The organism is Glutamicibacter sp. TV12E (assembly GCF_052441935.1).
Lineage (GTDB): Bacteria > Actinomycetota > Actinomycetes > Actinomycetales > Micrococcaceae > Glutamicibacter.
Window position 1 is genome coordinate 3486582 of sequence record NZ_JBQVVF010000001.1, and the last position, 230686, is coordinate 3717267.

Sequence of the window (230686 nt, forward strand, 5' to 3'; positions counted from 1 at the left end):
TCCGTTGGCGCGAACGACGACATAGTCCGGCACGCTGCCTGCCTTGAACGTGATCTCGCCACGGACCAGGTCATTGAACGTGACGTCGTGATCCGGCATGCGAACACGCAGCACAGGCTCGCGGCCTTCTGCCTTGAACGCTGCCTTCTGCTCGTCGGTGAGCTCGCGGTCAAAGTTGTCATAGCCAAGTTTTGGATCCCGGCCGGCAGCCTTGTGGCGCGCTTCGATTTCCTCGGGGGTGGAATATGACTCGTACAGGTGCCCGGCCGCGCGGAGCTTGGCAATGACGTCTTGGTAGATCTCGCCTCGCTGAGACTGGCGGTAAGGCTCGTGCGGCCCACCGACATTAACGCCTTCATCCCAGTCGATGCCCAACCAGTTCAAGGCGTCCAGCACCTGGTTGTAGCTTTCCTCCGAGTCGCGCTTCGCATCCGTATCTTCGATGCGGAAAATCATCTTGCCGCCCGTGTGACGAGCGTAAGCCCAGTTGAACAGGGCCGTACGGATCAATCCAACGTGTGGAGTTCCAGTGGGTGATGGGCAAAAGCGAACGCGTACCGGGGTATCTTCGGTTACTTCGGGAATCAGCGATAGATCAGTCATGATGACTTCATTCTATGCCTTTCGCGCCGAAAGTCGCATTTAAACCGCAAGGCTCCCGATCACATAAATGATCGAGAGCCTGTGCGGTTCCACCAAAATGATGATGGCAAGTTGGTGTTAATAACTATTGTACCCAGATAAAGATTAGTTAAACTAACTCAGCGCCGGAATACGCTTCGCAATGAACCGATTCCTTCAACGTCGATTTCAACGACATCCCCCGCATTGACCAGTCCCACACCTGCAGGTGTTCCAGTCATAATCACATCACCTGGCAAGAGCGTAAAGGCTTCCGAAGCTCGCGCCACCAGTTCATTGACCGGCCAAATCATTTCGTTGGTGGAGCCATCTTGCTTAACTTCACCGTTGACTCGGGTAACAATGCCGACGTCGTCTGGATCCGGCAATTCAGTTTCAATCCAGGGGCCCAGCGGGCAAGAACCGTCGAACCCCTTGGCGCGGGCCCACTGCAGATCGCTGCGTTGCGCATCGCGCGCGGTGAGGTCATTGGCTACGGTGTAGCCGAAGATGACGTCTTGGGCCTTGTCAGCAGGCACATCCTTGCAAATACGCCCAATGACAACAGCTAGTTCACCCTCGAAGGAAACCTCATCAGAGAACGCTGGAAGGGTGACAGGATCCCCATGGCCAACCACCGAGGTATTGGGCTTCAAGAACATGATGGGTTCCTGCGGAACTTCATTGCCCAGTTCCTTGGCGTGTTCACGGTAGGTGCGCCCGAACCCGACAACCTTCGAACGAGGAATGATTGGCGCCACCAGGCGAACATCATCCAGGCTGTGGGTTGCCCCTGTGGTTTTGATTCCTTGGAAGAACGGGTCTCCTGCCAGGACGTGGATGTCGTTGCCATCAACGACTCCGTACAGCGGATCACCGTCTACTACAAATCTTGCAATTTTCATTCGGTTTTCTCTTGTCTAGTCTTGTTTAGCGATCGTGGCACGGCCACCACGGATAAACTCGTTGATTTCTTCTTCAGAAATTCCGTCAAGATCATAATCCGGATATCCAGCGGGGTTCTTCGACTGCCATTCCCACATATCGCGAGCCATTTCCTCGACTCCCCGTTCAGCCTTCCAGCCGAGCTCCAAGCGGGCTGTTGTCGGATCACCGTAGTACTCGGCGATATCGCCCGGGCGACGCTCTACCAACTTGTATGGAAGCTGCCGGCCACAGGCCCGCGAGAACGCGCCAATGACATCCAGGACGCTCGTTCCGCTTCCGGTTCCGAGATTCCAGACGTACTGGCCGGTATGGGTGTTCAAGAAGTCCAATGCATCCAGGTGGCCCTGGGCAAGGTCCATGACGTGAATGTAGTCCCGCACGCCAGTTCCATCGTAAGTTGGGTAATCATTGCCGAAGACCTGGACTTCGCTGCGGCGGCCGACCGCTACCTGTGCAATAAACGGCATGAGGTTGTTCGGGATACCCTGCGGATCCTCACCGATGTTTCCCGATGGATGAGCGCCAACAGGATTGAAATAGCGCAAGGTGGCGATGGACCATGAGGAGTCGGAAACCGCAAGATCCTCGAGGATTTGCTCGATATGCAGCTTGGTCCGACCGTAGGGGTTTGATGCGGCACGCTGCGCATCTTCAACCAGTGGCAACTGGGTGGACTCGGCGTAGACCGTTGCGGATGAGCTGAAAACCAGACGCTTTACGCCAGCTTTTTCCATCGCTGATACCAGGTTCAAGGTGCCAACAACATTGTTCTGGTAGTAGGAAATCGGCTTTTCCACGGACTCCCCAACAGCCTTCAACCCGCCAAAGTGGATGACTGCGTCCGGCTTGGTCTGGCTCAAGACGGAATCCAGCCGGTCGCTATCCAGCAAGTCGCCAATGAAAAGCTCGGGAGCCGAATTGGACATGTCGCGTACGCGCCTCAGGGATTCAGGCGATGAATTGCTCAGATTGTCGAAGACAGAAACCTTGTGGCCAGCTTCGAGCAGCAAGAGCACGGCGTGTGATCCTATGTAGCCTGCACCGCCAGTTACCAGTACGTGCATTTCATTCCTTTTCGCATACAACAATGGCCCCGGGGCTTAAGCCCCGAGACCATCGTAGTCGTTTGGATTGCCCTCTAGGCCAAACGCTCCAGCCAGCCGTGTCGATCTTCGACGGTGCCCAGCTGGATGCCCAGCAGTTCCTCGCGAATGGACATCGTCACTTCACCGGCAGGAGCGTTCTCGTCTCCGATGAGTTCATCGCCATTCTTGAGCAGGCCAATTGGAGTGATTACCGCAGCGGTACCGCAGGCAAATACTTCCGTGATATCACCAGAAGCAACGCCATCACGCCATTCGTCGAGGGTGATCTTCCGTTCTTCAACCGTGATGCCACGGTCCTTGGCCAGCTGGATCACCGATGAACGGGTAACACCTTCAAGGATGGTTCCGGTCAGTGCAGGAGTAACCAGCTTGTTGTCCTTGGTGACAAAGAAAACATTCATGCCACCCAGTTCTTCAACAGCGTTGTCATTGAAGGCATCGAGGAAGAGCACCTGCTTGCAGCCGTTCTCCTCGGCTTCCAGTTGCGCTACCAGCGATGCCGCGTAGTTGCCGCCGCACTTGGCAGAACCGGTGCCGCCGCGGCCGGCGCGGGCATAATTCTTCGATACCCAAATGGCTACCGGCTTGAGTTCTCCACCGAAGTAGTTGCCCGCTGGAGAGGCGATGACGCGATAGGAAACTTCGCGCGCGGCACGCACTCCGAGGAAAGCTTCGGTGGCAATCATGAATGGCCGCAGGTACAGCGCTTCGCCTTCGCCGCTGGGAACCCAATCGATGTCGGTGGCTACCAGCTTCTTCAGTGACTCGACGAAAACATCTTCGTCCAGCTGGGGCAGGGCCAGACGCTGGGCGGACTTGTTCAAGCGAGCTGCGTTTGCGCGTGGACGGAAGGTCCACACCGAGCCGTCCTCATGGCGGTAGGCCTTGAGGCCCTCAAAGATTTCCTGGCCATAGTGGAGCACCGAGGCAGCTGGATCCATCGCGATGGGACCATAAGGCTCGATGCGGGCATCATGCCATTCCCCGCCATGGCCGCCCTCGTTGGCGGTCCAGTCAACGACGGTGGTGTGGTCAGTGAAGAAGTCCCCGAAACCAGGGTTGGCCAGAACGCTGGCGCGCTCTTGATCGCTCTTGCGACTCGTTGAAAGATTTACGGTGAATTCCATCTACCTTGGACTTCCTAGCTCAATAAACAAAGAACGGGTGCTCCACGCCAAAGCGGAACACCCGTTCGTGGAATTGCTGCCGATTAGAAGCTAATCGGAAACGACACTTTCAGCTTATGCCAGCAAAGCGACAATTGCATCGCCGATTTCACTGGTGGTACGATTATCGGTCAATTCTTGCCGTGAAGTGATCTCTTTTTCGACAGCTTGCTCAACAGCGCGTGCTTCATCTGACATTCCGAGATGATCCAGCATCAACGCTACCGAAAGGATGGCCGCCGTTGGGTCGGCCTTCTGCTGCCCGGCAATATCGGGGGCAGATCCATGTACCGGCTCAAACATCGATGGGTAGGTGCGGTCCATGTTGATGTTGCCGCTCGCTGCCAAGCCGATGCCACCGGTGATGGCTCCAGCCTGGTCGGTCAGGATGTCGCCGAAGAGGTTGTCGGTAACGATGACATCGAAGCGGGATGGATCGGTAGTCAGGAAGATGGTGGCCGCGTCTACGTGCAGGTAATCGTGGGTCACTTCTGGGAACTCGACTGCGACAGCTTCCACAGTGCGCTTCCACAGGTGTCCCGCATGCACCAGGACGTTGTGCTTGTGAACCAATGTCACGTGCTTGCGTTCTCGCTCTGAGGCTCGGCGGAAAGCATCTCGCACCACGCGTTCTACTCCGTAGGCCGTGTTGACCGATACCTCGGTCGCGATTTCATGCGCGGTTCCGGTTCGGACCGAACCGCCGTTGCCGACATATGGGCCTTCGGTACCTTCGCGCACCACAATGAAATCGATGGCCCCGGGGTTGGACAGGGGGCTTTCAATGCCGGGGTAGAGCTTGGACGGACGCAGATTCACGAAATGGTCCAGGGAGAAACGCAACTTCAAAAGCATTTCGCGCTCAATGATCCCTGACGGGATTCGTGTATCCCCTGGCGCCGCTCCCACGGCGCCAAAAAGAATTGCGTCGTGCTGCTTGATAGCCGAGAGAGTCTCCTCCGGCAAGGTTTCGCCAGTTTCCAACCAGTGTTCAGCACCAAGCTTGTAGTAAGTGAGCTTGAGTTCTTGCTTGCCACCATTGGTGACGAACTTCAGTACCTTGACCGCTTCAGTTACAACTTCAGGGCCAATCCCGTCGCCTGGAATGACCGCAATATCAATTTCATTTGCCATGCTTCAACTTTAGCGATCTTAGTCCAACATGTGAGAGTTCATCTCATATGTTGGACTGTTATTTATCGGCCGCTCAAATCTCAATCCCAGGCATGAGGCAAACTTGCTGCTGAAGTCGATATTCTAGAATTACGGGCCGAAGCAAACTCTGCTTCACTAGCCTGCAGCACACACCACTGAATTGAAGGACGCATTGATTTTTGCCAATCCCCACCGTCGAATTGACGGTTGGATCAGAGCGAATCCGCGACGAATAGACTTCATCACCGGTCTGATTTACACCTTGTTTTGTGTCCCCGGAACCATCGGGTTAGCTGGCGCCATGTCCGCCTCGGCCATGCTGTCGATCATGGCTATCGCCACACTGCAGTCAGCTCCTCTGATGGTTCGCAGGCGATATCCATGGGCCGTCACCCTGGTTGTCGCATTTGGGCATCTCCTGCAGCTCGGATTCGACGGCCTCTTGCTGCCTTCGCAGTTTTCTGTTCCCATAATGGTTTACACCATGGCGGTTTATGGGAAACGGTGGCAATCGTTCGGCACGCTCTCACTCGGATTGGCAGGAGCAGTGCTGGCTACGTTCAGCATGTTCAACCCGTTCCGCTATGCGTCGGACCCGACACCATCCATGACGTTCAATATGTTGGTAGCGTTTGTTGGGCTGGCACTCGTGGTCACGGTCTCATGGACCTTCGGCGATTTGGCACGCACACGTCGGCTGGCCATGAAGTCGTTGAAGGAACATGCAGAACGCCTCGAGCAAGAACGCATTATGGAAAGGGCGCTGGCTGCCTCCGATGAGCGCAACCATATTGCCCGCGAGATGCATGACATTGTTGCCCACTCATTGTCCGTGATCATTACTCAGGCAAACGGTGCCCGCTATGCAGCAGCAAATGACCCGCAAATTGCCATTGATACCCTCAAGACTGTTTCTGACACTGGGCGTGCTTCGCTCAAGGAAATGCGCCGTCTTCTCGGAGTCCTCAGGAAGGACGAAGAACTCCAAAACAGGCCGTTACCGGCCATCGGAGATATCCCCAATTTGGTAGAAATCGCCACGAACTCGGGATTGGCTGTACAACTTCAGACCCATGGAACGCCACGCAAGGAGCTGCCCGCTGGCGCAGAGCTGACGGCTTACCGGTGCGTTCAAGAATCGCTGACTAATGTGCTCAAGCACGCTGGTTCCAACGCCGTGGCAGAAGTTCTCCTCAATTGGACCTACCGGGGGCTGGAGCTGCGGGTCAAAGATGACGGGCGCGGAGCAGGCGCAATCAAGCTTGAAGGAGCCGGCCAAGGGCTACTTGGCATGAAAGAACGCGTAGCGTTGTACGAGGGAACATGCACCGCCGGCCCACAACCTTCTGGCGGATTCACCGTCGCAGTTTTCATTCCATACTCCGAGGACTAAATTCACATGGAAAATAACAACGTCATCAAGGTCGCCCTGGTGGATGATCAGCTGCTGGTACGAAGTGGCTTCCGAATGCTGATTAATTCACAAGAGGACATGGATGTGATTGCTGAGGCCGGCAATGGCCGTGAAGCCGTTGCCACTCCCCTGATGAGCCAAGCCGATGTCATCCTCATGGACGTGCGCATGCCGGAAATGGATGGCATCGAAGCAACAGAGCGTTTGCTGGATCCCTCCAAGACTGCAGCCGAAGGGCCTAAAGTCATAGTTCTGACAACTTTTGACATGGACGAATACGCCTTGAGCGCGATTCAAGCTGGCGCCAGTGGTTTCTTGTTGAAAGATGCACCACCCGAGGAACTGCTGGAATCCATTCGCACTGTAAATAAGGGCGATGCGGTCATTGCCCCCTCGACTACTCGCCGCCTCCTGGATCATATGGCTCCCCTGCTGAAGAAAGAGAGCACCCAGGGCAACAAGCAGCTTTCAGAGCTCGTGGAGTCCCTGACGCGACGCGAAAGGGAAGTTTTCGGATTGATAGCGCTGGGAAGATCCAATCCAGAAATTGCAGAGGATTTGTTCCTCTCAGAGGCAACGGTGAAAACCCATGTTGGCCACATCCTGGCGAAGCTGGAAGCAAGGGACCGAGTTCAGGCAGTGGTCATTGCCTACCAAACCGGTGTTGTCAGCCCGTAGGCGCTTAAGCGGACCAACAGCTGGGTACAAATTTGCCTGCCACACTGAGAACTGTGGTTCTCTGCGCGGCAGGCAAATCTGGATTAAGCAGCCTCTGCTACTTTTCTTCCTCGTACCGAGGGAATACTGGCGACGGTGCCGGCAACTCAGTGCCAGGCACTAATGCCGTATCAAAGTATTCGAAGGTCCGTGCTGATCCTTCGCCAATTGCCAGCGAGTTGAGCATGGCGGTCATGGCCTGAGGCAGAACTGGTTGCAGAAGCAGAGCGACCTTGCGGACGATTTCAATGGTCACGTACAACACCGTAGCCATGCGTTCCGGATCAGTCTTCTTCAGCTTCCAAGGTTCTTGTTCCGCAAAGTAAGCGTTTGTATCGCCCAATACATGCCACACAGCTTCGAGCGCCTTGCTAAATTCCTGACGCGAGTAGGCGTCCCGATTAAGCTCAAGAAGTTGTCCAGCGGCATTGAGAATCTGCTGGTCTGCTTCTAGCATTTCACCCGGAGTTGGGACAACCCCGCCGCAATTCTTTGCGACCATCGACAACGATCGCTGAGCAAGGTTGCCGAAGTTATTGGCGAGATCGCCATTAATGCGAGCAACGATGGTCTCATGGTTGTAGCTTCCGTCAGCTCCGAAAGGCACCTCACGCAGGAAGAAGTATCGGACCTGGTCCAAGCCGTAGCGATTCACAAAGTCATCAGGCGAAACAGTATTCCCCAAGGACTTGGACATCTTTACGCCGTTGTTGTGCAGGAATCCATGGATCATGACGCGCTTTGGCAGCGGGAGCTTGGCAGACATCAGGAATGCCGGCCAGTAGATGGCGTGGAAGCGCGAAATGTCTTTGCCGATCACGTGGACGTCTGCTGGCCAATACTTCTGGAAAGACGCGGACTCTACGTCTGGGAAGCCGACGCCAGTGAGGTAGTTAGTCAAGGCATCCACCCAAACGTACATAACGTGCTTTTCGTTGCCCGGCACTGGGATGCCCCAGTCAAAGGTTGTGCGGGAAATCGACAAGTCGGTGAGGCCGCCTTCGACGAATCGCACAACCTCATTGAAACGGGAACGCGGCGCGCCAAATTCAGGATTGTCCTGATAGTACGCAAGCAGCTTGTCCTGGTACTTGGACAGGCGGAAGAAATACGATTCTTCTTCTGTCCAGGTCACTTCGGTATCGGATTCGGTTGCGTAGCGGATACCGTCTTCGCGAACTTCAGTCTGTTCCTCGGTGTAGAACGCTTCATCGCGCACTGAATACCAGCCGGCGTACTTATCAAGGTAAATATCGTCATTGGCTTCCATGCGGCGCCACAACTCTTGGGCGGCTGCATGGTGATCCGCGTCAGTGGTGCGGATGAAACGGTCGTAACTCGTGCCCAGCTCATCATTCATCGCTTGGAATGCATCCGAGTTGCGCTGAGCCAGTTGAGCTGGCGTGATTTCCAGCTTTTCAGCCGTCTGCATCATCTTCTGACCATGCTCGTCGGTGCCCGTCATGAAGAACACGTCATGTCCGTCAAGCCGCTTGAACCGCGCCATGACGTCCGTGGCCACGACTTCATATGCGTGGCCGATGTGCGGAGTGCCGTTCGGGTAGGAAATGGCAGTAGTGATGTAAAAAGGTTTCTGCTGAGAAGTCACGTTACAAATTTACCTTAGCTCGCGCCGATTGGAGTTCTTCAAGTCGTTGCTAGCTCGTCACATGATCTTTGCCAGATACTCCCAGAAGGCACTGCGCAAGGTTCTGCGGATAGTCTGCTGATCAGTTTTCCACTCCCCCAGGACTTGAGCACAGTCCTTGAGCAGCGTCCTATCGATTTCTGGTGGAAGCTGGGGCTTGTCGGCCATGAGCTCGACAACTTCTGATTGCGTGGTGAACGCGAGCCATGACTCTGCAACCTTGGCACCGATTTCTTCAGCCACTTTGAGTTCTTGCTGTTCATAGGCAGCATTGCCTTTGAACCCAGGCCGCTCGCCACCACTGGAATAAACCACTTCAGCGTTTGGCTCGGTCACGGCCATCGCCTTGGCGGATGCCTTTTGGGCCATCACCGCCGGTGTTGGGGCAGACGGCTTAACTGTTATTGGCGCCGGTGCTTCCGCAGGCGCATTGGCAATAATCGATGTTTTCTCCGAGTGGTGCTGGTCCCACTCCAACACCTTGGTAAAGGCGCTATCGAGCAATTGATTAGGAATAGTTTCAATGTAGTCGGCTGTCAGAGCCAAATGCTCTGCAACCGAGGCAACACCAAGCCTGCTGTTAGATTTAGCGACACCCAAAAGAACAACTTTCATGCCAAGGTCTTGGGCCTCTTCTACTGCCTCCGCAAGATCGTCATCACCTGAGACAAGATAAGCAATTGACGCGGAACGGTTCCTGGCAACCCCGACAAGATCTAATGCAAGACGAAGATCAACACCCTTCTGCTCACCGTTGTAAGAAATACGGCCTAAACGCACCTTCACGCCGGGTATCAGACCAATACGCTTGTGCTGCTCCGTAAACAAGCCGTCTTTAGATGCGTCGTACCAGTAAACGCGTAAGTTATTAAGCCCGGTATTCTTCTTGACAGCTTGAACTATGCCCCGAACCAGGGACTCATAGTGAGTCGTGAAAGCCGACCGCAAAGTTGTACCAGCAGCACGATGACCACCTAGTGAAAGTAAGAATCCGGCGTCAATAAATATTGCAGTTTGGTTCATCATAATTCGATCCTACCTACTCCTGAAGGAGCCAAGGCGCTGGAGAATTCCACAAATTGTCCATACAGTCTCGCGGACGACAGATTTGATGTCAGAGAGTCCTTTTATCGAGGGCCTAACCAACCAGCAGTTAACTTCGCGCGACCTTACTTCACAACGGAACGACCGTTCTTCAGGCCAACCCCAGCAAGCATAGTCGTGGCTATGGTGGTCGTGACGTGGAGTGCATTAGGCGCCACATCCGGATGATCCTTAATTTCCGGACTATCCACGTCAATGAAGATCCCGTTGTCAGTCAACGATAAGAACTGATCATGAATATATTTATGTTGAGGAGAACGACGCGAATAAATTACGCATTGAGTACCCTCGTCGGCACCATTAATGTCATTTTGCGCAAGGAGTTGCGTGAATATTTCGTCCTTACGCAGAGGGAACAAATAATTGTTTGTGAAATGAATATCGTTGTGTTTATCCCAGTAGTGAGCATCCGAAAGAATTGGATCGACAGCAACAAATTTCATTCCAAGTGAGACGCCATGATAAAGGGCACCCGTACCGCCCTTTGAAGATCCGAGAAGTACAACGTCTTCTGATTGAACTCCGTTTTGAGTCATCACACTTCTAATCAGAGTTCCGATATTTTTTGTATTTTTTGGGAAAGTCAGAGTATCAAGATAGAAATTTCCGATTACGCCACCAAGATCAGCAATCCTTAGAATATACGTTTCTTTATTGCTAAATTTCGCAATCGAGTTGAAGTTAGTCGTAAAGTATCGGCTGAGGCTCGATGTGAAAAGGTCTGGCGGCATGGATGAGAACAAAACTAGCAGTCGTGGGCGCTCAGGTTTTTGTAACGGTTCTTCTAGCTTGTAAACAGTACCGTCGTCCGTCCTGCGGTAAATACCATCCTTCAATGGATTCCAGAGCACATCGAGTCGGCTTTCGTGCACAAAACTTGTAATAGTTCCGCGTTGCGCGTACGAATAATACCCGTTTTTTGCCAGTGCGACCACGGCCTCACGGAAGACGGCGTTATGCAAAGCTATACGCGAAAAAGTCTGATCCACGTTCATCGCCCGCAGATCCACATGGATAAAGCGCAACGTGGAATCCGCTTGCAGCAGCTGCATCAGGTCACCAAGTTCGGCCGATTCGAGCTTGAGGACATTACCAGATCGTTCCATACACGGTCCTTTCATGAATGATGCGCCTCAGGAATTCTTAGGCGCATCATATGGGGTCAAGTAACAGTAATAGCTACGCGTCGAGACCAACAAATTCTGATAATGCAGAAGTCAATGACTCATCACAATAATTGATTACGTCAAACGTAACGAAATCCTTCGTGGAGTCCAGTACTACTTGGAACCCGTGCGATAGGCCTTGTACAGAATTTTCCACAAGTAGTCCGTAACCTGGCTCGAGTATGCCGCGATTTCCCACTATGTCAGTTGCCAGAACTGGTAGCCCCAGAGTTAGGGCCTCCAGTAGAACCATAGGCTGACCCTCGTGGTCAGATGCCAAGACAAACGCATCTACAGAACGCATAACAGCAAATGGGTTAGAGCGCTGGCCAGCAAGAAGGATCGATGAACCAAGGTTATTCGCAGACACATACGCTTCAAGTTCAACGCGAAGGGGTCCGTCCCCCAACAAGACCAATTTCGCCTCAGGAACAACCTCAAGGTGCTGACGGAAAGCCTTGAAGAGCTTCAAATGCGCTTTTTCCGGTGACATTCTGCCAATGCTCAACCACGCCTCACTCGCTCCATTCAAGAAGGCTTGAATGTCGCTGTCCAGGGGCTTGTCCGCCTCTTCATGGAGATGTTCAAAATTAATCAAATTATTAATTGGCCGGAATTTGGAGGCAGGGATGTCAAAGATATGCCCTAGTTCTTCTCTATTGATGTCGTTAGTCGCCGCAGAGACAGACAGCAATTTGTCATACCACTTATTAATCTTCATGGTGCCCGCGAGCTCGGGGTATTTCGTGGTCCATTCTGCATAGATACGATTGTGCATGAATGCGATCTTTTTCTTGGTTCGCGTGGCAGAACCTAGCAATGCCGACCAGAATGGCGCATAACCATCGAATTCGATTACAGCATCAAACTTCGCTTGGCCGAAAATCCGCTCAAATTCTCTTGCGAAAGCACCTTGGTAAATCTGTTCTTGCTCCTGCGATCCCCAGCCGTTCCATGCATTGAACTTGTCGATTACCCATCGTTCTTCAAGCGACACCAAATGCGCTCCAACTCGGGCAATCTTTTGGACATGCTCAGGCAACATCGCAAATTTTTCCATGCGAAGTGGTTCCTTGCTGAAAGGTGCCGGGTCGAAAAGGAACACTACACGATACTTAGACGGATCAATTGCGTTAAGCATATTGATAAAAGCCGACGTGATCCCGTTCGGGAGGAGGCTCTGATGGAACAGCAAAACCTTCTTTTCATCTTCTCGGAGAGTTTCGATGTAAGCCGTATCGTCTCCAAAAAATGCGTTGACTGCACGCTTGGCCGACGAACCATTTTCCTGAGCCGAAAAAATCGCTATGGCATTCGAATATGAAGCGTCATTGGCAACGTCTTGCGACAATGAGGAAATGATGCACTCTACAAGCTCCGTGGGTGACTGAGTGACAGTTCCAGGCAGCTCGTCAAAGTCAAAATACAACCCACGTTCAGCTTTGTACTCATCGAGATCTGGAACGTGGTAGATGATGGGCTTTTTCATAGGCAAGAAGTCAAAGAAGATACTGGAGTAGTCAGTAATCAAGACATCAGAGATCGCCAATACCGCCTCCGAGGCAATGTTTTCAGGAACTGTGATCGCGGGCAGGTCCGTCTTACCGATTATTGCCTCGGTCATGTGGTGAGCTCTGAATAGTAGGATCGTTCCGTCGATGTCACCCATAACGCCCAAATCACGAATGAGTGATTCAGTGTCAAAATGCTTGGTATTGAGCGATCCACGCCACGTGGGCGCATAGAAAATGACCTTCTTGCCTTCTGGAATACCCAGTTCAGTCCTCAAAGCGCCTTTTTCGGAAGGCGTCGGAGACAACATCTGATCAATGCGCGGCGTACCAGTGCGGAGGATACGTCCAGAATACAATCCAGAAATATCGTACCGATCAATCAATACGTTTCGGGTGTGATCGTTAGGTGCTATCAGGTCGGTTGCCTGAAGAAAATTGCGGCTTACGTTCGCATGTTCCATGAACCCCGTGCCAATGTCCTTGCCCAGGGTCTTTAGCGGGGTGCCATGCCACGTATTGAGATAGCGCTGACCTTCTCGCCTAACAAAGTAGTAAGGGAAAGTGACGTTGTTGATCAAATAACCAGCCGAAGCGAGCAATTTTAGATAAAGGCGGCTACCTCGCGGCACAAGAATAACATTCGGGTTCTGTCGCACGTCCTCCGGTACTTTAGTTTCCGAAGTAACTACCCAATAATGCCTCGTCGATGAATATTCTTGCCTTTGAGCCATTTCACGATATAGCGCCAATGGGTTACAAGAGATTTTCCCACCGAAGTAGCTTTCGTACAGAACGGCTTGACTATCCAGTTTAGTAGATTCTTGTAACGAGACGTACTCCATGATGTCGCGCTGCCATTTGGCTTTAAGATACTGTTCGGCCGCGATTCCGTCAGCACGAACAAAAACGCGTGTCTGCAAGAATGAAGAGAGAGCTAGGTCAGTCAAATCCAAACGGTATGCAGCTAGGGCTTTGTGGAAGAACCAGGTCCCATTTTGTTCAGGATCCCTACGGCAAGCTTCAGTCAAATACCGAAGTGCGAATTCGTAGTGGCCAGCTTTTAGCATTGTGATGCCACGGTCGTGAAGAACTTTGAAATCGTTTCGCTCGATCAACCGCAAAAGGTGCGCTTCAAATAGCTCTGCGTCATAGGCACCGAGCTCTTTGTTTTCCAAGGTCATGACATGCTCAACTAGGTTCGTCTGCCCTGGCAGACTCTTCAAGAACGCTTGTAACGCTCCTTCAATATCATTCTCGGACCATAGGACAAATGCCAACCGGAAGCTCCAGTACGGCTGGTCCTTGCCCAGGAATCGAATTGCAGCGTCGTATGCCAGAGCAGCATCGGCGTAGCGTTTCTGACGCTCTAGAGTGAGTCCCATTCGGTAATGTCGTGCTGGCTTGTCGGGATCTTCTTCCAGCGCTTCGCGCAACCACCTAGAAGCTTCCGCCCATGCATTGTTACGGTCAGCAGCTAGACCGGTGTTATACAAAAGCGAAGCCTGATCAGTGGAATCACGCGCAGCATCTTTATAGAACCTATAAGCATCCGGCCAATGACCCTTGCTTTGATAATATTGCGCTACAACCGACATAGGGTCTTCCCCAGGTTTCAGGCCACGGATTATTTCCAATCCATCGGCTTCGAGGTCAGCCCGCCCGCTTTCCCTACCCGACCGAACCAATCCACAGGCATTAGCCAAACTCTTTGAACCGGCTGCAATAGCCTTTGTGTGGGCTTCAGCGCTTTCAGCATATCTGCTGAGGGAGGCGAGTTCCGTCCCGAGGCGTTCGAGCCAGCTCGCATTCGCGGGTTCGAGCTCGAGGCCATACTGGAGAGCTTCAATTTTCTGCCACGACGGACCATTTTTTAGAGAATTAGACACGTAAGCAGTGGAGATCGATTTGTTTGCAGAACCCATGTGAATTGCATTGGCAAGCACTTCTCTAGCGTCGGCATGTCGTTTCGAACTTGAATACGCTCGAGCGAGTCGCGTGAGCGCGTCAATATTTCCTGGCTGAAGTGCAACGGCATACTCATAAGCATCGGCCGCGTCAGAGTGGCGTTTGGTTTGTTCGTAAAGAGCCCCCAGACGAATATTCCACGAATAGTTATCGGGAACGAGCGATAGCGCTTTTTTCGTCCACAACAAGGACTCAGGAAGCATCTTCAGCTGAAAATAAGCGTTACCGACGAGATAATTGACTCGGCCATCGACACTACCGACAATCTTTGCAGCCTTTTTGAACTCATCAAGTGCCTCAGCCCATCGGCCAGCCTTGCCAAGTAACTGTCCACGTTTGATTGTCGCCTCTGCGAACAGATCTTTGATAACCATCATTCTCCTAACAACGTCAAAACTTAAAATGCCCAAACTTCGGCCAATCTGATCAAATTCCACGCCGTAAGTTTCAAACTTGCTGTATGACAATTACCGTCATGGTGTGGAATTTCCACGCTCTGTAATTATCCGATTTACCGCAGCAGAATCTGCTCAAATTCAGCAACGGCTCGCTTGTTGTAACTAACGACGTCAAAGTCGACAACTTCCCCATCGGATTCAATTTGAGTCATCATCCCGGCTGCCAGATCATCAACGGTAGGCGCAACAATTCTGCCTACGTCCTTTGGCAAAGCACCCTTGACCGAACCGAAGGAAGTGGTTATCACAGGAACCCCCAAAACGAGAGCCTCTAATAACACCATCGGTTGACCTTCATAGTCACTAGACAGTACGAAAGCATCAGACAGGGACATGAGCTGGTAGGGGTTTTTTATGTGCCCAACTAATTTGACCGACTCTGTAAGCCCGAGACTAACAATCTCTTGCCTGATTAGTTTCTTCAACGGTCCATCGCCCGCAATAACAAGTCTGGTGGCTGGAAACCGCTTATGCACCCGGGCAAAAGCGCGAACGAGCCTGATGTGATTCTTTTCTGGTGACAACCGGCCAGCAGAAAAGAATGTGAAGAAGGGTACACCTAAATCAACCGGTGTAGCAATTTCCTTTAGCGCGGGGCGTCCAGGATCTATTAGTCTCTGAACTAAATCGCCCATCATCATGCTCCGATGATGTCGATCCAGTTCATGACTTGTTGACGCCGAGCTGTCATTCAAGACCGCCATTTGGCGGATCTTCTCTTCGTTCACTGTGTTTGATGCCCACGAAAAATTTGAACGCGGCGCCCATTTGGCTAGGGATAACCTATTTATCTCATTTAGCCCTTGCGAAACAGAGACTAAATTATCAAATTTACGATAAATTGAAAATGTTGAATAGAGTCCATCCTTGAGGGGGGTATCCCCCTCCACCGAACGCAAGGCATCTGCAGCCAAATCATTATGTAGCCAAATAGACTTTTTTGATTCCGGCCCATGCAAGAAAAGCATTCCCCAAAAGGCCGTGTAGCCACTGAAATCTATCATGTGATCAAACTTTGCGTTCCCGAAACAGCGCCGCCATTCGGTTTCCCAGAGTTTCTTTTGACTTGGAAGTTTGGCAATAAGTGAATCATTACCGTATTTTAAAACCCGTAGACGCAATACATTATCCAAGTATCCGCTTGTAAACGTTCCGAACCTGAACAGAACTCGAGCGTTAGGGTTGATTTGAGCATAGATATGCTGCTTGGCACTCTGTGCATTGAATGGACACAATACAGTAACGTCGAACCGCGAATAGTCGATGTTATCTAACAAATTCAAAGCCGACGTGGTTATGCCATTTGGTATCAAACCACCAGCGTATAAAAGAATCTTCTGCTTATCGTTGCCCGATAGTCGTATCGTCCGCGCTTCACCGCGCCCAAAGACGGCGTTCGTCACGCGTTCTGTGCTGCGACCATCATCGTAGGGTACGTATTTTTGCCGACTTTGTTCATAAGCATCAGTAATTCGCGAATCATTCTTCTCTGCTGCTAGGTCTAGATTAATTGCCTCCACCAGGCCGGCCGCAGAATTCGTCACACGCCCAGGCAAGTCCCCTGGATCAACGTACAGATCCCTATACCGTCGGTAATCATCAATATCAGGAATGTAGAAAACTACTGGACGACCAGTACTCAAAAAGTCGTAGAATATACTCGAATAGTCGGTGACTAAGAGGGAAGTAGCACCTAATGCGACATTTGTAGGAATACTATTCGGGATTAAGTAGTCCTTGAGATCCGCGTCTTCGCTGACTGCGGCGGATACCACCTGGTGGGCCTTGAGAAGGACCTGGTATTTCGTGCTATCAATACCTTCCTCGATGTTAGCGATCAGGCCCTTTAGACTTGCGGCATCGTTGTGAGGACTAAAATACGATTCGCCCTTCCACGTAGGTGCATAGAGAATGATTTTCCGGTCGTCAACCCGAACACCATTCTTGTCCATCAACGTTCGAAATTCCAGCTCTGGCTGAGCATTCGCCTGCTGACGGTCTGTTCGTGGATTTCCTTCTTCTAGTATTTGCCCTTCATAAATGCCTTGGAGCTTGAACGCCTTCGAATACATCGTATCTGTCATCGCGGGAGAAGACGATAAAAGATAGTCGGCAGCGAGGAAATTACGGACTATATTTTTTGCATCTTCAGGTCTTCCCGCAATGTCAAATCCCATTTTTTTCAAAGGAACACCGTGCCAAGTATTGAGATATACCTGCCCATCTCGTTTGACAAAAGGTGCTGGGAAGCTAACGTTGTTAACTAGATACTTTGATATTGAAAGTTTACGATGATACTCAATGGAACCATACTTGACAAACGAAACATTTGAGTAGGATTCGAAGTCCCTCGTAATAGACTCATAGCGATGAATGTCGTTTAGAACCCATGTAAATTTGAAGTCGCTGTATTCTGGTCGTTCTAGCATGTAACGAAAAATTGCCTCAGGATGGCAAAGCATGCCGTTGCCAGAATAAGACTCAAACAGTACCGATTTTTCCATAATCGGAAGATTTCGCCAATAGGACTGAGCTTCACGTTTGGCTAAGTTCTTAATTCGACGCGAAATTCGCTTCACTTTTGTCATATCCGGCAATTGTTTGTTCCCCTGCTCATGTCTTACAGGTCCATTACTGTGCGACTAGCCCGAGACACGCAACCCCGTAAGTACCATTGGCGATCTCAAACCCACCACCGAAGACGGTGGTTCACCCTACAAGTATAAACAAGGTTAGTCACATTGTTGTACATCCTGCGTTTACCTCCATTTAAGGAACTTGGTCAACACCCCGTGTCAAATCTCCTGCGTTCTTGTTGCCTGGCGTATCTTTTTGTCGCGCAGACGGCACCCGCACGTGTGCAATATTCAAAGTCAAACCTGACGACGCAGCTGCTGGCTCTTCGTCTCCTTTTAGGCTGATACCCGTCCGAACAGTGTGAATATGATCTGGGCGCTGTCGTCATTTGAACCGTCGAGGCCCCGCCTATCAGAGTTGAGCGAGACCAGTCCCTCATAACATCCCAAGTTTTCATGGTTGAAGTGGACCGCCCCCCCGGTAACAATAATTTTTCAACAAGTGTTGAAAGTTACAATGGTCGAATGACTCAAATCTCAGACGATGCGGCACTACCAATCAATGTGGCAGTTATTGGCAGCTGCGTAACTAGGGACGTATTCAATCGGCGGTTCTGTCCGAACTATAAGATGTTCTTTAAATGCGGTTCGAGCCTGATCCAGGGGTCGCTGATCTCTTTCGTTTCTGACCCATTTACTGTTCCTGAAGCTGATCTAGTCCAGCTCAAGGACAGTATCGTAACGGACATCAGGTCGGAGATGACCCGTGAAGTAAATACTTACATCGCCACCAAAAAGCCGGAATACGTTATTTTCGATTTCTTCGGAGATATACGATTCGGTGCAGCTCAACTAAAGGATGCAACTTTCGTCACCCGCAATCAGTGGAAACTCACTAAAACTGATTTCTACAAAGAAAACCTTCTTCGTGAATTCCTCCCACAGTCGGAACAATACTTTGATATGTGGGCTGAAGCAGTAGCTGAAGCGGTGAATTATATTCGCAGAGTATCGCCATACACCAAGTTGGTTCTTCACGACGTTGAGTTCGTTACGAAGTACCGCGAGAAAAACGGACAAGTTAAAGAAATGGGTAATGCCTCTGCGCTACGAGCTATGAATGTGTGGTGGCGGAAGCTCAACACCTACTTTTCAGAAAACTATGCTGATGAAGTCATTTGCGTTCGGAATGACGACACAATGAGTTTCGTGGGGCACCCCTGGGGTGTTTACGGGGTGCACTACGAACTCGACTACCATGCGGATTTCTTGAATAATCTTACGCGCATGGCACTTACGCATGCTCGTTCAAGTCAGCGTGCCATGGTTTAGATGCCAGGCCGCTACGTATCCGCTGCCTTTGAGACAATGCACTATGAGGTTCTCGGCGATCGTCGTCGCCGCTTCATCCGTGTAGTAGGTAGCATCCGCTTTGACCGATGGCAGCGGGCAGTCGTTGGCCGGGTTAAAGTCGCCCGCGGAAGACGAATTCCCAACTCGTAGATCACCTGGTTTGCCACGTAGGTCAATAAACTGGCCGGAAAAATGATTCTCAAGCAGCCGGTAAGCTTCTTCAACGACTAGGCAATGATGCTTTCGGATGTGCTCCACTGCCTCGATGAAACGACGCCACATGTAAGATGGCGCCTAGTGTTAATAACCTGGACTGGAGAATATTTTGGAAATTGAGCAACTCGTAACTAGCTTGCTGACCCTCGTGAAGAATCAAAACAAGATCTTAGAGAACCAAGGTAAGCAACTCGCCGAACAGGGGCGGATGCTTGAAGTTCTAGGCAAAGCAAGCCTTCGAGAGGTCCTGTCCGATGTCGATGAGACTATTCAGAATAGACAGTTTTCCATGATGGAGACCATGGAGGAACTTCATAAGGGGAAATCAGTAGCTCGTTGGGGTGACGGCGAGATTCGCCTAATGCTGCAGCCGGAATTTGAGCTTTCGTTCCAGAAACCAAATCCGGAACTAGCGTTCGAACTCAAACGGATACTTCTTTCCTACGATGCCGTTTACGATCACACCCTGCTAGCCTTCCCGACCATTTTCGTAAGCCGATTGTGGATGGGCATTTGGGCTGAAGTGTGGCACGCTTTGCAACCAATTTTGACACAGTCAAAGTCCACGTGGGCCAACACGCATATAACCAGACCTCTATTTTTTCAGAAGCATGGACAAGATGCGGTAGACGCTTGGCGTTCGCTTTGGGACGGTAAGAACGTTTGCGTCGTCGCCGGCAAGAACTCGCGTTTTGCTTTGCTTCCTGAACTGTTCGATAATGTGGCAGACATCAAGTTGGTCGAGTCGCTACCCCGAAACGCCTTCTCAGAATTTTCGGAACTGAAGCAACGTGTACTGGATACTCCGAAGGCCGATATATATCTGACAGCACTTGGCCCGACAGGCACGACATTGTCTGCCTTTTTGAGTTCCCCAGATGGCGGAAACAAACACACCATTGATGTTGGTCATCTTGCTTCAAGCTACGCGGCCGCGTTTACCGGTGGAGAGTTTCCAGAGAATGTGCCGTTGATAAAACCCGATTCAAAGAAATAGTCGTTACGGTGACGTTTGATGTACACTTCGAGTTCGTCTGGCTCGGGAGTCGAATTAGTATTCAGTCTCATCGTTAAACACTTTCGGGCCTGAGTCCAACCTATTGGGCGGACTCAGGCCCGATTTCTATTCGTTGCCCCAAATGCTGTGCCTCTGCCAAGCGGAATATGGATTGATGAACCGGATTGGTCAGACTGAACTGATCCGAAACTTGAACAATCTAACGTAATCATGCGTGGACTTACTAGAGCAACGATCCTTACAAAATTGATCGCGTATTTCCATCCACGTTTCATATCTCACGCTCACTTCACCGATATCCGATTCGGCGCGCTTCCGTTTTACCGGCATGCAAGAGATCTTATTTAGCCTCGGTCAGTCCGGCGGCAAGAAGAGCCGCCTCTAATGGATCCAAGTCAACTATGAGATCCGGTAACGTGGCAGACTCCGCCAATTTGTGCCAAGAGACATCGTTCAGATCCTTTTGAACCACAGACTTTTTGCAAACCTGTCGCCGTTCCAAAGTGGTAAAGAAATCGTCAAACTTGAAGTTGCTGGAGTGCAATTTGTGGTCGGAGACTTGAAGCCAGATCCAAGGGATTCCATAAGCCTGAGCCACGATTATTCCATGCAATGAAGAAGAGATACACACGGAAGACGAAGCGATCTGCTCCACCACGAGACGCGCATCATCGCCTACATTGATGAAATTGATGTTTTCCTCCGCCGTGTCTAAGTATTTGGCGTGCTCCCAATGAAGAACTACCGAAATCGACTTCGAATCCGATGGATCTCTCCGTGGGACCGGGAAATACTTCGGCAAGAGGAGCGCAGGATCGCCGAATACAGAAGGGACAGTCCATCCAAGTTTCGCCTCCAACTCCAATTGTGTGTATCGACCACGCACTGCTAAAACGTCTATATCTTTGCGACGCCTAAGATTCATAATTTGCCTGTCGGACAACGGGGCAAGCAATCCGCTCCCCCATACCGTTACGTTATCCCGATCTATGGAGGTCGTAATTGATCCAACCGAGAATAGCGTATTTCCAGCGCGGAGTCGTTGACGAGCATTCAATGGCTTCACGCCAAGAATCTCAGAAACCAGCAGTGGGCCTACTGAGTCTCCAAAGTTGGCCAGTCCGTCCCACCAGTAAATCGGTAAAGCAGGTGCGCCGCCCCGAACATCTTCTCGTCTAAATGAGAGATACTCTGTGGTCTCTTTTTGAATTTCTTCAATAATATCTATAACGTTTTCAATTAGAGTTTCAATTTTTCCGTCGCTAAGCGAGCCTGGTATGAGCAACCTTTCACCGTCTTCTTGACGAAGCTGATACTTTGTCAAGAACGCATTACGGATGAGTCTACGCGTCGCGATGGTTCGACCGACTAGACTAGCAACGAATGAGTTTTCAACCAATTCAATATCAAGTGCAACTTGACCCATTAAAACTGGGAACTCAATTACGCATTTATCGTTTCTGTAAACGAAAATCTTATCGCAACTTTGCGAGAGATAGATGTTTGCGTTTAACAGATCAGCTAACTTAGAAATATTTAATTCCATTATGAATCAACTCTAATCGTAGAACTTATATCGGCCTATTGTATGATACAGCATGCGTTGAAACCTCCGCGTGCCATATAGTTTGACTTAGCGACCGGTTATCGTCTCACTTTCGATTTAACGCATGTGCTGTCTCAAGATGCTCCATGATTCAATCGCGCTCTAAAGATCTAGCTCAGATACCCATTGAGCACAAAACGCATGTATCATCTGGCCAGCTCCCCGACATGTAGTTCGCGCCCTGAACATCGAGGTCCATCCGTTCAACTTCACAACTCATCGATTCCAAAGAGGCCATCTCCTCCGAAACGGAACTTTGACTTGTTTGGATTCCAACTAGAAGGACTACACGGCCCGTCATGCTGTAAGCTCGAGCGGCTCCGTTTATTGCAATGTCCCGCTCGTTTAGATTGAACAGGTATCGAATAAAATTCCTAATCGCCGGTAACTCTCATACCGAATATTTTGGAATCCACCAATCAGCTGCGAACTATTAACAAATCGCTACGCGGAATAACTTGCTATAACAAGGTGATCCATGAGCGACCGTATCAGGCGTTGGCAAACTTACGTCTACGCTAAACGTCAGTTCTGACATTCCGAAATGGCTAGATTGCGCCATGCCCGAATTCCTAGTTCAAAATTTAGGGCAAGTTTATATCGAACTTGGACTCCCGTTTCATCAATATTTACAAGGCAGTACACAGTCTTTGTTCGAGTTGGTTGACCAACTTGTTAGAGCGTATTTCAGCTAAGTCGAAACTCTCGACATGCCAAACTCGCGGATCATAATTAAGGGCATAAATCTGCCTACTCTTTGCTATGACCGATACAAGGCCATTAAATACATCACGGGAATCGTAAAAGAACGATTCACCGATAGTACCGACGACTTGTCAAAACGGCAGTCTGTCGTCCAAGACCCCAAGAATTCGTATGCGTCAGGCACTCTTCGCACCGAACTTGCGCTTAAGTTCAATTCAAAACTTCTAAATACTTGTGATGAACTTAGTTATGCATACTTCGATATCAATTCTTATCTGATGAACTCTGAATCTGGGATGATATCTCCAAAATTCGTTCCAACTGCATTCGATCATCACATTATTGATGGGTTAGAAGTGCGCGATCTATGGCGAAAATTACTGCAGGTCGCCGTTGGACAGTACTGGTGCTAACACTTTATATCGGATGAAATTAGACGATTCATTCCGTTGAAGACAAGTGGTCGACAAGTGCTCAACGACGTTCCCCTGGAAAACGTACTCTGGATAACCATCTCCAATTAGTTCGGTCGCAAGCCAAGCAGAGTCTACGCGCTGTGCTTCACAACGGTGATTAGCGCTAGGTATTCTAGTACACGAGTACTTGTATTTCAGCCGATCCAGAAAATTTTTGACTCAATCTGCATGAATTGATGAATGATGCGGATAGAATCTCTAGATCCTCCGGATCGGCTGATTGGCAGCCCTACTATTTGGACAGCTTGGATGCCTCGTCGAGATTAAGCTTGTCGGTCCAGTACGAGTCCGAAGTCAGCTGATCGTAGCCGTCGCGCCATAGCCGGATGTTCTCCTCGTAAGCCGAACGCAAGCGCATGGTGTTTCGTACCAACCGCAGCGATTCGCGCCAGAACTTCTTCTGGTTGCGACGGACAACGTAGGCCGAGGACTGGTCACCGTTGAGGTAGGTGATTTCCTTAGCTCCATACACTTTGCGGTAGTCATCACGGAATGGCGAGGAGAGCGTCAAGTTTGAATTGGCTTCCTTGCCCAGGGGAAGCAAGTGCCCGTTCAAGGTTGCCAGCATGAGCGCACGTGAATAGCGGGGCTTCTCCCCATGCAATTCGTCCGGACGTTCCTGGACCGGCTTCCATGCTTCATCTTTAGTCAGCGCCTTCAGATCGGCACGCCGCCTCGACATGTCTGCGTGCTTGTCGAAGAACTTCGGTCCTCGAAGCACGTCTTCGAATGCCAGGTTGATGGCAGCAAGCGTGTCGTAGTGGAAACGCATGACATTGCGAATGTAGAAGCTGGCCACCATTTGCTGCAGTTCAACCCAGGAGCGCCGCTTCTCGGGAAGCGACAGGTGATGCACCAGGTGGCTGCGGAAGTCCAAGTACCACGTCATCGGCGAAGCCTTGTCGGTGAAGTTTTCCTGAACCGAAGCAACGCCTGGCAGTGAAACGATGTCGAAGTCATTGACCAGCGAGAAACTCACGTCATCGCCTCGCACGAAGAACGGGAACGGCAGGTGCTGAACCTGGTCAACAGGGAATGCGAAGAACCACCAGCCGGCGTAGAGATCTTCTGGTGCGGGAGCAGTTGTCTCGTATTCCATGTTGAACACTGCATCGCGGTTGCGGAGGTCCAGGCCGTGGTACCGAGGCTTGCAACCAAGCTCGAATTCTGCGCCATTCTCCCAAATCTGCCACCGATGCGAAGCGTTGATCATCGATCCTGCAACCGCGGTGCGCGGATCCTTCGCAAAGGCCAGCAGCCACCAAGTGCGTGACAGCGCTTCCATCTGGATAGACGCATCATCATCCATGAACAGGCAGTGGGTTGCCCCGATTTCCCGGGCTCGCAGCAAACCACGGGTGAAGCCGCCGGCTCCGCCGAGGTTTTCGTTGGCGATGATCTCAACGCCGTCACCGTCTTCTACCTTCAGGGAATTCCCGTTATCAACCACGGTCATGCTGATGTGCTCTTTGAGCTCCGAACCGGCACGGAATTCACGGAATCGTGAGACTGTGCTCTCAACTTCGGCTTCGCGGCGGAAAGTGGTGACCGAGAGCATCAACTCTGGAGTCCGCACTGGCTTTGCCGTGGTAGCCCACGCGAAATCTTCCAGTTCGCCGTCCTGCAAGGCCATCAGGTCGAAGAACAGCAAGGATTCATCGGAAGTCGATTCATCAACGACTACTGGATGGCTGTATAGGCCATCCATGGTGATAACTTCGCTGACAATCTTGTGCCATGATTTGTGACGGTCTGCCTGGAAGACATTCAGCTGGTAGCGCCCGGTGCCCTTGAGCTGGAGCTCCAATGGGAGATCGCCGCAGATTCTTTTCCACTTACCGTAGTTGAATACGTTGTAGTAGGTGCTCGTGGAGAGCAGTCCGCCCGGTGCGAACTCTGCCACGCCTCTGCTCAATGAAATGCCGACGGGACCATAGACATGAAAGTGCGCTTCTTGTTCCGTGGAAATCCCTGCTTGCAACCAGATACCTGGCTGCACGGGATAAGCGGTGCTTGACTCGGTCATGTCTGGTCCTTCAATCTGTTCCTGCGCAATTGCTGTTGGCGTCGTCATACTCTTGTTGCGTTCCTTACCGGTTTATCTAAGTTCTATGCGTGTCGCTTGAGAATGCTGTCTGATTCGACTCGCTTTGAGCGAGGAACCAGGACGTTCTTGTCGAAATTGCCGACGGCTACGAACGCGATGAAGACTTCATTCTCTGGAATATCGACGATGTTGCGGATCTTCTGTTCCTTTTCGACACCCATAGCGGTGTTCAGCAGGCACGATCCAAGCTCCATCTGGGTCAGGCCCAGAAGCAGGGACATCATGAACAGTCCGCCGTCAACGAATGGCTGATTCCGTTCTGGAGCAAAAAGGAATGCGTCCAGATCTGCCGTCACCAACAGCAAGCGCGGTGGAGCATTGAATCCGTAGAATCCACCCTGGACGTCCAGGAGCTGCTTGATGGTCTCCGGATCGTCGAACTGGTGCACGCGGGCACCCTGGCGGCTGCACACCGATGGGGATTGCATGGCAATCTGCACTGCCGCCGAAATGGCTGTATCGTCCACTGGAGTGTCTGTGAATTCGCGAACGCTTCGGCGCCCGTACATGACGTCCATGAATGCGCGGTCGTCGTTAGGGGTTTCCACGGGGTCTTCGCGGTGGTTCGCCGCAGGGAACGCGCCGCCCTCCCCTACACGGCCATTGGCAATGACTTCCAGCGCCTCGTCCGAGAACAGCTTGCGGAAGTGCGAGACATCCGTATTGGTCTCTTCGTTGCGGGCGAAGTACGCCTTCATGACCGAGGCAGAGCTCTGCACAATGGTGTCGTCGGTCCCGAGACCGCGAGTCAGCCAAGCATTCATTTCCTTGGCAAGGCCTGGAATTGCGATGCGGCCGAACCCTGGGCGGAAGTTGCTGTGGGTCAGGCCCTTTTCAATGGCGTGCGCATGGAAGAACATCCGGGCGCGGATTCCGGTCACCGAATCTGCCGAGCGGCCGCGGCTAAAGGAACGGACTTGCGATTCAAAGTCGTGCAGCGCCAGTCGGCGTGCCTGCTTCGAGAAGCCCTCTACGATTTCGTCATCAGACTTCACAACCGGAGCAGGGGCTGCAGGTGCCTTCGGCTTCACTTCAGTAATGGAGATCTCGTGGACCTGGGCGCCGGCCTTCGGGCCGGTGAAGTGCAGCGCACCAAGCATGACTTGGCTGAGGCCGGCTTCTGCGACGGAGAATTCGAATTCATCGGTGCGAAGGTTGCCCGAGCTCTCAGCGACACTTGCCTTGCCGATGACCTTGAAGGCCCCGGACTCAGGATTCCTCAGGTGGACGTTGATGGTCTTGGTCTTGGTAGTCGGTGCCCACTGGATCTTGAGTCGTTTTCTCGTGCCCGGAGTCAGTGGTTCCGGCAGGTCCGTCCACACGTGCTTCCCGCGCAAGTCCTTGTCCTTGCCGACGCTCAGCGACACGCCCCCGTTTCCCTTGGCAATCGACCAGATGTCGCTATTGGCCGAGAAGTCCAGATCCAGCGTGTGGCTTTGCGAGGGGATACTCTCCGCGGCGGCGACTGCCTTGCCGTTGTCAATAGCTGCAGATGACTTCACTGAGGGGTCAAGCGCCGATTCAAGCCATTTCAGCGAGTACTTTCGTCCGTTCTTGATGTACTTGCGCGCTTTGGCGAAGTTGATTGAACGGGTGACGTTCTTGTTCTCGTTGATGGTCTCAACCGTGTCGCTCTCGTAGACCCGACGGGTGTCGCCGAACCCCAGAGATGAAAGCAAGTTCTTGAAACGGTCTGCGCCACGCTTGTTGTTGTAGATAGACGAGAACGGCTTCTCGAAGATCACGGAGAATGCAGTTCCGTGGAAGCTATCGGTCACGACGTAGCTGGCGTCCTGGTAGCCGCGCAGGAAATTCTCCGGTGCATCGCTGGCAATGAGTTCTGCGCGGGGTTCGTCGGCCCAGATTTCCTGCGCTGCCTTGCGGCCTTCATCCGGATTGCAGATCACCAGGATCTTATCCAGTCCGACCTTGTCGGCGATGGCCATCGCCGTGGACTTCTTGTCCGGTGTCGGGTCGAGGAAGAAGACTGCCAAATATTCGCCCTCGGGAGAGATTGATGCCTTAGCTGCCAGTTCCTTGTAGTGGTCCTGGTCCAGCAGGAATACTGGATCAACTACAAGGTCCGCCTTGGTGCCAAAGATGTCGCGAGCCGTGTCTACCGCGTAGTTTTCGCGGACGGAGATGGCTTTGAACTTCTGGAGGTTCTGCGAGTGCTTGGCGATGAAGCTCGGCTTGAATTTCTCGGTTCCGCGGTTTCCAAAAGAGGTGCCGTACGCAACGCGATTGCGATCAGGCGCAACGAAGTCAAGGAAAAGATCATCGTTCACTCGTCCGATGAGCGGGTTCCACAACTGATCGCTTCCAACAACAAACGTGTCAGCCAGTTCGTTGAGCGTGTTGAGCTCCGAGTAATGCAACTGCTTGGTGTACTCGTATCCGGTTCGGCGCGCAAAATCCATGGAGAGGATAGCGTCAGGCCATTGAACTCGGTACCCGTTGTAGCCCACAGGCTCATGAACCATGAGTACCGAGCGGCCTAGGTTTTCGATGGCACGGTTCAAACCGTAATAAGTCAGAATCGATCCGTAATTTTTGCCGTACCACCATCCGAGGACAGCCACATCATACTTTTTCTTCGGATCCACCAAGGGGAATTTCCTCATTCCTTGTCTTACGCATCATGCATGAACTAGTGCGTAACCGCCTTGCGGCTCCGCGGGCTCGCCTGCCGACCGGCCCATTTTGACGAGCCGATTGCAGGTGAAATTTTGGTCTCGGGGAACCACGTTATCAACAAAACTATTTTCAATCCTTTAGACAATATCTGTATGACAATTTGTTTACGTTAAGTACACCTCTCGTTAACCTGGCTTTTATGGCCCGTTGCAGAGGTGTGGTTAGACTGCTTTACATGGATACAGATCTATTAGTTGTCGGGTCCGGTTTCTTCGGGCTAACCATCGCAGAGCGTGCAGCAGACGCAGGCCTCAAGGTCACTGTCATCGACCGGCGCTCACATATTGGCGGAAACGCCTACAGCGAACCAGAGCCAAAAACCGGCATTGAGGTGCACCGATATGGAGCCCACCTCTTCCACACGTCCAATGAACGAGTATGGGAGTATGTGAATCGCTTCACTAGCTTCACCAACTACGTTCACCGTGTTTACTCGACGCATAACAAACAAACCTTCGCGCTTCCTGTTAATCTGCACACGATCAATCAGTTCTTCAACGCCGCATACACCCCTGACGAAGCACGGGCTTTAGTAAAGGAGCAAGCTGGAGAATTTAGTGTAGAAAATGCTAAAAACTTTTACGAAAAGGGAATCGCCCTCGTAGGCCGACCATTGTTCGAGGCCTTCTTTGCACACTACACGGCCAAGCAATGGCAAACATCCCCTGAGAAGCTTTCAGGGGATATTGTCAGCCGACTTCCAGTTCGCTACAACTATGACAACCGCTACTTCAACGACAAGTACGAAGGCCTGCCAGTCGACGGCTACACAGCCTGGATTGAAAGAATGGCGGATCACCCGAACATTACTGTTCAGCTGAATACCGATTTCTTTGATTCGAGCCAGCCATTCAACAAGAACGACATGGTGGGACAGGTTCCGATTGTTTACACCGGTCCAATTGATCGCTATTTCGATTACAGCGAAGGCTCATTGTCCTGGAGGACGTTGGACTTTGAAGAAGAAGTATTAGATATCGGTGACTATCAGGGAACTCCGGTGATGAATTACCCGGACGCCGATGTCGAATTCACCCGTATTCACGAGTTCAAGCACTTCCACCCGGAACGCAAGGACAGCTACCCGGATGACAAGACCGTCATCATGCGGGAGTTCTCTCGTTTTGCAAGCCACGACGACGAGCCTTACTACCCGGTGAACACGCCAGAAGATAGGACTGGGCTTCTCGCGTACCGCGAACTGGCAAAGAAGGAAGAGAACGTCTTCTTCGGCGGTCGGCTGGGCACCTATCAGTACCTGGACATGCATATGGCCATCGGCTCTGCCCTTTCGATGTGGGACAACCAGATTTCGAAGATTGCAGAGACCTTGAAGGTTTCGCAGTAAAGCACCACTGAATGTGGGTGTGCCCGCAGCTAGCAATTTATTGCATGCCAGCTGCGGCCACACCCACATTTGCTGTTTAAAGACGTTCTCCGGCACTCGCGCTCGGAACTTAAAAGACGCCTCCCGGCGCCTTGACCTCGGGATCCAACGGGTTGAGTCCTGGATTCCCGCGACAAGGGATACGCACAGATCAAGCATTGCAGGCCGTAGGCCGCGCTATTGGAAATGCTTCTTAAGCGGACTAAAATCGCGTGGCCTCTGAAGCCATAAATACATTTTCGTCCACAAGAAAACGAAAGACTGTCCGTGCAAATCAGCGTCGGCATTCCAACGCTTAAGAATGCATCGAATCACTGTATATCAGGTCAGGCAATTGAGACCGATACAAGGCGAGTAATTGCCCTTGAGCTAGTGCCTAGGTGGCTTCGTCTTGAGCGGAGCCATCGGTTTCCACGAATTATCGTTAGCAATTCGCTGACCGTCGAGAAGGCCTCTAAATAGGTTCGACGTCCCACGGATAGTTTTTTCAACCAAGATCAGGCGCAGTATTTCTTTGGCGAACGTGAGCGCCGTGCCGAGCGCAAAGGCACCCGGATACCACATCCCGTGGAAACGATAGTATTTCTTGAGTATTGCTCGATTTCGCATGATGTAATAGCGATACGGATCGCTTGAAGCATTGAAATGGCGAATGCCCAGATCAAGCTGCCTGATGTCGCGCGTTCTCCGCAGCACGAATTCATTGACGATAACGGCGGTGGTGATCCGCGATGCCAACCAGCCATAAAGCTGGTCATCCCAGTAGATGAAAAACCGCGGGTCAGGTAGTCCAATACGACGGACCACATCACGGTGGATGAACATCCCCTCGAAGCACCCGGAATTCATCTCTCGATACCCGGTGGCGTCAAAGTCGCTTGGTGCAAAAGGAATCGGGATGGCCAGCCGATCAGAGATTCGGTACTGCCAATAGAACTCGCTGCCGTCATAGTCGTAGCGTCGACCTTGGATGACCTGGAAACGTTCTGCCCATTTTCCCATTTTTCCAAGTCCATCTGAAATGACTTCGACATCGTCATCCATCATCCAGATCCATGAGGCGCCTAGTTCATAGGCTTTCTTCACACCGGCGTGGAATCCGCCAGCGCCGCCGGTATTCGTCGGAAGCTTCTCGTAGACGACTTCGGCATCAAGATTATCTGCATGCTTCTGCACGATCTCGTGCGTATCGTCGGCAGATGCATTGTCGATAATGACGAGGTGGCCGGGAGAAGGATCCATTGTCTGAATGCTTGTCAGAAGGCGGTCGAGTAGATGCGATCGGTTGTACGTAACGATCACGATAGCAGTGTCAGACGGGGCGAAACTCGTCTTTTCGGTCATCGCCTGGTCTCTCGATTCATCCCTCATAGCAAACCAAGATTATCCCAATTAGTAGATCCCAGCGACTTCATGAACGACCTGCGATTAGTAATAACGTAGAATCAACCAAATATTAACCTTGCGTTCACTTGAACGTTTCATAAAATTTGCCTGTGAATTCTCAGATGGATGCGGACCCTACCATCGCAAGCTTGGGATTAGCCGAATGCGCACCTCCAGTAATTCCAGCGGATAGCACGTAAATGACCGGCGCAGTTTCGAGCGGGCTCAAGCGAGAATGAAAGCTCACTTGCAATCATCTCCCCCATCCACAGACAGGCGCGCATGCGCAGCAGCCGACCGGGGCACCGCTTTTAATGTGCAGTGCCGCTACTCAATCCAGATCCTCACCAGCACCCTTCGCACTAGCGGCCATCTACGGCTCTGCATGCCAGCAGGGTTCGAGCTAGGCGTCGAAGGGGTGGATATTTCCTGCTCAATACACGTAGTCGCTGGCTGCAACGCCACAGTTACTGCCCATGACAGCCTGTACTGTGGCAATAATGGCACACCAACCCCGCAGTGATATACGGGAAACCGTGCTGGGCGAGCCCAATGGCACGGAAATAACTGCGGAGATTCCAGCGGACATTCCCGCCCCGGCGTCACCGCAAAAACCGGGTTCCCCGCTTCTGTCATTGATCCACCGGAAGACACAGCATCCCCGGACTACTTATTCTCCGGCGTACCTTCCGCCCCGTCCTCTTCTGGTGCTGGCAAGTACAACCACGCCTTAAGCAAGCCGGCGACCAACATCGTCCCCGTGCCCGGTGGCACCTACTTCAAAAGCTACGGCGCCCACACAGTCTTTAATGACGGCACAACATCTAGCAGCAATTCTGCAACCGCGGAACGTCCGCCTCATGGATCCGCAGGATCCACCGCATGACTCCCCACCGATCACGGTCCTCGACGGGAACGATACTCCGGAAACCGCGATCACCGGGGCCTGGCATCAGGCGAGGATCCAGCTCTGCTTCCTCCAGATGCGACAAGCGATGATCAAGCACCTCGCCTTGCGCCCATGTGCCTTCCCAGACCATAAGGTACTCTCCTTGGCAAAGGTATTGATGAAAGTTGCCACGACGGATCAAGCAGGGCACCGGAGCGAACATCGGCAACTCGCCCGGCGCTTGACGCCTCAGCGCCCCATAACGCTCGCGCGCTGGCATTCCTATCAATAGGCCAATAGCCGGCAGGACCCATGGCCGAACGTGCAACGGAGTGCAGATAGTGCGGGAGTAAGACTTCGAACCCTCTTTGGTTCGTCATCTGTGTACCTTTTTGGCCCAATACTTGGGGACTCTGATTCAAGTGTTAAACGAGACAACCCGCCCGCTTGACCTGGCGGGTCAGCAGACGGGTTGAGAGGGGCCAGATAATCAATCGCTCATGTTGGACACCGCATCACCAGATGGATGAGGAAGCCGATGAACGACTTGGCCTATAGATCAGCTCTAGTCTTCGAGGTTGATCTCGCGAGCTACGCTCGCGCCAATGGCAGCGCCGACAACATCGAGAACGCCGGCTGGCAAAGCCGAGTCGATGCTGATGACAGCCAGTGCTTCGGACTTCTTCTCGTCGCGGGAAACCTGCATACCGGCAATGTTCACGCCCTGCTCGCCCAGTACGTTGCCCAGCGAGCCGACAACACCTGGACGATCAGCATAGCGGACAACGATCATGTGGTCCGAGATTGGGATTTCGATCTCGTGACCATTGATTCCCACAAGCTTCTCTATCTGCTTCGGACCGGTGAGGGTGCCGGCCACGGCCAGCTGGGTTCCTTCGTTGGTGGAGCCCTTGATGGTCAACTGGTTGCGGTACTCAGGCGAATCCGGGGTGGTGATTAGGCGGGTAGCGACTCCACGCTGTTCTGCGAGCACCGGAGCGTTCACGTAGGAGACCTGCTCCGAAACGACATCCATGAAGACACCCTTGAGTGCCGAGAGCTCCAGGGCCTTGACATCAAGTTCGGCGATTTCGCCAGCAACCTCGACGTCAATGCTGGTCAGGGATCCAACGGCCAATGCGTTGAAGATGCGACCCAGCTTTTCAATCAGCGGGATGCCCGGGCGTACATTTTCATCGATGATGCCACCGGCAACGTTGACTGCGTCTGGCACCAATTCGCCGGACAGCGCCAGGCGAACCGACTTGGCGACGGATACTCCGGCCTTTTCCTGGGCTTCATCGGTCGATGCACCCAAGTGAGGAGTGACGGTGACGTTGTCGAACTCGAAGAATGGAAGATCGGTGCTTGGTTCCTTGACGAATACGTCAATTCCAGCGCCAGCAATTTCCTTGTTCTTCAATGCTTCGTAAAGTGCCGCTTCATCAACCAGTCCACCGCGGGCAACGTTGACCACGTAAGCGGTGTCCTTCATCTTGGAGAAAGCATCCTTGCCCAGCATGCCCACGGTTTCCGGGGTCCTTGGCATATGGATGGTGATGAAATCCGCTTCAGCCAAGAGCTCGTCAAGCGGCAGCAGGGTGACACCAAGCTGTGCAGCGCGTGCTGGGGTGACGTATGGGTCATAAGCGACGATTTCCATGCCGAAGCCCTGCAGGCGAGCTGCGACGAGGGCGCCAATGCGGCCCAGGCCGATAATGCCGGCCTTCTTCTCGAAGAGTTCAACACCGGTGAAGGAGCTGCGCTTCCATTCGCCGTTCTTCAGCGAGGCATTGGCTGCTGGAATTCGGCGGGCCAGTGAAACAATATGCCCGACCGTCAGCTCGGCAGCCGAGATGATGTTCGAGGTTGGAGCGTTCACCACCATGACACCTGCCTGGGTGGCAGCCTTGATGTCGACGTTGTCCAATCCAACACCTGCGCGGGCGATGACCTTCAGGTTCTTCGCTGCATTAATGGCTTCTGCATCCACCTGAGTTGCAGAGCGAACCAGGATTGCATCTACATCGGCAATGGCTTCGAGAAGCTGAGAGCGGTCCGCACCGTCAGTCTGACGAATTTCAAAGTCGGGACCGAGGGCAGCAACGGTTGCAGGGGAAAGTTGCTCGGCCAAAAGTACGATGGGCTTAATGTCAGACACGGGTGTGGCACCTTTGCGATTTCATTGGGCTGATGCTTGCAAGACAGCAGCTTCAAAAAGCCTGCCGTCGATTCAAGCGTAACCCTATGCATCCTTCGTTTTGGTGCGAAATCACGCATGTTACGCAGTGAAAACCCTACTTTGTGAAAACTTTCACTTATTACATAGAATGTGACAAGCCGAGCTTCAGCTAATCAGTTTTCTCATCACTCCAGCCCTGCTTCTGAATGCCCTAAGCCCAGGAAAGTCCTCAAACCCAGCAGGCTCTCAATTGGCCCTGAGAACGAAAAATATGAAGCTCAGGAACGCCTCCCGTTCGCGCAGCGCATCCGGCACAATCTCCTGCGGTGCGTCCTTCGAATAGGGCGGTTCCCAGATGCGCTCAATGGAGTACCCCGCATCGATCATCGACGAAACCATGGCGTGCAGTGGATGATGCCAATACGTCAGCTCAGCCGCATGCCCATTCAAAGTCACTTCGTCGCTGTATTCGGTGACCTTGAAATAGTCCGATCCCTTATGGTTCCAGGGGTAGAGAATTGGATGATTGACCGACAAGATCAATCGGCCCTTGGGTTTCAGGACGCGTCGGACCTCTTGAAGGGCGAATGACCAGTCTGGCAGATAGTGAAACACCAAGGAAGAGACGGCATCGTCAAAAGAATCGTCTTCATAGGGAAGCCGCTCCCCCAGCCGGGCCACCCGCAGATCGATTGATACGCCGAGCCTTTCCCGTGCCAATTCCAGCATTTCTGGACTGGCATCAAATCCTGTCACCGATGCCCCGCGGGATATCAATTCCCCGGCCAATGGGCCAGCGCCACACCCGATGTCCAGGATCTCGCGACCTGCGACATCAGCGGCCAATTCCAGCATGGCCGGTCGTTCATAGTAGGCATTAAGCAAACTGGATTCATTTTCCATAGCGTAATCCTTGGCGAACGAATCGTAATTGCTGGCAGCCATCTTTATACCCCTTGTTTGGATTGCTTTCGGACGAGTGTAACAACAACCGAAGCACAAAAGACGTCATGGAATGCCGAGCCGCGGTAACGTGGCCAACCAGGTGCCACACTTGACCTCTACCCCACGCCATAACTGATAACTCGCCACTTTGGACTTCGACTGGATACTCCTTGTTCCCTGCTGGCGCCCTCAGGGTGACAGACTTGAAGCACTATCAGAATTGTCAGGTCTTAGTGCCCAGCTTCTAAATTCATCCATTGCAGATCCCTCGGATAGCTATTTGCACTTAATTCTTATTTGCCGAAATAGGAAAATATTCCTGCGACACCGGCCGGCCATGAGACCGTCCAAGACCCCCCAAAGCTCCCAAAGCTCCCAGGCTGAGAACATTCGATTATCCGCCCCAAATTTTCATATACTCCGATTTTCATTTTGAACACTTGGCGAATAATATTCTGCATAATAACTCTCTGTATACCTCGAACAAATTCCCGAATCGATGATTCATGATGAGAATATTTACCGGGAATTATCGCATTGAATTGAGGGACATGGCAATCACTCAGGCAGGGCGCCGTTGACCCGATGCGGCATTTCGTCCAACGGGCACCAAGGTCGAAATAATGCTCTATCTTCAGCCTGCTGGCCTTGCACTATGCCTTGGGCAGGCCGATGCTCTCGGCGTTATATCTGCTGTAGTTCGCACTAATTGCCTGCATCTCGGCCACTTTCAAGTTGGATTCGGAAAATTCAGCGCTTCCAAGCTAAAAGTATTCTCTGGTTACTCAAAAGTAAGAACGAGTAAGCGGCTCGACTATTGAATGCAGCCTAGTTCATAACTGCCGAAAGCCATGATGTTACGCAATTCAGTGCCGAATATATAGGATTTAAAACTTTGTTGACGAAACCTATTCGGATGTATACGCTGACGGTTATAACACTCGCATAGAAGCTGGGTAGAACAGCAAAAACTTGGGGCACGTCGTTCTCTCGTGGGGATTGAACGATAAGTATTACCGGACTTTTCATTTTTGATGAACAGTTCGGCGACAGGTCACTCTTAAACGCGCTCTCAAGAACTAATCTTCCCAGCTTCACACTAAAATTTGGGGAAATCTAGTGTTTGGCAATCCTGTTGGGGACAGAATTGCGCGCCGACGGAGACGTCGCCGTGACCAATTTATGAGGACAGTTCTGCGTTCAAGAACGTACAGGACATCGTCCGTTGCGATTCTCGCATTCACTCTTATCGCTGCATCGGGCGCGGCTGCATCACCGGTACCTGCAGAGCAATCAACTGCGACCGAGGTTTCGAGCGAACCGAGTGCCTCGACGGAAGCCACGCCTTCCGATCCTGCCCCGGTTCAAAGCACATTGAGAACCGACGAGCCAGAAGCGCCGGCACCAACCGCGGAGGAAACCGTACGGCTGGCTGGACCAACGGCTAGTGCATCGAGCACGCCTGATACTGCTACCGTCCCGTCTGAAAATCCTGACCCGACGTTGGCCACGACCGTACTGGTCGAGCCGTCGGTGACGCCATCTGCAACCACTAAAAGCGAAAAGACAGTGACCCGCGTCGAGATCACGAAAGAATCCTCGACCCAAGCCCCCAGCGCGACCGCTGCAGCTTCACCGAGCGCCTCAGCAACGGCTGAACCCAGCGAATCTGCGACGGTCCAAGAGAAGCAATTGAGCGCCGGTGCGGCAGCGGCAACATGCAGCGACCCGCAATTCGGCAATTCAGTCATCGGAAATTTTGAAATCGATGGAAATCTTTGCTCGAACCTTGTAGATGACTGGACCACAACGCTTTCGGGGCCAACTGCCAATGATGGGGTTTCTGACAATACGCAATTCACCAATGGTGTCAGCGAAGGAGACTGGCCATGGAGCGCAAGCCAAACCAGTGGCGTCAACACCGCAGGTGACAAGTCCGATGTGCACAATGTCTACGCTTTGCAGCGTACCGTGGGCAATCAGGTCTATGCATACCTCGGCTTCGAACGCGCCACAGGCAATGGCACTGCGCAGCTGGTCGTGGAGCTCAATGCCCTGGGCAATTCGCCTAGCACGTCTCCCTCCCCGCAGCGAAGCACCGGCGACCTGCGGCTACTGGTCAACCAGAATGGGCAAAATGATCTGGTGCTGACTCGCGCCGATGTCTGGACATCCACTGGAACAACCAGCGGAACCTGGAATGCACTGCCGAATCTGGCCGGATTCACCGGCAAGGCGAACAACGGCATCATCAAGAATTTCAATGGAACAGCCAATCTTGAAAAAGGCCTCTTTGCGGAATTTGCGCTGAATTTGACCACGCTGTTCGGCGAAGCGGATTGCAGTGGAAATTACGGGACACTGAACATCCGCTCCAGTGCTTCTGGCGACACCTCCGCCCTTAAGGATTGGGTCATGCCGATCTCTCTGGCCATCCCGAGCACCTGTTCAAGCGTTGTTGTTGACAAGGCGTGGGTCATCGACGGGCACAGCTACGAAAACGGCAAGCAACCGGAGGGATTCGACGCAACGCTGGAACTCACCGGGCAGAACGCGGCACAATTTGGCACTGAGTATTCCAAGAAGAGCGACAACACGCGCTATCAGGCGGGGCAGACTATTACAGTTGCCGAGGCTGATGTTCAAGTCCCCCAAGGATGCGATTACGAGGCATCCGGGGATCTCGGGCAACATGCTCTTGCCGTTGGCAAGAACAGCTACTTGGTGACAAATACCGTGACCTGCACGCAACTGACATTGGTCAAGAAAGTCATTGGCAACGCCGCGGCTGATAGCTGGACGCTGAAGGCCACAGGTCCCACTGCACTGGCAGGCAGTTCCGGAAGCGACACGGTAACAGAAGCCCCGGTTTCGCCCGGCGACTACACCTTGTCGGAGTCCGATGGTGCACCCGGCTACCAGCTCACCAATATCGACTGCGGAAGTTCTCATCCTGTTTCGGAGGCCCACGGTGTGAGCATCGCTACGGGAGACAAGGTCACGTGCACCTTCACCAATACCGCCGAAGTCGCACTGACCGTGACCAAGACATGGATAGTCAACGGCGAGGAATACGCAAACGGGGACCAGCCCGTTGGCACAGCGCAGCTCAGCGTTGATGGGGCCGAGAAGGAATTCGGCACGGAGATCAACGGCTACCTCGTCGGCGACGACGTGGTTATCGAGGAAACCGTCTCAGATCTTCCGGACTTGTGTTCCGTCCTGACCTCCATCGACGGGGTCGAGACCGACCAAGCAACGCACACTATGACGGTTACGCCAGATCCAAACGTCGTTGACGTCGTCAATACGGTGGACTGCGTGCAGCAGCTGACACTGGTCAAGGAGCTGGATAATGACGACTTCTCCGGCACCTCGCAGGTCTCTGATTGGACGCTAACTGCAACCAATACCGCAGACCCTGCCGTCACAGCTACCGGCATGACAGGCCAACCGGCCATCACCGAAGCGCAGCTTCCTGCCGGAAGCTATGCACTGGCCGAGTCCGGGCCCGCCGGGTATGAGGCAGGCGCGTGGAACTGCACCGGAACTGGTGAGCAAACCGGAGAAACCATTTCATTGGAACTGGGCCAACAAGCCACCTGCACCATCGTCAACACGGCCAAGCCAGGTTCCGTGACGTGGACCAAAACCGACACACAGGATCGCCTTCTGGCCGGTGCCACGTGGACACTCACCGGCCCGGCTGGCGAGCACTCCCAATCAGTGGAAATCACTGACTGCACCGAGGACCCCTGCGCGGGAGCAGACCGGGACGCAGCTGCCGGCAAGTTCACCATCGAGAACTTGGCCTGGGGCGATTACACCCTGGCCGAATTGCTGGCACCTCCTGGTTACCAGCGAGATGACACCATCCATGAGTTCACTGTTCAAGGCACGGCATTGCAGGTTGAGCTTGCTGCCGTAGTCAATGAGCAGCAGGTTGGTCCGGTTCTACCGCTCACCGGCGGTTTCGGACGTGACCACGTTTATCTTCTAGGCGCAGCGATCCTGATCTTGGGGTTGAGCGTACTAGGAGGCAGGTTCTGGAAGACTCGGCGCGATCGCATGATCCGCTAGTTGAACGAACCGCCGCATAAGCCGCGGTACCGGTATTAATTGGGGGCCGGTACCGCAATCATTCGCAATTCGTTATGAGGAGTAATTGTGTTCAGCGAACAACGACTCGGCAAGTTGATTGCCGGAGCAAGCGCGCTAGCGCTGGCTGGGGCGGGGTTATTGGGGGCCACCGCCGCTGCTGCCGACGATGCACCGGGCATTGATTCGGGCATGACCGGTTCCATAAGCATCCACAAGTCCTCGGCTACGCCGGGCGAGGCGGGCGATGGCAATGAAATCACTCCAGATCCAGGCCTGGACAAGGAACTGGCCGGGGTTGAGTTCACCTTGCAGCAGGTGCTGCATGATGGATCACCCATTGATTTGAGTACCGCTGAAGGCTGGGAACTCTCGGAGGCAGTGACGTCTACCGGAAGCGCGCCATCGCTTCCCTCCGCTGAATACACGCTGGGAGCAAGCACAGCGACGACAACGGACGCCTCGGGGGTGGCCACATTCTCCGGCTTGAATTTGGGACTGTACCTGGTCACCGAAACCAAGTCCGGCGACAACTTGATCAGCCAGAAACATGATCCGTTCTGGGTAACTGTTCCATATCCTAATGAGGATGGGTCGTGGAACTACAACGTTCACGTGTATCCAAAGAACCTGCTTAATGAAATCAACCTGAGCAAGACGGTGGACGACACCGCTCAGCTGCTGGGCGACAACGTCACGTGGACGCTGGAAACGACTGTTCCCGCTTCTGATCTTCCTTACGAGTCATTCACCCTCACCGACGTGCTGCCTGCGCAATTGACCTTCGTCTCCTGGGGCGCGCTTTCGCTCAACGGCGCACCACTGGATGCGGCCGATTATGAAATCTCGGCTGACAATACGGAGATCTCGTTGACCGGTTCCGGACTGGCAAAGCTTGATAGTGCAGGGGAAGCCACCTTCACCATCAGCATGGTTACCACGGTCAATGCCATCCCCGAGGACGGGAAGGTCGTCAACGAGGCGAGCCTGACCATCAACGGGACTACGGTCAAGGATCCTGCCAACACCAACTTGGGCACCATCAAGCTCATCAAGACGGATGAAGGCGACCAGATTCTGGCCGGCGCAAAGTTCGAGCTCTACGCCGAGGCACCCGTAGATGGTGAACCGACTGGTGATCCGATCGCCACTGCCACGACCAACGACAGCGGCGAAATCATCTGGCAGGTCCACGTGGGTATCGATGATGATCTCACCGAAACCTATTGGGTGCGGGAGACTGTTGCTCCGGCAGGATTTGTTCTTCCCGCTAATCCGTGGTCCGAAGTCCCAGCGGTGGATGCAGGTGCCACCGCCGAGCTGACAATATCCAACCACAAGGCCGATGGACCGGATCTTCCACTGACCGGTGCACAAGGTACCTTGCTATTCACCTTGGCAGGTATCGGCCTCATGGCTGTAGCCGGTGGTGCGGTATTGGTACAGCGGCGAGCACGCCAGCGCCGCGCTGAGTAAGCCAAGACCAGCATATTCATGCTGGCAGGCCGCTGAAGTGGGAGGACGGGGATTAATCGTTCTCCCGCTTCTGCGGTTTAACTCCCGGCACAAGTTTGCCAAGTTCGCCACGATCACCGTCCGCACCTGAGTAGAGGAGCATTCCATGTCCGCAGTGGACCAGAAGGACACGAACACCACGAAGGCCCCCCGGGGCTGGAAGGTGCCCGTCGCGACCTTGGCTATTGCGAGCGTATTTCTTCTTGGCGCGCTGACACTGCTTTATCCATCCACTGCCAGTTGGTTTGCCCAGTACAACCAGTCCAAGACCATTGGCATGATCTCCTCCGAAGTATCACAAGATGAACCGGATTGGTTGCAGGCAGAGCTGGACAAGGCACGCGAGTACAACCAGCAACTTGTCGGAGGCGCGCTTCTCTCCCCCGCTAGCAATGTACCGACTAGCGACGGGCGCCAAGGCAATAGCCAGTCCTACGATGAGCTGCTCAAAGTATCTGATGATGGCCTGATGGGACGCTTGAGAATTCCAGCGATCAACGTGGACCTGCCCATCTACCACGGCACCGATGCCGCAACCTTGGAGCACGGAGTCGGGCATCTCCAAGGAACAGCTTTGCCCGTGGGCGGCATCTCCCAGCATTCGGTGCTCACAGCACACCGGGGCCTTCCAGATGCAACGCTGTTCAATGATCTTCCAAAGCTGAAAATCGGGGATACCTTCACCATTGAAGTGCTCGGAGAAGTGCTCTCCTATCAAGTAACCGAAACCCAAACTGTGCTCCCGGATGAAACCAAATCCTTGGTTCCCCAGTACGGGAAAGACCTAGCTACGCTGGTAACTTGCACCCCTCTGGGCATCAATTCACATCGAATGCTCGTCACAGCCGAACGCATTCTGCCCACGCCGCTTGAAGATCTCAATTCTCTTGGCAAGGCACCTGACATTCCAGGTTTCCCCTGGTGGTCTGTGTTTGCCGGGGCCGTCGTGCTGGCAGCCGCAGCCTGGGTTTATTTCGCCGGACGCGATCCTAGTTTGAAGCGGCCATGAGCTTTCATGATGCGAATAGATCTTGGCAAGGTCGCTTTTTCCATTAACCCGGTGGCGTGGATATTCACGAGTGAAGAATTGATCCTTCCGTATTAGAATCAATACTGGAACATTCAAGTTCTTCACTCGTACCCTGAATGATGAGGAAAAATGACAAACATTGTTAGGCGGTCGCTTGCTGTCATCGCAGCCTGCGCTCTCGCTTTCTCAGGTGTCGCAGTAGCTTCAGCAACACCGCTACCGGCGTCAGCGCCGAGCATCGGTATCGTGGCAGCAAAAAAGTCTGCACCGGTCACCATCAAGAAAATCGGTAACAAGACCGTCAAGGGCAATGCCAAGGCAACTATCAAGCCAAGCTACGCCAAAGCCAAGAACGTCAAGATCAAATCAGCTGTCCTGACAGTCACCAAGGGCAAGAAGACCGTTGCCAAGAATAAGAAGTCGGTCAAGGTAGCCGCGGGGACTTACAAGGTCAAGACCACCGTAAAGTACCAGCTCAAGGGCAAAACTTCAACGGTATCTAAAACTCAGACCTTGACTGTGAAAAAGGCAGCTGCCAAGCGCTCGGTCAAGATGAGCGGAAAGTCCTACAGCTGCCCCTCCGGATTCCCGGTCAAGGGAAACCGCACCGGCAGCCAGAAGGAATGGAAGTACCACGTACGCGGCGGAGCGTACTACGAACGGACAAAGCCTGAAGAGTGCTTCAAGACTACTGCCGATGCCCGCAAGGCCGGCTACCGGGCTTCGAAGCGCTAGCCACATACACGGAGTCCGCCAATACCAGCAACCCGCAAGAAAGCAGCCCGGTTTGCCCCCAAGCTTCGGAGGCAAACCGGAATGCTTTTCGCATTGCACGGTCGCAACGAAAAGGTCCGGTTCTCTATCCCCAAATGGGATAGAGAACCGGACCTTTTGTCAGCTATCGCAAGTAGAGCGAGCGCCGGGGATTAGCGGGCGACGGAGCCGTCCACGTAGTCATCTGCGGACGAGTCCGAGATCCAGGAGAACAGCGAGCGCAGTTCGCGGCCGGTGGTCTCGATCGGGTGGGACTCGCCCTTGGCACGCAGTGCCTTGAACTCCGGAGCGCCAGCTTTCTGGTCTTCCATGAAGCGGTTGGCGAAAGCGCCGGACTGGATGTCAGCCAGGACAGCCTTCATGTTTTCCTTCACCTCAGGGGTGATCACGCGTGGGCCGGAAACGTAGTCGCCGTACTCAGCGGTGTCCGAGATGGACCAGCGCTGCTTTGCGATGCCGCCTTCCCACATCAGGTCAACGATCAGCTTCAGCTCGTGCAGCACCTCGAAGTAGGCGATTTCCGGCTTGTAGCCAGCTTCGGTCAGAACTTCGAAGCCGTACTGGACCAGCTGCGAGGTACCGCCGCAGAGCACAGCCTGCTCGCCGAACAGGTCGGTTTCGGTCTCTTCGGTGAAGGTGGTCTCGATAACGCCGGCGCGGGTGCCGCCGATGCCTGCTGCGTAGGACAGGGCCAGTTCCTTGGCGCCGCCGGTGAAGTTCTGCTCCACGGCGATCAGGTCAGGGATGCCACGGCCTGCTTCGAATTCGCGGCGCACGGTGTGGCCTGGAGCCTTAGGGGCAACCAGGGCAACGTCGACGTTGGCTGGTGGCTGGATGAAGCCGAAGCGGATGTTGAAGCCGTGGCCGAAGAACAGGGCGTTGCCCTCTTCCAGGTGCTCGGCGATCGACTCGGTGTATACCTGGGCCTGGACCTGGTCCGGGGTCAGGATCATGATGACGTCGGCCCAGGCAGCAGCCTCGGCGACGGTGGCGACCTTCAGGCCCTCGGCCTCGGCCTTGGCGCGGGACTTGGAGCCCTCGGCCAGGCCGACAACAACCTCGACACCCGAGTCGCGCAGGCTCAGTGCGTGCGCGTGGCCCTGGGAACCGTAGCCGATGATGGCTACCTTCTTGCCCTGGATGATCGAGAGGTCTGCGTCGTCTTCGTAATACAGATCAGCCACTGTAGTTCTCCTTATTTGTGCTCTGGCTTTTTAGCTCATTTTCTAAGCTAGGTGCCAAGTATCTAAAATTTGTAGTTCGTGTCCGTAGAAGTCTTCTGTGCGCCCTAGGCGCTCAGGGTCTTCAATGCGCGGTCGCTCATGGACTTGGCGCCGCGGCCTACCGCAAGGGTGCCCGACTGGACGATTTCGCGAATGCCGAAGGGCTCCAGCACTGCCAAGAACGCATCGATCTTCGCTGCATTGCCGGTGGCCTCGACCACCAGCGAGTCCGTGGACACATCGATGACAGAGGCACGGAAGAGTTCCGCAGCCTGGGTCACCTGCAGGCGGGTCGCCGCGTCGGCGCGCACCTTGATCATGATGTGGTCGCGCTGCACCGAGGTTTCCGGAAGCAGCTCGACAATCTTGATGACGTTGATCAGCTTGTTCAGCTGCTTGGTCACCTGCTCCAGGGAATCCCCCTCGGCGTCGACCACCACGGTCATGCGGCTGATGCCGTCAATTTCCGTGGGGCCCACAGCCAGCGAGTGGATGTTGAAGGCACGGCGGGCGAAGAGGCTGGCTACTCGGGTGAGTACACCGGGAACGTCTTCAACCAGTACCGACAGAGTGTGCTTTGCCATGTTCTAGTCCTCCTCTTCCCAGTCCGGGGTCATGCCCCTGGCGATCTGGATCTGGTCGTTGCTCACGCCCGATGGAACCATCGGCCACACCATCGAGTCGGCCGAGACGACAAAGTCGATCACCACGGGACGGTCATTGATTTCCAATGCCTTGGCAATGGTGGCGTCGATGTCCTCGTCGCGTTCGCAGCGCAGGCCCACGCAACCGTAGGCGTCGGCAAGCTTCACGAAGTCGGGAACGCGCGCGGTCCCGTGCCCGGTATTCAAATCGGTGTTCGAGTACCGGGAATCGTAGAACAGGGTCTGCCACTGGCGAACCATGCCCAGCGACGAGTTGTTGATCACCGCGACCTTGATGGGAATATTGTTGATCACGCAGGTGGCCAGTTCCTGGTTGGTCATCTGGAAGCAGCCGTCTCCGTCGATGGCCCAAACCACGCGATCCGGCTGTGCAACCTTGGCACCCATTGCCGCAGGGACCGAGTAGCCCATGGTGCCCAGCCCGGCCGAGTTCAGCCACGAGCGCGGGCGCTCGTACTTGACGAATTGGGCGGCCCACATCTGGTGCTGTCCCACTCCGGCAACATACACGCCTTCTGGCCCGGTGAGCTCGCCAATGCGCTGGATGACGTGCTGTGGCGCCGAGAGCCCGTCCTGGGTCTCGGTGTAGCCGATCGGGTAGGTCTCGCGCAGGCGCTTGAGCAAGCCCCACCAACTGGAAAGATCCTGCTGCGGTTCATTCTCGAAGCGCGTTGCGCAGGCTTCTTGCAGCTGCGGGATGATTTCATCCAGCGAGCCTACAATGGGCACATCCGCTACGCGGTTCTTGGAGATTTCCGCAGGGTCGATATCGGCGTGGATCACCTTAGCGTTCGGGGCGAAGGAGGAGAGCACACCGGTGACTCGGTCATCGAAGCGGGCTCCGAGGGTGATCAGCAGGTCCGACTGCTGCAGAGCGGTCACCGCGGACACTGCACCGTGCATGCCGGGCATGCCCACATGCTGATCGTGCGAATCCGGGAAGGCACCGCGGGCGGTCAGGGTGGTAACCACTGGCGCGTTGATGTATTCCGCGAATTCTTTGAGCTGCTCGTGGGCATTGGCCTTGATCACGCCGCCGCCGACATACAGCACCGGGCGGGTTGCCGCGGCGATCAGCTTGGCTGCTTCTCGAAGCTGCTTGTTGTGGCCGCGAGTCACTACGCGGTAGCCGGGCAGATCCACCTTGGGCGGCCAGGAGAAGGTCATCTCCGCCTGCTGCGCGTCCTTGGTGATATCCACCAGCACCGGACCGGGGCGTCCGGTCTGTGCCAGGTAGAAGGCGCTGGCCAGAATCTTGGGAATATCTTCCGCGTTGGTGACGAGGAAAGCGTGCTTGGTGATCGGCATCGTGATGCCGACAATGTCTGCTTCCTGGAATGCGTCAGAGCCGATAAAGGCGCTATTGACCTGACCGGTGATTGCCACCATTGGCACCGAGTCCATATTGGCATCGGCCAGTGCGGTGACGAGGTTGGTTGCGCCTGGTCCGGAAGTAGCGATGCATACGCCAACTTCCCCGCTCACCATGGCGAAACCCTGTGCGGCATGGCCTGCACCCTGTTCGTGGCGGACCAAGACGTGGTTGATCTTGGTCGAATCCATCAGTGGATCATAGGTGGGAAGGATGGCCCCACCTGGTAATCCGAAGACGTCTTTGACGCCCAGTTCTTCCAGCGAGCGGACGATGGCTTGTGAGCCCGTCATCTGTGTGGGAGCAACGATATTATTCGGACCCTGTACCGGGTTCGAAGCTTCCACGACGGAAGAGACAGCGGCGGCGGCATCCTTAGATCGATTGATTGACTTCGCAACCGACGCCGGATTGGCTGGTGTTGAGCTGCTCATCGGGATCCTTTCCATTTCTATCTCTTCGTTTGCGCATAAAAAACGCCCCGCGGCCGTCACTACTGACGAAAGGGGGCTTGCGCGTTACCGATATTCTGTCCGCTTAGTGCGACAGCGTCTCAGGCTCCGCGCCTGATAACTAGTAGAACATCGAAGTTTGTTTGCATGTCTCTAGTTTTCTCTACCCAAGGATAAAGTTCAACTAGACACCCCGTTCATCTCATTATATGAGATGGATGTCCAATGAGTGGACGCTTTTGGCGCCCAGCCACCTGGACCACGGCTTCATTAGCCGCAATATGCGCCTGTCGAAGCCGAATTTACCAATTTTGCATACTTGGCTAAGACGCCCGAGGAGAACTTGGCGGGAAGCGGCTTCCAGCCAACCTTTCGGGCTTCCAGCTCTGCAGGATCAACCAGCAAGTCGAAGCTGCGGGCGGAAATGTCCACGCGAATCCGGTCCCCGTCGTGCACAAAGGCAATGGGCCCGCCGTCAACGGCCTCAGGGGCCACGTGCCCAATGCACAGCCCGGTAGTACCGCCAGAGAAGCGGCCATCGGTGAGCAGCAGGACGTCCTTGCCAAGGCCTGCACCCTTGATGGCACCGGTAATGGCAAGCATTTCACGCATGCCAGGTCCGCCCTTGGGACCCTCGTAGCGAATGACCACAACATCACCGGCCTGGATCCGCCCGGCATCCAGCGCTTCGAGGGCGCCTTGCTCCCTCTCGAAAACCCGCGCGGTTCCCTCAAAGACATCCGCATCGAAGCCAGCGGATTTCACCACGGCCCCTTCCGGGGCCAGGGAACCATGCAGCACCGTGACACCACCGGTTTTGTGGATGGGGTTATCCATGGCTCGAAGAATCTTGCCATCAGGATCCGGTGGCGCAATGCTGGCCAGATTTTCGGCGACAGTTTTTCCAGTCACCGTCAAGCAGTCGCCGTGAAGCAACCCTGCATCGAGCAATGCCTTCATCACTACCGGCACGCCGCCGATGCGATCCAGGTCGTTCATGACGTAGCGGCCGAATGGCTTAAGGTCTGCCAGGTGCGGCACCTTGTCGCCAATGCGATTGAAGTCGCTCAGCGACAGGTCGACCTCGGCTTCCCGGGCAATGGCCAAAAGGTGCAGCACGGCGTTGGTTGAGCCGCCAAAGGCCATGGTCACGGCGATGGCGTTTTCAAAAGCCTCTTTGGTCATGATGTCGCGGGCGCGAATGCCCTTGCGCAGCATTTCCACCACGGCTTCGCCCGAGCGGTGGGCAAACATGTCGCGGCGCCGATCAGCCGAAGGCGGCGCGGCCGAACCTGGCAGGCTCATGCCCAGCGCCTCGCCGATGGATGCCATGGTGTTTGCGGTGTACATGCCGCCACAGGCGCCTTCGCCCGGGCAGATGGCTCGCTCAATGGCATCCAGGTCTTTTTCGCTCATGCGTCCTGCGGCACAAGCGCCGACCGCTTCGAAGGCGTCGATCAGCGTGACGTCTTTTTCCGTGCCGTCTTCGAGCTTCACCCATCCTGGCATGATGGATCCTGCATAGAGGAAGACCGACGAAAGGTTGAGCCGCGCTGCGGCCATGAGCATGCCCGGCAGCGACTTGTCGCAGCCTGCCAAGAGCACGGAACCGTCCAGGCGCTCAGCCATCATGACTGTTTCAACCGAATCGGCGATGACTTCCCGGGAAACAAGCGAGAAGTGCATGCCCTCATGTCCCATGGAAATGCCATCGGATACCGAGATGGTTCCGAATTGCATCGGGAAACCTCCGCCAGCGTGGACGCCTTCTTTGGCTCCCTGTGCAAGGCGGTTCAACGAAAGATTACAAGGGGTGATTTCGTTCCACGAGCTGGCAATGCCAATTTGCGGTTTTGCGAAGTCATCATCGCCCATGCCGACAGCGCGCAACATGCCTCGCGCTGGAGCGGCGTGGATACCATCGGTGACCACACGGGAACGTGGTTTGATATCTGGCGTAGCATCCTGGCTCATAAATCTCATTCTAGTTGTCAATATGACCAATCGGATAACCTATGACGCAACCGTGACACATTTCGATAAATGTTATGACTGATCAAATTGTCCAAACTTATCGGTAGAGTAGGAGTCATGGACAACCGCCCAGACGAAAATCCAGCCGAGCAGGTCAAGGCCCGTCTCCACGAGGCCTTCGACTCGCAGATCCCTAATTTCGCCAGCTACAACCTCGTAGCTGGAACCGGAACTGCCGGATCTGGAGGGCTAAAGGTCATTGGATATCGGCGCCAACCAGCAGAACTCATCATTGCCCCGGTCAACGCGAACGATTTGCGCGCGTCGGAAAACGCCATCAACGTCAACAACACCAACGTCAACCAGCTCGCCGAACTCAGCGATGGCGGCTACGAAGTTGCTACCTCAACTGGCAGGGTTTTCCGATTCAGCATTCCAGAAAAGCTGAGCATCGATTACCACATCGATGATGCCGTCACTGTTGGCGCACAAGTTGACCAGGAATCCGATGCCCACGACTTTGCCGACTTCATGGACCACTTCATGAACACCATCGAAGGCACCGAGAACTTCGTATAACCGCAGAGCCGGAGATTTACTCCGGCTCTTCAGGAAAAACGGTGGATGCCCGCTTGGGCATCCACCGTTTTTTATTCCTCCGCGCTATGCGCGCAGCCGGTCTGGCAGGGGACCGCTACCGGGTCCGATACTGGGTCATTTCGCCGGCTTGCATGACCAGCCATGGGCTGAAGGCCCAAGGAGCTGACTGGACTGCCACAGCAAATTCCGCGGGATCAACCCAGCGGTAATCCATGACTTCGGCCGGATTAGCCGCAATGCCTCCATCGATCACAGCGGTGAAGACCGGACAGATCTCGTTCTCAACGATGCCGGAGGCATCGACTGCGCGATAACGGAAGTCCGGCAGCGCCACCTGGATATCCCGGATCGCCATGCCAAGTTCTCCGGCAGCATGCCGGCGGATCGCGGTTTCCATCTGCTCTCCCGGCTGAGGGTGGCCGCAGAAGGAATTAGTCCATACCCCGGGCCATGTCGCTTTCGACAGCGCCCTGCGCGTCATCAGCACCTGCCCCAAGGAATTCCTGACGTGGCAGGAGAACGCCTGGTGCAAAGGCGTATCCCTGTTATGCACTGTTTCCTTGGGCATGGCGCCAATTGGCTGGCCATCATCGGAAAGCAGGATGACATCCATCAAATCCTCAACTTCTCTATGGTGGTTAGCGGGTGAATACAGCTGCGTAAATCAACAACATCGTCAGCAGGAAACCGCACAGGTAGTTGATCCACAGAAATCTCTTCCACGCACGGTTAACCGTACCGGACGTCGAATCCCGCACCCCAAGATGCGGAAGCACATTAAGAATGTAGGGAATGGCGAGCAACCCGGCCAATGAGCCGATTCCGCGAACTCCGAACAAGATCAACAGCCCAGCGAGCAAATACGCGCCTGCCACCAAGAAGATCGTTCTCCGTGCGCCGAACGCTACCGCGATCGAGCCAAGCATCGCTTCGCGATCGGGAAGGATGTCCTGGATGGCACCCAGTGCATGGCTGGCCATGCCCCAGAGAAGGAATGCAGTGAACACCAGCCATTGGGTGGCGTGCACCGGCGCACCCGCCAGCACCCAGCCGAAAAGCGCAGGCGACACAAAATGGACCGCGCTGGTGACGGAGTCCAGTCCAGCGCGTTCCTTGAAACGCAGGACCGGAACGCTGTAGGCAAGCAACGCAGCAACCGACCCAGCCAGCACCGCAGTGGAGATGCCGCTTCCGGCGAAGGCCAGGACTACCAGGAACGGCACGGCCGCTACCGCGCTCGCCAGCAAGATCATCCGATGGCTGCGGCGGGCCAGCAGCGCGCCTTCAATCCCGCCCTTTCTCGGGTTGCGCAAATCCGATTCATAGTCGAAGACGTCGTTGACCCCGTACATCACCAGGTTGTAGGGAAATAAGAAGAAGATGGTGCCAACGACAAATTTCCAATCCACCGATCCGCCTGCCAAGAGGTAGGCCGCGGCAAAGGGGTAGGCGGTGTTCACCCACGACACCGGCCGCGAGGTTGTGATGATTCCATGGAGCATAGTCAGGCCCTGTCGTTGGGAGGAATGGAATGGCCGCTGTCCTTGCGCCGTGAAGCCAGGGCCTCGAAAAGCCACCAGAGTCCGGGCCCCAGGAGCACAGCGCAGGCGGCGTAGGCGAAGTCCTCAATGGGCGCCAACCCGATGCGCAGACCGGAAAGCGTGTGCGTCCCATAGTCGAAGAGCCCCGCGAAGATCATCAGGTTGTCGAAGATCGCCGTGAGCAGCAGCATCAGCGCCATCGCCGCCAGGACCGGCAGCGCAATGTCGGCAGGCTTTTTCCGGCTGGCCTGGACGCCCAAGAGGAACACGCTGCCTGCGGCGGCGAGAAACCAGAAGCTCATCTCAAGAAACATGGCCGTCGCCCTCCCCCGGCTCTGAGCTTCCACGGTTTCGCCGAGCCAGGAACTGGTTCAGCGCCTGGGCCCCGGTCACCGCGATCATCGCGCAATAGCAAAGGAAGACCAGGAAAAAGAGTTCTTCCAAGGGGAATTGCTCGCCGACCATGATCCCGGTCATCAGCTTCGATGGCTTATGCAGGAAGATCCCCTGCCCGATGGCCAGGACATCCCAGAGCACAAAAAATCCCGTCCCCAACACCAGGACCATCAGCCCGCGCAGCGGGTGGCGGAAGACAAAGAGCTTCCATTTGGCATCCAATAGCGCCATGCACCCGAGCAGTCCGAGAAGAATACCCAGATAGATCATGCTCCCGCTTCCCTGCTGCTGTCGCTTCGGCGCTCGTGGGGCAAGGGTCCAGGGCCAGTGATGCCCAGTACTGCCTTGGCCGCCAGTTCGCCACTGATCAAGCACATCGGAACGCCAATCCCGGGGCGCACCGTGCTTCCGGCATAATGCAGCCCCTGCACCTTCTTGCTGTGGTTGCCTGGCCGGAGCATGGCGCTTTGGCCCAGCGTGTGTGCCAGGCCCAGCGCCCCTCCCCGATAGGCGCCGTATTGCTGTTCGAAATCTGCCGGCCCGATGCTCTGGCGCACCACGATCCGCTGGCGCAGATCCGAGATTCCCGCCCAGTCCGACAGCTGGTCTATGGCAGCGTCCGCGATCTGCTCGACCATGGCATCCCCGAGTCCATCCGGACCGCCTTGTCCCCATTCCGGCAAGGCCGGAGCAGGCACGAGAATGAACAGATTCTCGCAATCAGCAGGAGCGACGAAGGGGTCAGTGGCGCTGGGCTTGCAGACATAGATGCTGGTTTCCGGCTGCAGTTCGCGGCCCTGGCGGATGCGCGCGAAATTATCTTTCCAGTCTTTGCTGAAAAGCAGATTGTGATGCTCCAGTTCCGGCAATGTCCCCGTGACACCCAGGCAAACCAGAATGGCGCTCGGGCCCGGATCCTTGCGCGCAAAGCTCCTGGCCGTATGCGTCTGGAGGTGCCCTGGCAGCAGGCTGCCGTCGATATGGCGCGCATCGGCTGCCCCGATCACCGCCTGCGCCTCGGTGCGTTGCCGCTGCCCTGTGGCATCGGTCCAGTGAACCGCCGCCACCCGCGGCCTCTTTCCCGTGGTGGTTTCGATCGCAGTGGCGGTTGCTCCGACCCTGATGCTGGCTCCATGCTGGGTTGCAACCGCCGCCATGGCATCGGCGACCGCCGCGAAGCCGCCCATCGGGTACTTGACGCCATCTGCCAGGTCCAGGTGGCTCATCAGCTGATAGAGCGCAGGGGTGCGTTCCGGGCTGGAGCCCAGGAATACAGCAGGATAGCCGAGCAGCTGGCGGATTTCGTTGCTCTGGAAGCGCCGGGCGAGATAGCTCTCCAGGCTGGATCCGAGCAATGCGGCCAGCTGCGGGAGCAGGCGCAGCAGCTGTGGATCCATCAGCGTCCGGGGAGAGCTGAAATCATCATAGAGGAAGTGCTCCAGGGCCAGTTCATAGCCATTTCGAGCGGTGCGCAAATACTCCTCAAGCGCCGGGGTGCTTCCCGGTTCCAGGGATTCGAAGAGCGCGCGGACGTCCGGCCCGGTGCCCACGTCCACCGGAGCCTGGCGTCCCTGGAAGAACGTGCGGTATCCGGTTTCCAGTTCGCGCACCTCCAGCTGCGCGCTGACGCTGGTTCCCATGAGCTCGAACCAGTGCTCGAAGACCTCCGGCATCAGATACCAGGAGGGCCCGGTATCGAAGCGGAAGCCGGCGCGCTCTATGCGTCCGGACCGGCCTCCCACGCTTGGGTGCTGTTCGAGCAAGGTGACATTGCACCCTCGCGCGGCCAGCAGGCCGGCGCTGGCCAAGCCCGAGAATCCCCCTCCGATGACTACAACGTCCCGAACTTCGCTGGCCATCTAGTGCCGTCCTTCCATGATGTGGCTGGTTTGCGTCTTTCCCTGCCTGGCCAGCAGCACCCGCACGGCGATCATGGCCTTGCGCCCGGGGGAAACCGAGATCCTGGTGCGGAGCAGCGCCTCGGCCGGAGCGTTGGCCAGCTGCCGGTTCAATTCCTGGAACAGCTCGTGGGCCAGACGCACCGCGCGCGCTGCGGCCGGCGCCAGCAGCGCAAGCCCGGCACGCGCCTTCGCAAGGTCCTGCTCGATCTGCTCCACCAGGCGCTGCTTGTCCTGCTCATCAAAGGCTTCGGGGTCGATGCCGGGGAAATAGGCGCGTCCCAGTTCCTGACTGTCCTGCATCAAGTCGCGCAGGAAATTGACCTTCTGGAAGGCCGCGCCCAGGCTGCGAGCCGCCAGTTTCGCCTGGTCTTCTTGTTCCGCGCCCAGCGGCATAGCGCCGGGCATGGCCATGAACACCTGGAGGCACATCAGCCCGATGACCTCGGCGGAGCCGTAGATATAGTCTTCGAGGCTGCGCGCATCGTGTTCCCCGGTGGTCAGATCCGCTCGCATCGAGGCGAAGAACGGGGAGGTCAGCTCCTGCCCGATGCCGGTGGAGCGAGCGGTGAGCGCAAAGGCGTGCACCACCAGATTGGTGCTGTAGCCGCGTTCCATGGCGCGCTCGGTTTCCGCTTCCAGGTCATCGAGGCACGCGGCGATGGCACGCGGCTCGAGTCCGGCCTGGAGGGCCACCCCGTCGACGATTTCATCGGCGAGGCGCACCAGGGCGTAGATATTGGCGATGTGGGTCGCGCTGGATGCATCGAGCAACCGGCAGGCCAGCGAGAAAGAGGTGGAGTACTGGCGGAGCAGCACCTTCGAGCTGCGTTGCGCGGTGCGCGAATACAGGTGCAGTGCCGGGGTGCGGGGGTCGAGCTCGCGCGGTTCCATGGCGTTCATCGGCTTCGCTCCAGGATGAGGTGGCTGCAGGTGCGCAGCAGCTGCTGGGCACCCTCGGGCAAGTCGCGGAAGGCCGCCGATCCGGTGGCGCGGCTGCACAGCGCTTCGGCCAGCTGCCGGGCGAATTGCTCCGTCCGCTGGTTGGCCAGCTCCTCGCGGATTTGTCTGGCGGGCACGTGGCCGGAGCGGAAGCTTTTGAGCATCCGGGCGAATTCGGGCTGTTCGGCTGCCAGGGCCAGCAGGATTGTGCTCTTGAATTCGCGCAGGTCGGACTCGACGGATTTGCCGGTGCGCGACGGGTCCCCGAAGGTCCCGAGCACATCGTCGATGACCTGGTACGCCACCCCGAGCTGGCAGCCGACGGTGCCGATGTTTTCGGCCTGGCCCATGGATGCACCGGCCAAGAGCGCCCCGGCTTGCAGCGGCAACTGGAAGGAGTAGGAGGCGGTTTTCAGCTGCTCCATGCGCAGCACCTGGCTGGTGGTCGCCGGGGCCGAGCCCAGGGAGTAGAGCAGGTCTTCCAGCTCTCCTGCCCCGGCCTGCTCGATTGCCTGGAAGAACGCCTGCTCCACGACGGACTCGCTGTCGGTGCCGGCGGCGGCGCGGGCGGCGAGCTTGATCGCCTCGCTGATCAGCAGGTCTCCGGCGATAATCCCCACCGAATTCCCGGCATGCTCTGCATCGGCCTGGCTGCGCCCGCCGGCCAGGGCCTGATCGCGGTAGAGCGCCGAGATGGTGGCTTCTCCGCGGCGCACGAAGTCCTTGTCCACCACGTCATCGTGGATCAGCAGCGCGCTGTGCAGCAGCTCGAAGGCGCAGGCCAAGTCGATGGCGCGGGGCTCATTGCGGCCCGAGAAGGCGCGGTAGCCGAGCATCACCAGGGCCGGGCGCATCAGCTTGCCGGTAGACAGGCGGCCGGTGATCTGCGACCACAGCACAGCGCCCTGGCTGGAATAGGCTGCAGTGCGCTGCTGCGCTTGCGAGCCGATCTGCGAAAGCCGCTGGCTGATGGCTGCTTGGGTGGCGTCGTCGATGAATCCGTTCTCGCCGGCTATCGTGCGCGGGCCGGCCGGCGGGGATTGATCGGTGCTGGCGTGCGTTGTCATAGTTCACTGCTCCGGGAATCTGGTGGGGTGGAATGATCGGCTGGCCCAGTGCCGGCGGCCTGCAGCGTCAGGAGAATTTCGTCCAGCAGTGCGCGCAGCGCCTGGAGGGCGGGTTCATCGAGCTGGGCGCAGAACCAGTGCAGGCTGCGCAGCATCGCCAGCGCGGCGCCGGTGGCCTCGGGAAAGTCGCTGCCGGGATGGACCACGGTGCGCCGCCGATCCGTCGCGTGTTGCTGGCGCTGGATCACATGGCGCGCTTCGAGCCGATCCAGCACGGCGGTGATGCCGGCCGAGGAAACACCCAGCTCCTTGGCCAGCTCGCCGGGGCTGGGCGTGCTCGAGCAGCGGATGAGGTTCAGGGTCCTCAGATCCGTGTCGTTCAGATTGAGGCTGGCGCGCAATTGGACCTCGCAGAGCGCATGGGCCCGCTGAAGTCCCAGCAGAGAGCGCAAAAGTTCCGAGCTGCGGAATGGAGGTGCACTTGCCATGATCATTTATCTCGCTAGGTTGATATTTAGCTTTTCTAGATACATCATGGTTTAACTATATAGTTTTGTCGAGCCGGATTCGCAAAAAAGATTCCACGACCCCAGGAGCAGCCCCATGAGCCGATCACACGAACCCGCACTGCGGCGGGGCGCAAGCCCCGCTGCTCATACGAAATGGACCTGTCCGCTGGTCACGGCAATTTCGCTGGCCACGGCCATCGCCGTATCCTTCGTCGGCAGCGGCGCGCTGGGCGGCACCCCTGTACAGCAAGTGGCCGGGGGCTATCTCAGCGCTGACGCAACCCTGCTGGCGCCTGCGGGACCCGCCTTTTCGATTTGGAGCGTGATCTACACCGGATTGGCGGTCTACGGCGTTTTCCAGCTCACGCCCTCGGGCCGGCACTCAGCCTGGGCAGCGTCCCTGCGCGGGCCGGCGATGCTCTCGGCATTGCTCAATGCGGCCTGGATCAGCGTGGTGCAGCTTGGCTGGCTGGGATTCAGCGTTGCCATTATTTTCACCCTCGTCGCCGTGCTGGCGTGGATGATGGCAATCATGCTTGCCGGTACGCCATCCTCGCGCCGTGAGTACTGGATCATGTGGCTGACCTTCGGCCTCTATCTGGGATGGGTGGCCGTGGCCAGCATCGCCAATACCGCGGCATGGCTCTTGTCGCTGGGCTTCGGCAGCCATGCCGCATGGGCCCCCGGGCTGGCCGTCGCGCTCCTGGCTGTTGCCGCCCTCATCGCACTGGCCATCAGCTTCTACGCGCGCAACCTCTTTGCCCCAGTGGCCATCGGCTGGGGCCTAACGTGGATCGGCGTCGGCCGCCTGAACGGCGCCAACGAGTCGACTTTGGTTGGCTTCGCGGCGCTTGGCTGCGCGGCAGCCGCTTTGGCGGGAGCCTGCGCGATCGCCTGGCATGGCAAATCGGGTGGCAGCGGGGGCCCGCGATGAGCATGATCGCCGTCACGGGTGCCACCGGCTACATCGGGGGCCGGCTGGTCCCGCGGCTGCTGAGCCAGGGGCACCAGGTCAAGGTCTTTACCCGCGATGCCCAGCGTCTGCGCGACGTTCCCTGGCATGCCGAAGTGGAAATCATCGAGGGAGACCTGGCGGATCTCGAGGCCGTGTCCCGGCTCTGCTACGGAGCCGAGGTGGTCTACTATCTGGTGCACTCCATGTCCGGAAGCCGCAATTTCGCCGACCTGGAGAAGAACTGCGCGTCCGTCATGGCACGAGCCGCACTGCAGCAGGGTGTTGGCCAGGTGGTCTACCTCTCCGGGCTGCACCCCTCGGGCAAGCTCAGCGAGCATCTGGAATCGCGCGTTGCGGTGGGCGAGATCCTGTCCGCTTCGGTGAACACGCTGATCTTGCAGGCGGGACTGGTGATCGGGTCGGGATCCGCCAGCTTCGAGATGATCCGGCACCTGAGCGATGTGCTGCCGGTGATGCCGGCACCGCGCTGGGTGCGCAACCAGGTCCAGCCCATAGCCATTCGCGATGCCCTGCACTACCTCGTGGCCGCGGCGCAGCTTCAGGAGCCAGTCAATGGCACCTATGACATCGGCGGCCCGCAAGCCCACAGCTATGCCCAGCTGATGCAGATCTACGCCCGCGTGGCAGGGCTGCGCGAACCTGCGGTCTGGGCGCTTCCGCTGCTGACCCCGCGGCTGGCCTCGCATTGGGTCAATCTGGTCACGCCACTGCCCCGCACCCTGGCCTCGGCGCTGGTCGCGTCCTTGCAGCACGACTGCGTGATGCAATCGCGAAAAATTGATGATCTGATCCCGCCACCTGCGCAAGGCCTCTGCGACTACCCCAGATCGGTGCACCTGGCCTTGGAGAAGATCCATGCGGACGCGGTGGAAACCACCTGGGCGACAGCCCATCCGATCTCGGCTCCGGCCGAGCCCTTGCCCTCGGATCCGCAATGGGCCGGGCGCAAAAGCTATACCGATACGCGCAGGATCAGCACGGCAGCCACCCCGCAGGCGCTATTCGAGGTGGTGCAGCGGCTCGGCGGCGATTCGCCATACTTCGCATTCCCGACGCTCTGGAGGTTGCGCGGCCTGATGGACAAGCTGGCCGGTGGCGTGGGCTCACGCCGCGGCCGCCGCTCGAACAGCACCCTGGCTCTGGGCGATGTGGTGGACTGGTGGCGCGTCGAGGCGCTGGAGAAGGACCGGTTGCTGCGCTTGCGAGCGGAAATGCGCGTGCCAGGACAGGCCTGGCTTGAATACTCCATTGGCCAGCAAGCCAACGGGAATTCGGAGCTCATCCAGCGGGCGTTCTTTTTTCCCCGCGGCCTCTGGGGACGCTGCTACTGGTGGGCGGTCTACCCGTTTCACGGGATCATCTTCCCGGCGACCATCGCCAACATCGCGAAGGACGCAGAACAAGCACGGCGCGATCCCCGGCCCTAGCGGTGGCTAGGATTCGGGGGGGCTTGACTTCTCCAGGCTCAATTCCAGGGCATCGGAAGTCTGCGCCAAGAAACGGATCACTACCTCGCGCTCTTCGGGAGTCAGGGAATTGGCCACCTCGAAGCGCTTGGCATGGTGCCGCCCCATTTGCTCGCGGGCGGCCAAATGCGTCTGTTCGGTGACCTCAATGCACTGGGAACGCCGGTCCGTCGGATGCTGGCTGCGCCGAACATGCCCGTTGGATTCAAGTCGGTCGATCATTTTCGTCACGGATGCGCTGGAGATCCCGAGATATGCGCGCAAATCGCTGGGGGTGGTCACCCGGCCCGCGTTCTTTGCGGCGATCAATTGCCGAAGCGCGCGCATGTCGGTCTCGTTCAACCGCATATAGCGCTGCGAGCTGCGCATGATCTTGCGCTCAACCTGGCGCATGCGGCCCATCTCGGCCATGATCCGCTCGATCTGCGCCAGATCCTCAGGGGCAATGCCCCGCCGGTCAATCAGCACCTGCTCTGGATCCGATTCAACAAGCCCATAGGTTGTGGGCAACCGCTCCACTGCCATATCGTCCTCCCCTATGCCATTGCCCGGTCCTCAGGCAGCATCATTCGCTGTCCATGTTCCTTGATACTACGCTTGACTGGCACGCCATGAGGCATGCAAAAACCCTGCGGTCCAATTGCTTGGACCGCAGGGTTATCAGGTGCGAGTAGAGAGACTTGAACTCTCACGTCCGAAGACACTGGAACCTAAATCCAGCGCGTCTACCAATTCCGCCATACTCGCTGGCGCTACGCCAAGAACCACGATCCTTGAAGGCGACCTCATTTAGTGTAACGGAAGTTTTGCCCGATATGAAATCGGGCACCACCACTACCTACTTTGGATCAATCCCCAAGTCACGGCGCAGCTTTGCGACGTGTCCGGTGGCGCGAACGTTGTACTGGGCCAGGGTTACCGCACCCTGTTCATCCAGGACGATCGTCGAACGAATGAGCCCTTCGTAAACGCGGCCATAGTTCTTCTTTTCGCCCCAGGCGCCATAGGCTTCAGCCACTGCGTGTTCCTCATCTGAGAGCAGCGGGAAGTTCAGCTCTTCCTTGGCGACGAACTTTTCGAGCTTGGAGACCTTGTCTGGCGAGATTCCCAGAACTTGATACCCCAACGCCTTCAGCGACTCCAGCGAGTCCCGGAAATCGCAGGCCTGCTTGGTGCAGCCAGGCGTTGATGCGGCAGGGTAGAAGTAGATGATGGTCTTCTGGCCACGGTAATCGGCCAGTGCCACGGCGTTGCCAGCAGCATCACTCAAAGTGAAGTCAGGGGCCAAGTCGCCTACAGCCAGGCGTGCGGTTGCTTCGGAAGTACTCATAGCTGAACCTCTTCTCATCGCGGTATACAAAAAATCCGATCTGAAGAATCAGATCGGATCAACTGTGCGCCCCCCGGGACTTGAACCCGGAACCTAATGATTAAGAGTCATTTGCTCTGCCAATTGAGCTAGAGGCGCATATCGCTCTGACTAGTTCATTTTCACAACCCGTCTTTGCAACGTAGATAATCATAGACAGAAACAGCTTAAAATCAAAAATCGGCACCCGGCTGGTCGGTTATCGTGAAACCTCAGGTCAAAGACACTTTTTGGAACACAGGCGTGGATATTAGTAATCCAAGACACAAATAATTTTTCCGTGGGCCAACAGGCTGCGGAGAATGCCCTGAAGCCGGAGCGCCAACCAGGATTATTCGCAAGCCTTGCGCCCGTTGAACGATTAGCGGATAGCGCGCCACGTCGACGCAGCCACTGCATTGAATTGGATGCCACGGATTCCCTAATTCTCCCTAGCGCCAACCCAAGGGCAGCGGGCATGGGAGAAGTTCACTTCAAAAAAGCAAACAAGGTCCGAACCGCTGCCATGCGTGGCAACTATTCGAACCTTGATTTTGGTGCGCCCCCCGGGACTTGAACCCGGAACCTAATGATTAAGAGTCATTTGCTCTGCCAATTGAGCTAGAGGCGCTTATTTATTTTTTGAACACATTCATCGGCTTAACCAAGAAATATGTTGGTGCGCCCCCCGGGACTTGAACCCGGAACCTAATGATTAAGAGTCATTTGCTCTGCCAATTGAGCTAGAGGCGCCCGCTGCGATGTTCTAGAAGCTTTTTGGGCCCCGCGCTTTCGCAACGAGATAAAACTTTACCAGCTTTATTCCCCAGCGCAAATTCAATGGGCTCTGCTGAACGGTGACCTTCATTACAGGATATGACTAGGGGTTACTTCTCAAGTCTTGGCGGCATTTGTAGAGTGAATCCATGAGCGCGCAGAGAACCATTTCTTTCCCGAGCCAAGAACTCATCGATGCCGTCGGTTCGTTGCCCGAAAACCTCAAACCCGTGCTTTGGGACCTCCAGACCGACCCGCAGGTGCCATTCGAAGACATTGAGATCGCGGTGATGCCTTATATGGCGCCCCCCGCGGCCTTGAGCAATGTCCGCAAAGCGCCGAATCTGAAAATCGTGCAGACGCAGACCACTGGATTTGACGGCATGGTGGAACTCATCGGCGATCGAGCAGATATCAACACCGCGGCAGGTGTCCACGCGGCATCAACAGCAGAGATGGCTATTGGCTTGGCGATCGCCTCGCTGCGCGGATTCCCGCAGGCCGCCCGCGATCAGCGCGACGCGCGCTGGAATCCGCAGCAGTGGCCAGGACTGGCCGATCGGACCGTGGGCCTTGTTGGCGTCGGGGGTATCGGCGAGGAGATCCGCAGGCGGCTGGAACCTTTTGAGGTCAATCTGCTGCGCTTTGGCTACAGGGCTCGCACAGATGAACATGGCGAGATACTCGCCGCCAGCGACCTTGCTGCCCATGCGCCAAAGATCGAGGTGCTGATCCTGATCGTTCCGTTGAACGATTCCACCCGTCATTTGGTGGATGCACAGCTTCTGGCACAGCTCCCCGATGGCGCCACCATTGTCAACGTCGCGCGTGGCCCGGTGGTCGACACCCAGGCACTTGTGGCTGAAGTCGCGTCCGGACGCCTCTATGTCGCCTCCGATGTTTTCGACCCAGAGCCATTGCCCGAGGAGCATCCGCTGTGGAAATGCCCCAACGCGATGATTATTCCGCACAATGGCGGTAATACGGCGGCTTTCTTCCCCCGCATGGTCAAGCTGCTGCAACGCCAGTTGGCCGCATGGTCGGCCGGTGAGCCCGGCGAGAATCAAGTGCACCGCAGCTAACGATTCGGCGACAGTTCCAGGCCCCGGGAGTTTCAGCCCCCGGGGCCAAAGCTTTGGTGCGCTATCTTTGATAAATACCAATACATCACCACCAGTTCTGGTGGTGCGTGGAATTGCCAACTGCTTGCTAAAAGGAAGATGAGCCATCCCAGTGCCCGATTTGCCACTAAGTTTCGTATCTCGACGCGCGGTGCTGACCGGTACATTAGCGACAACCGCGCTGGCATTAACTGCTTGCACTGGAAACCCAGAGAGCACGGCCTCAAGCACCGCTACGTCTAGCGCGTCCGCCAAGCCGGCTCCTCGCACCCTGCGATTGGCAGCAGCTGCTCCCCCCATCAAGCTCGATCCGGCCATTGTGGCGGACAACGAATCCTTCCGCATCACCCGCCAGGTCTATGAAACGCTGATCGATATTGATCCGGATACCGGCGGAGCTGTCGCTGGATTGGCCGAATCCTGGACCGAAAGCAATGACGGCCTGAGCTACACCTTCACCTTGCGTCAAGGCGTGCGTTTTCATGACGGCACCGAACTCAATGCCGATGCGGTGGTTGCGAACTTCAAGCGGTGGGAATCGCTCCCAGCATCACTGAGCAAGCAGTCAACACAGGGTTTCTTCGGCGTATTCCACTACGACAACAACATTCCCACGCTGCCCAAGGCCAAGGATCTTGAAATCCCGGCCAAGGAGAAAGAGAACGCCACACCTGAAGAACTCGCCGTGGAGCAGCAGCGCCTCCAGGAACTGGCTGACCTGCAGAAGCAATTCACCACGGATCTTTTCAAAGGCAAATCCGATGGTGGTTCTGCAAGCCACTTCAGATCTATCAAGGCAACAGATACGTATGTCGTCACCCTAAACTTGCGGCGCCGGCTGCCGGGCCTGATTGAAGCCCTGACGCTTCCGGGCTTGGCGATTGCCGCTCCGAGCGCTCTTACCGGAGGACCCAAGGACAACCCTGCAGAATCGTTGTCTGCCAAGCCCATGGGCACCGGTCCCTATAAATTCGTTTCCCTCGAAAAAGACGTTGTCCGGCTGGAGATTTTTGCCGATTATTGGAATCAGGCACGCTTGACCGACAACAAGCAGCATCCTGAAGTCGTTCTCCTCTCTTCGATTCCCTCTCCCTACAATCGAGAAGGCGCCCTGCTGGCCGATGAGATCGACGGTTTTGACATGGTTTCGGTGGACACCATGCGCACCCTGGTGAGAAGCGCCAAGGTCGTCGTGCAGCGCGATCCTTTTTCCGTGCTGTATCTCGGGATGGACCAGCGCAACCATTGGCTGGCCAAGCCAGAATTCCGCCATGCAATAGCCCACGCAGTGAACCGAAGCTCACTGGCCGACAAGTTGTTCATCCAGGGCTCCAAATATGCGGCGACCATCCTGCCTCCAGCACTGAGCATTCCGAACCCGGAGGACACCGCAACTCATGATGTGGCCTTGGCCAAGGGGCTGCTGGCCGGGATCGGCTACAAGGGCGAGGAAATCGAGTTCGCCTATCCGCTGCGGGTCTCGCGCAACTACTTGCCGCTGCCTGAACGCACCTTCGCGCAGATCGCTGAAGATCTTGCCCAGGTGGGCATCCGGATCAAGCCCCGTCCTATCGCCTGGACCGACGGCTATGCCAAAACGGTTCTGTCAAGCGAGTTCAACGGGCTGCACCTGCTCGGATTTTCTGGCGGCTACCGGTCAGCCGACGACTTCCTTTCGGGCATCTTGGCCAATAAGGGCAATGAGTTCGGATACAAGTCCACGTTACTTGACTCACAAATCATGCTCGCTCGATCAATCCCGTCGGGCGAAGAACGCACCGCAGCCTACGCGAGCATCTTGAAAACGCTGGACGAGGACCTCCCCCTGCTGCCGCTGGTATTTCCAATCTCTGCGCTGGCATTTAACGGAAATGTCACCTTCTATCCGCCATCTCCGATGCTCAACGAATGCTTCGCCGACGTCCAGATGACGAATTCTCCGTCCGTCTCAAGTTAATGACCGTTAACCCAGTTATGGATTTCTGACCCTAGGGGGGTTAGGTCTACTCTGGGATAGAGCAAAGTATCACTGTCGATGGAGATCCTCGTGCCTTCTGAAACGTCAACCGAATCTTTTGACGTAGTACTAATCGGTGCCGGCATCATGAGTGCCACCCTTGGCACTCTGATCAACCAGCTGGAACCAACTTGGTCTATTGGTCTCTTTGAGAACCTGGACCAGGCAGGGCAGGAATCCTCCTCCCCTTGGAACAACGCTGGAACCGGCCACTCGGCCCTGTGCGAGTTGAACTACGCACCGGCCGCGGCGGACGGTTCAGTTGATCCAGCCAAGGCCATTGGCATCAACGAGCAGTTCCAGATCTCCCGCCAGTTCTTCTCCTGGGCCGTGGAGAACAAGCGCGCAGCTGACAACAGCTTCATCAACGCACTGCCGCACATGTCCTTCGTCATCGGCGAAGACCACTCCAAGTACCTGAAGACCCGCTACGAGGCCTTGAAGCCCAACGCGCTCTTCGCGGACATGGAATTCACCACCGAGCTGGACACCATCAACCAGTGGGCTCCACTGGTTGCCCAGGGACGCGATGCTTCGCAGACCGTAGCAGCCTCGCGCGTTGCGGCAGGAACCGACGTTGACTTCGGCCGGCTGACCAGCGACCTGACCAACTCGCTGAGCGCCGCTGGCGCTTCGGTGAACTACGGGCACAAGGTTCAGAACCTCAAGCGCTCCGGTGCCGGTTGGGAACTGACCGTGAAGGACAAGGCCTCTGGCGCAGTCAAGAACGTCAAAGCCAAGTTCGTCTTCGTTGGCGCCGGTGGCGGCGCCTTGCCACTGCTGCAGAAGTCCGGCATTGACGAGATCAAGGGCTTCGGCGGCTTCCCAGTCTCCGGCCAGTTCCTGCGTTGCACCGACGAGTCGGTCATCGACCAGCACAACGCCAAGGTCTACGGCCAGGCGTCAGTGGGCGCTCCCCCAATGTCGGTGCCCCACTTGGACACCCGATTTGTTGATGGCAAGCGTTCTTTGATGTTCGGCCCATACGCCGGCTTCTCCATGAACTTCCTGAAGTCCACCGGCCAGTTGGACCTGCCGCTGTCGCTGCGTCCGCACAACATCATCCCGATGCTGGCTGTTGGCAAGGACAACTTGGACCTGACCACTTACCTGATCAAGGAAGTTCTCAAGTCCCGCGCCAAGAAGGACGAGGCACTCACCGAGTACTTCCCGGCCGCCGATGGTTCCCAGTGGGAACTGATCACTGCCGGCCAGCGCGTACAGGTCATCAAGAAGGATGCCAAGAAGGGCGGCGTGCTGCAGTTCGGCACCGAGGTCATCACCTCTTCGGACGGCACCATCTCCGGTCTGCTCGGCGCTTCTCCGGGAGCCTCCACTGCTACCCCGATCATGATCGGCCTGCTCTCGCGCTGCTTCCCGAAGCAGTTCGCGGGCTGGGAGTCGAAGCTGAAGGACGTCATTCCTTCCTACGGCCAGAAGCTGAACGAAAACCCGGCACTCTACGCCGAGGTGAAGGCCGCTACGGATAAGTCCCTGGGATTGAACTAGTCTCAGATTCGTTCAGGGTCCCGTCCACCGTCAGGTGGGCGGGACCCTGAACATTAGAATCTAGAGTCGTGGCCCTAGACAATGTTGTTCAACGCATTCAACAGATGAAGTTCATCCCTTGATCGGGAAATGTTCGTTGCCTACTACAGACCGGTTGTTCCGACTCCGTATGTCGCTTGCTTTTTTGTAAAGCCCTCAAACATCAGTTGGTCAATCAGGCCTGACTTTGAGAACGATGAATAGTCCAAATAATCTGCGGCCTTAATGGCAGCTTGTTCATTCCAATCAACGTCTAGTCGCTCCACGGCCCACGTCGCATCGCTCTTAGAAAACCCCTCAAATTCAAGCTGATCAACAAGCCCCGACTTTGAGAATGCGGTGTAATCCAGGTAATCAGTTGCTTTTCCCAAGGCATTCTGCTGGCTAACGGTGCCAGCTTCCTCTTCCGCTTTGGCTGCCGCTTCGGCTTCGGCCTTTTCTCTAGCCTTTGCTTCTTTCTCTGCTTTTTCCTTTGCTTCAGCTTCCGCTTTCTTTTCAGCTTCAGCTTGAGCTTTTTCTTCAGCTGCAGCCTCGGAACTCGCGGCGTATTTTTCTTCCTCTGCTCTTGCTTCTGCCGCAGCTATACTGCTTTGATCGGCTTGTGAATTTGAAGAAGAAGCTGCAACAGGGTCGTCGGCGCTTTCCGCGCTCACAACAGCTTCCGATGGGCTGGCACTGGAGCCGGAGACAGGTTCGATTCCTCCGTCATCTCCACCTCCACTGAGCGCGGCGATGATTATTACGAGGAAAATTCCGCTCGCAACGCCTAGTCCAATTTTCTTTCCACGGCTGAGTCGTTTTCTGCCCGTCCCAGCTTCTTGCCCGGATTGTTTCGCCGCTGTTGATGCGCCTTCTTCAGCTTCCCAATCAGGCATGACGGAGATAAACAGGTAGGGATTCTGCGAATACTCAATTGGGGGCTCGGCGACTTCACCAGTAGCGCTATCTATCCATAATGGCCATCCCACGGGCGGAGCGCCCCACGATCGCTCAGGAATCCACGCGACATCGGGATTAAAGTCACTTGGAAGGTATGGCCGCCATGCTGGCGGTGGATTGAAGTGAATAGACAACGCGTCCTCCTTGGAACAAATCGCGAATGATCTTGATGGGTAAACTTGCTCCCATTCAAGTAGCACTAAGCGTACGTCTCACCGCCGACATTTTGGAGGAATAATGAATAAATAAATTCTGTTTCAAAGTAAGAACACTTCGATCATGGCACAAGAGGATCAGCCAACTGATTCTCAATTATTTTCCGATCCATTATTTCCTTCCAGCACATTCTGCTTCGCGAAATTTTTTTCTTTTACCTGATTGTTGCTCATATGCATTCCAATAACACCTCGACCTGTTTCTATTTATCGGAGCATGGAAAGAAATTACTCAGCGCTTGAACTGTCGTGTCATGGCAGGAGCGCAACAGTGCTGAACTGAATATTGGCCTTGCAGCACTCCTAGCTCAGTCGAGTCTGGGCTTTGCCGATACATCCTGATGGAACCGCCAGCAATGTCACGGGGTTTACCAATACACGTCCCAGGGTTTCACTCGACACGACTCGTTCAGAAAGACTGAGTCGCAGGTTACTTATTACCGGTATTCTCGGAAATGTTGTTTGGCACAAAACACGCCAAACGCATTGCTGAAAGGTATCCATGTCTTACTCCGCAGCGGAAAACCGCTATGAATCCATGCCGTACCGCCGCGTTGGACGAAGCGGTATGAAACTTCCCGTGATTTCTTTGGGCCTGTGGCACAACTTCGGTGACGACAAGCGCTTCGACGAGCAAAACGCAATCCTGCGCCGAGCCTTTGATCTCGGTGTCACGCACTTCGATCTTGCAAATAACTACGGTCCCCCGGATGGCACTGCCGAAACAAATTTCGGGCGGCATCTTGCCCAGGATTTCAAGCCCTACCGCGATGAGCTGGTCATCTCCAGCAAGGCCGGGCACCGCATGTGGCCGGGCCCCTACGGGGATGGCGGTTCGCGCAAATACTTGCTCTCCAGTCTTGACCAGTCGTTGGAGCGCATGGGACTGGAATATGTGGACATCTTCTACAGCCACCGGCCCGACCCGGAAACCCCAATGGAAGAAACCATGGGGGCGCTTGACCAGGCGGTACGTTCCGGGAAGGCCCTCTACGCCGGCATTTCTTCGTACTCCCCCGAGCAGACCCTTGAAGCTGCGCGAATCCTCAAGGAGCTGGGAACCCCGCTACTGATCCACCAGCCTAGCTACTCCATGTTCAACCGTTGGACCGAAGCCGGTGAACCCAATTTGTTCCAGGCCCTGGAACAGGCCGGCTCCGGGTCAATCGCGTTCTCACCGCTGGCCCAGGGCTTGCTCACCAACCGGTACTTGAACGGCATTCCGGAAAACTCCCGCGCCACCAAGGGGCGATTCCTATCCGAATCCGCCATTACCGAGCCAATCCTGAACCGCATCCGCGGGCTCAACGGCATCGCGGCACAGCGTGGACAGACCTTGGCGCAAATGGCGATTTCATGGCTTCTGCGCGACCAGCCGGTCGGCACTCCGGTCACCTCGGCACTGGTGGGCGCTTCTAGTGTGAAGCAGTTGGAAGATTCGCTGGCCGCAGTCGATAATCTCGAGTTCTCGGCCGAAGAATTGGCCGCCATCGACCAGTTCGCCGCTGAACCAGGAGGGAACGTCCGGGCATAATTTGCTTGGCTGCGCACTTCTGACATAGCTGAAACCCCTTGAGCGCGGTCGCGTTCAAGGGGTTTTGCAGTGGTACTACTCCTCTCGGATGATCTTTGCCCATTTGGGCTCAGAACGGACAGTTGCACTTCAGCAACCACATAGACTTAATGCCAAGCCCTCTTCCGTACTGCGACCTAGCTAGGACTACACCCGCATGCAACGCTTGGCCATCTTGTCATTGAAAAACCGGGCGCTCATTGCGCTGGTTACGATCTTCGCCGCTGTGTTCGGGGTGATCTCCATGGGATCACTGAAACAGGAACTCATCCCGTCCTTGGAGTTCCCCCAGATCTCGGTCATGGCCACCCAGATGGGTGCCAGTCCCGAGGTCATCGATGAACAGGTCGCCGCGCCGCTGGAAACAGCACTGCAGGCGGTTGAAGGGCTTGAATCATCCAGCGCTACCTCGCAGGCCGGCTTCACCCGCATCGCGTTGACCTTCGAATACGGGACCGACATGGACCGCGCCCGCTCACAGGTGGAGCGCGCCATCTCCAACGCAAAACAGCAATTGCCAGACGACGTCGAGCCCACCGCCTTGGCTGGCTCCATTGCCGATCTGCCGGTCCTGATGCTCGCGGTGTCATCCGATGAGTCCCTCGACGCGCTCAATGACGATGTCGAGCGCATTGCCCTTCCCAAGCTCCAGAAAATTGACGGTGTACGCGAAGCCTCCGTTTCCGGCGGCGCCTCCCAGCACATCGCTGTGATCCCCAAGAACAGCGAGATGACTCGTGCAGGGCTGAACGTCGGCGATCTCAAGGACGGTGTTGAAAATGCCGGCTCGCCCATCCCGGTGGGCACTATGGACGTGGACGGGTTGGAACTTCCGGTGATTGCCGGATCCACCCCGGATAACTTGGACGCCATCAAGGAGATTCCCCTGGTGACCGACAACGGCCCGGTGCTGCTCAAGGACGTTGCCGACATCTCGGTGAAGGCCGATGAGGCTACCAGCGTCACTCGCACCAATGGCGAGGAAACGCTATCCATCTCGGTAACCAAGACCCCGGATGGCGATACTGTCGCGATCTCCCATGCGGTAGCGGCCATGGTCGCCGACCTTGAGTCGGAATTGGGCCATAAGGCCACCATGACCACGATTTTCGATCAGGCGCCCTTCATCGAGGACTCGATCAGCCACCTGGCGATCGAAGGCGCCCTCGGCTTGGGCTTTGCGGTCATCATCATCCTGGTCTTCCTCTTCTCGGTACGTTCCACGCTGGTCACCGCCATCTCGATTCCGCTCTCGCTGATGGCCACCTTCATCGGCATGAACGTCTTCGGCTACACGCTGAACATGCTGACCCTCGGTGCTCTGACCATCTCCATCGGCCGAGTAGTTGACGACTCAATTGTGGTCATCGAGAACATCAAGCGGCACTTGTCCTTCGGCGAGTCCAAGGCGCAGTCCATCTTGCTGGCCGTCAGGGAAGTTGCCGGGGCTATTACCGCTGCCACGCTGACCACCGTTGCGGTCTTCCTCCCCATTGCCCTGGTCGGCGGCATGGCCGGCGAGCTGTTCAGCCCGTTTGCCTTGACCATGACCATTGCTCTGCTCGCCTCACTGCTGGTGTCGCTCACGATCGTCCCGGTCCTTGCCTACTGGTTCCTTCCGCATCGCCCGGGAACCGATAAGTCGCGCACAGTCCACGTCGCCGAGGACAAGTCCTGGATGCAGCGCGCGTACCTGCCGGTGCTGAAGTCTACGCAGAAGCATCCGGTGATCACCCTGCTGGCCTCGGTGCTCATTCTTGCCGGCACCGTCGCCATGACGCCCTTGCTCAATACCAACCTGCTGGGCTCCACCGGTGAAAACTCGATCACCGTGACCGCGAAGATGCCTTCCGGCACGGCCCTGGACACCACGGTGGCAGAAGCGGGAAAGATCGAATCGAAGCTGCGCGAGATCGATGGCGTTGAAGATGTGCAAATGACGGTGGGCACCGCCAGCGGCATGGCTGCCATGTTCGCTTCGGGCTCGGATACCGCTAGCTTCACGGCCATCACCGACCCCGATGCCGACCAGGAAGCGCTGGCCACTACAGTGCGCCAGCAGGTGGACGGGCTCAATCTCTCGGAAGACATGAACGTCACCTTTGGCTCCAATTCCTCAGCCATGGCTTCCAGCGATGTCACCGTGCAAATCAAGGCTCCGGACGAGGCACTGCTGCGCGAGGCTACGCAAAAGATGCGTGAGGCATTGAAGGATACCGCCCACGTCACGGGCATCACCGATAACCTCTCGGCAGAACGCGAACAGGTATCTATCGACATTAATGCCGATCAGGCCGCTGCCGCCGGGCTGACCGAGTCGCAGTTGGCTTCCATGGTGGCGGGCCAGGTCTCCCCTGTCCCTGCTGGCACGCTGCGCCTGGATTACACGGATCTCACGGTGCAGATCGGCGAGGGCCTGAAGCTGGACAGCTTGCAGAAGCTGCGCGAGCTGAAGATCCCGACGGCAACCGGCGTGCATGAGCTGCAGGATCTTGCCAAGGTGGATCGCGCCAACGTGGTCCAGCAGGTCACGACCTCCAATGGCGAACGCATTGCCACGGTGACGCTGACTCCCGAAGAAAACATGCTGGGCAGGGTTTCCGCGGAGGTCGCCAAGACCCTCGACACCGTTGAGCTTCCCCAGGGTGCCAGCGCAGAGGTCGGCGGCGCGGCCACCGAGCAGGCGGAATCCTTCAACCAGCTGTATCTGGCGCTTCTTGCAGCGATTGCCATCGTCTACGTGATCATGGTGGCGACGTTCAAGTCGCTGATCCAGCCGCTGGTTCTGCTGGTTTCCATTCCATTTGCTGCCACCGGCGCCATCGGGTTGCTGCTGATCTCAGGCATCCCGCTGGGCCTGCCGTCGCTGATTGGCATGCTGATGCTGGTGGGCATTGTCGTCACCAACGCCATCGTGCTCATCGATTTGATCAACCAGTACCGCGTGGCAACACCCGAGCGTCCGGCGATGAGCTTGAACGACGCGATCATGCACGGTGCCCGCCAGCGTTTGCGCCCGATTTTGATGACTGCGCTGGCCACCATTTTCGCGCTGATTCCAATGGGCCTGGGACTGACCGGCCAATCCGGATTCATCTCGCAGCCGCTGGCTGTCGTGGTGATCGGCGGCTTGGTTTCCTCTACGCTGCTGACCCTGGTCCTGGTTCCAGTGCTCTACCGCCTGGTCGAGTCGGGCAAGGAAAAGCGCGCCCTGCGCCGTGCCAACCGCAAGCACTCGGCACAACAGGGCACCGACGCTGCAGATCTTGCCGTGGCCATGGATACCGCCAGCGCCAAGATCGCTGCGCCCGCTGCGGCTGCCCCGGAGGCAAGCGCGGCTTCCAAGGCACCGGAAACCACGGTCCGCAACCCCCAGCCAGATGCGGGGCCCGGCGCTTCAGTGGTCCACCCCTTCACCGGCCAGATTCCCACGACGCGCAAGGAACGGCGGGCGATCGAAGAGATGATCAATAAATCGGCCAAGGATTCTGCAGAAGATTCCTGACCAGAACCGGCGAGGGGAAACCTTTTTGGAGGTTTCCGCCTCGCCTGTTCTTCGACCTGGGCTATTTTCGACAGGCAATTTCCCTCATTCCCCCGCAGGAATTCAAGGCAAAAATGGCAGCAGCACACTTTTTTGAATTTTTAAGTTGTGCACAATTCAATTGTGTGCAATCATTATCTCATGGCGATAGTTGATGAGATGGTGTGCTTCTCCCTGTACTCGGCAAGCCGGGCAACCAACAGGGCGTATGCGGAGCTCTTGGCCCCCTGGCAGCTGACCTACACCCAGTACCTGGTGCTGGTCGTGCTGTGGAATGAAGGACCAAAGCCGGTGCGGGAAATCGGCGATATGCTCCAACTTGATTCCGGAACGCTCTCTCCGCTGCTGCGGCGATTGGAAAGCAAAGACTACATCGAGCGGCAGCGCAGCGAAGCCGACAGCCGGGTCGTCAACGTGGCGCTGACCCCATCGGGGACTAAGCTGCGCCATGAACTGGCACATATCCCAGAACAAATCGCCTGCGGCACGGGGCTTCCCGACGTCGAAAGCGCCAAAGCGCTCGTGAATTCGCTGCATCGAATCACCCAAACGATGCAAACCCTCCCCCTGTCGGACCGCTGAATCCCCGCGGTTCCCGAAGAACGTCCACCCCAATGAAAGGCAGAACAATGGAAACCTTGTACACCGCAGAAGCACTATCCACCGGCCAGGGACGCGAGGGCCGCGCCCAGACCCCGGATGGACGTCTTGATCTGGTCCTCACTGCCCCGAAGGAATTGGGCGGCAGCGGCGTCGGCACCAATCCAGAGCAGCTCTTTGCCGCAGGCTTTTCGGCTTGCTTCCACTCGGCGCTGAACACCGTGGCCCGCGCCCGCAAAATCAAGGTCGAGGATTCCAGTGTCGGCGGACGAGTCAGCCTGCACCGCGAAGGCGAAGGCTACAAGCTCTCGGTTGAGCTTGAGGTTGTCATCCCGGGCATGGACCACGAGGCAGCACAGGAGCTTGCCGATGCAGCCCACGCCGTCTGCCCCTACTCCAACGCCACCCGCGGAAACATCGACGTGACCGTCACTGTCTCCGATGACTAGACAGCTCAGCAACCCGAGGCACGCAGCCCGGCTGGCACTGGGCGCGTTCTTGGCCTACGCCGGCATTAGCCATCTGAGCTTTGCCCGCGAAGAGTTCCAGGCGCAGGTTCCACCGAGCCTTCCGCTGAATCCGGATCTGGTGGTCATCGTCTCGGGGGTGGCCGAGGTGGGGCTTGGCGTCTCCTTGCTGGCGTTGCTCAAGAAGCGTGTGCACGTCGGCTGGGTCGTTGCCTTGTTCTTCGTTGCCGTGTTCCCTGGCAACATTGCCCAGCTGCTTGAGCACCGGGATGCCTTTGGACTCGACACCGACGGCAAGCGACTAGCCCGGCTCTTCTTCCAGCCGGTGCTCATCGCCCTGGCCCTGTGGGGCACCGGCGCATGGCGCGACCGGGATCAGCTCCGGGCCAAGAGCTAGGGACGACAGCGAGATTTCAGGGGTGTGGGGCGGGTTCGAGATGGAACCCGCCCCACACCCTTAATCGTTCTCCGATGATCCAGCGCTCTTGCTAGAGCGTGCTCAACAGGTCCTTCATCTCCTGGATTTCCTGGGACTGGGATTCAACAATACTCTTGGACAATTCGATGGCCTCGGGGTATGAGCCATCGGCAATCTCGGTCTCGGCCATCTCGACCGCGCCCTCATGATGCGCGATCATCTGCTCAAGGAACAGTTTTGCCGCCTTGGGACCGGTGGACTCCTTCAACGACGTGATGTCCTCTTGCGAAATCATTCCCTCGCCGTGATCCATCTGCCCGTGATCCATGCCTTCTGGCATACCCCATCCGGAAAGCCATCGCTCCATGAGCTCGATTTCCGGGGTTTGCGCGGATTTGATCTGTTCCGCCAGCTTCCTGACCTCGCCCGGGATTTGTTCTTTGCCCAGCAGGTCCGTGGACATCTCCAAGGCCTGTTCATGGTGCGCTTTCATCCCGCTGGCGAAGCTCATGTCCGCCGCGTTGGCTTCACCCGCAGCCGACGCCGACGGTGATGGCATTTGATGTTCCGATCCGTGGGATTCGGAAGTGGCCTGGGCATTCTGTCCTTGATCTGCTGCGCATGAGGTCAGCGCGATGAGGGTGCTCAGCGCCAGGGCGCCAACGCATAAGGTCTTGTGCTTCATGGAATTCTCCTGTGTTGCGTGAAAGATTAAAGTGCCGCTCCAAGGGGGCACATAAAATGTGCAGGCAAGCGACAAGGCGCTTGCCAGCTCATCACGTTCGACAGATCCCCAAGGCCGTCAGATCCGGCCTGGACGGCAGGAACCGCGGGCGGCAAAGCGTCAAAGCCTCCGGCCTCACCTCCAGCTTCTTGGCAAGTGACAGAATTCCCGGCGGACGCAAGAACAGCAGCAAAGCCAGCAATGCGAGGACGCATCCGGCAGCCGACATTTCATGATCCCTCGGGCAGTCCGCACACCCGTGGCCTTCGTCGCCGCCAGCTGGCACCATATCGGAATCATGGGCCGAAGAATGAGCGATCATGCCCTGCCCGGATGAGCCCATCGGTGCGGCCGATGGCGTGGTTGGAGCCATCAAGACATGCATCGAGAGCAATCCAATAAATACGGCGCCAACGAGCAACGCCAGATGCAACAAGGCCAAAGGATGAACCCGCCTCTGGCCTTGTTGCATCGCATTGCTCTTGCTACCCATACCCACAACCATATCGAAATTCGAACCCCGTAGTGGGCCAGAATTCCTGTGCAAGCGGTGTGAGCCTAGGCGTCGCGCTTTTTCAAGGCCGCAGTGCCAGCACCCAGCAGCGCAGCACTCCACGCTACAAGAATCACGAACGCCATCGCTGGCCCATAAGGTTCGGTGGCACCTGTGGCCATGAATGTTGCAGCATTGGTCGGCAGGTACTGGATCAGCGTCTGCATCCAGTCCATGGGTATCAGCTGAAGGATTTGCGGCAGGCCAAGCACGAGCGCGATGAGCGAGACAAGGGCTCCGGCCGAATTCCGGCACAGCAGTCCCAGCCCGAGCACCATCAGATTCAGCAGGGCCAAATAGGTTCCTGCCCCCAGGGAAGCCGAAAACAGATCCGCGAAGGCAAATTGCCCGTACTGCCCGGCGCTCAAAGCAGCGGGAATCGTGGCGACCGGTATCAGCACCAGGCCGGTGGCCATGCCGAGTACGCCCAGGACCAGAGACTTGGAGGCCACCATGATTCCGCGGCGAGGCACCGCCTGCAAGGTGCTGGTGATGGTGCCACTGGAGTATTCGCCGGTCATGTGCAATGCCGCTGCCGCAGCAAAAAATAGCTGCACGAACTGCAGCGTGGCAAAGACCAGCAATGGCGCGGGCATCGCGGTGTCAAAGCCGTTATCGCCGCTGGCCTTGGCGCTGGCACCCAGCAGCCAGCCCAGTGCAATCGTGGCGAGGATGCCGGCTGCGTACAATCCGGTGAGAGAACGCGAGCCGCGGAACTTCGTGATTTCGGCTCGCGTCGCAGCAAGCAACGGGCCCACGCTGGGGACCTGGCGCTGCGGATGAAGATCTAGTGTTTTCATGGGTTCAGCTCCTTGCTGGGGATGGTGCGGCGAATTCCATCGAGTCGTGAGTCAGCTGGTTATAGGCCGATTCCAGCGAACCGTGGGCAGCGCTCAATTCGTGCAATTCGATGTGGTGGGCAAAGGCCAGCGCTCCGATTACTTCCACCGCCAGGCCCGTGACCCGCACTGCTTGATCTCCCGCGGTCTGAATCTGGACACCCCGCTGCCCGAGCAGGTCGGCGAGCGCCTGGACTTGCGGCGAACGCACGGTGACAACCTGTTGCGTGAACTCGGTGATGAGCTGCTCGGTGGCGGCATTAGCGATGAGCTGGCCGCGGCCGATGAGGATCAGCTGGTCTGCTACTTGCTGCACTTCGCTCATCAGGTGGCTGGAGACAAAGACTGTTCCCCCGTTTTCGGCCCGGGTGCGCATCATTTGCCTGATCCATGCGATGCCTTGTGCATCCAGCCCGTTCATCGGCTCATCAAGGATGAGGATTTGCGGGTCTCCGAGCAATGCGGCGCTGATCCCAAGGCGCTGGCGCATGCCCAGGGAGAAACCTCCGATGCGCTTGGAGGCCACGGTTGCCAGTCCGGATTCTTCGAGCACCTGGTCGACTCGCTGCCGGCAGATGCGGTTGCTTTGGGCCAGCGCCTGCAGGAATGTCCGGGGCGTATGCCCCGGATGCCCGGCCGTGCCGCTGATGTGGGCTCCCACCGTATGCATGGGGTAAGCCAATTGGCCGTAGCGTTGCCCGTTGACCAGGGCTTGGCCGCTGGTAGGAGCGTCCAGGCCGAGAATCATGCGCATGGTGGTGGATTTACCGGCTCCATTGGGTCCGAGGAAACCGGTGACCCTTCCCGGTTGAATGCCAACGCTCAGTTCGTTCACGGCGCGGGTGTTGCCGTAGTCCTTGGTGAGTGCTTCGAGCTTGATCATGGTGAACTCCTTTTCCCGGGCTCAACTCTGTCATCGCACGAAGCCGGGCACACCGGCAGATGGTCGGCAGTTCCGGGTCGGGCTCCCCCGACCTTGGTCGGTGTCAGCTTCCACTGGTCCTGCGTAGCATGATCATCATGGCTATCCAGTGGAAGCAGGTCTTGCTGCTCATCGTTCTCGCGCTGAGCGCGTACCTGCTCCCGCTGTCTACCAGCGGAGCGTGGCTGTTCCTGGCTCCGCTGGCCGCCGTCGGCAGCTTTCTTGCGGGGCGCCGCGTGGACTCGGTGGTCCATGGCATCACTGCCTTGGCGGCCGGTGCGCTCACTGCGGGGATTACGCTGATTTTTTCCACTCATGTCAGCGTGCTGACCTTTGCCTTGAATCTCTCGACCGGGGTGGTCTTGTTCGTCCTATTGCCGTGGTGGGCAGGTCGGGCCAGGCGCAATGCGTTGTCCTTCCGGGCCCAGGAACGCCACCATGCAGCGGTCCAGGCCGGGCTTCGCGAAAGAGCGCGCATTGCCGAGGCGATGCATGACCAATTGGGGCATGACATGGCGCTGTTGGCGCTGTCTACCGGTGGGTTGCAGATGGCCCTGGACAGGGAGTCGGAGGCTTACCAGTTCGCTGTGCGCATCCGCGCCCAGGCTGATCAGGCCGTTGAGCACCTGCACGAGATCATTGAAGTGCTTCATGATCCGACTCAGAATGCATCGTTGAGCCCCCAGGAGCAATCCTTGGAAAGGCTGATAGCCCAGGCACGCAGCCGGGGCATGCAGATCAGCTACCAGGTGACAGGTCCGGACCCCGCAGGCCAACCCGGCTCGGCGTCCGGTGCTGTCCTGCATCAGGTGCTGCAGGAGGCGCTGACCAATGCGGCCAAATACGCGCCGCAGCACCTGGTGGACGTGGAGCTTGATAGCAGTGCGGATCCCATCACCTTGCGGATCAGCAATCCGCTGGACGGTTCCCCGTCTCCGGCGCGGGCCGGGGCCACGGGTCTGCGCACCCTGCGCGCGGCATTAGCCTTGCATGGCGGATCCTTGCGCGTGAACCGTTCCGATGATTCCTTTGAAGTGGTGGCCACGATCGGCCGGATCAAACCGGATTCCGGATTGCCGCCGGAGCCGGGTTCCGGCAAGGCCTCTTCACGATGGCTGCTGGTTCTTGTGCCCGTCCTTACGGTAGCGGCCATGGTGCTGGGATTGTACTTTTTGCAGTTGGCGACCTTCCGGGCCACAGCGTTGAGCCCGGCTGATTTCCAGCAGCTCTCGATGGGGATGACCCGGGAGGAAGTTGCTGAGCATGTCCAGGCCAAGGGTCTGGACCAGCCGCTTCCGGTTATCGATGAATCCCGGCTACCGGCCAGCGGCCAGTGCCGATACTACGCTGCGCGCACCGGGGTGCTGGACCTGGGCAGCGAGATGTTCCGGCTCTGCTTCTCGGATGATGTCCTGATATCCGCCGACCACCTCTACCCCGCGTCATAGGATCAATACATGAGCAAAGAACATCCGGTAGGGCTACTGCTTGTTGATGATGATCCGCTGATCCGCGCAGGGCTTGGGACCATCCTCGCCAGCGACCCGGGCATCAAGATCCTGGGCGAAGCAGAGAATGGGATCCGCGCTATCGAATTGGCTGCTCGGCTTCGCCCCCAGGTGACCATGATGGATATTCGCATGCCCCAGCTTGATGGGCTCGGTGCGATGGAGCGCATCCTGGCCGAGGACCCGGAGGCCAAGGTATTGATCCTGACAACTTTTGGCGAAGAAGAGTATATCGATCGCGCCATGGCCGGCGGTGCCGCCGGATTCATGCTCAAAAGCTCCAGCCCCGAGGAGTTGATTGGGGCCGTCCATTCGGTAGCCGATGGCGCCGCGGCCCTCTCCCCGCGCATTGCCAAGCGCCTGGTCGACAAGGTTCGCAGCCTGGATCATGGGCGGCACACCGTGGCAACGACACTGATTGCACAGCTCACGCCGCGTGAACGTGATGTTTTGTCGCTTGTCGGGGCCGGAGATTCAAATGCGGAAATCGCCGAAGAGCTGGTGCTAACTCCTGCCACCGTCAAAGGGCATATGACCTCGATTATGCTCAAGCTCGGTGTGCGCAACCGCGTTGAAGCGGCATTGATCGCGTTCCAGAGCGGCATGGTCAACTGACATCCGAGGACTGATTTCGGGAATTTGCGTCGAGCTTCCGGATCCACCGCGATCCTTCGCCTTCGGCGGCGGCTTCGTCTCCTGGATTCATCAATGAGCAGTTGCTATACGAGAGGCAGCCGCAGCCGATGCAGCTATCCAGCGAATCGCGCAAGGATTCGAGTTGACTGACCCGCCGGTCAACGATGAGCTTCCAATGCGTGCTCAGCTGTTCCCAGTGGGCTTTGTTCGGGGCCCGGTCGGCAGGCAGCTCACTGAGCGCTTCGGCAATTTCGCCCAGAGTCATTCCGACACGTTGGCCGGCAGCGATGATGGCCAAGCGGCGCAGCGTATGCCGCGCAAAAACTCGGACGTTTCCGCTAGTTCGCGTTGAGGAGATCAGGTTCCGGGTTTCGTAGTACCTGACGGCAGGCACCGTGATTCCGGCACGCCTCGCCAACTCGCCGATGCCTAATTGGCTTTTGCGCTGAGGCACGGCGGAATTTGCGTTGGATGTAGTCATATTTGCATTATTCATGGCTGAGGGTTTGACCTCAAGCTAACTAGAGCCTGTTGGCTTTCGTACGAACCACTACGAAAGGCCACGAAATGACCACCTCAACCATCAACCTCTGCGAAGCCGCCGACGCGGGCAGCACTGCCCCGCAATTTCCACAGACCACCGCGCAAACACTCAGCGCTCGTGCACTGCGCCGGGAATTGCGACTTTTGCGCCAGCAACAACGCCGCGAAGGATCCACGGCTAAGGATCCAGAACTCGCCCGCGCTCATGAACAAAGCACCTTGTTCTGGTCCGGGGGCTTTGCTCCGATGCACCGATAGCCCCAAGCCGCTGAAACCACGAAAGCTCCGACCTGCCGCTGATACGTGCCATACCGCATGGACCGCCTCCGGGAATATTTGACGCATCAACTTGTTATTACATGCATACGCATATAAATTGAACTTAGGCGTACACCGCAACATTCAACAACAAACAGGAGTGGACATGCAGTTCGGAGTATTTTCAGTCAGCGATATCACCCGCGACCCCACCACCGGCCGCATCCCCACCGAAAAAGAACGCATCGACGCATCGGTGGCCATCGCCAAGAAGGTCGAAGAAATCGGCATGGATGTCTATGCCATCGGCGAGCACCACAACCGCCCGTTCTTCTCCTCCTCCCCAACCACCACTCTGGCCTACATCGCCGCGCAGACCGAGCGCATCATCCTCTCCACGGCCACCACACTGATCACCACCAATGATCCAGTCAAAATTGCCGAAGACTTCGCCATGTTGCAGCACCTGTCTGGCGGGCGCGTGGATCTGGTGCTCGGACGCGGCAACACCGGACCGGTCTACCCGTGGTTCGGCAAGAACATGCAGGACTCGGTGAACCTGACCGTTGAGAACTACAACCTGCTGCGCCGCCTGTGGGATGAAGATGTCGTGAACTGGGAGGGCAAGTTCCGCACTCCCCTGCAGAACTTCACCTCGACGCCTCGCCCCCTGGATGAGGTGGCTCCCTTTGTGTGGCACGGTTCCATCCGCACCCCGCAAGTAGCCGAGATCGCGGCCTACTACGGCGACGGGTTCTTTGCCAACAACATCTTCTGGCCAAAGGAGCACTACCAGCAGCTGATCAACCTCTACCGTGAACGCTACGAGCACTACGGCCACGGCAAGGCCCATCAGGCCGTCGTCGGACTGGGCGGACAGTTCTACATGGCCAAGGACTCTCAGCAGGCGGTCAAGGAATTCCGCCCGTACTTCGATAATGCCCCGGTCTACGGACACGGTCCTTCGCTGGAGGACTTCACAGCCCAGACGCCACTGACCGTTGGGTCGCCACAGCAGGTACTGGAAAAGACTCTGACCTTCCAGGAATACTTCGGCAGCTATCAGCGCCAGCTCTTCCTCGTTGACCACGCCGGCCTGCCGTTGAAGACGGTGCTGAACCAGCTCGACATGTTTGGCGAATACGTGCTGCCCGAACTGCGCAAGGAAATGGAGTCGCGGGAACCAACCGACCTGACCCCGGCTCCGACGCATGAAGGACTGGTCGCCGCGCACCGGGCTAAACTGGAAGCTGACGTAGCAGATACCGAGGAGCCAGTAGCAAGTGACCGGGACCAATAAAGCTGTAGCCTCCTTGAAGGTCACCACCGATGCCTGGGAGTCCCTCTTCCGGGCACAGGTGGCGGTGATGCGCCAGATCACCGCCATGCCGGAGTTCGGCAAGCTGTCCATGCGCGAATACGACGTGCTGTTCAATTTACGCACCTGCCCGGGTGGCAAGAGCCGAATGGTTGAGCTGAACAAGCAGCTGCTCATTTCCCAGCCCAGCTTGAGCCGCATGGTCGTGCGGCTGGAAGACCAAGGCCTGGTCGTGCGCGAACCAGACCCGGTGGACCATCGGGCCACCCAGCTCTCGCTGACAGACAAGGGGCTGAAACTGCAGCAAGAGATCGGCCGCGAGCATGTGAAGCATCTGCATGAGCTGCTGGGCACGGCACTATCCGAAGAAGAATTCCTCGAATTGAACCGCTTGAGCAGCAAATTGCATCGCGCAGTTCAATAATCCCCGGGAGATCGCCCGGCAGGATTGGGTGCAGCACCCTCCCTGCCGGGTATTCTTGCACCATGGGAGCAGGCACACGCGTTGCTTGAAAGTTCAGTTCAAAACAGAAGGAAGATCATTGTTGAAGGACGAGCAGCTGCTGAGCCTCGACGTAGCAGCCAGCCAACTCGGCGTCGAAACCAAGGATCTCCGAAGCTACCTGAGAAAGCATCGCCCCAAAGGCGCGGTGCAAATCCCCAATAAACCCGGCGGCAATTGGCATCTGCACCCAACCCTGTTGCAGCAACTGCAATTTGCCGGAGCGCCCGGCATAGACGCACCGCTGCTCCCCATCGATGCTTCCACCCTCGATGCGCTGGAATGGTCCGAGTGGATCCCCTTTGAACAGTCCGCCGAACAAGCGCCAGTACTGCCCGGAGTCTACGTCGTCCGGGAACGCGGCCATGAGCAGAATCCACCGCTGTACATCGGGCAAGCCGGCGAGCGAAATGGCAAGGGCCTGCGTGGACGCTTGAAGATCTATTCCAGCGGCAAGGGCGCCACCTCGGGCCTTGGAAAATATGCCATGAATTTGGCGCTGGCCGATTCAGCATGGCTGGCCCAATTCGTCCTCGAGGCCGAAGCCGGTCGCCCCGAAAGCGTAGAGCGCATGGCGCGTCGAGCCATCGACCGGTTGAATCTGGAAGTGCGGTGGGTGCCGTGCGTTCACCGCAAAGCGGCCATGCTTTTAGAGGCTGCACTCATCAAGAAGCACTCCTCAACATTGTGGAATGGCTCCAGCGACAATGAACAGGACAGCTCCGAAAAATAATCATCGCCCAATACTGCTTGCATCTGCGCTGGGACCGGTTCACTGTAGGAATATCTACAGAACCAGTACTGCGGTTGATGATTTGAGGAGTAGGCGATGGGGCCAGTTACTTGCGATGTGACAGTATCTTCTGATGGATTTTGCGCAGGACCCCATCAGAGCATGCAGTTCCCTCTCGGCGAGGGCGCAGAAGAACTGCATCGCTGGCAATTCGAGCGCACCGAAGAAAATGCCGAGGAAATCGCGGCAATCACCGAAGCCGCCGCGTTCATCATGGGCAGCCACATGTTCGGCCCGCCTCCTGGCAATCATTCAACGGACTGGACCGGCTGGTGGGGAGATAACCCGCCATACCATGCGCCGGTTTTTGTGCTCAGCACCCACCCCCGGCCGCTGATTCGCCTCGACGGCGGGACCAGCTTCCAGTTCGTCACCGAGGGAATCCACGAAGCGCTCTCCGAAGCACAAGAAGCCGCCGGCGAACAGCCAGTGGCCATCGCCGGTGGCGCCAACACCATCGTGCAGTTCCTGAACGCGGGCCTCATCGATGAGCTGCGGCTTCATATTGCGCCCATCAAGTTGGGGCGAGGCGAAGCCATCACCGTAGAAAATATCGAAACCCACATGGACCGGTACTCGCGCCGCGAAACAACGCTGGCCACTCACGTGTACTACCGGCGTCGGCGCTAGGGCTTAGGGATTTACTTGTAGAAGCCCTCACGGAGGTTGATCCCGTGCTCCAGCCAGGCTTTCATCGCGGCCAGCATGCCGGTCCAGCCCATGCAATTGCCAAAGGCCGCCTTGGCGCCGGCGGGGTTGGCCTGCCACGAGCTTTCGGTGATCTCCACTTTGGTTCTGGTGCTGTCATCCACCGAGGTGAATTCGAACGTCACCGTGGTCATCTGGTCTTCAGCAGTGGCATGCTCTGCGCCCCACTGCACGACGATCCTGCGGGGAAATTCGGTGTCGACCACCTTCACCGGGAACGCGCCGGGGAAATCGTGGAAGTCCCATGAGACTGTTGTTCCGGCTTCCAGCCGACCTTCCGCTCCACCGGTCGTGAAGTAGCTCGACAGTTGCGCGGGATCTGCGACGGCCTCATAAACCTGGGTCACCGCCCTGGAAATGAATCCCGAAACGGTAAATGACAGTTGTTCTAGCTCTTCATCTGATGACATATTCCATATCTACGCCTGATGCCATATCCAGACAATAGCTGCAGAGCTTTTCCCACCGATTACTTAGTCAAACACCGAATGGCTTGGCGTATTGGAAGCCGCCTTGAGGCAGTTTTGATTCATTGAATACGCGCACCATGAAGTGCTCGCCCCAGCTGCTATCGCTCGGGGCAATCCCGCGGGCTTCAGCCGGTTCGTACCCGAATCGACGATAATACCCAGGGGCGCCCAACAGGACGATACCGCTCAAGGATTCCGCCTCGGCCCGGTCATGAATGCTTTGCATCAAGATCGAGCCCACACCACGATGTTGATACTCCGGGGCAACAGCCAGCGGGCCAAGCCCCAGCAGGGGTTCACCGTTGATGATGCCCCAAGTGGCAATGACGTGGCCAATGACCACTGAATCGTCAAGGGCAACCAGGGAGAAGCGCGAGTCATATTCTTCGCAGTCGAACAGATTCTGAAGCAATCCGACTTCCTCGGGCTCAACCATTGGGTCGATTCCAGCAAAGGCAGCATGCGTTACTGCATACACCGCTGCACGGTCATCAAAGACTTCAGGACGGATATGCATGATCGCAAACCTACCAAACCTCGCCGACCGAGGAAAATTCAGCCGGCGTTTTGATCGATTCTTAACACGCACGACGCGAGAAGGTTTTAAGACCAATGCCAACAGGTTACTAGCGCTGACAAATTGTTCACCCGGGGTTCACTTTTGGGCTTGAAATTCAACGTGGACCCAGCGAGAAGGGACATGGCTTCTATTCGTTGATCACTTGCGCACGATTCAATGCCATCTCTAAGGCGATCGCGTTACCTCAGGTGAGGAATGATTCTGAGGACAGTCACCACTCGACAGCAGGGCAATCATCAACCGCCAACCCATGGCACCGTGCTCAATGCCAACAATCGCAGGTGTTGGGCATTTTGGTTAGTCAGTTCATCATCAACCAATTGCAGAAACCTTGTAACGGCCGGCAAATGGTGGTGGAATAAAGTTCGCATCGCTCATCACCAGCAGTGGAGAACCAATGAAACCGTCGCGTGCCGCTAAGTTCACATTGTCCGCAACCGTATCTGCAGCGCTCATGGCCGCTTTATTGCCGCTATCCCCCGCAACAGCTGCTCCGGTGGTGTCTGCCGCCCCGGCGGAAGTTGCTGCGCAGTCAGTCACGGTGGATTCCGCCGTGCAGATTGCTTCGAAGAAGATCCAGCGCGATCCAGGCAAAACGGATGTCTTCGTTAATAGGAACTATCCGTTGAGCCCGAAAAAATATGCTCCGAAAACCGTGGCCGTCAAGGGCACCAATGTTCGGCTGAAATCCTCGGCGGCCTCTGCATACTCCAAGATGGTCAAAGCTGCGGCTAAGGACGGCGTGCGCATTCGAGCCGTCAGCGGCTATCGTTCCTACGCCCGCCAGGCTGAGTTGTACAACTACTACACCCGCATCTACGGCCAGAGCTACGCATCCAAAATCTCGGCAATTCCCGGAACCAGCGAGCACCAAACCGGGCTGGCCATTGACGTTGGCAACCACAACCGCGAATGCGGCCTGCAGGCTTGCTTCGCCAATACTCCTGTGGGCAAGTGGGTCGCCAAAAATGGCCACAAGTACGGCTTCATCCTCCGCTATCCCAAGGGACAAGAATCAGTCACCGGCTACTCCTACGAGCCATGGCATTTCCGCTACCTTGGCACCACGCTAGCCAAGAGCTACAAGAACTCGGGCGCAAAAACTCTCGAGGCCTACTACGGCGTCGCTGGCAAGGGGTCCAAGAACAATTCGGACAAGAAGTCCAAGGGCACCGCAAAAACCACCGCGAACCTGAATATGCGCTCCGGTGCAGGAACGAACAATCGGATTCTGCTCACCATCCCTCGCGGCAAAAGCATTCAGCTGACCGGCTCCAGGAAATCGGGTTGGTATCAGGTGCGGTACAGCTCCAAGACCGGATGGGTATCCGGCACATACCTGCGCGATGTCTCGATGCCTTCCACTACGAAGAAAAAGGAAAGTTCCAAGGACAAAAAGCCCAAGAGCACGCAATCCAAGTCCGCCAAGACCACCGCGAATCTGAACATGCGCACCGGAGTTGGCACGGGGAACCGGGTCATCTTGACGATTCCTCGCGGCAAGCAGGTGACCATCACCGGCTCCAATAAATCCGATTGGTACCCAGTAGCGTACGCAGGCAAGTCAGGATGGGTTTCGGGCCAATACCTGAGCGGCTTCTCCGACTCGGCTCCCAAGCCGAAGAGCCAGAAGCAGAAGTCCAGCTCAAAGACTGCCTCCAAGAAGACCATCGCCAATTTGAATATGCGCACCGGTGCAGGAACAAATCATCGCGTGGTGCTCACCATCCCCAAGGGCAAAAAGGTGGCTTTGACCGGTACCCAGAAATCGGGCTGGTACAAGGTGAAGTACTCGTCCAAGACGGGCTGGGTCTCGGGCAAGTACCTGCGTTAAACCAGCTATAGGACCATGACTGTGCCCCCTCGGCATTATTGCCGAGGGGCACAGTCGCGGTTGGCTCGCGAACGGTTTTCTGGTCACGGCCTGTTGGCCAGAACCAGTATTAGTAGTTCAGCGCCCTGTAATTCAATGCTCCGCCGGTGGCCGATTCACCATGAGTTTCCACGTGGATGTGGTCCATGTGCTTGGTGGTGTCAGTCCAGTTATTGGTGAATTGAGTGCCGTACTTGCCAGAGGTGGAGTAAGGTTCCCAGCCCTTTTTGGCAGACAACCAGATCTTGTCCTGCCAAATCAGGTAGCTGATCCCCAACTGCTGGCGATTATCCAAGAGGAACCGGGCAATGCGGTCCCCAGCTTGAATGCCGGACGCACTCTTGTAATTTGCCATGACCACGTCCACGGCTCTTCCGGAACTGTGTCCGGCCGATCCGGGACGAATCGTGCCCAGCGTGGTGAAGTCGCCGGCGAAAAGCCGGCGAACAGTATTCATGACCAGCTGGGTATCGCTGCGCACGGATTGCAGCTCCGAGGAAGTGAGATATCTTGAGCTGACGTAGCCACTGCCGATCCGGCTGGAAACCTTGGACCAGCCATTCGAGGAAGAGCGAACCGTGACCTTCTCGCCCGCCTGGACGACGCCAAGTACCCGGTACCCGGTACCCGCACCGGATCGCAGGTTTACGCCCACGGACGCGTATGCCACCGTGGAGGAAGTGCCTTCTGGCTGTGGCTTCTGGCTCGCTGGGGCCTTGCCAAGATAGGCCTTGCTGACCCATCCGGTTCCCTTGGATGAGGATATCCGGGCCCAGTTGCCCGAGTAGCGATAAATCTTGATCTTTTCGCCCGCGGGAATCACTCCCACGGAGCGGTAGGTGGTTCCCGCCCCGGTTCGAAGGTGCAGGCTGGCCGTCGTGTATCCCGTGGTAATTGACGATTCAGGGCTAGGCTTCGGTGGGTTAGAGGAGCTGGCCGCGGGCTTGAGGTAGCCGAGGTTGGACCAACCGGTCCCCTTGGAGGATCGAACCTTGGCCCACCGTCCTGAAGTTTGCAGGACGGTAACGCGTTCGCCCTTGGGGATGATCCCCACTGTGCGATACCCGGTTCCCGCTCCGGTACGCAGGTTCAGGTTCGCAGTGGTGTAGCGAAGGGTGCCGCTGCTTAAATTTGACGATGAAGCGACGGCTTCCAAGTATGAATTGGATGACCAGCCGGTCTTGCCAGCGTATTTGACCTTGCTCCACTTGCCGCTGGTCGCCAAGACTGTGAGTTTGGTGCCCTTGGGAATAACAGCCAGGGTGGCCGAAGCAGTCGTCGCCTTGGCACGCATGCGAAGGTCCGCGGTAGTGCGCTTGGTACCAGTGGACTTCGCCGCGGCAACGTTCAGTTTGCTTGTAGGCAATGACTTGGGAACGTCGGCATTCGCAGCGGTAGCCACGGTAGCTTGAACGCCTGTTCCGATGCTCATGGTTAGGGCCAGCGCCACTGCGGCGGTGCGTCCAGGAATCCTCATTAGGTCCTTCTTTTCGTGAATCGGGGTGGACTCTTTGCGCATTGCGCGCGTGTTGCAGCGTTCCCCGGGCCAGAGTGATGCGAGTTGACTTGGTTTTGGCCTCAGTCATGAGACTGCGCCGGGATCGTGCCCCAAATGGGTCTACGTTCTTGTTGTAACTTTGCCATATCACGCCCGTCCGCGCACCTGCAATGAGCCAAATCAGCGCCCGATTCTGAGGTTGATGAACAGGATTGCATTCCGCTTGCTACTTTTCAGTAGTCTAAATCCAGCTGAATCAACTGGGCAGAGGCCGCGATCCGGATGGCCTTCGCGGACAAGGATTCTGCGTGTGAACTTCCGAGCTCCTGGGCTGGGCCACCGGGACGTCGAGTCAACGCAAAAACTCCGGGCAACCGAGTTGCCCGGAGTTCCAACGTTATTTTTGGCGCTTTTCGGTACCGTGGACTAGTGCTCGTCAGCGGTAATCGAGTCCCGGTCCACAGTGAAAGAAGTTCGCGCGGATACGGCAGAAGCTCCTGTTCCCTGGCTCCCTTTGAGCCACACGTCATCGCCGGCCTCGACCGATGAAATCTTGACGGCGTCATCGGTACGGGTCAGATCCCTGCGCAGGGTTTCAGGAACGAGGAAGGTAGAAGCCACCGTAATCGAAGCCAATACCGTCATGTATAGTCCCAGCACCAGCCAGTTGCCATCAGTGATGGCAATCAGGTAGGCACCAAGCACGCCGGCCAGGCCGCCAGCCAGGACGGCCGAAAGTTCGCGAGCCATGGCCACGCCAAGGTAGCGGTGGCGGCTGCCGAACAGTTCTGGAAGCATGGCGCACTGTGGGCCAAGCATCGTAGCAACGGCGAAGCCAATACCAATCGCGATCACTGCGATAGCCAGGACGTGGCTGCCCAAGGTCAGTGCCCACCATGCCGGCAAGGAGTACACCAGCATGAAGACTGCGCCCGCACGGTAGATGATGCGGCGGCCGAAACGATCGGAAAGTGCGCCAGCCAATGGAACGGTGAACACACCGATCAGCGAACCAATGGTGACACCCCAGGTTAGCAATCCCTTGTCGGCTTCTGGACCGACAACGGTGACGAAGAAGCTCAAGGCCAGCCCCTGGAACATGTAGGAACCGCCGTTTTCGGCCATGCGCAGACCGATTCCCACCAGCACGCCCGGGAAGCCGGTGCGGAAGAGCTCGCGCAGCGGGTGCTCTGAAACCTGTTCCCGCTTTTCCATCTCAACAAAGGTTGGGGTTTCTTCCAGCTTTGAACGGATGAGCACGGCCAGGATGATCAGCGCAAAGGATGCCAAGAACGGAACTCGCCAGCCCCAGCTCATCAGCGCTTCCTCGGGAAGCATGGTCAGCAATGAGAAGACAACGCCTGCCAGCAGGGTTCCGGCCTGAATACCGATAAATGGGAGTGCCGAGAAGAATCCGCGGCGTGCAGCTGGCGAGTATTCCGCCATCAAGACCGTGGCACCTGCCTGTTCCGCACCAGCGCCAAAGCCCTGGAGCAGACGAAGCAGGACAAGCAGGACAGGCGCCCAGATGCCTGCCGTTTCATAGGTCGGAAGCACGCCGATAAGTGTCGATGCTCCGCCCATGAGCATGATGGTGATGATCAGGACAATTTTTCGCCCCAGCCGGTCGCCAAGCATTCCGAAGAACAATCCGCCGAAAGGACGAGCGACAAAGCCGACGCCGAAGGTCGCGAATGCTGCAACCGTGGCCATGGCCGGATCCTCCTGGGGGAAGAACAGCACATTGAAAATCAGGGCGGTGGCGAGGCCATAAAGAGCAAAGTCGAAATACTCCAATGCGCTACCGATGCTGGAGGCTAGAGTCGCCCGCTGCAGGTTCTTGGCGTAGTGCGCATCGAGCGCTGCCCCACCGGAGCCAGCGGCCCGTTCTGGTGTTGTATTCATGGAGGTCTCCTTCGACGAGTGAATCGCATCACTTCTTCCTGCATTGAAGATACCAGCATAGCGAACGGTGTACAACATAGTGGACGCTTAAATTTACGGAGAATCCCAAAACGCGAAAAAACGCCGCCCCACCGCCCGCATTAAGCGGGACGATGGGGCGGCGCCGCGAACCTCTTATCCGACGGGCTCCTGCGGCGATTTAGTCGCGTGCCGTGCGCGCCCTCCAGGGATTTTCTAGCCGGGCAGCCACTTCGCGCAAGGCGGTGCCAATCGCGGCCACACGCACCGGATCAGCCTGATCCGAAGGCATGGCGGTTCCCAGGGCCAGGGGAGGATCCCCAGGCGACCAGGCAGCCAGGGGCACCGCTACGCCGGTCACGCCGCTGGTTGAATGCCCTTCATCCACCGCGAATCCGCGCTCGCGTGCAACTGCAAGGCGCTGGCGCAAATCCTTTGCGGTCACTTCAAGACCATCAATGCCGCTGCGCATCGGCAGAACGCCATCCATCAGCTCCGCGAGCTGGTCATCACTCAACGACAGCAGCAGCGCATTGCCGGTGGCGCTGAAAGCCGCAGGCAGGCGGGAACCCAAAGGGGCGCCAAAGCGATAAGGGGTGCGCCCTTCATGGCGGGCCAAATACAGTGCATCAGCACCGTCGAGCATGGCAATCTGCACCAGCTCTCCACGCAAGGTCGGCGATGAGGAGATCAGTCCGAAGAACTCGCGCACCTGGTTGAACTGGAGGGAATAAGCTCCGCCGAGTTCTGCATTTCGGCGCCCCAGCCCAAAACCGTCGCCGGTGCGCCGGATCATCTCGCCATCTTCCAATGCCTGGCAGAGGTTGGCGCAGGAGGATTTGGCAATGCCCAGAGTGCGCGCAAGCTCGCTGAGCGAAAGGGCACGGCCATCGGCTTCGGCGAGCAAGCCAAGGATTCCGATTGCGCGTGTCACCGCGGGCGCGGGGTCACGCACACTCCGCTCCCCAGCACCATCAGCTACTTCGTTTACGCTTGTCATCAGTAGAATTCTACGGTATCCACCTTGTTCCGCAATACCTGCCCGTCAAGGAAACAGGTGGCATTGTGCGCAAAAAGCCGGGCAATTCGAGTGGTTTCCTGGTTGCTCAATGCCGCGGTATGCGGGCTAATCAAAACGTTCGGGTGATCCCACAAAACACTATTAGGCGCCAAGGGCTCCTGCGCTACTACATCCAAGGCGGCGAATCCGATGCGCCCGGCTTCCAGTGCTGGGATGAGGGCCGATTCATCCACTACTGTTCCGCGGCCGACGTTCACAAAAATCGTTCCTTCGCGGACAGCTGCAAAGACCCCGGAGCCAATCAGCCCTTCGGTGCTCCCCGTACCTGGAAGAGTTGCGACGATGGCATCTGCCTCAGCTGCTGCGGCAGCAAGCTGCGAGGGATCGATCAGCCGATCCACGCCGGATACAGGCTTGCCGCTGCGCGAGGTGCCCCAGACGGTGGAACCGCAAGCCTTGAAGCGTTCAGCAACCGCCTTTCCAATTCCGCCCAATCCAACGACGAGAATCGTCATCTCATCAAGATGGCGCATGCGCCAGCGTTCCGAAGGCCAGTTTTTCTGCGCCTGGTCGGCTTCCAGTTTTCGAAGATTTTTCGCTCCAGCCAGCACCCCGAAGAGCGCAAACTCCGCCAGGGTCGAGCCGTGGACACCGGCGCTTGTCGTGAAGGTGACACGGTCAAGCTCATCGGCATTCAGTCCTGCGGCCTTCACCTGGGCGCCGCCACCGGCGGCAGTGGTATGCACCCAGAGGAGATCCGGATTCTCGCGGACGGTTTTCTGCAATAGCCCGGGATTCACATCCGGGATGCCAAAAAGCGCTTGCGAAGACGCCAGGATCTGGTGATAGCGTTCCGCTTGCTCCGGCGTGCGGCTGAATGAGGGCTCGCCTTCCCAGTCGCCGTGCCAGCGCTGCGGCCGGTAGAGTCCAGGTTCATAAATGAAATCCAAACGTGGTTCGAGTTTCCGCATCAGCTCCAGGTCTGCAGCTGGCAAATCTACGGCAATTCCCACGCGCAGGCGTTGTGTTGTTGGCATCATCGCTTCCTTTTCTTTCCGTCGAGTGACAGCATAGCGCTATGGACAGTATATTGAACAGAGTTCGCTATATTGACCATTGATGTCGTGATGGCACTGCCGCCACCCGACAAAGGAGTTGTAGATGAATTCAGCATCCCCGAATCCCCCATCCATTCTCGGCGTGATCGGATTGGGCGCCATGGGACGCCCCATGGCTCGCCTGCTGGCAGCAGCACACGGAACGGTCCGCGTGACATCAAGCCGTCCCAGAGAATCTGTCCTGGCAGACCTGAATTCCGCATTGCCTGACGGTGCTGGCCCCGGCCGCATTCTCTGGGCAGATGATCCTGCCCAGCTGGCCACCGAATGCAATGAAATCCTGTTGATGCTCCCGGACTTGCCGCAAATCTCCCAAGCGCTTGAAGCGCCCGCCGGCATTTTGGCTGGCCTCGAGCACCGCGATCCCGCGTCCCCGCCATTGCTGCTGCTGATTGGCTCCACCTGCTCGGCGCCCGGCGTGCGGGCCCTGGCCAATGAACTAAAGGGCAGCTACGGCGAGCGCATAGCGGTCGTCGACGCCCCGGTCTCCGGCGGAGAAGATGGAGCTACGCGGGGAACCCTGTCCATCATGCTCGGTGGCACTGGCGAACTATGCGCCCGGGCGGCGCAGGCGCTTGCGCCTTGCGGGACTCCGGTACGCCTGGGCGAGCTCGGCGCCGGGCAGGTGGCGAAGGCCTGCAACCAGCTGGTTGTGAGCGCCACGATCTTTGCCTTGGGCGAAGCATCGGTGCTGGCCGAGCGATCCGGGCTGGATCTTGGATCAATGTGGAACCTGCTGGGCCACGGCTATGCCGCCTCGCGCTTGCTCGAAAGCCGGCAGGATCGGCTGGTCAGCGGGGATGATTCGCCGTCGGGAGCGATCAAGTACATGCGCAAGGATCTGGCGGGGGCTCACGAGATCGCAGAATCCACGGGCACCAATGCCGTCTTGCTTCCGGTGTTGCGCCAGGCGATCGACGAAGTCATTGAGGCCGGGCTGGGCGACCGGGACATTTCGGTCACCAAGCGCTTCATCTCCGGGCGCTAGGCTCCGGCCGCCAAGGCCTTCACGGTGGCCACCACGGCGCTGGCCACCTGGCTGATTTCGTTCTCCTTGGCCCCCCGGGTGAAGGACAAGCGGACCGCGGTGTGCGCGAGCTGCTCGTCGTAGCCCATGGCGGTGAGCACCGGAGAGGGGTCGGTGCTCCCTGCGGAGCAAGCCGAGCCTGATGAGCACAGCACTCCGCGGCGTTCCAGTTCAATGAGCACTGTTTCCCCTGCGGTGCGCGGGAAGACAAAGGAAACAATGCCGCCGATGCGTTGCTCGCGATGGCCGGTGAGCTGCACCAATCCCAGGGCTTCCGCTTCCAGTTCCTTGGTGATCCTGTCGATCAGATAGTTTCCGTAGCTGTATCCGGCCCCTTGCTGGCGCTGTTCGGCGCAGAGCTGGAGCGCCCGGGCAATGCCTACGGACGCGGCCGGATTCTCGGTGCCAGAACGCTGCCCGCCTTGCTGCCCGCCGCCGTGCAGCAGCGGGAGGACCTCGCACCGATTGCTGATGTACAGCGCGCCGCTGCCTTTCAGCGCACCGATTTTGTGCCCCGACAGGCTCAGCACGTCCACGTGCGAGGCCAGCTGAGCCAAGTCCAGCCAGCCGGCGGCCTGCACCGCATCGGTGTGCATGAGCGCCCCGGCATCATGCGCCAGTTGGGCCAGTTCCCCGATGGGCTGGATGGTGCCCACTTCATTGTTCACCGACATCACCGAGACCAGGGCGACCTGGTCGTCAATCAGGTCTTTCGCGGCGCGCACATCGACAATGCCATGTTCGTCGACGGGGATCAGCTTGTGCGTGAAGCCATGGATTGCGGCCAGATAGGCGCAGGCTTCCATCACCGCAGGATGTTCAATGGCGCTGCTGAGGACCACTTTGCCCCGGGGGTTGGCCAGGGCACCACCGATCACAGCGGTGTTATCCCCTTCGGTTCCGCCAGAGGTGAAGTAGATTTCGCTTTCGCCAACACCCAGCTGGCCGGCCACCTGCGCCCGGGCCCAGTCATTGGCCCGTTTGGCTTGATGTCCCAGCTCATGCAGCGACGCGGGATTCCCGAAGTTGCTGGTGAGCAGCGGCGTGACCAGGTCGAGAACTTCCTGGCGGGGCGGGGCGGTGGAAGCCGCGTCCATGTAGATCATGCAATAACCATATCCAAGCCCAGGTCGATAGCCCGCACCGAGTGGGTGATGGCGCCACTGGAAATGATGTCCACGCCGGTCTCGGCAATGGCTCCTGCGGTGCTGGCGCTGACGGTGCCGCTGGCCTCGATGATCGCCTGCCCGCCGATCAGCTCGATGGCGGCCGGAATATCTGCCAAGTCGAAGTTGTCCAGCATGATGATATCCACCTTGGCCGCAAGGACCGCGGGGATCTGCTCGATCCGGTCAACTTCAACTTCCATTGCGGTGGTGTGCCCCAGCCGGGCGCGGACTGCCTTCAAGGCGGCGGTGAGCTCTTCGCCTTCCCCGAGCAAGGCCAGGTGGTTGTCCTTGGCCATGAAGGCTTCGGAGAGATTGTCCCGGTGGTTCACTCCTCCGCCGCAACGCACCGCATAGCGCTCCAGGACCCGCAGCCCCGGAGTGGTCTTGCGGGTATCGGCAATCCGGGCCTTGGTATGCGACACGAGGTCAACCAGCTCGCGGGTTGCGGTGGCGATGGCGCTCATGCGCTGCAGCAGGTTCAGTGCCACGCGCTCGGCGCTGAGCACCGATGCTGCCGGGCCTTCGACCTTGAGCAGCTCATCTCCCGCCGCGAACTTTTCGCCGTCCGCGACCAGCTGGGTGACTTCGATGTCCTGATTCAGCGTTGCCATGGCCCGGGCAAAGACCAGGCCGCCGGAGAGCACTCCCGGTTCCCGGGCGCTGACCACGGCCGTGGCGCGGGCATCCACCGGCACGATGGTGTCTGCGGTCAGGTCCCCGCGGGGATGGTCCTCGGCAAAGGCCATCGCCAGGATGCGGTCGATGGCGGCGACAGGCACCGGATGGATTGGCTGGTTCACGCGTGTACTTCCTTGTTTTCAAGCTGGCGGATCATCGGCTGCGCGCTATCGAGCACCCAGCCGTAGCGAACGGTGTTCCCGGTATTGTCCTGGCTGGCCGCGTCCACCCGGTGGTGGGCGCCGAGAGACTGGGTTCGTTGTTTCGCCGCATAGGCGATCATCCGTGCGCAGGTGTAGAGGTTGTCCAGTTCAACGAGCGCGCGCTGGTCCTGGGCTACCGGCGCACTGGCATCGAGCACCCTGATCAGCTGTTCCGCCCCTTCGCCGGTGCGGTAAACACCCAGGTGCTCGCTGGCCAGGGATTGGAGCTGCGGCAATTCCAGGGGAGCCTGGGCCTGCCGCGCCGGCAGCTGACCCACCACGAGTTCGCCGATGCCGCAGGCGCGCCCTGGAGCATCGGCCCCCATGGCGTTCACGGCATTGCGGGCGAAAACCATGGCCTCCAGCAACGAATTGCTGGCCAGCCGGTTGGCGCCATGCACCGTGGTGTTGGCGCATTCGCCGGCGGCATAGAGCCCCGCGATGCTGGTGCGACCGCGGGTATCGGTGTGGATCCCGCCCATGGCATAGTGCTGGGCGGCCACCACCGGGATCGGGGCCAGTGCCATGTCCAGCCCGGAGGCCTTCAACCGCGCGGTGATTGACGGGAAGCGGCGAGCCAGGAACCCGGCGCCCTTCAGGGTTTCCACCGCTCGGGCGTCGATGAAGACCTGGTGGCCTGCCTGGTACTGGGCGTGGATTCCCCGGGCGACAACATCCCGGGGCGCAAGATCCGCCCGCTCGTCCAGCTCGAGCATGAACCGCTGGCCCAGCTCGTTGACCAGCACCGCTCCCTCGCCGCGCACAGCCTCGCTGATCATCCCGGCCTGCGGGTGCAGCTGCGGATCAACCAGGGTCGGGTGGAACTGGATGAATTCCAGGTCGCTGATCACCGCCCCGGCGCGAGCGGCCAGTCCAATGCCGTCGGCGGTGGCTCCCTGCGGGTTGGTGCTCGCGGCATACAGCGAGCCCAATCCGCCGGTCGCCAAGAGCACCGCGTCGGCATCCAGCTTCAGGGAACGATCCCCCTGAAGATAATGCACGGCTCGCCGGTGGGCACCGGCAATCTCCAGATCCACCACCAGCGCGTTTTCGATGACTTCGATCTGCCCTCGGTGCTCGGCCGAGCGCACCGCCGCGGTCAGGGCGGCCACCAGTCCGGCACCGGTAGCGTCTCCTCCGGCATGCAGGATGCGGTGGACGCTGTGCGCCGCTTCGAGGCCCAGCTGGTAGTTCCCCGATGCGTCCTTGTCGAACTGCACCGCGTGCCCTTCGAGCGTGTTCACCAGGCCGGCTGCCGAACCGCAAAGTTCCTGGACTGCTTCTGCCCCGCCGTGCCAGGCTCCGGCACGCAGGGTGTCGGCGACATGGCTGGCCACACAGTCCCCGGCGGCTTCGCCTTGCGCGGTCACTGCGGATAAACCGCCTTGGGCGCAGGAGCTATTGCCGTCGCCCAGCTGCTGCTTGGTGAGCAGGATGGCCGGCAGGCCAAGGCGCGCCGCCTCCAGGGCTGCGCACAATCCAGCGACGCCCGAGCCGATAATTGCCAGCGTTCTTGGGTTCATGGCTTGGCTGCCAGCATGCGCTCCAGGGCAGTTTTCGCGTCGCCCTGCTGTTCTGCAGGCACGGTGATCTGGTTGACCACCCGCCCGGCGACCAGTTCCTCGAGCACCCAGGCGAGGTAGCCGGGGTGGATGCGGTACATGGTGGAGCAGGGGCAGATCACCGGGTCCAGGCAGAAAATGGTGTGCTGCGGGTACTGGGCTGCCAGCCGGTTGACCATGTTGATCTCGGTGCCAATGGCGAAGACCGTGGGCTCAGCGGCCGCGGCAATGGCCTTCTGGATGTAGTCGGTGGAGCCGGCCGCGTCCGCGGCATCAACCACCTCCATGGGGCATTCAGGGTGCACGATCACCTTGACGCCGGGGAATTCCTCGCGGGCCTTGGTGATTTGCGCCGGGGTGAAGCGCTTGTGGACAGAGCAGAATCCGTGCCACAAGATCACCTTGGCATCCTGCATGGTCTGCGGATCGTTTCCGCCCAGTTCCTTGCGCGGAGTCCACATGGGCATCTGTTCCAGCGGTACGCCCATGGCCTTGGCGGTGTTGCGCCCCAGGTGCTGGTCGGGGAAGAACAGCACCCGACGCCCGCGCTCAAAAGCCCATTCCAAGACGGTGGCTGCATTCGATGAGGTGCAGACCAATCCCCCGTTGCGGCCGACAAAGGCCTTGAGCTCCGCCGAGCAGTTCATGTAGGTCACCGGGATCACCGGCATGCGGCCGTCGTCTGCTTCATCCGCGTACAGCGCGGTGAGCTCATCCCAGCAAGCCTGGACGCTGGGGCCGTCCGCCATATCAGCCATCGAGCAGCCGGCGGCGAGGTTGGGCAGGATCACCGACTGGTCGTCTCGGCTGAGGATATCGGCGGTTTCGGCCATGAAGTGCACACCGCAAAAGACGATGGCTTCGGCTTTGTCGCGGGTCAAGGCGGCATTGGCCAGCTGGAAGGAATCGCCCACGAAGTCCGCGTACTTCACCACTTCATCGCGCTGATAGAAGTGCCCAAGGATCACTGCCCTGTCGCCGAGGGTTTCCTTGGCTGCCAGGATGCGGGCGTCAAGCTCGGCATCGCCTGCCTTCAAGTACTCTTCCGGGATGGAACCTTGCACCGGGTAGCCCGCTGGAACGTCGTCTTCCTGGGAGGCGCCCGGCCCGTATCCTGCCGGGGTATCCCATGGGTTGGCGGCGAGGTCCGTGGAGCAGGTGGAGCCTGGGGCCAAGAGGTTCAGCCTGGTGATGTTCTGTGCGACAGATTCGTTGCTGCCGGTGAGTTGGGTGCTCATGGGTTGTCCATTTCATGCGAATAAGGGTGAAGCGGGTGAAAAGTTCTAGGCTTGCGCTGGGTCGACTTCCAGCGGGTCGGGGCCATGGCCTGCGTAGCGATAGAGGCGAGGCGGGCGGTGCTGCCCGCCGGCAAGGTATTCATCGGTGGCCTCGATGGTGGCGGTATTTTTCAGCGTGCGCCGGAAATTTGCCGGGTCCAGCCTCCTGCCCAGGATGGCTTCATAGACGCCACGCAGGGCCGCCAGGGTAAATCGCTCCCCCAAGAGTCGATGCGCGATTTGCCCGTATTCAGTTTTATTGCGCAACCGCCACAGCGCGTAGTCGACAATCTTGCGGTGATCGAAGGCCAGCTGGGCAATGCCCGGATCATCGATATCGAACCAGGCCACGTTCTCGTCCTGGACCGTCGCCCCGACCTGATCCGCATTGAGCAATGCGAAGTAGGCGATAGTCACCAGTCGATGGGTGGGCGATCTGTCGATATCCCCGAAGGTGTAGAGCTGCTCGAGGTAGCTCGGCCGCAGACCGGTGGTCTCGGCCAGATTCCGCCCGGCCGCCTGGCCCAGGGATTCGCGGGCATCGACCGGCCCTCCGGGCAGTGCCCACAATCCGGCGTGCGGTTGGCGAATTCGGCGCACCAGTGGCAGGCAGAGCTTGTCCGGGCCTCCGTCCTGCCCTTCCCTGATGCCCAGGATGACCGTCGAGACGGCCAGGGCGGGTGGGAGGTTGCGGCGTTCGTTGACGTTCGCCCATCCCGGTGCCGATGACATGTTCTTCCTGCCTCATTTCCACTGCGCCGAATATCGTTAGAGTCATTGTGACATTAAGTCCTTGGCGACACTAACCCCAATCCTTGAATCAGTTGCTGATGGCCTATGATCTAAGGCATGACACTGGATCTGAATCTTCGAGTGATACGCGCAAACGCTGAGGTGAGTAGCCCATCCGCGCTATTCATCCACGGCTTCGCCTCATCCGGCGAATTGAATTGGGAGCGTTCTCGATGGTTGAAATATTTCACTGATGCCGGACGCAATGTACTGCTCGTGGATCTCCCGGGACATGGCAACGACCCCCGGCGCAATGTGGGGAGCTGGGCGCCAAGCCAGATTCGCCAGGCACTGGCCGCCATCGTCATGGAATTGGATGAAGGACCCGTGGACGTGATCGGCTATTCGCTGGGATCCCGCCTCGCCTGGGAGTTCGCGGCGTTCAACCCCGACCTGGTGGAGCACCTCGTGATCGGCGGCCCCGGCGCCGGAGACCCATTGGCCGCATTCGAGCTGGCCCAAGCCAAAGCCAACGTCGCCACCGGGGAGCCGATCAACGATGACTACACCGCGGCCATCATGAAGATCGCTGCCGCGGAGCCGAGCAATGACCTGGCGGCCCTGTTTGACCTGATTGAAGCGATCAAGACTGAACCCTACGATGCCGCGGCGAAAGTCCCCTCGGCGCCAACGCTTTTGGTAGCTGGCGACCAGGACGATCTGGCAACTACGATGCCGCGGTTGCGGCGCCTGCTCAAGGATGCGGGCACCCCCAACGAGGTGCTGTGGCTGGCCGGGCGCAATCATGCCAACGCGGTGACCAGCCGCGAATTCAAGGAGAAGGCACTGGCTTTTGTGGAAAGCTGAGATAACCTGCTGCAGTTTCCAGGCAATAGTCGACTAGAGCGGAACGTACATCAGCAGCGTCAGGTCCGGCGCTTCGGCCGGGGTGAGGTTGTGCTGCTCGTATTTGGTCAGCCCTTTGACGGGGTGGCGGAAGAGCCGCTCCCCCGTTTGGAAGCCCGCGACATCCCGTTCATTCCAAATGGCTGCGAACTGCGTTGAAGCTGCCGAGACTCGCGCGACAATTCCCGTTTCTCCCGAAGGGCTGAGCCATCCTCTTGTTTCGGCACGGAAGCTGCCGACAAATCCGCGGCTCTGCTTCTCCCAGTCGGGAAGCATGTCACGCAGCTGCGCGTCGGTGAAGACCAGCCACAGCAAGTTCCGGTCCTCGGCTTCCACGGTGCTGATCCGTGGATACAGCTGGGCGTATTGGGCGTTCCAGCCGATGATGGCCCAGTCGGCTGAGAGCAAGAAAGCCGGGAAATCCATCACGTCCAGCAGACGTTGCAAGGCAGGGGTCATGGCGCTGGATTCTTCCGGTGCCACTTCACCGTGCCCTGCCAATGACAGGAGATAGCTGGTTTCTATGGCGCTCAGGCGGAAAAGGCGCGCAAGCGACTGCATCACCTGGCGCGAGGGGTTGATGTCCCGGGCCTGTTCCAGCCACGTGTACCAGGTGGCGGAAACCCCGGCCAGTGTAGCGACTTCTTCGCGGCGCAAACCGCGCACCCGGCTTCGGCCAACCTCCGGCAATCCGTGCGATGCCCTGTCGGCACGTGCACGGCGGTCCTTGAGGAATGCCGCCAATTCCTCGCGACGGCGCTGACCTGCGTTCATAACCAAACCTCATTATCATGGTAGTAGTACTACTAGTATCGTCACCGTCTGGGTTTGGGAACAAAATTGTGGTGAGATTTTAAAATGACCACACTTCGTTCACACACCGTTACCCATGGCCGCAATATGGCCGGCGCCCGCGCACTGTTCCGCGCAGCCGGCGTTAATGGCGCAGATCTTGGCCGCAAGCCAATCATCGCCGTGGCCAACAGCTTCACCGAGTTCGTTCCCGGGCACACCCACCTGCAGCCGGTAGGCCGCATTGTTTCCGAAGCCATCGAGGCTGCCGGCGGCATCCCCCGCGAATTCAACACTATCGCCGTCGATGATGGCATCGCCATGGGCCATGGCGGCATGCTCTACTCGCTGCCCTCCCGCGACCTCATCGCGGACTCCGTGGAATACATGGTCAACGCCCACTGCGCCGACGCGCTGATCTGCATCTCCAACTGCGACAAGATCACCCCGGGCATGCTCATGGCCGCACTGCGCCTGAACATCCCGACCGTCTTCGTCTCCGGTGGTCCGATGGAAGCTGGCCGCGCCACCTTGGTCGACGGCACCGTGCGCACCTTGGACCTGGTGGATGCAATCTCCGAAGCAGTGAACGAAAACGTCTCGGACGCAGACCTTCTGCGCATCGAGGAATCGGCCTGCCCGACCTGCGGCTCCTGCTCCGGCATGTTCACCGCGAACTCGATGAATTGCCTGACCGAAGCCATGGGCCTGTCGCTGCCGGGCAACGGTTCCACGCTGGCCACCCACACCGCCCGCAAGGACCTGTACCAAAACGCCGGCAAGGTGGTGGTGGACATCGCCAACCGCTACTACGGCGAGAACGACAATTCGGTGCTGCCACGCAGCATCGCCACCGTCGAAGCCTTCGGCAACGCCATGGCCCTGGATATCGCCATGGGCGGTTCCACCAACACCATCCTGCACCTGCTGGCCGCGGCCCGCGAGGCCGAAGTGGACTTCGGGCTGGATGAAATCGATGCGGTCTCCCGCCGCGTGCCATGCCTGGCCAAGGTGGCGCCCAACGCTGCCGGAGGCGGCAAGATCTACTACATGGAAGATGTCCACCGCGCCGGTGGCATTCCTGCCATCCTCGGCGAATTGCGCCGTGGCGGACTGCTGGATGAAACCGTCCACACCGTACACGCCGCCACCATGGGCGAGTGGCTCGACGAGTGGGATATCCGCGGCGGCCGCGCCAGCGAAGAATCCCGCGCCCTGTGGCATGCAGGCCCAGGCGGAGTGCGTTCCTCCACCGCCTTCTCGCAGTCGGCCCAGTGGGAGACGCTGGACACCGACTCGGAAGCCGGCTGCATCCGTTCGGTCGAGCACGCCTACTCCAAGGACGGCGGCCTGGCCGTCCTGCGCGGCAACATCGCCGTGGACGGCGCCGTGGTGAAGACCGCAGGCGTGGACCCATCGATCTGGACTTTCACCGGCCCGGCAGTAGTCTGCGAATCACAGGATGAAGCTGTAGAAAAGATCCTGAACAAGCAGGTCAAGGAAGGCGACGTTGTTGTCATCCGCTATGAGGGCCCCAAGGGCGGTCCCGGCATGCAGGAAATGCTCTACCCGACGTCGTTCCTCAAGGGACGCGGCCTGGGCAAGTCGTGCGCGCTGATCACCGACGGCCGATTCTCCGGCGGCACCTCGGGCCTGTCCATCGGACACGTCTCGCCCGAGGCGGCCTCCGGCGGCATGATCGCGTTGGTGGAAGACGGGGATACCATCTCCATCGACATCCCGACCCGCGAGCTGACCCTGAACGTCTCCGAAGAGGTCTTGGCCGAACGCCGCGAGCGCTTGATCGCGACCACCGGCTACCGCCCTGCAAGCCGCGAGCGCGTGGTCTCCCCTGCGCTGCGTGCCTATGCAGCCATGGCCTTGTCCGCAGACAAGGGCGCGGTCCGCGACGTTGATCGCGTGGAACGCGCACTGCGCGAAGCTGACGAGCGCGAAGCCGCCGCGGCACGGGCTGACGCTCAAGCCTAGTTCAGTCCCCGCTGGAATACCCAGCACACAGCGAATGCCGGATCAGCCTTGTGGCTGACCCGGCATTCGCTGTATTTACCGAGGGCTAGTGCGTCCTGCGGCGGTAGCGGAGCAACATCAATGCCCCCGCGATGATGGCCATCGAAGCTGAACCAACCAGCCACAACAGTCCTTCATCCATGCCCGTTGCTGCCAATGGCGCTGGCCGGGCTGGCGGTGCTGCAGGTGGTGCCGGCGGAGCCGGAGGTGCAGCCTGTGGTGCTTCGGAGCAAACCTCCACGTCCACGGAATCCGAGTTGTTCTCATCTTGCGATGCGGATTCTTCAACGGTGGCGGTATTGGTCCACGTCTGGCACTTGCCGGCGACACCGGCCAGGTCCATGGTGTACGTGAACTTCTTGCTCTTCTCATCGGCGGTTACGGTGCCCAGTTCCCTTGCGTGATCCGGGTTGGCGTAATCGTCGAGGACGGTTACCTTCTCGTCCTGGACTTCAGCGGCTTTGAAGTCCAGCGGTGCAGTGGCGCTGACCGACTGAGCATCCCCATTCTCATCGCTCCAGCTGATATTCACCTTGTTCTCTTGGCCGGTGTAGTCGGCTTCAGCCACAGGTTCGTCGAACGAGCAGCTGTAGTTCAAGGTGATGGTTTCCCCAGCTGGGATGTTCAGCTTGCCATCGTTTAATCCTTCAACGGTGCAGGTGGACGATTCCAGCGAGATCTTGTCTTCCACAAGGACTTCGGTGTCCTTGAAGTCGTTCGGATTCGCTACGGTAATCTCGCCGCTAACGGTGAATTCTTGATCCTCATATCCCTCCAGCTTGGCCTCAACCGTGTAGTCGGCTGTGGCGTGTCCGTCGGCTTCGACCTTGAACTGCGTCTGCTTGGCGTCTTTGAGAACTGACCAATCGTAGTCTCGCAGATACTGGGCATTGACGCTCTTGGCCACCATCAGGCCCTGCTCGATGCACACCTGCAAATCAACTCTTGATTCGTCTTTGCCGTTGCCATCCGTGTCCTCGTGGACAGCTGCGGTATTGGTGTAGACCGTGCATGTTCCTTCCTCGGGTTCGACCGTGAGTTCGTAGTCGAATTGTTGTGGCGACTGCAGGACATGAACTTCGCCGAGAACCTTCGGCTCTCCGTCTGGGTTCATCATGTCGTCGGTGACGGTGACTGTCTCATCGGTGATTTCATCAGTTTCGAAATCAATCGATGCTTCAGCGCTGACTTCTCGTCCTTCAAAGGTTGCCGTCACGGTATTGACGGCTCCTTCAAAGGCCTCAGTGGTCAGCCAGCTGGCCAGGTCGCATTCATACCGGGCCCCCAAGTTTTCTCCGGCATTGATGACAACTTGCAGGCCAGCTGCGGCTTCATCGGCATCCTTTGCGTCAATCCTGCAGGTGACGCCGGCGGTGTTGGCCTGATCAGCCAACGTAGCAGTGATGGAATCAAAATCATTTGGATTCGAAACCAGGACTGTTCCAGATAGCCGCAAGTTCTTTTCGGCTACCCCAGTGTTGCGTGCTTCCACGCTGTAGTGGGCGTTGAGCGTTCCGTCCTCGTTGTATTCGAGGCGGCTTTGATCCAGCTGCTTCACGACGTCCCATTCGTAGTCCAGATCCACCAATGCCTTGGCGGTCTTTTCCAGTCCCAGGGCCATCTGTCCGCAGAGGGTGACCGTTGTGGAATCATCGGCACCGGTCTGCTCGATCACCGCGGTGTTGGTGAACTCGGTACAGGTGCCAGCCTGTGCCTGGTGACGCAGGGTGTAGTCGAAATCAATCGGAGTGCCCTCGGCATTCCAGATTGCTTCGCCCAGGATCACTGGCTCATCAGGGTTGGTCTTGTCATCCATGACGGTGACCTGCTTGTTGGTTTCTTCATCCAACAGGTAGTCAACGGGAACCGTTGCAGCAACCGTGGAATCTTCGCCCCAGGTGGCAGTGACCGTATTGCTGCCGGAGAGTTCTTGCGGTTCTCCGGTGCAGCTATATGGAAGCTGAACTGTGGCGCCATCGCCGTCCTGGCCTACCGGAAGCGGAACCTGCAATCCTTCGGTTTGCGGGTCGCTGTCCTCGGCCTGGATGGTACAGGTGACTCCCTCGATACTGATTTCATCAGCCACGGTTGCCACCGTGGAAGCTGATTCAAACCGGTTCGGGTTGATCAGGGTGATCATGCCGTGCACCTCATGCGCAGAATCTTCTACGCCCTTTGGCACCGCCGACACGGTGTAGGAGAAGTCCGCAGTTCCGTCTTCAGCTACCGTGACTTCCGTGCGGTCCACCTTCTTCTCGAGGTCCCACAAGTAGGTCCTGTCGAAGCTGGCTTCAGCATCCTTGGACACCATCAAATCAAGCAAGCCGCACAATTCTACGGTGACTTGATCCCGTGGATCCTCCCCTGCTTGGATATCGATCCACGCAGTATTGGTGTAGCTGGCGCATTGGCCGGCTGGTGCGTCATGCTCCACGGTGTACTCGATGGTGACTGGCGAGTCATCCACACTGACGTTCCGCAATAGCACCGGCTCGTCAGGGTTCGATTTGTCGTCCCAGATGCCCACTTCCCGATCGGTTTCGGCATCAAGCGCGAACTCGATAGGCACCTGCGTGCTGGACTCCCTTTCATCGCCCCAGCTGACTGTTGCGGTGTTGGTGCCGCCGCTGTAGGAGGAAGAATCCACCCCGGCAGAGACATCACAGCTGTATCCAACGTCTATGCTGCCGTTGGCCGGTATGGTGACCGCCGGCTGCGACGTGGTGCAGATGATGCCGTCCAGATCCACGGTGTCCTGGACCGTGGCATCGATGCTGGTGTACTGGTTCGGGTTGGTGATCGTGATGACTCCGTCCAGCATCCATCCCGAATCCTCGTATCCAGTGTTTTCCACGTTGATCATGTAATCAATCGGCGCGGCCCCCTCGCCATCAACGGTGACCTTGTCGTCCTGGCCTTCAGCCAGTGACTTCTCAATCGTCCACTGATGGGTGCGGTCGTAGCTGGCCTCAACGCTCTTGCTGATTTGAAGGGCTGCCTCGCGGCAGGCCTGGGCAAGTTCATTGTCCGTGGCGGTGAATCCGTCATCACCGGTGAGGGTGGCGACGTTTTCAAAGACTTGGCAGGTTCCCGCCTCGTCTACGGTCCAAGTCACCGAGTAGTCCCGGCTTTGGACTCCGTCTTCAACATTGACCGTCCACTCAGGATCAAATTCGTGGCGGCTGTCGGTGATGGTCACTGTGTCGTTCAGCGGTGTCTGGGACCAGTCGTCTTCCGTGATTTCAACCGTGGCCGAGTCATCGCCGTTGATGGTATTCAGTGCCTGGGCATCCCAGTCCACCGTTGCGGTGTTGTGGCCGTCATAGGCCGGCTGGGACTCGAAGGTGCATGAATAGGTCATGACCCACTGGGTTCCGGCCGGTATCACGGTTTGGAATCCTGGCTCTTCCGCAGACATGTCTGCTACGGCTTCGCCCTGGGCCGACGTGATGGTGCAGGCTACTTCGCCGCCCACATCAGCAAAATCCTGCACCGTGACTGGCGCGTCTTGCCAGTCGTTAGGGTTGCTGACCGTGATCTCGCCGCTCATTGCCCAATTGCCATCTTCATGGCCTTCAGGAGTAACGGTGACCCGGTACTCGGCAGTGACCTCGCCGGTTTGCGGATTTGCTGCCAGCGGTTCGCCGGAAAGCAGTTCCTTTTCAAGTCCCCAGATGTAGGAACGGTCGAAGGAGGTGACAACGTTCTTGGAGATGTCCATATCCGCTCCGGCACACACCGTGGTGGTGGCGGTTGCGGTATTTTCTTCCCCTTGCTCCGTTGCCTCGTTGACCACGGCGGTGTTCGTGTAGTCGGTACAAGTGCCGGCCACTCCCTGGAGCTGAACATCGTATTCGAAGGTCACCGGCGAATTCTGGACGGTGGCGGTGCCCAGCGAAACTTCTTCGCCGGGAACTGTCTTGTCATCGATGACCTCGACGCTGTCATCGGTGAGCTTGACCTGCTCGAATTCGAACTCCACAACATCCTGGGCCTGGCGTTCCTGGCCCCAGGTCACGGTAGCCGTGTTGTCGTAGACCGAGCTGATATCGGTACCTGCCGGTATCGAGCACTCGTAATCAAGCACGATGCTTTGCCCGTCTGCGAGCACTACCTGGAAGCCGTCCATGGATTCATCGGCGTCAGCACCGAGTATGGTGCAGCTGGCCGACGGGATGGATACCAAGTCAGTGACCGTACCGGTCAATTCACCCACCTGGGTATTCGGGTTGGAAATGGTGATGCTTCCCGAAACCTGCTTGGACGAATCCTGCGCGTCTCCAGCGGTGGCTTTCACCGTGTAGCGCGCGGTGACCGTGCCATCTCCGGCCACGGTGAATTGGCTCTGGTCTACCTGCTTCTCAACAGACCAGTCATAATCCCTTTCGTAGCTGGCCATCACATCTTTGGTGATAGTCAGATTCTTCTGATCACAGATGCTGACATCTTGTGAATCGCTGACATCATCTCCCGTGAGCACCACCCATGCGGTGTTGGTGAAGACCAGGCATTGATCCCGCGGCACTTCGTAGGTGGTCTCGTAGGTGAATGACTTCGGTGCCTCTGCCTGGTTCACGGTTCCCAAGAGCGTGGCTTCGCTTTCAGGGTCCGCATTGTCATCGAAGACTTCGACAGATTCGTCGATGGCTTCATCGAGCATGAACTCAATGGGCACCGGCTGGCTTTCAGCTTGTTGTCCATCGCCCCAGGTAACCACCGCGGTATTACTTTGGCCGCTGTAGTCAGTTTCGGTCACCTCTGATGCGTCGCACGTGTAGGCAACAACAACAGAGTCGTTGCGTGGCACAAGTTGCTGTACCCCGGCCAGATCTGGATTGCTGTCCTCAGCATTGATGGTGCATTCGGCAAGCAGCGTGTTCTGATCGCTGACCGTGACCTCAATATCTTCGAAGTCATTGGGGTTGTTGACCGTGATGCTGCCTGAGATCTGCTGATCAGAATCGGTGTAGCCGGTGTTGTCCACGTCAACCGTGTACTTCACCGTAGCTGTGCCGTCTTCTTCTACGACAACGTCAGGTGATTGGCCTTCGGCCAATTTCTTGTCGATGTCCCAGAGGTAGGTTCGGTCGTAGGATGCCTGCACGTCCTTGGTTACCGTGAGGCCAGCCTCGTAGCAGCCTTGGACTTCGGCGTCATCGCTTTTGACCAGCTGGTTGCTGCCGGTGATCGTTGCGGTGTTCATGAAGTTCTGGCAAGTTCCTGCGTCCTCCACCGTCCAGGTGTAGGTGTAGGTCTTTGTCTGCACTCCATCCGAATAGTGGATAACCCATGCCGGGTCGAACTCATGCAACGGGTCAGTGACTTCGACCGTGTCGTTGAGAGGAGTCTGCGTCCAGTCATCGGCATTCACCGGAACGACTTCCTGCGCGCTGCCCGAAGCGGTGAATGCTTCGTCTGCAGACCAAGTCACTTCGGCAGTGTTGCTGCCCTCGTAATTAGGCTTGGATTCAAAGGTGCAGCTGTAGTCGAAAGCCAGCGTCTGCCCGGCCGCAATCTCGATCTGGAAGCCGGCTGTTCCTGGATCAGCATCCATGATCTCTGGATGGCCAACGACGCTAACCACGGTGCATGCAGCTCCACCGCCAACATCCACCTGATCGCTGACGGTGGTTGAGACCGACTGCCAATCATTGGGATTTTCCACGGTGATTTGCCCGCTCATGGCCCAATCGCTATCCGAGTAGCTTTCTGGGGTGACGGTCACCGAGTATTCAGCTGTGAATTCGCCAGTTTCTGGATCCGCAGTATATGGCTGCTCTCCGATGGCGTCCTTGACGATGCTCCAGTCATAGCTCCGGTTGAAGCTGGATACGACGTTCTTGGTGATGTTCAGGTCCTGCCCCAAACAAACTTCCACAGCAGCGTCATCCGTCAAGACCTGGCCGTCGTCATCGGCCAAGCTTGCCGTATTCACGTAATCGGTGCACTGTCCGAGAACCCCGTCCCAGGTGATGCTGTAGGCAAAGGTTTTCGGGCTGTCCGCGACGGTGACAACATTGCCGCCTTCAACCGATGAGAGGTCGAATTCGCTGTCCGTGACTGTGACTTCGTCATCGGTCACCGTTGGGGTGACTGTGGCAAAATCGTAATCAGCAGATGCGCTCGCCTCGCCGTCGGTGCCGTAATAGGCATCGGCGTTCCATGTCGCGCTGACAGTATTGGTGCCAGAGCTCGATGCACTGGTCCCCTCTGGCAGATCGCATGTGTACGTGTAAACAGTCTCGCCCGGATCTACAGTCACCGGATTGCTGATCGGTGATCCTCCGGCGGAGATGACGCAGTTGGCCCCATCCAGCTGGTCGGTGAGCGTCACGCCGCTGATCGCTGCATCATTGGGGTTATTGACCGTGATGTTCCCGGAGAGCTCGAAGTTGTCGTCCTGGGCGTCGCTGGCGGTGGCTACAACGTTGTAGTCAACCTCGACTCCTGTTTCCGAGGACTTGACCGTTGCATCTTGTCCGTCGGCCAGCGACTTTTCCAGCTGCCAGTCATAGTCCCGATCGAACGATGCCTTGACGTCCTTCTCAAGGGTCAATTCCTTGTAGGTCGTCTTGCTGTTGACGAAGGTACAGGTAACTTCCTCGTTATCGCTCAACTCGAAGCTGATAGCTTGGCCAGAGCGAGTGGCGCCGCTATCAGTACAAGAGATATCGGACAGGTTCCACCCGGAGGGAAGATCTGCTTCAGTGACGGTCACCGTGGATGGCGTGACTGTATAGGTCACCGAGTCCGGCAGGCTTGCTCCGGTGTCAGAATCAGCACTGTCGTCAAGACTGAATCCTGTTGAATTTCCAAAACGGTTTTCGTGAATCGTGAAGTCAAAATCGGTGCCATCAGCCGGTGTTGCTTCTTTAACGATGGTCACCTTGCCGGCCTGGACTGCACTGGCTTGAATTTGATTATCGCGCTGACCAGCCGATTTGCAATTCAAGGACTCAATATAAACATGGTAGGGAGAACCATTAATTGATGAGGCACCTGTTCCCGGGCCGTGATCAAGTTCTGATGCAATGTGGGCATCAAAGTACAGGGTCACGTTGGCCTCGTCGCCCTCTTCCCCATCAACCCAGAGGGTGACATAGACAGTGTCCTGACGGTCATCGCCGGAGCCGGGCACTACGGTCCAGCCGGTAATCGTTGCGCCATCGACAGTTTGGTTCAGCAATTCGTCATAGGCCCACTTCCCGGCTTGCTTGACCTGGTATTTGAGAACGAGCTCGTTCTCGCCTGCGGGCAGGGTCATTTGAATTCGCTGATGGACAACTCCGCCTTCATACAGGCCGCTGTTGATATTGCCGTTGGCGTAGTCGGCCATCACATCGTTCTTTTGCATGAACGTGTTGATTGAACCCATGTCCTGGTTGTAGTCACACGTGACAGGCTCGCCTGGTTCCAATGCGGCCGCAGCGGCTTCTAAGGCCTTGGCCTCAGCCTTCGTGGATTCGGCAGCCGATTCCGTTGGAGTAGGACTTGGCGCCTTTGCAGTCTTCTTGGTGGCCGTTGCTTTTGATTCATCGGCCGACGGCTCAGCTTTAACAGCCGGCGCCTGGATGGTTGTAGGCTTATCTACTTTGGCGGGCGCTGACTTCTTCACAAGCTCCGGCGACTCGGATGGCTCTGCCGCTTCGGTTTCCGGTTCCACAGCAGTTGAACTAGGTTCCGATTTGAGAGCGGGAGTTTTCGTGGATGTCCCTGTGCTCTGTTCTGACTGTTTTGACGCGTCCGCAGTCGTCTCCTCCGGCGATGCGACCGTCTCTGTTTTTTGGGTTTCTACCCCGGTGGTTGGTTCGGCAGCCACGGCCAAACCCGGAATTGTCACTGCAATACACAACGCAGTTGACGAAATTACCGCTAAAAGTGGCTTTAATAGTTTTTTAGATATTAAACGAAAGCGCAAAAATGGCATAAAGGCGCCGCGCCTTTGATGCTTAGACATCTTTCCCCCAACAAGAATGTCTGCGGCAAATCATCCGGCGCAGGAGTGATTTGCCAAATGAGCGTACGAATTAGAGGCTCTGACCTGCATTTTAAATGGCCAAACCTCAGTGCAGTCACCCCAAGTGACTCAACGGCTCAGGAATAATCCCCAATACATCTAAAGATGCGTAATGAATGCGAGTGTTTCAAAGCGTCTTCAAATCCCCCAATTCGAGACAACGATATGGCGATAGACTACGCCGACTCTGAGGTTTTTGCCAGCAATTAGAGGGAAGAATATCAGCCAAGAAATGAAAGGTTCAGTGCATTTCTATCGCTGCCGATGATGCGCCCAAGTCGAACACGGTTTGTCAGCGCACTCCGGTATTCGAGCAACGGCCCTCCCAGCACAAGATTTCCAGATTTGAAGAACGCAACCACCCAGTTTCCGCGGGCGTCGAAGTACCGCACGCCTTCCAGAATTGCGGATCTGGCAGTAAGGCCCTGGCCTCATTCAGCAGTCTGCGCTTGCGCCGCTGCCCCGTCGTCGCCCCGGTCATCGAGTTCACGACCACCCAAGGCTTGCTCCTGCCATTGGACGACGACCCAATGGCCCGCTCTGTACTCAAGCACAACAACACCCGTATTCGAAATCGGAGTTCGAGCTGTGAATCCAGGTTCAAGATTGGCTGCGCGCGATCCTACCCAAGCGCGAATAATTGCTCCATGGGACACCAATGCTGCCGCTTCGAGTCCTTGCCCCAGGATTTCATCGACCACCTGATCAAATTTGCCTAGGACCATGGCACCGGTGCACGCAGTTCCAGGCATTTTTCCCTGCACGTTCCCGGCCGCCCATTCCATAACGACCCCGAGATAGCTCTGAATGGATTCCTCGTCGTTGGCCATTTCCAGATCACCAGCAGGAATTTCTTGCAACCCGGCACGAATGTGTATCGACAAGCCTCGCGCTTGAGCCAAAGGTGCAGCGGTTTGTTGGGTGCGCAGTAGATTCGAGGAAAAAATGCCATCAATTCTCTGGCCTTCCAATGCTTCGGGCAAAGCTCTTGCTTGCTCGTGGCCCAGCTCGGTGAGTGGCGCGCCCGGCGCGCCTGTATCCAGGTGGCGTCCAATATTAGACGCTGTCTGCCCGTGTCGAATGAGAATGAGTCGCATGGCTACATTTTGCCAGCGCCGAGCCCGCATTGAAGATAGATTTCGATTCGAGGCCAAACTTCGCAACATTCCTACGCGAGGTCCAATGCTCAGGGTCCTAGGGCCAACGCAGCCCCAGCAAGTTGTTCGGGAACCAAAGCCCTGCCTCTGTTGGTTCAGCCAGCCACTAGGCCAGGTGCTCCTTTCGGTCCCTCAGGGTCTCGCGGGGCGCCGCTCAGTCGGACGTAGCCGCCCGGTGGCCTTAGATGTCCGGCTCATCACTTATAGTTTGAACATTCAAGAAAATCCTTCTTGAATATCCACTCGCACTCACTTGGAGAGAACTTCATGCAACTTTCCGCAACCCGCCTGATTCGCATGGCGACCGCCGGTTTGGCTCTCAGCGGCCTGCTGCTTGCGGGCACGGCGCCAGCGCAAGCTAGCGAACGGCCGATCGACATAACCGGCTACTCCGTTTCGTCCATCACCGTGGCCGATTCGAATTGCCATAATGTCTCAGTCAAGGCATCTTCGAAGGTCAAGAGCGACTACGAAGACGCGTACGCATTCATCGATGTCACCCGAAATGGTGGCTTGGTTGATTCACTGAGGTTTGAGAACCGCAAAGTGTCAGATCGCGCTCTAATCTGCCCCTCGTGGGACGGACTGGGCACCTACAAAGTGGGACCAGCAGATGTATCGGCTACCTATAGTTACTGGGACTCGTACTTTGGGTACCAGGATACCGATTACGTTGATTACACCGATCGGACCAGCAAGAGCTTCCAGGTTCGCGGCAAGACCAAAAGCTCCCTGTCAGCGAAACGCTCCGGCAGTAAGGTAACACTGACAGCCAAGGCCCAAGTGTATTCACCGGAAAAGTACCGATACGCCCAGTACAACGCCAAGAAAGCCAAATTCCAGGTCAAATCCGGTAACTCATGGAAGACCTTGAAGACGGTCTCGCTCAAAAAAGGAACTGCCAAGTTGACCCTAAAGCAGTCAAAGAAGAAGGCCTACCGGTTGTCCATTCCGACCGCTTCCTGGGCAACGTCCACCAATAGCAAGTCCGTGTCCAAGTAGGAGCCATCAGCATCATGATGGACACGCAGCAATGAATTACTGAATGTCTTGAAGCTCGGATCACCGCTGATTCGGGCTTCAAGATTATGTGCCAGCATTTTGCGGGACTGCTCCCCATAACTACGATCTACTTACCCTGGGAGCTTGAGACGCGTCAGCCTCGCACCGCAAGAACTCACATCACTTAACCAAAAAATACCGCTTGACCTGATGTGTAAAAGTCTAGAAAAACAAATAACAATATGGATACTATCTGCGTATCAGCTTGGTATTACCTGAGTGTTTTGATAAAAAGATAGGATGAATAGAGATGTAGCATGAGCCAACGACGCGTCTTCAGACGCTTCATCCTGCCCAGCGCGTGGTTAATCATCGGCGCGCTGATTGCCGTCAGCTTAGTAAAACTAGCCTTCAGCGGGAGCTCTCCAGCCGCCGACGACCAGCTTTATCCTTCCGGTGAAATCCCGGCGGAGACTGTCCTCGTCGAAAAAGAGACGATCAAGAACTCGCTTTCAATTCCGGGAACCATCGAGCTTGTCGATTCCCAGCCCCTGACCGCGCCCTCCACAGGCGTCGTCAATTGGGCCTTTGTGAAGGTTGGCGACAACGTCAGCCAAGGCGACAAGATCTTCCAGATTCGCGTCGAAAGTTCGACGGAGCCGGCAACAACAGAGGAAACCACTGCCCAAGATCAGCCGCAGGCAGATGCAGACGCAGACTCGGAAATCCGCTCGCCGGAAACGACCGTCTCCTATCACGATGTTTATGCACCAGCTACAGGCAAAATTGGAAAGTTCGATATCGAGATCGGCGATGATGTCGAAAAGGGCGCAAGCCTCGCGACGGTGCAGCCGCAAGGCTTCCACGCTGTGGGAACGATCAAGGCACTGGATCGCTACCGGATCATGGATGAAACACTTGAAGCCACCGTCAGCATTGAAGGCGGACCTGAACCCTTCACCTGCAAAAACCTCAGCATCGGCGACTCTGCATCAAAGAACGTAGAACCTGAAACATCTGGGGAAGACGCTGAAATGGCTGATCCTGCTGTTGATGCGCAGGGCGAATCGAGTTCGGGCAGTGAAATTTCCTGCAATGTCCCCAAGGACGTTGTCGTATTCGACGGCCTGGATATGAACATGGATGTCAATGCGGGTTCTGCAGACGATGTGCTCACCGTGCCGGTGACCAGCGTGCGTGGGCTCGTTGGCAAAGGCGCCGTCTGGATCCTGAACGGCGAAGGCAAGGAGATCCGCACCGAAGTAGAACTCGGTATCACCGATGGCAAGGTGGTGGAGGTCCGCTCCGGCCTCAAGGCCGATGCCGAAGTTCTGCGATATGTCCCGGGATCGGCCCCTGCCGTTGAAATGGATCCGGGCATGGAGATCATTCCCTGATGAGTGATGCCCAGCTGCTGAAGCTCGAAAATGTCACTCGCAGCGTATTGCTGCCCGATGACAGCGAGCTGCACATTTTGAACGGCATCAACTTGTCAGTTTCCGAAGGTGATCACATCGCCATTGTTGGACGCTCGGGCACCGGCAAATCCACCCTGCTCAATATCCTGGGCCTATTGGACCGGCCTACCTCGGGCAGCCTGGCGTGGCGTGGACAAGATGCCACCAGGCTCAGTGCCCGGCGCGCAGCCCATGCGCGCGGCCGCGACCTCGGTTTCGTATTCCAGCAGTTCAATCTGCTACCCGGGCGCACCGCCCTGGAGAATGTCATGGCTCCATTGATGTATGCCTCCGGCCGTGATTTCTGGCACCGGAGAACCCTCGCGGCCGAGGCTCTGGAAAAGGTGGGGCTCGGTGCCCGCTTGGACTCGATGCCGCAGACCCTTTCGGGCGGTGAGCAACAGCGCGTGGCAATTGCCCGGGCGCTGGTGCGCCGGCCGCGAGTTGTCCTGGCCGATGAACCGACCGGCGCTTTGGATGTAGCTACCGGCCGGGCAGTCATGGAATTGCTAGATGCCGCTACGGTCGAATCCGGCGCCGCACTGATCACGATCACTCACGACATCAATGTCGCGGCACTGGCCCGCGAGCAATTCCGTCTGGAAGACGGAATGCTCAAAACGATGGCACAGGAGGTGGCGCGGTGAATTCCTTGCTTAGACTCTTCACCGGATTCGTGGCGGCACTGCTGGAAGCTTGGCAGGAACTGCGGATCCACAAGCTGCGCGTCTTGTTGTCCCTGGTAGGCGTCACCATCGCCGTGGCATCGTTGACCACGGCAGTTGCCGGAGCCGGCATGGCACAGCAGCTGATGACCGAACAGCTGGAACGCAACGGCCGGCCGGCACTGATCAATACCTACGCATTTAGCGAGCAGGGCGAACAGTTCCCTTCGGCCAACGCGCAGGTCGCCAACGCATTCACGAAAACCGCTGAGCGCTTTGACGTTGACTACGCGTCCATGGTTTCCCGGACTTACGGCTTCAAAGCCTCCGCTCAAGATGCCACCATCGACTCGGAAGTCATGGTCGTGGATCCCGACTACGCTCCGATTCACCGGATCTTCGCGCAGCATGGCCGTTGGCTGGAAGCCGAAGATGCGCAAAACCTGGCTCCGACCGTGGTAGTGGATCGGACCCTTTACCAGGAGCTGGGATTGGATCAGGGGCCGCTGCCCGCCTCCATTGAAATTAATGCAGGAGCGCAGAAGGTTTCGGTCACGGTGATTGGGGCGACGTCAACCAGGGATGGCGGACTTGGCGGACAGATGTGGATGCTCCCGCAAACCTATGACCATTGGTTTGCCGCCACCTCGCCATTGGCTGATGCCAGCTATGAAATGTGGGTCCCCATTGAAGGCCCCGAGGAGTTGGCTGCGCATTTCGCCGTGCAAATGCAGGCCGAACTTCCCGGATACTCTGTTGAGTCCATGCGCTCCGACTATTTGTCTTGGGGCGGGGATGAGAGCCTGAAGCAATTGGCCATGGTAGCCGGCGGCATTGCCGGGATCATTCTTTTGCTTGGATCCTTGAGCCTGTTGAACGTGGCCATGGTGACCATGAAGCAGCGCATTCGAGAGGTGGGCATCCGTCGCAGCTTTGGCGCAACGACCGGCAGGGTCTTCTTCTCGGTGATGATGGAAAGCGTTGTCGCCACCGCCGTTGCCGGCGGGCTGGGCGTGCTGATTTCCGTGGCCGTGGTGACCAACCCGAAGGTGATCAATATGATCGTTGGCTCTGGCATCGATCAGATGCCCGCGTTCCCCATTGGAGCAGCCCTGGCCGGCATCTCGGTTTCGATCGCCGTTGGCGCGCTGACCGGTGTCCTCCCGGCGCTCGTGGCCGCGAGGGTGCGGATTGTCGATGCGATTCGCGCGTAACCGAAGGTGAGGTCAAGTGAACCGCCGCACCGGCTGAAGGCGCCGTTCAAAGTAATCCACTTTGAACGGCGCCTTTGTTTTACCCCGCCACTCCGCGGATTCCCGGTCCACGGCGGTCAATCGAGCAGGAACTTTCCATGGCCTCCTTGACAGCGGATGAGATTGCGAGCACACTGATCGTATACGATTTGATGTACGAGATGATGTATGACGAAAGCAGGACGATCAACGGTGACCACTACTGTCCCAGTAACCGAAGAGACCTTCGCCCAGGCAGGCAAAGTTCTGGCCGTGCACCTGAGCTACTCCTCCCGCGCGGCACAGCGCGGCCGTACTCCCAAATTCCCGAGCTACTTCATGAAGGCCAGCAGTTCCCTGGCTGCCACCAATGGCACCGTTGAGCGTCCAGCCGGCACCGAGCTGCTGGCATTCGAAGGCGAAATCGCGCTGATCATCGGCACCGCCGCCCGCCGCGTCACGGTAGAAGAGGCATGGAACCACGTAGGCTCGGTCACCGCCTCCAACGACCTGGGCGTGCATGACATGAAGTACGCGGACAAGGGATCGAACATCCGCTCCAAGTCCGGCGACGGCTACACCCCGCTGGGCCCGAACGCACTGGGCGCCGCCGCCTTGGACCCCGCCAAGCTGCGCGTGCAGACCTGGGTCAACGGCCAGCTCGCACAGGATGCCACCACTTCCGAGCTGCTGTTCTCCTTCGCGCAGATCATTGCAGACCTCTCCCAGCAGATGACCCTGCAGCCCGGCGACATCATCCTCACCGGAACTCCCGCCGGCTCCACCGTATTCTTCCCCGGAGACGTCGTGGAAGTCGAAGTCACCGACCTGATCACCGGCACCACCACCGGCAAGCTGAAAACCACGGCCACCGAGGGAACGGCCACCTTTGGCTCCTTCGGCAACCAGCCCAAGGCCAGCGACAAGGACAAGGAAGATGCCTATGGCGACCGCGCCTCGGCCGGCCTGCCACCGGTGGTCACCGGCAAGGACGTGCTCACCGACAAGGTCCGCGAGCAGCTGGCCTCGGTAGCCACCGCCACCCTGTCCGCCACCCTGCGCAAACGCGGGCTGAACAACGTCAACATCGAAGTGCCCGGCGCGACCAAGGGCATGCAGCGCGTCATCGGCACCGCCCGCACCCTGCGCTACATCCCCAACCGCGAAGATCTCTTCAAGGCCCACGGCGGCGGATACAACACCCAGAAGCAGTCCATCGACTCGCTGGAGAACGGTGAAATCCTCGTCATGGAAGCCCGCGGCGAAACCGGCTCCGCCACCCTGGGCGACATCCTGGCACTACGCTCCCAGCAGCTCGGCGCGGCTGGCATCATCTCCGATGGCGGCGTGCGCGACCTTGACGCGGTCTCCAACTTGGAGATTCCGGTCTTCTACAACGGAGCCCACCCGGCAGTCCTCGGGCGCAAGCATGTGGCCTGGGACAAGGACATCACCGTGGCTTGCGGCGGCGTTTCGGTCCAGCCCGGAGATGTGATCGTGGCCGACTCGGACGGCATCGTGGTCATCCCGCCAGCACTGGTGGAGGAAGTCGCCGCTGAAGCGGTCATCACCGAATCCAATGACGAATTCATCTTCGCCATGGTCAAGCGCGGCTACGGCATCGAGGGCCTGTTCCCGATGAACGCGCAATGGAAAGCCAAATACCACGCGTGGAAAGACGCCGGCAGCCCGGAGCTGGACTCATGGGCACTGTAACGTCCGCCTCCAAGTCCGAGGCCGCCTACCAGCTGGTCTCCGAACGAATCACCAACGGCGCCTACACCCCGGGCTACCGCCTGGTGCTGGGGACCATCGCCGATGAGCTGGGCTGCTCGGTCGTGCCGGTTCGCGAAGCCATCCGCCGGCTCGAAGCCGAGGGCCTGGTCCACTTCACCCGCAACGTCGGGGCAACCGTGGCCCATGTGGATTCGACCCTGTACCTGCACACCATGCAGACGCTGATGATCATCGAACCGGCAGCCACCGCGCTGGCCGCCGGCTCCATGGATGCCGCCTGGCTGGCCAAGGCCCGGGAGCTGAATGAGACGATGCGCCAATGCCTGGAGGACTTCGATCCGGTGGCATTCACCCGGATGAACACCGAATTCCACCAGCTGCTCTACGGGCAGTGCCCCAACCCGCACATCCTGGATCTGGTGCAGCGCGGCTGGCGCCGCCTGGCAGCCATGCGGGCCAGCAGCTTCACGCATATCCCCTACCGCGCCCGTGAATCCGTCAAGGAACACGACGCGCTGCTGGATTTGATTGCGGATCACGCCACCCCGGCGCAGATCGAGGCCGCCTGCCGCGAGCACCGCGCCCACACCCTGAACAGCTATTTGAAAGCCGCTGGCATGGAACCCAGCGCGATCTAGGCAACCCACAATTTTTACGACACACCGGCATCCACGCCGGAATCAACAACACTAGCGAGCACGAGAGGAATTGCCATGAGCAAGCACTTCGTACCAGAAAACCTGCCAACTCACCTGCAGCACTTCATCAACGGCGAATTCGTGGACTCCATTGGCGGAGAAACCTTCGACGTCCAGGAACCGGTCACCAACACGAACTACGCCACCGCTGCATCGGCGCAGCCGGCCGACGTGGATCTGGCCGTGGCTGCAGCAAGCAAGGCCTTCAAGGAAGGCCCATGGTCCAAGATGCTGCCCCGCGAGCGTTCCCGGGTGCTGCACAAGATCGCTGACATCGTCGAGTCCCGCGACGACGAGCTGGCACTGCTCGAGTCCTACGACTCCGGCCTGCCAATCACCCAGGCCAAGGGCCAGGCCCGCCGCGCCGCCGAGAACTTCCGCTTCTTCGCCGACCTGATCGTGGCGCAGGTGGATAACTCCTTCCGCGTGCCAGGGCGCCAGATGAACTACGTGAACCGCAAGCCCATTGGCGTGGCCGCGTTGATCACCCCCTGGAACGTCCCGTTCATGCAGGAATCCTGGAAGCTGGCTCCGGCCATCGCCACCGGCAACTCGGTCGTCCTCAAGCCCGCCAGCTACACCCCGCTTTCCGCCGGGCTATGGCCAGACATCTTCCGCGAGGCAGGCCTGCCAGAAGGCGTCTTCAACCTGATTTTCGGTTCCGGCGGCGTAGCCGGCGACTACCTGGTCAAGCACCCGGATGTGCCGCTGGTATCCTTCACCGGCGACTCCTCCACCGGCGCCACCATCTCCACCGCAGCTGCGCCGCAGTTCAAGGGCCTGTCCCTGGAGCTGGGCGGCAAGTCCCCGGCCGTGGTCTTCGCCGACGCCGACCTGGACGCAGCCCTGGATGCCACCGTCTTCGGCGTGTTCTCGCTGAACGGCGAGCGCTGCACCGCCGGTTCCCGCGTTCTGGTCCAGCGCGATATCTACGATGACTTCGTTGCCAAGTTCGCGCAGCGCGCCAAGAACATCCGCGTCGGCCTGCCCAGCGACCCGAAGACCGAGGTCGGCTCGCTGGTGCACCCGAAGCACTTCGAGAAGGTCATGAGCTACATCGAAATCGGCAAGACCGAGGGCCGGCTGCTGGCCGGCGGCGGGCGCGCAGAAGGCTTCGAGGACGAAGGCAACTATGTTGCACCGACCGTGTTCGCCGATGTTGCCCCCGATGCCCAGATCTTCCAGGACGAGATCTTCGGCCCGGTCGTGGCCATCACCCCGTTCGACACCGATGAGGAAGCGCTCGAGCTGGCCAACAACACCAAGTACGGCCTGGCCGCGTATGTGTGGACCAGCAATCTGAAGCGCGCGCACAACTTCGCGCACCAGATCGAATCCGGCATGGTGTGGCTGAACTCCAATAACGTCCGCGACCTGCGCACCCCCTTCGGCGGCGTGAAGGCTTCGGGTCTGGGCCGCGAGGGCGGCTACCGCTCGGTGGATTTCTACACCACCCAGCAGTCCATCCAGATCACCCTGAACGAAGCCCACTCCCCCAAGTTCGGCGTCTAGGAAGCTCCCGCTTCCCTCCACTAATCTTTCCTGCTTGCAAAGGAGCAAATCATGAGCAAAGAGATCGAGAACCCGATTCCCACCCCTTCGGTTCCAGCACCGGATATCCTGCGCTGCGCCTACGCCGAACTGGTGGTCACCGACCTGGAGCGCTCGCGCAACTTCTACGTTGACGTTCTGGGCCTGCATGTTTCCTACGAGGACGAGAACCAGATCTACCTGCGTTCCTTCGAGGAATTCATCCACCACAACCTGGTGCTGACCAAGGGCCCGGTGGCCGCGTTGAAAGCCATGGCTTTCCGTGTCCGCTCCAACGAGGACGTGGACAAGGCCGAGGCCTACTACAAGGAATTGGGATGCCGCACCGAGCGCCGCACCGAAGGCTTCGTCAAGGGCATCGGAGATGCGGTGCGCGTGGAGGATCCGCTGGGCTTCCCCTACGAGTTCTTCTTCGAGACCACCCACGTTGAGCGCCTGCACATGCGCTATGACCTGTACTCGGCTGGCGAATTGGTCCGCCTGGACCATTTCAACCAGGTCACCCCGAATGTGCCTCGTGGCCGCGCCTACCTCGAGGACCTGGGCTTCCGCGTCACCGAGGACATCCAGGACGATGAAGGCACCACCTATGCAGCCTGGATGCACCGCAAGGGCACCGTGCACGACACCGCGCTGACCGGTGGCAACGGCCCGCGCCTGCACCACGTGGCCTTCTCCACCCACGAGAAGCACAACATCATCCAGATCTGCGACAAGATGGGCGCCCTGCGCATCTCGGATCGCATCGAGCGCGGCCCGGGCCGCCATGGCGTGTCCAACGCGTTCTACCTGTACATCCTGGATCCAGATGACCACCGCATCGAGATCTACACCCAGGACTACTACACCGGCGACCCGGACAACCCGACCATCACCTGGAACGTGCATGACAACCAGCGTCGCGACTGGTGGGGCAACCCGGTTGTTCCATCCTGGTACACCGAAGCTTCCAAGGTGCTGGATCTGGACGGCAACGTGCAGGAAGTCATCGAGCGCACCGATGACTCCGAGCTGGAAGTCACCATTGGCGCCGATGGCTTCTCCTACACCCGTGCCGGCGACGAGGACGGCTCGTACCACGGGCAGGCTTCCAAGGGCTTCAAGCTGGGCAACCAGCTCTAAGCGCCAATAGCCATCAAGGGCTCTCGTGCTCCGGGCGGATTATTCCGTTCAGGCCACGGGAGCCCTCTGGCGTTTCTCCTAGCTGGCCGCCCGGTGGGTGAATGAACCGCTTGAATTTCTGGCTGTTGCTATTCATTTCGCTGACTTTGGGCAAGACTGGAACCATGGTCAGTGAAAACAGTTCCAAGTTTGACGACCGCAGCCACGCCGGAGCCGCGTTGGGCATGAAGCTGGCCACGACCTTGCCCGCTGGCGAGTACACGGTGCTGGGGCTATTGCGCGGCGGCGTTCCCATCGCGTACGAAGTAGCCCAGGCATTGGGCGCTCGCCTGGGTGTCTTGGCGGTGCGCAAGCTCGGAGTGCCCAATAATCCGGAACTGGCCTTCGGCGCCATCGCACAGTACTCAGCCATCAGCGGCCGCTACCTCAATGCCGAGGTGCACCGGCGGGCTTTGCAGTATTTTGGGCCGGAGGAGCTGGCCTCGGTGGAAAATGGAACCCATGCCGATCTGCTGGCACTGGCCCACGCGTTCAGGGCCTATGCACCGGACTTGGCGGGACAATCCGTGATTCTCTGCGATGACGGCATCGCCACCGGGGCAACGATGAAAGCCTCGCTGGAACTCGTCGCCCAGCTGCATCCCCAATCCATCATCATCGCGTCCCCGGTGATCGCCCCGGAAACCCTCACCGAACTGGCTCCGCTGGCGGACGGGCTGGTTGAGCTGCTCAAGCTGCACCGGTTTGGAGCTGTCGGTGCGTTCTACAAGGACTTCAGCCAGGTCGATCAAGACAACGTTCTCAAGCTGCTGGGTGCCGGTTCTTGAAGGCAGTACAACAAACGGCCAGCAACTTTCGCAGTTGCTGGCCGTTGTGCTTTGCACCCTTTCCCAAGAACTCCTTCAGCGTACAGAACGGAAGCGGAATGCCGCTCCCAAGGCCGTGATGCTGACGATGGACAGGACGGCGAGATAGTATCCTGGCGCCACCGGCTGTCCCGTCGTTTCAATCAGGAATGCACAGATCATCGGGGTGAACCCGCCAAAGACCGCCACTGCCGCGTTGTAGCTGAATGACAGGCCCGTGGCCCGGACCGAGCCGGTAAACACGTCGGCCATGACCGAAGGCAGCGCCCCGAAATACAAGGCCTTGAGCAGTCCAAGAATCGTCATCACCACGGCCAGGACCAGGAAGCTCTTTCCTGCGATGAGCCAGAGGAACAGCGGAATCGTCAACAAGACAATCCCGATTACTGCAGGGATCATGATTTTCAGGCGGCCGTACCGGTCCGACAGGTGGCCGACGACTGGAGTCGCGAAGGTGAGGATCACGCCAGAAATAATCAATGATGAAAATGATACGGACGGATTCATGCCCAGCTGCTTGATCCCGAAAGTCGGCATGTATTGCAGGACGAAGTTCAACGCAGTCGAGATGGCCAGGGCACCACCGGCAATCAGCACCGAAACCTTATGCGACCGGAATAGCTGCTGCACCGGCGCATGATTTTGCTTCGTGCCGCCCTCAGCCTGCTGGTCGTCGGCCTTCTCAATCGGCGCCTCGTCAACATGCCGGCGGATCCACCATCCGGCGGGACCCACCAGCAGTCCGACGAAGAACGGAATGCGCCATGCCCAGTCGTTCATTTGCTCTGTAGTGAAGACGCTGGTCAGTATGACGACCGTGATTGCAGCCATCAGCGCGCCAAGCCCCTGGCTGGCAAACTGGAAACTTCCCAAGAAGCCCTTGCGCCCCTTGTTTTGGGCCAGCAGGTACGAGGTTGCTGCTCCGAATTCGCCCCCAGCCGAGAATCCCTGGACCAGCCGGCCAACGATCAGCCCCAGCGGAGCCAGCAGCCCGATAGTTCCATAACCAGGCATGAAAGCGATGATTGCAGTGCCCACTACCATCAATCTGATGGTGAGGATCAGGCCTTTTTTCATTCCCTTGCGGTCTGCATAGGAGCCGAGCACCAAGCCACCCAGCGGCCGGATCAGGTAGGAGATCCCGAAGACGGCAAACGCCTGGATTACTTCCACGGCCGCATTGTCCGAAGGGAAGAAATTATGCCCGATGTAGATGGCCAGCAGCGCATAGATGGACATGTCGTACCATTCCAGCGCATTGCCAATGGTGGCCGCCGCAATGCCTCGTGCCGCGGACTGGCGTGCAGGCGCGGGAACTTCCGAGACCAAATCTTGTTGTTGTTTGTCCATGCTGGTTCCTATATCTTTCCACTGGCCAGCGCGCTTGCGCTGGGCACGTCTTGGCGCGTTCCCAGATCGTGGAACAGGCCGCACATCATTTGCAGTCCTTCGCGCAGGACCGATTCCAGCGCATGTTCGTTGGGGCCGTGCTGCTGGCACCCAGGGTAGGAATGCGGAATCCAGAGGGTCGGCAACCCCAGCGTGGATTCAAAAACGGCGTTGGGAAGCGAGCCGCCAATATTCGGCAGGATCGTGGTGGGCTGGCCGGTGGTTTTTTCCAGGGAATTGCTCGCCCATTGCACCCACGGATTCTCCGGTTCAATACGGCTTGCCGGAAAACATTGGCCCATGCTCAATTGCACCATCGAATACCCGGCGTCATCCAAGGCCCGGCGAATCGCCGATTCGATCTTGTCGGTGTTTGTTCCGACGACAAACCGCAGCTGCAGAACTGCCCGTGCTTGTCCAGGTATCGCATTCACTGGCACCTGGACATCCGCCGAGTTCATCGCCAGGACTTCCAAGGTGTTCCACCCATAGAGCCGCTCGGCGGCGCTCAGGCTCGTATCCGCCCAGCCTGCCGCCACTTCTGGATCCTGTTTTCCCTGCCCGACTTGAACCGGCGCCAATACCTCGCGCACGGAGTCCGGCAAGCTGTCCGGCAGCAATTCAGGAACCCTGATACGTCCGTGGCCATCTACGAGTGTTCCAATCGCGCCGGCCAGTGTTGTCGCGGGATTGCGCAATAGCCCGCCCCAGTTTCCCGAGTGGTATCCGCCTTGGCGCAAGGGAATGTTCAGCTCAAAGGTCGCCCCACCGCGTGCTCCGAGGAAGATGGTGGGCTTATCCGCGCTCTGCCGCGGACCATCCGAGGCAATGAAGACCTCCGCCTCAAGCTGCTTGCGATGCGCCGCGGCGTATTCATCCAGCTGGGGCGATCCGATTTCCTCCCCGGCCTCGAAGAGGAAGGTGATGTTGAACCCCAGGGATCCTTGTTCCGCCAGGATCAGCTCTATGGCTTTGAGGTTCACCAGATGCTGGCCCTTGTTATCGGCGGAGCCGCGTCCATACCAGCGGTCCCCCTCAGCACGCAGCTCAAAGGGGTCCCGCCCCGCGTCCCACTGTCCAGCTTGCCCGTCAACCACATCCGCATGCCCATAGCACAGCACCGTCGGGTACTGCTGAGCCTCGATGCGAGTGGCGATCAGAAAGGAATTTCCTGAACCCTGCCAATTCAGATCCGTAGTCACTGAGAAGCCCATGGCTTCGAATCGTTCAAGGAGAATGCCGTCGAGATATGCGTTGACAGCAACGCTTTGCGCGGGGTCGCTGCTCACTGTCGGCCGCGATACCAGCTGCGAAAGTTCATTGAACAACTCCCCAGAGTCGGCGAACTGCTCCGCTTTTTCCAATAGCTCTTGTCTCGTTGCCACGGTTTCCCCTCGATGGTTTCCTGTACTGGAGATCACACTATGAGATCAGGAGGGGCTTGAACCAGTGCCGTTTCGAGCACTAGGTTTGACTTAAAGGCAAACCTACTCAGAACGAGAGTTCAGCAATATGCAAACGCTACCCACCGCCCTGCGTTATTTCCATGAGGTGGCAACCACCGGCTCGATCTCCGAGGCAGCTGAAACCCAGCACGTTTCCCCTTCCGCGATTAGCCGGCAAATCAGCCAGCTCGAACGGCAGATAGGCTCTCCAGTGTTTCGCCGGCATGCCCGCGGCATGGAACTCACTGATGCAGGAGTACTTTTGCTCACCCATACCCGTCGAGTCCAGGCGGAGGGCGAGCAGCTTCTCCAGGACCTCGGCCAGATCTCCAGCGGAATTTCACGGAGCATCAAAGTCGTCAGCTCCGAAGGGCTGGCCGCCTCGGTCACCCCGAGGGCGATCGCCGCGTTCTGCAAGCTCCATCCTCAAGTGTCGGTGCACCTGACGGTGCTTCCATCAGCTGACGCGGCGCGCCAGATCGTCGAGGGGACCGCGGATATAGCGACGGTCTTCACCCTGGGGTTGCAACGCGATGTGCAAGTCGAGTACTCCCGCCCCGCCCCGGCCTATGCGGTCCTTGCCACAGGTCATCCTCTGGCGGGCAAATCCCAGATCTCGCTGGAGGAGTTGTGCCGCTACCCCCTGTCCATGACCGCCAAGGGCATTACCCAGCGCGAGCTGTTCGACATTGCGATGTCCATGGCAGGGTTGACCCCGAACATTGCGTTGACGACGGACCATATCAACCCGGCGATGGAATTCGCGCGCTCGGGCGCGGGAGTGACGCTCTTGAGCCAATTCGCGCGGGACAGCGCATTGAGCGAGGGCTTGGAGTTCATCCGCATTGACCATCCAGCTTTCGCCGAACGCACGGCGCAGATTCTGACAATGCCCCGCCGCCGCCAGCCCGCCTTGGTCACGGCACTGATCCAGCACATCACCGATGTCATGAAGAGCAACTAGCCAGCACGGGCAGCAGGCAGGAACCTACTGGATTTCCTTCAGCAGGGCCACGTCGGAAACAAGCTCGATGTGCTCCTGCATCGCCTCGGCTGCCGCCTGCGGGTCTCCGGCAGCAATGGCCTCAGTGATTTTCCGGTGCGATTCCAAGGACCGTTCCGGGCGCCCCGGCTGCCCCAGCGATTCCAAGCGCGTTTCGAGCACCATTTCAGCGATGAAAGTCATCAATTTCTGCAGGACCGACGATTTCGCTGCCCCGGTAATGGCCTCATGGAAAAGCTCGTCGCCCTTTTCACCGCGGTCTCCAGCCGCAATTTCCTCGGCCATCACATCCAGCGCGTGGTTTATGCGCTGGAGGTCATCGTCGGTGCGCCGCTCTGCGGCGAGAGACGCCAATTTCACTTCCAGGGTGCTGCGCGCTTCAACAATGTCCGGAAGCCGGTTCTTATGTTCATGCAGTTCTCGCAAGACTGTCGCGACTGTGGGACGGTACACCAAGACGGCACCGGTTCCGTGCTTGACGTCTATGACCCCCAGAACCTCTAAGGCGACTAATGCCTGCGCCAAGGTAGCCCTCGAAACCCCGAGCTGATCCGCCAGTTCTCGTTCAGCTGGCAGATGGTCCCCTGGGCCCAGCTGCTCTTCCTCCACGAAGGCCAAAATCTTCTGCATGAGCTGCTCATAGAGCCTGGGGCGTTGCACTTTGGCGAAAGCCTTGGGCTTTTTGATTTCAGCCATGTTCACTCCTTTTGATGTCGCCTAGCTCAAACTTACACCGAAATTTTTCTTGACAAGACACTCGGAGTCTAGGAGGCTAGGCCAGTGAGCCAGTGACACCTGTCACACAACCTACCACTCGCTTTGCGACTTCACGAAAAGGATATTCCCCATGTCTGTCGCGCTAGTCTCCATCATCATCTTGGCAGTGATGTTCATCATCGCCACGATGTTCCCCATTAATATGGGAGCCTTGGCTTTTGTCGGAGCATTCCTTCTCGGCGCCGTCTTCCTCGGGATGGACACCAAGGACATTCTCGCCAGCTTCCCCGGCGGGCTGTTCCTCACCCTCGTGGGCGTCACCTACCTGTTTGCCATAGCGCAAAACAACGGCACTATCGACATACTTGTCGACAAGGCCGTGAAACTGGTTGACAGCCGGATCTCGTTGATCCCCTGGGTCATGTTCGTCATCACCGCAGCCATCACCGCCATCGGTGCCCTCGGCCCGGCCGCCGTGGCGATCATTGCACCGATCGGCCTGAACTTCGCACAGCGCTACAAGATCAACCCCCTGATGATGGGCATGCTCATCGTGCACGGTGCCCAAGCCGGCGGTTTCTCGCCTATCGCGGTCTATGGCGTCATCGTCAACGGCCTCATTGAAGAAGCCGGATTCGACTTCAGCCCCACTGCGCTGTTCCTCACCAGCTTCATCTTCAACCTGGTGATCGCCATCGTCTTGTTCCTGGTCCTTGGCGGACGCCAGCTAGCTGGCCAGCGTGCAGGAGCCATCGCCGAACGTGTTGCTGAAGCACGCCTGAAGGTTTCTGCCGGTGCCCACGCTGCAGATGTCGATTTCAAGGGCAGCGGCTCGGGAACCTACGGTCCTCGCGATCCCGCCGGAGACGGCGCCGCGCCGAAGGCGCCAGGACAGCGTTTTGGCCAGGCCATGACCATCATCGGCTTGATCGCCCTGGCCGTCATTGCCTTGGGCTTCAAAGTCGATGTCGGCTTTGTTTCGATTACCATCGCCGTGTTCCTCGCATTGGTGAATCCTGCCGCCCAGAAGGGCGCCGTCAACAAGATCAGCTGGTCCACCGTGCTGTTGATCTGCGGCATGCTCACCTTCGTAGGTGTCCTGGAAGAAGCCGGGACCATCGAGTACGTCTCCAATAGTGTCGCCAATCTCGGGGCACCCCTGCTTGCAGGACTGCTCATTTGCTACATCGGCGCCGTAGTCTCCGCCTTCGCCTCATCCACCGCCATTTTGGCCGCATTGATTCCGCTGGCGATCCCGTTCCTGAATACCGGTTCCATCAGCGCCACCGGCCTGATTTGCGCCTTGGCCATCGCCTCCACTGTCGTGGATGTCTCCCCCTTCTCCACCAACGGCGCACTGGTTCTTGCCAACGCGCCCGAAGGCACAGACAAGGACCGCTTCTACAAGCAGGTCCTGGGCTACGGAGGAATCATCGTGCTCGCCGGACCCGTTTTGGCCTGGGCACTGCTCGTCCTGCCCGGCTGGCTATAGCCGTTCATCCCCACAACTAAGCCGAATAACTAAAGGAGGATCCATTGAGTTCCCTGACCGCAGACAACAACACCATCCAAGGCACGACAGCCGGCCCGCTGAACGGCTACGTGGTACTTGACCTCACCCGCGCACTAGCCGGCCCACACGCCGGAATGATGATGGGCGACCTCGGAGCCAAGGTCATCAAGATCGAAACCGTCGGCACCGGAGATGACACCCGAGGCTGGGGTCCGCCCTTCGTCGGCCCGGAAGACAATCGCCAAGCCACCTATTTCCTCTCCTGCAACCGCAACAAGCTCTCCCTGTCGCTGAATCTGAAAGATCAGGAACACAAGGAGAAGCTGGCGGAGCTCATCAAGAACAGCGACGTCCTGATGGAAAACTTCCGCACCGGCGTACTGGACCGCCTGGGCTTCAGTGTCCAAGTTCTGCACGAACTCAACCCCCGCTTGGTCATCTTATCCATCACCGGCTTTGGCCATGACGGACCCGAAGCCCATCGCAGCGGCTACGACCAGATCTTGCAGGGCGAAGCCGGGCTGATGTCCATCACCGGTTCAGGACCGGAGGATCCGCAGAAAGTCGGAGTGCCAATCGCAGACCTGCTCTCAGGCATGTACGGTGCCTACGGTGCCTTGGCAGCCCTGCTGGAAAGGGAAAAAACCGGACGAGGCCAGGTAGTGCGCACCTCGCTGCTGGCATCGATCATCGGGGTGCATGCCTTCCAGGGCACGCGGGCCACCGTGGCCAGGCAGAATCCCAAGGCCATCGGAAACCACCACCCCTCCATTGCCCCCTACGGCTTGTACGGTTGCAAGGATTCCAAGGTGCAAATCAGCATCGGCAGTGAAAAGCTTTGGCAGAATTTCGCCAACGCCTTTAATCTGCCCGCAGATGACCCACGCTTTGCCAGCAACTCCGACCGGGTGGAGAACCGCCCGGCACTCAACGAGCTCATCGAACAAGCGTTCTCCACCTACGACGCAACAGAATTACTCAGAACCCTCGATGAAGCGGGGATCCCCTCGGGCAAGGTGCGCACCATTGAAGAGGTCTACGAATGGGACCAGGTGAAATCCCAGGGCCTCATCGTCGAGGTGGAACACGAGGTACTGGGCAAGATCAATCTGCCTGGCCCGCCGCTGCGCTTCTTCGATCCAGCCACCAACAACGAAACCACGCGCACGGCACACAGCGCCCCGCCGGTACTCAACGCCAACGCTCAGGAAATCGAACACTGGCTGGCTTCCCGAAAGGACGAAACCCCATGAGCACCAGGACCTTGCGCATTAATGCGGCCACACTCCTGGATATCGTTTTGGACCAGGACTCCTACGAGTCCTGGGACCAGGCCCCGCGTCAGCCCAAGCTCAGTGCCCAGTACGCCGCAGACCTGGAAGCGGCCGCCGCCAAGAGCGGCACCGACGAGGCAGTCATCACCGGCAAAGGCCGGATCCATGGGCGCGAGGTCGCGGTCATCGTTTCGGAGTTCAATTTCCTGGCAGGTTCCATCGGACAGGCAGCGGCACAACGCATTGTGGCGGCGATTCAGCGCGCCACTGCCGAAAAGCTGCCGCTGCTGGCAGGTCCTGCCTCTGGCGGCACCCGCATGCAAGAGGGAACTCTCGCGTTTCTGGGCATGGTGCCCATTACCGACGCGGTGCGCCGGCATAAGGAGGCGGGACTTCCCTACCTGGTCTACCTGCGCCACCCAACGACCGGCGGGGTCATGGCCTCCTGGGGGTCATTGGGCCATATCACCGTGGCCGAGCCCGGCGCGCTGCTGGGCTTCCTGGGCCCGCGCGTCTACGAAGCGCTGTATGGCCAGAAGTTCCCGGACGGGGTGCAGATTTCAGAGAATCTTTTCCGCAAGGGACTGATTGACGCGGTGGTTCCGCCCCAGGAGCTGCCGAACCTGATCGACCGTGCCCTCTCCGTCTTGCAACCGGCATCAACCGGTGGCCGATTCCCGGCTCCGGCCGGCCGGCCCTATGTGCGCGAGGCCAAGGACGTGTGGGATTCGGTGCAGCTGAGCCGCAACCCGCGCCGCCCCGACACCCGCATGCTTCTGGCCTCGGCCGATGAGGCAATGCCCCTGAACGGCACCGGCCAGGGCGAAAAGGACCCGGGGCTGATCCTGGCATTGGCACGCTTTGGCGATCAAGCCTGCGTGGTCCTGGGACAGCAGCGTCCGCGTCATCCGGAAACGGCCAGCCTGGGGCCGGCATCATTGCGTGAAGCCCGCCGTGGCATGCAATTGGCCCAGGAGCTCAAGCTTCCCCTGGTCACCATCATCGACACCACCGGCGCCGAGCTGTCCGTGCATTCAGAAGAAGGTGGACTGGCGGGGGAAATCGCGCGCTCGCTCAGTGAACTGATCGGCCTGCGCTCCCCATCGGTCTCGGTGCTGCTGGGACAGGGCACAGGAGGCGCAGCCTTGGCGTTGCTTCCCGCGGATCGGACGCTGGCGGCCGAAAATTCCTGGCTATCTCCCCTGCCGCCGGAAGGCGCCAGCGCCATCATCCATCGCAGCACTGACCGGGCTGCTGAGATGGCCCGCCAGCAAAAGATCGGCGTTCCGGACCTGTGCAGTTTTGGGCTGGTTGACCATGTGGTAGAGGAACAGATCGATGCCGCCAGCCGCCCGCGCGAGTTCTGCCAGGAACTGGGCGCTGCGATCGCGGCAGAAATCTCGCTGGCCCGGGCCATCCCTGATGCCCATCGGCTCGCTCGACGACAGCTGAAGTTCCAGAACCTCGGCGAAGCTACAGGCTGAACCGGCCCGGACGCAATGAGGTTCGGACCCTACGGGGTCCGAACCTCATCAGCTTTTCAGATCAATGCACCCTGATACTAGCGTGTCGCCTGAACCGAGGGAGCGCGCTTAATATCGGTGACAACACCGAGGGGCGCTTCGCCATGGAGAACCGCGTTGATGTTCTCCCATACTGTAGCAATGCGTCGCTGGACGTTTTCCCAGCCAACGCCAGCCATATGCGGGGTGCAAATCACCTGGGGCAGGCTGAGCAGCCCGCTCTCAAGATCCAAGGGCTCGCGGTCGAAAACGTCCAGCCCGGCCCCGGCAATTTTCATCTCCTGCAGGGCTTTCAGCAGGGCGTCTTCATCGAGGACTTCACCGCGTCCGACATTGACCAGCACCGCGCTTTCCTTCATGAGGGCAAGTTCTGCTTCGCCAATCAGCTTGGACGTACCGTCGTTCAGTGGAAGGCTCACGCTGACCACATCCGATTCGCGCATCAGTGTTTCGAGGGAAACCTGCTTCGCCGAGATGAGCTCTGCGACAGTCAGCGGTATTTCTGCATTGTCGTAATAGATGACGTTGGCCCCAAAGCCGTGGTGCACTACTTTGCCGATCCATCGGCCGATGTTTCCCAGTCCGATAATTCCGACAGTTTTGCCGTACAGCTCAGCGTAGGAGGCCTCCTGCAGATCCTGGCGCCATTTGCCCTCGCGCAGGAGCTGTGTCGAAGCGGGAATCCTGCGAAGCAGCGACAAGATCAGCGTGACGGCGTGCTCCGCGACGGAAATAGAGTGGGTTTTCATCTGGGCTACTGGAATTGCCAGATCATTAAGCACCGCCAAGGGCAGCTGACCATAGCCGGAGCTCATGTATTGAACAAACTGAGCCTGCTTGGCCGCGCGGAAGACTTCCTCGGGCACGTCGATTCCGGAAATGATGAAGTCAGAATTTTCGGCCTCCACGCATAGCTCATGGACCGTGGCATCCGGGGGCATCACGGTCAGGCTGAAGCCTTCAGGGGTAGCTGCACGCAGTCCCTCAACGTAGTCAGCCAAGGGGTTGATGAACAGAACTTTATAGGTCATCTCGGTCCTCCTAAGCCTTGACCGCAGCGGGTACGTGAGCAATTGATCTAACGGCATCGAGGACCGCCTCGGTGACCTCCTGCGCGCTTGCCGTTCCCCCGAGGTCCGTGGGCTGCGGCCCACTGGCCAGCACCTGCTCCACTGCCGCATTGATTCCACGAGCCGCGGCAATCAGCTGCCCATCCCCATTTTTCTGCCCCAGCCAATCGAGCATCATGGCGGCAGAAAGAATCATGGCAATGGGATTGGCTACTCCCGCACCAGCAATATCCGGCGCGCTCCCGTGGGATGGCTGGAAAACACCATGCTGCGCGCTGACGTCGGCCGATGGGGCGAGCCCCAGCCCACCGATTAGGCCGGCGGCGATTTCTGAGGTGATGTCGCCAAAAATATTCTCGCTGACAATCACGTCAAAGCGCCCCGGATCGGTCACCATGTACATGGCGCCAGCATCGATGTAGAACTTGTTGCTCTCGATATCGGAGTGGCGCGCGGCGACCTCGTCGAAGACTTTTTCCAACAAGACGTTGCTTCGCAACGCGTTCGACTTGTGCAGAAGAGTTACCCGCCCTGGAGTGCCCCTCTTCTTTCGGGCACGAGCTTGTTCGAAGGCGACGTCGAAAAGCTTTTCACTGGTGGCTCGCGTGATGGTCATGCGGTCGGTTGCCTCATTGTTGCTTGGCGCGTGTTCATCATGGAGGCCGGCGAACATGCCCTCCGATGTTTCCCGGATGACCAGCATGTCGACGTTTTTCGCCTTGACTGCAGAATTAACTCCTGCGAATAATCGCGCCGGGCGAAGGCTCGCAAAGAGCTTGTAGTGAGCTCTCATTTCGACTTGGGCGCCGAGTTCAAGGCCTTCCGGATCCCGGACGTCTGGAAGCCCCATGGCTCCGAAAAGCACCGCATCGGTTTTCCCGATTTCATCCATGTCCTCTTCGGTGATCTTGCGCCCTGTTCGACGATAGAGATCGGCCGAGAAGTCGTAGTCGGTGTAGCCCAGGGAGTAGCCGAAACTTTCCATTCCCTGGTCGAGTACGGCCCTGGCGGCCTGAACAACTTCCGGGCCAATTCCGTCACCGGGGATCACAGATATTTCGTAGTGCGCCATTGCATACCTTTCTTCGTAAATTCCCACATGATGGGATTATCGTGCTATTTGGTGGGAATACACTATCAGCCAATACGGCGGGTTTCCATGCCTATTTGCGACTTTTAATATTGAGTTTTGGAAAACGTTTCCCATACAGTAGGAACTGTTGTAGTCCAACTTCATGATTGGGGCCAGAAAGTGTCTGAAAGTACGGCGAATCGACAGCTCGAACGCATCAGCTTGATCCTTGACGCGTTGGAATTTGGTGAAGCCACCGCCAGTGAATTGGCCCGGATAACCGGATTATCAACGTCGACTGCTCATCGGCTTGCATTGTCACTGACCGACTTCGAGTTCCTTCGGCGGGAATCGTCCGGCCACTTCAGCCTTGGGCGGCGCTTTGTCAGGAGCAGGCTGGAAATCATCGGGCTAGGCCATCTCACGGAGCTGAGAGACACCACAGGAGAGACGGCACAGCTATGGATTCGACGTGGCGACACTCGCGTATGCATCGCCTCAGTTGATTCTCGCCAAGAGCTCAAAGCGACATTGCCCGTCGGCGCGAGCCTGGCGCTGCCCCACGGTTCCAGTGGCAGGCTCTTGTCCTTTGACGCCGAGGCCATGGCTTCAGTCGAATCAAATGGGTGGGTCGAATCAGTAGGACTTCGAACGCCAGGCCTGGGTTCAGTGAGTTCGCCCATCCTGCAAAAAGAACACACTATCGCGGCAATCTGCCTCGCCATGCCGCTATCGCGCTGCAAGTCATCTCCGGGCCAGGACCATGGGGAAGCCCTGGTGCGCACGGCCACCAGGATTTCCGAGGCGTTCAGCGGCCAGCGATAAGTCATCTGTTTCAACGCCGCCCGCAGGATAATTGGCAGCCTCTCAACGCTGATGAACGAGGTTGAGCCACCCATCCAGGGTGGCTCAACCTCGCTCAGGGGATTCCCGCCGCTCTAGCCCATCGGCAAGAACGGAACAAGCATTGTGGTCAGGAACAGCACGAACGCGCCACCAATTCTGTTTGTCAGCGCGGCGAATGGCATCAGGTGCATGCGTTCAGCCGCACTGAGCACCGACACGTCACCCGATCCACCCGTATCAGCCATGACCAATCCCGGGGTGATGGCAGCTTCGACGAAATTGAACTTCAAGAGCCAGCCAACAAAACCAGAGCTCAACGAAGCGATCAGCACCGTGCAGATGACCAAGATGATGAACATCGGATTGATCAGCGAACCCAGTACTTCGCTGATATTGATATAGGAAATACTCACGCCCACCAAGAGGGCCGGAACCATGACGGAAGTCACCATCTCTCCCCAGTCCGTCGTGGACTCCTCCAGATCCTTAGGCAGCAGGCCGAAAATCTTCAAGGCCGCAACGGCGATGATCATCCAAGCGTATGGATGCAGGAATTCAAAGAATCCACCGAGGAGTTCACCTAGAACAAAGAGTACAGCCGTCAGCGCCAGCCCCTTGCCAAGGGTCAAGAAGCTGGCCACCGTTCGCTTGGGCGGATTTGCCAAATCTTGGCGGGAACCCTTGACCCTCATCAATTCACCATTGCCGCTGAATCCGACAAACAATTGCTTCCGCTTGCCGATGCCGTTGAGGATACCGGCAAACAGGATGCAGAAGATGTTGGCGACAACGACCGCCGACATCAGGTCCCCCATGAATGCCGACGAATCTTCACCGGTACGTGCGCCAAACATTTCACTCATTGGTACGGCACCGAGCCCTAGCCCACCAGCCATGATCGGAGCCGCAACGGTGAGCACTGCGGTCCAGAACCCAAAGCCTGTAGCGGCGCCAATAAGACCGGTCAAAGTGAAGGAAAGCAGGACACATGCCAGCATCGGAATCACAAATCTCGGGCCAGCTTTGAGCAGCAGCGCACGAGGCGCGCCGAGGATTGATCCGGCAATGACCGAGGCGACAAAGAAATCCAGGAATCCATGCGTAGTGACAAAGTCGGTAACGACCACCTTTACGGTCTCGGGCATGACTCCGAAAAATATCAGCGTCGCCGGCACAAAGGTGCATAGGATGGTCGGCAGCCCGAAATCCCGAACCACCGGAAAGAGGTTGCCAAGCCAAATCAGCAGTCCGCCCAGGAGCATCGAGACTGCGAATCCTGGAAGCATCCCGCCAGGCAATTTTCCGGTAAGCGCGGCTAGCAGAACGACCGCGGCCAAAATGGCAAACAGCCAAATTGGCATTCCGGCGATTTCACCGTGTCTTTTAGTTGAGTGGTGGGCGCCTTTGGGCAACTGCGCCTTGCGCATCAACTTTTCCATGTTTTCGGTGTCTTCACTTGAAGCATTATCTGGAAGCTGCGCTTCCTGTTCGATCTTTGACATCTTTTTCTCTCAATGGTTGAGGCGTCATTGCCTAGTTGGTTGAAAGCTCACTGGCATTCACGGGTCGGCCTGAACCGACGGCAAAACGAGCGAGGTCTGTGGCGGCCTTCAGCCTGCCTTCGTCAATCCGTGTTTCATGCCCATGGGCATGAATGAACTGGACAAGTTCCAAGGTTGACAAGTTTCCTGCAGCCCCTGGGGCAAACGGGCAGCCGCCAAATCCCCCCAAAGCCGCATCAAAGCGGGTAATTCCGGAATCGATTGCCAGAGCCACCGTTTCCAACGCCCGTCCATGCGCGTTATGCAGGTGCAGGTAGTAAGTGAGGTCAGGTTGCGCATCCTGGATATATTTCATCGTGTCCATGGCTCGTTGTGGCGCGGTCGTCCCCAAGGTATCGGCCAGACCGATGTCCTTGATTCCCATGTCCTTGAACGCACTAACGATCTTCAATACTCGCGCCGGATCGATTTCCCCTTCAAAAGGACAGGTGAACGCGGTGGAAATCCCGGCGGAAAAGTTCAGCTGCGGATGCCGGGCGATATCAATGGCCAATGACTCCAGCGCCTCATCAATACTTGCTCCGGCATTGGCAGCGCTGTGCGCCTGGCTGGCTGAGGCCACAACTTGGACTTCGGTTGCCCCGGCAGCTGCAGCCCGGCTGATTCCCTTGCCGTTGAGTGCCAAGGACGTATAGCGCAAACCTGCAACCTGCGGCAACCGCTGGAGGATGTCAGTGGCATCGGCCATCTGAGGAACACGAACCGGGTTCACAAAAGAGGCAACCTCCATCCTGCATACCCCTGCAGCACCCAAGGCCGCAGCAATCTCCAGCTTGCGTTCGGTGTCGATAATGACTGGCTCATCTTGCAAACCATCACGAAGAAACACATCAGTGATCTGGATCTGCATCAGTGGGCCGCCCTTGTGCTGATGGCCGCGATTTGCCCCGGGTCGAACCCCGCAAGATCACGAAGTACCTGCTCGGTGTGCTCGCCTAGATCCGGTCCGAGCCAACGCACTTCCCCCTGATGGCCCGGGATTTTTGGAACGACCCCGGGGAATCGGACAACTTCAGGCTCGCTCTCAACGACGACTTCATGGGTCTGGATCATGCCACGGGCCAGGTAGTGCTCGTCTTTGGCGATGGAGGGCGCATCAAAGACCGGGGCCGCTGGCACGCCTGCCGTGTCTAGCACATCGAGCACCCTCTCCAACGGCATGGATCCGGTGAATTCCTCGATGGCACCATTAAGTTCATCCTCACGCAGCCGGCGTGCCTCGGTGGTGAGCAGGGTTGGATCTTCAGCCAAATCAGGTCGCCCGATGGCTTGCATGAGGCGGACAAAGACTGCATTTGAATTGCCGCCAATGACCACTTCCAGTCCGTCGCTGCAGTTGTAGGACCCGGTAGGTACAACACCCGGGAGCCGCCCGCCGGTACGTTGACGGATCATTCCGTAGGCATCGTAATCAGGAACCAAGGATTCCAGGAGCGAGAAGATGCCCTCATAGAGCGCTACGTCGACAACATTGCTGCCGCTCTCGGCGCCGCCCTTGGCTTTGTTGAACATCAGCATCAGCGCGCCGATAACACCATAGAGCCCAGCGACGGTATCTCCCATAGAGGCCGCGGATCTGCCCGCAGGCCTGTCTGGTTCACCAGTGATATACCGAAGGCCTGCAAATGATTCCGCGGAGCTGCCGAACCCTGCGCGGTTTTTGTAGGGCCCCGTTTGCCCGTAGCCGGAGATGCGCACGATGACGAGGTCTGGATTAATGGCGGTGAGCACTTCCGGGCCGATACCCCATTTTTCAAGGGTGCCGGGGCGGAAATTTTCAATGAGGACGTCGGTCTTCTCGATGATCTTCTTGATGGCCTGGACTCCGAGATCAGTTCTCAGATCCAGTTCCACTGATTTCTTGTTGCGCCCGATGGTGCGAAACAGCATGGACGTCTTCCCGCGGGCCTTGCGCCAGTCCCGTAGCTCATCCCCGCCGCCGGGTCGTTCGATCTTGATCACCTCGGCTCCAAAATCGCCAAAGACCCGCCCAGCAAATGGTGCGGCAATGAAGTTACCCAGCTCCAGCACCCTAATGCCGGCCAAGGGCAGATCCTGTTGGTCTTCGTTCAGCCGATTCGTCATCGAAGCGTCCTCATTTCATCAATCACTGATATCACAATCCCACTCAATGGGATTAGGATCCCTTTTGGCGGTAAGACTGTAGCAAGTGATGTGGGGCACATCAAGGGGCTCGGTGAAACTTTTTCAACAAGGCATGCACCATGCATCCATCTGCCCTTGCCATGGGCCGAGCCGGGACGACCCGACGTGCTCTTCTGCTTTCTACAGCGCACTAGACTTAATCCCATGACTGCAACGCTCGTGGCCAAAGACCTCACCGGTGGCCACGCCCACCGAACCCTGTTTTCCAACCTGAGCTTCACCGCGACAACTTCAGATGTCTACGGCGTGGTGGGAGCCAACGGCGCGGGAAAATCCACGTTGCTGTCGCTGCTTGCCAAGGCCTCCTCCGCGCAGTCCGGCGCGGTGGCCACCGCCCCGGACTCGGCCTTCATCGGCTGGTTGCCGCAGGAGCATGAACGCATCCCCGGAGAAACGATCGCAGCCTATTTGGCCCGCCGCACCGGCTGCGCGCAGGCCACGGCCCGGATGGAAGAAACCGCCCAGGATCTGGGCAGCGGGAGGCCGGGAGCCGATGACGCTTATGCAACGGCTTTTGACCATTGGATGGCCTCGGGGGCCATGGATCTGGACGATCGAATCCCTGAAGTCCTCGGGAAATTGGGCTTCACCCTGCCGGTCGAAACAGAAATGACCGCCCTGTCGGGTGGACAAGTCGCCCGGGTCGCCCTGGCGGCGCTGCTGCTCTCGCGCTTCGACATCGTGCTGCTCGATGAGCCAACCAACGACCTTGACCTTGCAGGACTGGAACTGCTTGAAGAGTTCATCAAGGCCTTGCGCGCCCCGGTCATCCTGGTATCCCATGACCGCGAGTTCCTGGCCCGCTGCACCACCGGGATCATCGAACTCGATCTGGCCCAGAATAGCGTTGCCGTCTACGAGGGCGGCTATGACGCGTACCTGGCAGAGCGGGCCGTCAACCGCGCCCATGCCAGGGAAGCCTACGAGCAGTTTGAAAACCAGAAGGCAGATCTGGTCTCCCGCGCCCGCACCCAGCGCGAATGGTCGTCCCAGGGAGTGCGCAACGCGATGCGCAAGTCACCGGACAATGACAAGATCCGCCGTCGAGCCAACAGCGAGTCCTCCGAAAAACAGGCCGCCAAGGTCCGGCAGATGGAATCCCGCATCGCGCGCCTGGAGGAAGTGGCCGAGCCGCGCAAGGAATGGGTCCTGCAGTTTTCCATCGCCGCCGCGCCGCGCGGCTCATCGGTGATGTGCACCTTGAACGAGGCGACACTGCAACAAGGAGAATTCACCTTCGGGCCGGTGTCAGTGCAGGTTAATGCAACTGACCGGATCGGCATTACCGGGCCTAACGGTGCCGGAAAATCCACGCTGCTCAAGCTCCTGCTCGGCAAGCAGTCCCCCGATCAGGGCACGGCCTCCCTGGGAAGCTCGGTGTGCATCGGGGAAATCGACCAGGCTCGCACCCAGCTTCCCGGGGACCTGCCCTTGGGCCAGGCTTTCGAGAACGCAGTGCCTGAATATTCCTCGGCCGAAGTGCGCACCCTGTTGGCGAAGTTCGGGCTGAAAGCCGACCAATCCAATGCACTGGTCGATTCCCTGTCGCCGGGTGAACGAACCCGCGCATCCATGGCCCTGCTCCAGGCACGCGGCGTGAACCTGCTGGTTCTCGATGAACCGACCAACCACCTTGATGTTCCGGCCATCGAGCAGCTGGAAGAAGCGCTGGAAGCCTACGAAGGCGCACTGCTCCTGGTGACCCACGACCGCCGGCTGCTGCAGAACGTCCGACTGACGACCCGCTGGGAAGTTTCCAACGGGCAACTCACCGTCCACTACTGATCCGCCGGTAAAACTGTGTATTTTTAAGGCTGGTTCACAGTCGCGTGCCGTACGCTTAAAGCATAGGAGCCGAGACTTTCAGTTCTTTCGACTGAGATGTCGCCCGCTACAACAGCCAAGGATACGACTTGAGTAGCAGTTCCGTTCTTTCCTCCCCCGCACCCTCGATCCGCCCGGGAGATCCAAAAAGCTTCTTCCACGTCAAGAAACTCGTCCAGGATGCGGGCTTGTCCGGTCGCCGACGTGGACACTATCTGGGGCTGGGATCGGTTCTGACAATTCTCATGGGGTCGGCCGTTGCCGGATCCATCCTTCTTGGCCATAGCTGGTTCCAGCTGCTGATCGCCGCGGTGCTGGGCATACTGCTCACCCAGTTCGCATTCCTCGCCCATGAGGCAGCACACCGGCAGATCCTGTCCTCGGGCAAGACCAACGACAAGCTGGGCCGCTTCCTGGCCAACGTGGTTGTCGGTATCAGCTACCAGTGGTGGATGAACAAGCACAACAAGCACCACGCCACGCCGAATACCATCGGCAAGGATCCGGATATCGAGTGGGACACCATCTCGTTCCAGCCGGTTGATGCGCAACGCCAGCGCGGGTTCCTCAAATGGATCACCGAGCGCCAGGGCTACCTCTTTTTCCCGCTGTTGACGCTGGAAGGCGTGAACCTGCACATCCAGTCGATCCGCTACTTGTTCACTGCAGAACGCTCCAAGCGCCGCAAACGCGAAATGCTGGCCATCGCCCTGCGTGTGGGACTCTATGTTGCCCTGATATTCGTTTTCCTGCCGACCGGAATGGCCTTTGCCTTCATCGGAGTGCAGCTGGCAGTCTTTGGCATTTACATGGGTGCTTCGTTCGCGCCGAATCACAAGGGCATGCCGATGGTTCCGGGCGATGCACGCATCGACTTCTTCTCCCGCCAGGTTCTCACCAGCCGCAATATCATGGCACGCTCTTCATGGGGCAACCGGGTGCTCTCGCACCTGTTCGGCGGCCTGAACTACCAGGTTGAGCACCACCTGTTCCCGTCGATGCCGCGAGCCAATCTGGCAGCAGTATCGGCCATTGTTCGCCAGTACTGCGCAGAGCACCAGATCCCCTACACCGTGGCTAGCATTCGCGAATCCTACGCCCAGGTGATCACCTACCTGAACAAGGTCGGCCTCTCGGCGCGAGATCCCTTCGATTGCCCGCTGATTTCCGGTTACCGCGTAAGCTAATAGCCCGCACAGGAACCAGACAGAAAAGAGCTGGGAATCCTCGCCACGGTTGGCGAGGATTCCCAGCTCTTTTCCGCTTAAGCCACAAGCGGCCAACCGGCTTTCTCCAACATTGCGCTGGCGGCATCGCGGGCATCGAGTCATCGCCCGTATAAAACGAGCCCGTTGTGGCGAGCGCGCATGTCCTCAAGCCGCTCTTGCCGTGGCGGCCCCTGGGCCGACTGGCTTTTCAGCTGGCTGCTCGCCAGGACTTCAGGGCTAGGAATCCACCGGCTGGCTTGGTTCTTTGGGGCCTACTACGTCGATAGCTCCGGTGACGGTATGCTGCGCGCCGGTGGCGACGGGAACATACTCTTCGCGGGTTGCGGCCGGTACCTTCGCATGTCCGTGGCGCATGTCCGCCACTGCCACCAGCAGCGTGGCCACAACCAGGAGTGCAATGGCGACAAAGGAAATCTGCATCGCCACCGAATACCCTGCCACATGGTTGAGCCCGTAGAACACCGCCGTGATCACTGCAATGCCCACGGCCGTGCCAACACGCTGCGAGGTCTGCATCAGTCCCCCGGCGCTGCCGGAGTTGGCTACCGGCACTTCCATCAGGGTCAATGCCTGGTTCGGGGAAATGATGAACCCCTGGGCAATGCCGATAAAGGCCAAGGAAAGCAGCATCCACCAAACGTTGAGATTGAGCCGGTCTTCAAAGTACACGACAGCTATGGTGGCCAGCAGCCCGAACAACGCGCTGAGCGTGCCGCCAATGACCAGCTTGCGTCCCAAGGTCGTGGCGTAGCGGCCTGCGATATGCGAGCTGAAAGCCGAGAGCAGCGCTGCCGGGAGGCAAATCAATCCCGCTTCGAGGGCGCTGAAGCCTTGGGATTCCTGAACGTAGATGGCCACGAGCACCCATACGCTGGAGACGCCCATGAAGTACAGGCCAGCGATCAGCGTGCCGTTGGTGAAGCTGCGAATTCTGAAGAGCGCCAGTTCAACCATCGGCTCCCTGCCGCGTTCCTTGTACCGCTTCTCCCACCAGATCCACACTGCCAGCAGGATCAGCGCCGCTGCCAAAAGCCACCATAGCGCCGGGTTTTCGCGGCCTTGGACGAAGGGAAGCAGCAAGGCAAAAATGCTCAGGGCCAGTACTATTCCTCCGACTGGATCCAGATCCAGCTTGCCTGCAGGTTTAGTGAATAAGGGCTTTGGAAGCCAAAGCAAGGCCAGGACGATAGCCAAAATGCCAACGGGCACGTTGATCAGGAATGTTGAACGCCAGCCTGCATCGGCGCCAAGCCAATTGATCAGCAACCCGCCCAGCACCGGGCCCACAGCAACCGAGAAGCCAACCACTGTGCCCAGCAGCCCATAGGCACGGCCACGAGCCGCGCCACGGAAGTGCTGTTGAATCATTCCCATGACCTGGGGGTTGAGGAAACCGGAGCCGATGCCCATGATGAAGCGCGCGATGTTCAGCAGCATCGGGTCCGCTGCCAAGCCGGCCAAGATGCTGGCCACCGTGAATATGGCTACCCCTGCGACGAACATGACTCCGCGGCCCAGCAAGTCTCCGGCACGCCCTGCAGCTACAAGCACCACGCCAAAGGTCAGCGCATAGCCAGCCAAGACCCACTGCATGTCGGCTTCGCTCGCATGCAGCGTTGAGCCAATGGAAGGCAGCACCACATTCACGATGCTGACCGAGACCAGCGACATGAACATGGCGGCCAGCAAGACGCCGAGTAGCCGCCAGCGGGCACCGGCAGATAACTCGCCAAGCTCTTTTGCTGCTTCGGACTTGCTTACTGGCATGGGGGCATCTCTCCGCATAGTTTTCGGCCGCAGGTCAGTTGCGGCACTGTCCGATTCAGCGCTGCCGGGTAGCGAATTATTCCCTGACGGGGTACTTTTCAGTCTTGGCCGTCCTAGTTTTGGCTATTGAGCTGCAGCAGCCGCTCCATCGCGAGCACCCGCAGTTCGATGACCTCCTCGAACAGCTCGTCGCTATTTTGTTCCGGAAGTTCAAGAGCCTGTTGCGCGTAGGGTGCAGGGACTTCCGGATAAAAATCAAGCCATTGCCTGGGCACCGGATGGCTGAAGAAGTCGGGACAATCCGGGTGGCGCCGGTCGTAGAAATAATCAATATGCAACACGAATCCAAGGACGTCCCGTTCCAGCGCGCGGACCATTCCCGTTGCCTGCTTCAGCGTCAGCCCCATTTCGACGTAGAACTTCAACACGCGTTCAACCAGCTCGGTCCTTCGCGGTCCCGGGATTACGTGTGTTTTCTCGTCCATGCTCAGCTGCGAGGCCCGCGGATACGCGCGGTAGGCCGATCTAGTGGCTCGATAGGCCTCCCGCACCCCGTCTTTCCAGTGGGTGCAGTCAAATTCGAGCGTCGGGCTGATGGCCAGGAACTGCTGCAGGGCAAGGCCGATGACTTCTTCGCGGTCTGACACATAGTTGTACAGGGCGCGCGGGGTTACCCCGAATTCGGTGGCCAACCGGTGCATTGTCAGGGCGCCATAGCCCTCGGAGCCAACGATCTCCAAGGCTTTTTGCCCGAGCAGCTCTTTGCTCAGACTGATGAACTCCGAGTCCTTGCGGGGGCGCCCGCGTCCGCGCTTCGCGGATGGCGCGGGGGAAATTTCCTTATTGTCGGCCATGTCACGAGATTATACGCAAGACCCGAGTAATTCAGCCTTGATCGCGTGTTCCGGTTAGAACAAGGCGAGAAGCTTCCGCGCACGCTCATGCCACATGCCCGCGGCAACAGCCAGATGGGCGAGCGCGAAGGACAATCCGCCAGCCAGCCACGGCCACAGCAGCACGGCGTTGTATGTTCCTGGCTGCGCCGCGACAAAACCTGCTGCCATCACCAGCAGCCCTGCGGCGACCAGGGCAACATGAGCTGCCTTCCACCGGGTAGGGAGCAAACCAGCAAGCACCGCCAGCACAGCGGCAGGCGCCAGCACCAGCCACTGCGGACCGGCAAAGCTTGCCATACCCTGGTACGTGGCCAAGCCGATGCAGGCAACGAGCAAGACCGCCGCGGCCACCAGCCAGCCGGGTCCCGGACGGGCCATCGAACCGCGCATCATCAGCATCGGCGTGAAAACCTGGGCCCACAACAGCAGTGTGACCGGGATGAAGTACATCGGCAGGATTCCGCCGCCGAGGCACACCGCGCTCATGGCAACGGCGCCAAGGATTTGGAGGATCTGTCCTAGCACACCGTTGAGCCACAACGGCAGCAAGCTGAAGACCACCGGGATGAAGGCAAGCCAGATCAGCTGGCTGCCTATGGCTTCTTCGAGACCCGCAAGCCAGCCTTGGCCCGATGACAAGAACTTGTCCAGTCCTCGGGTTCCAATGAGTGCTTGCTGCGGGGGCGCAAAAAGCACCACGATGACCGTCAACAGCGCTAGTGCAAAAATGGGCCATGCCAGGATCCTGGTCAGGAAGTGCTTGCCGCTTCGAACTTCCAGGTCTTCAGGCTCTGTGCGTTCAAATTTGCGTGCTCTGGCTACTGGCTCGCCCAGCATGCTGATGAGTTCGCGCTTGCGGCGTCCCCCGTCCGGCAGGCGGTGGATTTCTTCCCTTGTCTGTTCGAGGACTTGCTTTCGTTCCTGTTCCGAGAGGAAATCCAAGGCTCGGCGCAGCTGCTCCAAATAATTACGGGCAGCCCGCGGCAAGTAAGACTTCATGCCTTTTACTTTACGTGTTTTTTGCTGCCAAAGGGCGCAGCACTGCGGTGCACCGTCGTGAGGTGCACCGCTGTGCTGCGCCCTTTGGATTCCTGTCAGCTACTTTCCCGCACCGGCGGTCAGCCCGCCGACAATGTACTTCTGCAGGAACAGGAACAGCGCCATCACCGGCAGTGCTGCCAGTACCGCGCCCGCGGCGAAAACGGACCAGTTGGAGGTGAACTCCTCTGACACATAGGAATACAGTCCCACGGCCAGCGTCTGGTTTTCAGGAGAAACCAGTACGACAGAAGCCAGGACAAAGTCGCTGGTACTGGAGATGAAGGACAGCAGGCCGACCACGGCAAGAATCGGTGCCACCAGTCTGAGGATCATCGTGAAGAAAATGCGTGCGTGGCCAGCGCCATCAATCTTGGCTGCTTCATCGATTTCCACGGGAATCGTGTTGAAGAAGCCATACATCAGGTAGGTGTTCACTCCCAGGGCGCCGCCAAGGTACACCATGATCAAAGCGATCTGGTTGTCGATTCCCAAGGCAGGGAAGACATCGCCAAGCGAGGTGAGCAGGATGAAGATCGCCACCACAGCGAGCAGCTGGGGGAAGATCTGCACAATCAGCAAGCTGACCAGTCCCACGCGGCGTCCGGTGAATCTCATGCGCGAAAAACTGTAGGCCGCCAAGGCACCGAGGAAGACCGAGGCCGCAGCCGTGGTCAGTCCGATGAACAGCGTGTTGGCAAACCATGCGGCATAAGGACGCTGCTGATTCTGGAAAAGATCAATGTAGCTTTGCAGACCGATAGTGGAGAAGAATCCATTGGAGGAAAGCAGGGTGCCGTTGGGGTTCAGGGAGGCCGAGAGCACGTAGAGCAGCGGGAAGGCCGAGTAGATGCACAGCGCCACTCCGATGAGGTGACGCCATCCCGTAGTGGCGAACCACTTCCCGAAGGTACGCCGCGCTGGGGCCGGGGCCTGGCGCAGGTCCGTAGTGCTTTGCCTCGTTGAGGTTTCGGTACTCATTAGTTCAACTCCTCCAGTGCTTTGGTCTGCTTAAAGCTGATGATCGAGATGATCGCGACGATCACGAAGATGATGATGGAGAAGGCGCTGGCCAAGCCGTAATCGCGCTGGGAACCGACGAAAGCTACCTTGTAGACCATCGAAATCAGGATGTCAGTGGCGCCCACGTTCAGTCCGGCATCCTCAAGCCGCGGTCCGCCTTCGGTGAGCATGTAGATCACGTTGAAGTTGTTGAAATTGAAGGCGAAGGAACTGATCAGCAACGGTGCCACGGAAACCAGCAGCAAGGGGAGCTTGATCAGGCGGAAGATCTGGAAAGGCTTCGCCCCATCGATGGTCGCCGCTTCCGAGAGCTCTTGCGGGATCGACTGCAATGCACCGGTGCACACCAGGAACATGTAGGGGAAGCCCAGCCACAGGTTGACCCAGAGTACTGAGAACTTGGCCAGCCATGGGTCGGTAAGCCATGGAATGCCGGCGCCCCCGAAGAGCACTTGGTTCACGAAGCCGAAGTCCCTGTTGAGCATGCCGGCCCAGACCAAACCGCCAAGGAATGCGGGGAAGGCATAGGGAAGAATTGAAATGACGCGATAGATCTTGCGGCCCTTCATGCGCATGTCGTTGAAGACGATGGCCAGGAAAAGCCCGAGGAAGAAGGTGGAAGCCACGGACAGGAAGGCGAAAGCGAAAGTCCATACGGAGACCGAGAACAAGGCGCCCCTGATGGAAGAATCGGTGAACGCGCGGGTGAAGTTGTCAAAGCCTACATTGATGGACCAGCCGGGCATTAGCTGTGTTCCGTCTTCAGCGGTAAATGCGCCGACGCCGGTGTCCTTGTAGACCAGTCCGGTAGCCTGATCGGTCATTCTGTCTGCTGTTTCATCGTATTTCAGCGATGAGGTGTACTGGTAGGCAGTGCGGCCGTCGCTGGTGCGCAGCGTGCCATCTGCCGGGTCATCGCTGACCGGCACCTTCAACGAGGTGACCTCTTGCTGCCGGCCGAGCAGGTCCGCAAAAGTCAGTTCGGTGTAGTCCCCCATGGTTGCTGGATCCGCTGGCGACAGGGCATCGTTTTCATCGCCGATGAGCTGCTGGCCTTCGCGCTCGATGAGCATGGCCAGTCCGTCATCGCCGCTGTAGACCTTGACCGGATAGCCAGGTGAGCCTTCAACTCGTTCCTGATTGGATTGCAACAGTGCCGAGATGGCATCGGCCTTATCGGAGTTGTGGCCCGAACCGTAGTTGGTGAAGGCGATGTAGCCGGTGTATCCAATGACAAAAACTTGGAAGATCAGCAAGAAGATGGTGCCGGGCAACAAGTATTTGGCCGGGAGCCATCCCTTCTTGAAGTAGACGACGTTGATCAGCACGGTGATCACGGCAATGACGGCGGCAATGAACCATGCTTCGCGTCCCAGCGCCGTGAAGAACGCAAAAACCGCGGTGGCGTCCACGATCGCGATGAGAATGATCTTGGCCAGGATGGAGCCGAGGCTCGTGCCTGATGCGTTGGCGAAACGTTGTGCAGCCGGAGACAGCTTGCGTTTCGATTCGTCGTTGCGACGTGTCGGTGCCTCTGGGGCAGTCTTAGTCATCTTCCAGATGTCCCTGTCAGTAAAGTTCAGTTAGTGCTGGCCTAGTCAGGCGGCTGGAGCCGGCATGGCGCTGCGCCCGCTCCAGCTTGAGTGGTGCTTGCAGGCAGGCCTACTTGCTGATGGCCTTTTCGATATCCTCGGTCATCTGCTTCCAGCGCTTGGCCGGGTCGGCCTTGCCAGTAATGATTTCCGCCTCGGCTACACCCCAGAATTCCCAGACTGCTGCCATCTCCGGGATGTTGGGCATTGGCACCCCGTGGGCGCCAACCTCGCCGAAGGAAGCAATCATCTCGTCGGACTTGGCTGCTTCGAAGGCGGCCTTGTTCGCTGGCGGACGGTTGCCCACCTCGTAGAGGTCGGTCTGGACTTCCTCGGTGCCGATGTAGTTGGTCAGGAATTCGGTAGCTGCCAACAGGTTCTCGGTCTTGGAAGAAACGAAGAATCCCTGCACTGCGACAAAAGGCTGGGCTTCTTCGCCACCGGCCGTTGGAATCGGGTCAATGGCCAGGTTCATCTTGGCCTTTTCAGCCGCTTCCACATTCCACGGACCGGTCAGGAAGAATGGTGAATCGCCGGAGACGAACTTCTCTTTGGCGATGTCCGCATCAATGCTGGTTTTCAGGGTTCCAGCTTTGCCTTGCTCGGCCAGCCACTTTGCGAAGTCCACGCCGCCTTCATTGCCGATCTGTAGATCGGCCGGGTCGTAGGCCCCGGTTTCATCGGTGCCGAAAACCGGTGCCCCGAATGAGGTCTGGAATGGGTAGGCATGGAACGGGTCGCCCACATCGGTGACCTGAACCAGGAACGGGAATTCCGTGCCGGTTTCCTTGCCGGCTTCAATCATGTCGTCGAATGTCTCGGGCGCTTCATCCACCAGATCCGCGTTGCGCAGCAGTGCCAGGTTTTCAGTGGCATACGGGACACCGTAGGTGCTGCCCTCGTAGCTCATTGCGTCGATGGAAACATCCTGGAATTCCGAAGCCTTGTCGCCCAGCTCAACTGGCTGGACCACGCCGTTGTTCACAAGATTTCCCAGCCAGTCGTGCGCGCCAATGGTGATGTCCGGCCCCTTGCCGGTGGGCACCTGGCGCAGGAAATCTTCCTGGATCTTGGAGAAGTCCTTGATGACCAGGTCGACCTTGACGCCGGACTGCTTTTCGAAGTCTGCCGCGGCTTCCTTCAGCACTGGCTCGCGGTTTGCATCGACCCAAACAGTCAGGGAACCACCTGAAGCGGCAGCTGGCGAGGACTGTTCGGCTGCTGGGCTGGAGGAGGTTTCGGATGATCCGGATGCGCCGCAGGCGGTGAGCGACAGGGCTGCAATAGCCGTCAGTGCTCCGCCAAGAAGCCAGGGGCGTGTATTCACCTTCATGTGATGTCCTTTCGTGACAACTTTGTCCGAGGGGCCAATTCGGGTGCGGGAATCCCGCGGGCCGCCGATATGGCAGAGCAGGTGCGAGTGGCTCTTCGATTTGTAAGCGTTTCCAGAGTGGCACATATCACCAGCATTGGCAAGACGGCAGATAAAATCAGCCTTTTGGACAGAGTCTCGAAATTCGTGGCCCTCGTGAGCATTCCGAGTCCTAAAGGAATTTTGCAAGCGTTTACATTCTGTCGCGTTTCGATTATCGTTACGGGCATGACTCAAACTCGCGCAGAAGCAGATAACCCCTTGCAATCCGAAGATTCCCAATGGTGGCGCTCGTCGGTGATCTACCAGATCTACCCACGCTCATTTGCTGATTCCAACGCCGATGGCATGGGCGATCTGCGTGGCATTACCCAGCATCTGGAGAGCATCGCCCAACTATCGGTTGACGCTATTTGGCTTTCCCCGTTTTTCACCTCACCGCAGAAGGATGCAGGCTACGACGTCGCTGACTACTGCGATGTCGACCCGCTCTTCGGCACGCTTGAGGACTTTGATGAGATGGTTGCCCGGGCCCACGAGTTGGGGCTGAAAGTCATTATCGATCTGGTGCCAAACCACTGCTCGGACCAGCATCCCTGGTTCCAAGCGGCACTTGCTGCGGCCCCGGGTTCCCCGGAGCGTGATCGATTTATTTTCAAGGATCCTGTGCAGCAGGGCCACCCCAATAACTGGGAGTCGGTCTTCGGCGGGCCGATGTGGACGCCAACCACCAACCCGGACGGTAGCGCGGGCCAGTCGTACCTGCACATCTTCGATTCATCGCAGCCCGACTTCAACTGGAAAAACGAGGACGTGCGCGCGATGTTCCGCGACGTCTTGCGTTTCTGGCTAGACCGCGGCACCGACGGGTTCCGCGTAGACGTGGCCCACGGACTGATCAAGGCCGAGGGCCTTCCCGATTTCACCCCTGACCCGGCTGGCGCCTCGATGGGCGGCACCGAAGAACTCGCCCCTTGGTGGGGCCAGGACGGAGTGCACGAGATCTACCGCGAATGGCGCCAGGTGATCGATGAATACGAAGGCGACCGCGTCTTGTGCGCAGAGGCCTGGGTTAACCCGCTGTCGCTGATGGCCAAATGGGTTCGCAATGATGAAATGCACCAGGCCTTCAACTTCCCGTACCTCTCCTGCGACTACGATGCGCAGCAGCTGCGGGAAACCATAGATGAATCGCTCCACGAGTTTGGCGCGGTAGGGGCACCGAGCACGTGGGTCTTGTCCAACCACGACGTCGTGCGCCACGCCACCCGTTTGGCGCTGACCGACGAGAACCCCCAGGGCGAAGGCATCGGCCCCAAGACCCCGAACCTTCCCGATCCGGCCACCGGGCTGCGCCGGGCCCGATCCTCGACTGCGCTCATGCTCGCTCTTCCGGGCGGCGCGTACCTTTACCAGGGCGAGGAGCTCGGATTGCCCGAGGCCGTGGACCTGCCCGATGATGCCCGCCAGGATCCCACGTGGTTCCGCACCAATGGAGAACGCTACGGCCGCGATGGGTGCCGGGTCCCCCTGCCATGGAAGGGCAATGCCCCCTCCTTCGGCTTCAGCGACAGCGGCAAAAGCTGGCTTCCGCAGCCAACCTCGTGGGCTCCCTATGCCCGAGATCTGCAAACAGAAGACCCAGATTCGACATTGAACCTCTATCGCCGGCTGCTCCAGCTGCGCAAGGATCATGGCTTGGGCGCCGGCGGGCTTCAGTGGGTGCCAGGAGACCAGACGGACCTGCTGGCCTTCAGTAATGGCAAGGTGCTGGTCGTTGCCAACTTTGGAGACGCGCCGCTTGCGCTCCCGTCGCTCGCGCAGAACGCCCAAGAACTAGTTCGCAGCCAGCCCCGGGATAGCACAGCCCCGGGAATGATTCCCGCCGAAACCACAATGTGGTTCTTGCTGGCATAGCCAAGGCAATCAGTCCCGGCGTCGCGGACACCGGGTATCGTTGAACAGTGGCCGCGCTGTGCTGAATGCACTTTCACGCATATCGCGGCCACAAACTTGAAGGAAGGACGTATTGTGGCCGGGATCAAAGATGTCGCCCAAGCCGCCGGAGTCTCGGTGGCAACAGTCTCCCGCGCCCTGTCCGGGCGGGGATCGGTGTCAACCACCGCCCAGGAAGCGGTGCAACGCGCGGCTGCCGAGCTGGGATACGTCGTTTCATCCTCGGCCTCCGGGCTGGCCTCGGGCCGAACACGAAATATCGGCGTTCTCGTCCCGGTGATCAACCACTGGTTCTACGCCAGCGTCCTGGAAGGCATTTCCAGCATGCTCATGGACGAAGGCTACGACACCACGCTCTACCAGTTGACGAAAGATCGCATCCAGCGCGAAAAGGTCTTTTCCGACTTCCTCCTGCGCCAACGCGTCGATGCAGTCATCGCGGTCAATGTTGAGCTGAATTCCGAGGAAGTCCAGGCATTGCATGCACTGGACAAGCCCCTGGTGGGAGTCGGCGGTCCGCTGCCTGGCGTGCCCACGCTGCATGTTGACGATGAAGGAATCTCTGCGCTCGCGACCCAGCACCTGATTTCCCTGGGGCACCGGCGCATCGGGTTTATTGGCGGAAACGAGGAAACCGACGTGGATTTCCGCGTTCCAAGCCGTCGGCGCACCGGCTACGAGCAGGCGCTGGATCAGGCCGGCATCGAAATTGATGACAAGCTCTGCGTTGGCGCGGACTTCACCATGCCGCAGGCCTATGCAGCCGCCAAGCAATTATTGGGCGCCCCGATTGCGCGACCCACCGCTCTCATGGCTGCCAGCGACGAGATGGCCATTGGCGCGATTCTCGCGGCCCGTGATCTTGGATTGCAAGTCCCCCGCGACCTTTCGGTCATTGGCGTGGATAACCACGACCTTTCGGAAATGTTCGGTTTGACCACCATAGAGCAACGGCCTCATGAACAAGGCGAGTTGGCTGTTGCCATGCTGCTGCGGGCCATCCGCGGCGAAGAGCCTGCGCACGCGCACACAGTTGATCACCGCCTGGTGGTCCGCTCGTCAACCACGCGCCCCCTCGACGCGTCCTAGCCTGCCTGCTTCACAGCGCCCCCCTCACCTTCAGCACCATCTCCAGGCTTAAAAAGCTGCCCGCGCTGTTGGCCGGATCATTCGAATCCGGTCAACGGCGCGGGCAGGATGCTTCTGGATTGCTTTTTAGTGGGAAGTCCTCAAGTCTTCGGAGCTTCCTTCAACTTCTTCAACGTGCAGATTCCGTCCTCGGGTCTCGCCCACCCAGAACACCGCGGCCACCGAAATAATCGTCAGCACCATGATGTAGATGGCGATCGAAATCGATGCCCCAGTGGATTCCAGCAGAATCTGCGCCACCGTCGCAGCGAAAGCGCCGCCGAGAATAGCGCCAATGGCATAGCCGATCGAAATACCGGAGTAGCGCACGTGAGCCGGGAACATCTCTGCGTACATCGCCGACTGCGGACCGTAGGACAATCCCAGGCCCACGGTCAGCACAAAGATCGCCACCGCGTAGAGAACGATATTCCCGGTATCCACCAGCATGAACATCGGGATCATCCATACGAAGACAATCGCGTAGCCGATAAAAAAGGTTGTACGGCGTCCAATCAGATCCGAAAGCCATCCACCGACGAGGGTGAAGATCAGCCAGCCTACCGAACCGATGGTGGTCGCCAGCAGCACAGGTGCCACCGGCATCTTCAGGACTGCGGTGGTGTAGGAAATGAAGAACGCGATCACCAGATAGCCGGCGGCATTGTTGGACATGAAGATCAGCGCCGCCTGCAATACCTGCTTTGAGTGCTTGGCCATCAGTTCACGCAGTGGGGTGTGCTCTGCGGCCTTGCGCAGTGCCAGCTGCTTGAAGACCGGCGATTCCTCTACCGCGCGACGGATCATGTAGCCCACGAGGATCAGCAAAATCGAGAGCAAGAACGGAATGCGCCAGCCCCAAGCGGTAAATGCTTCTGGCGGCATGGCCACACGAAGAATGTAGAGCAGCCCCGTAGCCAGGATCATGCCGATCGGCACACCGATCTGCGGGTAGGCGCCAAAGTAGCCACGACTGCTCTTTGGTGCGTGCTCCACTGCCATCAATGCCGCGCCGCCCCATTCGCCGCCGGCTGAGAAGCCCTGGATGACGCGAAGCAGCACCAGCAGGATAGGTGCAGCAATACCGATCGAGGCGTAGGTGGGAAGAACGCCGATGAGCGCCGTAGCGGCACCCATCAAGATCAGGGTCAGGACCAGGATCTTCTTGCGCCCATACCGGTCGCCGAGATGGCCAGCCACGATAGCGCCCAGAGGACGGAAGAAGAAGGAAATGCCGATCATCGCGAAGGAGAGGATCTGAGCTAGTCCTGGATTCGACTCCCCCAGCGGCGCGAGAAACAGCGGTGCCAGCAAGGTGGCCGTGAGCTGCGCGAAGATGAAGAAGTCATACCACTCAATGGTGGTTCCCACGAGAGTTCCGGCGAGTACCCGGCGCTCTTCCTGGGTGCGAGTGACTGTAGATGACATGAGTTGCCCTTTGCCCGTTACTTTACCGACCGTTCGGACGGTATATTGTGCTCACTATCATAATCTGAGAGTGAAGCAGATCACAACACCGGCGGCTGGACGGCAAAGCTGGAAGCCAAGATCCGCCGCCCGCGTCCGAAGAGAATTCGGTGTTCTAATAGAGAACGACTAAAATTGCGGTTAAAGCAACCATTCAGCAGTCGCAAGGCTCACCGCGAGGGCGCTGACGAGCATAAATCAAATGCCATGCGCCAGATTGAAGTTCCATGCCTACTTCCCAGACCCTTTCCCGCGGAATCCGCGTCCTCGAAATGGTCGCCGACTCCCCGGTACACCTGTCGATTGCCGAAATTGCCGAGAAGCTTGAGGTCCATCGTTCTATTGCGTATCGAATCATCCGCACGCTCGAACAACACCACCTGCTCAATCGCGACGCGGGGGGCCACATTCGCCCCGCGTCAGGCCTAGCAGCCCTTGCCCGCTCCGTTCAGCATGACTTGCAGGCTACAGCAACCGCGGAACTCACAACTTTGGCCAATCAACTCTCGATGACAGCATTCGTCGCTGTGTGGGAATACGATCTGTGCACGACATTGCAGTCCGTGTCGCCGCTGAACTCGCAGCGCGCAATCGTCCATCGCCCTGGTTCGGTTCACGGCATGGACGTGGGCGCCGCGGGCATCGCCATCCAATCGAGCTACAGCAAGGAAGCCTGGGAAGCGATGGACAGCTCCGTTGCCTATCGCGATGCCGCAGCGCAAGCACGGCTCGACGGCTACGCCATGAGCGAGAACGAAGTTATCCAAGGTGTCACCTCGCTTGCCGTGCCCATCGAGCAGCCAGGGCAAGCTCCTGCAGCCCTCGCGGTCGTCTTCGCGACAAGCACCGTGGACTCATACCAGCCGGTGATTGAAGCGCTGAAGCTGTCAGCTGGACGGATCAGCCAGAAGCTGGCCCACTAGCAGCGGCCCCTCGTTTGGACAGGAAACCCGCAGCGGATCCGAGTTGGATCCGCTGCGGGTTTCCCTTAACTGCCTGCAAGTGCCCTAGCGAACCCTGGAGAGCGTCGGCGACTTGGCGACGATCACCTTCATCGCCAGCGCCGCGAGGAAGATGACTGCCGCGCCGCCGGTCGATACCCAAAACGCGCCCAAGTAGCCCAACGACTCGGCAAAGACTCCGGCCAAGCCATTGCCGATTGCCGTGCCGACGACGATGCCAGCCGAAAGCATCGTCATCACCGTGGACAAGCGGGAGGCCGGCGCGACTTCTCCGCCCAAGGTCATGACGGTGACGATTACGGGTCCCACGGCAAAACCTGCAATAAACAGTGCCACGATCATCCAAGGCGTCGTAGTAGCCATGTGAAGCCCGAAGCTCAAGATGGTCAATAGCGCACCACAGAGAATCCAGCGGTTGATCTGCCGGAAGTACTGTGGCCATGCAGCTACCGAGATGGCTGCGATGGCGCTGGACAAGCCCATGGCGCCGTAGAGCAGACCGCCTTCATTCGAATTTCCCTGGTCTCCGGCGAAGGCCAAAGTTCCAGCGGCCGACGAGCCAAAGACCGTGCCCAGTGCGATCATGCCCAACACCAGAGCGCTGATCGAAGCCACTTGGGCACCAGTGATCCGCGCCTTCTCGGTGGTCGCGGTGGCCGCGACCGGCTTGACCGCGCGACCGGTGGAGTGGGTGGCAAAAATCGGGACCAACACCAAGGTCATGATTGCCGCCAGATACAAGGGCAGCACCGGGTTTACCAGCGAAGCCAGCAGACCCACCGCTACCGGGCCAAAAACGAATCCCAATTCATCAAACATGGATTCCAGGCTCAAGGCAGCCGACAGGACCTTTGGATTCTTCTTCTGCTGGCGGGTCATGGCAATCCAGCGCACACGCGACATCGGGCCGACCTGGGGTCCGGTAGCACCGGTGATCAGGCACATGGTAACCAGCGGGGGCACCGATAATTCCGGGCCGCTATTTCCCAAAAGGGTGAGCAAAACCAGCAAGATGCTGTGGATCAAGGCGACGGTGACCAGGACGGGGCGTTGCCCGAAGCGGTCGGCAAGATAGCCAATGCTTGGTCCGCCTACGGCAGAACCAAGGCCAACCATGGCCGCTGCAAGTCCGCCCAAGGCGTAGGATCCGGTGGTGGCGGTGACCAGGGTCATCGACCCGATGGTAAGCATCGCCAAGGGAAGGCGGGCCAGGAATGTCAGTGGCAGGAACGAGGCTCCGACCAAGGGAACAAGCGCAGAGTAACCGGATTTCATCGCCGAATCCTCGCGTTTTTCTTTCGACAACGCATACTGAGTCAACAAAACTCCATAACGAAGCGTGCGCCGTCCCACACCCCCCGACGCACAAATTCCCAGACATGCCTGATGGCACTACCTTCAAGATAGCCACCAGCAAGCGGCAAGTCCAATCCTATTGGCCAGTGCCCAACAGGCTATCGCGCTGGATGGTCGAGCCGTGCTGGGTCTTGAGCACGGAAACCCGGTTGGTGATGCGTTGCTTCATCTCCGCAACGTGGGATACCAGGCCGATAGTTCGTCCGCCCGCGCGCAAGTTCTCCAGCGCTTGCATCACTTCTTCCAGAGTCTCGGCATCCAGGGACCCAAAGCCCTCATCAACAAAGAGGGTTTGCATGTCCACCGCGCCCGAGTGATGGGAAATCACATCTGCCAGGCCCAAGGCCAAAGCCAACGATGCCATGAACGTCTCGCCGCCGGACAGCGTTTGGGTTTCCCGGTACTTTCCGGTCCACGAGTCCAAAACCCGCAGCCCCAATCCGGACTTTGAATTCCCTTGCTTGGAATCATCATGATGCAGCGAATAGCGGCCACCGGACATCGCATCCAGGCGCTCGGTGGCGGCAATGGCTACTTCCTCCAGTCGGGCAGCCAAAACATAGGTGCTGAGCGTCATCTTGTAGAGGTTCTCTCCCCCGCCACGGATCACTTCAGCCAGCCCGCGCAAGCGCCGGTAGGCTTCGATCACCGGACCCGCATCTGCCCTAAGGAGCTGCAGCTGTCCAACCGACTCCTCGTGGCGTTCCAAGCACGTTGCCGCCAAAACCACGTGTTCGCGGGCCGTTTCATACTGTTCCTCTGCAGCTGCGGCCAGGGCACGCGATTGGAGAATTTCGTCATCGTTCGGAGCTTTGACGCCCTTCGCTTCCAGTTCCCGAGCCGCACGGCAGTCTTCGGATTTTTCGAGGGTTGCAATGGCGCTGGCAAGATCTGCATCCGCCCGTTGCACCTGCTTCAGCTTCTCGCGTTCTTCGCCATCCAGTACTGCGCCATCAAAGTCGCCAATGGTTTCAAAGCCGGCTTCCCTCCGTTCCCTATCCCACGTGGATTCGGCCTCGATCAACGCTTGCCGGGCTTCGAGCAGCTGGCGCAAGGCCTGCACGGAAGCGGCCAGCCCTTCGGATTTCCCCTGAAGCCCGCGGACCTGGTCAGAGAGGCTTTCCTTGCCAGCACGCAGCTCTTCCAGCTTCGCGTCAAGCTGTTCCAGCTGGGCGGCCAGCGACTGGGCGTTTTGCCGCGCCGTGGAATGCTCGAGGGTAGCTTGGGCTGCACGAGCCGTGCGCTGCTCGATCAGCGCGCGAAGCTGGTCGAGCTTTGCCACGCGGGCAGAGATCTCGGCTTGCTGCTTGCGTGCAAGTTCCAGCTGGATATGCGCCGCGCCCAGCTCCTCGCGCAATTGCGCGACGCTTCGTTCGCCCGCGGAGAACTGCGCCGTTTCCAGTTTGGCCGCCAGCGTGTCCCGTGCCTGGGCAGCCTTTTGTCCTTCAGCGCGGGCAGAGGCCACCAGCTCCTCGGAGATCTGGATCTGCTTATCGTCGATCAAAGCGGCATCAGCATCTGCTTGCGCCGGGGCGGGATGCTCCGCTGAACCGCACACCAGGCAAGGTTGCCCCTCCTCCAGCGCAGCTGCCAGGCGCAACGCGCTTTGGCCTAGTTGCTCGGTGCGCAGAGCCAACAAGCTTTTTTCAGCGTCGACAATCGTCAGCTCTTGTGCAATAGATTGCTCGCGGGCCGCGAGGACTTTCTTTTCCAGGTCATCACGGGTCAGCGCATGGGCAATTTGCGTTTCAGCCAGTTGCTGGCGTTCCTTGGCTCGCTGCAGGTTTTCACCAGCCCCGGCCTGGTCCAGGTCTTCGCTCTCCAATTTTTCGCGTTCAGTTTTCAATTGTTCGACCTCGGCCTCTGCCTGGTCCCGAGTCTTCTCATGCGTAGCCGCATTCTGTTCTGCCTTGGACACATCCTTGGCGAGGCAGACGCGACGCTTCTCTTCTGCCAGTGCAGACTTCGCAATGGCCAATTCCTCGGCAACATCAGTGCTTTCCTGGCGCAGCCTGTCCAGGCCCGATGCATCAGGTTCACAGGTCATGCTGACGGCCTGGCTTAGCCATAGCTGTTGTTGTTCCCAGGCGAATGTGGATTGCTGCAAGGCGGCCCGAGCGCTGTTGGCCTGCGCAAGATAGGCGCGCACTGCCGCAGCCTTGGCGTCTTTCTCCAGCTTGCTGCTGGCACTCACCGCTGCGCCATGGCCCTGTCCAAAGCGGCTCTGCAAAGTCTGCAGTTCACCAAGCCGGGCAAAAACGCGCCGGCGTTCTTCCAGCGCACGCGCATGATCGCCAGTGCGTGTTCTCTGCGTCCGCAGCTTTTGGGCTTCTGCTTCGGCCAGCCGGTGAACTTGGCCAATGCGGGCACGATAGTCCGCAAAATAATCGTCGGGAGAAGCCAGAACCGCTTCATCTTGCTCTCCTGGTTCGCTCAAAAGCTCGCGGCCGGCCAGGAAGGTTCGCGCTTCGGTGTGAATGGCCTCCTCAGATGCGCTCAGACGGGCTTCGAGGCTCTCAGTTTTCTTGCGTTCTTCGGAAAGACGCAAGGAAAATTCTTCTTCGATTCGCGCGTAGTCACTCGTATCGAAAAGATTGGCCAGAAGATCCTCGCGGTCTTTAGCCTTGGCCCTCAGGAAATCCGCAAACCCGCCTTGGGGCAGCATGACCACTTTGGTGAACTGTTCGCGATCAAGCCCCAAGAGACTTCCCAGCACATGTCCAACTTCGTCGTTGCGGGTCGAGAGTTCTTTCCACCCATCAGGGGTGAACTCCCGCAGCAAGCTGAAAGCCTTTTGCTCGGTGGTTTTGTTTTTGCCCCGCTTTGACGGGCGCATCCACGCAGGCGAGCGGGTCACTTCAAAGCGGCGATCGCCAATGGTCAGCTCGCAGAGAACTTCTGGCGCCAAATCGGCAGGTGCATGATCGGATCGAATTTGCCGGCTGCCGGTGCGGCTACCGGGCAACGTGCCGTACAGGGCATAACAAATCGCATCGAGGATGCTGGATTTTCCTGCGCCGGTGGGCCCGTCCAGGAGAAAGAGGCCACCCTCGGCGAGCTCGTCAAAGTCGATGTGCTCGCTTCCGGCAAAGGGGCCAAAAGCCTGAATCCGGAGTTGATGAATTCTCACTGGCTGACCTGCGCTTCCCGGGTGGCTCGGATAACGGCGGTGACGACCTCGCGTTCGGCTTCATCCGCCGCTCGTTCACGCACATGTTCCAGGAAGTCGCCCACCACCTCTTCGGTGTTGCTCGCCTTGGCCATCCGCTGGGCATAGCTGGAGGACTGGGATGCTTTTTCGCCGCCTTCGGGCGCAAAATTCAGCACCACGGTGTCGGGGAAGCGTGTGCGCAGTGCTGACATTGCCTCGGCTGGGCGCTCGGGATCGGTGAGCGTGATCTGGCACCAGGCTCCGATGGCATATTCAAGCTCCGGGTCGTTGAGCAAATCAGCCAGCCGGCCCTTGAGAACCGCCAATTTCTTCGGGACCGGGAGCAGGATTTCCTGGACTGTGCCCACGCCTTGCGCAGTGGTATCAATCAGCCACATGCCCTTGGTCTGGTTCACTTCGGAGAAGGAGTAGGCCAACGGCGAACCTGAATAGCGCACGTGCTCCCGTACTTTTTGGCGACCATGCAAGTGGCCCAAGGCGGTATAGCCAAAGTGCTCGAACAGCTCGACCGGAACCACATCCAGGTTTCCGGTGCTCAGCTCGCGCTCGGAGTCGCTGCCAATACCGCCGGCCGCGAACAGGTGCGCCATGGCCACGGAAACAATGGGCTTCTGCCCATTTTGCAGCGTCGCGAGGTGCCCGTCGATTTCATCGATTGCTGCCTGCACCACGGATTCGTGGCTGGCCTTGGCGGCTCCCAGGCGCTCCATCACCATGCGCGGTTCCAGATACGGAATGCCGTAGATGGCCACCTGGTGATCGGCTGCATCGCACACCACCGGAGCGAGCATGCGGTCAAGATCCGCGATGATGTGCACCCCGGCACTATCCAAAAGCCCAGAGCCAAAGCCCAACCGGGAGGCCGAGTCATGGTTGCCGCTGGTGATCACTACGGTGGCGCCGGTTCCCCGCAATTCGGACAGCGCCCAGTTGCACAGTTGGACGGCATCAACGTGGGGCAGGGCGCGGTCGTAGATGTCACCGGCGATCAGCACCACATCAACCTGCTGGCTGGCCGTGACATCGATGATTTCCTGGAGCACGCTGCGCTGTGCGTCAATCAGGGACGCACCGTGGAAGGTCCGGCCCAAATGCCAATCGGAGGTATGTAGCAATCGCATATTTCCAACCATATGCAATGTCGGGGACAACTTGGACATTAGAATGGAGCTGTGAATGAAACCGGTGAATCTGCACTCCTGCCAGAGAACTACTCAGACAAGGTGTTTGCGATCCTCCTCGGCTTAGCCGACGGCGCAACCCACGCCCGTGACGACATCGACCCCGGCGCCACCGAAATCCTCCCCCTCTACTTGGCCGACGGCCTGCTGGAAGCGTTGGAGTGGGCTCGTGATGGCGTTGCCAGCGACGAGGCAGCCTGCATGTGGCTTGCCGCGCTGCGCAGCTACAAGAAACTCACCGGGACTTTCCCCGCCGGCGCGCCCGAACCGCTGGGCCGCTGGATCGATAAGGAATTTCCCAAGGTGGAGATCTTCGAGAAAATCGCTGACGGCGATCCGCAGAATATCTCCGGATTGAACAGCGCCGATATGGGACAGCCAGGCCGCCCGACAGGCGCCGATGCCGACTCCACCGGGGTCTTGCCCCGCGCTGCGATCACTGCGCTGCTGGCCCGCGTGCCGCTGGGCACTACGGAAACCCTGGCTCGTTCGGCCGCCTTCCTGACCCACGATACCCAGGCAGCCAAAACTGCCGTAGCCGCAGCGAGGATCATTCGCTCGGCCATGGAACGCTCCGAGGAGTCGGCCAGCGAGTGGGACGGCCTGCTGGCTGAGCTTGAAGGCCCATCGGCCGAAGCCTTGCGCGCGGTGGTATCCAAAGTTCGCGAAAATATTTCGCTGTCGCCAGAAGATGCCTACAACGCGTACTTTGGCGACAACACGGAGGCAGAACCGGCCGAGTCCGACGTCTCGGCTGCTCCTGAGCCAGCCGTTTCAGCTCCGGAGGATCGGGACCCTGAAGTTGATGCCTACGCGGTGGCCCTGCTGGCGGCCGTCTATGGCACCGAAGCTGTTGGCGAACGTCCAGCCAGCGCGTTGGATGACATTATCTCGGAATTGCATGATCGCTGGATGGCCCTGCTCGTCTAGCGCAAGACCTAACGAATCACGGCGATGGCCGGCTCTGATGAGCCGGCCATCGCCGTTTTTCATGCTGGAGCTAGGCGGTCAGCCCGAAGCCGCCAACCATTTGCATGAATTCGCCTTCGGAAATGATCGTGACCTTCTGGCCCTTTTCGCGCAGGCGCAAAACGTGCTTGGCCTTGTTGGTCAACCGGCCGTTGGCCAGGTCCTGCGGGACAAATCCGTCGCCGACAACCAGGGCGGTGGTTGCGCGGGTAACCCGCGATGCGGTCTGCGCACCGTGTTCGGCGGCAAGTTCCTTGGCTTGCGGACGCGGCAGGGCCAAATTGCCGGTGAAGACCATGATCTGCCCGTAGAGCGGATGCCCCGGATCCGCCTGAAGATTTGGCGACGGGTTCGGCCCTTCCTGAGGCCAGTTATTGAACGCGTCCTGTGGCGGCAGCGGGTGGCCGGAGGCGAGCCATCCCTGGGCATCACGGGTAGCTCGCGAGTATTCGTCGCCCGGTTGCCATGCTGAGGTGAGTCCCAGGCGCACGCCATAGTGGTCTGCCGTTTCCAGCAGGGATTCCAAACCGCTGCGTTCAGCCATATCGATCATGGCCCACGCACATGCGGTGGAGTCGGCGAGCGCTTCGTGGTGATTATCGATGGGATGCCCGGCTTCTTCAGCCACAAAAGGCAGGGAGTAGCTGGGCAGGTCATAGGCCTTGCGGGAGAGCTTCACGGTGCACAGGTGCGCAATTTCCGGGACCGGGATTTCGCTGGCCTCCGAAGCGGCGCGAATCACGCCGGAGTCAAAAGAAGAATTATGGGCTACCAGTACATCCGAGCCGATGAAGTCCAGCAACTCCGGAAGCTTCTGCGTGACTCGTGGCGAGTCGATGACCATGTCCGGGGTGATGTGGTGGATCGACACATTGCGGGGGTCGAAGTGGTCAAAACCTGCCGGTGGCTTCATAAGCCACTGCTCGGTTTCAACTATTATTCCGGAACGTACTTTGACCAGGCCCACCGAACAGGCGGAGCCGATAAAACCGTTTGCTGTCTCAAAATCTACTGCTGTGAAGTCCAATGCCACGCCCAACAGCTTACTCCCTTATGCGGTGCTCTCGGCATCCGTGCCCACCCAAGCTATCCGAGCCGCGGCCGCTCATTAGCCGATCTGGAGCCTTCTGTCCGCCCTTGACCTGCAATAATCTGTCGAAATGCGGCCAAAGAGGTGCACAGCAAGCAGGACATATCACATAGTGAAGGACCGGATCGGGCCGGTCCGCAAACACTGCAGGCTCATGGGCGAAAGAGCTGGTCGTAGTAGCCGCTCAGTGCCGGATAATAATCGGGTTCGAAAACAACACCTGCGGGGTCGCCTCCTGCGGCCGCCATTGCCAGCCGATCAAGATAGAACTCCCAGCCCGGGCCCACGGACCCGGCCATCGCCGGGTCGATTCCCGGCATTTGGAAGATCAGCTCGCTGCCGTCGACCGACGTTTCAATGAATAGTTCCAGTTGCCAGGTTTGGCTTCCTTCTCCTGTACGCACTTTCAGGACGAAACCAGTCCTGTCGCACTCCAGGATTTCCACGCGCGCACTAGGGCGGCCTTCTTCAGCCAGCAACACCATGTCAACGGCGCCAGTGTACGGATTCCCGCTCCACGAACCGAACCAGAGTGCCAGGCATTCCGAGTCGACGAGATATTTCCATAATTCACCCGGAGCCTGGGAAAAATTTCGTCGAAGTTCCAATGCCCCGTTGGCTGCACGGGTTCCAGTGGCTCGGGTACTCATTCAAGTTCTCCTTCGTGCTCGGGAAGGGGACGACATGGCCGGCCGGCTGGCAATCGTCCTGAGTTGCAAAAAGAATAGCAAGGTTCAATCCCCGGTGGCCGAGTCCCAAGAGCTGCGGCAAACACCGCCCGATTCTTGTCCTCAGGAAACAGAAACCGGGCGGCGTGTGATTGACTCTGGCCTAGGCTGTGGCCTTGCGCAGCGTGACATAGGATCCTGTGGCCAGCAGCACGGCGGCCGCGCCTCCCCAGAGGGTGACCCCGGCTGCGGTCCAGGTCAGTGCCCAGTCCCAGAACTGACCCCAGAATTCAGTGAACGTGAAGATCGCAATGACCCCCAAGGTCAAAAGCCCAAGGGCGGTGAAGAATACCACCATGCCGGCCTGCCGCCAACGCATATAGATCGTGGCAATCAGGAAACCGATCATGAACAGCAAGACCATGAGCACGAAATAAAACATGATCTGAATGAACCAGCTATTGTCGGCGATCCACTGCATGGCGAAGAATCGTCCGTCCATGCCCCAGCCTCCGGTGGCGGTTTCAATGAGTCCCATGAGGTAGTAGAAAACCGAGAGCGCCAAGGCACAGGCGGAAAATAATGCCACAGTTCCGACATAGAAAGTCCGCCGCGAAATGCTCATCCCCAGGGAGAAGGGGAAGGTCATGGTCAGAGCCTGGATACCGAGTGCGAGAAAGTACCACATCGGTGCCTGGGCGCCACCGCCATAGAGCACGCCGTCACCGCCATTGCGGCGGACCAGCCACCAGATGGCGAGCGTAAAGAGGAAGGCGCTGACCAGGATCATCAGTGGAATGCCGATGAAGGTAGCCTTGTTTATCAGCTGCATTCGGGCAACTTTGATGGTGCGGTTCATGACCGGGCCTCCGTCTTGTCGCTTGTTGCTGCGGTTGCATCGCTCAAGGCGCTGCGCACTACGTATTGCTGCAGCGAGACCGGGCTCAAATCCAGTCCCATGAGCTTCGCCTGCTCCCGACGGCCTGCGTCCAGATCAGCTCTGATGGTGACGCTGGATAGCGCACCGAGCCCATCGCGATGCAGCACCGTGGCAGCGCCGATGAATTCTTGGACCTTGGCCGCCTCGCCGGTCACCGTCACGGCCGCGCCGCGCAGGTCTTCAGCGTCGGAGTCGATGACAATCCGGCCTTTGTCGATCACGATGACATGTTCAAGCAGGTTCGCGACCTCGTCGATCAGGTGGCTGGAAAGCACGATGGTTCTCGGGCATTCGGCAAAGTCCTCAACCAGGCGGTCGTAGAAAACCTGCCGGGCCACAGCATCCAGACCGAGGTATGGTTCGTCGAAAAAGGTAATTTCGGCGCGTGAGGCCATGCCGATGATGACGCCCACTGCGGAAAGCTGGCCCCGCGAGAGTTTCTTGATCCGGCGCTTGGTCGGCAGACCGAAGTCCTGAACCAGATTTTGCGCCAATTGCTCGTCCCAGTTCTCGAAGAACATTGCCGCCGCGGTGAAAGCCTGATGGACTTTGAAGTCCTCTGGGTACTTTTGGGATTCGCGGATGAAGCAGATGCGCGAGAGCGTTGGATCATGCTCAAATGGCTCATGCCCGAAGATCAGGGCGGAGCCGTGGTCCGGATAGTTCTGCCCGGTCAAGATGGACATCAGGGTGGTCTTGCCAGCGCCGTTGCGCCCGAGCAGACCGTAGATCCGATCGGGTTCCAGATCCAGGTTGATGTTGTCCAGCGCCCTGACGTCCTTGTAGGTCTTGGTCAGCTCGCGGGTGGCGATTGCAGTTGATTGTGTCATGCCGTTCCTCCCTGCCTAGTGATGAAGTTTCAGGTATCCGAACCGGTTTTGATCATGGCGACCAGTTCGTCGACGCCGATGCCGAGCTTGGAAGCCTCGGCGGTAAGAGGAGCAATGAATTGCTGCTGGAACTTTTCACGGCGCGCGCCGCGCAGCCGCTGTGGAGCACCCTGGGTCACAAACATGCCGATCCCCCGCTTCTTGTAGAGCAGCCCGTCTTCTACCAGTCGATTAATGCCCTTGGCTGCGGTGGCTGGATTAATTCGATAGAAAGCCGCAAATTCGTTGGTGGATGGCACTTGCGCCTCTTCAGCTAGAACACCAGAGATGATGTCGTTCTCAATCAGCTCAGCGATCTGCATGAAAATAGGTTTCGAATCATCGATCACGCCGGCTCCTCTCCATGTTCGCTCCCACCACTCGAGTTAGTGGGTTAGTTACTCATGCAACTAACCATAGAACCTAGTCCAGCAAAGCACAAGTGCTGATGGTTTGGTCTTCTGGGCATTCTCATAATGAATGCATACAAATTCCCAATTCACGTCGAAAATTCGCGTTATTCCGCGATTTTCAACACCCAGAAAGCATGGCTTTTCCGGACAACGAGTGGCGCTTGACCTGCCCCTTAGCTGTTACATGAGGTTGCCCTACGAACCGCACAGCAATCAATTCAAGACTTATGACAGCCCCCTTTTCGAAGAACTACAAGGAACTCCATGAACATCTTGCTTTTTGCGGCCGCCGACGTGGCCGCCATTTTGATCCTTACTTTCGGCCTCTACCTTCGCCGTCATCGGCGCCGGGATTTGGCTGTGTCCTACATCGGAATCAACATCGGAGTGTTCGCCGTGGCGACCGCCTTGGCCGGCAGCACCGTCAGCGCCGGACTGGGCATGGGACTTTTCGGAGTTCTTTCCATCATCCGCCTGCGCTCGACTGAACTGGAACAGCACGAAATCGCCTACTACTTCTCGGCCCTGGCCATCGGCCTGATCACCGGCATGGGCCCAACGCCCATCTGGCTTCCCCTGGCACTGGTGGGCCTCATCTTGATCGCGATGCTCGTAGCCGACCACGCAAAGGTCCTGCCTACTTACCGCCATCAGGAAGTCATCCTGGACCGGGCCATCGCCAACGATGAAGAGCTCCATGCCCACCTCGGCTTGCTCCTCAATGGAGCCACGATTCACCAGGCTGTGATCCAGCAGTTGGACCTGGTCAACGACAAAACAATCGTCAAGGTTCGGTTCTCAGCCCCACGAATCGGCCTCGTTGAACAACCGTCATCACGCACCGTCGAGAACCACGAAGTCATTACGGAGCAGACACGATGAATTTCACCGACCAGCTGGAAACCATAAGCCTCGATGAACTCAATGAAGCCGCCGCGCTCCAGACCCGCACAGACCGAAAATACATCCTGACCCAGCAGCAGGCCCGGGACGTCCTCCCGCTCTTGGCGCAGCAAGCACTGGTCCTGTCCATCGAAGGGCGCCGTGCATCGGCTTACACCTCGGTGTACTTCGATACCCCTGATCTGGCCAGCTTTCACCTGGCAGCGCATCCGCGCCGGCGCCGCTTCAAGATTCGCACCCGAAGCTACCTGGATACCGAACAGTGCTACCTGGAGGTGAAAACCGAAGGCGCCCGCGAACAGACGGTGAAGGAACGAATCGAACACCCCTTTGCAGCCCGTAGTGCGCTGGGCCGAGAATCGCTGGAATACATCCACGAGACTCTGGAGCACGAGCTGGGAACCTGCCCCATCGCACCAGCTGAACTCACTCCGGTCATTGATTCGTCCTACTCCCGCACCACCTTGTACCTGCCTCAATCGAACAGCCGCGTCACCGTGGACAACAACCTGATCTGGACGGAGCCACAGACCGGGTTCCGCCTCGAATGCAACGAAATCATCGTTGAAACTAAATCGGCCCTGAACGCCGGCCCAGCCGACAAATTGCTCTGGAGCCTCCAGATTCGACCATCTCGGATCTCAAAATTTGCCACCGGAATGAGCTTGATCCACCAGCATCTTCCAGCCAACCGCTGGCATAAGACAACCAAGCACAAACTATCCACCGCAGTATCCCTGCATCCTTAGGAGCATCATGATTGACTCACCCCGCCACCGGGCGCAGTCCCCGCGCCAATTCGGATTCAGAACCCCACGGGCCATGACTGCCGTCGCATCATTCTCCATTGCCGCACTGGCACTTGCAGGTTGCACCAATGCAGCGTCGGCGCAGAGTGTCGTGAACACCGATATCAGCACCGAAACAGCAGCATTTTTCAACGCAGATTCCGTACATGAGATCAGTGTGAGCGCTGAACCCGACGACATCACCGCCGCGCTGAAGGCCTATGCGGCTGACGGAACAAAAGATTGGATTTCCGCCGAGGTCACCATTGACGGGACAACATTCAAAAACGTGGGCATGAAGCTGAAGGGGAACTCCACTCTTCGCGGCGCTGACGAATCTTCGGATCCCGCATCGCTGCCATGGATTCTGCGGCTGGACAAGTTCGAAGCCAACCAGAGCTATTCGGGACGAACAGAGTTTGTCATCAGGACCAATTCCAGCGAATCCTCGCTGAATGAGGCCGTGGCCCTTGAACTTCTTGGAGAAGCGGGCCTTGCCACCGAGCATGCGGCGGCCACTCGCTTCTCGCTGAACGGTTCAGATGCCGAACTGCGCCTGGTCATAGACAACCCCTCCGATGAGCTTTACAGCGAAGAGACTTTTGATGGCGAGGGCATCACCTACAAGGCCGATGCCGATGGCGACTACTCCTACCGCGGAGGGGCAGCCAGCGACTATGAATCTGCCTTTGAAGTGGAATCCGGGGCGGACGATCTCACGCCGGTGGCCACGTTCCTGGATTTTGTGAACAACTCGTCGGATGAAGATTTCTCCAGCCAGCTATCGGACTACCTGGACACCGGCCAGTTCGCAACATACTTGGCCATGCAGGATCTGGTGTCAAACACCGACGACATTGACGGACCGGGCAACAACTCATTCCTGCGATATGACGCAGCCACAAAGAAGATGACGGTAGTCGCGTGGGATCAGAACCTTTCCTTCGGTTCTGGCCCAGGCGGGATGGGCGGCGGCGGCCCAATGGGTGGCGGCAACGGAGATGAGCCCGGCAAGATGGATGCCGATTCATTGCTCACCAGCATGTTGCCGGACGGCTTGAAGCTCGCCGATGCCAAGAAGCAAATCGAGGCAGGAACGGTTCCTGACGGCGTCGAGCTCCCCGAACAGATGACTTTGGAAGACGGCACCAAACTGATCGACGTGCTGAAGGATCTGGCCAAAGGCGACATGCCAGATGGCCTGTCCTTCGGCGGCGGCGGGCAGCGGCCTGGGATGAATGGCCAAGGTGGCGCGCCCGATGGGACCATGGCTCCCCCAGAGCAGAAATCAACGGACGACACCAAAGCCACTGGCGACACGACGCAGGCCACCAAGGACAATCCTGCAGGCGGCCAAAACGGCGGCAAGTCGATGGGCGGGAAATCCAACCCGCTGGTGACCCGGTTCCTGGCGGATGAAGACTTCAAGGCACAGTATGAAGCTGCCAAGACCGAGCTGGCAGACAAGCTCTATGAATCCGGCACCGCCGAGGAAATCCTAGACAAGTGGACCACGCTGTTGAATAACGAAGCCAGCGACCTGATCGATTCAGAAACGGTGAGCAGCGAAGCGGACGCCATCCGTTCGCATTTCACTTCGGATCCAGCGCAGTCATCCACCCCAAGCTCCCAGCAGCCCACTACCGCTCCAAAGACCGAAGAAGATGAAGCAACGCCTAGCGCTTCAACGACTTCCAATTCCTGATACCGGGCAGCTCGGCAGCCTGGCCGGGCATGGCAAACGCCAGCTGGCACTTTCCACGAGGGGAGGTGCCAGCTGGCGTTATGCGGTGAAAATCAGTTGTTCTCCAAGGCCTTGCTCACGGCCGCCACGATCGCAGGCAGCAAGGCAGCGAATGCCCGAGCGCGATGCGAGATCGCGTTCTTCTCTTCCGGCGTGTGCTCTGCCATCGACTTGCCCGCCCCGGCCGGTTCAAAGATGGGGTCATACCCGAAGCCATGCTCGCCGGCACGTTCGGTACGCAGCAGGCCCTCGACCTGACCCAGCTCAACGTGCTCGCCGCCTTGAGGAGTTGCCAAAGCGGCGGCACAGACAAACTGCGCTCCGCGATGCTCAGCGGCGATATCGCCAAGCTGCGCGAGCAGCAAGTCGATATTTGCCTCGTCATTTCCGTGGACACCGGACCAGCGAGCCGAGAAAATGCCCGGCGCGCCACCGAGCACGTCGACGCTCAAGCCTGAATCGTCGGCGAGCGCAACCAGTCCAGTGGACGCGGCAATTTCACGGGCCTTTTTCAGCGCGTTGCCCTGGAAGGTCACCTGGTCTTCGACCGGATCCGTGGCCCCCGCAGTGGCGGCGTCAATGACCTGGGTGTCGACATCCAGGCCTGGCACCTGTCCGCGCAGCAATTCGCGAAGCTCACGCAGCTTGCCCTGGTTATGCGAAGCGAGAACTAGAACGGGCTGGCTCATTTGCTGTTTTTCAAGGTGTCGCGCTGGATCTGTGCCAGCTCGTTGGTTCCGCCCAAGGCAAGATCAAGCAGCGAATCCAGTTCGGAGCGCTTGAATGGCACGCCTTCGGCGGTGCCCTGAACTTCGACGAAGTCGCCGGAACCGGTGACCACGACGTTCATGTCGGTCTCGGCGCGGACGTCTTCCTCGTACGGCAGGTCAAGCATTGGGGTGCCGTCGATGATGCCGACGGAGATGGCGGCGACCGAGTCGGTGAGCACCTTGGCGTTTTCCTTCACGATGCCCTGCGAACGGGCCCAGGAAATGGCTTCTGCCAATGCCACATAGGCGCCGGTGATTGCCGCGGTACGGGTGCCGCCGTCGGCCTGCAGCACGTCGCAGTCAAGAACGATGGTGTTTTCGCCCAGCGCCTTGGTATCCACTACTGCGCGCAGCGAGCGTCCGATAAGGCGCGAGATCTCGTGGGTGCGTCCGGACAGCTTGCCCTTGACCGATTCGCGGGAGTTGCGGGTGTTCGTGGCACGCGGCAGCATGGCGTATTCGGCGGTGACCCAGCCGGTGCCCTGGCCCTTGAGCCAGCGCGGCACCCCTTCAGTGAACGAAGCGGTGCACAGTACCCGGGTGCTGCCGAATTCAATCAGTGCAGAACCTTCGGCCTGGGCGGACCAGCCGCGGGTGATGGTGATGTCTCGAAGTTGCGCGGCTCCTCGGCCGTCAGCGCGTAAAGTCATGGTTCCATCCTAACCACGCTGGAGACCAGAATTTCACGAGATGGCCCTAGCATTACGGTGAAATGCACCTCGCCGGCGCTCTGCTTCATCGCCAGCCTCCGGGAATTGGTGCGATGGGTCGTGCAGAAACACTAGAACAGCGCCTTCGAATCTGAGTTGCCGATTCAATGGCGCTGTTCTTTTGCTGGATCTCTACTTCTTGCGCTTGAGCAGCGGGAACTTGCGCGTCTTTTCATAAGAGATGGTCGGCAAAGTTCCGGTACGCGTCTTGAGGTAATCGGTACCGCGTTCCCCCTTGAACAGGGTGGGGTCCTTTTCTTCCTTCAGGCTGCCCGAATAGACGCCGTAGGTCACGCCGGATACCGCCACGGCAATGCCGCCGTTATAGGTTCCCTTGGCTTCCTCGACGACCTTGTTGATATCGGTCCAGACGGGAATGTGAGTCAAGAGCATGCGTTCAACGCCAGCAGCCGTGGCCATCTCGCCGGCTCGCTTGCCGGTCAGGTGCACCCCGTCGATGTGGTCATCGCGGCCTTCTTCAAAGGCAGCCTCGCAGAGGAACATGTCGGCGTCCTTGGCCGCTTCCACCAGGCCATCGCAGGTGTCGGTATCGCCCGAGTACGTCAGTACGCTGGTCAGCAGCTCACCGTCCGGGCCGGGTTCACTGGCCTCCACGCGCAAGGCGTAGGCTTCTTCGATCGGGTGGCGCACCGGATATGGGGTGATGGTGAATGGACCGATTTTCACTGGCTTATTCGGCTGCCAAACCTGGAAGTCGTAATCCTTGGCCATGGTGTCGCCCTCGGGCAAGGAATAGGCAGTTTCGATTCGGTCTGCGGTCGCTTCGGGACCGTGCACCAGCATCCGGTCGCGGCCCCAGCCGTTCGGATCCCAGCGGATCGCAACGTGCAAGCCGCAAAGGTCCATGCAGTGGTCCGGGTGCAGATGGGAAATCATGATCCCGTCAATGTCCTTGAGATCCGTGTAGCGCTGCAAAACACCCAGCGCGCCGGAGCCTAGATCCAGGAGGATCCTCCAGTCGCGCGTGCCATCAAAGGCCGACACCAGGTAGCAGGACGCGGGTGACCCCGGTCCCGGGAACGACCCGGTGCATCCAATGATGGTCAGCTTCATTCGTTTCTCGCTTTCGACGCGGCGATCATTTGCGGAGTAATCCGCGCAATAGCGCCGGTCGGGTAGTGGGCGGCCACATGGTCCACGTGGCGCACCTGCAACACCTCGGGTCCGAGGAAACGGCGAGCCAGTACACCAAAACTATCAGCGTTGCCTGTGGCAAGGAACTCATGACGCGCCGCGATGCCGTCTTCGCGCACCAGCGAATGCCGCGTCAAGGCACGGAAAACATCCTTTGCTGTTTCTTCCGCACTGGAAACCAATGTGACGCCATCACCCATTACATAGGAAATCACGCCGGTCAGCAGCGGATAGTGGGTGCATCCCAGAATCAGGGTATCCACGCCTGCTTCCTGCAACGGCGCCAGGTACTCCTGGGCGATCTGCAGTAGTTCGGCTCCTGCGGTAATGCCGGATTCCACGAACTCTACGAATCGCGGGCACGCCACCGAGGTCACCTGCAAGTTCGGAGCGGCGGCAAAGGCGTCTTCGTAGGCGCGCGAGCCCACCGTGGCTTGCGTTCCGATGATCCCGATCTTGCCATTCTTGGAGCCGGCCACCGCACGTCGCACGGCCGGCTGGATGACTTCCACCACCGGGATTCCGTATCGGGCAGTGTACCGTTCACGGGCATCGCGCAGCACTGCGGCCGAAGCTGAATTGCACGCGATCACCAGCAGCTTCACGCCGGCATCCACCAATTCGTCCATGACGCCCAAGGCGTTGGCCCGCACCTGGGCAATAGGCAACGGGCCATAGGGGGAATTAGCGGTGTCCCCCACATAGATCAGCGACTCGCCGGGCAGCTGGTCGATAATCGCGCGGGCGACGGTCAATCCCCCGACCCCGGAATCGAAAATGCCGATAGGCGTATCGGAGTCGGGAACTGAAACCTGGCCGGTGGCAAAATAGGAATTCATCGATCAGGACTCCGCATCCATCAGTGCACCCATCAACGTATCTTGTACCCACGAAACCAGGTTGTAGACCAAGGCCAGGTACTCTTCGGGAGTTTCAACGTCGGCGGCATCCAGCATCTCGGAAACCCGTGCGGCATCTTGCTCATCGCGGATCGCCAGGCGCTCGGCCAGAACCAGCCGGACATCGTTCAGCGCCTGGGCGAAGCGCTGCGCCTTGTCCTTGTCCAACACGATCTTGTCGGTTTCCAGAAGGAACTGGGCCTCGCGCAGCCGGCCGGATTTTTGCGCAATCAGGTCCGCTTCGGTCAGCCGCCGGTGCTCTGCAGCCACCACCGGGTCATCACTGGCATCGGGCAGAAGCTTGGCCAGCGCCGGATCGGAGACCGGAGGCAAATCCATCGACTCGGGACGCATCCCGGTCAGTGCGTACAAGGGGTCGATGTCCTCGGGCAGCCGATGCACTTCGGCACGTTCTTCGAGCATGGTGATCACATCGCCGAAAAGCTCGCGGAGCAGCTTGCGCTCAGCCGAGTGCAGGGTGCCGGTAATTCCGTGGGCACCGTTTTTAAAGGCCTTCGCCACGCTCAGGCCCCCTGGGTCATGGTCGCATTGAGCCCGAATCCGTGCATGGCCTGGACATCCGATTCGATGGCCTCGCGGCTGCCACTGCGCACGGCGCAAAAACCATCATGGTGCACCTGCATCATGAGCTGTTCGGCCTTTTCTGCGCTGAAACCGAAGTAGGAACGGAACACATAAGCCACGTAGCTCATCAGGTTCACCGGGTCATTCCACACGATCAAGCGCCAGGGCTTTTCGTTGGTGGCGGCTGTTTCCATTTCGGGAAGTACATCGGGCATTGCGGTCATGATCCCTATTTTACGCGTGGATTCTGAACGCCACGCAGGACACGGTAAATATCACCTTCAGCGTGAGGCGTTATACAGTAAAACCGGTCTGCCAGAACGTGCAGCACCACCGCTGATACTTTTTTCGATCCCCAGGAGCGTCCCATGCGCACCAGCCTCTTCACCGACCACTACGAGTTGACCATGCTTCAGGCGGCCCTCGAGTCCGGTGCGGCCCACCGCCCATCCGTGTTCGAAGCTTTCGCACGGCGCTTGCCAGAGGGTCGACGCTACGGCGTAGTCGGCGGCACCGGCCGCCTGCTGGAAGGACTGGTCGGCTTCCAGTTCGACGAGGAACAGCTCCGCTTCCTCTCCGATCACCGGGTGGTGAACGCGCAGACCATCAAATACCTGGAAAACTACCGTTTCAGCGGAAATATCTCCGGCTACGCCGAAGGCGAGCTCTACTTCCCCAATTCGCCCTTGCTGACCGTGGAATCCACCTTCGCCGAAGCCTGTGTGATTGAAACCTACCTGCTGTCGGTCATGAACCATGACTCGGCCATTGCCTCGGCGGCTTCGCGCATGATCGCTTCGGCCGGGGATCGCCCCTGCATTGAAATGGGTTCGCGCCGCACCCATGAAGAGTCGGCTGTCGCCGCCGCTCGCGCTGCGATGATCGCCGGGTTCACCTCGACCTCGAATCTGGAAGCCGGCGCGCGCTATGGGCTGAAGACCGTGGGCACCTCCGCCCACTCGTTCACGCTGCTGCATGATTCCGAGCGGGCAGCCTTCGAAGCCCAGGTGGCGTCGCTGGGCAAGGACACCATCTTGCTCGTGGATACCTATGATGTCGAGAACGGGGTGCGCACCGCCGTCGAGGTCGCCGGCCCTGAACTGGGCGGTGTCCGGCTGGATTCAGGCGACCTGGTGCAGCAGGCCGGCTGGGTGCGCCAGCTGCTCGATGACCTGGGCAACTGGAACACCAAGATCACCGTCACTTCCGATCTGGACGAGTATGCGATTGCCGCATTGGCCAGCGCGCCGGTTGATGCCTATGGCGTGGGCACCGCTCTGGTCACCGGTTCCGGGCACCCCACCGCTTCGATGGTCTACAAGCTGGTGGCCCGACAGGATGATGCCGGCAGCTGGATCCCGGTGGCCAAGGCTGCCGCCAACAAGGCCAGCGTCGGCGGGCGCAAGCACGCGGTGCGACAGCTCAATGACCGCGACCGCGCCGTGGCCGAGATTGTCTCCACCACCGAGCACACCACCGGAGGCCCAGAGCGCGACTTGGTGGTGCCGCTGGTGGTCAATGGGGAGATCGACATGTCGTACACGGGTGCAGCAGGAGTCCACAAGGCCACCGAACGACACCGTGCTTCAACCCAGGAACTGCCCGGCATAGCCCGCAAGCTGCAGCGCGGCGAGCCAGTGATCCCAACGATCATGATCCAGGACTGAAAACACACGAAAATCTCAGTTGCGGGCCGTAACCTTTCCTCACGTGGAATCGCCGGCCCGCCTCAAGGAGCACGCTATGACCCGAGCCCTGTTGATCATTGATCTGCAACCTGACTTTTGCGAAGGCGGGGCCTTGCCCGTAACCGGTGGAAACGCCGTAGCTGCGGCCATCGCCAGCGACGTGGCCGAACGCCGCCAAAGCTATTCGGCCATTGTCACCACGCAGGACTGGCACATTGATCCTGGATCCCATTTTTCCGCATCGCCCGATTTTGTTGATTCGTGGCCGGTGCATTGCGTCGCAGGCACCGATGGCGCGGCACTGCATCCACTGCTCCGGGAAATACCGGTCGATGCCCGCTTCGCCAAGGGCCGTTATACCGCTGCGTATTCGGGCTTCGAAGCACGCGAGCTGGATCCATCGGCGCCGCTCGGAGACGAGAACGGCATGCTTTTGGCGCCCTGGCTGGCCGCCCGTGGCATTACCGCAGTAGATATCGTGGGTCTCGCCGCGGATCATTGCGTACGCGCCACCGCCCTGGATGCCGCGGCCGAAGGACTTGCCACTACGGTGATTTCGCCATTGACCGCTGCAGTCAGCCCTGAAATGCTGCCAGAAGTCCACGATGAACTCCGCGCTTCCGGCGTGACCGTTCTGAGCCTCGGCTGATACTGGCCCACTAGCGGCCAAGGCCGCATCCTAGCCCCTGCACTGGGCAATGCGCTTGACCGGCGGCCAGTGTATGGCATGCTGAGGGCACAGGTGATGTCCGGAGAAGGGATGAACATGCGAAAGCTCGTGTACTACGTGGCCTCGACACTAGACGGCTATATTGCCGGCCCAGATGGCGGCGATCCCAGCGGAGAACCGTATTTTCCGGTTACCAAGAGCGACATCGATTTCATCGTCGGGCAATACCCCGAGACTCTGCCTGCGCCAGCGCGCCAGGCCTTGGGCGTCAGCGGTCCAGGCCATGTCTTCGACACAGTGCTGGAAGGCCGGGCTTCCTACGAAGTCGGGTTGGCCGCCGGGCTTAGCAATGCCTATCCGCACCTTCGCCATCTGGTTTTCTCAACTACGCTCACGGCCGAGGATCCATCCATCGAAGTGGTCCGGGGCCAGGCACTGGAACGGGTTCGCGAGCTCAAATCGGAGGAAGGCAAAAACCTTTGGCTGGTGGGCGGCGGAACCCTGGCGCACAGCCTGCTTCCGGAAATCGACCGCCTCGTGCTCAAACAGCACAGCTCGATCATCGGTTCGGGCATCCCGCTGTTCAACGGCCCGTTCCAGATCCATTCCTTCCGCCTCAGCGGGGAAACAGCACTGGACTCAGGTGTGCGGGTCTTGACCTACGATCGTGTTTGAGCTGCTCGAAATCGACCGGGCACCCGGTGCTGCCGAACAGTCTTGATGACCGGGAACAGTGCTCAAGCCGGGAAATCCAAGGCCTGGAAAACCTTCGCACTGCAGGTCACCTAAAATTTATCCATGCCCCGGCCGCCATTCGAGGATTTTTTTGCCTTTTGCTTTCCGACCGCGTTCGGATCAGCGCCATGCAAGAAAGCCCGTCGCAGCCCGCACCCCGTCAACACGATCAGAGTCGCGAACTTGCAGCCTCCCCCGTCCGGGACACGCAACATCGCCGAATATCGTCATGCCTGCGATGACCGAGATGACCACCTCAATTCCGGTGCATGTCGCGGTCAGCGGACCGGCGTCCCTGCTTTCCAACTCCCGGATGCAGGCAAGGATGGCGCTGCGGTGTTGCCGGGAACCAAGCCGACCATCGGTTCGCGGGGTCTAGATATGCCGCTGCTGCCCGGGCACGATCTCCACGATAGCGCTGGGCATCAGCCGATAATACCCTTTGGGCATGCCTGAATTGTGGCGCCTGGTTCTCTCAAGGTTCCTATTTGCGACCGACGAACCAGTCCTGCAACTTGTCGATGCGCGCCTGCAGCTGGTCCGCGGTAGCCTGCGGCACCGCTGGTCCCCCGCACACGCTGCGCAGCTTGTTGTGGACCTGACCGTGCGGCATCCCGGTGCGGGCAGCCCACGCCGAGACATTCTTGGACAGCTTGGAGCGCAAATCCATCATCCGCCGGTGATCCGAAACCGGTTCAGGCTTGGTCCCGCCCCGATTAATCTGCTTGCTCTGCTGCTTGCGCAGCAACTCGGAGACCTGATCGGTTTCCAGCAACCCTGGAATGCCGAGGAAACCGAGTTCTTCATCGCTGCCGATATCAGCACCGGTGCCGAATTCCCCGCCGTCAAAGAGCACCCGGTCAAAAGAAGCCTGGGAATTGAGCGCCTCGAACTTGTTGCGCACCAGATCGTCGCTGGCTTTGTCTTCCTTGTTGGCTTCCTCGAGCAGGGAATCGTCCAGGCCGTCTTCGTCCTTGGAGCCTTCCTTGTCCAAGGCATGGTCGCGCTCGACTTCCATCTCATTGGCCAAGGCCATCAGGATCGGCACCGAGGGCAGGAAGACGCTGGCAACTTCACCGCGCTTGCGGCTTCGCACAAAGCGCCCGACAGCCTGGGCGAAGAACAATGGAGTCGAGGTGCTGGTGGCGTAGACGCCAACACAGAGCCGAGGCACGTCGACGCCTTCGGACACCATGCGAACGGCCACCATCCAGCGGGCCTCGGAGGCGGAGAAGTCGTCAATTTTCTGCGACGCCTTGGGATCGTCGGAAAGAATGGTGGTGACCTTCTCCCCGCAAATGGCCTCAAGCTGGGCAGCATATCCGCGGGCATCTTCATGATCGGTGGCGATAACGAGCCCGCCAGCGTCCTTGACCGTGCGGCGCACTTCTGACAACCGCCGGTCAGCTGCCTGCAGCACCGAAGGGATCCAGTCGCCATGGGGGTCCAGCGCCGTGCGCCAGGCATGGGCGGTGACATCCTTGGTGAACCCCTCGCCGAGGTTGGCTTCCATTTCCTCGCCGGCAGCGGTGCGCCAACGCATATTGCCCGAGTAGGCCATGAAGAGCACCGGACGAACCACGTGGTCGGCTAGCGCGTTGCCGTAGCCATAGGTGTAGTCGGCCTTGGAACGGCGAATCCCGTCGCCCTCGTCGATGTACTGCACAAAGGGAATCGGCGCGGCATCCGAGCGGAACGGCGTTCCGGTCAGCGCCAAGCGGCGTGTTGCTGGTTCAAAGGCTTCGCGGATGCCATCGCCCCAGGACAGGGCGTCACCTGCGTGGTGCACCTCATCCATGATCACCAGGGTGCGGGCATTCTCGGTCTTGGCGCGGTGCACCGCTGGCTTCAAGGCCACCTGCGCATAGGTCACGACCACGCCCATGTAGTGCGAGCCATGGCGCCCATCAGAGTTCTTGTAATTCGGGTCCAGGGCGATACCCACGCGTGCAGCCGAGTCGGCCCACTGCTTTTTCAAGTGGTCGGTCGGGGCAACAACGATCATGCGGTTGATCTTGCCGGAGTCGATCAGCACCTTGGCCAGGCGCAGCGCGAAGGTGGTCTTGCCTGCGCCAGGTGTTGCCACGGCCATGAAGTCCCTGGGCTCGGTTTCAAAGTACTGGGCCAAGGCCTCGGCCTGCCAAGCGCGAAGCTTGGGCCCGGTTCCCCAGGCTGCACGTTCCGGATACGCTACGGGGAGCTTGTCTTCCAGTGGAAGCTTGTCGCCAAAATCAAAGAGTGTCTCGGTCATATACCTTTTCCCGGCCGCGTGCTGTGTGTGAAGTAGTGCTGTTTTTCTCGGGCACTACCCCATCAAGGAGTCGTAGACTTCCTTGCACTCAGGGCATACCGGGAACTTCTTCGGGTCTCGACCCGGGGTCCAGACCTTGCCGCACAAAGCGATCACTGGTTCGCCGGAGAGCGCCGACTCCATGATCTTTTCCTTCTGCACGTAGTGGGCAAATCGCTCATGATCGCCGGCCTCGACACTCTGGGTAGTCTCGGTACGCTCGATTGTCGCTGTGCCGCCACGGGTTTCTTCAGACTGTTCCACCATGCCTTCAAGTCTAATACGGATTAGCCCCGCTGTCCGTCCGATCGGCATGGGAGATTATCCACATCCACGGCAAATTCGCCCCTTGTTTCCGCGTTCTCCTGCGGGCTGTGGCGGCGTTCTGCCAGTGATTAACCACGAAGAATGATCGCCAACAACGACACGGAGCCATCAGCCAGATTCCGGATCTGGCTGATGGCTCCGTGTCTCTTCGGAAGCAAGGAACGTTATTTGTTGAGCATGACGGCTTGCATCAATTCGGGGGTCCGCTGCTCGTACCATTTGCCGCCCAGGGCGATTCCGCCGAACAGCAGCCCAACGCCGAGCACCAGGCCGATGCCCAAGGTCAGCAAGCCCAGGCCCTGCGATTCCTGGAACCACCCCATCAGGTACGGAATGAACACCGGAATCAGCAAGATCGCCATGGTGCCGATGGTGGCCAGCTGCGTCACCGCTACGCGCAGGCCGTTGCCCGGCGGGGTTTTCATCGGGTTATCCCCCGGCAGGGGCACCGCATAGGTATAGCGCGCCGAGGCCACCGAGGCCACGCCGAGGGCAACCAGCAAAGCGGCAAGGGATAGCCCCAGGTCCCCCGGGATCCGCCATGCCTCACCGGCGATGGCGCCAGGCAGGATGGCCGCTGCCAGCACCGGGATAATCGACAGCGCAAAGCAGGCCAGTGCGCGCCCGGCGCGGTCCGCACGCCCCGAAACTCCGGTCAGCACGTGCAGGGCAAAGGCAGTGTTGTCATAGGAAATATCCGCTGAAATGGAAAAGCCGAGCAGGACTCCAATCAAGGGTCCCAACAGGTACATCATGGTGTAGTTTCCGGACTGGCTGCCGGTGAACCAGAAGAGCAGCGGCAATACCGGCACCATCAGCACCCCGATGGCGTAGCGCGGGTCCTTGAGCCAATAAGTCAGTGCGCGGGCGGTCACCGCGCCAGTGGGCGTCCCCGGGGTGTACTTGAAAAAGCCCAGTCCGCTGTGCTTGGCGGCCCGCTGTTGAGGCGGAGGGGTGACCGTGGCCTGCGCCGTCGCCCGGTTCACCAGCCAATACAGTCCACCCAGGTAGACCGCCGCAAGAATCAAGCAGACGGCAAATTGCAGGTAATCGCCGTGGGCCAGCGCACCGGGCAGGGCCGCGGCGGCTCCCAGCGGCGTGTAGGCCAGGACGCTGGCGATCGGGCCGACCCAGTCCAGCAGGCTGTTGGCGGCCGAGGCGATCGAGGAGATGATCGGCCCCAAGCAGATCAGCAGCAAGAACAGCACGGCGAAGGTCAGTTCCCGGAAGCGGCGCTTGGCACGCAGGGCCGTGGCCAAGATCGTCAAATACTGGCAGACCAGGACGGCCATCACCGCGGTGGCGATGGCCGCCACGACGGCAATCGGCAGCACCAGCGGATCAAGCCGCCAGATCAGCGACCCTCCAACCAGGCCGATAATCGTCAAGATCGCCGGAACCGAGATGAAGCCGGAGAGCACCAGCGCCGGGCCCAGGACCTTCTGCGGAATGCCGAAGTGCACAAAGCGCGAAGGCTCCAAGGTCAGGTCAACACCGGTCAGCAGCGGCGGAATGATGGCCCAGCCAAGCACCGCCAGTGAACCGATGATGATGCTCAATTCGGCGTCGATGGCGGTTTCGCCAGCCAGGAACCAAGCCGCGAGCGTGAGCATCACGATCATCCCTAAGGCGTACAACCCGCCGATGATCACTCCGATCAGCTGGCCTGTCGAACGCTTGAACCCATTGGCCAGCAGCAGGAGCTTCAGTTTGAGGATGTGCGCAACCATGACAGCCCTTCGTTGTTTGCCCGTCCGCCCACCAGATCAACAAACCGGTCCTCCAGGCTCATGCCGCCGCGCACCTGCTCAACAGAGCCCTGCGCCTTGAGCACGCCGCCGGCAATCACTGCCACGTGGGTGCACATGCGCTGCACGAGATCCATCACATGCGAGGAAACGATCACGGTGCCGCCGAATTCAACGTAGTCGTTGAGGATGTCGCGGATGTTGGCGGCCGATACCGGGTCAACGGCCTCGAAGGGCTCGTCCAGCACCAGCAGCTTGGGCGAGTGGATCATTGCCGTGGCCAGCGAGATCTTCTTGGTCATGCCGGCTGAATAATCCACCACCAGCTTGTCGCCGTCCCCGGTCAGATCCATCACGCGCAACAGGTCTTCGGTACGCTCAGCGACCTCGGCCCGGTCCATGCCCCGCAAGAGCCCCGAATAGCTCACCAGCTGCCGGCCAGTCAGCCGGTCGAACTGGCGCACGCCATCGGCCAGCACGCCCAGGGTTGCCTTGGCCGCCTGGGGATCAGCCCAGATATCCACCCCATTGGCCAGGGCTTGGCCGGAATCGGGCCGGAGCAGTCCGGTGGCCATGGACAGCATCGTGGTTTTGCCGGCTCCGTTGGGGCCCACGAGGCCATAGAAAGAGCCTGCAGGCACCTGCAGGCTGACGTTATCCACCGCGACCTTGGGGCCAAATTGCTTGGCGAGGCCGCGAATATCCAGTGCGATCTGAGTCATGTTTTCAGGCTAGCAATACGCCTGCTCAATAAGCATCATCCTTTGGAATTAATCTTGGGTGCAAAAAGCCCCGGCCGACAAGCGAACTTGTCGACCGGGGCAAGGCGAAGCGGGACGGATCAGAACAGAACGCGCGCCAATTTCTGTCGCGAGGCAGCCACGCGGGGATCGTTGTTTCCGACCACTGCGTAGAGCTCAATGAGGCGGCGGCGAACTCGTTCGCGATCATCGTCTGCCAGTTTCGAAATCAACGACACCAGACGGGCAAAGGCATCCTCCACATGGCCGCCGATCACATCAAGGTCAGCCACATCGAGTTGTGCGGCAATCTCTTGCGGATTCTGCGCTGCCAGTTCGCGCGACTTGTTCAAATCGAGGTTCTGCGTGCGCGAGAGCAGCCGCACCTGGTAGACGCCCACCTGCGCGTCGTGGTCGTTCGGCTTCTCGTTGAGCGCTTCGAGGTAGGCGGCTTCGGCGGCGGCGTAGTCCCCCGCGTCAATCGCATCCACGGCCTTCTGGTGCAGCGGTGGCAACTCGGGCTCGGTGTTCCCAGCGCTTCCGCTCAATGGCGGCACCGTTCCGCTCAGGCCCTGTTGCACGGCGAGCTGTTCCAGCTGGCCCAGCAACTGGAGAATCTGCTCCTCGGCGGCCGGGCCTTGGAACAGCGGCACCGGCTGGCCCTTGACCAGGGCGACAACCATCGGAATCTGCTGGGCCTGGAAGGCCTGGGCGATCTGGGGATAGGTTTCGGCATCTACCACGCCGAGAACGAACTTGCCGTTCTTGGCGTCAACCAGCCTGCGCAGCACGGCATCAAGATCAGCCGAGACCTGCACCCGGGGAGAACCCAGCGACACGATGGCCGGCACGCTCTGGGAGAGGCCAACAAACTGCTCGAAGGATGCCTCGTCCAGGCTGGTGCTCCAGCTGGCAGCCGCCGAATCGGTGGTGCCGGTGGCCTGCGGGCTATGGTGGGCCAACGCCGAGAGGTCTACCGCGCCGCGGGTGGAAGGAATGTTCTCTTCGCTCATGGGTACTAGTCAACTTCCTTTACGTCGAGCAGGACTTGGTCAGCGGAGATCAATTGGATTTTGTCTTCAGAACCATTGGCAGGAATATAGAACATCACCGGCTCAGCGTAGGTGCTCTCCACGTTGCCGTTGGAGGAACTGGAACCCAGCAGCTGCTCGGTCAGCTTGTCGCTGCTCTTGAGCGGGTCGGCGTTTTCGGTGCGCTCGAACAAGGCCTTGTTATCCAGCTTGCCTGCCACGATAGCGCCACCGTCAGGAGTGGATACCGCGAAGGTGTCGCCCTTGGTGACCGAGCGCTTGTAGCTGACCTTGGCCTCGTCGGCATTCTCGGACTCGGACTTCTGGGCCGCATGGATGGCCTTGATGAACTCGGACTCGGCAAATTTGCCCTTTTGCTTTGAATCCTCGTTGGTCAGCACATCACCGAGGGCTTCCAGGGCCTTCTCCGGCGTCATCTGCAAATCCTTGGCATCAGCGGTCAACTGCTTGGTGGCCGGGTCGCCCACGGCAATGCCAGGGAAGGAGGAGTTAGGGAGCATCTGTCCTGCGAATACAACCTTGTAGTTATCCCGTGCGCTCTTTTGGACCAGGGTCAGGGCCTGAGGCAGGGTATTGGCGTCGTTGTCCTTGGCGGTCACCACGGAGATCACGCGGGGAAACCTTGCCTCGCTGGCATTTGGCACGGCAGCCGAGCGCAGGACCTGGGCGTTCAGGGTCAGCGGCTTATCCACCTTGAACTCATCCTTGAGCATGTCGTAGCGCTTGCCACGCAGGTACTTGAAGGCACCTGCGGCGCGGGAATCCAAAGCCTTGGTGTCGTTCTTTTCATCGGCGTTGCCGACCTGCTTCTGGACATCTGCCAGAACGCTCTTGAGCTGCTCTTCGGTCAGCACCGGGAACGCGACCGGCTCCTCTTCACTTTCCGAGGCAGAGGCGGAACCGGAACCGGATTCCTCGGCAGGTGCCGAGGAAGCGGCGCTGGAGCTGGCATCGCCGGACTTGGCGGCAGACTCGGAAGGCGATGCGCTGGATTCCTCCTGGGGCTGCATCGGCAAGGTGACTCCGGACAGGGCGAGGGCAACAACGGCTGCCGCGGCCACGGAGTGCTGGGCATTCGAGCCGGTCTTCGGCTTGCCCGGACGCATCACCAGCAGGGCCAGCCCGAAGACCAGCAGCAATGAGCCCGCAATGATCAATGGCAGCGCAAAGGGCATTGCGTCGTCGTTGGCGTAGGTTACCGAAATATCCACTGGAGCAGCGTCCTTTCCGCCAGCAGCCAGCAGCAGGGACCAGTCGCCGGAATCTGGAGCAGTCCAGCGGTAGGTCATGGTGCCGTCAGCGCTTTGCGAATCGAAGAAGATGTCATCGCCTGCAGGGTTGGGCACTTCGGCTTCGCCATCAACGTATTCGGCGATCATCTTGTGGTTCACGGTATCAATACCGGTCAGCGACACGTGCGCTGCGTCATCGACCCACGCATCCACGTCATAGCTGCGTCCCAAAGATGCAGTGAATTCGCCCTTGGCCTTGATCACCAGTTCCACCGGTGCGACCTTCGGGTCGTTGACCGAGGGCTCGATCAAGGTCAGGGGCGCCTCGCCGTCCAGTTGCGGCATGGAAGCGGTGACCGTTTCGGGCGGGGCCCAAAAGGTCTTCTGTCCGATGCCGGCTACGAGGGCCGCAGCCCCCAGCAGCATCGCGATCACGGAGATTACTTTTCGCACGAGTTCACCTATTCGCCTACGTCTTACTGCAGTTCATTCCCAAGTCTAACGAGTTCGGCGTGAACATGGTTCCGTTCCGGGGCTGTGAAGTGGCTCATTGGTGTTTTAACTCAATGTCTTGAAACACATATTCACCTCTCACCCGCGATATGCTCGGTGCCATGGAGCCAGATCAGCAGCGCCAGCACCACGATCCTCATGACCCCGAGGATCGTGCCAGTACGCCCTCCCCCTCATCAGCGCCGGGTGCTTCACAACCTGTGAATTCCCCGGAAACGACATCCAGCGGACCAAATACCGCTGAAACCCAGGCCGCGCAGCCGCAGGGCACGCTGGCCCGGCGCCTCGGCGCTAGCCTGGCAAAAATGTTCAGCACTCCATCCCGCACCGCCGCCCTGGGCGAGGTTCCCGATAACCAGTCGGAAGAGACCTTCGACCCCTTCCCGGTGCTGCATCCGATTTCCATGGGCTTCCTGGCCACCATCGGCGTGGGCTTGGCCCTGGGCGGCTACTATGTGCTGGCCAATGTTGGTTCGCTGCTGACCTGGATCGCCATTGCCCTGTTCATTGCGCTCGGCCTGGATCCGGTTGTCCGCTTCCTGATGCGCCGCGGATTATCCCGCCCCTTGGCCGTAGTCGCCACCATGGTGGGCATGCTGGGCATCTTCGGCGGCTTCATGGCGCTGATCATCCCGACACTGGTCAACCAGATCACCACCTTCATCACCCGGGCTCCTGATATCGTTGCCGATTTCTTGAATAGCCAATGGGTGCGCGAAATCGACCAGCAATATGCGCTCTCCGAACGCGTGACCACCGAGGTAGACCGCTTCTTCGGAGATTCCGGGGCCGTGACCAATGTCTTCGGCGGCGTCCTTGGCGTGTCGCAAACCGTAGCCCAGTCGATGTTCGGCGTGCTGATTGTCCTGGTGCTGGCCATCTACTTCTTGGCCTCGTTGCCGGGCATGATGGGCTTCTCGCTGCGCTTGGCTCCGCGCTCCAAGCGCGAGAGGGTCACCGAGCTCGCCGAGAGAATTACCCGCTCGGTGGGCAACTACGTCATGGGCCAGGCGACTGTAGCGGTTCTGAACTCGCTGGTCGCCCTGCTCTTGATGACCATTCTCGGCGTACCGTTCACCGCGCTGCTCACCTTGCTGGTGGCCATGCTGGCGTTCATTCCGCTCGTGGGCGGAGTGATTGCCGGAATCCTGGTCACCCTGGTGACACTGTCCCTGGGTTGGCAGACCGCCTTGATCTACGCGATCTGCTACTTCGGCTACCTGCAGGTGGAGGCCTATTTCGTATCGCCTCGCATCATGCGCCGGGCGGTAGCCGTTCCTGGTGCCGTCGCCGTCATCTCGGTCATTGCCGGCGGAACCTTGGCCGGGGTTACAGGTGCATTGATGGCGATTCCGGTGGCGGCCAGCGCCATGATCTTGCTGCGAGAAGTCTTCATCGCACGCCAGGACCGCCGCTAGCGGCAACTAGTAGCGGTAGGACCGCGTGTCCCAGCAGTGCGGGTGCCAATGCCGCCGAGCCGAGGCTGCCGCGTCATTGCCGGACCAGTGATCTGCCCGCCACGCCACCACATGCCCGACCCCGACGCCAATCTTCTGGTGGCATCCGGGGCAGATATAGGCCTTATTGGCATTCAACGGTGCAATCTTGCGTACGTGCCACTGGCCATCGGGAGCGTCCTGCAACCGCACCACGCCGAAACGAGCGCGTTGCAGCCAGTCATCGGCGCCAGCTTCATACTCTGATTCTTCATCATGATTCCGCGCCTTGCCGGGACGGGGATTCTTTGAACGGCGCGGACGGTTTGAACGTGGCATGTCATTAATCATGCCGTATCTCCCCGCACAACACGCAACCAGCTAGTAAAGTGTGTGAGGTGCGTTTAGTGGTTGCAAAGTGTTCAGTAGATTACGAGGGCCGTCTTCGAGCCCACCTTCCGTTGGCGACTCGTCTGGTGATGGTCAAGGCCGACGGCTCGGTGCTCATCCACTCCGATGGTGGCAGCTACAAGCCGCTGAACTGGATGAACCCGCCGCTGACTCTCCGCGAGGGAATACCCGATGAAGATGCCGCCGCGCTGGGCGCCGTTTCCACCTGGACCGTGGCAAGCGCCAAGACCGATGACAAGCTGACTATCAACTTCCACAGCTTCGAACATGACTCGGCGCATATTCTGGGCACCGACCCGGGCCTGATCAAGGACGGCGTGGAAGCAGACCTCCAGCGCCTGCTGGCCGAACAGATCGACCTGCTCGGGGATGGCCACAAGCTGATCCGCCGCGAATACATGACCGCGATCGGCCCGGTGGATATCCTGGCGCGCGATGCCAAGGGAGCCACCGTCGCGGTGGAGCTCAAGCGCCGAGGCGACATCGATGGCGTTGAGCAGCTCACGCGCTATCTGGATTTGCTCAACCGCGATCCGCTGCTGAAGCCCGTAACCGGCATCTTTGCCGCGCAGCAAATCAAGCCGCAGGCGCGCACGCTCGCCGAAGATCGCGGAATTCGCTGCCTGACTTTGGATTATGACGCCATGCGCGGTGTCGACGACTCTGCTGGCCGGCTTTTCTAACCCCGCTTTAAGAACAATTGCCCTGGGTCGATGACTCAGGGCGTTCTGTCTTCTAAGCTGGGAACATGACATCGACGCGCTACGCCCTTATCGCCACCCTGATTTCCGATGGACTCAAGGTCACTGACGGCGTACTTGCCGTGGATGGAGATCGAATCAGCTTCGCAGGCAACAGAGATGATTTTGCTGCTCTGCCCGATGCAGCCGACTATGAAGTCCGGGAGCTGGCAGCGGGAGCCACCATCATCCCGGGCCTAGTTGACCTGCACTGCCACGGCGCCCTTGGCGCGGATTTCTCGGCACCGGATCATTCCAGCATCACCAGCGCCCTGGAGTACCTCCATCGTTCAGGTACCACCACCTTGCTTGCCTCATTGGTCACCGCGGAGCCGAACTCCATGATCGAAGCCGCCGAGTTGCTGGCGGAATTTGCCGAGTCCGGCGCAATCGCCGGCATTCATGCCGAAGGGCCGTTCCTTTCCGAAGCCCAGTGCGGCGCCCAGGACCCTCGCTACCTGCAATTGCCGGATCCGGGGTTCGTCACCGAAATGGTGTCCGCCAGCCGCGGCCAGATGCGCACCATGACCTATGCGCCAGAACTGGAGGGCAGCGAGGAGCTGATCGAGCAGCTGGTGTCCCACGGCGTCATTCCCTCGCTGGGCCATACCAACGCCTCGGCCCAGGTTGCCGCTGACTCGCTGCGCTACGCCCGAGAAGAATTGCTCAGCGCCGGCGTAGATGGCTTTACCGAGCGCCCAACGGTCACGCACCTGTTCAACGGCATGCCGCCCTTGCACCACCGTGAACCGGGACCGGTGGCGGCCTGCCTTGAAGAAGCGGCCAATCGCAACGCCTTCGTGGAATTGATCTCCGACGGGGTGCACCTGTCCCCCGATACCGTTCGCCTGGTCTACCGCCTGGTCGGTGCCGAGAATGTCCTGCTTGTCAGCGACTCCATGGCAGCTACGGGGCTTGCCGACGGCCAGTACGCCCTCGGCCCGCAACAGGTCAACGTCGTTGATTCACAGGCCCGGCTGGCCAGCGATAATTCGTTGGCAGGCGGCACCTCCACCTTGCTGCAGGTGCTCCGGCAAGCAGTGGCAGCCGGGGTCCCCCTGGTACAAGCGGTGAGCTCTGCGACAACCGTCCCGGCTTCGCTGATCGGCCTTGCCGACGAGGTTGGCTCCCTGCATTACGGATTTGCCGCCGATGCCCTGGTGCTCGACGAGGACTTGCAGCTGGTGCAAGCCATCCGCAAGGGCCAATACCTCTGAGTCTTCGAGGGGATAGCAAGAGCCGCCGTGACCCATGAGGTCACGGCGGCTCTTGCGTATGAAATTCTAGATCTGCCAGCTTCCGGCAATCGGCCCGGCTTCAAGCCAGGCAGAGAAACCGGTGTAGTCACGGTAGTCCATGGCCAGCAGCAGCTCATCCCCGTTCCGGGTCAGCATCACCACAACAAATCCTGGCGGAATCCGCGAGGCTTCATCGTCTGTGGCGCGACGGGTTCCGCTGATGTCCAGCCCTCTTCGCTCAAGTTGGAATCGCGGCACCGGTGAAACAGAGAAAAACCGCAACAGGTCTACATGTCCCCCGCCGTAGCGGCCAATGACCATCATCCATTGTCCCTGGGGAGTCCGGATGGAGGCATCGAAGGTGCCCAGCGTGCGCCGCAATTGAATGCGGCGCACAGCCATGGCGCCGAAGAACAAGGCGATGCCGATCAGGATCAGCAGCGCGATTAGAACTGGTGCGGTTATCTCAAACAATTCATCGCCTACGCTGCGGTACCAAGCACAGCGTTGTCAGCAACGATCACTACGCGGTCCGACTCGACGGAGAAGAATCCCCCGTCGACCTGGACCGAGAAGCGGGACTCGGAAACCGGTTCGATTTCCAGATCCCCAGCGGCAAGCACCGACAGCATCGGAACGTGACCGGGCAGAACTCCGATCTCGCCGTCTACCGAGCGAGCTTTGACCAGCTTCGCAGCGCCGGACCACACGAAATGGTCGGCCGCGACGATTTCGACCTGAAGCTCAGCCATAATTAGCTAGCCTTCTGGATTTCGGCCCACTGGCGCTCGACGTCGTCCAGACCGCCGATGTTGAAGAACGCCTGCTCCGCAATGTGGTCCAAGTCGCCATCGCAAATGGCCTTGAAGCCTTCGATGGTGTCCTTGATGGAAACGGTCGAACCCTCGACACCGGTGAACTGCTTTGCGGTGTAGGTGTTCTGCGACAGGAACTGCTGGATGCGACGTGCACGGGCAACGACGATCTTGTCCTCTTCGCCCAGTTCGTCGATACCGAGGATCGCGATGATGTCCTGCAGTTCCTTGTTCTTCTGCAAGATAGCCTTCACGCGGATGGCTACATCGTAGTGATCCTGGCCGATGTACTGCGGATCCAGGATTCGCGAGGTCGAGGTCAGCGGATCGATTGCCGGGTACAGACCGCGCGACGCGATTTCACGCGACAGCTCGGTGGTTGCATCCAGGTGGGCGAAGGTTGCTGCTGGAGCCGGGTCGGTGTAGTCATCGGCCGGGACGTAGACAGCCTGCATCGAGGTGATCGAGCGGCCCTTCGTCGAGGTGATGCGTTCCTGCAGCAGACCCATTTCATCGGCCAAGTTCGGCTGGTAGCCCACGGCGGAAGGCATGCGGCCCAGAAGGGTCGACACCTCGGAACCGGCCTGGGTGAAGCGGAAGATGTTGTCGATGAACAGCAGCACGTCCTGGTTCTGGACATCGCGGAAGTATTCCGCCATGGTCAGTGCGGACAGTGCCACGCGCAGACGGGTTCCTGGTGGCTCATCCATCTGGCCGAACACCAAGGCGGTGTCCTTCAGAACGTTGGCCTCATCCATTTCGACCCAGAGGTCGTTGCCTTCACGGGTGCGCTCGCCCACACCGGCGAATACCGAGGTACCACCGAAGTTACGTGCAACACGGGTGATCATTTCCTGGATCAGAACGGTCTTGCCCACGCCGGCGCCGCCGAAGAGGCCGATCTTTCCACCCTTGATATACGGGGTGAGAAGGTCGATCGACTTGATGCCGGTTTCCAGCATTTCGGTCGAGCCCTCAAGTTCAGAGAACTTAGGTGGCTGGCGGTGGATTGGCCAGCGCTCGGTGACCTGGATCTCCGAGTTGTCAACGTCCAGGGCATCGCCCAATACGTTGAAGATGTGGCCCTTGACGCCGTCGCCAACAGGGACGGAGATCGCAGCGCCGGTATCGGTCACCGAGGTACCGCGGACCAGGCCGTCGGTGGCCTGCAGCGATACCGCGCGAACCAAGCCCTCACCGAGGTGCTGGCTGGTTTCGAAGGTGATCTTCTTGGTTTCGCCGTTGAGGGTCAGCTCAGCGGTCAGTGCGTTGTAGATAGCAGGCAGTGCATCGGCTGGGAACTCGACGTCCACGACCGGGCCAGTCACGCGCGCGATGCGACCGATGGCCCCTGCGGTAACCTGCTCGTTGAGTTGGGCAGTCATCTTTCTCACTTCTTGTCTGGTCGGAGTTAGCGGGAATTAGCCGTTCAGCGCGTCGGCGCCGGCAATAATTTCCGAAAGCTCCTGGGTGATTTCAGCCTGACGGGCATTGTTAAGCAATCGTGTGTACTTCTTGATCAGTTCGCCTGCGTTGTCGCCTGCGGCCTTCATTGCCCGCTGGCGTGCAGCAAGCTCGGAGGCTGCGGACTGCAGCTGGCAGTTGAACAATCGAGACTCGATGTACCGAGGAAGCAGCGCGTCAAGCACTTCTTCCGCCGATGGCTCAAACTCGTACAGTGGCAACAGCTCGTCGGTTGGAGTCTCGGATTCATCCTCGACAACCTCCAACGGCAACAGACGGATGACCGTCGGTTCCTGCGTGACCATCGACTTGAACTGGGTGTAGACGACGTGGATTTCTTCCACGCCACCCTCTTCGTAGTCGGTGTTGAAGTCCTCCAGGAGGACGTCTCGCAGCTCGTGTGCGGTTTCGAAACGCGGAGAATCAGTTTCCCCGGTCCACACTCTGGCGTACTCGCGTGAACGGAAATCAAAGTAAGCCTGTGCCTTGCGGCCGACCAGGTAGGTCTTGACTTCTTTGCCTTCTTCACGCAGGAGTTCCACGAGGTGCTCTGCCTGCTTCAGAACGCTGGCGGAGTAGGACCCGGCAAGTCCTCGGTCCGAGGTCATCACCAAGACCGCGGCACGGCGTACCTGCGCCGGCTCGGTGGTCAGTGGGTGTTCGACATCGGCCTGGGACGAGACGGCGGTTACTGCACGGGTAATCGCATTGGCGTACGGCAGTGATGCCGCGACACGCGTACGTGCCTTGCCAATGCGGGATGCAGCGATCAGTTCCATCGCCTTGAAGATCTTGCGCATCGACTTGGTCGATCCGATCTTCTGGCGGTAGACCCGAATCTGGGCTCCCATGTGTGTCCTTTCCTTATCCCCTGTGCTGTTGTTGCGGCGCCGTCACCGGCGCCGCAACTTCAGCACAAGAAAATTGTCAGCGCTTCTGCTTGACGATCTGTTCCTGGTCAACGGACTCGGCGTTCAGAGCGTCGTGCTCTTCGTGGCCAGCGGCAACCAGCTGATCGCTGCCTGCACCGAAGAAGCCTGCCTTGAAGTCGGCGATGCCGGACTTCATGGCTTCCAAGGTCTCGTTCTCCAGCTTGCCGGTCTGGCCGATCACGGTCAGAACGTCAGTGCGGTGACGCAGGTAGTCGATGAATTCAGCTTCGAAGCGGCGTACGTCCTCAACCGGGACATCGTCCAGGTAGCCGTTGGTGCCGGCCCAGATCGAAACGACCTGATCCTCAACAGCGTATGGGGTGTACTGGCCCTGCTTGAGCAGTTCCATCAGGCGTGCACCACGGGTCAGCTGCTGCTTGGAAGCGGCATCCAGATCCGAAGCGAACATTGCGAAGGCCTGCATGTCGCGGTACTGAGCCAATTCAAGCTTCAAGGTACCGGAGACCTTCTTCATGGCCTTGACCTGTGCCGAACCACCAACGCGGGATACCGAGATACCCACGTCGACAGCTGGGCGCTGGTTGGCGTTGAACAGGTCCGACTGCAAGAAGATCTGGCCGTCGGTGATCGAGATGACGTTGGTCGGGATGAACGCGCCCACGTCGTTGGCCTTGGTCTCGATGATTGGAAGACCAGTCATCGAACCTGCACCGAGCTCGTCCGAAAGCTTGGCGCAACGCTCAAGAAGGCGGGAGTGCAGGTAGAAGACGTCACCTGGGTAGGCTTCGCGTCCTGGCGGACGGCGCAGCAGCAGCGACACGGCGCGGTAGGCTTCAGCCTGCTTCGACAGATCATCAAAGACGATCAGAACGTGCTTGCCACTGTACATCCAGTGCTGGCCAATGGCCGAGCCTGCATATGGTGCCAAGTACTTGAAGCCTGCTGGGTCAGATGCCGGGGAAGCCACGATGGTGGTGTATTCCAGGGCGCCCTGCTCTTCGAGGGTCTGGCGTACGGCAGCGATGGTCGATGCCTTCTGGCCGATTGCCACGTAGATGCAGCGAACCTGCTTGGTTTCGTCACCGGTTGCCCAGTTGTCGCGCTGGTTCAGGATGGCGTCAACCGCGATAGCGGTCTTACCGGTCTGGCGGTCGCCAATGATCAGCTGACGCTGGCCACGGCCGATCGGGATCATTGCGTCGATGGCCTTCAGGCCGGTCTGCAATGGTTCGTGAACGCTCTTGCGCTGGGTCACGCCTGGTGCCTGGAGCTCCAGGGCACGACGTCCTTCAGCGGCAATTGGGCCCATGTTGTCCAGTGGCTCACCCAGTGGATCAACAACGCGGCCGAGGTAGCCGTCGCCGACTGGAACCGAAAGGATCTCGCCGGTGCGCTCTACCTTCTGGCCGTCTTCGATGCCGGTGAAGTCACCAAGCACAACGACACCGATTTCACGGGTATCGAGGTTCTGGGCCAGGCCCAGGGTGCCATCTTCGAACTTCAGCAACTCGTTGGCCATAACGGAAGGAAGACCTTCCACTCTGGCGATGCCGTCGCTCGCGGCGACGACGCGTCCCACCTCGGTGCGCTCTGCCTTACCCGGTTCGTAGGAAGATGCGAACTCGTTTAGGGCATTGCGGACGTCGTTGGCATTGATGGTCAAATCGGCCATCTGCAGTCCCTGCTCTCCTAAATTGTGATCCACCCTCAAGAATGGTGGATCGATGTGAATGAAGTCTGTGTTGGTCCCGGCGAGCCGGAACAACTGCCAGGAGCTAACTCCTGGCAGAAGTCCTAGCTAGCCAGTGCGCGGCGCAAATCGGCCACGCGCGATGCCACGGAAGCGTCGACAACTTCGTCGCCAACCTTTACTACCAGTCCACCGACCAGCGATGGGTCGATAGCGGTGTTGAGCTTGAGCTGACGACCATATAGCTTGTTCAGGCTGGTCTCCAGGCGCGAACGCTGAGCCTCGGAAAGCTCCACAGTGCTGGTCACCGTAGCGATCCAGCGCTGCTGGCGCTTGGCGACTAGTTCAACGAAGCGTTCGGCCAAGGTTGCAGGCTTCAAACCACGTGGGTTCGAAACTGCCTGGGAGATCAAAACCTGCGAGGTCTGCGACGCGTTAGGCACAAGCTTGAGCGCAAGTGCGCGCTTAGCTTCAACTGGGGCCTGTGCATCATCCAACGCACGCTGCAGTTCGTGGTTTCCACGGACCACCTCGATGAAGGAGAACAGATCCTGCTCCAGCTTGTTCAGCCCTGAAGCGCCGTCCTGCTGTTCAGCCACTGCGGTAGCCGCAGTGACAGCCAGCGTTTCGAGCGCATCGCTAATGTCGCGTTCCGAGCTCCAGCGGGTTGAAGCCAGCTGGGCGACGGTGTCCTCAGCGGCAGCCGAGACCTTCCCGTGCAGCAGCTGGGCCAAGAGGCCTGCCTTTTCGGCATCTTCACGGGCTGGATCAGTCAGTGCTCGGCGAAGACCGGCATTTGCATCCAGTACTTCCAGGACCGCGAACAGTTCCTTTGGCAGCTCAATAGATGCCAGTGCCAGCTTGGGTTCCAAGAACTCCAAGGCCTTTGCCAATGACTCGCTCGATACACTTGCCATTAGTTCGATGCACCTGCGTTCTGCTGAGCTTCCAAATCGTTCAGGAACTGATCAACCACGCGCTGTGCACGGGCATCGTCCTTCAGAGCTTCGTCAACAACCTTGCTTGCAAGCTCAGTGGCCAAGGTGCCCACGTCGGTGCGAAGCGAGGACAGAGCGGCTGCGCGCTCTGCCTGGATCTGGCGCTGAGCCTGCTCGCTGATGCGAGTAGCCTCGTCGGTTGCTTTGGTCTTCAGATCTTCAAGGATCTGAGCGCCTTCGCTGCGAGCTTCCTCGCGGATGCGGTTTGCTTCGGTGCGTGCTTCCAGAAGCTGGGCCTTGTACTGTGCCAAGGTCTCCTCTGCTTCCTTCTGCGCTGCCTCGGCCTTTTCAAGACCGCCTTCGATCGCGGTGACGCGATCTTCATAGGACTGCTCAAACTTCGGAGCGATGACCTTGATGACGATGAAAAGGAGGACCGCGAAGCCAACGCCCGTGACGAGAATTTCCCACGGGTTAGGCATCAGCGGGTTGACCGATTCGCCCGCAGCGAGGATGAAGTCAGTGCTATTCATTCTCACCATTCCTTATCTATTAGTTTCCACTTGTGTGTATGCCTCGCGATAGTGGCGAGGCCACTACAGCCGGGAAGGACTTACTTGATAACGAAGGCGAAAACCAGGCCAAGGATGGCCAGTGCTTCAGCAAGTGCGAAGCCGAGCATTGCGATTGGCTGCAGGATGCGCTGTGCTTCTGGCTGACGTGCAACGCCGTTGATGTACGCTGCGAAGATCAAGCCCACGCCAATAGCCGAACCAATTGCTGCCAGACCGTAGCCGATCATGTTCAGGGAGCCGCTCATGCGAATTTTCCTTTCAAGATACCGGCTTTTTGCCGGTAGGTTGTGAGGTTTTCCTTGAATCGTTCAAGGAAGAACATTTGGGATTTAGTAAATAAGAAATGGCCTAGTGGGCGTCGGCTTCAATTGCACCCTGGATGTAGATCGCGGTCAGCAGCGTAAACACGAACGCCTGCAGAACCATGATCAACAATTCAAGGAAGTACATAGCCACGGAACCTGCGATGACCAGAACACCAACACCATTCAGTGCCAGCGAGTCCTGGACGACGATCAAGTGGCGTGCGCCTGAAGCAGCCAGCATCACAATGATATGGCCTGCCAGCATCGTTGCCATCAAACGCAGCGAGTGCGTCAGCGGGCGGACAATGAAGTTAGAAATGATTTCCAACGGCACCAGCAGAATCAACATCACTGGGCTGACACCTGGTGGGGTGACGGCCAGCTTGAAGAAGCGGATACCGTGGTTCTTCAGGCCTACAGCAATCCAGGTGCCGTAGATAATGATGGCCATCGCGTATGCAGAACCAGCGTGTGAGAACGATGGAAGCTGCAAGAACGGGATCGCGCCGAAGAGGTTGTTGAGCAGTACGAAGAAGAAAGTCGCGAATAGCAGCGGAATCCACGGGCGGAAGTTCTTCTCGCCGATGATGTCGCGGCCGATGCCGTTACGCACGAAGGCGTAACCGGATTCAGCGATGTACTGCATCTTGCCTGGAACCAGCTTCGGGTTCTTGATGGCCATGGTGAAGAACCAAGTGATGAGCGCGATCGACAAAACGATCATGAGCATCTGCTTGCCGAAACCGGTGCCGTACTCAGCTGCCCATGGGAAAATCTCTGGGAGGTGGGTATCGGACACCGATGGCGGAATGAAGCCGCCTTCTTCTGAGGCCATTGGGAGCGCAAACGCGAACAACGCGCTGTCCTCTCTGCAGTAACGGTCACGGGCAAAAGGCGGTGACTGGCGGAAACTGCCTCTCACCGTGTGAAGAAAAGATCAAACGGGGATCCCACCACAGCTGTTGCCGGAGGCATCAACCCTGATGAGGTGCCACCTGCAGGTTTCCCCGCAAGCGCATTTGTATCCAGCCTCACGCATAACAGCGTTCAGCTAAAAATGACCCGTAGTAAGCTTATCAAACTCACAGCATCCTTCCGACACATTAGCCGGCCGGTACTCCCTAGTCCTCGTTGTAGATTGCCAGCCGGGCCTTCATGAAGGCTCGGACTTCGCCAACCTGCCAGGCAACGAGTGAGATAGCTGCTGCAAGAACGAATCCCTGTCGGTTAACCCATTCGGGCAAACCCAGGTTCAACAACACGAAGGCGATACCAAAAACCTTGATGACATATGCGCCCAAAAACGCAGGCATGGCCCACGAACGGCGAATTCGTCCTGCAGCTTCGGCGATCAGAATGCCAATGGCAAAAAGGCCAATAACTACCCCGGCCGCCAATGCGCCCGACAGTGCGTAACGCAGATCAGCGAACAACCACGAAATCAGGAAAAATGCGGCCGTTGCGATCAGCGAATACACCAGTGACAAAGCCAAAATCGGCAACCAGATGGATTTCGGAGCTGAGGAAGTGCTGATGCGGGCAGAACTGGAAGTCACGTCCGCAACCTTTCTTCGCCAATCCGAGGGACCATCATGCACCCACGATGCTGATGAAACTTGAAACTTCCGCTCGCCCAAAAAGAGCTCCCGAAAGAAGATCTACTTTGAATTCTACACGAGATAGAAAGACTTTGCTTGTGGATTACTCGGCCATTTGGTGAAGCTAATCATGCCCCAGGCGCTTGCGCAGAGCGCCAACTCGCTGAACGACCAATGGCCACCACGTTCCGATGGCCGCAGCCAAGAAGAGGATCAGTGCCATGGGGATCACCAAGAACACCGGAATGAAGGCAATGGACACCACCGAAACTGCGATCGCGGCGGCCCACAGATAGAGCAGGATCACCGCTCGGCGTACCGAGTGGCCCTGGGCCAGCATCCGGTGGTGGATGTGCTTCGAATCCGGTGAAAAGGGTGAGCGCTTGTTGGCCAGGCGACGGAAGACCGAGAGTACAAGGTCCAGCACTGGTAGGAACACGATCACCATCGGCAATAGCATGGGCATGTAGGCCGGGATATTGCGGAATCGGCGGGCCTCGAGTCCCTGCACGTCCCCGGTGACAGCGATCGCGGCCACCGAAAGGATCAAGCCGATAGCCAGCACCCCGGTCTCGCCCATGAAGATGTTCGCCGGGTTGAAGTTGTGCGGCAGGAAGCCCAGGCAGGCGCCGAGCAACAGGGCGCACAGCAGGGCGCCGAGATTCGCATAGTCATCGGCGCTCACATGCGTCGCCAGAACGTAGGAGTACACGAAGAAGGTGGCAGCACCGATAGCTGCCAGGCCGGCGGCCAAGCCGTCCAGGCCATCAGAGAAATTGATGGCGTTCATGGTCAGGACAATCAGGAATATGGTGACAACAACCTGCAGCCATTGTTCGCTGATCTGCCACGAGCCCACGGGCAGCGACTGGATCAGGACCCCGTGCGTCGCCATCAGCCAGCCAATGAGTATCTGCCCCAGGAGCTTGATCCACCAGCGCAAGTCGAACATGTCATCGGCGAGGCCAAGGATCAGGATCACCAGCAGCGCCAGGCTCAGGCCCTGGATTGCCTGGCCGCCGAAGACTCCACGGAAGAAGTGGAAATTGCTCGCCAGCCAAATGCCCATGCCGAAGGAAGCGATGATGGCCACGCCGCCAAATTTCACGATGGGCGATTGATGCTGGTCGCGTTCGCGCAGCATCTGGTTGGCGGTGTACCGCTGGCCCAGCGAACGGACCATGGGGGTCAGCAAATATGAGGCGGTGAAGCTGAAGGCGATGAGCAGAAGGTATATTCTCATGCGCGCTGGCCTGGGGCATCCTGTCCCAGGTCGAGCACCTCGGGGACGACAACGCGCAGTTCCTCGATGGAAATCGCGCCAGAGCGAACGACTTTCAGGTGTTCGCCGGTGCAGTCGATGATGGTCGATGGCAGGGCATCGGCCGAATTCTCGCCGCGCGAACCGCCATCAAGGTAAACGTCAACGGATTCGCCCAACTGCTCCATGGCCGAATCGGCATCCAAGGCTGCGGGCTGACCGGTGCGATTGGCCGAGGAAACAGCCAGCGGGCCGGTTTCGCGCAGCAGTTCCAGGGCGGTGTCATCATTTGGAACACGCAGCGCAACGGTGCCGCGGGTCTCCCCCAGATCCCAGGTCAGCGACGGCTGCGCCTGCAAAATCAGGGTCAGCCCGCCAGGCCAGAAGGCTTCGGCAAGTTTGCGGGCGGCATCCGGGATGTCCCGGGCCAGTCCATCCATGGTGGCCGTTTGCGCGATGAGTACCGGTGGCGGCATGGTGCGCCCGCGACCCTTGGCTGCCAACAGCATGGCTACGCCCTGGGCGCTGAAAGCGTCGGCCCCAATCCCGTAGACGGTATCCGTGGGCAAGACGATGCATCGCTTGTCCGCCAAGGCGGCTTTGGCCGCGGTGATTCCTGCTGCATGCTCTTGCTCGTTGCTTACCAAAAATCTTGTGCTCACGGGATCATTCTTTCATGCACGGTGGGTCGTAGGTGGTACTGCTTCTCGGTGTGGTGCGTAGCCGGAGGTAGCTCGGGCACGTCCGGTCAAGTCCTTGTGGCCCGCCACCCGCTCGAATCCGGCCTCGCGCAGCATCGCCGCGGCGGAGTCTTGCTGGACTTCGGCGTGCTCCATCACAAAATATCCGCCGGGGCGCAGCAGCTTCATGGCTTGGGCACTGATGGCCCGAGGAATCTGCAATCCGTCCTCGCCCAGTCCATAGAGGGCCATATCCGGATCGTGGTCCCGGACTTCTGCCTCGCGTGGAATTGCGTTGGGCGGAATATAGGGAGGATTGGAAATCACCAGGTCCATGGACCCGTTGAATTGACCGGGCAGGCTGGTGGCATCCTGGTGCAGGACGGTGATCTGGTGCGGCAGGCAATTGGCGCGGGTATAGCCGATGGCCTCGGCGGACAGCTCGACCGCCCAGACCTTGGAGCCTGGCAGCTCGCTGGCCAGCGCCGCAGCGATGGCCCCGGAGCCGGAGCACAAATCGATGCAAGAAGGAGCTTCGATTCGGTGCGCGGCCACAAAATCCAGTCCCAGCTGCACCACGGTTTCGGTCTCCGGGCGCGGGGTGAAGACCCCGGGGCCGACTTTCAGCTCGAGATAGCGGAAGTGGGCTACCCCCGTCAGGTGCTGCAGCGGAATGCGGGTACGGCGCGCGGCGACCAGTGCGGTGAATTGCTCGCGCTGCTCGCCCTGGAAAACATCGCCGCGCAGCTCGCGGAGCTTGAGCTCCGAGCGGCTGATGCCCAGCACGTGGCAGAGCAGCAGGTCGGCATCAACGCCGGGGCTTGGCACCCCGGCGCTGGCCAGCGCCGCGATCGCCGCATGGCGAACGGCTGAGAGTTCTTCCAAGGCGCTGCTTACTCGCCCAGCGCTGCCAGGCGCTCTTCCTCGTCCATCTGGATGCAGGATTCGATCACCGGCTGCAGGTCGCCGTCCATCACGGCATCCAGGTTGTAGGCCTTGTACCCGGTACGGTGATCCGCAATGCGGTTTTCCGGGTAGTTGTAGGTGCGGATGCGCTCGGAACGGTCCATGGTGCGGATCTGGCTGGCACGCTGGGCCGAGTTCTCCTGGTCGATGATCTCCTGCTGGTGGGCCAGCAGGCGCGAGCGCAGCACGCGCATGGCGGCTTCGCGGTTCTGGATCTGCGACTTCTCGTTCTGCATGGCCACCACGATGCCGGTGGGCATGTGGGTGATGCGCACCGCGGAGTCGGTGGTGTTCACGGACTGGCCGCCGGGGCCCGAGGAGCGGTAGACGTCGATCTTCAGGTCATTCTGGTGGATCTCGACTTCTTCTGGTTCGTCGACTTCTGGCAGCACCAGGACGCCGGCTGCCGAGGTGTGGATGCGCCCCTGGGATTCGGTCACCGGCACGCGCTGCACGCGGTGCACGCCGCCTTCGAACTTCAGCTGGGCGTAGACGCCTTCAGCCGGGTCGCTCGACTTGCCCTTGATGGCCACCTGGGCGTCCTTGTAGCCGCCAAGGTCGGACTCGTTGAAGGAGATCATCTCCACCTTCCAGCCCTTGTTCTCGGCGTAGCGGGTGTACATGCGCAGCAGGTCGGCTGCGAACAGCGCCGCCTCGTCGCCGCCTTCGCCGCCCTTGACCTCGAGGATCACATCGCGTCCGTCATTCTCGTCGCGCGGAATCAGCAGGCGGCGCAGCTTTTCCTGCAATTCAGGCAGTGCCGCGCTCAGGGTCTCGACCTCTTCGGCGAAATCCGGGTCTTCATCTGCCATTTCGCGGGCAGCTTCCAGATCCTCGGTGGCGTTGTGCCAGCGGTTGTAGGCTTCGACGATGCCGTTGAGCTGTGCGGAGCGACGTCCGAGCTTGCGGGCCAGCGCCTGGTCGGCGTACACCGCCGGATCCGAGAGCTGCGCCTGGATCTGTGCATGCTCTTCTAGTAGCGTCTTGACGGATTCGAACATGGTGGTGTGCTTCCTTGTCGGCGGTGTCCGCGCAGCCGGGCCGGATCGGCGCTTCGGGCTGCTGGGAATAAATTCTAGTTGGTTTTCGGGTCACTACGCGCCGATGGCGTCCAGCCAGCTGCCGGTGTGGCAGGCTGGCTGGACGCCATGGCGGGCAGGGGCGCTAATCCTTGTTCGGGGTGGTCTTGTTGACCAGCATCAAGAATTCTGCGTTGGATCCGGTTTCGCGGATCTTGCCGGTGAGCACTTCCAGTGCCTGCTGCGGATCGATGCCCGAGAGCATGCGGCGCAGGCGCCACATGATGCGAACCTCTTCGGCACTCATCAGCTGCTCTTCGCGGCGGGTGCTCGACGCGTTGACATCGACGGCCGGGAAGATGCGCTTCTCTGCCAGCTGGCGCGAGAGGCGCAGTTCCATGTTGCCGGTTCCCTTGAATTCCTCGAAGATGACCTCGTCCATCTTGGACCCGGTCTCCACCAGTGCGGTGGCAAGGATGGTCAGCGAACCGCCGTTTTCGATGTTGCGGGCAGCACCGAAGAAGCGCTTTGGCGGGTACAGCGCAGCGGAGTCCACACCACCGGAGAGGATGCGGCCCGAGGCTGGAGCCGAGAGGTTGTAGGCACGGCCCAGGCGGGTCATCGAGTCCAGCAGGACCACGACATCCATGCCCATTTCCACCAGGCGCTTGGCGCGCTCGATAGCCAGCTCGGCCACGGTGGTGTGGTCATCGGCCGGGCGGTCGAAGGTCGAGGCGATGACCTCGCCCTTCACGGTGCGCTGCATGTCGGTGACTTCTTCGGGACGCTCATCAACGAGCACCATCATCAGGTGCACTTCTGGGTTGTTGATGGTGATCGCGTTCGCAATGGCCTGCAGGATCAGGGTCTTGCCGGCCTTGGGTGGCGAAACGATCAGGCCGCGCTGGCCCTTGCCGATCGGCGCAACCAGGTCGATGACGCGCGGGCCGACCAGCTTCGGATCGGTTTCCAGGCGCAGGCGCTCGGTTGGGTACAGCGGAACGAGCTTGTTGAACTCGACGCGCTCGCGGTTGTCTTCCGGCTTCTTGCCGTTGACCGAAGTCAGCTGCACCAGGGCGTTGAACTTCTGGCGCGGGTTCGGGGTCTCGCCCTCGCGCGGCTGGCGGATGGCGCCAACAATGGCGTCGCCCTTGCGCAGGTTGTACTTCTTTACCTGGCCCAGGGTGACGTAGACGTCGTTGGGGCCTGGCAAGTAGCCGGAGGTGCGGACGAACGCGTAGTTCTCCAGCACGTCCAGGATGCCCGCGACCGGCAACACGACATCGTCTTCGCTCAGCTGCGGCTCGTCGTCATCACGGCGGTTGCGGCGGTTGCGGTTATTGCGGTCGTTGTTGCGCTCATTGCGATCGTTGTTGCGCTCGCGGCGGTTATTGCGATCATTGCGATCGTTGTTGCGCTCGCGGCGGTTATTGCGATCATTGCGATCGTTATTGCGCTCTTCGCCGCCCTCGGTCTCGCTGGACTCGGTGCGATCGTTGTTGCGCTCGGCGCGGTCATTGTTGCGCTCACGGCGGTTGCCGCGCTCGCGGCGCTCTTCGCGGGCCTCGCCGTTGTTCTCCGACTCGGCGGCCTCGCCGCGGTCATTGCGCTCGGGGCGGTCATTGTTGCGCTCACGGCGGTTGCCGCGCTCGCGGCGCTCTTCGCGGGCCTCGCCGTTGCTCTCCGACTCGGCGGCCTCGCCGCGGTCATTGCGCTCGGCGCGGTCGTTGTTCCGCTCACGGCGGTTGTTGCGATCGCGGCGGTTGTTGTTGCGCTCGCGGCGCTCCTCGCGGGCTTCGCCGTTGCCCTCAGCGGCTTCGGCCTTTGGCTCGGCGTTCGCTGCTGGCTGCTCGGCGGCGGCTTCTGCCTTGGCCTTGGAGTTGCGGCGCTGGCGCGGAGCCTTCTGCTCCGATGCTGCTGCTTCGGTTTCGCTGGCAGCTTCCGGCGCCTCGGCCTTCGCTTCGGCGGCGACCGGGGCCTTGCCCGAGTCGGTCACGCGGCGCGATGGACGGCGGGTGCGCACTGGCTTCTGCTCGGCGGCAGCTGGCTCGGCGGCAGGCTGTGCCTCAGGTGCTGCTTCGGCCTCGACCTTGGCTTCTGCCTTCGGTGCGCGGCGGGAGCGGGCCTTGGTTTCCTTTGGCTGCTCGGCTGGCGCTGCAGCTGATTCGGTGTCAGCCTTGGCGGCCTTGGCGTCCTTGGAGGCAACGGAGCCGCCACGCTGGTGATCGCCGATGGCCTTGACCAGGTCGGCTTTGCGCATTCGCGATCCGCCGGTAATGCCCAGCTGCGAAGCCAGCTGCTGGAGCTGGGTCATCTTCAAAGAGGCCAGGCCGGCGCTCTTGGTTTCGGAAGTCTTGGTGTCCACGCCTTCGTTGAGGCTCGTGGTTTCGGTCACGAAAGTTCCTTCTGACTCGTAGGATGGGCCGCTTCAAGGCAGGCCCACTGTGCCGTAAATATTGTGCAGCAGCCGAAGATTTCATGGTTGCTCCACGCTCCACCGAGCGAGCCCAGGGTTCAGGGCACTAAACTGCGGTGGAATATGAGGAAACTGATATCTCGACGGCACGAGGCTGTGCATGAATGTGGGATATCAAAGGTGCTGTGAACGGCAGGAAGATCCGGAACGGCTGGACGGACAAAATGGGGTTCAAGAACCGAACTTATCCGCAGCAACACTGGCCAAAAGGGATTTGAACCGGGTAACGACCCAGCAATCCGGCCTGCCATAGTGCTACAGCACTTCTACTGTAACACCGTTGGCGGCCAGGGTGGGAACTTCCGCACGCCACGACACCGTGGAATGGGCAGAAAATTCGTCAATCCTGGCCAGCACCTCGGCCACCTGCCCGTCGCCGGCCACCAAGGTCAGCACGGTCGGCCCGGCCCCGGAAACCACCGCTGCCAGTCCAGCCTCGCGCAGCGTTGCGATCAGCGCGGCGCTCTGCGGCATGGATGCCGCGCGATAGTCCTGGTGCAGATAGTCCTTGGTTCCGGCCAGCAGCACCGACGGGTCGTTGCTCAAGGCGTGAATCAGCAGCGCAGCGCTCGCGCTGTTGGCGGCGGCGATGGAGTGGCCCACCTGGGCGGGCAAGGCGCCGCGGGCCACCTCGGTGGACAGCCCGTTGGAGGGGATGGCCAGCACCGCGCGCAAATCCTGGTGCAAGGGAACCTGAACCGAGCTGAAGCTGCCATCGGCGCTGGTCGAGGAAATGCTCAGGCCGCCAAAAACGGCCGGTGCCACATTATCGGGGTGGCCTTCCCACTGCGCGGCGGCCTGGAAGACCGCTTCGGTGCCACCGCGCGATCCTTCGGGCAACAGCGCGTCGGCCGCGGCGTAGGCGGCAACAATGGCCGCCGCCGAAGAGCCCATGCCGCGGGCGTGCGGAATGCGGTTGTGGGCGATCAGCTGCACCCCGGCCGCTTCAAATCCTGCCTTGGCCCAGTAGCGGCGCATTTCCTTGATGATCAGGTGCGATTCATCCGTCGGCAGCTCGCCGGCACCCTCGCCGTCAATCTGCACGTTGCTGGACTGCGCGGTGCGCACTTCCAGGCGGTCCCGGTATTCCAGGGCCAGGCCCAGCGAGTCAAAGCCCGGGCCAAGGTTGGCGGAGGTGGCGGGCGGGCAAACGATCAGGTGCTGGCCGAGGGCGATCTGCGCAGTCATGGTTCCTTCAGTGTCAGAACAGGTCAAGGGTTAATGGACCACGGCCCGCCGCGGCTGACGGCTGATCCCAGCGGGATCGCTTCTGCGCGCGGCGGGCCGTGTGGTGCCGGGAATTCCCGGCAGAAGGGTCTAGGCCAGGCCCAGTGCGCCGGCGACCTCGACCACGTCGAAGGCCACCTTCTTCGGCGCGACCTCGGAGCCATCGGCCTGCTTCAGGGCCCAGTCCGGGTCCTTCAGTCCGTGGCCGGTGACGGTGATGACGATCTTCTTGCCGGTGGGCACGTTGCCTGCGGCGTGGTGCTTGAGCAGTCCGGCCACGCCGGCGGCCGAAGCTGGCTCCACGAACACGCCTTCGCGGGCCGAGAGCCAGCGGTGCGCTTCGAGGATCTGCTCATCGGTGACCGAGTCGATCTGCCCGCCGGACTCGTCGCGTGCCGCCTCGGCCTGTTCCCAGGAGGCTGGGTTGCCGATGCGGATGGCGGTGGCGATGGTGTCGGGTTCGGTGATCGGGTGGCCGGCCACGATCGGCGCTGCGCCGGCGGCCTGGAAGCCCCACATGATCGGGTTCTTGGTGGAAACCGGTTCCAATTCCTTGCCCGCCTCGTTGGTCCACATGGAGGAATACTCCTTGTAGCCCTTCCAGTACGCGGTGATGTTGCCCGCGTTGCCCACTGGCAGCAGGTGGTAGTCGGGAGCGTCGCCCAGGAAGTCGACAACCTCGAAGGCGCCGGTCTTCTGGCCCTGGATGCGGGCTGGGTTTACCGAGTTGACCAGGAACACCGGATAGTTTTCGCTCAGCTTTCGAGCCACTTCGAGGCAGTTGTCGAAGTTGCCGTCGATCTGGATGATGTCCGCGCCGTGGGCGATGGCCTGGGAGAGCTTGCCCATGGAGATCTTGCCGTCCGGCACCAGCACCGCGCACTTCAGGCCGGCCTGGGTGGCGTAGGCCGCAGCCGAGGCGGAGGTGTTGCCGGTGGAAGCGCAGACCACGGCCTTGGCTCCGGCAGCGACCGCAGCGGTCATCGCCATGGTCATTCCGCGGTCCTTGAAGGATCCGGTCGGGTTCATTCCCTCGACCTTGAGGTACACCTCGTTGCCGGTGTGAGCCGACAGGGCCGGGGCATAGACCAACGGGGTTCCACCCTCGCCCAGGGTGATGACCTTGGTGTTCTCGTCTACTGGCAGGCGTTCGGCATATTCGCGGATTACTCCGCGCCACTGGTGAGCCACGTTAGTTTCCTTCAACTCGCATAACGGATAGTACTGAATGCACCGCGTCCAAGGCCTTGAGTGCTTCGACGGTGCTGGCCAGGGCCGATTCGGTGCCCTGGTGGGTGAGGATGCGCAGCTGCGCACCGGAGTGCGCGTCGCCCTGCTGGCTCATCGACTGGATCGACACGCCATGCTCGCCAAAGACGGTGGCGATGGCCGCGAGCACCCCGGACTGGTCCTTGACCGACAGGCCGATCCAGTAGCGGGTGGTGATCGCGTCGAAATCCAGCATCCGCGGGCGCTGGTGCACCGAGCCGTTGGGCAGCGGCGCGCCGGCGGCGATCTGCCGTGCCACGGCGACCACGTCGCCCATCACGGCGCTGGCGGTGGCATTGCCGCCGGCCCCGGCGCCATAGAACATCAGGTCCCCGGCGTTTTCGGCTTCGACGAAGACCGCATTGAAGGCCCCGTGAACGGTGGCCAGCGGGTGGCCGCGGCGGATCAGCGCCGGGTAGACACGCACCGAAATGCCTGCATCGCCCTGTTCGGCGATGGCCAGCAGCTTGATCACGTAGCCGGCCTCGGCAGCGGCGGCCACGTCCTCGGCGGTGACCTCGGTGATGCCTTGGGTGGAAACCTGTTCCGAGGAGACGGTGGTGTGGAAAGCCAGCGAGGCGAGGATGGCGGCCTTGGCCGCGGCATCGTGCCCGCCCACGTCGGCGGTCGGATCGGCTTCGGCGTAGCCCAGCGCCTGGGCTTCGGCCAGCACGTCGTCAAAGGCCGCGCCGGTGGTGTCCATGGCGTCCAGGATGAAGTTGGTGGTGCCGTTGACGATGCCCATCACCTTGGTGATGTGGTCCCCGGCCAGCGAATCGGCGATTGGGCGCAGGATCGGGATGGCCCCGGCCACGGCGGCCTCGTAGCGCAGCTGGGCGCCGCTGCCTGCGGCCACCTCGTTCAGCTCGGCGCCCTTGAGGGCGATCAGCGCCTTGTTGCCGGTGATCACGCTGGCGCCCTTGGACAGGGCGGCGGCGATGTACTGCCCGGCCGGGTCCAGCCCGCCGAGCAGCTCGATGACCACATCGGCCTGTTCGATCAGTGACAGCGCATCGGTGGTGAAAAGCTCCTTGGGCAGGTCCACATCGCGCTTGGTCTCCAGGTTGCGCACCGCAATGCCGATCAGCTGCAGCCCGGCACCCGAACGGGATGCCAGTTCATTCGCGTCTTCCAGCAGGACCCGGGCCACCTGGGCTCCGACCGTGCCGCAACCCAGCAGGGCTACCTTCAGGTTCTTTTCGCCGCTCAATTAAACTCCCATGTCGCGGGCTAGCAAGTCGTCTTCGGTTTCCCTGCGCACGATCAGGCGGGCTTGGCCATCGCGTACCGCTACCACCGCGGGGCGGGTGAGGTAGTTGTAGTTGCTCGACAGGGCCCAGCAGTAGGCGCCGGTGGCCGGAACCGCGAGCAAGTCGCCAGCGGCCACGTCTTCGGGCAGGTAAACGTCCTTCACGACTATGTCACCTGACTCGCAATGTTTCCCAACTACGCGAGAAATAATTGCGTCGCTTTGCGTCATACGGCCAGCGAGCACGGCGGTGTATTGCGCGTCGTAGAGCACCGGGCGCGGGTTGTCGCTCATGCCGCCATCCACCGAAATGTAGCGGCGCGGGAACAGCTCTCCGCTGGCGTCCTCCACCTGGACGTCCTTGCGGACGCCTGCCTCGTAGAGGGTGAAGGTGGTGGGCCCGGCGATGGCGCGGCCCGGCTCGATCGAGATGCGCGGGCAGTCCAGCGCCAGTTCCTGGCAGGTCGCCGCAACGACCTCGGCCATCTGGCTGGCCAGCTTCGCAGGGGTCGAGGGGTGGTCCTCGGAGGTGTAGGCAATGCCGTAGCCGCCACCCAGATCCAGCTCGGGCAGCGCCACGCCGTGGATCTCGCGGATCTGCGCGAGCAAGCCCAGCATGGTGCGCGCGACCATGGCGAAGCCCTCGGCTTCGAAGATCTGCGAACCGATGTGGGCGTGCAGGCCCAGCAGGTTCACGTTCTTTGCTTCGATGGCACGGGCCACGGCGCGCAGCGCTGGCGAGGTGCCGGTGGCATCGGCCAGGATCGACAGGCCGAACTTCTGGTCCTCATGGGCGGTGGCGATCGCCTCATGGGTCGACGCGTGCACTCCCGGGGTTATCCGCAGCATCACTTCCGCGGTGCGGCCCAAGGAGCCGGCCAGGGTGATGACGCGTTCGAGTTCATCGAGCGAATCAATGACGATGCGCCCCACGCCCATGGTGATGGCCCGGGTGATCTCCGCGGCGGACTTGTTGTTTCCGTGCAGCGAGAGATTCGCAGCGGGAACGCTGGCGGCCTGGGCCACTGCCAATTCGCCGCCGGAGCAGGTGTCCAGGCGCAGCCCCTCATCGGTCACCCAGCGGGCCACCTCGGTGCAGACAAATGCCTTGCCGGCGTAGTAGACGTCTACTGCCCCGCACAATTCCTTGAACGCCTGGTCGAAGGCGGTCTTGAAACCGCGGGCGCGGTCGCGGAAGTCGTTCTCGTCGAGCACAAACAGCGGCGTGCCGAATTCTTCGGCGAGCGTGCTGACCGGGATGCCCTGGACGGACAGTTCGCCGCTAGCTTCGCGGGAAACCCCCGAAGCCCATTCGATCTGGCGAAGCGCGTTGATGTTTTCGGGGAATTGCAGCCATTGCGGGGCTAGCGGCGATACGGCCATCGGCTATTTACATCCTCTCTGGGGCGGAAACGCCCAGCAGTTCCAATCCATTTGCCAAGACGGTGGTGGCGGCGTCGTTCAGCCACAGGCGGGTGCTGTGCACCGGGGAGATCGCCTCGTCCTCAGCCACCGGGGTGATGCGGGTTGCGGCGTACCAGGAGTGGTAGGCGCCTGCGACCTGCTCCAGGTAGCGGGCGATGCGGTGCGGTTCGCGGAATTCAGCAGCGCCTGCAACCACCGAGGGGAACTGGCCGAGCACTGCCAGCAGCTCGTTTTCGGTTGGGTCGGTCAGCAGCGCGGCATCGAACTCGTCGCGGGTTACGCCCTTGGCGGCGGCATTGCGGGCCGCTGCGGCCGAGCGGGCGTGGGCATACTGCACGTAGAACACCGGGTTGTCGTTGGTGTTCTTCTTCAGCTGCTCCGGGTCCAGCGCGATGGGCGAATCAGCCGGGAAGCGGGCCAGCGAGTAGCGCAGCGCGTCGGCACCGATCCAGTTGATCAAATCGCGCAGCTCGATGATGTTGCCGGCGCGCTTGGAGAGCTTGGCGCCGTTGACCGAAATCAGCTGGCCGATCAGCACCTCGATGTTCTTTTCCTTGTCATCCCCCGCGCAGGCGGCAATGGCCTTGAGGCGGTTGACGTAGCCGTGGTGGTCGGCTCCGAGCAGGTAGATCTTCTCTTCGAAGCCGCGGTCCTTCTTGGACAGGTAGTAGGCGGCGTCAGCGGCGAAGTAGGTCGGCTCGCCATTGGCGCGGATCAGCACGCGATCCTTGTCATCGCCGAAGTCGGTGGTGCGCAGCCAGACGGCGCCCTCCTGGTCGAAGATGTGGCCCTGCTCGCGCAGGCGGGCTACGGCGTCGGCCACGGCCCCGCCTTCGTGCAGGGCGGTCTCGGAGAAGTACACGTCGAAGCTGACGCCGAAGTCTGCCAGGGTCGACTTGATGTCTGCCAGCTGCGCCTTGTAGGCGGCATCGCGCAGCGCGGGGATGGCTTCGGCTTCTTCCAGTTCGCCCAATTCAGGGTTCTGAGCCAAAACGATGTCGCCCAGTTCCTTGATGTATTCGCCTGGGTAGCCGCCCTCGGGAACCGGCAGGCCATGGATGCGGTTGTAGACCGAGCGGGCGAAGACGTTCATCTGGTTGCCGGCGTCGTTGATGTAGTACTCGCTGGTGACCGAGGCGCCCGAAGCGCGCAGGACGCGCGAGATCGCATCGCCCAGGGCAGCCCAGCGGGTGTGGCCGATGTGCAGCGGACCGGTTGGGTTCGCCGAAACGAACTCCATGTTGACCACGTGGCCGGCCAGTGCCTGGTTGCTGCCATAGGCTGGACCGGCGTCGACGATGGTGCGGGCCAGCTCGCCGGCAGCGCCAGCTTCGAGGGTAATGTTCAAAAAGCCGGGGCCTGCGATGTCCACGGCGCCGACTCCTGGAACCTCGGCAAGGCGTCGGGCAAGGATCTGCGCGAAGTCGCGCGGGGCCATGCCGGCCTTCTTGCCCAGCTGCAGCGCGATGTTGGTTGCCCAGTCACCGTGCTCACGGCTCTTGGGACGGTCGACACGCACGGTGTCTGGAACCTCAACGGAGATTTCACCAGCGGCGACGGCTTCGGTGAGGCATGCGGATATTGCTGCGGAGAGTTCTTCAGGAGTCACCGTTCAAGAATACCGGTAATTGCACCGCATATTCAGCATTCATGACTCCCCCGCGGCTGTGAGGCTTGACGGGTTCGGTGACTTTTGCAACACAGCACAACCTGGCTGCTCGAATTGCGCAGATCAGCACACCACCTGATAGTATTTCTTCTGTTGCCCAGCAACACGCCTCTGTAGCTCAGTGGATAGAGCGTCTGCCTCCGGAGCAGAAGGTCGAAGGTTCGATTCCTTTCAGGGGCACCAGCAAATTGCAGGTCCTGGTTCATCCGGGCCTGCAATTTTTTATTCTCGGATCGCCGTTTTCCCCATCCCCTGTCGAGCAAGAACTAGCGCTGATCGTGCGCCCGGTGCTTATCTTGGGGCATGAGCCAATCAGCTAATGCCCATCCCGGCGAACCTCATGACCTGAATTTCGCCGAACGCCTCAACTGGCTGCGTGCCGGGGTGCTCGGCGCCAACGACGGCATTGTCTCGGTGGCGGCGACCGTCGTAGGCGTAGCAGGAGTCACCAACCAGTCAGCCCCGATCTTCATTGCCGGAATGGCCGCGGTGATCGGCGGTGCCATCTCCATGGCACTGGGCGAGTATGTTTCGGTCAGCAGCCAGCGGGATTCCCAGCGCGCCCTGGTGGAGAAGGAACGCCAAGAGCTCGCCGAAGATCCTGAGGCAGAGCTCGCTGAGCTTGCCGGCATCTACCAGGCGAAGGGGCTGAGCCGGCAAACCGCGATGCAGGTGGCCACCGAACTGACCGCACACGATCCGCTGGCAGCCCATTTGTCGGCAGAGCTGAATATCGACGAAGAAGAAGAGGCCAACCCCTGGCATGCGGCCTATGCTTCCGCCGCGGCTTTCGTGGTGGGCGCGATATTGCCCATGCTTGCTATCATGCTGCCACCGGAACAGATCCGCATTCCCGTGACCTTTGCCGCGGTGCTTGTTGCCCTGGCGCTCACCGGAACGCTCGGCGCCTACATCGGTGGAAGCTCCAAACGGGTCTCAGCGCTCCGGCTGGTTATCGGTGGCGCGCTGGCCTTGGCTGCGACATTCTTCGTTGGTTCGCTGCTCGGCTCCAGCGGAATTATCTAGAGCAAACGCACTTGCCACTTCGATTGGTGGCTAGGCAGACACGGCGCATCCTTTAGCGAAGGGTATCTTCGATGGCTCGCTGTGTAGTCTGATGCCATGGCACGCATGGAATCAGCTCCGCACGATCTAATCGTCGCCGCCCACCGAGGCGTTGATGTTGCTTTTGCCGGGCTCAATTTATCTACCGAACTCCCGCCTTGGCACTTTGAATCCAAAGACTTCGATGTCGGGTTCACTTCAAGTTTTGAGTTCACGCTGCGTGCCGTGCTCAATGAAGTGACCCGTCAACTCGACGCGGACCTCTGCAGCACGAACGAAGCTTGGAAGGCTCAGCTCGAAGTGCATGGAGCAAGCATCGCCGGAAGTGCACCGCCATTGCCGAGTGATAAATTTTTCGAGCGCATCGAAGCTGAAGTGACAGACGATTTGGGCACGGAATACATGTGGGTCGGTGGTGAGAGAGCCTCGCTTGAATCGCCTTGGGAAGCCACGTGGATCTATGCCCCCGCTCCCCCGCAAGAAGCCGGGCGGTTGGTCCTGGATTTTGTCGCGGACGGCCTTGCGACCGGACATTCCTGCACCTTGGATCTGAGGTCTTAGCACTATGCGCATGGACGACTCATCGCTCACCTTTATAGGAGCGACGCGGCAGGATTCGCAATGCATTGACCATGCTGCGAGGATCTGGGCGCAAGCTGCCGCGCAACGCGATCACAGGCCCATGACCGCAGACCGCAACCAAGCGCTAGCTGGAGTTCAACGTCGCATGGCACTGCCGGAGGCCAGGCTCGTAATGGCCTCCAAAGACGGAAAACCCGCCGGATTCACGCTCTGCGCACCCCACGATGGCTATCTGGAAATTTACTACGTCGCCGTTGCGCCGGATTTCTGGGGGCAAGGCGTCGCACGCAAACTCTTAGACGAGGTGGACCGCCATGCAGCGAACGCCGGCCACTTGGAACTCCGCTTATGGGTAATTGCCGATAATTCGCGTGCGATCGAGCTGTACTTGTCCTGTGGATACCAGCACACTGGCCAGGAACTCATTAGTGAAACCTCGGGTCGAATCGAGTTCCTATTGCGAAAGAAGCTGAGCCGAGAACATGGTTATCGCAGCAAGGGCTTTGCCGACCTCGAGGGTTAGGCAAAGCCCTTGTTGCTGTTCGCTGTAATTACTGGAGCATGGTCTTGTCGTCGAGCTGCGCGCCCTTGATCTTCCCGAACTCGTCGAGCAGGTCCTTGACGGTCATCTTGGACTTCTCTTCCTGGTTCAAATCCAGAATGATCTGCCCATCGTGCATCATGATCAAGCGGGTGCCCAGGGCGAGCGCCTGTTCCATATTGTGCGTGACCATCAGGGTGGTCAGCTGGTGGCGTTCAACAATTTCCTTGGTCAAGCGCGAGACCAGCGCCGCACGCTGCGGATCCAGGGCGGCGGTGTGCTCATCAAGCAGCAGGATCTTCGGCTTGGAGAAGGTAGCCATCAGCAGGCTCAGCGCCTGGCGCTGGCCGCCGGAAAGCAGCCCCACCTTGGTCTTCAGGCGCTTTTCCAGCCCGAGTTCCAGGCTCTTGAGCTCCTCGACAAACAGTTCCCGGCGCTTGGCACCCACACCCAGGCCCAGACCGCGGAAACGTCCGCGGGCGTAGGCCAGGGCCATGTTCTCCTCGATGGACATGGTCGGGGCGGTTCCGGCCATCGGGTCCTGGAAAACGCGGCCGATGTATTTGGCGCGCTGGTAATCGGCCAGCTTGGTGACGTTCTTGCCGCCGATGGTCACCGAGCCGGCATCCGGCTGCAGTTTGCCTGCCACCATATTCAGCACCGTGGATTTGCCAGCGCCATTGGAGCCGATGACGGTGACGAATTCGCCGTCAGCCAGGTTCAGGTTGATGTTGCGCAGTGCCTTGCGCTCGTTCACGGTTCCGGGGAAGAACGTACGCGACAGGTTCTTGATTTCAAGCATTGGAGCGAACCTCTTCCTTGGATTCGGTAACGGGTTGCGGGCGCTTCGTGAAGGTCTTGATGATCTTCTGGCAGCCCTTCCACTTCGGCAGCAGCAGCGCGACCACCACGAGCACCGCGGAAATCAGCTTCATGTCGTTGACCTGCAGACCGGCCGAGAGTGCCAGCTGGATGACCAGGCGGTAGATCACCGCGCCGAAGACCACGGCGATGGCAGCGAGCCAGATGTAGCGCTGGGTGAAGATGGCCTGGCCGACGATGACCGAAGCCAGGCCGATCAGGATCAGGCCGATGCCCATGCCGATATCGGCGAAGCCCTGGTACTGGGCGATTACCGCGCCGGACAGGGCCACCAAGCCATTGGACAGCGCCAGGCCCAGGATTTTCTGGTTGTCGGTGCTCACGCCGAAGGAGCGGATCATTTCCTGGTTATCGCCGGTGGCGCGCATGGCCATGCCCAATTCGGTGTGCAGGAACCAGACGATCACCGCAACCAATGCCAGGCACACGGCGAAGAAAATCGCGACCGATGCCCAGGATCCGAGGATGCCCGAGGCTCGCATCGGGCTGATCAGGGTCTCCTCCCCGAGCAGCGGCGTATTGGCCTTGCCCATGATGCGCAGGTTGATCGAGTACAGCGCGATCATGGTCAAAATACCGGCGAGCAGGCCATCAATCTTGCCTTTGGTATGCAGCAGGCCGGTGATGACACCGGCAACCATGCCGGCGAAGAAGGCCAGCACCGTGGCCAGCCATGGGTTCATCCCATTCACGATTCCGACCGAGGCAACGGCGGCACCGGTGGTGAAGCTGCCGTCGACGGTCAGGTCGGGAAAGTCCAGGATACGGAAGGTCAGGTACACCCCGAGCGCCATGATGGCGTAAATCAGGCCGAGTTCAACCGCTGTGATCATGTGTGGATCCTTGAGTTGTAAGTTTTGCGAGTAGTCACGACGAAAGGCGAGGCATCAGGTTATGCGCCCCGCCTTGCGTCGGTAAGTTGTTGCCGGGGTTTAGTAAACCTCGACGGCTTCCTTCTTCATCTCATCGGTGAATTCAACGCCGACCTTCTTGGCGGCCTTTTCATTCAGGTAGAGATCAACCTCGGAGATGGTCTCCACTGGCAGGGTTGCCGGTTCGGCTTCGCCCTTGAGAATCTTCACGGCCATGGCGGCGGTCTGCTCGCCCAGCTTCTCGTAGTTGATTCCATAGGTTGCCGTGGCACCGCGCTTGACGGACTCGCCGTCAGCGGAGATCACTGGGACGTTGTTCTTCTCGGCGACCTGCAGCAGGCCTTCCAGAGCGGAAACCACTGCATTATCGGTTGGCACGTAGTATGCATCCACATCCAGCGAGCTGGCCGCCTGCTGGACTTCGCTCGATGCCGACACTGCCGCCTTCTCGATGGTCAGGCCCAGGGACTTGGCCGCTTCCTCAGCCATCTTCACCTGGACGGCCGAGTTGGCTTCACCCGAGGAGTAGACGATTCCGACCTTCTTGGCGTCAGGCGCCAGGTCCTTGACCAGTTGCAGCTGCTCGTCGACTGGGTTCATATCCGAGGTGCCGGTGACGTTGGCCCCAGGCGCTTCGCTGGAGGCTACCAGCTTGGCATCTACCGGGTCAGTGACGGCGGAGAAGAGCACTGGAACGTTGGTGATCGCCTGCGCTGCAGCCTGGGCTGAAGGGGTGGCAACTGCCAACACCAGGTCGATATCCGAATCGGCGGCGAGCTTGCCGGCGATCGAGGTGTTGGTTGCCTGATCGGTTTCGGCGTTGTTCATGTCGTATTCGATCTTGTCGCCGGTGTAGCCGGCTTCTTCCATGCCAGCCTTGAAACCGGTGACTACGGCGTCAAGCGAAGGGTGCGAGACGAACTGGGAAATGCCGATCTTGACAGCATCGTCGCCGCCAGCAACCGTGCCCCCGTCGCCACTGCCGCCACAAGCGGTCAAGGCCAGTGCACCAGCTGCTGCAATTGCAGCGAATTTCATGGCGGTGAAGCTCTTCATTGAAGTTCCTTTCAAAGTTCCCTTGCGAGTGAATCCCACCGATAGCGCGGATGCCCGGTTATGAAGCGCAACAGCTGCGCAGCATGCGGGAACCGTCCAGGCAACACGTCGATGATTACCCTCGATCTTACATGTGAACGACCTCACCTTGACTACGATCAAGGTTGATTCCTAGACGTTTGCATCTTGATCTGGATTCTAGTGGACACAAATTATCCGGATTGCGCCGGTATCTGGAAGTTTTGTATTTCTCGGCCTTAAGTTGTCGACAATTGCTTGGACAATCTGAAAATTTGACTCTTGGCGCGCTGCTCCCCACGGCGCATTTTTGGTGTCGACCCGGGCTTCGGCCCGGCGGCCACCACGAATGCGCGTGGCACGAATAGAATGGGAACATCATGGCGCTTAGCATTACGTATCCCGAAGCCCTCCCGGTCTCATCCCGTCGCGCAGACATCCTCAAGGCGGTGCGTGAGAACCAGGTAGTTGTCATTGCCGGCGAAACCGGTTCGGGCAAAACCACCCAGCTGCCCAAAATGCTCATCGAACTCGGCCTGGCCGAGCAGGGCATGATCGGGCACACCCAGCCCCGGCGCCTCGCCGCGCGCACCGTAGCCGAGCGTATTGCCGAGGAAATGGGCACCCAGATCGGTGACGAAGTCGGCTTCCACGTGCGCTTCACCGGCGAGGTTTCGCGCAATACCAAGCTGAAGGTCATGACCGACGGCATTCTGCTGGCCGAAATCCAGCGCGACCGCCTGCTGAAAAGATATTCGGCGATCATCATCGACGAGGCCCACGAGCGCAGCCTGAATATCGACTTCCTGCTCGGATACCTCAAGCAGATCATGCCCCGGCGCCCCGAGCTGAAGATCATCATCACTTCGGCCACCATCGACCCGGAACGATTTGCCGCGCACTTCGGGACGCCGCTGCCATCGGGCGAGATTGAACCGGCCCCGATCATCGAGGTCTCCGGGCGCACCTTCCCGGTGGAACTGCGTTACCGGCCATTGCAGGCCGAAGCCGAGCTGGACGCCGAGAACGCCGACGAGAACTCCCTGGAAGAAGAGCGCGACCCGCTCGATGCGGTCACCGACGCGGTCAAGGAGCTGTCCCGCGAAGCCCCGGGAGACATTCTGATCTTCTTCTCCGGGGAACGCGAAATCCGCGACGCCGCCGAGGCCCTGCGCGCCCTGGTCGCCTCCAATCAGCGCATGCCGCGCTACGAGGTGCTGCCGCTGTTCGCCCGGCTTTCGCTGGCCGAGCAGCACCGGGTCTTCCACCCGGGCGGCGCCCCGCGCATCATCCTGGCCACCAACGTGGCCGAAACCTCGCTGACCGTGCCGGGCATCAAGTACGTGATCGATACCGGCACCGCCCGCATCTCGCGCTACTCGCACCGCACCAAGGTGCAGCGGTTGCCGATCGAGCGTGTTTCGCAGGCCAGCGCCAACCAGCGATCGGGGCGTTGCGGCCGTGTCTCCGAGGGCATCGCGATCCGGCTGTACTCCGAGCCCGACTACCAGGCGCGCCCCGAATTCACCGACCCGGAAATCCTGCGCACCAACCTGGCCAGCGTGATCCTGCAGATGATCTCCATGGGCGTGGTCTCCTCCGCCACCGAGGTGGCCCAGTTCCCCTTTGTGCAGCCGCCCGAAGCCCGCGCCATCACCGATGGCGTGAACCTCTTGCGCGAGCTCGGCGCCCTGGAATCCAACAAGGCCGCCAAGCTCACCGATATCGGGCGCAAGCTGGCCCAGTTGCCGCTGGATGTGCGCTTGGGCCGAATGATAGTGGAGTCCGCGGATCGCGGTGTCGCCAAGGAGCTCATGGTGCTGGCCGCCGGGCTGAGCATCCAGGACCCGCGCGAACGCCCCAGCGAGGAGACCGGGCAGCGCGAACGCGCGGTTCAAATGCATAAGCGCTTCGCCGACGAGAAGTCCGACTTCATCGCGCTGCTGAACCTGTGGGCCTATCTGCAGGAACAGCAAAAGCAGCTGTCCTCCTCGGCCTTCCGCAGGTTGTGCAAGTCCGAATTCATCAACTACCTGCGCGTTCGCGAATGGCAGGATCTATTCACCCAGCTGCGCCAATTGGCCAAGCCGCTGGGCATCACCGTGGCGGCCGCACCGATCGATCCCGCGGGCAATGAGGACCAAGTCCACAAGTCGCTGCTGGCCGGGCTGCTGGGGCATATTGGCCTCTACGATGAGCGCAAGCGCGATTATCTGGGCGCGCGCGGCACCCGTTTTGCGATCTTCCCCGGATCGGGACTGTTCAAGAAGTCCCCCACCTGGGTCATGTCCGCCGAGCTGGTGGAAACTTCGCGCCTTTGGGCCCGGGTGAATGCGGCCATCGCGCCCGAATGGGTGGAAGAAGTGGCCCCTCACCTGCTCAAGCGCACGCACTCCGAACCGCATTGGTCCAAGCGCACCGGATCGGTGATGGGCTATGAGAAGGTCACGCTCTTTGGCCTGCCGATCATTCCCCGCCGCCAGTTCCACTACTGGCGCGTTGATCCGGACCTGGCGCGCGAGCTGTTCATCCGCCACGCGCTGGTCGAGGGCGATTGGCGGACCCACCACAAGTTCTTCGCCAAGAACCAGGCCCTGCTCGAAGAGGTGGAAGAGCTCGAAACCCGCATGCGCCGGCATGATTTGCGGATCAGCGACGATGACCTCTTCGCGTTCTACGACGCCCGGGTCGGCGCCCAGGTTTATTCCGAGCGGCATTTCGACCGCTGGTGGAAGAAAGCCCGGGCCACCGATCCGGCGCTGTTGGACTTTGATCCCGAAGCCCTGCTGGCCGATGGCGGGGAACTGGACGAAACACTGTTCCCGACCACCTGGCAGCTTGGTTCCATCCACCTGCCGCTGAGCTACGAATACAACCCTGCCGCCGCCGGCTCCGAGGGCGACGGCGTGTCGCTCAGCGTTCCGGTGGTGTTCTTGAACCAGCTGGATCCGGCGCGTTTCGCCTGGCTGATCCCGGGCCTGCGCCACGAGCTGATCACCGCACTGATCCGCTCCATGCCCAAGTCGATTCGCAAGAACTTCGTGCCCGCCCCGGATGTAGCGGCCAAGGCGCTTGAAATGCTCAACGCCGACTTCGATCCGTCCGCCGACGATCTGGCCGAATCCCTGGCGCTGGTATTGCGCCGGCTGCGCGGCATGGTGGTCGACCCTGCGGTCTTCGACTTCGCCACGCTGCCGCCGCACCTGCGCTTTGGCTTCACCATCACCGACGCTTCGGGCAAGGTGCTCGGCCAGGGCGATGACCTGGCCGCCCTGCAGTACAAATTCGCCGCCGCCAACCGGACCGCACTGGCCAGCGGGGTCAACTCCCCCGGTGCTGGAAATCCTGGCAAGCCCGGGAAGCCCGTGGCTGCTGCCAGCCAGCGCAAGAAGGCCCAGGCTTCGGCGGCCACCGGCGCCTGGGACCAGAAGGCCCTGGAGACCTGGCCGCAACTGGAGCCTTCGGGCCAGACCCTGGGCGATACCCTGCCGGCCAAGGTGACCACCACCGTGATGGGCCAGCAGATCACCGCCTACCCGGGGCTGATCGACAACGGCACCACCGTGGATTTGACGGTCTTCCGCAGCGAAGCCGAACGCGATGCTGCCCACCGCAGCGGCGTGATCCGATTGCTGATGCTGCGCCTGCCGCCGGCGGCAAAATTCGTGATCTCGCACCTGAACAACGCGGAGAAGCTGGTCTTCACGCAGAACCCGCACGGCTCGATCGACAAATTGATCGCCGACTGCACCATGGCCGCGGTGGATCAGCTGGTTCCACAGAAGCTGCCGATGAACCGGGCAGGCTTCGAGGCCCTCTTTGAAGCGGTGCGCGCCGAGCAGATCGATACCATCTTCACGATCACCGCGATCGTGGCCAAGGTGTTCGGCGCGTCCACCCGCATCAACAAGGATTTGACGAGCACCAAGTCCCTGGCCATGTTCGCAGCGGTCACCGATATCCGCTCGCAGCTGGAGCAGCTGATTTATCCGGGGTTCATCGCCGCCACGGGAGCGGCGAATCTGATGCGCCTGCCGCGCTATGTGGCCGGCATCGAAAAGCGCCTGGAGAAGCTGCGCGCCGGCGCGGTCACCCGCGACTCGCAGGCGCTGGTGGTGATCCAGAAGCTGGAAGACGAGTACGACAGCGCGCTGGAGAAAGTGCCACAGGGCGCACGCGTTCCGGCGATGCTGGCGCAGGTGAAGTGGATGCTGGAGGAAATGCGCATCTCGCTCTTTGCCCAGGAGCTGGGGACGGCCTATTCGGTGAGCGAAAAGCGCATCCGCAAGGCGATGAAGGACGGGCTGGCGCAGCTATAGCCTGCGGTAAAGTGTAGGGCATGTCGAGTCCCGAATCAGACGCCTATGGGGCTGCCGGCCACGCCGTCAGCCCCGCAGTGCGCTAGTCCTGCGTCCGCACCTGGTGCGGTCGTATTCAGGGGTACCCGGGTGCTGTCCGCGGTGGCAAGAAGAACTCATTCTTGTTCCAACACCTCGGAGTCCTCCATGCCTTTTGCCCTCTACTTCCTTGCCTTGGCGGTTTTCGTCATGGGCACATCCGAATTCATGCTCGCCGGCCTGCTTCCGGCGATCGCCACCGACCTGAACGTCGACGTGGCCGCCGCCGGCCTGCTGACCTCGGCCTTCGCCATCTCAATGGCCTTCGGTGCGCCCTTGATGGCAGCCCTGTCCCGCCGCTTGCCCGAACGGACGACACTCTTGTCCTGCCTGTTGCTCTTTGCCATCAGCCACGCCACCGCCGCGCTCGCCCCGGACTATGCGCTGTTGCTCACCACCCGGATCCTCGGTGCAGTGTCCAACGCAGGATTCCTGGCAGTCGCCTTGAACACTGCCACGAGGCTGGCGCCAGCTCATCTCAAGGGCCGGGCCCTGGCAATCCTGCTGGCGGGCACCAGCGCTGCGACCATCGCCGGCGTTCCCGCCGGAACGCTGCTTGGCGCTCATGTGGGCTGGCGCAGCGTCTTCTGGGTGATCGGCTCGCTTTGCCTTCCGGCAATAGTTGGAGTGTTCATGGCAGTGCCGGTCTCCCGCGCCCAGGGTGCGCCGACCGATCGAGCGCCACAACTGATCACTGAGCTGGCTGAGCTATTCACGCCGCAATTGGCGGGAACAATGCTGCTGGCGGCCTTGGTCAATGGCGGAACTTTTGCCGTCTTCACCTTTATCGCGCCGCTCGTGACCACGACTGCGGGGTTAGCCGATCCTTGGGTGCCTTTGGTTCTAGTGCTCTTTGGCCTCGGTTCTTTTGCGGGCATTACGCTCGCGGGCCGGGTTTCGGACCGACGCCCCGTGGCAGTCCTGGCGACGGGCGGCCCGCCGTTGCTGGCCGGGTGGATCGCTCTGGCGCTGCTGGCCGAACGCCCCGCCGCGCTGCTGGCCCTCGTATTTGCCCAAGGGTTTTTGTCATTCGCAGTGGGCAGCACGCTGATCGGCCGCGTTATCCATGCTGCCACTGGTGCGCCAACCATGGGCGGTTCCTACGCGACCATGGCCCTGAACGCCGGTGGCGCGCTGGGGCCGGTTCTTGGCGGAATCACGCTCAGCGCCGGTGTCGGGCTGCTTGCCCCGGTATGGGTGGCTGTATTTCTCGTGGCGCTGGCCATGCTCATCAGCCTCGTGGCACCACAATTACTTGGACCGCGTCCTCGTAGATAACGGTTCCCGGATCCTCGCTTTCCAGCTTCTGCCAGGGCATCTTGTGCGCGTCGAGCAGCCTCAGGTAGGGCTCGACGCGCTCCAGCAGATGCCACGCGCTGTCCTTGAACCACGCCACCGCACCCGGGTTGATCTGGTGATCGTAGATCTCGGGCTGCAGATCGCTCGGATTCGGATAGGCCGCGTTGTACCAGTCATTCCCGGCACACCAAATCGCCTGCTCTTCGGAACTGTATTTTCCGTCGCGGCCCAGGGCATTGGCCATGGAGAAGATCCCTGGATACACGCCACGGGCATTGGCGGTTCTCGACTGGTATCGAACAAACGCCACCGGCTTTCAGGCCCCGGGCACGTACTCGCCGTGGCCGTCGGCGACCAGCCCGTCGCGCAACTTCTGCGCATTATTGTCCATCGCCTGCGGATCCGGGTTGTCAGCCGCATTGGACAGGTCGAAATCCGCCAGCGAATTGGTCGGCCACACATGCACATGCAGGTGCGGAACCTCGAAGCCAGCGATCATCAGCCCGGCACGCTGCGCGCCGAAAACCCGCTTCTGGGTCTTCCCGATCTTCTGCGCCACCAAGGTCAGGTGCGTGAGCAGCTGCTCTGAGGCATCGGTGAACTCGTCGACCTCCTCGCGCGGCACCACCAGGGCGTGGCCATCGGAGAGCGGGCCGATGGACAGGAACGCCACGCAGGTTTCGTCCTGCCACACGAACCGGCCGGGGATCTGCCCCTGGATAATCTTGCTGAACAGCGTGCTCATGGCAGCCTTTCTTCGGGTTGCGGAAATCTAGTGGCGGTGCTTTTCGTCGCTGGTGGCGATCGGCGCCTGCGGATAGGAGCAGTACTCGGACCAGCTGCCTGGATACAGTCCGAGTTCGATCCCGGCGCTGGCAGCAGCCAGCACCTGATGGGCCGCGGTAATCCCGGAGCCGCAGTAGGCGGCCGATCCGGGCTGCTGCGCCCCCAGCTTTTCAAAGGCGGCCCGCAAGGCTTCCGGGCTGTAGAAGCGTGCCTGCTCATCGAGGTTATCGGTGGTCGGGCGGTTCAGCGCACCGGGAATGTGGCCGGCTACCGGATCCACCGGCTCGGTGATCCCCAGATACCGCACCGTGGCTCGTGAATCGATCAAGACCCCGCCCAGGGATTCCAGCTCGTCGAATTCCACCACCGGCATCCGCCCCCAGGACAGCGACACCGTTCCGGGGCTCACCTCGGGGGCTTGCGTGGAGATCGGCCCCGCGGCTTGCCTCCAAGCCTCCAGTCCCCCGTCGAGCACCTGAACCTGCTCGAACCCCGCATGGCGCAGCAGCCACCAGGCCCGGGCCGCGGCCAGCGCGCCGGAATCGTCGTACACCACCACATGGCTCTGCGGGTGTATCCCCCAGCGCCGGGCGGCCGCCTCGAAGTCCGCGGGCAATGGCAGCGGGTGCCGCCCGGTATGTTCGCCCACCGCGCCCGACAGCTCCCGCTCCATATCGACAAACACCGCACCGGGAAGATGCCCGAGCGCATACTCGTGCGCACCGTCATCCCGTCCGAGCACCCACCGGACATCAAGCAGGACGCACTCGCCAGGAAGCAGGGCCTTCAGCTCTTGGGCGGAAATCAAAGGGTTCATCTGCGCTACCTTGCTACGAGTTCTTCGACTTTGTATTCGGCGCCATTCTCCAGGCGCGCAAACTGGCTGCCATCGCGTTCGGCGATCGCGCCCAGCTGGCGATCAAACAGCGCGACACCGCGTTCATTGAGCAGGCCATCGTGGATGGGCACCCAGGCCTCCGCCTTGACCGCCGTCGCGAAGTCCGCGGCCTCCGACATCTTCGCCCAGGGCGCCATGACCGGAAGCAGCAACATGTCTACAGGCACGCCGACCGGGACGTGATAGCTGTCGCCGGGGTGGTAGACCACCGGCTGGCCCACCGCGTGGTCACCGAGCAGGTAGCCGACGTTGGCAACCAGGTCGATCGACTGGTGGATTGTGGCATGCGTACCACCGGTGGCGCGCACCTTGATCCCGCCGACGATGAAGTCCGCCCCGGCGCACACCGTGTGCACCTGGGCCGCGGCGGCCGAAGGGAGCTGCTCGCGCAATTCCCGGGCCAGCGCCGCGGGGGCGTAGAGCTCTAAAACAGAGTTGGCTTCAAGCGCCTGGACGATGGCCTTCCGGTCGGCATGATCCGCATGCTCATGTGTCACCAGCACCGCGTGCTTGCCTTCGAATACGCCAGTCAGATCGGAGAAGACGCCAGGATCCAGCAGCAGCGAACCGTCGATCGTGCTCAGTTCAATACAAGAATGGCCTCTGGTTTTGATACGCATATCCATAGCGTAGGCTCCGCGCCCCGCCCGTGCCAGCCACAGACACGCATCATCTGGGAAAGTTGGCTAAAATTGAGAGGAAGTACAAGTGATCGGCCGAGCAGATAGGCCCTTTGCCGACCCGCGACGAAGTCAAGGAATGGTGCACGTAGATGTCCCAGCCAGAAACCCGGATCACCAAGCAGCGATTGGCTGTTACGCAGGCCTTGAGCGAGATCGACGATTTCGCTACGGCCCAGCAGCTTCACCGCTGGTTGCAGGATTCCGAGAAGAAGGTTTCCCTGGCCACCGTTTACCGCTTGCTGCAGTCCATGGCTGATGACGGCCTGCTCGATGTCCTTCGCAGGGGCGATGGCGAAGCCCGCTTCCGCCAGTGCGTCACTGATACCCACCACCACCATCTCGTGTGCCGTTCATGCTCCAAGACCGTCGAGGTTCAAGCCCCTTCGGTGGAACGCTGGGCCGCGAGGGTTGCTGCTGAACACGATTTTTCCGAGCCCGAACACACCGTCGAGATCTATGGCATCTGCGCTGAATGCCGCGCCAAAGCACTCGCCTGAAATCTGAATTACTATGAGCTTCCAAGCTAATACCAGTCGCTGACTGGTGGCTTTACTGTGTTCTAAAAGTTATCCATCCGCAACCAAATTATCGAAGACATGTTCGATCAACCCGCGTAGAATAAGAACATGTCCGAAACCAGGATCCCCCGCACGGGCACCCCCAGCCCAGAGCACGACGGCCCCTTCGCCGCCGTGGTCAAGACACTGGAATCCATCCTGTCCCTGATCGGGGACCACGGAACCGCCGAAGAATCCCTCACCGGCATCGCCCGCCTGGAAAACGTCATCTCCTCCCTGCGCTACCACCAGGCAGCCCTCGCCCACCAGGCAGAAATCAACGTCGTGCGCGCCAACGCCCAACGCGGCAACCTCAAGCAGCTGAACCGCGGCACCGCCGCCACCATAGCCCTCGCCCGCCAAGCAGACCCCCACGGCTACCGCGAATACCTCGAAAACTGCCGCATCCTCTTCAACGACACCCCGCACCTGGCCGCCGCCTACAGCCGCGGCGAATTCACCGAAGCCCAAATGCGCGCCATCCTCACCCCGCTGCGCATCGTCAAGGCCGAACGCCGCACCGAATTCGACAACCTCTACGCCAAGAACCCGCAGATGTTCGCCTGCCAGGGCACCAGGAAAATCAGCGACACCGTCCAGGACTTCACCCTCGCCTACGCCTCGGACGACCAGTGCAAAGAGCAGAAAAGCGCCGAAGAGCAACGCCGCATCAAATTCACCCCGCACCCCGCCACCGGCATGATGAGCATCCACGCCGAACTGCCCATCATCGCCGGCCTGGCCCTGAAAAACGACATCAAGGCAAAATCCACAAGCCTCAAAGCCCACGGCGACGAACGCACCCGCGCGCAAATCGAAGCCGACTACCTCGCCAGCTTCTGCACCAGCCCGGACGCGACAGTGCCCATCAACCTGAGCGTCGGGCTGATCATGACCGACAAGACCCTCTTCCTCGGCGACCGGCAGCCGGCCTACCTGGACGGCTACGGGGTCATCGCCCCGCAATACGCGCGCGAACTGCTCGCCGGGCAGGAAATCCTGAACAACATGACCCTGGCGGAAATGGCCGCCGCCCGGCCCCCGGCCTTCATCCACGCACTGGAAACCACGGTGGAGCTGATCCGCCTCTATACCGCTCCCGGGGACCGGGAGCTGATCGCGATGGACTCCACGGCGCGGATCTTCCCGGAGAAAATGAAGAAGTTCATCAGAACCCGGGACCGGCGCTGCCGCACCCCGTTCTGCGACGGGATGATCGAGGAAATCGACCACGTCACCCAGGCCTGCCTCGGAGGGCCTACCTGCGTGGCCAACGCCGATGGGCGGTGCAAGTTCTGCAACCAGGCGAAGGAAACCCCCGGATGGCAGGAAATCGTCATCTGCCGCGGGCCGCACCGGATGAAAATCTGCACCAGCATGGGACCGACGTATCATTCCACCGCGCCGCCGGCGACAGGTTTCGCGCATCAGCCCTACCCGCAGTGCATGAGCGAAGCCGACTGGGTGCGCGCCTTCGAGGACTGGCTGAACCAGCCGCCTGATACCGGGAGTGGTCCGCCGGATATCGGGGATATCCCTGCCTGAAGGCGGGCAGCTGCCCGTGCGGGGAGTAGAACGTGGGCTGGTGACAGCAATCGCCCCAGTCCAAATGAACTGGGGCGATTTGAAAACTTCCACTTACACTTGATGACGCCTTCGGGGAGAACGCACATATTCAATTCCACGGCAGATGACGTAAATCAGGAACGATATCGTGGTGACATACGGGCTAATCGGCAGTGCGCCAGCTAGCGCCAACAAGATACCGCCAACAACGGCCAATTCTGCGAACGCAATCGACAGCACCACAGTCAGAACTGGATTGGAAGTTATACGCATTGCCGCAGCCGCAGGCGTAATAAGCAGAGCAAGCACCAGCAGCGCGCCAACCACCTGGATGGTAACCGCCACCGCAAGCGCCAGGATCACCATGAAAAAGATCGACAATCCAGAGGTGCGAACACCTCGGGCATTGGCTACCACCGGATCTACGGATGCAAATGTCAGCGGCCGCCACACAAGAATCAAGGCAAGTACTACGACAAGCGATAGCACCAGCATTCCAGTCAATTGCACATCATCTACTGCAACTATCTGGCCGGTCAGCAACCCAAACTTGTTGGCGCTGCGCCCCTCATAGAGGGACAAGAACAAAATGCCTAGACCCAAGCCAAATGGCATCAGCACGCCGGTAATGGAATTGCGATCACGCGCTCTGGTCCCAAGGAATCCAAGAATCAGCGCTGCGACGAGCGACCCGAATACCGATCCTGTCACGACGTCAGCTCCTATGAGCAGTGCAAACGCGGCACCTGCGAAGGACAGCTCAGCGATTCCGTGAACGGCAAAGGCCATGTCACGCATCATGATGAAGATGCCGATCAAGCCGCCGACAACGCCGAGCACGGCCCCGGCAATCAGCGAATTGGAAACCAGCGGCAAAAGCTGGGCGTAATCGTCAAAGTTAAATGCCTTGTCGATGAAGTCCGAAAAGTTCATGTCCCGCTCCTACTTCCCGGTTTCCAGGTCGACGTCTTCAGCATGGTCGTGCCCATCTGCCGGCATGGCACTGCTCGCCGCCCCGGACACCACCACGATTCGCCCATTCACGCGAAGCACTTCCACCGGGGCGCCATAAAGTTCGGTGAGCACCGATGACTGCATAACCTCGTCAACCGTGCCCAAATGGAAACGGCCTTCAGCCAGATAGAGCACTCGATCCACATACGGAAGAATCGGGTTGATTTCGTGAGTCACGAAAATGACAGCGCTTTCGCGTTCGACGGCCTGGCGATGGATCACCTCGCTGATGGCTTGCTGATGATGCAAATCCAGTGACAGCAATGGTTCATCGCATAGCAATACCCTGGGGTTTCCGGCCAAGGCTTGAGCCGCACGCAGACGCTGCTGCTCGCCTCCAGAAAGATCGGATACCGGCCGGTTGGCGTAGCTGCTTGCCCCCACCATCTCCAGGAGCTCATCGACTTTCTGACGCACCGCGCTACGTCCAATGCGGATACCCAGCTTGGAACCGTCTATGCCAAGGGCAACGAGATCCCGGGCGCGCAATGGGACGTTATCGCCAAAGGGGCGCTGCTGGGGAATCAAGCCGACGGCCGCCGATCCACGACGAACCGGGGCGCCTGCGATGGCCACGGAACCTCGATTCAGCGAGGTGGTTCCAAGCATGGTGTTAATGAAGCTGGTCTTGCCAGAGCCATTAGGGCCCAAAACTGCAAGAAACTCGCCCGCCGCGATGGATAGGTTGAGCTCATCCCAGAGCACACGCGACCCATAGGCCAGGCGTGCGTCCTCAAAGTGGACAATGGGGCTAGATAACATGGACTGCTTTCTGCGCTGCGAGATTGTTGTTTTTCCGGCGACGAAAAACTGCGGCACCCGATCAGGTGCCGCAGTCAATCCTACCAGTTGCGATTCATTCGCAATACGAGCCCACGGGGTGAGCTTCGCCTAGTTTCCCTGCTTCTCCCTGCGCGGTGGAGAAGTGCGCTTCCGAGTCGTATCGGTGATCTCGCCAACCAGCACCTCGATCACATCCTCAAGGAACACCACGCCAAGGGCAGAACCGGCGGCATCAACGACCACCGAAAGGTGGTTGCCTTCCTGACGCATCTCCTCCAGGGCCGCTTCGATTTCCGTGTCCTCGCCCAGCTGGCCCAATGGATGCAGCGGCAAGTCTTGCAGCGGCTGAGTCGAATGCGCGTCGTCGATCAGCATCACGTCTTTCACGTGCCAATAGCCCACCGGAACATCATTTTTGGTGATCAGCATGCGCGAGAATCCGGTCTTGCCGACCTTCTTCTCGAATTCGCGAGCCGTGGTTTCGCCCCATTCAAGGGTGAACAAGTCATCCAGCGGAACCATGCAGCTTCGTGCGGTCACCGATGAGAATTCCAAGGCCTTGGTCAGTCGCAATGCGTTGTCTTCATCCAAGGTCCCCTCTTCGGAAGAGGTGTCGATGATCGAGCGCACCTCGGCCGCAGTGTAGGAGCTTGAGACTTCATCCTTAGGCTCGATGCCAAAGGCATGCAACACCAGGTTGGCCATGCCGTTGAGCATCGAGATGATCGGCTTGAGCACCTTGGACAAGCCGACCAGCGGCATCGCCAAAAGCAGGACAGCTTTATCAGCGACGGAAACCGAAATATTCTTCGGAACCATCTCGCCGAAGGTGACGTGCAGGAAAGTCACCAGCACCAATGCGATCAAGAAGGCCGCGGTATCCGCAGCCGACTCCGGCATTCCGATCAAGGTCAGCGGCTCCGCCAGCAAGTGGTGGATCGCAGGTTCGGAAATGTTCAGGATCAGCAGGGAGCAGACGGTGATACCGAGCTGGCAAACCGCCAGCATGACCGAAACATGTTCCATGGCATGCAGGGCAACCTTCGCCCGCTTATTGCCTTCATCGGCCAATGGCTCGATCTGCGAGCGACGAGCGCTCATCACGGCGAACTCGCCAGCAACAAAAAACGCGTTGAACAGCAACAGGACGACTAGCCACAGGAGGCCCATAAAGTCATTCATTGCCGGTCTCCTGCTCCGCTGCAACCGGTTCGAAGCGGACCTGGGCGATACGCCGACCATCCAGCTCGGTCACAGTAAAGGTGCCATTTTCAGTCTCGACCTGGTCGTTGAGTTCGGCCAAGCGGCCTAGTTCGGCAAGCATGAATCCACCGATGGTCTCGTAGGAGGACTCTTCAGGAATCACCTCGTGGTCGAAGTTCTCATTGACCTGGTCCGGCCGGAACATGCCGGGGAACAGCCAGTTGCCGTTGGGCTGGGTGACTGCTTCTTCCTCATCCTCGTCATGTTCGTCGGAGACTTCGCCAACGATCTCTTCGACGAGGTCCTCCAGGGTGACCAGGCCCGCGGTTCCACCGTATTCATCCATCACGATGGCGATCTGGAATTCCGCGGCGCGCAGTTGCTCCAGCAGCACATCGAGGTGGATGGTTTCGGGAACATACAGGGCGTCACGTGCGAATTCGCCCACCTGCAACGCCGCACGGCGTTCGCGCGGCACCGAGACAACAGCCTTGACATGGCAGATCCCCTGGATCTCATCGCTGGATCCCTCGATCACGGGGAAGCGCGAAAAACCAGTATCGGCGCTGACGGAGATCAGCTCGGACAGTGGCGCCTGCGAATCGATGGTGGACATGGAAGTGCGCGGTGTCATCACATCCGCCGCGGTGCGTTCGGAGAATTCGATCGTGGATTCCACGAAGCGAGCGGTTTGAACGTCCAAGGTGCCCAGCTGGGCCGAACGGCGCACCAGCGAGGCCAATTCCTGCGACGAGCGGGCGGCGGAAATTTCTTCCTTGGCTTCCAACCCGAAGAAGCGGTGAAGCACGGCGTTGGAGAATCCGTTAAGCACCACGATGGCTGGCTTGAAGATCGCGGTGAAGACCAGCTGTGGACGGGCCAGCAGCTTGCCGATAGTCATTGCCTGGGCGATGGCCATGTTCTTGGGGACCAATTCGCCGATAAGCATAGAGAGCAAGGTAGCTACCACCAGGGATACCACCACGGAGATGGCTACCGAGCTGGCTTCGGGAATACCGGTCATTTCCATCAATGGTTCCAGCAAGGAACTCATTGCCGGTTCCAGAACGTAACCAGTGAGCAAGGTAGTCAGCGTAATGCCCAACTGGCAGCTGGAGAGCTGGGTGGACAGCGAGGTCAAGCATTGCAGCAGCGGCTTAGCGCCGCGTTCGCCGCGATCGACGGCGTTTTGCACCGTGCTTTTGTCAAGGGCGACCAAGGAGAATTCCACAGCCACGAAGAAGCCGGTGCCGAGAATCAGCAACAGGCCAAGAAGTATGAAGAGCCAATCCATAGGTGGTTACCACCACCTGTTCATCGGCACGGGAATGAAAGGTTCAGTACCGAATCGACGGCAACTAGAAGGCTCCAATCGGGAGCCGGAACCTGCTGAACATGGACTGAGTTGGCCGGCACTGCGCCCGCGGGCGGCACACCGGCTTGGAGAGTGTGATTCCATAGTGCGATTCAGTCTATCGAACGATGCCCTCATTGTGCACCACTTCAATGTCGTGGCGTTCAGCGGTAGCTTCACCACGCTGAACGGGATGTTATACACGACACTTTCGTGAGATTACCTACGTCCCGTGGCCAACTGCGCGTAAAAGTCACTAGACTGGTGCGCAGGTCTAGATATCTTGTGAGCCGAAGTGGTCGATTCACGTCCTCGGAAGACCACCGGCTCAGCTAGAACAACGTAGAAATCAGGGAAGAGGCGTTGCACGTGCCAGAGCAAGCACACCACCGACTTACTGAAGAGTTTGGTGGAAACGAGTGGCTAGTAGACGAGCTGTTCGAACAGTATCTCGTCGACAAGAACTCGGTAGATAAGAAATGGTGGGATATTTTCGAATCTCTCGCCGCCGACAAGAAGGCCCCGGCAACGCAGCCGGCGCCAGCGGCGCCAGCAGCAACTACTGCAGCACCCGCAACGACCGGGCAGGGCACACCACGCGCCGCAACCCAGGCTCGGGCCTCCGAGCCAGCACCAGCTTCAAAGCCAGCACCTGCCGCAGCGCCAGACGCTGAGGCAAAGAAGGCCGAGCCAGCGCCGAAGACTGCACCGATTCCGGCCCAGGCTCCGAAGGCCACCCCTTCCACCGAACTTTTCGGTGAGGAAAAGCGCACTCCACTGCGCGGGCCAATGAAGGCCATCGCCACCAACATGGATGCCAGCCTCGCCGTGCCGACCGCCACCACCGTGCGTGCGGTTCCGGCCAAGGTGATGATCGACAACCGCATCGTCATCAACAACCACCTCAAGCGTGCTCGTGGTGGCAAGATCTCCTTCACCCACCTGATCGGCTTCGCCGTGATTCGTGCATTGAAGCAGATCCCATCGATGAACGTGACCTACGATGTCATCGACAAGAAGCCAACTGCGATCCAGCCGGCTCACGTGAATTTCGGTATCGCGATCGACATGCCAAAGCCAGATGGCACCCGCATGCTCGCCGTGCCCAACGTCAAGGCTGCGGAGACCCTGAGCTTCAACGAGTTCTGGGCCACCTATGAAGATCTGATCAAGCGTGCCCGCGGCAACAAGCTGACCGCCGACGACTACGCTGGCACCACGGTCTCGCTGACCAACCCAGGTGGCATCGGCACCGTTCACTCGGTCCCCCGCCTGTCCAAGGGCCAGGCCGCCATCATCGGCGTTGGCGCACTGGAATACCCTGCCGAGTACCGCGGCTCGTCGGAAAAGACCGTCGCTGCCCTGGGTATCGGCAAGCACATCACCCTGACCTCCACCTACGACCACCGTGTCATCCAGGGTGCCGGTTCGGGCGAGTTCCTGAAGCTGGTTGAATCCCTCTTGCTTGGCGAGCAGGGCTTCTACGACGAGATCTTCGAGCAGCTGCGCATCCCTTACGAGCCAGTTCGCTGGGCCGTTGACAACCAGGTCGACATCGACCTGCAGGTCAACAAGGTCGCCCGCATCCAGCACCTGATCAACTCCTACCGGGAGCGCGGCCACCTGATGGCCGACATCAACCCGCTGGAATACGTCCAGCGCAAGCACCCGGACCTGGACATCAACAACTACGGCCTGACCCTGTGGGATCTGGACCGCGAGTGGATCACCGGCGGCTTGGGCGGCAAGGATCGCGCACTATTGCGCGATATCCTCGGCACCCTGCGCGATGCCTACTGCCGCACCATCGGCACCGAGTACATGCACCTGCAGAACCCGGAAGAGCGCGAGTGGTTCCAGGCCAAGCTGGAGTCGCGCTATGCGAAGCCAACCCGCGAAGAGCAGCTGCGCATCCTGAGCAAGCTGAACTCCGCCGAGGCTTTCGAGACCTTCCTGCAGACTAAGTTCGTCGGCCAGAAGCGCTTCAGCCTCGAGGGCGGAGAATCGCTGATCCCGCTGCTGGATGCCATCATCTCTGATGCCGCCGACGACCAGCTGGACGAAGTCGCCATCGGCATGGCCCACCGTGGCCGCCTGAACGTGCTGACCAACATCGCCGGCAAGACCTACGCACAGGTCTTCCGCGAATTCGAAGGCACCGCCACCCCGGGCTCCGTCCAGGGTTCGGGCGACGTGAAGTACCACCTGGGCACCGAGGGCTCCTACACCTCGGATGCAGGCAACCAGACCAAGGTCTACCTGGCCGCCAACCCTTCGCACCTGGAGGCAGTGGATCCGGTGCTCGAGGGCATCACCCGCGCCAAGCTGGATCGCCTGGGCTCGAAGAACGAAGTGCTGCCAATCCTGGTGCACGGCGACGCGGCCTTCGCTGGCCAGGGCGTGGTCTCCGAGGTGCTGGCCATGAGCCAGCTGCCCGGCTACAAGACCGGCGGCACCGTCCACGTGATCGTGAACAACCAGATCGGCTTCACCACCGCTCCGAGCTCCTCGCGCTCTTCGGTCTACGCCTCGGATGTTGCGCGCACCGTGCAGGCTCCGATCTTCCACGTCAACGGGGATGACCCGGAGGCAGTGGTGCACGTGGGCCAGCTGGCCTTCGAGTACCGCCAGAAGTTCGGCAAGGACGTCGTCATCGACCTGGTGTGCTACCGCCGCCGCGGCCACAATGAGGGCGACGATCCTTCGATGACCCAGCCGATCATGTACAACCTGATCGAGGCCAAGCGCTCCACCCGCAAGCTGTACACCGAGGCCCTGGTCGGCCGCGGCGACATCACGCAGGAAGAGGCCGAGCACGTCTTGGCCGAGTACAAGGAGAACCTGGAACGCATCTTCGCCGAGACGCATGCGGCCCAGACCTCCCCGATCCCGATCATCACCCCGGGCTCGACCATCAACGACCTGGAGAAGCCATTCGCCCAGGCAGCCGACGAGAACACCATCGACGGCGCCCGCGGTTCGGCCATCTCCGCCCAGACCTTGGCACATATCGGTGCAGCCCACGTTCAAATTCCTGAGGGCTTCACTATGCACACCAAGCTGAAGTCGCTGCTCGAGCGCCGCGAGAAGATGTCCCGCGAGGGCGGCATCGACTGGGGCTTCGCCGAAGTCGCTGCGCTGGGCTCGCTGTCCATGGAGGGCGTTCCAGTTCGCCTGGCCGGCCAGGACTCGCGCCGTGGCACCTTCGTGCAGCGCCACTCGGTCTTCCACGACCGCGAGAACGACAACGAGTGGTACCCGCTGCACAACCTGAGCGAGGACCAGGCACCGCTGTGGATCTACGATTCGCTGCTTTCCGAATACGCAGCGCTGGGCTTCGAGTACGGCTACTCGGTAGAGCGCCCGGATGCGCTGGTGATGTGGGAAGCCCAGTTCGGCGACTTCGTCAACGGCGCGCAGACCGTGATCGACGAGTTCATCTCCTCGGCAGAGCAGAAGTGGTCGCAGTCCTCCTCGCTGGTCATGCTGTTGCCACACGGCTACGAGGGCCAGGGCCCGGACCACTCCTCGGCACGCATCGAGCGCTTCTTGCAGCTGTGCGCCGAGAACAACATGGTCGTGGCCCAGCCATCCACCGGTGCCAACCACTTCCACCTGCTGCGCCGCCAGGCCTATGCCCGTCCGCGCAAGCCGCTGATCGTCTTCACCCCGAAGCAGCTGCTGCGCCTGAAGGCCGCGGCAAGCTCGGTGGAGGACTTCACCACCGGCGGTTTCCAGGAGGTTATCGGCGATAACACCATCTCCGATGCCAACGCCGTGGACAAGGTGCTGCTGTGCTCGGGCCGCGTCTACTACGACCTGGTCGCCGCGCGCAGCAAGGCGCAGGATACGAAGACCGCGATCGTGCGTGTTGAGCAGCTCTACCCGGCACCGTCCGAGCAGATCGCTGCCGAGCTGGCCAAGTACCCGAATGCCAAGACTGCCTGGGTCCAGGACGAACCAGCCAACCAGGGTCCATGGCCATTCTTCGGCCTCTACGTTGCACCACAGCTGGAGCAGAAGATCACCTTGGTCTCCCGCCCGGCATCGGCAGCAACCTCTGCAGGCAACGCGAAGCGCCACGACGCAGAAAACGCAGTGCTGCTGCAGCAGGCCTTCGCCCGCTAAAGCACCTCGCAACACTCAGCTGTTGTGACGTTGCCGGCGAGTTCTCCCAGGTAATTCCGGGGAAACTCGCCGGCAACTGCTCGTTAACCCGCCGCAGTGCTCCAGGGGGCAATGTGTGGCATTTATCCAGCATGGATCTCCCGCGATGCCGGCGACTTCACTGCTAAGGTGGGGATCGATTCATATTCTTGAAGCCAACGAAAGGTCGCCCAGTTGGAGTTACGCACAATCCGCATTACCGCAATCGGAGATGAGCTGCTGGCCGGACATGGGGACCCGCGCGGACTTGGCTGGTTCGGCCGTGTCATGGCTCGGACCCAGGACCCTGCGCTGCGCTTGCAGTCCTTCGTCCTGGCCGCCCCTGCCGAAGGCTCCGAGGCCCTGGCCGAACGCTGGATGGGCGAAGCCTCGCGGCGTTTCAGCGACCAATACGAGAATCGCCTGGTCATCGCGCTCTCCGATCGCGATGTGGATCTGGATGTCTCCACCGCCCGCAGCCGGCTGAACCTGGCCAACATTCTGGATTCCGCGTCGCAGATGAGCATCAAGGCGCTGCTGGTCGGCCCGGCCCCGGGATTGGATGACGCCCGCAATCAGCGGGTCGCGGAGCTCAATCGCGTGTATTCGGATGTGGCCCTGCGCCGCAACCACCACTATGTAGATACCTTCACTCCCCTGCGTGCCCACGCGCAGTGGCGCGCTGACCTCAATGCCTCTGGCGGGGTTCCCGGCCAAGCTGGCTACGGCCTGATGGCCTGGCTGGTTCTGCACCGCGGCTGGTACTCGTGGCTGGACTTGCCAGAGCCTGGCGAGGGCTAAGGCACCCTGTGCCCGTTAGGAAAATCGGCGCAAAGTATGAAAGACTATTAGCCGGCCCGAACTATCGGGAAGATCCATTGATCCTTCTAAGGAGTCACCATGTCGAAGCGCGCTCGTAAGCGTCGCGATCGCAAGCGTGGCGGTGCCAACCACGGCAAGCGCCCAAACAGCTAAGCGAAGCGAATATAAAAAGAACCCCGTACCATTCGAGTTTTGCTCGAACGCTACGGGGTTTTTCTTTGCCTGCTAGTGGCCTGATTCCACACGTATCTGCGAGATCCGGGCGATGATGCTGGCCTTTAGCGCCTGCGGGGCCTGCTCTTGGCAGCTGCGGCGCACCACCGAACGGATAATGCACTCCAGGTCGTATTCCTCGGTGCATTCGGGGCAGCCATCCAAATGCGACTTGACCTCTTTGAGATCGCCGAGCGTCAGGGCACCGTCGAGGTACTCGTAGATGCGTACGATGCGGTCATCGGCGCAGTCACCCAATGAATTGCAATCCATCTTATTTCGCTCCTCCATCAGCCTTCGCGGCGCTCT

General features: G+C 59.1%; 192 protein-coding genes, 5 tRNA genes and 1 pseudogene (2 of these 198 only partly in view). 73 read left to right on the plus strand and 125 right to left on the minus strand.

The window, feature by feature from the left end; all coding sequences use genetic code 11:
- The 5 genes from gltX to ACT7DV_RS16615 form a co-directional block, all read right to left on the minus strand.
- A protein-coding gene (gltX, locus tag ACT7DV_RS16595; protein WP_444664238.1) for a glutamate--tRNA ligase crosses the window boundary here: on the minus strand, positions 1-603 show its 5' portion. The gene continues 903 nt to the left of window position 1, outside the view; only the first 603 of its 1506 coding nucleotides appear in the window; its start codon is at positions 601-603; its stop codon lies beyond the left edge, outside the window.
- Positions 604-761: 158 nt separating this feature from the next.
- Positions 762-1526: a fumarylacetoacetate hydrolase family protein gene (locus ACT7DV_RS16600; protein ID WP_146274981.1), complete on the minus strand. Its 765-nt coding sequence runs from the start codon at positions 1524-1526 to the stop codon at positions 762-764.
- Positions 1527-1541: 15 nt separating this feature from the next.
- Positions 1542-2633: a UDP-glucose 4-epimerase GalE gene (gene galE / locus ACT7DV_RS16605; protein WP_444664240.1), complete on the minus strand. Its 1092-nt coding sequence runs from the start codon at positions 2631-2633 to the stop codon at positions 1542-1544.
- 74 nt (positions 2634-2707) lie between these two features.
- Positions 2708-3802, minus strand: a complete 1095-nt coding sequence (locus tag ACT7DV_RS16610) for a branched-chain amino acid aminotransferase (RefSeq protein ID WP_444664242.1) — start codon at positions 3800-3802, stop codon at positions 2708-2710.
- Between the two features lie 114 nt (positions 3803-3916).
- Positions 3917-4975, minus strand: a complete 1059-nt coding sequence (locus tag ACT7DV_RS16615; protein ID WP_444664244.1) for a 3-isopropylmalate dehydrogenase — start codon at positions 4973-4975, stop codon at positions 3917-3919.
- A gap of 193 nt (positions 4976-5168) precedes the next feature.
- On the opposite strand from ACT7DV_RS16615, the gene ACT7DV_RS16620 reads away from it, so the two are divergent.
- Positions 5169-6389 carry a sensor histidine kinase gene (locus tag ACT7DV_RS16620; RefSeq protein WP_444664876.1) on the plus strand — a complete coding sequence of 407 codons (1221 nt, stop codon included), beginning with the start codon at positions 5169-5171 and terminating at the stop codon, positions 6387-6389.
- 6 nt (positions 6390-6395) lie between these two features.
- The gene (locus tag ACT7DV_RS16625; RefSeq protein WP_444664246.1) at positions 6396-7088 is read left to right on the plus strand and encodes a response regulator; all 693 of its coding nucleotides are present in this window, start codon (positions 6396-6398) and stop codon (positions 7086-7088) included.
- A 97-nt stretch (positions 7089-7185) separates the two neighbouring features.
- On the opposite strand, the gene metG is transcribed toward ACT7DV_RS16625, so the two are convergent.
- From metG to ACT7DV_RS16650, 5 genes are all read right to left on the minus strand, one after another.
- The gene (metG, locus tag ACT7DV_RS16630; RefSeq protein ID WP_444664247.1) at positions 7186-8736 is read right to left on the minus strand and encodes a methionine--tRNA ligase; all 1551 of its coding nucleotides are present in this window, start codon (positions 8734-8736) and stop codon (positions 7186-7188) included.
- A 57-nt stretch (positions 8737-8793) separates the two neighbouring features.
- Positions 8794-9801: an NYN domain-containing protein gene (locus tag ACT7DV_RS16635; RefSeq protein ID WP_444664249.1), complete on the minus strand. Its 1008-nt coding sequence runs from the start codon at positions 9799-9801 to the stop codon at positions 8794-8796.
- Positions 9802-9944: 143 nt separating this feature from the next.
- Positions 9945-10985 carry an XcbB/CpsF family capsular polysaccharide biosynthesis protein gene (locus tag ACT7DV_RS16640; protein WP_444664251.1) on the minus strand — a complete coding sequence of 347 codons (1041 nt, stop codon included), beginning with the start codon at positions 10983-10985 and terminating at the stop codon, positions 9945-9947.
- 73 nt (positions 10986-11058) lie between these two features.
- On the minus strand, positions 11059-14961 hold the full coding sequence (locus ACT7DV_RS16645; protein ID WP_444664253.1) for a CDP-glycerol glycerophosphotransferase family protein: 3903 nt from the start codon (positions 14959-14961) through the stop codon (positions 11059-11061).
- Positions 14962-15035: 74 nt separating this feature from the next.
- A complete protein-coding gene (locus ACT7DV_RS16650) occupies positions 15036-17570 on the minus strand; it encodes a CDP-glycerol glycerophosphotransferase family protein (protein ID WP_444664255.1) in 2535 nt (844 codons plus the stop codon).
- A 513-nt stretch (positions 17571-18083) separates the two neighbouring features.
- Between ACT7DV_RS16650 and ACT7DV_RS16655 the strand changes: the two genes are divergently transcribed.
- Positions 18084-18890, plus strand: coding sequence for a DUF6270 domain-containing protein (locus ACT7DV_RS16655; protein ID WP_444664256.1), 807 nt, complete (start codon positions 18084-18086; stop codon positions 18888-18890).
- On the opposite strand, the gene ACT7DV_RS16660 is transcribed toward ACT7DV_RS16655, so the two are convergent.
- On the minus strand, positions 18867-19193 hold the full coding sequence (locus tag ACT7DV_RS16660; RefSeq protein ID WP_444664258.1) for a hypothetical protein: 327 nt from the start codon (positions 19191-19193) through the stop codon (positions 18867-18869). The two genes, ACT7DV_RS16655 and ACT7DV_RS16660, sit on opposite strands and share 24 nt — an antisense overlap.
- A gap of 43 nt (positions 19194-19236) precedes the next feature.
- On the opposite strand from ACT7DV_RS16660, the gene ACT7DV_RS16665 reads away from it, so the two are divergent.
- Positions 19237-20124 (plus strand): GT-D fold domain-containing glycosyltransferase, encoded by an 888-nt coding sequence (locus tag ACT7DV_RS16665; protein ID WP_444664260.1) that lies wholly within the window; start codon positions 19237-19239, stop codon positions 20122-20124.
- 361 nt (positions 20125-20485) lie between these two features.
- On the opposite strand, the gene ACT7DV_RS16670 is transcribed toward ACT7DV_RS16665, so the two are convergent.
- From ACT7DV_RS16670 to ACT7DV_RS16680, 3 genes are all read right to left on the minus strand, one after another.
- A complete protein-coding gene (locus ACT7DV_RS16670; protein WP_444664262.1) occupies positions 20486-21691 on the minus strand; it encodes a polysaccharide pyruvyl transferase family protein in 1206 nt (401 codons plus the stop codon).
- Between the two features lie 1473 nt (positions 21692-23164).
- Positions 23165-25006: a hypothetical protein gene (locus tag ACT7DV_RS16675; RefSeq protein WP_444664264.1), complete on the minus strand. Its 1842-nt coding sequence runs from the start codon at positions 25004-25006 to the stop codon at positions 23165-23167.
- 35 nt (positions 25007-25041) lie between these two features.
- Positions 25042-27645: a polysaccharide pyruvyl transferase family protein gene (locus ACT7DV_RS16680; protein WP_444664266.1), complete on the minus strand. Its 2604-nt coding sequence runs from the start codon at positions 27643-27645 to the stop codon at positions 25042-25044.
- Between the two features lie 266 nt (positions 27646-27911).
- Between ACT7DV_RS16680 and glf the strand changes: the two genes are divergently transcribed.
- A complete protein-coding gene (glf, locus tag ACT7DV_RS16685) occupies positions 27912-29084 on the plus strand; it encodes a UDP-galactopyranose mutase (protein ID WP_444664268.1) in 1173 nt (390 codons plus the stop codon).
- Positions 29085-29492: 408 nt separating this feature from the next.
- Here glf and ACT7DV_RS16690 read toward each other — a convergent pair whose 3' ends face one another.
- Complete coding sequence (locus ACT7DV_RS16690; protein ID WP_444664270.1) at positions 29493-30467, minus strand: glycosyltransferase family 2 protein; 975 nt, start codon at positions 30465-30467, stop codon at positions 29493-29495.
- A gap of 851 nt (positions 30468-31318) precedes the next feature.
- Here ACT7DV_RS16690 and ACT7DV_RS16695 point away from each other — a divergent pair.
- Positions 31319-31690: a hypothetical protein gene (locus ACT7DV_RS16695; protein WP_444664272.1), complete on the plus strand. Its 372-nt coding sequence runs from the start codon at positions 31319-31321 to the stop codon at positions 31688-31690.
- 273 nt (positions 31691-31963) lie between these two features.
- Here ACT7DV_RS16695 and serA read toward each other — a convergent pair whose 3' ends face one another.
- Positions 31964-33559 carry a phosphoglycerate dehydrogenase gene (gene serA / locus ACT7DV_RS16700; protein ID WP_444664274.1) on the minus strand — a complete coding sequence of 532 codons (1596 nt, stop codon included), beginning with the start codon at positions 33557-33559 and terminating at the stop codon, positions 31964-31966.
- A 267-nt stretch (positions 33560-33826) separates the two neighbouring features.
- Entirely contained in the window at positions 33827-34525 is a 699-nt protein-coding gene (locus ACT7DV_RS16705; RefSeq protein WP_444664276.1) for a class I SAM-dependent methyltransferase, read from the minus strand.
- Between the two features lie 1503 nt (positions 34526-36028).
- Here ACT7DV_RS16705 and ACT7DV_RS16710 point away from each other — a divergent pair.
- From ACT7DV_RS16710 to ACT7DV_RS16725, 4 genes are all read left to right on the plus strand, one after another.
- Positions 36029-38605 (plus strand): SpaA isopeptide-forming pilin-related protein, encoded by a 2577-nt coding sequence (locus ACT7DV_RS16710; RefSeq protein WP_444664278.1) that lies wholly within the window; start codon positions 36029-36031, stop codon positions 38603-38605.
- Between the two features lie 87 nt (positions 38606-38692).
- On the plus strand, positions 38693-40099 hold the full coding sequence (locus ACT7DV_RS16715; protein ID WP_444664280.1) for a SpaH/EbpB family LPXTG-anchored major pilin: 1407 nt from the start codon (positions 38693-38695) through the stop codon (positions 40097-40099).
- Positions 40100-40244: 145 nt separating this feature from the next.
- The gene (locus tag ACT7DV_RS16720; RefSeq protein ID WP_444664282.1) at positions 40245-41147 is read left to right on the plus strand and encodes a class C sortase; all 903 of its coding nucleotides are present in this window, start codon (positions 40245-40247) and stop codon (positions 41145-41147) included.
- Positions 41148-41414: 267 nt separating this feature from the next.
- Positions 41415-41903: a sunset domain-containing protein gene (locus tag ACT7DV_RS16725; protein ID WP_444664284.1), complete on the plus strand. Its 489-nt coding sequence runs from the start codon at positions 41415-41417 to the stop codon at positions 41901-41903.
- Positions 41904-42094: 191 nt separating this feature from the next.
- Here ACT7DV_RS16725 and ilvC read toward each other — a convergent pair whose 3' ends face one another.
- The 4 genes from ilvC to ilvD (ACT7DV_RS16745) all read right to left on the minus strand — a co-directional run bounded on the left by ilvC (position 42095) and on the right by ilvD (ACT7DV_RS16745) (position 47628).
- Positions 42095-43126 carry a ketol-acid reductoisomerase gene (gene ilvC, locus ACT7DV_RS16730; RefSeq protein WP_444664286.1) on the minus strand — a complete coding sequence of 344 codons (1032 nt, stop codon included), beginning with the start codon at positions 43124-43126 and terminating at the stop codon, positions 42095-42097.
- A gap of 104 nt (positions 43127-43230) precedes the next feature.
- Positions 43231-43749, minus strand: a complete 519-nt coding sequence (gene ilvN / locus ACT7DV_RS16735; protein ID WP_444664288.1) for an acetolactate synthase small subunit — start codon at positions 43747-43749, stop codon at positions 43231-43233.
- Between the two features lie 3 nt (positions 43750-43752).
- Positions 43753-45636 (minus strand): acetolactate synthase large subunit, encoded by a 1884-nt coding sequence (locus ACT7DV_RS16740; RefSeq protein WP_444664290.1) that lies wholly within the window; start codon positions 45634-45636, stop codon positions 43753-43755.
- 288 nt (positions 45637-45924) lie between these two features.
- Positions 45925-47628, minus strand: coding sequence for a dihydroxy-acid dehydratase (gene ilvD / locus ACT7DV_RS16745; protein WP_444664292.1), 1704 nt, complete (start codon positions 47626-47628; stop codon positions 45925-45927).
- A gap of 117 nt (positions 47629-47745) precedes the next feature.
- On the opposite strand from ilvD (ACT7DV_RS16745), the gene ACT7DV_RS16750 reads away from it, so the two are divergent.
- The gene (locus tag ACT7DV_RS16750) at positions 47746-48207 is read left to right on the plus strand and encodes a hypothetical protein (protein ID WP_444664294.1); all 462 of its coding nucleotides are present in this window, start codon (positions 47746-47748) and stop codon (positions 48205-48207) included.
- Positions 48208-48322: 115 nt separating this feature from the next.
- Here the strand turns inward: ACT7DV_RS16750 and idi are convergent, their stop codons facing one another.
- From idi to ACT7DV_RS16790, 8 genes are read right to left on the minus strand one after another with little or no spacing between them, the layout of a single operon-like run.
- Positions 48323-48841 carry an isopentenyl-diphosphate Delta-isomerase gene (gene idi / locus ACT7DV_RS16755; RefSeq protein ID WP_444664296.1) on the minus strand — a complete coding sequence of 173 codons (519 nt, stop codon included), beginning with the start codon at positions 48839-48841 and terminating at the stop codon, positions 48323-48325.
- A gap of 25 nt (positions 48842-48866) precedes the next feature.
- Positions 48867-49730, minus strand: coding sequence for a prenyltransferase (locus tag ACT7DV_RS16760; RefSeq protein WP_444664298.1), 864 nt, complete (start codon positions 49728-49730; stop codon positions 48867-48869).
- Between the two features lie 2 nt (positions 49731-49732).
- Positions 49733-50083, minus strand: a complete 351-nt coding sequence (locus ACT7DV_RS16765) for a lycopene cyclase domain-containing protein (RefSeq protein WP_444664300.1) — start codon at positions 50081-50083, stop codon at positions 49733-49735.
- Positions 50073-50435: a lycopene cyclase domain-containing protein gene (locus tag ACT7DV_RS16770; protein ID WP_444664302.1), complete on the minus strand. Its 363-nt coding sequence runs from the start codon at positions 50433-50435 to the stop codon at positions 50073-50075. Before ACT7DV_RS16770 ends, ACT7DV_RS16765 begins: the two co-directional genes overlap by 11 nt.
- On the minus strand, positions 50432-52024 hold the full coding sequence (gene crtI / locus ACT7DV_RS16775; RefSeq protein ID WP_444664304.1) for a phytoene desaturase family protein: 1593 nt from the start codon (positions 52022-52024) through the stop codon (positions 50432-50434). Before crtI ends, ACT7DV_RS16770 begins: the two co-directional genes overlap by 4 nt.
- Positions 52025-52966, minus strand: a complete 942-nt coding sequence (locus ACT7DV_RS16780) for a phytoene/squalene synthase family protein (protein ID WP_444664306.1) — start codon at positions 52964-52966, stop codon at positions 52025-52027.
- Complete coding sequence (locus ACT7DV_RS16785) at positions 52963-54072, minus strand: polyprenyl synthetase family protein (protein WP_444664308.1); 1110 nt, start codon at positions 54070-54072, stop codon at positions 52963-52965. The genes ACT7DV_RS16780 and ACT7DV_RS16785 overlap by 4 nt, the downstream gene beginning before the upstream one ends.
- The gene (locus ACT7DV_RS16790) at positions 54069-54560 is read right to left on the minus strand and encodes a MarR family winged helix-turn-helix transcriptional regulator (RefSeq protein ID WP_444664310.1); all 492 of its coding nucleotides are present in this window, start codon (positions 54558-54560) and stop codon (positions 54069-54071) included. The genes ACT7DV_RS16785 and ACT7DV_RS16790 overlap by 4 nt, the downstream gene beginning before the upstream one ends.
- A 115-nt stretch (positions 54561-54675) precedes the next feature.
- On the opposite strand from ACT7DV_RS16790, the gene ACT7DV_RS16795 reads away from it, so the two are divergent.
- Both ACT7DV_RS16795 and ACT7DV_RS16800 read left to right on the plus strand, forming a co-directional pair.
- A complete protein-coding gene (locus ACT7DV_RS16795) occupies positions 54676-55515 on the plus strand; it encodes a tryptophan-rich sensory protein (protein WP_444664312.1) in 840 nt (279 codons plus the stop codon).
- Positions 55512-56984, plus strand: coding sequence for an SDR family oxidoreductase (locus tag ACT7DV_RS16800; protein WP_444664314.1), 1473 nt, complete (start codon positions 55512-55514; stop codon positions 56982-56984). Before ACT7DV_RS16795 ends, ACT7DV_RS16800 begins: the two co-directional genes overlap by 4 nt.
- Positions 56985-56990: 6 nt before the next feature.
- Here ACT7DV_RS16800 and ACT7DV_RS16805 read toward each other — a convergent pair whose 3' ends face one another.
- The 6 genes from ACT7DV_RS16805 to ACT7DV_RS16830 all read right to left on the minus strand — a co-directional run bounded on the left by ACT7DV_RS16805 (position 56991) and on the right by ACT7DV_RS16830 (position 59124).
- Positions 56991-57548, minus strand: a complete 558-nt coding sequence (locus tag ACT7DV_RS16805) for a MarR family winged helix-turn-helix transcriptional regulator (RefSeq protein WP_444664316.1) — start codon at positions 57546-57548, stop codon at positions 56991-56993.
- Between the two features lie 140 nt (positions 57549-57688).
- Positions 57689-57770 (minus strand) — tRNA-Leu (locus tag ACT7DV_RS16810).
- 91 nt (positions 57771-57861) lie between these two features.
- Positions 57862-58353, minus strand: a complete 492-nt coding sequence (gene bcp, locus ACT7DV_RS16815; protein ID WP_444664318.1) for a thioredoxin-dependent thiol peroxidase — start codon at positions 58351-58353, stop codon at positions 57862-57864.
- A gap of 65 nt (positions 58354-58418) precedes the next feature.
- A tRNA-Lys gene (locus ACT7DV_RS16820) sits at positions 58419-58491 on the minus strand.
- Positions 58492-58926: 435 nt separating this feature from the next.
- Positions 58927-59002: transfer RNA gene (locus tag ACT7DV_RS16825), tRNA-Lys, on the minus strand.
- A gap of 46 nt (positions 59003-59048) precedes the next feature.
- A tRNA-Lys gene (locus ACT7DV_RS16830) sits at positions 59049-59124 on the minus strand.
- A 173-nt stretch (positions 59125-59297) separates the two neighbouring features.
- Here ACT7DV_RS16830 and ACT7DV_RS16835 point away from each other — a divergent pair.
- The 3 genes from ACT7DV_RS16835 (at position 59298) to ACT7DV_RS16845 (ending at position 63795) form a co-directional block, all read left to right on the plus strand.
- Positions 59298-60230, plus strand: coding sequence for a 2-hydroxyacid dehydrogenase (locus ACT7DV_RS16835; protein WP_444664320.1), 933 nt, complete (start codon positions 59298-59300; stop codon positions 60228-60230).
- A 151-nt stretch (positions 60231-60381) separates the two neighbouring features.
- The gene (locus ACT7DV_RS16840; protein WP_444664322.1) at positions 60382-62226 is read left to right on the plus strand and encodes an ABC transporter substrate-binding protein; all 1845 of its coding nucleotides are present in this window, start codon (positions 60382-60384) and stop codon (positions 62224-62226) included.
- Between the two features lie 78 nt (positions 62227-62304).
- A complete protein-coding gene (locus ACT7DV_RS16845) occupies positions 62305-63795 on the plus strand; it encodes a malate:quinone oxidoreductase (RefSeq protein ID WP_444664324.1) in 1491 nt (496 codons plus the stop codon).
- A 143-nt stretch (positions 63796-63938) separates the two neighbouring features.
- Here ACT7DV_RS16845 and ACT7DV_RS16850 read toward each other — a convergent pair whose 3' ends face one another.
- Positions 63939-64907, minus strand: coding sequence for an Ltp family lipoprotein (locus ACT7DV_RS16850; RefSeq protein ID WP_444664325.1), 969 nt, complete (start codon positions 64905-64907; stop codon positions 63939-63941).
- Between the two features lie 583 nt (positions 64908-65490).
- Between ACT7DV_RS16850 and mgrA the strand changes: the two genes are divergently transcribed.
- The 5 genes from mgrA to ACT7DV_RS16875 all read left to right on the plus strand — a co-directional run bounded on the left by mgrA (position 65491) and on the right by ACT7DV_RS16875 (position 71569).
- The gene (gene mgrA / locus ACT7DV_RS16855) at positions 65491-66522 is read left to right on the plus strand and encodes an L-glyceraldehyde 3-phosphate reductase (RefSeq protein ID WP_444664327.1); all 1032 of its coding nucleotides are present in this window, start codon (positions 65491-65493) and stop codon (positions 66520-66522) included.
- A gap of 196 nt (positions 66523-66718) precedes the next feature.
- Positions 66719-70066, plus strand: a complete 3348-nt coding sequence (locus ACT7DV_RS16860; RefSeq protein ID WP_444664329.1) for an efflux RND transporter permease subunit — start codon at positions 66719-66721, stop codon at positions 70064-70066.
- A gap of 180 nt (positions 70067-70246) precedes the next feature.
- The gene (locus ACT7DV_RS16865) at positions 70247-70687 is read left to right on the plus strand and encodes a MarR family winged helix-turn-helix transcriptional regulator (protein ID WP_444664331.1); all 441 of its coding nucleotides are present in this window, start codon (positions 70247-70249) and stop codon (positions 70685-70687) included.
- A 47-nt stretch (positions 70688-70734) separates the two neighbouring features.
- The gene (locus tag ACT7DV_RS16870; RefSeq protein WP_444664333.1) at positions 70735-71154 is read left to right on the plus strand and encodes an organic hydroperoxide resistance protein; all 420 of its coding nucleotides are present in this window, start codon (positions 70735-70737) and stop codon (positions 71152-71154) included.
- Complete coding sequence (locus tag ACT7DV_RS16875) at positions 71147-71569, plus strand: DoxX family protein (RefSeq protein ID WP_444664335.1); 423 nt, start codon at positions 71147-71149, stop codon at positions 71567-71569. Before ACT7DV_RS16870 ends, ACT7DV_RS16875 begins: the two co-directional genes overlap by 8 nt.
- Before the next feature lie 91 nt (positions 71570-71660).
- Here ACT7DV_RS16875 and ACT7DV_RS16880 read toward each other — a convergent pair whose 3' ends face one another.
- From ACT7DV_RS16880 to ACT7DV_RS16895, 4 genes are all read right to left on the minus strand, one after another.
- The gene (locus ACT7DV_RS16880) at positions 71661-72275 is read right to left on the minus strand and encodes a DUF305 domain-containing protein (protein ID WP_444664337.1); all 615 of its coding nucleotides are present in this window, start codon (positions 72273-72275) and stop codon (positions 71661-71663) included.
- Between the two features lie 91 nt (positions 72276-72366).
- Positions 72367-72807, minus strand: a complete 441-nt coding sequence (locus ACT7DV_RS16885; RefSeq protein WP_444664338.1) for a hypothetical protein — start codon at positions 72805-72807, stop codon at positions 72367-72369.
- 65 nt (positions 72808-72872) lie between these two features.
- A complete protein-coding gene (locus ACT7DV_RS16890; protein ID WP_444664340.1) occupies positions 72873-73667 on the minus strand; it encodes a hypothetical protein in 795 nt (264 codons plus the stop codon).
- A gap of 4 nt (positions 73668-73671) precedes the next feature.
- Positions 73672-74589 (minus strand): ATP-binding cassette domain-containing protein, encoded by a 918-nt coding sequence (locus ACT7DV_RS16895; protein ID WP_444664342.1) that lies wholly within the window; start codon positions 74587-74589, stop codon positions 73672-73674.
- Positions 74590-74726: 137 nt separating this feature from the next.
- Here ACT7DV_RS16895 and ACT7DV_RS16900 point away from each other — a divergent pair, with 137 nt between their 5' ends.
- Together ACT7DV_RS16900 and ACT7DV_RS16905 are read left to right on the plus strand one after the other, a co-directional pair.
- Positions 74727-76076: a sensor histidine kinase gene (locus ACT7DV_RS16900; RefSeq protein ID WP_444664344.1), complete on the plus strand. Its 1350-nt coding sequence runs from the start codon at positions 74727-74729 to the stop codon at positions 76074-76076.
- Between the two features lie 9 nt (positions 76077-76085).
- The gene (locus ACT7DV_RS16905; protein WP_444664346.1) at positions 76086-76751 is read left to right on the plus strand and encodes a response regulator; all 666 of its coding nucleotides are present in this window, start codon (positions 76086-76088) and stop codon (positions 76749-76751) included.
- Here ACT7DV_RS16905 and soxR read toward each other — a convergent pair.
- The gene (soxR, locus tag ACT7DV_RS16910; protein ID WP_444664348.1) at positions 76744-77253 is read right to left on the minus strand and encodes a redox-sensitive transcriptional activator SoxR; all 510 of its coding nucleotides are present in this window, start codon (positions 77251-77253) and stop codon (positions 76744-76746) included. The two genes, ACT7DV_RS16905 and soxR, sit on opposite strands and share 8 nt — an antisense overlap.
- Positions 77254-77339: 86 nt before the next feature.
- Here soxR and ACT7DV_RS16915 point away from each other — a divergent pair, with 86 nt between their 5' ends.
- The 5 genes from ACT7DV_RS16915 to ACT7DV_RS16935 all read left to right on the plus strand — a co-directional run bounded on the left by ACT7DV_RS16915 (position 77340) and on the right by ACT7DV_RS16935 (position 80816).
- Positions 77340-77573 carry a hypothetical protein gene (locus tag ACT7DV_RS16915; RefSeq protein ID WP_444664350.1) on the plus strand — a complete coding sequence of 78 codons (234 nt, stop codon included), beginning with the start codon at positions 77340-77342 and terminating at the stop codon, positions 77571-77573.
- Positions 77574-77739: 166 nt separating this feature from the next.
- Complete coding sequence (locus tag ACT7DV_RS16920) at positions 77740-78873, plus strand: LLM class flavin-dependent oxidoreductase (RefSeq protein ID WP_444664352.1); 1134 nt, start codon at positions 77740-77742, stop codon at positions 78871-78873.
- A complete protein-coding gene (locus ACT7DV_RS16925) occupies positions 78857-79315 on the plus strand; it encodes a MarR family winged helix-turn-helix transcriptional regulator (RefSeq protein ID WP_444664353.1) in 459 nt (152 codons plus the stop codon). Before ACT7DV_RS16920 ends, ACT7DV_RS16925 begins: the two co-directional genes overlap by 17 nt.
- Before the next feature lie 118 nt (positions 79316-79433).
- Complete coding sequence (locus tag ACT7DV_RS16930) at positions 79434-80126, plus strand: hypothetical protein (RefSeq protein WP_444664354.1); 693 nt, start codon at positions 79434-79436, stop codon at positions 80124-80126.
- Between the two features lie 96 nt (positions 80127-80222).
- A complete protein-coding gene (locus ACT7DV_RS16935; protein WP_171919042.1) occupies positions 80223-80816 on the plus strand; it encodes a dihydrofolate reductase family protein in 594 nt (197 codons plus the stop codon).
- Positions 80817-80827: 11 nt separating this feature from the next.
- Here the strand turns inward: ACT7DV_RS16935 and ACT7DV_RS16940 are convergent, their stop codons facing one another.
- The 3 genes from ACT7DV_RS16940 to ACT7DV_RS16950 all read right to left on the minus strand — a co-directional run bounded on the left by ACT7DV_RS16940 (position 80828) and on the right by ACT7DV_RS16950 (position 82400).
- Positions 80828-81304, minus strand: a complete 477-nt coding sequence (locus ACT7DV_RS16940; protein ID WP_060701367.1) for an SRPBCC domain-containing protein — start codon at positions 81302-81304, stop codon at positions 80828-80830.
- Positions 81305-81371: 67 nt separating this feature from the next.
- Complete coding sequence (locus ACT7DV_RS16945; protein WP_195181749.1) at positions 81372-81881, minus strand: GNAT family N-acetyltransferase; 510 nt, start codon at positions 81879-81881, stop codon at positions 81372-81374.
- Between the two features lie 375 nt (positions 81882-82256).
- Positions 82257-82400 (minus strand): hypothetical protein, encoded by a 144-nt coding sequence (locus tag ACT7DV_RS16950; protein WP_444664357.1) that lies wholly within the window; start codon positions 82398-82400, stop codon positions 82257-82259.
- On the opposite strand from ACT7DV_RS16950, the gene ACT7DV_RS16955 reads away from it, so the two are divergent.
- Positions 82399-83778 (plus strand): D-alanyl-D-alanine carboxypeptidase family protein, encoded by a 1380-nt coding sequence (locus tag ACT7DV_RS16955; protein ID WP_444664358.1) that lies wholly within the window; start codon positions 82399-82401, stop codon positions 83776-83778. The genes ACT7DV_RS16950 and ACT7DV_RS16955 overlap by 2 nt on opposite strands.
- A 109-nt stretch (positions 83779-83887) precedes the next feature.
- Here the strand turns inward: ACT7DV_RS16955 and ACT7DV_RS16960 are convergent, their stop codons facing one another.
- From ACT7DV_RS16960 to ACT7DV_RS16975, 4 genes are all read right to left on the minus strand, one after another.
- Positions 83888-85294, minus strand: coding sequence for an SH3 domain-containing protein (locus ACT7DV_RS16960; RefSeq protein WP_444664360.1), 1407 nt, complete (start codon positions 85292-85294; stop codon positions 83888-83890).
- 447 nt (positions 85295-85741) lie between these two features.
- Positions 85742-87220, minus strand: coding sequence for an MFS transporter (locus tag ACT7DV_RS16965; protein ID WP_444664362.1), 1479 nt, complete (start codon positions 87218-87220; stop codon positions 85742-85744).
- A 199-nt stretch (positions 87221-87419) separates the two neighbouring features.
- Positions 87420-88238 carry an IclR family transcriptional regulator gene (locus ACT7DV_RS16970; protein WP_444664364.1) on the minus strand — a complete coding sequence of 273 codons (819 nt, stop codon included), beginning with the start codon at positions 88236-88238 and terminating at the stop codon, positions 87420-87422.
- Positions 88238-89296 carry a D-2-hydroxyacid dehydrogenase gene (locus tag ACT7DV_RS16975; RefSeq protein ID WP_444664366.1) on the minus strand — a complete coding sequence of 353 codons (1059 nt, stop codon included), beginning with the start codon at positions 89294-89296 and terminating at the stop codon, positions 88238-88240. Before ACT7DV_RS16975 ends, ACT7DV_RS16970 begins: the two co-directional genes overlap by 1 nt.
- 124 nt (positions 89297-89420) lie before the next feature.
- Between ACT7DV_RS16975 and ACT7DV_RS16980 the strand changes: the two genes are divergently transcribed.
- Positions 89421-90365: an NAD(P)-dependent oxidoreductase gene (locus ACT7DV_RS16980; protein ID WP_444664367.1), complete on the plus strand. Its 945-nt coding sequence runs from the start codon at positions 89421-89423 to the stop codon at positions 90363-90365.
- Here the strand turns inward: ACT7DV_RS16980 and ACT7DV_RS16985 are convergent.
- From ACT7DV_RS16985 to ACT7DV_RS17005, 5 genes are read right to left on the minus strand one after another with little or no spacing between them, the layout of a single operon-like run.
- Positions 90362-91510, minus strand: coding sequence for a cysteine desulfurase family protein (locus ACT7DV_RS16985; RefSeq protein WP_444664369.1), 1149 nt, complete (start codon positions 91508-91510; stop codon positions 90362-90364). The genes ACT7DV_RS16980 and ACT7DV_RS16985 overlap by 4 nt on opposite strands.
- Entirely contained in the window at positions 91507-92373 is an 867-nt protein-coding gene (gene nadC / locus ACT7DV_RS16990; protein WP_444664371.1) for a carboxylating nicotinate-nucleotide diphosphorylase, read from the minus strand. Before nadC ends, ACT7DV_RS16985 begins: the two co-directional genes overlap by 4 nt.
- Positions 92370-93977, minus strand: a complete 1608-nt coding sequence (locus ACT7DV_RS16995; RefSeq protein WP_444664373.1) for an L-aspartate oxidase — start codon at positions 93975-93977, stop codon at positions 92370-92372. The genes nadC and ACT7DV_RS16995 overlap by 4 nt, the downstream gene beginning before the upstream one ends.
- Positions 93974-95254, minus strand: a complete 1281-nt coding sequence (nadA, locus tag ACT7DV_RS17000) for a quinolinate synthase NadA (protein WP_444664374.1) — start codon at positions 95252-95254, stop codon at positions 93974-93976. The genes ACT7DV_RS16995 and nadA overlap by 4 nt, the downstream gene beginning before the upstream one ends.
- Positions 95255-95299: 45 nt before the next feature.
- Positions 95300-96025, minus strand: coding sequence for an NUDIX hydrolase (locus ACT7DV_RS17005; protein ID WP_060701357.1), 726 nt, complete (start codon positions 96023-96025; stop codon positions 95300-95302).
- Positions 96026-96142: 117 nt separating this feature from the next.
- Between ACT7DV_RS17005 and ACT7DV_RS17010 the strand changes: the two genes are divergently transcribed.
- Positions 96143-96892, plus strand: a complete 750-nt coding sequence (locus ACT7DV_RS17010; protein WP_444664377.1) for an alpha/beta fold hydrolase — start codon at positions 96143-96145, stop codon at positions 96890-96892.
- A 33-nt stretch (positions 96893-96925) separates the two neighbouring features.
- Here the strand turns inward: ACT7DV_RS17010 and ACT7DV_RS17015 are convergent, their stop codons facing one another.
- Entirely contained in the window at positions 96926-97705 is a 780-nt protein-coding gene (locus tag ACT7DV_RS17015) for a helix-turn-helix transcriptional regulator (RefSeq protein ID WP_444664379.1), read from the minus strand.
- An 84-nt stretch (positions 97706-97789) separates the two neighbouring features.
- Here ACT7DV_RS17015 and ilvD (ACT7DV_RS17020) point away from each other — a divergent pair, with 84 nt between their 5' ends.
- Positions 97790-99712, plus strand: coding sequence for a dihydroxy-acid dehydratase (ilvD, locus tag ACT7DV_RS17020; protein WP_444664380.1), 1923 nt, complete (start codon positions 97790-97792; stop codon positions 99710-99712).
- A gap of 85 nt (positions 99713-99797) precedes the next feature.
- Here ilvD (ACT7DV_RS17020) and ACT7DV_RS17025 read toward each other — a convergent pair whose 3' ends face one another.
- Entirely contained in the window at positions 99798-107105 is a 7308-nt protein-coding gene (locus tag ACT7DV_RS17025; RefSeq protein WP_444664382.1) for a prealbumin-like fold domain-containing protein, read from the minus strand.
- A gap of 103 nt (positions 107106-107208) precedes the next feature.
- Here ACT7DV_RS17025 and ACT7DV_RS17030 point away from each other — a divergent pair, with 103 nt between their 5' ends.
- Complete coding sequence (locus tag ACT7DV_RS17030; RefSeq protein WP_444664384.1) at positions 107209-107697, plus strand: hypothetical protein; 489 nt, start codon at positions 107209-107211, stop codon at positions 107695-107697.
- A 502-nt stretch (positions 107698-108199) separates the two neighbouring features.
- Here the strand turns inward: ACT7DV_RS17030 and ACT7DV_RS17035 are convergent.
- Positions 108200-108865 (minus strand): histidine phosphatase family protein, encoded by a 666-nt coding sequence (locus ACT7DV_RS17035; protein WP_444664386.1) that lies wholly within the window; start codon positions 108863-108865, stop codon positions 108200-108202.
- A 327-nt stretch (positions 108866-109192) separates the two neighbouring features.
- Here ACT7DV_RS17035 and ACT7DV_RS17040 point away from each other — a divergent pair, with 327 nt between their 5' ends.
- The 9 genes from ACT7DV_RS17040 (at position 109193) to ACT7DV_RS17080 (ending at position 119216) form a co-directional block, all read left to right on the plus strand.
- Complete coding sequence (locus ACT7DV_RS17040) at positions 109193-109927, plus strand: hypothetical protein (RefSeq protein ID WP_444664388.1); 735 nt, start codon at positions 109193-109195, stop codon at positions 109925-109927.
- A 317-nt stretch (positions 109928-110244) separates the two neighbouring features.
- Entirely contained in the window at positions 110245-111324 is a 1080-nt protein-coding gene (locus ACT7DV_RS17045; RefSeq protein WP_444664390.1) for an efflux RND transporter periplasmic adaptor subunit, read from the plus strand.
- Complete coding sequence (locus ACT7DV_RS17050; RefSeq protein WP_444664392.1) at positions 111324-112031, plus strand: ABC transporter ATP-binding protein; 708 nt, start codon at positions 111324-111326, stop codon at positions 112029-112031. Before ACT7DV_RS17045 ends, ACT7DV_RS17050 begins: the two co-directional genes overlap by 1 nt.
- Complete coding sequence (locus tag ACT7DV_RS17055) at positions 112028-113263, plus strand: ABC transporter permease (RefSeq protein ID WP_444664394.1); 1236 nt, start codon at positions 112028-112030, stop codon at positions 113261-113263. The genes ACT7DV_RS17050 and ACT7DV_RS17055 overlap by 4 nt, the downstream gene beginning before the upstream one ends.
- Positions 113264-113470: 207 nt before the next feature.
- A complete protein-coding gene (locus ACT7DV_RS17060) occupies positions 113471-114997 on the plus strand; it encodes a fumarylacetoacetate hydrolase family protein (RefSeq protein ID WP_444664395.1) in 1527 nt (508 codons plus the stop codon).
- Positions 114985-115656, plus strand: a complete 672-nt coding sequence (locus ACT7DV_RS17065) for a GntR family transcriptional regulator (protein WP_444664397.1) — start codon at positions 114985-114987, stop codon at positions 115654-115656. Before ACT7DV_RS17060 ends, ACT7DV_RS17065 begins: the two co-directional genes overlap by 13 nt.
- 75 nt (positions 115657-115731) lie before the next feature.
- Positions 115732-117228: a 5-carboxymethyl-2-hydroxymuconate semialdehyde dehydrogenase gene (gene hpaE / locus ACT7DV_RS17070; protein WP_146274916.1), complete on the plus strand. Its 1497-nt coding sequence runs from the start codon at positions 115732-115734 to the stop codon at positions 117226-117228.
- 63 nt (positions 117229-117291) lie between these two features.
- Positions 117292-118389 (plus strand): 3,4-dihydroxyphenylacetate 2,3-dioxygenase, encoded by a 1098-nt coding sequence (gene hpaD, locus ACT7DV_RS17075; RefSeq protein WP_060703350.1) that lies wholly within the window; start codon positions 117292-117294, stop codon positions 118387-118389.
- A 101-nt stretch (positions 118390-118490) separates the two neighbouring features.
- Positions 118491-119216, plus strand: a complete 726-nt coding sequence (locus ACT7DV_RS17080) for a phosphoribosyltransferase (protein WP_444664399.1) — start codon at positions 118491-118493, stop codon at positions 119214-119216.
- A 75-nt stretch (positions 119217-119291) separates the two neighbouring features.
- On the opposite strand, the gene ACT7DV_RS17085 is transcribed toward ACT7DV_RS17080, so the two are convergent.
- A complete protein-coding gene (locus ACT7DV_RS17085; protein WP_444664401.1) occupies positions 119292-120605 on the minus strand; it encodes an MFS transporter in 1314 nt (437 codons plus the stop codon).
- A gap of 8 nt (positions 120606-120613) precedes the next feature.
- On the minus strand, positions 120614-122029 hold the full coding sequence (locus ACT7DV_RS17090) for a M20 family metallopeptidase (RefSeq protein ID WP_444664402.1): 1416 nt from the start codon (positions 122027-122029) through the stop codon (positions 120614-120616).
- 127 nt (positions 122030-122156) lie between these two features.
- Here ACT7DV_RS17090 and ACT7DV_RS17095 point away from each other — a divergent pair, with 127 nt between their 5' ends.
- Complete coding sequence (locus ACT7DV_RS17095; RefSeq protein WP_444664404.1) at positions 122157-123053, plus strand: LysR family transcriptional regulator; 897 nt, start codon at positions 122157-122159, stop codon at positions 123051-123053.
- A gap of 24 nt (positions 123054-123077) precedes the next feature.
- Here ACT7DV_RS17095 and ACT7DV_RS17100 read toward each other — a convergent pair whose 3' ends face one another.
- A complete protein-coding gene (locus ACT7DV_RS17100; protein ID WP_444664406.1) occupies positions 123078-123788 on the minus strand; it encodes a FadR/GntR family transcriptional regulator in 711 nt (236 codons plus the stop codon).
- Positions 123789-123939: 151 nt separating this feature from the next.
- Here ACT7DV_RS17100 and ACT7DV_RS17105 point away from each other — a divergent pair, with 151 nt between their 5' ends.
- From ACT7DV_RS17105 to ACT7DV_RS17115, 3 genes are read left to right on the plus strand one after another with little or no spacing between them, the layout of a single operon-like run.
- On the plus strand, positions 123940-125301 hold the full coding sequence (locus ACT7DV_RS17105) for an SLC13 family permease (protein WP_444664408.1): 1362 nt from the start codon (positions 123940-123942) through the stop codon (positions 125299-125301).
- 44 nt (positions 125302-125345) lie between these two features.
- Positions 125346-126575 carry a CaiB/BaiF CoA transferase family protein gene (locus ACT7DV_RS17110; protein WP_444664410.1) on the plus strand — a complete coding sequence of 410 codons (1230 nt, stop codon included), beginning with the start codon at positions 125346-125348 and terminating at the stop codon, positions 126573-126575.
- A complete protein-coding gene (locus ACT7DV_RS17115) occupies positions 126572-128080 on the plus strand; it encodes a carboxyl transferase domain-containing protein (protein WP_444664412.1) in 1509 nt (502 codons plus the stop codon). The genes ACT7DV_RS17110 and ACT7DV_RS17115 overlap by 4 nt, the downstream gene beginning before the upstream one ends.
- Before the next feature lie 77 nt (positions 128081-128157).
- Here ACT7DV_RS17115 and ACT7DV_RS17120 read toward each other — a convergent pair whose 3' ends face one another.
- Together ACT7DV_RS17120 and ACT7DV_RS17125 are read right to left on the minus strand one after the other, a co-directional pair.
- Positions 128158-129150 (minus strand): NAD(P)-dependent oxidoreductase, encoded by a 993-nt coding sequence (locus tag ACT7DV_RS17120; protein ID WP_444664414.1) that lies wholly within the window; start codon positions 129148-129150, stop codon positions 128158-128160.
- A 10-nt stretch (positions 129151-129160) separates the two neighbouring features.
- Positions 129161-130261: an isocitrate/isopropylmalate dehydrogenase family protein gene (locus ACT7DV_RS17125; RefSeq protein WP_444664416.1), complete on the minus strand. Its 1101-nt coding sequence runs from the start codon at positions 130259-130261 to the stop codon at positions 129161-129163.
- A 180-nt stretch (positions 130262-130441) separates the two neighbouring features.
- Between ACT7DV_RS17125 and ACT7DV_RS17130 the strand changes: the two genes are divergently transcribed.
- Positions 130442-131086, plus strand: coding sequence for an IclR family transcriptional regulator (locus ACT7DV_RS17130; RefSeq protein WP_444664417.1), 645 nt, complete (start codon positions 130442-130444; stop codon positions 131084-131086).
- Positions 131087-131199: 113 nt separating this feature from the next.
- Here the strand turns inward: ACT7DV_RS17130 and ACT7DV_RS17135 are convergent, their stop codons facing one another.
- The 3 genes from ACT7DV_RS17135 to ACT7DV_RS17145 are packed head-to-tail and all read right to left on the minus strand — an operon-like array spanning position 131200 to position 134754.
- Positions 131200-132609: a 2-hydroxycarboxylate transporter family protein gene (locus ACT7DV_RS17135; protein ID WP_444664419.1), complete on the minus strand. Its 1410-nt coding sequence runs from the start codon at positions 132607-132609 to the stop codon at positions 131200-131202.
- Positions 132610-132640: 31 nt separating this feature from the next.
- The gene (locus ACT7DV_RS17140) at positions 132641-133519 is read right to left on the minus strand and encodes a hydroxymethylglutaryl-CoA lyase (protein WP_444664421.1); all 879 of its coding nucleotides are present in this window, start codon (positions 133517-133519) and stop codon (positions 132641-132643) included.
- Complete coding sequence (locus tag ACT7DV_RS17145) at positions 133519-134754, minus strand: CaiB/BaiF CoA transferase family protein (RefSeq protein WP_444664423.1); 1236 nt, start codon at positions 134752-134754, stop codon at positions 133519-133521. The genes ACT7DV_RS17140 and ACT7DV_RS17145 overlap by 1 nt, the downstream gene beginning before the upstream one ends.
- A 225-nt stretch (positions 134755-134979) precedes the next feature.
- Here ACT7DV_RS17145 and ACT7DV_RS17150 point away from each other — a divergent pair, with 225 nt between their 5' ends.
- Both ACT7DV_RS17150 and ACT7DV_RS17155 read left to right on the plus strand, forming a co-directional pair.
- Positions 134980-136620, plus strand: coding sequence for an ABC-F family ATP-binding cassette domain-containing protein (locus ACT7DV_RS17150; RefSeq protein ID WP_444664425.1), 1641 nt, complete (start codon positions 134980-134982; stop codon positions 136618-136620).
- Positions 136621-136748: 128 nt separating this feature from the next.
- Positions 136749-137846 carry a fatty acid desaturase family protein gene (locus tag ACT7DV_RS17155; protein ID WP_444664426.1) on the plus strand — a complete coding sequence of 366 codons (1098 nt, stop codon included), beginning with the start codon at positions 136749-136751 and terminating at the stop codon, positions 137844-137846.
- A gap of 258 nt (positions 137847-138104) precedes the next feature.
- Here ACT7DV_RS17155 and ACT7DV_RS17160 read toward each other — a convergent pair whose 3' ends face one another.
- From ACT7DV_RS17160 to ACT7DV_RS17185, 6 genes are all read right to left on the minus strand, one after another.
- Positions 138105-139655 (minus strand): MFS transporter, encoded by a 1551-nt coding sequence (locus ACT7DV_RS17160; RefSeq protein WP_444664428.1) that lies wholly within the window; start codon positions 139653-139655, stop codon positions 138105-138107.
- Between the two features lie 113 nt (positions 139656-139768).
- Positions 139769-140509, minus strand: coding sequence for a TetR/AcrR family transcriptional regulator (locus ACT7DV_RS17165; protein WP_444664429.1), 741 nt, complete (start codon positions 140507-140509; stop codon positions 139769-139771).
- Positions 140510-140563: 54 nt separating this feature from the next.
- Positions 140564-141550: an HAAS signaling domain-containing protein gene (locus ACT7DV_RS17170; RefSeq protein WP_444664431.1), complete on the minus strand. Its 987-nt coding sequence runs from the start codon at positions 141548-141550 to the stop codon at positions 140564-140566.
- Positions 141551-141649: 99 nt separating this feature from the next.
- Positions 141650-142570 (minus strand): sugar ABC transporter permease, encoded by a 921-nt coding sequence (locus ACT7DV_RS17175; protein WP_444664433.1) that lies wholly within the window; start codon positions 142568-142570, stop codon positions 141650-141652.
- On the minus strand, positions 142570-144165 hold the full coding sequence (locus tag ACT7DV_RS17180; protein ID WP_444664435.1) for an ABC transporter permease subunit: 1596 nt from the start codon (positions 144163-144165) through the stop codon (positions 142570-142572). Before ACT7DV_RS17180 ends, ACT7DV_RS17175 begins: the two co-directional genes overlap by 1 nt.
- A gap of 109 nt (positions 144166-144274) precedes the next feature.
- Positions 144275-145537, minus strand: a complete 1263-nt coding sequence (locus ACT7DV_RS17185) for a sugar ABC transporter substrate-binding protein (RefSeq protein ID WP_444664437.1) — start codon at positions 145535-145537, stop codon at positions 144275-144277.
- Positions 145538-145804: 267 nt separating this feature from the next.
- Here ACT7DV_RS17185 and ACT7DV_RS17190 point away from each other — a divergent pair, with 267 nt between their 5' ends.
- Positions 145805-147493: a glycoside hydrolase family 13 protein gene (locus ACT7DV_RS17190; RefSeq protein WP_444664438.1), complete on the plus strand. Its 1689-nt coding sequence runs from the start codon at positions 145805-145807 to the stop codon at positions 147491-147493.
- Between the two features lie 114 nt (positions 147494-147607).
- Positions 147608-148621 carry a LacI family DNA-binding transcriptional regulator gene (locus ACT7DV_RS17195; protein ID WP_444664440.1) on the plus strand — a complete coding sequence of 338 codons (1014 nt, stop codon included), beginning with the start codon at positions 147608-147610 and terminating at the stop codon, positions 148619-148621.
- Positions 148622-148747: 126 nt separating this feature from the next.
- Here ACT7DV_RS17195 and ACT7DV_RS17200 read toward each other — a convergent pair whose 3' ends face one another.
- A complete protein-coding gene (locus ACT7DV_RS17200; protein ID WP_444664441.1) occupies positions 148748-150088 on the minus strand; it encodes an MFS transporter in 1341 nt (446 codons plus the stop codon).
- A gap of 266 nt (positions 150089-150354) precedes the next feature.
- On the opposite strand from ACT7DV_RS17200, the gene ACT7DV_RS17205 reads away from it, so the two are divergent.
- Positions 150355-151050: an IclR family transcriptional regulator gene (locus ACT7DV_RS17205; protein ID WP_444664443.1), complete on the plus strand. Its 696-nt coding sequence runs from the start codon at positions 150355-150357 to the stop codon at positions 151048-151050.
- An 84-nt stretch (positions 151051-151134) separates the two neighbouring features.
- On the opposite strand, the gene ACT7DV_RS17210 is transcribed toward ACT7DV_RS17205, so the two are convergent.
- From ACT7DV_RS17210 to ACT7DV_RS17220, 3 genes are all read right to left on the minus strand, one after another.
- Positions 151135-152364, minus strand: a complete 1230-nt coding sequence (locus tag ACT7DV_RS17210) for an MFS transporter (protein WP_444664445.1) — start codon at positions 152362-152364, stop codon at positions 151135-151137.
- A 157-nt stretch (positions 152365-152521) separates the two neighbouring features.
- Entirely contained in the window at positions 152522-155575 is a 3054-nt protein-coding gene (locus ACT7DV_RS17215; RefSeq protein ID WP_444664447.1) for an AAA family ATPase, read from the minus strand.
- On the minus strand, positions 155572-156738 hold the full coding sequence (locus tag ACT7DV_RS17220) for an exonuclease SbcCD subunit D (protein ID WP_444664449.1): 1167 nt from the start codon (positions 156736-156738) through the stop codon (positions 155572-155574). Before ACT7DV_RS17220 ends, ACT7DV_RS17215 begins: the two co-directional genes overlap by 4 nt.
- A gap of 51 nt (positions 156739-156789) precedes the next feature.
- On the opposite strand from ACT7DV_RS17220, the gene ACT7DV_RS17225 reads away from it, so the two are divergent.
- Positions 156790-157728, plus strand: a complete 939-nt coding sequence (locus ACT7DV_RS17225; RefSeq protein WP_444664451.1) for an ADP-ribosylglycohydrolase family protein — start codon at positions 156790-156792, stop codon at positions 157726-157728.
- 70 nt (positions 157729-157798) lie between these two features.
- On the opposite strand, the gene ACT7DV_RS17230 is transcribed toward ACT7DV_RS17225, so the two are convergent.
- The 5 genes from ACT7DV_RS17230 to ACT7DV_RS17250 form a co-directional block, all read right to left on the minus strand.
- On the minus strand, positions 157799-158800 hold the full coding sequence (locus tag ACT7DV_RS17230) for an exonuclease domain-containing protein (RefSeq protein ID WP_444664453.1): 1002 nt from the start codon (positions 158798-158800) through the stop codon (positions 157799-157801).
- A 209-nt stretch (positions 158801-159009) separates the two neighbouring features.
- Positions 159010-159507 (minus strand): hypothetical protein, encoded by a 498-nt coding sequence (locus tag ACT7DV_RS17235; protein ID WP_444664454.1) that lies wholly within the window; start codon positions 159505-159507, stop codon positions 159010-159012.
- Positions 159508-159688: 181 nt separating this feature from the next.
- The gene (locus ACT7DV_RS17240) at positions 159689-160384 is read right to left on the minus strand and encodes a hypothetical protein (protein WP_444664455.1); all 696 of its coding nucleotides are present in this window, start codon (positions 160382-160384) and stop codon (positions 159689-159691) included.
- Positions 160381-161295, minus strand: a complete 915-nt coding sequence (locus ACT7DV_RS17245) for an ABC transporter ATP-binding protein (protein WP_444664457.1) — start codon at positions 161293-161295, stop codon at positions 160381-160383. Before ACT7DV_RS17245 ends, ACT7DV_RS17240 begins: the two co-directional genes overlap by 4 nt.
- A 29-nt stretch (positions 161296-161324) precedes the next feature.
- Positions 161325-161684 (minus strand): GntR family transcriptional regulator, encoded by a 360-nt coding sequence (locus ACT7DV_RS17250; RefSeq protein WP_146274889.1) that lies wholly within the window; start codon positions 161682-161684, stop codon positions 161325-161327.
- Between the two features lie 327 nt (positions 161685-162011).
- On the opposite strand from ACT7DV_RS17250, the gene ACT7DV_RS17255 reads away from it, so the two are divergent.
- The 3 genes from ACT7DV_RS17255 to ACT7DV_RS17265 are packed head-to-tail and all read left to right on the plus strand — an operon-like array spanning position 162012 to position 165143.
- Complete coding sequence (locus ACT7DV_RS17255; protein ID WP_444664459.1) at positions 162012-162629, plus strand: DUF4956 domain-containing protein; 618 nt, start codon at positions 162012-162014, stop codon at positions 162627-162629.
- Positions 162626-163399 (plus strand): polyphosphate polymerase domain-containing protein, encoded by a 774-nt coding sequence (locus ACT7DV_RS17260; protein ID WP_444664461.1) that lies wholly within the window; start codon positions 162626-162628, stop codon positions 163397-163399. The genes ACT7DV_RS17255 and ACT7DV_RS17260 overlap by 4 nt, the downstream gene beginning before the upstream one ends.
- Positions 163400-163406: 7 nt before the next feature.
- A complete protein-coding gene (locus tag ACT7DV_RS17265; protein WP_444664463.1) occupies positions 163407-165143 on the plus strand; it encodes a CotH kinase family protein in 1737 nt (578 codons plus the stop codon).
- A 92-nt stretch (positions 165144-165235) separates the two neighbouring features.
- Here the strand turns inward: ACT7DV_RS17265 and rdgB are convergent, their stop codons facing one another.
- The 6 genes and pseudogenes from rdgB to clpS all read right to left on the minus strand — a co-directional run bounded on the left by rdgB (position 165236) and on the right by clpS (position 169525).
- Positions 165236-165871: an RdgB/HAM1 family non-canonical purine NTP pyrophosphatase gene (rdgB, locus tag ACT7DV_RS17270; protein WP_444664464.1), complete on the minus strand. Its 636-nt coding sequence runs from the start codon at positions 165869-165871 to the stop codon at positions 165236-165238.
- Positions 165868-166602 carry a ribonuclease PH gene (gene rph / locus ACT7DV_RS17275; protein ID WP_444664466.1) on the minus strand — a complete coding sequence of 245 codons (735 nt, stop codon included), beginning with the start codon at positions 166600-166602 and terminating at the stop codon, positions 165868-165870. The genes rdgB and rph overlap by 4 nt, the downstream gene beginning before the upstream one ends.
- Before the next feature lie 339 nt (positions 166603-166941).
- A pseudogene (locus ACT7DV_RS17280) lies at positions 166942-167736 on the minus strand (MBL fold metallo-hydrolase); the annotation flags it as partial.
- The gene (murI, locus tag ACT7DV_RS17285; protein WP_060701310.1) at positions 167733-168656 is read right to left on the minus strand and encodes a glutamate racemase; all 924 of its coding nucleotides are present in this window, start codon (positions 168654-168656) and stop codon (positions 167733-167735) included. The pseudogene ACT7DV_RS17280 and the gene murI, both read right to left, overlap by 4 nt.
- A 3-nt stretch (positions 168657-168659) precedes the next feature.
- Positions 168660-169238: a DUF2017 domain-containing protein gene (locus ACT7DV_RS17290; RefSeq protein ID WP_444664469.1), complete on the minus strand. Its 579-nt coding sequence runs from the start codon at positions 169236-169238 to the stop codon at positions 168660-168662.
- A gap of 2 nt (positions 169239-169240) precedes the next feature.
- Positions 169241-169525, minus strand: a complete 285-nt coding sequence (gene clpS, locus ACT7DV_RS17295; RefSeq protein ID WP_444664470.1) for an ATP-dependent Clp protease adapter ClpS — start codon at positions 169523-169525, stop codon at positions 169241-169243.
- Between the two features lie 144 nt (positions 169526-169669).
- Between clpS and ACT7DV_RS17300 the strand changes: the two genes are divergently transcribed.
- The 3 genes from ACT7DV_RS17300 (at position 169670) to ACT7DV_RS17310 (ending at position 172334) form a co-directional block, all read left to right on the plus strand.
- Positions 169670-170968, plus strand: a complete 1299-nt coding sequence (locus ACT7DV_RS17300) for a nicotinate phosphoribosyltransferase (protein ID WP_444664472.1) — start codon at positions 169670-169672, stop codon at positions 170966-170968.
- A 76-nt stretch (positions 170969-171044) separates the two neighbouring features.
- On the plus strand, positions 171045-171638 hold the full coding sequence (locus ACT7DV_RS17305; RefSeq protein ID WP_444664474.1) for an isochorismatase family protein: 594 nt from the start codon (positions 171045-171047) through the stop codon (positions 171636-171638).
- A gap of 117 nt (positions 171639-171755) precedes the next feature.
- Entirely contained in the window at positions 171756-172334 is a 579-nt protein-coding gene (locus ACT7DV_RS17310) for a dihydrofolate reductase family protein (RefSeq protein WP_444664476.1), read from the plus strand.
- A 544-nt stretch (positions 172335-172878) separates the two neighbouring features.
- Here ACT7DV_RS17310 and ACT7DV_RS17315 read toward each other — a convergent pair.
- From ACT7DV_RS17315 to ACT7DV_RS17340, 6 genes are all read right to left on the minus strand, one after another.
- Entirely contained in the window at positions 172879-174645 is a 1767-nt protein-coding gene (locus ACT7DV_RS17315; RefSeq protein WP_444664478.1) for a DEAD/DEAH box helicase, read from the minus strand.
- A 54-nt stretch (positions 174646-174699) separates the two neighbouring features.
- Positions 174700-174951: a DUF3039 domain-containing protein gene (locus tag ACT7DV_RS17320; protein WP_022876321.1), complete on the minus strand. Its 252-nt coding sequence runs from the start codon at positions 174949-174951 to the stop codon at positions 174700-174702.
- 224 nt (positions 174952-175175) lie between these two features.
- Positions 175176-176741 carry a transporter gene (locus ACT7DV_RS17325; protein ID WP_444664479.1) on the minus strand — a complete coding sequence of 522 codons (1566 nt, stop codon included), beginning with the start codon at positions 176739-176741 and terminating at the stop codon, positions 175176-175178.
- Positions 176717-177481, minus strand: coding sequence for an ABC transporter ATP-binding protein (locus ACT7DV_RS17330; protein WP_060701302.1), 765 nt, complete (start codon positions 177479-177481; stop codon positions 176717-176719). The genes ACT7DV_RS17325 and ACT7DV_RS17330 overlap by 25 nt, the downstream gene beginning before the upstream one ends.
- Positions 177482-177600: 119 nt before the next feature.
- Complete coding sequence (locus ACT7DV_RS17335) at positions 177601-178512, minus strand: co-chaperone YbbN (protein ID WP_444664481.1); 912 nt, start codon at positions 178510-178512, stop codon at positions 177601-177603.
- A gap of 5 nt (positions 178513-178517) precedes the next feature.
- Entirely contained in the window at positions 178518-180236 is a 1719-nt protein-coding gene (locus tag ACT7DV_RS17340) for a hypothetical protein (protein WP_444664482.1), read from the minus strand.
- Between the two features lie 161 nt (positions 180237-180397).
- Here ACT7DV_RS17340 and ACT7DV_RS17345 point away from each other — a divergent pair, with 161 nt between their 5' ends.
- Positions 180398-181714: an AI-2E family transporter gene (locus ACT7DV_RS17345; protein WP_444664484.1), complete on the plus strand. Its 1317-nt coding sequence runs from the start codon at positions 180398-180400 to the stop codon at positions 181712-181714.
- Between the two features lie 6 nt (positions 181715-181720).
- Here ACT7DV_RS17345 and ACT7DV_RS17350 read toward each other — a convergent pair whose 3' ends face one another.
- Complete coding sequence (locus ACT7DV_RS17350) at positions 181721-182071, minus strand: hypothetical protein (protein WP_444664486.1); 351 nt, start codon at positions 182069-182071, stop codon at positions 181721-181723.
- A 59-nt stretch (positions 182072-182130) separates the two neighbouring features.
- On the opposite strand from ACT7DV_RS17350, the gene nucS reads away from it, so the two are divergent.
- Both nucS and ACT7DV_RS17360 read left to right on the plus strand, forming a co-directional pair.
- Positions 182131-182826 (plus strand): endonuclease NucS, encoded by a 696-nt coding sequence (gene nucS / locus ACT7DV_RS17355; RefSeq protein WP_444664487.1) that lies wholly within the window; start codon positions 182131-182133, stop codon positions 182824-182826.
- Positions 182827-182891: 65 nt separating this feature from the next.
- A complete protein-coding gene (locus ACT7DV_RS17360; protein WP_444664489.1) occupies positions 182892-184100 on the plus strand; it encodes an N-acetylglucosamine-6-phosphate deacetylase in 1209 nt (402 codons plus the stop codon).
- Between the two features lie 66 nt (positions 184101-184166).
- Here ACT7DV_RS17360 and ACT7DV_RS17365 read toward each other — a convergent pair whose 3' ends face one another.
- The 20 genes from ACT7DV_RS17365 to argS all read right to left on the minus strand — a co-directional run bounded on the left by ACT7DV_RS17365 (position 184167) and on the right by argS (position 205580).
- A complete protein-coding gene (locus tag ACT7DV_RS17365) occupies positions 184167-184595 on the minus strand; it encodes a DUF2550 domain-containing protein (RefSeq protein WP_060701296.1) in 429 nt (142 codons plus the stop codon).
- An 8-nt stretch (positions 184596-184603) separates the two neighbouring features.
- Entirely contained in the window at positions 184604-184873 is a 270-nt protein-coding gene (locus ACT7DV_RS17370; RefSeq protein WP_022876332.1) for a F0F1 ATP synthase subunit epsilon, read from the minus strand.
- A 2-nt stretch (positions 184874-184875) separates the two neighbouring features.
- Positions 184876-186321 (minus strand): F0F1 ATP synthase subunit beta, encoded by a 1446-nt coding sequence (gene atpD / locus ACT7DV_RS17375; RefSeq protein ID WP_060701294.1) that lies wholly within the window; start codon positions 186319-186321, stop codon positions 184876-184878.
- 36 nt (positions 186322-186357) lie between these two features.
- The gene (locus ACT7DV_RS17380) at positions 186358-187251 is read right to left on the minus strand and encodes a F0F1 ATP synthase subunit gamma (protein WP_060701293.1); all 894 of its coding nucleotides are present in this window, start codon (positions 187249-187251) and stop codon (positions 186358-186360) included.
- Positions 187252-187327: 76 nt separating this feature from the next.
- Entirely contained in the window at positions 187328-188965 is a 1638-nt protein-coding gene (gene atpA / locus ACT7DV_RS17385) for a F0F1 ATP synthase subunit alpha (RefSeq protein WP_444664879.1), read from the minus strand.
- 122 nt (positions 188966-189087) lie between these two features.
- Positions 189088-189900, minus strand: a complete 813-nt coding sequence (locus tag ACT7DV_RS17390; protein WP_146274869.1) for a F0F1 ATP synthase subunit delta — start codon at positions 189898-189900, stop codon at positions 189088-189090.
- On the minus strand, positions 189900-190454 hold the full coding sequence (locus ACT7DV_RS17395) for a F0F1 ATP synthase subunit B (protein ID WP_060701291.1): 555 nt from the start codon (positions 190452-190454) through the stop codon (positions 189900-189902). The genes ACT7DV_RS17390 and ACT7DV_RS17395 overlap by 1 nt, the downstream gene beginning before the upstream one ends.
- A gap of 80 nt (positions 190455-190534) precedes the next feature.
- A complete protein-coding gene (locus tag ACT7DV_RS17400) occupies positions 190535-190747 on the minus strand; it encodes an ATP synthase subunit C (RefSeq protein ID WP_028268761.1) in 213 nt (70 codons plus the stop codon).
- Between the two features lie 97 nt (positions 190748-190844).
- A complete protein-coding gene (gene atpB / locus ACT7DV_RS17405) occupies positions 190845-191636 on the minus strand; it encodes a F0F1 ATP synthase subunit A (RefSeq protein ID WP_084793160.1) in 792 nt (263 codons plus the stop codon).
- A gap of 286 nt (positions 191637-191922) precedes the next feature.
- Positions 191923-192357, minus strand: coding sequence for a hypothetical protein (locus ACT7DV_RS17410; protein ID WP_444664493.1), 435 nt, complete (start codon positions 192355-192357; stop codon positions 191923-191925).
- Between the two features lie 166 nt (positions 192358-192523).
- Complete coding sequence (locus ACT7DV_RS17415; protein ID WP_444664494.1) at positions 192524-193642, minus strand: MraY family glycosyltransferase; 1119 nt, start codon at positions 193640-193642, stop codon at positions 192524-192526.
- The gene (locus tag ACT7DV_RS17420; RefSeq protein WP_444664496.1) at positions 193639-194322 is read right to left on the minus strand and encodes an L-threonylcarbamoyladenylate synthase; all 684 of its coding nucleotides are present in this window, start codon (positions 194320-194322) and stop codon (positions 193639-193641) included. Before ACT7DV_RS17420 ends, ACT7DV_RS17415 begins: the two co-directional genes overlap by 4 nt.
- 12 nt (positions 194323-194334) lie before the next feature.
- Entirely contained in the window at positions 194335-195225 is an 891-nt protein-coding gene (gene prmC / locus ACT7DV_RS17425; RefSeq protein ID WP_444664498.1) for a peptide chain release factor N(5)-glutamine methyltransferase, read from the minus strand.
- An 8-nt stretch (positions 195226-195233) separates the two neighbouring features.
- A complete protein-coding gene (prfA, locus tag ACT7DV_RS17430; RefSeq protein WP_444664500.1) occupies positions 195234-196307 on the minus strand; it encodes a peptide chain release factor 1 in 1074 nt (357 codons plus the stop codon).
- Positions 196308-196470: 163 nt separating this feature from the next.
- Positions 196471-198720 carry a transcription termination factor Rho gene (gene rho, locus ACT7DV_RS17435; protein WP_444664502.1) on the minus strand — a complete coding sequence of 750 codons (2250 nt, stop codon included), beginning with the start codon at positions 198718-198720 and terminating at the stop codon, positions 196471-196473.
- A gap of 336 nt (positions 198721-199056) precedes the next feature.
- Positions 199057-199989 (minus strand): homoserine kinase, encoded by a 933-nt coding sequence (gene thrB, locus ACT7DV_RS17440; RefSeq protein ID WP_444664504.1) that lies wholly within the window; start codon positions 199987-199989, stop codon positions 199057-199059.
- A gap of 129 nt (positions 199990-200118) precedes the next feature.
- Positions 200119-201219 (minus strand): threonine synthase, encoded by a 1101-nt coding sequence (thrC, locus tag ACT7DV_RS17445; RefSeq protein WP_444664506.1) that lies wholly within the window; start codon positions 201217-201219, stop codon positions 200119-200121.
- Position 201220: 1 nt separating this feature from the next.
- The gene (locus ACT7DV_RS17450) at positions 201221-202507 is read right to left on the minus strand and encodes a homoserine dehydrogenase (RefSeq protein WP_444664508.1); all 1287 of its coding nucleotides are present in this window, start codon (positions 202505-202507) and stop codon (positions 201221-201223) included.
- Positions 202508-203929, minus strand: coding sequence for a diaminopimelate decarboxylase (gene lysA / locus ACT7DV_RS17455; RefSeq protein ID WP_444664510.1), 1422 nt, complete (start codon positions 203927-203929; stop codon positions 202508-202510). It abuts the gene before it with no gap.
- Positions 203930-203936: 7 nt separating this feature from the next.
- Positions 203937-205580: an arginine--tRNA ligase gene (argS, locus tag ACT7DV_RS17460; protein ID WP_444664512.1), complete on the minus strand. Its 1644-nt coding sequence runs from the start codon at positions 205578-205580 to the stop codon at positions 203937-203939.
- Between the two features lie 167 nt (positions 205581-205747).
- On the opposite strand from argS, the gene ACT7DV_RS17465 reads away from it, so the two are divergent.
- The 4 genes from ACT7DV_RS17465 (at position 205748) to ACT7DV_RS17480 (ending at position 207810) form a co-directional block, all read left to right on the plus strand.
- Positions 205748-205823: transfer RNA gene (locus tag ACT7DV_RS17465), tRNA-Arg, on the plus strand.
- Between the two features lie 120 nt (positions 205824-205943).
- Positions 205944-206666, plus strand: a complete 723-nt coding sequence (locus ACT7DV_RS17470) for a VIT1/CCC1 transporter family protein (protein WP_171919452.1) — start codon at positions 205944-205946, stop codon at positions 206664-206666.
- 96 nt (positions 206667-206762) lie between these two features.
- Positions 206763-207266 (plus strand): hypothetical protein, encoded by a 504-nt coding sequence (locus ACT7DV_RS17475; protein WP_444664514.1) that lies wholly within the window; start codon positions 206763-206765, stop codon positions 207264-207266.
- A gap of 10 nt (positions 207267-207276) precedes the next feature.
- Positions 207277-207810, plus strand: coding sequence for a GNAT family N-acetyltransferase (locus ACT7DV_RS17480; protein ID WP_444664881.1), 534 nt, complete (start codon positions 207277-207279; stop codon positions 207808-207810).
- Positions 207811-207838: 28 nt separating this feature from the next.
- Here the strand turns inward: ACT7DV_RS17480 and ACT7DV_RS17485 are convergent, their stop codons facing one another.
- The 3 genes from ACT7DV_RS17485 to ACT7DV_RS17495 form a co-directional block, all read right to left on the minus strand.
- Positions 207839-208630, minus strand: a complete 792-nt coding sequence (locus ACT7DV_RS17485) for an ABC transporter ATP-binding protein (RefSeq protein ID WP_444664516.1) — start codon at positions 208628-208630, stop codon at positions 207839-207841.
- Entirely contained in the window at positions 208623-209543 is a 921-nt protein-coding gene (locus tag ACT7DV_RS17490) for an ABC transporter permease (RefSeq protein ID WP_444664518.1), read from the minus strand. Before ACT7DV_RS17490 ends, ACT7DV_RS17485 begins: the two co-directional genes overlap by 8 nt.
- 99 nt (positions 209544-209642) lie before the next feature.
- Complete coding sequence (locus ACT7DV_RS17495) at positions 209643-210638, minus strand: ABC transporter substrate-binding protein (RefSeq protein WP_444664520.1); 996 nt, start codon at positions 210636-210638, stop codon at positions 209643-209645.
- A gap of 398 nt (positions 210639-211036) precedes the next feature.
- Here ACT7DV_RS17495 and hrpA point away from each other — a divergent pair, with 398 nt between their 5' ends.
- Together hrpA and ACT7DV_RS17505 are read left to right on the plus strand one after the other, a co-directional pair.
- Positions 211037-214975: an ATP-dependent RNA helicase HrpA gene (gene hrpA, locus ACT7DV_RS17500; protein WP_444664522.1), complete on the plus strand. Its 3939-nt coding sequence runs from the start codon at positions 211037-211039 to the stop codon at positions 214973-214975.
- A 186-nt stretch (positions 214976-215161) separates the two neighbouring features.
- Positions 215162-216331 carry a Cmx/CmrA family chloramphenicol efflux MFS transporter gene (locus tag ACT7DV_RS17505; protein WP_444664524.1) on the plus strand — a complete coding sequence of 390 codons (1170 nt, stop codon included), beginning with the start codon at positions 215162-215164 and terminating at the stop codon, positions 216329-216331.
- Here ACT7DV_RS17505 and ACT7DV_RS17510 read toward each other — a convergent pair.
- The 4 genes from ACT7DV_RS17510 to ACT7DV_RS17525 are packed head-to-tail and all read right to left on the minus strand — an operon-like array spanning position 216285 to position 218656.
- Positions 216285-216662 carry a hypothetical protein gene (locus ACT7DV_RS17510; protein WP_444664526.1) on the minus strand — a complete coding sequence of 126 codons (378 nt, stop codon included), beginning with the start codon at positions 216660-216662 and terminating at the stop codon, positions 216285-216287. The two genes, ACT7DV_RS17505 and ACT7DV_RS17510, sit on opposite strands and share 47 nt — an antisense overlap.
- Positions 216663-216668: 6 nt before the next feature.
- Positions 216669-217097, minus strand: a complete 429-nt coding sequence (locus ACT7DV_RS17515) for an HIT family protein (protein ID WP_444664528.1) — start codon at positions 217095-217097, stop codon at positions 216669-216671.
- 27 nt (positions 217098-217124) lie between these two features.
- Positions 217125-217955: a sulfurtransferase gene (locus ACT7DV_RS17520; protein WP_444664530.1), complete on the minus strand. Its 831-nt coding sequence runs from the start codon at positions 217953-217955 to the stop codon at positions 217125-217127.
- A 5-nt stretch (positions 217956-217960) separates the two neighbouring features.
- A complete protein-coding gene (locus ACT7DV_RS17525; protein ID WP_444664532.1) occupies positions 217961-218656 on the minus strand; it encodes an MBL fold metallo-hydrolase in 696 nt (231 codons plus the stop codon).
- Between the two features lie 152 nt (positions 218657-218808).
- Between ACT7DV_RS17525 and ACT7DV_RS17530 the strand changes: the two genes are divergently transcribed.
- Entirely contained in the window at positions 218809-219216 is a 408-nt protein-coding gene (locus ACT7DV_RS17530; RefSeq protein WP_444664534.1) for a Fur family transcriptional regulator, read from the plus strand.
- 129 nt (positions 219217-219345) lie between these two features.
- Positions 219346-220821 carry an HNH endonuclease gene (locus tag ACT7DV_RS17535; protein WP_444664535.1) on the plus strand — a complete coding sequence of 492 codons (1476 nt, stop codon included), beginning with the start codon at positions 219346-219348 and terminating at the stop codon, positions 220819-220821.
- A gap of 93 nt (positions 220822-220914) precedes the next feature.
- Here the strand turns inward: ACT7DV_RS17535 and ACT7DV_RS17540 are convergent, their stop codons facing one another.
- The 4 genes from ACT7DV_RS17540 to ACT7DV_RS17555 form a co-directional block, all read right to left on the minus strand.
- Complete coding sequence (locus tag ACT7DV_RS17540; RefSeq protein WP_060701266.1) at positions 220915-221775, minus strand: metal ABC transporter permease; 861 nt, start codon at positions 221773-221775, stop codon at positions 220915-220917.
- A gap of 9 nt (positions 221776-221784) precedes the next feature.
- Positions 221785-222618: a metal ABC transporter ATP-binding protein gene (locus tag ACT7DV_RS17545; RefSeq protein WP_444664537.1), complete on the minus strand. Its 834-nt coding sequence runs from the start codon at positions 222616-222618 to the stop codon at positions 221785-221787.
- 129 nt (positions 222619-222747) lie between these two features.
- A complete protein-coding gene (locus ACT7DV_RS17550) occupies positions 222748-223821 on the minus strand; it encodes a hemolysin family protein (RefSeq protein WP_444664539.1) in 1074 nt (357 codons plus the stop codon).
- On the minus strand, positions 223814-225136 hold the full coding sequence (locus ACT7DV_RS17555) for a hemolysin family protein (protein ID WP_444664541.1): 1323 nt from the start codon (positions 225134-225136) through the stop codon (positions 223814-223816). Before ACT7DV_RS17555 ends, ACT7DV_RS17550 begins: the two co-directional genes overlap by 8 nt.
- Before the next feature lie 429 nt (positions 225137-225565).
- On the opposite strand from ACT7DV_RS17555, the gene ACT7DV_RS17560 reads away from it, so the two are divergent.
- The 3 genes from ACT7DV_RS17560 to ACT7DV_RS17570 all read left to right on the plus strand — a co-directional run bounded on the left by ACT7DV_RS17560 (position 225566) and on the right by ACT7DV_RS17570 (position 230317).
- The gene (locus ACT7DV_RS17560; RefSeq protein WP_444664542.1) at positions 225566-229324 is read left to right on the plus strand and encodes a multifunctional oxoglutarate decarboxylase/oxoglutarate dehydrogenase thiamine pyrophosphate-binding subunit/dihydrolipoyllysine-residue succinyltransferase subunit; all 3759 of its coding nucleotides are present in this window, start codon (positions 225566-225568) and stop codon (positions 229322-229324) included.
- 213 nt (positions 229325-229537) lie between these two features.
- Entirely contained in the window at positions 229538-230143 is a 606-nt protein-coding gene (locus tag ACT7DV_RS17565) for a GDSL-type esterase/lipase family protein (protein WP_060701262.1), read from the plus strand.
- Between the two features lie 99 nt (positions 230144-230242).
- Positions 230243-230317 carry a 50S ribosomal protein bL37 gene (locus ACT7DV_RS17570; RefSeq protein WP_369299107.1) on the plus strand — a complete coding sequence of 25 codons (75 nt, stop codon included), beginning with the start codon at positions 230243-230245 and terminating at the stop codon, positions 230315-230317.
- A 72-nt stretch (positions 230318-230389) separates the two neighbouring features.
- Here the strand turns inward: ACT7DV_RS17570 and rsrA are convergent, their stop codons facing one another.
- Together rsrA and ACT7DV_RS17580 are read right to left on the minus strand one after the other, a co-directional pair.
- Positions 230390-230650, minus strand: coding sequence for a mycothiol system anti-sigma-R factor (gene rsrA, locus ACT7DV_RS17575; RefSeq protein ID WP_444664544.1), 261 nt, complete (start codon positions 230648-230650; stop codon positions 230390-230392).
- A 1-nt stretch (position 230651) separates the two neighbouring features.
- Positions 230652-230686: the final stretch of a sigma-70 family RNA polymerase sigma factor gene (locus ACT7DV_RS17580; RefSeq protein ID WP_444664545.1), read on the minus strand. 619 nt of this gene lie beyond the right edge of the window; the window shows 35 of its 654 coding nt (coding positions 620-654); the start codon falls outside the window, past its right edge — the gene reads right to left on this strand; its stop codon occupies positions 230652-230654.

Excerpts from the sequence above, each read along its gene's own strand:
- ACT7DV_RS17515 (WP_444664528.1), bottom strand. The coding sequence starts at position 217,097 with ATGAGCACGCTGTTCAGCAAGATTATCCAGGGGCAGATCCCCGGCCGG.
- ACT7DV_RS17550 (WP_444664539.1), bottom strand. The coding sequence starts at position 223,821 with ATGAATGACTTTATGGGCCTCCTGTGGCTAGTCGTCCTGTTGCTGTTC.
- ACT7DV_RS17180 (WP_444664435.1), bottom strand. The coding sequence starts at position 144,165 with ATGACTAAGACTGCCCCAGAGGCACCGACACGTCGCAACGACGAATCG.
- crtI (WP_444664304.1), bottom strand. The coding sequence starts at position 52,024 with ATGGCCAGCGAAGTTCGGGACGTTGTAGTCATCGGAGGGGGATTCTCG.
- ACT7DV_RS17120 (WP_444664414.1), bottom strand. The coding sequence starts at position 129,150 with ATGACCTATAAAGTTCTGTTCATCAACCCCTTGGCTGACTACGTTGAG.
- ACT7DV_RS16610 (WP_444664242.1), bottom strand. The coding sequence starts at position 3,802 with ATGGAATTCACCGTAAATCTTTCAACGAGTCGCAAGAGCGATCAAGAG.
- ACT7DV_RS17310 (WP_444664476.1), top strand. The coding sequence starts at position 171,756 with ATGCGAAAGCTCGTGTACTACGTGGCCTCGACACTAGACGGCTATATT.
- ACT7DV_RS17335 (WP_444664481.1), bottom strand. The coding sequence starts at position 178,512 with ATGAGCGAAGAGAACATTCCTTCCACCCGCGGCGCGGTAGACCTCTCG.
- ACT7DV_RS17240 (WP_444664455.1), bottom strand. The coding sequence starts at position 160,384 with ATGAACCGCACCATCAAAGTTGCCCGAATGCAGCTGATAAACAAGGCT.
- ACT7DV_RS17080 (WP_444664399.1), top strand. The coding sequence starts at position 118,491 with ATGAACCGCTTGAATTTCTGGCTGTTGCTATTCATTTCGCTGACTTTG.
- ACT7DV_RS17035 (WP_444664386.1), bottom strand. The coding sequence starts at position 108,865 with ATGCGACTCATTCTCATTCGACACGGGCAGACAGCGTCTAATATTGGA.
- ACT7DV_RS17045 (WP_444664390.1), top strand. The coding sequence starts at position 110,245 with ATGAGCCAACGACGCGTCTTCAGACGCTTCATCCTGCCCAGCGCGTGG.
- ACT7DV_RS16900 (WP_444664344.1), top strand. The coding sequence starts at position 74,727 with ATGGCTATCCAGTGGAAGCAGGTCTTGCTGCTCATCGTTCTCGCGCTG.
- ACT7DV_RS16635 (WP_444664249.1), bottom strand. The coding sequence starts at position 9,801 with ATGATGAACCAAACTGCAATATTTATTGACGCCGGATTCTTACTTTCA.
- ACT7DV_RS17305 (WP_444664474.1), top strand. The coding sequence starts at position 171,045 with ATGACCCGAGCCCTGTTGATCATTGATCTGCAACCTGACTTTTGCGAA.
- clpS (WP_444664470.1), bottom strand. The coding sequence starts at position 169,525 with ATGACCGCAATGCCCGATGTACTTCCCGAAATGGAAACAGCCGCCACC.
- lysA (WP_444664510.1), bottom strand. The coding sequence starts at position 203,929 with ATGGCCGTATCGCCGCTAGCCCCGCAATGGCTGCAATTCCCCGAAAAC.
- ACT7DV_RS17105 (WP_444664408.1), top strand. The coding sequence starts at position 123,940 with ATGTCTGTCGCGCTAGTCTCCATCATCATCTTGGCAGTGATGTTCATC.
- ACT7DV_RS16975 (WP_444664366.1), bottom strand. The coding sequence starts at position 89,296 with ATGCCAACAACACAACGCCTGCGCGTGGGAATTGCCGTAGATTTGCCA.
- ACT7DV_RS16765 (WP_444664300.1), bottom strand. The coding sequence starts at position 50,083 with ATGTTTCTTGAGATGAGCTTCTGGTTTCTCGCCGCCGCAGGCAGCGTG.
- ACT7DV_RS17200 (WP_444664441.1), bottom strand. The coding sequence starts at position 150,088 with ATGTCATCTACAGTCACTCGCACCCAGGAAGAGCGCCGGGTACTCGCC.
- ACT7DV_RS17325 (WP_444664479.1), bottom strand. The coding sequence starts at position 176,741 with ATGGTTGCGCACATCCTCAAACTGAAGCTCCTGCTGCTGGCCAATGGG.
- ACT7DV_RS17265 (WP_444664463.1), top strand. The coding sequence starts at position 163,407 with ATGATTGACTCACCCCGCCACCGGGCGCAGTCCCCGCGCCAATTCGGA.
- atpD (WP_060701294.1), bottom strand. The coding sequence starts at position 186,321 with ATGACTGCCCAACTCAACGAGCAGGTTACCGCAGGGGCCATCGGTCGC.
- ACT7DV_RS17050 (WP_444664392.1), top strand. The coding sequence starts at position 111,324 with ATGAGTGATGCCCAGCTGCTGAAGCTCGAAAATGTCACTCGCAGCGTA.
- ACT7DV_RS16615 (WP_444664244.1), bottom strand. The coding sequence starts at position 4,975 with ATGGCAAATGAAATTGATATTGCGGTCATTCCAGGCGACGGGATTGGC.
- hrpA (WP_444664522.1), top strand. The coding sequence starts at position 211,037 with ATGGCGCTTAGCATTACGTATCCCGAAGCCCTCCCGGTCTCATCCCGT.
- ACT7DV_RS16880 (WP_444664337.1), bottom strand. The coding sequence starts at position 72,275 with ATGAAGCACAAGACCTTATGCGTTGGCGCCCTGGCGCTGAGCACCCTC.
- ACT7DV_RS17345 (WP_444664484.1), top strand. The coding sequence starts at position 180,398 with ATGGAGCCAGATCAGCAGCGCCAGCACCACGATCCTCATGACCCCGAG.
- ACT7DV_RS16920 (WP_444664352.1), top strand. The coding sequence starts at position 77,740 with ATGCAGTTCGGAGTATTTTCAGTCAGCGATATCACCCGCGACCCCACC.
- ACT7DV_RS17535 (WP_444664535.1), top strand. The coding sequence starts at position 219,346 with ATGTCCGAAACCAGGATCCCCCGCACGGGCACCCCCAGCCCAGAGCAC.
- rph (WP_444664466.1), bottom strand. The coding sequence starts at position 166,602 with ATGACTTTACGCGCTGACGGCCGAGGAGCCGCGCAACTTCGAGACATC.
- ACT7DV_RS16800 (WP_444664314.1), top strand. The coding sequence starts at position 55,512 with ATGAGCATGATCGCCGTCACGGGTGCCACCGGCTACATCGGGGGCCGG.
- idi (WP_444664296.1), bottom strand. The coding sequence starts at position 48,841 with ATGGATGTCATCCTGCTTTCCGATGATGGCCAGCCAATTGGCGCCATG.
- ACT7DV_RS16890 (WP_444664340.1), bottom strand. The coding sequence starts at position 73,667 with ATGAAAACACTAGATCTTCATCCGCAGCGCCAGGTCCCCAGCGTGGGC.
- ACT7DV_RS17190 (WP_444664438.1), top strand. The coding sequence starts at position 145,805 with ATGACTCAAACTCGCGCAGAAGCAGATAACCCCTTGCAATCCGAAGAT.
- ACT7DV_RS17175 (WP_444664433.1), bottom strand. The coding sequence starts at position 142,570 with ATGAGTACCGAAACCTCAACGAGGCAAAGCACTACGGACCTGCGCCAG.
- soxR (WP_444664348.1), bottom strand. The coding sequence starts at position 77,253 with ATGACTACATCCAACGCAAATTCCGCCGTGCCTCAGCGCAAAAGCCAA.
- ACT7DV_RS16705 (WP_444664276.1), bottom strand. The coding sequence starts at position 34,525 with ATGGCTGCCAGCAATTACGATTCGTTCGCCAAGGATTACGCTATGGAA.
- ACT7DV_RS16865 (WP_444664331.1), top strand. The coding sequence starts at position 70,247 with ATGGCGATAGTTGATGAGATGGTGTGCTTCTCCCTGTACTCGGCAAGC.
- ACT7DV_RS17060 (WP_444664395.1), top strand. The coding sequence starts at position 113,471 with ATGACGAAAGCAGGACGATCAACGGTGACCACTACTGTCCCAGTAACC.
- ACT7DV_RS17260 (WP_444664461.1), top strand. The coding sequence starts at position 162,626 with ATGAATTTCACCGACCAGCTGGAAACCATAAGCCTCGATGAACTCAAT.
- ACT7DV_RS17210 (WP_444664445.1), bottom strand. The coding sequence starts at position 152,364 with ATGAAATCCGGTTACTCTGCGCTTGTTCCCTTGGTCGGAGCCTCGTTC.
- ilvN (WP_444664288.1), bottom strand. The coding sequence starts at position 43,749 with ATGGCAAAGCACACTCTGTCGGTACTGGTTGAAGACGTTCCCGGTGTA.
- ACT7DV_RS17485 (WP_444664516.1), bottom strand. The coding sequence starts at position 208,630 with ATGCTTGAAATCAAGAACCTGTCGCGTACGTTCTTCCCCGGAACCGTG.
- ACT7DV_RS17380 (WP_060701293.1), bottom strand. The coding sequence starts at position 187,251 with ATGGGAGCCCAGATTCGGGTCTACCGCCAGAAGATCGGATCGACCAAG.
- ACT7DV_RS16845 (WP_444664324.1), top strand. The coding sequence starts at position 62,305 with ATGGAGATCCTCGTGCCTTCTGAAACGTCAACCGAATCTTTTGACGTA.
- ACT7DV_RS17555 (WP_444664541.1), bottom strand. The coding sequence starts at position 225,136 with ATGGATTGGCTCTTCATACTTCTTGGCCTGTTGCTGATTCTCGGCACC.
- ACT7DV_RS16600 (WP_146274981.1), bottom strand. The coding sequence starts at position 1,526 with ATGAAAATTGCAAGATTTGTAGTAGACGGTGATCCGCTGTACGGAGTC.
- ACT7DV_RS17160 (WP_444664428.1), bottom strand. The coding sequence starts at position 139,655 with ATGCCAGTAAGCAAGTCCGAAGCAGCAAAAGAGCTTGGCGAGTTATCT.
- ACT7DV_RS17505 (WP_444664524.1), top strand. The coding sequence starts at position 215,162 with ATGCCTTTTGCCCTCTACTTCCTTGCCTTGGCGGTTTTCGTCATGGGC.
- ACT7DV_RS16985 (WP_444664369.1), bottom strand. The coding sequence starts at position 91,510 with ATGATCTACATGGACGCGGCTTCCACCGCCCCGCCCCGCCAGGAAGTT.
- ACT7DV_RS17185 (WP_444664437.1), bottom strand. The coding sequence starts at position 145,537 with ATGAAGGTGAATACACGCCCCTGGCTTCTTGGCGGAGCACTGACGGCT.
- ACT7DV_RS17150 (WP_444664425.1), top strand. The coding sequence starts at position 134,980 with ATGACTGCAACGCTCGTGGCCAAAGACCTCACCGGTGGCCACGCCCAC.
- ACT7DV_RS17330 (WP_060701302.1), bottom strand. The coding sequence starts at position 177,481 with ATGACTCAGATCGCACTGGATATTCGCGGCCTCGCCAAGCAATTTGGC.
- ACT7DV_RS17245 (WP_444664457.1), bottom strand. The coding sequence starts at position 161,295 with ATGACACAATCAACTGCAATCGCCACCCGCGAGCTGACCAAGACCTAC.
- ACT7DV_RS17015 (WP_444664379.1), bottom strand. The coding sequence starts at position 97,705 with ATGAACGCAGGTCAGCGCCGTCGCGAGGAATTGGCGGCATTCCTCAAG.
- ACT7DV_RS17095 (WP_444664404.1), top strand. The coding sequence starts at position 122,157 with ATGCAAACGCTACCCACCGCCCTGCGTTATTTCCATGAGGTGGCAACC.
- ACT7DV_RS17165 (WP_444664429.1), bottom strand. The coding sequence starts at position 140,509 with ATGGCCGACAATAAGGAAATTTCCCCCGCGCCATCCGCGAAGCGCGGA.
- ACT7DV_RS17010 (WP_444664377.1), top strand. The coding sequence starts at position 96,143 with ATGACACTGGATCTGAATCTTCGAGTGATACGCGCAAACGCTGAGGTG.
- thrB (WP_444664504.1), bottom strand. The coding sequence starts at position 199,989 with ATGACTGCGCAGATCGCCCTCGGCCAGCACCTGATCGTTTGCCCGCCC.
- ACT7DV_RS16895 (WP_444664342.1), bottom strand. The coding sequence starts at position 74,589 with ATGATCAAGCTCGAAGCACTCACCAAGGACTACGGCAACACCCGCGCC.
- ACT7DV_RS16980 (WP_444664367.1), top strand. The coding sequence starts at position 89,421 with ATGAATTCAGCATCCCCGAATCCCCCATCCATTCTCGGCGTGATCGGA.
- ACT7DV_RS17235 (WP_444664454.1), bottom strand. The coding sequence starts at position 159,507 with ATGAGTACCCGAGCCACTGGAACCCGTGCAGCCAACGGGGCATTGGAA.
- hpaE (WP_146274916.1), top strand. The coding sequence starts at position 115,732 with ATGAGCAAGCACTTCGTACCAGAAAACCTGCCAACTCACCTGCAGCAC.
- ACT7DV_RS17540 (WP_060701266.1), bottom strand. The coding sequence starts at position 221,775 with ATGAACTTTTCGGACTTCATCGACAAGGCATTTAACTTTGACGATTAC.
- galE (WP_444664240.1), bottom strand. The coding sequence starts at position 2,633 with ATGCACGTACTGGTAACTGGCGGTGCAGGCTACATAGGATCACACGCC.
- ACT7DV_RS16940 (WP_060701367.1), bottom strand. The coding sequence starts at position 81,304 with ATGTCATCAGATGAAGAGCTAGAACAACTGTCATTTACCGTTTCGGGA.
- ACT7DV_RS16835 (WP_444664320.1), top strand. The coding sequence starts at position 59,298 with ATGAGCGCGCAGAGAACCATTTCTTTCCCGAGCCAAGAACTCATCGAT.
- ACT7DV_RS16870 (WP_444664333.1), top strand. The coding sequence starts at position 70,735 with ATGGAAACCTTGTACACCGCAGAAGCACTATCCACCGGCCAGGGACGC.
- ACT7DV_RS17315 (WP_444664478.1), bottom strand. The coding sequence starts at position 174,645 with ATGACCGAGACACTCTTTGATTTTGGCGACAAGCTTCCACTGGAAGAC.
- ACT7DV_RS16650 (WP_444664255.1), bottom strand. The coding sequence starts at position 17,570 with ATGACAAAAGTGAAGCGAATTTCGCGTCGAATTAAGAACTTAGCCAAA.
- ACT7DV_RS17360 (WP_444664489.1), top strand. The coding sequence starts at position 182,892 with ATGACATCGACGCGCTACGCCCTTATCGCCACCCTGATTTCCGATGGA.
- ilvD (WP_444664292.1), bottom strand. The coding sequence starts at position 47,628 with ATGAGCCAGGATGCTACGCCAGATATCAAACCACGTTCCCGTGTGGTC.
- ACT7DV_RS17320 (WP_022876321.1), bottom strand. The coding sequence starts at position 174,951 with ATGGTGGAACAGTCTGAAGAAACCCGTGGCGGCACAGCGACAATCGAG.
- ACT7DV_RS17530 (WP_444664534.1), top strand. The coding sequence starts at position 218,809 with ATGTCCCAGCCAGAAACCCGGATCACCAAGCAGCGATTGGCTGTTACG.
- ACT7DV_RS16690 (WP_444664270.1), bottom strand. The coding sequence starts at position 30,467 with ATGACCGAAAAGACGAGTTTCGCCCCGTCTGACACTGCTATCGTGATC.
- ACT7DV_RS17495 (WP_444664520.1), bottom strand. The coding sequence starts at position 210,638 with ATGAAGAGCTTCACCGCCATGAAATTCGCTGCAATTGCAGCAGCTGGT.
- ACT7DV_RS16670 (WP_444664262.1), bottom strand. The coding sequence starts at position 21,691 with ATGGAATTAAATATTTCTAAGTTAGCTGATCTGTTAAACGCAAACATC.
- ACT7DV_RS16640 (WP_444664251.1), bottom strand. The coding sequence starts at position 10,985 with ATGGAACGATCTGGTAATGTCCTCAAGCTCGAATCGGCCGAACTTGGT.
- ACT7DV_RS16955 (WP_444664358.1), top strand. The coding sequence starts at position 82,399 with ATGGCCGCTTTATTGCCGCTATCCCCCGCAACAGCTGCTCCGGTGGTG.
- ACT7DV_RS17135 (WP_444664419.1), bottom strand. The coding sequence starts at position 132,609 with ATGTCAAAGATCGAACAGGAAGCGCAGCTTCCAGATAATGCTTCAAGT.
- ACT7DV_RS16760 (WP_444664298.1), bottom strand. The coding sequence starts at position 49,730 with ATGCTCCATGGAATCATCACAACCTCGCGGCCGGTGTCGTGGGTGAAC.
- ACT7DV_RS17085 (WP_444664401.1), bottom strand. The coding sequence starts at position 120,605 with ATGGACAAACAACAACAAGATTTGGTCTCGGAAGTTCCCGCGCCTGCA.
- ACT7DV_RS17125 (WP_444664416.1), bottom strand. The coding sequence starts at position 130,261 with ATGGCGCACTACGAAATATCTGTGATCCCCGGTGACGGAATTGGCCCG.
- ACT7DV_RS16905 (WP_444664346.1), top strand. The coding sequence starts at position 76,086 with ATGAGCAAAGAACATCCGGTAGGGCTACTGCTTGTTGATGATGATCCG.
- ACT7DV_RS16655 (WP_444664256.1), top strand. The coding sequence starts at position 18,084 with ATGACTCAAATCTCAGACGATGCGGCACTACCAATCAATGTGGCAGTT.
- prfA (WP_444664500.1), bottom strand. The coding sequence starts at position 196,307 with ATGTTCGAATCCGTCAAGACGCTACTAGAAGAGCATGCACAGATCCAG.
- bcp (WP_444664318.1), bottom strand. The coding sequence starts at position 58,353 with ATGAGTACTTCCGAAGCAACCGCACGCCTGGCTGTAGGCGACTTGGCC.
- ACT7DV_RS16950 (WP_444664357.1), bottom strand. The coding sequence starts at position 82,400 with ATGAGCGCTGCAGATACGGTTGCGGACAATGTGAACTTAGCGGCACGC.
- ACT7DV_RS16965 (WP_444664362.1), bottom strand. The coding sequence starts at position 87,220 with ATGAATACAACACCAGAACGGGCCGCTGGCTCCGGTGGGGCAGCGCTC.
- ACT7DV_RS17395 (WP_060701291.1), bottom strand. The coding sequence starts at position 190,454 with ATGAATAGCACTGACTTCATCCTCGCTGCGGGCGAATCGGTCAACCCG.
- ACT7DV_RS17490 (WP_444664518.1), bottom strand. The coding sequence starts at position 209,543 with ATGATCACAGCGGTTGAACTCGGCCTGATTTACGCCATCATGGCGCTC.
- ACT7DV_RS17065 (WP_444664397.1), top strand. The coding sequence starts at position 114,985 with ATGGGCACTGTAACGTCCGCCTCCAAGTCCGAGGCCGCCTACCAGCTG.
- ACT7DV_RS16805 (WP_444664316.1), bottom strand. The coding sequence starts at position 57,548 with ATGGCAGTGGAGCGGTTGCCCACAACCTATGGGCTTGTTGAATCGGAT.
- ACT7DV_RS16675 (WP_444664264.1), bottom strand. The coding sequence starts at position 25,006 with ATGACGACGCCAACAGCAATTGCGCAGGAACAGATTGAAGGACCAGAC.
- ACT7DV_RS16625 (WP_444664246.1), top strand. The coding sequence starts at position 6,396 with ATGGAAAATAACAACGTCATCAAGGTCGCCCTGGTGGATGATCAGCTG.
- ACT7DV_RS17370 (WP_022876332.1), bottom strand. The coding sequence starts at position 184,873 with ATGGCTGAGCTTCAGGTCGAAATCGTCGCGGCCGACCATTTCGTGTGG.
- ACT7DV_RS16860 (WP_444664329.1), top strand. The coding sequence starts at position 66,719 with ATGCAACGCTTGGCCATCTTGTCATTGAAAAACCGGGCGCTCATTGCG.
- murI (WP_060701310.1), bottom strand. The coding sequence starts at position 168,656 with ATGAATTCCTATTTTGCCACCGGCCAGGTTTCAGTTCCCGACTCCGAT.
- ACT7DV_RS17415 (WP_444664494.1), bottom strand. The coding sequence starts at position 193,642 with ATGAGAATATACCTTCTGCTCATCGCCTTCAGCTTCACCGCCTCATAT.
- atpA (WP_444664879.1), bottom strand. The coding sequence starts at position 188,965 with ATGGCCGATTTGACCATCAATGCCAACGACGTCCGCAATGCCCTAAAC.
- ACT7DV_RS17480 (WP_444664881.1), top strand. The coding sequence starts at position 207,277 with ATGGACGACTCATCGCTCACCTTTATAGGAGCGACGCGGCAGGATTCG.
- ACT7DV_RS16915 (WP_444664350.1), top strand. The coding sequence starts at position 77,340 with ATGACCACCTCAACCATCAACCTCTGCGAAGCCGCCGACGCGGGCAGC.
- ACT7DV_RS16790 (WP_444664310.1), bottom strand. The coding sequence starts at position 54,560 with ATGGCAAGTGCACCTCCATTCCGCAGCTCGGAACTTTTGCGCTCTCTG.
- ACT7DV_RS17520 (WP_444664530.1), bottom strand. The coding sequence starts at position 217,955 with ATGAACCCTTTGATTTCCGCCCAAGAGCTGAAGGCCCTGCTTCCTGGC.
- ACT7DV_RS16970 (WP_444664364.1), bottom strand. The coding sequence starts at position 88,238 with ATGACAAGCGTAAACGAAGTAGCTGATGGTGCTGGGGAGCGGAGTGTG.
- ACT7DV_RS16720 (WP_444664282.1), top strand. The coding sequence starts at position 40,245 with ATGTCCGCAGTGGACCAGAAGGACACGAACACCACGAAGGCCCCCCGG.
- nadA (WP_444664374.1), bottom strand. The coding sequence starts at position 95,254 with ATGAGCACCCAACTCACCGGCAGCAACGAATCTGTCGCACAGAACATC.
- ACT7DV_RS17545 (WP_444664537.1), bottom strand. The coding sequence starts at position 222,618 with ATGTTATCTAGCCCCATTGTCCACTTTGAGGACGCACGCCTGGCCTAT.
- ACT7DV_RS17390 (WP_146274869.1), bottom strand. The coding sequence starts at position 189,900 with ATGGCAAGTGTATCGAGCGAGTCATTGGCAAAGGCCTTGGAGTTCTTG.
- ACT7DV_RS17350 (WP_444664486.1), bottom strand. The coding sequence starts at position 182,071 with ATGCCACGTTCAAACCGTCCGCGCCGTTCAAAGAATCCCCGTCCCGGC.
- ACT7DV_RS16750 (WP_444664294.1), top strand. The coding sequence starts at position 47,746 with ATGGACAACCGCCCAGACGAAAATCCAGCCGAGCAGGTCAAGGCCCGT.
- ACT7DV_RS16780 (WP_444664306.1), bottom strand. The coding sequence starts at position 52,966 with ATGAACGCCATGGAACCGCGCGAGCTCGACCCCCGCACCCCGGCACTG.
- ACT7DV_RS16795 (WP_444664312.1), top strand. The coding sequence starts at position 54,676 with ATGAGCCGATCACACGAACCCGCACTGCGGCGGGGCGCAAGCCCCGCT.
- ACT7DV_RS17475 (WP_444664514.1), top strand. The coding sequence starts at position 206,763 with ATGGCACGCATGGAATCAGCTCCGCACGATCTAATCGTCGCCGCCCAC.
- ACT7DV_RS17525 (WP_444664532.1), bottom strand. The coding sequence starts at position 218,656 with ATGCGTATCAAAACCAGAGGCCATTCTTGTATTGAACTGAGCACGATC.
- ACT7DV_RS16785 (WP_444664308.1), bottom strand. The coding sequence starts at position 54,072 with ATGACAACGCACGCCAGCACCGATCAATCCCCGCCGGCCGGCCCGCGC.
- ACT7DV_RS17300 (WP_444664472.1), top strand. The coding sequence starts at position 169,670 with ATGCGCACCAGCCTCTTCACCGACCACTACGAGTTGACCATGCTTCAG.
- ACT7DV_RS16960 (WP_444664360.1), bottom strand. The coding sequence starts at position 85,294 with ATGAGGATTCCTGGACGCACCGCCGCAGTGGCGCTGGCCCTAACCATG.
- ilvD (WP_444664380.1), top strand. The coding sequence starts at position 97,790 with ATGACCACACTTCGTTCACACACCGTTACCCATGGCCGCAATATGGCC.
- ACT7DV_RS17100 (WP_444664406.1), bottom strand. The coding sequence starts at position 123,788 with ATGGCTGAAATCAAAAAGCCCAAGGCTTTCGCCAAAGTGCAACGCCCC.
- ACT7DV_RS16695 (WP_444664272.1), top strand. The coding sequence starts at position 31,319 with ATGACGGCACAACATCTAGCAGCAATTCTGCAACCGCGGAACGTCCGC.
- ACT7DV_RS16660 (WP_444664258.1), bottom strand. The coding sequence starts at position 19,193 with ATGTGGCGTCGTTTCATCGAGGCAGTGGAGCACATCCGAAAGCATCAT.
- ACT7DV_RS16770 (WP_444664302.1), bottom strand. The coding sequence starts at position 50,435 with ATGATCTATCTGGGTATTCTTCTCGGACTGCTCGGGTGCATGGCGCTA.
- ACT7DV_RS17255 (WP_444664459.1), top strand. The coding sequence starts at position 162,012 with ATGAACATCTTGCTTTTTGCGGCCGCCGACGTGGCCGCCATTTTGATC.
- rdgB (WP_444664464.1), bottom strand. The coding sequence starts at position 165,871 with ATGAGCCAGCCCGTTCTAGTTCTCGCTTCGCATAACCAGGGCAAGCTG.
- ACT7DV_RS17040 (WP_444664388.1), top strand. The coding sequence starts at position 109,193 with ATGCAACTTTCCGCAACCCGCCTGATTCGCATGGCGACCGCCGGTTTG.
- ACT7DV_RS16995 (WP_444664373.1), bottom strand. The coding sequence starts at position 93,977 with ATGAACCCAAGAACGCTGGCAATTATCGGCTCGGGCGTCGCTGGATTG.
- ACT7DV_RS17145 (WP_444664423.1), bottom strand. The coding sequence starts at position 134,754 with ATGACGAATCGGCTGAACGAAGACCAACAGGATCTGCCCTTGGCCGGC.
- atpB (WP_084793160.1), bottom strand. The coding sequence starts at position 191,636 with ATGGCCTCAGAAGAAGGCGGCTTCATTCCGCCATCGGTGTCCGATACC.
- rsrA (WP_444664544.1), bottom strand. The coding sequence starts at position 230,650 with ATGGATTGCAATTCATTGGGTGACTGCGCCGATGACCGCATCGTACGC.
- ACT7DV_RS16740 (WP_444664290.1), bottom strand. The coding sequence starts at position 45,636 with ATGAGCAGCTCAACACCAGCCAATCCGGCGTCGGTTGCGAAGTCAATC.
- ACT7DV_RS17005 (WP_060701357.1), bottom strand. The coding sequence starts at position 96,025 with ATGTCATCGGCACCGGGATGGGCGAACGTCAACGAACGCCGCAACCTC.
- ACT7DV_RS16875 (WP_444664335.1), top strand. The coding sequence starts at position 71,147 with ATGACTAGACAGCTCAGCAACCCGAGGCACGCAGCCCGGCTGGCACTG.
- ACT7DV_RS16945 (WP_195181749.1), bottom strand. The coding sequence starts at position 81,881 with ATGCATATCCGTCCTGAAGTCTTTGATGACCGTGCAGCGGTGTATGCA.
- ACT7DV_RS17205 (WP_444664443.1), top strand. The coding sequence starts at position 150,355 with ATGCCTACTTCCCAGACCCTTTCCCGCGGAATCCGCGTCCTCGAAATG.
- glf (WP_444664268.1), top strand. The coding sequence starts at position 27,912 with ATGGATACAGATCTATTAGTTGTCGGGTCCGGTTTCTTCGGGCTAACC.
- ACT7DV_RS17140 (WP_444664421.1), bottom strand. The coding sequence starts at position 133,519 with ATGCAGATCCAGATCACTGATGTGTTTCTTCGTGATGGTTTGCAAGAT.
- ACT7DV_RS17470 (WP_171919452.1), top strand. The coding sequence starts at position 205,944 with ATGAGCCAATCAGCTAATGCCCATCCCGGCGAACCTCATGACCTGAAT.
- ACT7DV_RS17115 (WP_444664412.1), top strand. The coding sequence starts at position 126,572 with ATGAGCACCAGGACCTTGCGCATTAATGCGGCCACACTCCTGGATATC.
- ACT7DV_RS17170 (WP_444664431.1), bottom strand. The coding sequence starts at position 141,550 with ATGAAGTCTTACTTGCCGCGGGCTGCCCGTAATTATTTGGAGCAGCTG.
- ACT7DV_RS17025 (WP_444664382.1), bottom strand. The coding sequence starts at position 107,105 with ATGCAAAAGAACGATGTGATGGCCGACTACGCCAACGGCAATATCAAC.
- mgrA (WP_444664327.1), top strand. The coding sequence starts at position 65,491 with ATGTCTTACTCCGCAGCGGAAAACCGCTATGAATCCATGCCGTACCGC.
- ACT7DV_RS16885 (WP_444664338.1), bottom strand. The coding sequence starts at position 72,807 with ATGGGTAGCAAGAGCAATGCGATGCAACAAGGCCAGAGGCGGGTTCAT.
- ACT7DV_RS16935 (WP_171919042.1), top strand. The coding sequence starts at position 80,223 with ATGGGGCCAGTTACTTGCGATGTGACAGTATCTTCTGATGGATTTTGC.
- ACT7DV_RS17220 (WP_444664449.1), bottom strand. The coding sequence starts at position 156,738 with ATGCGATTGCTACATACCTCCGATTGGCATTTGGGCCGGACCTTCCAC.